Source organism: Amycolatopsis sp. GM8 (assembly GCF_021653975.1).
GTDB lineage: Bacteria > Actinomycetota > Actinomycetes > Mycobacteriales > Pseudonocardiaceae > Amycolatopsis_E.
Genome location: NZ_JAJKFK010000005.1, coordinates 309,696 through 534,947 on the forward strand (window position 1 = coordinate 309,696; position 225,252 = coordinate 534,947).

The following is a 225,252-nucleotide window of genomic DNA, read 5'->3' on the forward strand; positions in this document are numbered from 1 at the left end:
GTGCCCCCCACCGGTCGGCGCGTGTGGGCGGGGGGGGCCCCCCCCCCCCCCCGACGCTCCAGACGCTGAGTCGTACGTTCAGGACACCGAGTTCGACGGTCAGGAAGGCTGGGCCGCTTGGAAGCGGGCGGTGAAGTCCTTACGGCCTTGCTCGGTCAGGCCGCCGTGCAGGCGGAGGCGGGCCATCCCGCCGTCGGGGTAGATGTCCAGCCGGAGGTAGCGCAGCTCCGGGACCTCCACCAGCGGGAAGCGGTGCCGGGTGTCCGGTTGCAGGCGGGTGCGGGGCAGCACCTCGAACCACGAATCGCCGTCGACGGAACCCGACAACGCGGCCCAGCCGGGCGCGTTTCCCTTGAAATGACTGGTATCCAGCTCAGCCAGGCGCGGCACGCCCGCACCGGCGAGCGCGATCACTACCCAGTCGTTGGCGTCGTCCCGCCGCCGCGCGGTTTCCCAGCCCTCCCCCATCACCGAGGCGAACCCGGGCGAGATGAGGTTGCTCGGCGACGAGTAGAACATGTTGCTCGCCTCGGTTACCCTCGCGCCGTTCTCCAGCGCCGCGAGGTCCAGCGCGCCGAGATCGAGCAGCCGCGGGTCGGCCACCGGCGCGCCGTGCACCCGGAACCGGGCGACCCCGCCGTCGGGATAGATCGTCAACCGGGCATGCGTCCAGCGCCGTGCCGACGACACCTCGAAGAAGTTCTCGGCATCGCCCCGCAACGGGGACTTGTCCACGAGCGTCGTCCAGTCCAATGAGGACAGTTCGACCGGGCTCGGATATCCCTCAACGGCAACAGCTTCGACCGAGGCGAACGGCGGGTAGTTCCCGGTGAAGAACGCCGTGTCGACGATGACGCCCGACACCACACCGGGCAGGCCGAGCCGGACGATCGCCTGGTCGGCTCCCGGCTCGCGGCGGCGGCGCGTCTCCCAGCCGTCGTAAATCTGCCCCTTGTGCCCGAAGCTCCACGGCTGGAACTCGGGCTTCCCGGGCTTGACCAGGTTTTCCCGCTCGGCGAACAGCTCGTCGTTGGCCCACACCACACCGCCGCCGACGCGCCGCGACGCGAGATCCGGCTCGTTCGTCCACACTGGACGGTCGTTCACGAAATCCCTCCTCGTACCAGTAACTCACCTTCGGCCACCGACCCGATCTCCTTGCCCCGCAACCAGGTCGACCGGACGACCCCGGTCAGCGCCCGGCCGTGATAGGCGCTGACCGGGTTGCGGTGCCGCAGGTTCGCAACATCCACCACGAACTGCTCGTCCGGCGCGAACACGCAGAAGTCCGCGTCCGCACCGATCTCGATCCGCCCCTTGCGCGCCAGCCCGGCCTGCGCGGCCGGCCGCTCCGCCATCCACCGGACCACGTCGGCCAGGGTGAACCCGCGGTCTCGCGCGCCCGTCCACACCGCGGGCAGCCCGACCTGCAGGCTCGCGATCCCGCCCCACGCCTCGCCGAAATCGCCGATGTCGAACCGTTTCAGCTCCGGCGTGCACGGCGAATGGTCACTGACCACGAAGTCGATCGTGCCGTCGGCCAGGCCCTGCCACAGCAGTTCCCGATTGCGCGACTCACGGATCGGCGGGCAGCACTTGAACTGCGTGGCGCCGTCGGCGATCTCCTCGGCACTGAACGTCAGGTAGTGCGGGCAGGTCTCGACGGTGAGCGCCACCCCCTCGCGCCGCGCCGCGCCGATCATCGCGAGAGCGTCCGAAGAGGACAGATGCAGGATGTGCACGCGCGCCCCGGTCCGCCGCGCCAGCTCGATCACCCGGGCGATCGCGACGTTCTCCGCCTCGCGCGGCCGCGAGTTCAGGAAGTCGGCGTAGTGCCCGCCGTGCGCCTGCGGGGCTTGCTCGATCGTGTCGGGGTCCTCGGCGTGCACGATCATCATCGCGCCGAGATCGGCCAGGATCCGCAGGTCCGCTTCCAGCTCCCCGGTCTCCAGCGGCGGGAACTCATCCACGCCCGAGTGCAGCAGGAAGCACTTGAACCCGAACACCCCGGACTCGTGCAGGGCACCCAAATCCGCGCTGTTGCCGGGGATCGCCCCACCCCAGAACCCGACGTCGACGTGCACGCGCCCGGCCGCGGTCTTGCGCTTGAGCTCCAGCGCGGCGACGTCGACCGTCGGCGGCAGGCTGTTCAGCGGCATGTCGACGATCGTCGTGATGCCACCGGCCGCCGCCGCGCGGGTCGCCGTCTCGAAGCCCTCCCAGTCGCTGCGCCCGGGATCGTTGACGTGGACATGGGTGTCGACGAGCCCCGGCAACAGGACCTCGTCGTCGCCCAGTTCGACGACGCGCGGACCGACCAGCTCGCCGTAGGCCGCGACGGCCACGATGCGACCGCCATCCACACCGACGTCGAACGACCCCTCGCCCGCGGACGTCACCGCACGCCGAGTCCGGAACACCAGCTCCACGAGAACCTCCTCCTACCCCGGCGGACTCATACCCCCTCGAACTCAACCACGTTAGCCAGCGAAGTGCCCATGGCCGCGTTTCCGGTGCGCTCGATCACGATTTCCACCAGCACCGGACGGCTCGTGCGCACGGCTTCCTTGCGTGCCCATTCGATCGACGAACGGATGTCGCCGGGCTCGGTCACCCGCGTGCCGGTGCAGCCGTAGGCGGCCATGATCTTCACGTTGTCCGTGCCGTGCTGGTCGTAGTGGATGTCGACCTGGTAGTTCATCTCATAGCCGCGCTCGGCCTGCCGGATCAGGCCCAGGTACTCGTTGTTGAGCATGATCAGCACGAACGCGACGTCGTACTGCGCGGCGACGGCGAGCTCCTCGACCAGGAACTGGAACGAGTAGTCCCCGACGATGCCGACGACCTCCGCCTCCGGGCGGGCCTTCTTCACCCCGATCGCCGCCGGGATCTCCCAGCCGAGCGGCCCGGCCTGCCCGCACACCTGGTAGTGCCGCGGCCGGTGCGCGCGCTGGAACTGGCCCGACCAGATCTGGTACAGCCCGATCGCGGTGACGAAGTACGTGTCCTCGCCGAACAGGTCGTTGATCTCACGGAACACCCGCGGCGCCTTGATCGGCGTGGTCTCGAAGTCCTCGCGGCGCGGCAGGTCCTGCCTCAGCTGGGCGATGCGCTTCACCCACTCCCCGCGATCCGCCACCACTTCGCGGTCGCGCACGGCGTCCACCAGCACGTTCAGGAACTCGCGCACGTCGGACACGATGCCGAGATCCGGGCCGAACACCCGGCCCAGCTGGGTGGGCTCGATGTCGACGTGGATGAACTTCCGGTCACCGCGGTACACCTCAAGCTCGCCGGTGTGCCGGTCGCCGAAGCGCGCGCCCAGTGCCAGCACCAGATCCGCTTCGAGGAACGCCGCGTTGGCCCAGCGCTGCGAGGTCTGGATGCCGGCCATCCCGGCGAAAAGCTCGTGGTCCTCCGGGAAGCTGCCCTTGCCCATGAGCGTGACCTGCACCGGTACGCCGAGCCGCTCGGCGACCGCGCGAAGCTGTTCGGCGGCCTCGCTCAGCACTACTCCCCCGCCGGCGAGGATCATCGGGCGCTCGGCCGCGAGCAGCAGGTCCAGCGCCCGCTCGACGCGCGGCCGGTACGGGGTGACGACGGGGACCGGGAGCGGGCAGTCGATGCTCGAATCCCATTCGATCTCCTGCTTCTGCACATCCAGCGGCAGGTCGATCAGCACCGGGCCCGGGCGGCCCGACCGCGCGATCCGGAACGCCTCGCGGAAGATCCACGGCGCCTGCGCGGCTTCCTTGATCTGCACGGCCCATTTCGTGACGGGCTTGGCGATCTCGACGATGTCGACCGCCTGGAACGCCTCCTGGTGCAGCTTCGACGAAACCGCCTGGCCGGTGATGCACAGGATCGGGATCGAGTCGGCCTGCGCGGTGTACAGGCCGGTGATCATGTTGGTGCCCGCCGGGCCGGAGGTGCCGATCGCGACCCCGACGTTGCCGGTGGTGCGCGCCCAGCCGTCGGCCATGTGCGTAGCGCCTTCCTCATGGCGCACGACGAGATGCTCGATGCCGCCGTGGTCCTCCATTGCCTTGTACAGCGGGAGAATCGCGGCGCCGGGGCAGCCGAACGCGGTGTCGACGCCCTCGCTCGCGAGGATCTCGACGACGGCCTGCATCACGGGGATTCTGGGCATGGCTACTCCCGTCCGGAGAGTTGGGCGACGAGCTTCAGCAGCGCGCCGTGGTCGAGGCCGCCGTGGCCCTGGGCCTTGAGCGACGCCATGAGCTGCGCGACCACCGCGCCGAGTGGGATCACGACGCCGGCCTCGCGCGCCGCGGCTTGCGCGATGCCGAGGTCCTTGTGGTGCAGCTCGACCCGGAAGCCCGGGGTGAACTCGCGCTTGACCATCGCGGCGGCCTTGCGGTCGAGGATGCGGTTGCCGGCGAGGCCACCGGCGAGCACCTTGATCGCCGCGTCGGTGTCGACGTCGTGCGCTTCGAGGAACACCAGTGACTCGGCGACCAGTTCGATGGTGCCGGCGACGATCAGCTGGTTGGCGGCCTTGACGGTCTGCCCGGCGCCCGCGGCGCCGACGTGCATGATCGTGCTGCCGACCGCTTCGAGCACGTCGCGCGCGGCCGCGAAGTCCGCGTCCGCGCCGCCGACCATGATCGACAAGGTGCCTTCGATCGCGCCCTGCTCGCCGCCGGACACCGGCGCGTCGAGCGCCCGGACGCGCCCGGCGATCGCGCGCGAGACGTCGGGGCGGATGGTGCTGCAGTCGATCAGCAGCGCGCCTTCCTTCGCGTGCGCGAGCACGCCGGCCTCGCCGAGGACGACCGCTTCGACGTCGGGCGAGTCGGGCAGCATCGTGACCACGATGTCCGCGTCGCGCACCGCCTCGGCGACACCGGCCGCGCCGTGGCCACCCGCCGCCACAAGCTTGTCCACTTTGGACTGTGAGCGGTTGTAGCCGGTGACCTCGAACCCGGCCTTGACCAGGTTGGCCGCCATCGGCCCGCCCATGATGCCCAGCCCGATGAACCCGATCTTCGTCATCGTTTCCCCTCCAGCCAGTCGAAGGACTCCTCGCTGCGCCCACTCGGCTTGTACTCGAGCCCGACGTGCCCGTCGTAGCCCGCCGCCGCGAGTTCGGCCAGGTAGCCGGTGATGTCCAGGTGCCCGGTGCCGGGCTCGTGCCGGCCGGGGACGTCGGCGATCTGCACGTGCCCGATGCGCGCGGTGTGCTGCTGGATCACCGCGCCGAGATCGTCCCCGTTGGTGCCGAGGTGGTACAGGTCGAACAGCAGGAAGATGTTGTCCCGGCCCACCTTGTCGATGACGGCGAGCGCGTCCGCCGCCGTCTTGAGCGGGTAGCGGTCCGCGCCGGAGAGCGGTTCGAGTACCAGCCGCGCGCCGATCCGCGCGACCGCCGTCGCCGCTTCCTCCAATGTGGACAGTGCGTGCTCGTCCTGTGCGACCGGATCCTGGCCGTCGACCCGGTTGCCGTACAAGGCATTGAAGGTGCGGCAACCCAGCCGGTCGGCGATCCCGACGGCGATGTCGACGCTGTCGGCCAACTCCTGCTCGCGCCCTATCCAGGACACGATGCCGCGGTCACCGGCGGGCATGTCCCCGGCGAAGAAGTTCAGGCCGACCAGGCTCATTCCCGCGTCGGCGACCGACCGGACGAACTCGTCGACTTCGCGGTCACCGGGACTCGCCGTATCGAACGGCCACCAGTACTCGACCGCGGTGAAACCGGCCTTGCGGGCGGCGTCGGCTCGCCGGAGCACGGGAAGCTCGGTGAACAGGATGGAAAGGTTCACGTCGTAGCGCATGGCCTCTTCTTCCGTATAGCGGAAGTTTATTTCCGTAAAACGAGAATAGCTCCGTAGCGGCTCGGGCGTCAACGGGATACCGTGCGGGTCGTGGAACTGAAGGCCGAGTTCACCACCGAACCGTTCCGCGGCGAAGGTGAGCCGCCCGAACACGCCGTCCGCGCCCGCGAAGCCGCCACGAAGGCCGGGCTCACCGTGGACTTCGGCCCGCTCGGCACGACCGCGCGCGGCGAGTCCGAAGCCTTGATCGACGCACTGCCCGCGATCGCCCGTGCCGCCCTCGACGGTGGCGCCACCCGGTTCACGCTCCAGCTTTCCTCGGATGACGCCCAGCCGCCTTCCGACACTCCCCCGCACACGCTGGAACGGCTCATCGTCGAGGTCGAGGCCCAACTGGGCGGGAGCCTCCTGGATCTCGACCGCACGGAGAAGCAGCGAGCGGTGCGCCTGCTGGAGGAACGCGGCGCCTTCGCCATGCGGAAAGCCGTGGTCACGATCGCCGCGGCGCTGGGGGTCACCCGGTTCACCGTCTACAACTACCTCAACCGCCAGCATTGACTTCAACAAACTGTTGAAGGAGGATCGTGCCGTGGCATTCGACCTGGCCGGCTTCAACTCCGCGCCGCCCTCCCGGCTCCAGGCGGACCTCGCGGGCTGTCTCGACGTGCCGCGCTGGGTCTCTTCCGTGCTGGCCGGGCGGCCGTATGCCGACGTCGGCGCGTTGCGGTCGCGCGCGGAGATCGCGCTGGAGCCCGCCGAGATCCATCGTGCGATGGCGGCGCATCCCCGGATAGGCGAGAAGGCGGCCGGCGTGTCGAAGGCCGAGCAGTCCGGTGTGGACAGTGCGGCCGCGGAGAAGTTCCGCGCGGCCAACGTCGAGTACGAGGAGCGGTTCGGGCACGTGTTCCTGGTGTGCGCGAGCGGTCGCAGCGGCGAGGAGCTGCTGGCCAACCTGCGTGAACGGATGGGCAACGACCCGGACACCGAACTCGCCGTCGCCGGGCGGGAACTGGTCAAGATCGCCTTGCTGCGACTGGGAAAGCTGGTGACCGCGTGAGTCTGGTGACAACGCATGTCCTCGACACCGCGGCCGGGCGCCCTGCTGCCGGACTGCCCGTGCGATTGGAATCCGAGGGAAAGCTCGTCGCCGAGGGGCGCACCGACGACGACGGCCGCATCCGCGACCTCGGCCCGGAGACGCTCGAACCCGGTGTGTACCGCCTGGTCTTCGACACCGCGGCCTACCTGGGCCCGGACGGTTTCTTCCCGGAGATCGCCGTGACGTTCCGGATCACCGACGGCGCCGCGCACCATCACGTGCCGATCCTGCTCAGCCCGTTCGCCTACTCCACCTACCGAGGGAGCTGATCGCCGTGGCCATCACCCTGGGCCCCAACCAGTACGGCAAGGCCGAAGTCCGCCTGGTCACGGTCAACCGCAGCGGTCCGGTGCACGCGATCAAGGATCTCACCGTGTCCACCTCGCTGCGTGGTGACCTCGCCGCGACGCACCTGACCGGCGACAACGCGGGCGTGCTGGCCACGGACACGCAGAAGAACACCGTCTACGCGTTCGCGAAGCAGGCCCCGGTCGGCGAGATCGAAGACTTCGCGCTGCGGCTCGCCCGGCACTTTGTGCATGGGAACATCACGGGGGCGCGGATCCTGATCGACGAGCACGGCTGGGACCGCATCACGGTCGACGGCAAGCCGCACGACCACTCGTTTTCCCGCGCGGGGGATGAAAAACGCACGACGGCGGTGACGATCGACGGTGACCGCGCGTGGGTCGTGTCCGGGCTGCGCGACCTCGTCGTGCTCAAGTCCACAGGGTCGGAGTTCCACGGGTTCCCGCGCGACGAGTACACGACGCTGGCCGAGACCGACGACCGCATCCTGGCGACGGCCGTGACCGCGCGCTGGCGCTACCAGGGTTCGGAGGTCGACTGGGGCAAGAGCTTTACCGAGATCCGGCGGATCATGCTGGAGAAGTTCGCGACGCTGCACAGTTATTCGCTGCAGCAGACCCTGTACGCGATGGGCGAGGCGGTGCTGCGGGCGCGGCCGGAGGTGGCGGAGATCCGGTTGTCGCTGCCGAACAGGCATCACTTCCTGGTCGACCTGTCGCCGTTCGGGCTCGAGAACGACAACGAGGTCTTCTACGCCGCCGACCGCCCGTACGGCCTCATCGAAGGCACCGTGCAGCGCGACGACGCCGAAGACCCCGGCCTCGCCTGGTCCTGACCCCGCGGCGTGTTGGCCGCCCGCGCGGGCGTGTTGGCCGCCCACGTCGGTGAGTTGGCAATCCACGTCGGTGAGTTTGCCGCGCACGAGGCCAACTCACCGACGCAGCGGGCCAACTCGGTGACGCAGCGGGCAAACACGCGCGCGGGAGGGACGAACACGCCGGTCAAGCGGGGACGAACTCGCGGAGTTCCTTGATCAGGACGTCCGGGCGGTCCTCGGGGATGAGGGTGTAGCTGTCCTCGACCTCGACGAGCTTCGCGTCGGGGAACAGGTCGGCGAGGCGGCGGCCGTGCTCGCGCGGCATCACCTTGTCCTCGGTCGCCCAGACGACGAGCACCGGCCGGTCGAAGGCCTTCAGCCGGTCCGCCCACTCCAGCAGAGTTTCTTTCGGCGGCACCGAAAGCCCGTACTTCTTGATGTCGCGGCGGATCTCGGCCGAATCGGTCGCGGGCCGGAACCAGCCGTCCATGACCTCACGCGGCACCGGACGCTTGCTCATCCACCCCCAGCCGCCCGGGGCCCGCCGGAAAGCCTGGAGCCGCAACAGTCTCATCACCGCCGCGAGCCCGCCGGGCATCCGCGCCGCCTGCACGATGAGCCAGCCGGGCAGACCCGGCGGGTAGTTGTCGAACGCCTCGCAGGCGACCATCACGAGGCGCCCGACGCGGTCGGCCTTCTCCTCGGAGATCAGGTACTGCGCGCCGCCCCAGTCGCTGAGCACGAGCGTGACGTCCCGTAGGTCCAGCTTCTCCAGGAACTCCCACATGAGCTGGACCATGCCGGGCATCGACAGGTCCGCGTCCGGGCGCATCGGCGTGCGATGCCCGCCCAGCGGCAGTGTCGGCAGGATGCAGCGGTACCCGGCCAGGCCCGGCACCACCTTGCGCCACAACGTGCCGTCCATCGTCAGACCGTGCAGCAGGACGAGCACCGGACCGTCCCCACCGGTGTCCGAGTACTCGATCGGGCCTGCGGAAAGCTCTACCTCGGGCATGACGCCCTCCCCAAATTTGATAGATCGCTCTAGCTGGACGGTAACGTAGACTCGCCGGGTGGGCAACACCAAAGAGCGCATCATGAACGCGAGCGCCGAACTGTTCCGCCGCAACGGCTACACCGGGACCGGGCTCAAGCAGATCGTCACCGCGGCGGGCGCGCCGTTCGGCTCGCTGTACCACTTCTTCCCCGGCGGCAAGGAACAACTGGGCGCGGAGGTCATCCGTGAGTCGGGCCTGCTCTACGGCCAGCTGTTCGACATCTTCATCACCCCCGCGGACGACCCGGTGAGCGGTATCGAGTCCGCCTTCGCCGGAGCCGCGGTCACGCTCAAGGAAACCGACTACGCCGACGCCTGCCCGATCGCGACCGTCGCGCTCGAGGTCGCGAGCACCAGCGAACCGTTGCGCCTGGCCACCGCGGAGGTGTTCAACGCCTGGATCGACAAGGGAACCGAGACGTTCGCCCGGTTCGGACTGTCCGAAAAGGACGCGCGCAAGCTCACCATCGCGGTGATCACCAGCCTGGAGGGCGCGTTCGTGCTCAGCCGTTCGCTGCGCGACGTCGAGCCGCTCGCCGTCGCCGGGGAAACCGCCGCCACGATGGCGCGTCAGCTCATGAAGGAACCCGCGGCGAAGTAGACCGCGAAGATCGCGGCCAGCACCCCGAGCAGCCAGCCGACCTCGCGGACCCGGCCCTTCGCGATCTTGATCAGCACGTAGGCGATCAGCCCGGCGCCGATGCCGTTGGTGATCGAGTAGGTGAACGGGATGACCGCCGCGATCAGGAACACCGGGATCGCGACATCGATGTCCTGCCAAGGGATCCGGCGTGCCTGCGCCATCATCATGCCGCCGATGACGACGAGCGCGGGCGCGGCGGCCTGCGCGGGCACGATCGCGGCGATGGGGGTCAGGAACAGGGTGACGGTGAACAGCCCGCCGGTCACCACGCTCGCGAGACCCGTGCGCGCCCCCTCCCCCACGCCCGCCGCGGACTCCAGGAACACCGTGTTCGGCGCGGAACCGCTGAGCCCGCCGGCGAGCGCGCCGAAGCCGTCGACCAGCAGGATCCGGCCCATGCCCTCGACGCGCCCGTCGCGGACGAGCCCGGCTTCCTCGGACACGCTCGTGATCGTGCCCATGGCGTCGAAGAACCCGGACAGCACCAGGGTGAACAGGAAGACGCACGCGGTCACCGGTCCCGCCGAGGCGAAGCCGCCGAACAGGTCGATATGCCCGAGCAGGCTGAAATCCGGGGTCGCGACGACATGCGTCGGTACCGTCGGTTTTACCAGGCCCCACCCGGACGGGTGGAACGCGGCGTTCACGATGATCGCGAGCACGGTGGCGACCACGATGCTGATCAGCACCGCGCCGGGTGTCTTGCGCGACACGAGCACGATCATCAGCAGCAGGCCGACGCAGAAGACGAGGATCGGCCAGCCGGTGAGATGCCCGTCGAGGCCCATCCGCACCGGCACCGTCGAGTCCGCCGAGTCCGGGGTCCGCGTCACGAACCCGGCGCTGACCAGGCCGACGAGCGCGATGTAGAGGCCGATGCCGACGGTGATCGCGGTCTTGAGCGCCATCGGGATCGCGTTGATGATCCGCTCGCGCACCCCGGACACCGCCATCAGCACGATGCACACACCTTCGAGCACGACGAGCCCGAAGGCCTGCGCCCAGGTCATCTCCGGCGCCATCTGGAACGCGACGACGCCGTTGATGCCCAGCCCCGCGGCGAGCGCGAGCGGTGCGCGGCCGAACAGTCCCATGAGGACGGTGGTGACACCCGCCGCGAGCGCGGTCGCGGTGGTGACCTGCTCGGTGCTGAGCTTCGCGCCGGTGATGTCGGCGGACGCGCCGAGGATCAACGGGTTCAGCAGCACGATGTAGCACATCGCGACGAATGTGGTGATGCCGCCGCGGATCTCCCGCCCGACACTGCTGCCACGGCGCGAGATGCCGAAGTAGGAGTCCACAAAGGACTTTCGGGGGGTGGGCCTGGTGCGCAGCTGGATCATGCTCGCCTCCTCGCGGGCACGCGCAGAATCGCGGCCACGAATGTCGAACTCGCGGTCTGGAATGTCGAACTCGCGGTCGTGAACGTAGAACTCGCCGTCGTGAGCGTCGGACTCGCGCGGGGGCCCGCGAGTCCGACGCTCGGGACGGTGAGTTCTACGTTCCGGTGATGTGTTCGGGGCGGACGGGGACGCGGGTGAGCGCCTGGCCGGTGGCCGCCCGGATCGCCGCGACGATCGCCGGGGTGGACGAGATCGTCGGCGGTTCGCCGACCCCGCGCAGCCCGTACGGCGCGTGGGGATCGGCCAGCTCGAGCACGTCGATGGACATCGGCGGCATGTCGAGCACGGTCGGGATGAGGTAGTCGGTGAACGACGGGTTGCGGATCTTCCCGTCCCGCGTCTGGATCTCCTCCATCACGGCGAGCCCCAGCCCCTGCGCCGACCCGCCCTGGATCTGCCCGAGCACGGCCTGCGGGTTGAGCGCCTTGCCGACGTCCTGCGCGCAGTCGAGCTGGACGACCTTCACCAGCCCGAGGTCCACGTCGACGTCGACCACCGCGCGGTGCGCCGCGAACCCGTACTGCACATGGGCGTTCCCGGCGCCGGTCTCGGGATCGAGCGTCTCGGTGGGCCGGTGCCGCCATTCGACGGTCTCGTCCAGCACCTTGTCGCCGAGTTCGTACGGCGAGAGCGGGCCGAGCGCCTCGCGCACAGCAAGGCACGCCGCACGCACCGCGCCGCCGGTGACGTAGGTCTGCCGGGACGCCGAGGTCGATCCGGCGTTACCGATCGTGGTGTCCATCGGCAGGATCGTCACGCGCTCGACGCCCAGCTCGCTGCGCACGATCTGCTGCAGCACCGTGACCAGGCCCTGACCGACCTCGCACGCCGCGGTCTGCACGGTCGCGGCCGGCTCCCCGCCGACCACCTCGAGCCGCACCCGCGCGGTGGAGTAGTCGTCGAAGCCTTCGGAGAAGCAGACGTTCTTGATCCCGACCGCGTACCCGACGCCGCGCACCACGCCTTCGCCGTGCGTCGTGTTGGACACCCCGCCGGGCAGCGTGCGCAGATCCCGTTCCTCCAGCGGCGCGGGCGGCAGCGGCTTGGCTGTGAGGCGCCGCAACAGCTCGGCGACCGGGGCCGCGGAGTCCACGACCTGCCCGGTCGGCAGCACCGAACCCTCGCTCATCGCGTTGCGCAGCCGGACCTCGACCGGGTCGAGCCCGCACGCTTCGGCGAGTCTGTCCATTTGCGACTCATAGGCGAAACCCGCTTGTACCGCACCGAATCCGCGCATCGCGCCACACGGCGGGTTGTTGGTGTACGTGCCCCAGCAGTCGATCGACACGTTCGGCACGTCGTACGGTCCGACGCCGAGCGTCGCCGCGTTCGCCACCACGGCGGGCGTCGAGGACGCGTACGCCCCGCCGTCGAGGTAGATGCGCGCCTTGACGTAGACGAGCCTCCCGTCGCGGTCGGCACCGTGCTCGTAGTGCAGCGTCGCAGGATGCCGGTGCACGTGGCCGTAGAAGGATTCCTCGCGGTTGTAGACCATCTTCACCGGCTTGCCGGTCCGCAGTGCGAGCAGGCACGCGTGCACCTGGATCGACAGATCCTCCCGGCCGCCGAACGCGCCGCCGACCCCGCCGAGGGTCAGCCGCACCTTCTCTTCGGGCAACCCGAGCGCGGCGACGATCTGCCGCTGGTCCACATGCAGCCACTGGGTGGCGACGAACAGGTCGACGCCGCCGTCCTCCGCCGGTATCGCGAGCCCCGACTCGGGGCCGAGAAACGCCTGGTCCTGCATGCCGACCTCGTACGAGCCGGTGACGACGACCTCGGCCGTCGCGTTCGGATTCCCGTGCCGGATCGGCACATGCCGCACGATGTTCCCGCCCGGATGCAGCCGGGCACCCTCGCCGGAAACCGCTTTCACGACGTCCGTCACGGGCTCGAGCACCTCGTACTCGACCTTGATCCGCTTCATCGCACGGCGCGCGGTCTCCGGATGGTCGGCCGCGACGAGCGCGACCGGTTCGCCCTGGTACCGCACGACATCGACGGCGAGCACCGGCTGGTCGGCATGCTCCAGGCCGTACCGGTTGACGCCGGGCACGTCCTCGTGCGTCAGCACCGCGTAAACCCCTTGCACGGCAACGGCTTCCGTGAGGTCGATGCCCTTGATCCGCGCGTACGGGTGGGGGCTGCGCAGGGTCGCGCCCCACAGCATGTCCTCGTGCCACAGGTCGGAGGAGTACGCGAACTCGCCGCGCACCTTGCCGGTCCCGTCCGGGCGGCGCGGGCTCGTGCCGATCCCGTTCGCGGTGCCGGTGGCCTGCTCGGTCGTCGTCATCGCAGCCTCCTTGCGGCGCTGGCGAGCTCACCGGCGACCACAGACTCGTCAGCCGTGCGCAGTTCTCCCTCGGCCACAATGGTTTCCCCGCCGACCATGACCAGCTTCAGCGGTGGGGTGGCGCCGAGCACCAGCGCCGCGACCGGATCCTCGATCCCCGCATAGAGCAGACCGCCCAGGTCCCACACGGCCAGGTCCGCGAGCTTCCCCGGCTCCAGCGAGCCCAGTTCCCCTTCCCTGCCAAGGCATCGGGCACCGCCCATCGTGCCCATGTGCAACGCTTCCCGGACCGTCAGCGCCGTCGGGCCGCCGCGTTGCCGCGCCTGCAGCAACGCCTGGTGCAACTCCTCGCCCAGCCCGCCGGACTCGTTCGACGCCGCGCCGTCGACACCGAGGCCGACCGGGGCGCCCGCGTCGAGCAGGTCACGCACGGGCGCGATTCCGGTGCCCAGCCGCCCGTTCGACGTCGGGCAGTGCGCGGCGCCGGTGCCGGTCGCGCCGAAACGGCGGACGGCCGCGGGCGCCAGGTGCACCGAGTGCGCCATCCAGACGTCCGCGCCGAGCCAGCCGACCTTGTCGGCGTACTCGGCCGGGGTGCAGCCGAACTCGGCCAGGCACTGCTGTTCCTCGTCGAGGGTTTCGGCGAGGTGCGTCTGCAGCCGGACTCCCTTGCGGCGAGCCAGTTCCGCGGCGCCCGTCATGAGCTTTTCGGTCACCGAGAACGGCGAGCACGGGCCGGCCGCGATCCGGATCCGCGCGTTTTCCGAGGCGTCGTGATACGCGTCGATGGCCTGCTCGGTGCCGAGCAGCGCGGCCTCGGTGGTCTCGACCAGGTTGTCCGGTGGCAGTCCGCCGTCGGACACGCCGCGGTCCATCGAACCGCGCACGATGTGGGCGCGCACGCCGATCCGGCCGGCGGCCTCGACCAGCGCCGCGACCTGGTCGCCGCCCTCGCGCGGGAACACGTAGTGGTGGTCGGCGACGGTCGTGCAGCCCGTCAGCGCGAGCCGGGCGAGCCCCGCGCTCGCGGCCGCGTGCGTGATCCGCGCGTCGAGCCTGCCCCAGATCGGGTACAGCTCGACGAGCCACTGGAACAGCGTCGAGTCGGCGGCGAGACCGCGGGTCGCCCACTGGTACAGGTGGTGATGGGTGTTCACCAGGCCCGGCGTGATCAGGCAGCCGCGCGCGTCGATCTCGACGTCGCCGGTGGCCGCCCCGGAGCCGACCGCGACGATTCGCTCGTCCTCGATCACCACGTGCCCGTCGCGGTACTCGGTGCCCTCGGCGTCGACGGTCGCGATCGCCGCGTTGTTCAGGACCGTTCTCATCGTGTGCTCGCCATCCGCACCGCGTCCAGGATCTTCTCGTATCCCGTGCAGCGGCACAGGTTTCCGGCGAGCGCCTCGCGGATCTCCTCGTCGCTCGGATCCGGTACCCGGTTCAGCAGGTCGTGCGCCGCGACCACCAGTCCCGGCGTGCAGAACCCGCACTGCACCGCGCCAGCGTCCACAAAGGACTGTTGCACCGGGTCGAGTCGCTCGCCGTCGGCCAGGCCCTCGACGGTGCGCACCTCCCGGCCCTCGGCCTGCCCGGCCGCGACCAGGCACGAGCACGCGGGCACGTCGTCGAGATACACCGTGCAGGACCCGCATTCCCCTTGCTCGCAAGCATTCTTCGAGCCCGGGAGACCGAGCCGCTCGCGCAGCACGTACAGCAGGCTCTCGCCTTCCCACACGTCGTCGGCCTGTTTGGCCTCGCCGTTCACGGTCACGTTCAGGCGCATGCGGAATCCCTCCCGAGGATGTCCTGCCACGCCCAGCCCAGCGTGCGCCGGGCCAGGACGGACAGGGCGTGCTTGCGGTAGGCGGCGGTGCCGCGGACGTCGTCGATCGGCCGCGCGGCCGCGGCGACCAGCTCACCGAACCGGCGCTTGAGCGAGTCCGGCAGCGGCGAGCCCCAGGGCAGTTCCCCGGCGAGGAACTCCTCGGCCTCCGGGACCCGGCGCGGGGTCGGCGCCGCCGAGCCGATGGCCGCCCGCACCTGGTAGTTCTCGATGGCGAGCGCGAACGAGCACACCGCGATGACCATCGCGTTGCGCGTGCCGACCTTCGAGAACTGCTGGGCCCCCTCGCTCGCCGGCAGGTGCACGGCGGTGATCAACTCATCGTCGGCGAGCGCATTCCGTTTGACACCGACATAGAACTCGTCGGCCGGGATGAGCCGGGTACCCCGGGTCGACGCGGCTTCGATCCGGGCGCCCGTGACGAGCAGGACCGGATGCGTGTCCCCGGCGGGCGAGGCCGCGCCGAGATTGCCGCCGACCGTGCCGCGGTTGCGGATCTGCGGCGAACCCACGGTCCGCGCGGCCATCGCCAGCCCGGGCAGCCGGTCGCCCAGCTCCGCGATGACCCGCGTGTACGGCACGCAGGCGCCGAGCCGCACCCCGGCGTCCGAGGCAGACCAACCGGCAAGTTCACCGACGCGGTTGAGATCGAGCAGGGCGGCCGGCCGCCGGTGGTCGAAGTTCAGCTCGACCATCACGTCGGTGCCGCCGGCGATGGGCACCGCGTCCGGGCGCTCGGCCTTGAGGGCCAGCGCCTCCGCGAGGTTCTGGGGTCGCAGGAAATCCACCTGGTCAGTAGAACGCCGTGACCCAGACCACGGCAACGGCGCGGAAGTATGAACCGAGGCCCTGGTCACGGGCCTCCGTTCGTACTTTCACACAAACCGGATGACGCCGGGGAAAACTATTCGGGCTTCGGCACGTAGAAGCTCGTGGTCCGCTCGGCCGCGGCCTTCGCCTGCGCCGGGTCCTCGCCCGACTCCTCGTGCGCCGTGCGCCAGGCCGCGGCGCTGGCCCGCATCAGTTCCGCCGCCTCGGGCGAGGTCTCCCACTCCGGACCCGGCTTCGCCTGCCCCGACAGATGCAGGACGAGCCCGAGCAGCGTGAGATCCCAGCCGACGCCCACCGCGCCCGGCCCGAACTGGTCCCAGAACTTCTCGTCCACGTCGCCGGAGTGCTCGAGCTCGAACAGCGTGCCGCCGTCGACGGAGCTCAGCCGCACCTGGACGAAGGTGGCCGGCATCTCGCCGAAGATCCAGCTCACCCGCAGCAGCGTCGGCTCTTCACACTTCAGGATCTCGCCGCCCGCGTTGCCTTCGAGCTGGTAGCGCCCGCCGAGCCGGAAGTCGCCGGTGACCGGCAGGAACCACCGCGGGATGCGCTCGGGATTCGTACAGGCGTCCCACACGTCCTCGATCTCGGCGTCGTACTCGCGCCGGAGGACCACCACCCGGCCGCGCACCTCCCGGCGGATGGCGTTGATCTCTTCGGAAATGTCCATCATGTCTCCTTCCTACGTTCTCGCTTACCACGGGACAACTCGGTGCCGAGCGCGTCGAGACGCTGGTTCCAGAACCCGCGGAACCGGTCCAGCCACGCGTCCACCTCGGCCAACGGCCCGGCGTCCACGGCATACAGGCGGCGCGCGCCCTCGGCGCGCACCGTGGTGAATCCGCTCTCCCGGAGGACCCGCAGGTGCTGGGAGACCGCGGGCTGGGAGATGCCGAACTCATCCTGGATGGCCGCGCTGATCGCGCCCGAGGTCTGCTCCCCCGCCACCAGCAGCTCGAGGATGCGGCGGCGCACGGGATCCCCGAGGACGTCGAACGCGTGCACGGCCCGAATCGTGCCAGTATGCGCTTATATAAGTCAAGGCTTAAATAGCTCGGGTACGATCGGCCGACTATGACCGCCGTGAAGACCCTGCTGGAGATCCCGGAGCTGCGACTGCGGCTGCGCACGGGGTCGGCGCTGCTCGCCCGCGAGATCAGCCGGATCTACGTGACCGAGCTGCCCGATCCGGGCCGGTACGTCTCCGCGGGCGAGGTCGTGCTGACCGGCCTGCTGTGGTGGCGCGAGCTGGGTGACGCCGATCCCTGGGTGGCCACGCTGGCCCGCGCCGGGGTCGCGGCGGTCGTGGCATCGGGCGCGGACACCGGCGGGATCCCCGAGGAAGTCGTGCGGGCCTGCACGCAGCACCGGATCCCGTTGCTCGAAGTACCCGCGGACCTGTCGTTCGCGGTGATCACCGAACGCGTCGTGCTGGCGCTCGCGGCGGATCGGGGCCGTGCGCCCAGCGGCGCGCGAAAGCGCTTACTGTCCACAGCGGACGCTTCGCTGCCGGTGTTGTTGCGGCAGGGCGCGGAGGAACTCGGCGTGCCGTGCTGGGTCCTGTCCGGCACCGGGCGCGTCATCGGCGGCACCGTGCCGGCCGCGCCGCCGGTCGAGTGGTTCAACCCCGGCCGCGAGCGCACGGTGCACGACGAGTACTCGCTGCTGCCGATCGGCGGGCGGTTCGTGATCCCGTGGATCCTCGCGGTGCGCTCGCCGGAGACCGACGACCTGGCCGACGAGCTCGCCGGGCTGATCAGCCTCGCGCGCGCCCGTGCCGACCAGGTGCGGCGGATGGCCGACCGGGCGGCCGAACCGCTGTTCACTGCGCTGGCCGGCGGTTCCGGCGACCTCGCGGCGGCGTTCGCTTCCTCGGGCCGCACGGCTCCGGTGCGCGTGGTGCTGGCGCGAACCCCGGACGACGGGCCGGCCCTGGCCTCGGAACTGCTCACCGACCTGCTCACGGAGGCGCCGGCGTCGTTCGGCGTCGTCGGCGAGGATGCTTACGCCGTCGTGGAAGCCGACGAGCGCTGGCCTCCTCAGTGGGCGTCGATCGCACGCCACCGTTTGTCCACTGTGGAGCGATTTATCGACGTTTCCCGGGTGTTCGCGGGCGTCAGCGGCCCGGCCACCGTCGACGGCCTGCGCGGCGCGGCACAGGAAGCCGTGCACGCCGTGGAAGTCGCGGCCCGTCGCGGCGAGCCGCTGGCGGTCGTCGCGGGCGAGGACATCCCAGCGCACCGCCTGCTGATCGCCGGTGCGCCCGACGAGCTGCGGCGCTCGGTGCGCGAACGCGTCCTGGGCACGCTGCTGGCGTACGACACCGCACAGGGCACGGATCTCGTGCGAACCGTGCGGGTGTTCCTGGAGTGCTCCAGCTCCCCCACCGCCGCGGCGAAGGCGCTGCACGTGCACGTCAACACCTTGCGCTACCGCATCGCGCGTGCCTCGGAACTGCTGGGGCTGGACCTGAACGATTTCACCACCCAGGTGGACGTGTACCTCGCACTCCAGGCGTGATGCCCGAACCGCATTGCCCGATGCGAAACGGGCCTTGGACGCGCGCGAGTCCCGGGCCGACGATGGCGGCATGGAGAACAGCACGGTTCTGGGCCGGGTCGGCGTGGCCCTGCCGATCACCTTCAGCAGCACCCCGCACGCCGATCTGCAGCGCGACGCGGCCGCGAAGCTGGAGGCCGCCGGGTACGGGACCGCTTGGACCAACGAAGTCCTCGGCAAGGACGCGCTCGTGCAACTCGGCGTGCTGCTGGCCGCGACCGAGCGGATGACCTTCGGCACCGGCGTCGCCAACATCTGGGTCCGCGCACCGCAGACGACGCACGCCGCGGCGGCGTTGCTGGCACAGGCCCATCCCGGCCGGTTCGCGCTCGGGCTCGGCGTCGGCTACCCGCAGCAGGCGGAAGCCGTCGGGCGCGAGTTCGGCAGCCCGCTGGCCACGATGCGCGACTATGTGTCCAAAATGGACGAACCGACGTGGCCGCCCGCAGCCGACGGCGCCTACCCACGGCTCATCGCGGCGAACGGGCCGAAGATGCTCGCGCTGGCCGCCGAGATCGCCGACGGCGCACTGCCCGCGACCCGCCCGACCGCGTTCACCGTTCAGGCGCGGGAAATCCTCGGCCCCGGCAAGCTGCTGGTCATGGGCCTGACGGTGATCCCGGACGGCGACCGCGCCGCCGCCCGCGCGGCGGTGGCGCCCTTCCTGGCGATGCCCAACGCCGTGGCGAGTTTCGCTGGCCTGGACTTCACGGAGCAGGACGTGACGGAGGCGAGCGACCGGCTCGTCGACGCGCTCGTGGCTTACGGCAGCCCGGACCGGATCGCCGCGAAGGTCCGCGAGCACCTGGCCGCCGGTGCTGACCACGTCGAGCTCATGCTCCCCATCGACACCGACTACGCCACCGGCGTCGACCAGTTCGTCGAACTCGCCCCGGCGCTGACCTCGCTTTAGGCCCGCCGGGCGTACGCGTCGAGGCGGTCCCGGGTCAGCGGCATCTCGTCCTGGTCGAGCGCCCCGCAGTCCAGGCCCCGGCACAGGAAGCTCGCCAGCGCCTGCGCCGTGGCGGGCTCGTCGAGCACACCACTGTCCACTTGCGACACATAGTCCCGCAACCGGGCGGCGGCAGCGGGAAAGCCTTCGCGGAAGAACGCGTACGTCGCGGCGAACCGCGTCGGCAACTGGTGGGGATGCAGGTCCCAGCCCTGGTAGAAACCGCGCTCCAGGGACCGCCGGACGAGCCGCAGGTGCTCGCGCCAGCCTTCGAGCACGGCGTCACCCACGGGCAGCCGGTTCGTTGAGCCGTCCGACAGCCGCACCCCGGTCCCGGCGGCGCTGACCTGCATCAGCTCCTTCGCGAAGTCCGCCGCCGGATGCTCCATGCTCTGGTACGCCGCGGCGATCCCCAGGCCCGCGCTGTAGTCGTAGGTGCCGTAGTGCAGGCCGCTGCACCGGCCGTCGGCGGCCTGGATGATCCGCGCCACCGCGACCGTGCCATCGGTGTCCACAATGGACTGCGCCGTCTCGATCTGGACCTCGAACCGCAGCGCGCGTTCCGCCAGCCCGTACGCCTTCTCCAGCTCGCCGAGGATCTCCGCGGCGACGGCGACCTGCTCGACCGCGGTGACCTTCGGCAGCGTCACCACGAACCCGGGCGGCAGCTCGCCGTCCGCCAGCAGCCCGCCGAGGAACAGGTCGAGCGTGCGGATTCCGCGTCGCCGGGTGGCCTGCTCGAAGCTCTTGAACCGGATCCCGACGAAGGGGGGCTTGGGCGCGGCGGCCAGGACGCGGCCGCACTCGACAGCGATCGCGTCCTCGGCCGCGTCACCGGGATTGCCGTAGCCGTCCTCGAAGTCGATCCGTAAATCCTCGATCGGCTCCTCGGCGAGCTTCCGCCGCACCCGCTCGGCGATGCCTTCGTCCAGCCCGAGCTCGTCCCCGCGCTCCGCGAAGATCTCCGCCGCCCGCGCACCCCACTCGGCGAGCAGGCCGGGGCCGTACCGGTGCGCGGGCACGTACACCGTGTGCACCGGCTGGCGCCCGGCCGGCTCGCCGGGATAGCGGGCGGCGACCCTCGCGTCCACTTCGGACAGTCGAGCATCCGCCGCGGCGTACGTCTCCTCGGCGAGCCGCCCTGCCACCGTCAGGAAATCCGCTCGTACGCGGACAGGGTCAGGAAGTCGACGTACTGCTCGGCGAGCGCGACCTCCTCGAACAGCTCGATCGCCGGCGCCAGCAGTTCGCCCGGGACCTGGCCGTCCAGCTCCTTGTGCACCTCGTCGAGCACGGTCTTCACGAGCTCGCGCGTGACCTTCTCGCCGTTGTCCAGCGTGGTGCCGTTCTGCACCCACTGCCAGATCTGCGACCGGGAGATCTCGGCGGTCGCGGCGTCCTCCATCAGGTTGTGGATGCCCGCCGCGCCGTTGCCGCCCAGCCAGGACGCGATGTACCGGACGCCGACGTCAACCGCGGCGCGCAGCCCGGCCGCGGTGGCCGAACCCTCGGTGGCCGCCACGTTCAGCAACTCGTCCGCGGTCACGGACACCTCTTCGCGCTTACGGTCGAGCTGGTTCGGCTTGTCCCCGAGGACCTTGTCGAACTCCTCGCGGCAGATGCCGACCATGCCCGGGTGCGCGACCCACGAGCCGTCGAACCCGTCGCCCGCCTCGCGCGCCTTGTCGTCGTGGACCTTCGCGAACGCCGTCTCGTTGACCTGCGGGTCCTTGCTCGGGATGAACGCGGCCATGCCGCCGATCGCGAACGCGCCACGCTTGTGGCAGGTGCTCACCAGCAGCTCGGTGTAGGCACGCATGAACGGCGCGGTCATCGTGACGCTGTTGCGGTCGGGCAGCACGAACTTCTCGCCCGCGTCGCGGAAGTACTTGATGATGCTGAACAGGTAGTCCCAGCGGCCCGCGTTGAGCCCCGAGGCGTGCTCGCGCAGCTCGTAGAGGATCTCTTCCATCTCGAACGCGGCGGGGATGGTCTCGATCAGCACGGTCGCCCGGATCGTGCCGTGTTCGATGCCCAGCTCCTTCTCGGCGTGCGTGAACACGTCGTTCCACAGCCGCGCTTCGAGGTGGCTTTCCATCTTGGGCAGGTAGAAGTACGGGCCGGCGTCGTTCGCCAGCAGAGCGCGCACGTTGTGGAAGAAGTACAGCCCGAAGTCGACCAGCGCGCCGACGGCCTTGCGGCCGCCGAAGGTCAGGTTGTGCTCGTCGAGGTGCCAGCCGCGCGGGCGGACGACGATCGTCGCGAGCGGCGCGTCCTTCTTCAGCTCGTAGTGCTTGCCGTTACTGTCGAGCGTGATGTCGCCCCGGATCGCGTCGTACAGGTTGACCTGGCCGCCGACGACGTTGCGCCAGTGCGGGGTGTTCGCGTCCTCGAAGTCCGCGAGCCACACCTTCGCGCCCGAGTTCAGCGCGTTGATGGTCATCTTGCGGTCGGTGGGGCCGGTGATCTCGACGCGGCGGTCGCGCAGCGCCGCGGGCGCCTCGGCCACCTGCCAGTCGCTCTCGCGGATTTCCTTGGTGTCGGGCAGGAAGTCCAGGCGTCCGGTCCGCTTGGCCTCCTCGCGGCGCTTGCCGCGGGCCTGCAGCAGCTCGTCGCGGCGGGCGGCGAAGTTGTCGTGCAGACCGGCCAGGAATGCCAGCGCCTCGCGCGTCAGGATCTCGTCGCCTCGCTCGACCGACCCGCCGAGCACCTGGGCTTCAGACATGCGGCAACACTCTCCATAAGACAGACGTACGGTTTTTACATCTCGGACTATAGTTTCTGCATAGCGGAAGCTCAATGTGAGGAGAGCCGGTGGCCGACGAGAAACCGGGACGCGATGGGGGCGTCCAGTCGCTGCGCCGCGCCTTCGAGCTGCTGGAGCACCTGGCCGACACCGGTGGCGAGGCCAGCCTGTCCGAGCTGGCGGCCACGTCGGGCCTGCCGATGCCGACCATCCACCGGCTGATTCGGACGCTGGTGTCGCTGGGTTATGTGCGGCAGAACACCAACCGGCGGTACGCGCTGGGCGCGCGGCTGATCCGGCTGGGCGAGAACGCGAGCATGCAGTTCGGCACGTGGGCGCGCCCGCTGCTGGCCGAACTGGTCGACGAGGTCGGTGAGACGGCGAACCTCGCGGTGCTGGAGCGCGACGAGGTGGTGTACGTGGCGCAGGTGCCGTCGAAGCACTCGATGCGCCTGTTCACCGAGGTGGGGCGGCGGGTGCTGCCGCACGGCACGGGCGTGGGCAAGGCGATCCTGTCGCGGCTGCCCCCGGACGAGGTGCGCGCGCTGCTGGACCGGACCGGGATGCCGTCGTACACCGAGCACACCGTGACCTCGCCGGACGTGATGCTGCGCCACCTCGCGACGATCGCCGCGCAGGGGTACGCGGTGGACGAGAGCGAGCAGGAGCTGGGCGTCCGGTGCGTGGCCGCGCCGCTGATCGGCACCCCCGCCCCCGCGGCGGTTTCGGTCTCCGGCCCCGAGGGCCGGCTGACGAAGGAAGCCGTCTCGCGGATCGCCCCCGCGGTGCAACGCGTCGCGGCGACGCTGTCGGCCCACCTGGCGAGCGAGGACCTGAGCGCTTAGGTTGCGAACGGGTCAGCGTCGTCGTCCGAGACCCGGTTCTTGACCACCTGCTCGTAGATCGCTCGAAGCTGGGGCTGGGCAACGTAGTGACGACCCCGCTTCTCACCTGCGGCTTCGAGAAGACCCGCAGCGACCAGCGTCCGGAGGTCCCGGCTTGCCGTAGCGTCGGTGATCTCCTCCGGCGTGTCCTGGAAGTAGGCGCGGTAGGTAGCGTTGCGCACACGAAGCCCGACCATCGCATCGAACAGCGCCATGATGCTCCGTTCCGGAAGCCGGTTCTTCTCGACCAGCAACTCCAGCTCCGACCACATCCGGCTGCTTTCCCTGATGCGCCGGAGCATCGTTCGTGCCTGCCGGAGATGAGCAGTCATGGTGAACCGGATCCACGGCCTCGTATCACGGTCAGGCTGCCACGAACCTCCGCCGACCGCCGCGAGCACGTCGTAGTACGCCTGCGTGTTGCGCCCCAGATACTCCTCGATGCTCATGAAAACCGGACTCAGCACACCGCTGCGGGCGAGCACGAGACTTTGCAAGCAACGCGCCATTCGTCCGTTGCCATCCCGGAACGGATGCACCATGACCAGGTTCAGATGAGCCATCGCGCCACGGACGACATCCGGGCACGCCGACTCCTCGTTCAGGGCCGTCGCGAGTTCCCGCATCAGCGTGGGTACATGGTCGACATCGGCACCTTCGTGGACGATCTCGCCTGTCGCATCGTTACGGACGAAGATCGAACCGGCGCGCCACCTGCCTGGCCTGTTCTTCAGCGCGTAGCTGGTCATCATGTAGTGCAGGCTCTTGAACAGCTGGTCGCTGTAGCTGAAGTCATCGTCCTCGGCCACCTGCAGGACGTAGGTCATCGCCTGGCGATAACCACGCAACGCGAGCCGGGTTTCCTCGTCGGCGTCGAGCGGTTCTTCACCGGCCGCGACGTCCATCGCGTCGTCGAGACCGGCGTCATAACCCTCGATGCTGTTCGAACCCTGGATCGCGCGCGCCAGCGAGACGCGACGCAACGACCCGAGCCATCGGCGCGGTTCGGCCAGTTGGTGGCGCAGGTTCGTCTTCAACTCCTCGACCTGGTCGAGAACGTCCAGTTCTCGCCGGTCGAGGTTTGGCGGCTCGAACAACATGCAGATAGTTTAGCGCACGATGTCGGATAAGTTTCCGACATCTTGTTCGTTTCTATTCACTTATCCAACATCTGCCCTCAGCCCAGCAGGGCGTCCACGAAGGCGTCCGGTTCGAACGGGGCCAGGTCGTCCGGGCCCTCGCCGAGGCCGACGAGCTTCACCGGGACCCCGAGCTCCCGCTGCACCTGGAACACGATGCCGCCCTTGGCGGTGCCGTCGAGTTTCGTCAGCACGATGCCGGTCACGTCGACGACCTCACCGAAGACCCGCGCCTGGGCCAGCCCGTTCTGCCCGGTGGTCGCGTCCAGCACCAGCAGCACCTCGTCGACCTTGGCCTGCTTCTCCACCACCCGCTTCACCTTGCCGAGCTCGTCCATCAGGCCCGTTTTCGTGTGCAGCCGGCCCGCGGTGTCGATGAGCACCGCGTCGACGCCCGCTTCGATGCCGCGCTTCACCGCGTCGAAAGCGACCGCCGCCGGGTCCGCGCCTTCCTTGCCGCGCACGACTTCCGCACCGACGCGCTCGCCCCACGTCTGCAGCTGGTCGGCCGCCGCCGCGCGGAACGTGTCCGCCGCGCCCAGCACGACGCGGCTGTCCTGCGCGACGAGCACCCGCGCCAGCTTGCCGGTGGTCGTCGTCTTGCCGGTGCCATTGACCCCGGCGACCAGCACCACCGCGGGCTGCTTCTGCCCGTCGACGGTGTGCGGCAACGCGCGCACCGCCCGCGGCGCCTCCGTCTGCAACGCGCCGCTCAGCACGTCGCGCAGCAGTTGCCGCGCCTCCTCCGGCGACCGCACCGCGCGGACGCTGACCTCCGCACGCAGCCGCTCCACGATCTCCGTCGTGGTGGCCGCGCCCAGGTCCGCGACGAGCAGCGTGTCCTCGATGTCCTGCCACGAGTCCTCGTCCAGGTCGCCCGCGCCGAGCAAGCCCAGCAGGCTCTGCCCGAACATCGAGCGGGACTTCGACAGCCGCCCGCGCAGCCGTTCCAGGCGGCCCGCCGCGGGCTCGATCTCCTCGACCGGAACAGGTGCGGGCTGCACGGCCTCCTCGGTCGGCAGCTTCACATCGACGATCCCGCGCCGCGGCGCGTCACGCGGCACCGACGCGTCGTCCCCGACGCCGGGCTGCCCGTCGACCTCGGTGCGCTCACCCGCCGGATGCGGCGGCGCCTGCTCGCCACCAGGCGCGAGCGCGATCCCGCCGCCGGCCTGGTAGCCGCCGCCTCTCGGTTTGGTCTCACCGTCGGTCCGGCCGGGCTCGCGCAGGCTGATCCGGCGCCGCCGCGCCACGGTCAGACCGGTGACCAGCGTGATCGCCAGCAGTACGACGACTACGAGGATGACCCAAAACCACAGGTTGCTCGACACGTCCTTATACTCGCATCCATCGGGTGACCGGCGGGGACACCCCGGCCGAAGCTCGGTTCGGTCAAGAACTCACGACCTTGCTTGCGATCACGTCAAAGCCGGACTAAACCACTCCTCCATGGGTGAGCGCGTGGCCGGACTGCTGTCCGGCACTTCGGTCGACGGGATCGACGTCGCCGTGGCCGACCTGCGGCTGGACGGCGAAGAGATCGTGCTGACCCCGCTCGGCGCGCTCGACGTGCCGTATCCCGGGGATCTGCGCGGCGACCTGCTGGCCGCGCTGCCGCCCGCGGCGACGACCGCCGCGCAGCTCACCAAGCTCGACACCCGCGTCGGCCAGGCGTTCGCCGACGCCGCGGCGCAGGCCATCGACCGCTTCGGTCCGGCCGATCTCGTCGCGTCGCTGGGCCAGACCGTCTACCACTGGGTCGACGGCGGCCAGGCCCGCGGCACCCTCCAGCTCGGGCAGCCCGCGTGGATCGCGGAGCGGACCGGGCTGCCGGTGGTCGCCGACCTGCGCGCCCGGGACGTCGCGGCCGGCGGGCACGGCGCCCCGCTCGCCGGCACCCTCGACAGGTTGTGGCTGCGCGGCCTCGCCGAATCCGCCGGGCAAGCGGCCGTCGCGCTGAACATCGGCGGCATCGCGAACATCACCGTCGTCCAGCCGGACGGCGAGGCCATCGCCTACGACACCGGTCCCGGCAACGCCCTGCTCGACCTCGCGGCACGCCGCGCCGGGCTGGCCTACGACGTCGACGGAACCCTTGCCGCGCAAGGCAAAGTGGATCATCAGCTGCTGACCCGGCTGCTCGCCGAGCCCTACTATGCGGCCGCGCCGCCGAAGTCGACCGGCAAGGAACTGTTCCACACGCACTACCTCGACGGCATCGACCTGGAGCTGACGGATCTGCTCGCCACGCTCACCGAACTGACCGCGCGGACCATCGCCGACGCCTGCGGAAACACCCGCACCGTCGTCGTTTCCGGCGGCGGCGTGCAGAATCCGGCCCTGATGCGCGCTCTCGCGCGGAACCTGCCCGGTACCCGGCTCGTCACAAGCGACGAACTCGGACTCCCCCGCGCCGCGAAGGAGGCGTATCTCACCGCGCTGCTCGGCTGGCTCACCTGGCACGGCCTGCCGGCGAACGGACTGACCGGTGCGCGCGGACCCCGCCTGCTCGGCAGCATCACCCCCGGCCGGACACCCCTGACCCTCCCCCCACCACATACGGCGATCGTTACCCGGCTGCGGGTAGCGACTGGGACGCCGGAAGAGTAGGAGAGACGAATGCATCCCGTGGACCTGGCGATCATCGTCGTCTACCTCGCCGCCATGCCCGCCATCGGCGTGCTCGTCGGGCGCCGGCAACGATCGGCCGCGGACTACTTCATCGGCGAGCGCAGCCTGCCGTGGTGGGCCGTGTGCTTCTCGATCGTCGCGACCGAGACCTCCACGCTCACCGTCATCAGCACCCCCGGGCTGATCTGGGCGGCATCCGGCAGCTACAACGGGTTCACCTATCTCCAGCTGCCGTTCGGCTACATCATCGGCCGGACGCTGGTGGCGTTCGTGCTGCTGCCGCGGTACTTCAAGGGCAAGCAGACCACGGCGTACGCGTTCCTCGGCGAGCGCTTCGGGCCGACGATGCAGGGCGTGTCGAGCGTGGCGTTCATCGTGACGCGGCTACTCGCCGAGGGGGTGCGGCTGTTCGCGGGCGCGATCCCGATCCAGGTGATCCTGTCGCACTACGGCGTGCACACGCAGTACTGGCAGATCGTGGTGGTGCTGACCGCGCTCACCGTCATCTACGCGCTCGTCGGCGGGATCAAGGCCGTGGTGTGGGTGGACGTCATCCAGCTGACGGTCTATATCGGCGCCGCGATCGTCGCGATGATCGTGCTGGCCACGAAACTGCCCGCCGGCTGGACTTCCCGCGCGTCCGACGCGGGCGTCTTCCGCGTGTTCGACTTCAACTTCTCCGGGCTGCACCTGCTGACCAGCCAGTACGCGTTCCTCACCGCGGTCGTCGGCGGCGCGATCTTCACCATGGCCTCGCACGGGTCGGACCAGCTGATCGTGCAACGGTTCCTGGCCTGCCGCAGCATCGCCGACGGGCGCAAGGCGCTGATCGGCAGCGGCATCGCCGTGACCATCCAATTCGGACTGTTCCTGGTGATCGGCGCGATGTTGTGGGCGCACAACGGGTTCCACAATCTCAAGGATCTCGGCGTGAAGAGCAGCGACGACATCTTCACCAACTTCATCACCAGCGAACTGCCCGTCGGCGTCGCCGGGCTGCTCATCGCCGCCATCCTCGCCTCGACCATGGGCGCGCTGGCCTCGGCGCTCAACGCGCTGTCGAACTCGACCGTCGCCGACCTCTACCAGCGGTTCACCAAGCGCAAGCCGGAGGACTCCAAGCTGCTGCGGCACGGTCGCGTGTGGACACTCGTGTGGGCCGTGGTGTTCGCGGTGTTCGGGTCCCTGTTCTCCAGCCGGAACAACCCGGTGATCGAGCAGGGCCTGTCGATCACCGGCTACACCTACGGCGCGATGCTCGGCGCGTTCTTCCTCGGCATGTGGGTCAAGCGGGCCCGGCAGCTGGATGCGGTCGTCGCGTTCGTGGTGACCGTCGCGGCGATGGCCGTCGTCGTCCTGGGCGTGAAGATCCCGCCGGCGCCCGGCGCGAAACCGGTCGTACTGGCCTTCCCCTGGTACACGCTGCTCGGGGTGCTGATTACGCTGGTCGTCGGCGGAGCGCTTTCGCTGCGCCATCGGACCCGCGACCCGCGGGTCGATGAGGCGGTCAAGGAACCGGAGCCGGTGTAGATGGACGCGAAGATCCTGCTCAGCAGCGCCCAGGTGTGCGCCGAGTTCCTCTCCGGGCACCTGGGCGGTGACTGGGCGGCGAAGGTGCCCGACCTGGAGCAGACCGTCGCCGAGGTCGTCGCGCACATCAGTGACTGTGTGCACTGGTACGCCTACGATCTGGCCGCCGGGCCGACCGAGCTGTCCACAATGGACATCAGGACGAAGCCGGAGTCGGCGCCGGCCGAGCTGCTCGTCACGCTCGGTACCACCGCGAAAGTGCTGGCCGCGGTCCTGCACAGCTCGGCACCGGACGCCCGGGGCTACCATCCGGCCGGGCTCGCCGACGTGTCGGGTTACGCCGCGATGGCGTGCGACGAGCTGCTGGTACACACCTACGACGCCGCGCGCGGCCTGGGCGCCGACTTCGAGGCGCCGCCCCGGCTCGCCGCCGCGACGCTGTACCGGCTGTTCCCGTGGTCGCCCACCGACACCGAGCCGTGGCCGACGCTGTTGTGGGCCAACGGCCGCGCGCCGCTCGGCGACCTGCCGAGGCTGAACAAGTGGCAGTGGCACTGCGCGCCGCTGTCCGAATGGGATGGCAGCGCGCCGATCAGCTAGCGCGCAGTGGGGCGCCGACCGCGTGCAGGTGGCTGAGCACCTGCGCGTACGAGCCCAAAGCCGTGGTCTGGTGGTAAGGCAACCCGAGCCGGGCGCAGAACTCGCGGACCAGCGGCTGGGCGTGCCGCAGGTTCGACCGCGGCATGCTCGGGAACAGGTGGTGCTCGATCTGGTAGTTCAGCCCGCCCAGCGCGTAGTCGACGACGCGGCCGCCACGGACGTTGCGGGACGTCAGGACCTGCTTGCGCAGGTGGTCGAGCTTCTGCGCGGCGGTCAGCGTCGGCATGCCCTTGTGGTTCGGCGCGAACGAGCAACCCATGTAGACGCCCCACAGCCCTTGGTGCACCACGATGAACACGAGCGCCTGCCACGGCGAGAGCACCAGGAACAAGGCGGCCAGGTACAGCGCGATATGCCCGAAGATCAGGACGGATTCGAGCTTGTGCGCCTTGACTTCCCGGCGAAGTACCGCGCTGATGCCGCTCTGGTGCAGGCTGAAACCTTCCAGCAGCAGCAAGGGAAAGAACAGGAACGCCTGGTACTTGGCGATCAACCGCGGCAGGCCACGCTTGCCCAGCGCCTGCTCGACGGTGAAGGCCAGGGCCGGGATGTCGAGATCGGGATCGTCGTCCTCGTGGTTGGGGTTCGCGTGGTGGCGGTTGTGCTGGCCGACCCACTTGCCGTAGCTCATCCCCACGAGCGCGCCGTGCAGATGCCCGACGAAGTCGTTGGCACGCTTGCCGTGGAAGATCTGCTTGTGCCCGGCGTCGTGGCCGATGAAGGCAAGCTGCGCGAAGACGACGGCGAGGAACGCCGCGGTCAGCAGGTTCCACCAGGAGGCGCCCACCAGGACGAACGCCGTCCAGCCGCCGGCCAGCAGCAGTCCGTTGAGAGTGAACCGGCGGGCGTAGTCGCCCGGGCGGCGTTTCAACAGCCCCCGTTGGTTGATGGCCCGGGTGAGCTGCGTGAAGTCACTGCCGGGCCGGGCCGGCGCGAGGGACGTGTCGGTCATATTCGGTTGCCACCCAACAATTGTGGTCGGACACGGAAGGCCGAGGGCTCCGCGATCCGCGCTGGCGGCACGACACGCAAAACATGCGACTGTCCCACCAACGACCTGGCGTACGGAAAAGTTCCGGCCACTGCGCCTAAGGTCGAAGGCATGGATCAGGGTGTCGACAGCACGCACGCACTCAGCCAGGGACTCGCGGGATACGTGCGGGCCGTCGCGGCCGCGCTGGAACTTCCCGCCGAAGGCACCAGTTTCGAGATCAGCGATACCGCGACGGCGTATCTGGCGCTCCGGCACGCGGCGCGACGCCCCGGCGAGGACCTGATGCTGGTGTGGAGCGAGCGCACCGGCTGGGCGGTCGCGGTGGAGACCGCGCCGTCCACCGTGCTGGCCTACTTCGGCGACGACGCGGTGCCCGAGCCACGCCTGGTCGCCAGGTTCGTGCGCGAGGTGCTCGCCGGGCGGCGGGATCCGGGGCGGCGCCCGGCGTTCAGCACCAGCGACAACCGGCCCGGGCTGACCCGGCGCCTGCTCCCCTACCGCTAGCCCACCGGCGCGGGCGCTTCGACCTTTTCCTCACGCATCCGCTGGGAGATCACCTTCGTGATGCCGTCGCCCTGCATGCTCACGCCGTAGAGCGCGTCGGCGATCTCCATCGTCGGCTTCTGGTGCGTGATGATGATCAACTGCGACGAGTCACGCAGCTGCTCCAGCAGGCCGATCAGCCGCCGCATGTTCGTGTCGTCCAGCGCGGCCTCGACCTCGTCCATCACGTAGAACGGTGACGGACGGGCACGGAAGATCGCGACCAGCATGCCCACCGCGACCAGCGACTTCTCGCCACCGGAGAGCAGCGAAAGCCGCTTAACCTTCTTGCCCGGCGGCCGTGCTTCGACGTCCACACCGGTGGCGAGCATGTCGTCCGGCTCGGTCAGCACCATCCGGCCCTCGCCGCCGGGGAACAGCACCGAGAACACGGTCTCGAACTCGCGCGCGACGTCGTAGTAGGCGGACGTGAAGACCTCCAGGATCTTGTCGTCCACCTCCTTGATCACGATCAGCAGGTCCTTGCGCGTCGCCTTGAGGTCCTCCAGCTGCGTGGACAGGAACTTGTAGCGCTCCTCCAGCGCGGCGAACTCCTCCAGCGCGAGCGGGTTGACCTTGCCGAGCATCGACAGGTCCTTCTCGGCACGCTTGGCGCGCCGCTCCTGCGTCGGGCGGTCGAACGGGATCGGCGGCGGCGCGGTGACCGACTCGCCGCGCTCGCGGGCCTCCTCGTACTCGGCCATCTCCCCCGCACCGGGCGGCACCGGGACGTCGGGCCCGTACTCGGTGACCAGATCCTCCAGGCCGATCCCGAAGTCCTCGGAGATCTTGCTCTCCAGCTGCTCCAGCCGAAGCCGCTGCTCGGCCCGCAGCACTTCGTCGCGGTGCACTGCGTCGGTCAGCTTCTCCAGCTCACCGGCCAGCTCGCGGACCCGGCTGCGCACCTGCGCGAGCGCCGTCTCCCGGCCCTGCCGCGCGGCCTGCACTTCATCCCGCTCGGCCGCCGCGCGCTGCACGGACTGCTCGATGCGGTCCAGTGCGAGCTCACCGGCGTCGACGACAGCGGCCGCGATCGCGGCGCCTTTCTCCCGTGCCGCACGGGATTTCGCCGCGCGCTCGCGGGCCTGCTGCTCGGCGTACGCGGCCCGGCGCAGCGACTCCGCCCGTCCCGCGATACCGCGCGCCCGCTCCTCCGCGGTACGCAGGGACAGCCGTGCCTCGACCTCTTCCTGCCGGACGACCGCGAGTTCTTCGGCCATCTGGTCGCGCTCGCTGGTGTCCGGGTCCTCGTCGAGCGACTCCTCGGCGACCAGCGACAGCCGCTCCTCCAGTTCGGCGAGGCGCCGCACCGCGTCTTCGCGGCCCGCTTCGACCTTCGCGCGCTGCTGGTGCAGCCGGCTGACCTCGGCCTCGGCCGACCGGGCCGCCTGCTGCAGGCGGTTCAGCCGCTCCGAGGACCGGGCGTTGCGGACCTTGGCCTCGCCCAGCGCGTCCTTGGCCTGGCCGACTTCGTCGCTGCGCGCCTGCTGTTCGGCGCGGGCGCCTTCCAGTTCGGCGGCGGTGCGTTCGAGCAGGCGTTCCGCGGCCAGCAACCGGTCCTGCGCCTCGTCGACCGCGGCCTGCACCTCGATCACGCTCTCGCTGCGCGAAGAACCGCCGACCGCCCAGTGCGAGCCGAAGACGTCACCTTCGGCCGTCACAGTGCGCACCCCGGGATACACGGCCACGAGCCGCCGCGCACTGTCCAAATCGGACACCACGGCGATCCGCTCCAGCGCGCGTTCCACCGCCGGCCGCAACGCTTCGGGCGCGCTGACGACCTCGCGCGCCCAGCGGGCCTCGCCGGGCAGCGACGGCCACGACGAGGTGTCCACTGTGTACTCCTGGCCGCCGAGCAGCACACCCGCACGGCCGGAATCGTTGCCCTTCAAGTACTTCAGCGCGGCGATCGCGTCTTCGCCGCCCTGCACCGCGACCGCGTCGGCGACCGGCCCGAGCGCCGCGGCGAGCGCGACCTCGAAACCCGGCTCCACGGTCAGCAGCGCGGCGACCGAGCCGAGCAGGCCCGGCAGCTTGTCGGACGCGGCGAGCAGCGCGCCCGCGCCGTCCTTGCGGCGCAGGCCCATGGACAGCGCGTCCACGCGGGCCTTCTCCGAGGCGATCTCGCGCTCGGTGGCGCGCTCGGACTTGACCAGCTCGTCGACGCGCGCCTTGGCCGTCTTGTTCGCCTCGACCGCGCGATCGTGGCGGGCCTTCAGCTCCAGGTCGTCGGACTCCTCGGCGCCGCCTTCGGCCTTGGCCTCCTCCAGCTCCTCGACCGCGATCTCCGCGCGCTCGGCGGCCTCGTCGATCGACGCGGTGAGGCGGTCGATCTCCTCGGAGGTGGCGCCGTTCTTGCTGCGCAGGGCTTCCACCTGGCCGGTCAGCTTCGCGAGCCCCTCGCGCCGGTCGGCGATCGCGCGGACCGCGGCCATGTGCGCCTTCTCCGCGGCCTGCACCGCGTGCTCCAGCTGTTCGCGGCGCTGCACGGCCTCCGACAGGATCGCGCGGGCCTGCGTGACGGCCTCGTTCAGCTCGTCCTCGCGCTCGGCGACCTGCTCGGCCTCGGCGAGCAACTCCTCCGGATCGCGCCCGGACTGGTGGGTCTCGACCTCGGCGGACAGGTGCCGCTGCCGCTCGACGGCGAGCCGCACCGTGCCGCGCAGCCGCTCCGCGAGGGCCGACAGCTTGTACCAGGTGTCCTGGGTCTGGGCGAGCAGCGGCGCGTCCTCGGCCAGCAGCGCTTCGAGCTGGTTCTCCTCGGCGCTGACCATTTCCAGCGCCTGCTCGACCTCGGCCCGGCGGGCGCGGGCGGTGGCCTCGTCGGCCTCCTCCTTGGCGATCGCGGACCGCTGGGTGACCAGGTCGTCCGCGAACAGGCGCAGCCGCGCGTCCCGCAGCTCGGCCTGCACGGTCTGCGCCTTGCGCGCGATCTCGGCCTGCTTGCCCAGTGGCTTGAGCTGGCGGCGCAGCTCCGCTGTGAGGTCCCCGAGGCGGTCGAGATTGCCCTGCATCGCGGTGAGCTTGCGGAGCGCCTTTTCCTTGCGCTTACGGTGTTTCAGCACGCCCGCGGCCTCTTCGATGAAGGCGCGGCGCTCCTCGGGCTTGGACTCCAGGATCTGGGCGAGCTGGCCCTGCCCGACGATGACGTGCATCTCGCGGCCGATACCGGAGTCCGACAGCAGTTCCTGGATGTCGAGCAGGCGGCACGAGCTGCCGTTGATCTCGTACTCGCTCGCGCCGTCGCGGAACATCCGGCGGGTGATCGAGACCTCGGAGTAGTCGATCGGCAACGCGCCGTCGGCGTTGTCGATGGTGAGCGTGACCTCGGCGCGGCCGAGCGGGGCGCGGCCCGAGGTGCCGGCGAAGATGACGTCCTCCATCTTGCCGCCGCGCAGGTCCTTGGCGCCCTGTGTGCCCATGACCCAGCGCAGTGCGTCCAGCACGTTGGACTTGCCCGAGCCGTTCGGGCCCACCACACAGGTGATGCCCGGCTCGAAACGCAACGTGGTGGCGGATGCGAAGGACTTGAAGCCCTTCAACGTCAAGGTTTTCAGGTGCACGTGGCGGGGACCCCTCCGGTGCTGCAACGCCGCTGGATCTGGACGAGTCTACCGACGTGCCCCTGGCGATGGCGGGAAGTCCCGTCCGGTTCGGCGTGCCGCCCACCCCAGGCGTCACACCAGTCGCAGCAGCCTCACTTCTCCACGAAACCCTCGATCCCGCCTTGAGCCGGTGACCATCGCTCGACAACCCGATCCACACTTCCGGGTGATGAGGAGGACCTCAGCAGCGACAAGAACTGCTCACAGTGATCTTTTGTGCCCTCGGCGATAACCTCGACCCGGCCGTCACGCAGGTTCTCCGCGCTGCCGACCAGAGCGAGCTCGAGCGCGCGGCATCGTGACCACCAGCGGAAACCGACGCCCTGTACCCGGCCGCTGACCCAGGCCGTGAGCCGTACCGTGTTGTCGTTGTCCTGCACGGCCCCCATGGTGCCGCACCTTCATGACTGCGGACAGTTAACAGCGGGCTTCGAGCCGCTCGCACACCGTTAACCGACGGTGCTAACCTCCCCGTCGGGTCCACCCGCCTGGGCTACTTCGCCCGGGCAAACAGGCCGAAAATCCCTCAGCAAGGAGCCACCATGGCCCAGTCAGGGTCACGTTCGGGTCGTACCGAGGTCTCCCCGCCGCGCGATCCGGCGTCGCGGGTGAAGCGCAGCGGCTACGTGCTGCTCGCGGTCAGCGGTGTCGTGCTCGCGACCGCGTTCGGCGGCATCGCCGAGCTGGCGTCCCCGTCGACGAACGCCGGTGCGGACATCAAGGCCGGCAACGCCGGCGCGCCGTCCGGCCCGCAGGTCATCTCGGGCAGCGCGGTGCCGGGCACCATGACGGTGAGCGGCACCCAGCCGGACCCGACGACGTCGCCGGTCGCCGTGGTGAGCGTCGGCCCCGATGGGACGCCCGTGGTGACGATCGTGCCGCCGCGTGGTTCGAACCAGCAGCCGGTCGTGCTGCCGCCGGGCGCGCCGATCCCGCCGGGCACGTTCATCCCGCCGGGCACCACGATCCCGCCGACGAACCCGACGAGCCCGCCCCGCGGGGACGACCCGCCGCCGACGAGCAGCACGACACACACGAAGCCGCCTTCGTCGTCCACGACCCCGCCGTCTTCTTCGTCGTCGACGCCGCCGAGTTCCAGCTCGAGCGCTCCGTCGAGCAGCTCATCGGCACCGACGTCGGACACCTCGTCGAGCGGCAGCGGTACCGCCAGTTCGGGCCCCGGCAGCAGCACCCCCGCCGGCTAGCGCGTCCCACGCGGGCAGTGGAAAGCGCCTCCCCTGCCCGCTTCTTGTCCGCACCCCGGCCAGCGGGTACTCCGGCACTATGTCCTTGCTGGAGGAAGCGTTCACCGTTCTGCGCAGGCACAGCACCAACTACGTCGAACCCATCCTGGTCATGCCGCCCGTGCTCCAGGAGACCAAGCTGGCCGCGTACCTGATCATGCGGGGAATCGACGAGATCGAGGATCACCCCGATCTCGACGGGGACAGCAAAACCGCCTTGCTCGACGGCGTCAGCCAGGCCATTCAGGGCCGCCTCACGGAAAAGGCGATCGATTCCCTGTGCTCCACGCACGGACCCGCGATACCCGAGGTCACGTTACGGATCGCCGACTGGGCACGGCTGCTGCCGGACGAAATCGGGCCACGTGTGCTGGACGCTTTCGCGACCATGGGCGAACGGATGGCCGACTGGGTACGCGCGGATTTCCGGATCGAATCGGAGCATGATCTCGACCGGTACACCTATTCCGTCGCCGGGTCGCTCGCACTGATGCTGGGTGATGTCTGGACCTGGTTCGACGGCACCCGCTGCAACCGGACCTGGCTGGTGGGCTACGGCCGCGGCATCCAGGCGGCGAACATCATGCAGGACAAGGAAACCGATGCCCAGCGTGGGGTCAGCTTCGTCCCGCCGGGCTGGGATCACCGGCGCATGCACGACTACGCGCGGCGCGAGTTGTTGCTCGCCGACCGGCATGTCGACGCACTCGCGCCCGCCTCGCCCGCGCGCCGATGGTGCGAACAACCGATGGCGATCGCGTGGCACACCGTCAACACGGCGGTCGCCGGCACAGTGAGGGCAGACGGATGAGTGCTCCCGGTCTCGCCAAGGACCTCGCGGCGGTGCGCGCCGCCGCCCTGCCCGTGCTGAGGGGAACGAACGCCAGACTCGTCCCCACTCTCCGCGAAACCGTTGATCTACTGTCTACAAAGGACATATATCTTGGCAGGATTGTCGGCTACCACCTGGGTTTCAACGACGCGGCGGGCAATCCGGAGCCAGGCGACGCCGGCGGGCTCGGTGGCACGATGTGCCTGGCCGCGCTCGCCGCAAAAGCCGCCGGCGCCACCGATCGCGAGATCGTCACCGCCGCGGCGGCGATCGAGCTCGCCAAGGACTTCACCCAGCTGCAGGACGACATCATCGACAACGACACGGTGCGGCGGGAGCGCCCGTCGGCGTGGGCCAGCTTCGGCGTTCCCCGCACCGTGCTCGCCGCGGACGCCGCGAAGGCCGCCGCGTTCGAGTTACTCGCCGCGCACGGCGCCGGCGGGGCGGCGGCCACCGCCCACCTGATGGCCGCACTGGACCGGTGCACTTTCGGCCAGGCACAGGACATCAGCGCGGAAACCCGCCCGTTCACCGGCTCCGGCGCCATGACACTGGAGGACTTCCGCGGCGTCGCCCGCAACAAGACCTGCTCGATCCTCGCCTGCACCTACTCACTGGGCGCCGTGCTGGCCGCCGCTCCCCCGGACCTGGTCACCGGGCTCGCGGGCGCCGGGCACAGCCTCGGCATGGCCTGGCAGGTGCTGGACGACCTGCTCGACCTGTGGGGCGGGCCCGCGGATGCGTTGCCCTACAACGATCTCCGCCAGGGCAAGAAGACGTTCCCGCTGCTGGCCGCGCTCGGCTCCGGCCACCCCGCGGCGGAAGAGCTGCGCACCTTGCTGGAAACCGGCCTCACCGAAGGCGATCTGCCGCGTGCCGCCACGCTGATCGAGCGAGCCGGTGGGCGGGACGCCACCGAGGCCGAGGTCCGCCGGCGCTTCACCACCGCCATCACGACACTCGGCACCCTGCCCATTCCGGCGGCCGCCTTGACCGATCTCACCGCGGTCTCGTCCCTCATCGGCACCCGCGGCAGCAACAAGACCATCACCGTCGCCTTCCCCAGCGGGGAGGTGCGCCGATGACCGGCGTCGTGCTGGAGACACCGTTTCCCGCTCTCGTGCATCCGGAGATCGACTACGCGCGCGACGCCTTCGTCGCCTGGCTGGGCGAAAATCCTGTCTTCGAAATGGATCCGGGCGCCGAAGAGCGGCTCAGGTACACCGAACTCATCGCCGGCTGCTACCCGTACGGCACCGACCCCGTCCGATTGGCCTGGTGACCAAGGCCGCCTACTTCGCCCTCTTCGTCGACGACATCCGTTACGAGCGTGCCGCACGCGCCGGGCAGCACGAGGACATCAGCCGGTTCGTGATGGGAATGGCCGCGATCAACGACGAACCCACGCGACCACCGGACAGCGACGACCCCGCTTTGCGCATCTGGCAGCAGCTCTGCCTGGAACTCGCCGAGCTGGACGGCTGGGAGACGCAGTGGCGCTTCGCCCGGTGCACCCAGGTCTACCTGCACAGCCAGATGTGCGAGACCCCGTACCGGCAGGCGAAAACCCTGCCCGACCTCGACACCTACCTCACCCTGCGCCCGCTGTCGTGTGCCATCCACTCCATGTTCGGTGACGTGTTCGGCATCGTCGCAGGACGCCGGGTCCCGCTGCGCGTCATCGCCGATCCCGGGATCCGCCGCCTCAGCCGCCTCGCCGGGCAGGGCTGCGGAATGGTCAACGACATCATGAGCCTGCACACCGAGCCCGACCCGGCGATGTCCTTCACCCTCCCCGCGGTGATCGCGTGGAACAGCGGATGCTCGCTGCGGGAGGCGACCGGTGAGGCGATCCGGATCTTCTACCGCGTCCTGGACCAGATCGTCGAGCTGCAGCAGGAGCTGGGCCAGCACGAAGACGGCGACATCCGCTTCATGGCCATGGCGCTGCCACAGCCGATGCAGGGCGAGATCACCTGGAAGATCAACCACACCCATCGCTACGACGACCAGTCGCGCTATCGCTGAGCGGCCCGAACGTCGAACTCACTGTCCCGAACGTCGGACTCGGCGTCGTGAGCGTCGGACTCGCGGGGTCAGAGTTCGAAGCGGTAGCCCATGCCCGGTTCGGTGAGCAGGTGCTGGGGGCGCGACGGTTCCCGTTCCAGTTTCCGGCGCAGCTGGGCCAGGTACACCCGCAGGTAGTGGGTCTCGTTCTCGTACGTCGGGCCCCACACCTCGCGCAGCAGCTGCTTCTGCGAAACCAGCCGCCCCCGGTTGCGCACCAGCAGTTCCAGCACACCCCACTCGGTCTTCGTCAGGTGCACCTCGTGGCCGTCGCGCTCGGCCTTCTTCGCCGCCAGGTCGATGGTGAACGCATCGGTCGTCACGACCGCGTCCACACCGTCCGAAGTGGACACCGAGGACCGGCGGACGGCAGCGCGCAGCCGGGCCAGCAGCTCGTCCATACCGAACGGTTTGGTCACGTAGTCGTCCGCACCCGCGTCGAGCGCCTGCACCTTGTCCGGTGAGTCGCTGCGCGCGGACAGCACGATGATCGGCACCGTCGTCCAGCCGCGCAGGCCCGCGATGACCTCGTTCCCGTCCATGTCGGGCAATCCGAGATCCAGCACCACCACATCGGGCTTCGTATCCGCCACCGCCCGCAGCGCCGCCGCGCCGTCGTGTGCCGTGATCACCTTGTAGCCGCGCGCGGACAGGTTGATCCGCAACGCTCGCACGATCTGCGGCTCGTCGTCCACCACGAGAACCGTCGCCAGTGTCGTGGATCCTGTCATCGCACTCGCTCCTCGAGATCCACCAGCGGCACCACCTGAGGCGCCGCGTAGGCCCGCAGCGAGATCACCACCGTGAGCCCGCCGCCGGGCGTGTCCTCCGCCCTGATCGTGCCGCCCATCGCCTCCGTGAACCCCTTCGCCACGGAGAGGCCGAGCCCGATCCCGGGCGTGTTGTCGCGGTCCCCGAGCCGCTGGAACGGCGCGAAAGCCGAGTCGGTCGCACCTTTCTTCAGCCCACGCCCGTGATCGACGATACGCAGCTCCACGTACTCCGCATGGGTACTGCCCCGCGCGGACACCGGTTCGGCCCCCTTGCCGTGCCGCAGCGCGTTGTCGATCACGTTCGCCACCACGCGTTCGAGCAGCCCGGGATCGGCGAGCACCGCGGGCAGCCGCTCGTCCACCGCGACCACCACCGAACCCGAGTTGTCCACATTGGACAGCGCGTGTGCCACCACCTCGTCGTACCCGACGGGCCGCAGCTGTGGCCGCACCGCACCGGTCGCCAGCCGCGAGGAGTCGAGCAGGTTGTCCACCAGCCCGGCCAGGCGGTCGGTCGATTCCTCAGCCGTGGCAAGGAGTTCGTCGGTGTCCTCCGGGGACAGCTCGATGTCCTGCGCCCGCAGGCTGCCGATCGAGGCCTTGATCGACGTGAGCGGCGTCCGCAGGTCGTGCCCCAGCGCGGACAGCAGCGCCGTCCGCAACTCGGTCGCCTCGGCCTTCCGCTCGGCTTTCGCGGTCGCCGCGGCCATCCGCTGCTGCCGCAGGGCGAGCAGCGCCTGCCCGGCCGCAGCCTCCAGCACCCGCCGGTCCTCCGCCGGCAACGCCCGGCCGCGCAACGTCAAGTGCACGTCCGGCGTCACGGGGACGTCGACGTCGGCCTCGTCGGGATCGCCGCACGGGTTCGGCCCGCACTCCTCGACCCGGCGCCACTCGCCGTTCTGCTTCTCGACGAGACTTACCGCCTCCAGGCCGAAGTTCTCGCGCACCTTCTCCAGCAACCGCGGCAGTGGCGCGGTATTCGTGAGCACCGTGCGCGCATACGACGCCAGCAAGGACGCCTCCGTGCGCGCATACGATGCCTGCTTCGCCAGCCGGGCGGCGGTGTCCACGACGAGTGCGACGAGTGTCGCGACCACGATCATCGCGACCAGCGTCACCACGTTGCGCGGCGAATGCACGGACAGCGAATAGAGCGGTTCGGTGAAGAAGAAGTTGAGCAGCCCGGCCGAAAGGATCGCCGTCAGGAGCGCCGGGCCGAGCCCGCCGACGAGCGCGACCAGGACCGCCACGAGGAAGTAGTCGACGATGTCGGTCGAATAGTCGAGCTGCCCGCGCAGCCCGACCCCGATCGCGGTCGCCAGCCCGGGCAGCAGGATCGACAGCACCCAGCCCCACATCTGCCGGGACCCGGCGATCGAGCTGTGCGGCACCAGCTTCCGCAGCCGGCCGCCGGCTTCCGCGTGCGTCACCATGTGCACGTCGATGGGGCCCGAGTGCTGCACCACGGTCGCGCCGATGCCCTCGTCGAACAGCCGCGCCAGGCGCGACCGGCGCGAAGTGCCGAGCACCAGCTGGGTCGCGTTGACCCCGCGCGCGAAGTCCAGCAAAGCCGTCGGCACGTCGTCGCCGACGACGGTGTGGAAGGTGGCGCCGAGCTGGTCGGTGAGCTTGCGGTAGCGCCCGATCTCGGTCGGCCCGAGCCCGGACAGCCCGTCGCCGCGCATCACGTGCACCACCAGCAGTTCCGCCCCGGCCCGCGCGGCGATACGGCTGGCGCGCCGGATCAGCGTCTCACTCTCCGGCCCGGCCGTGATCGACACGACGACCCGTTCGCGGGTCTCCCACGTGTCGGTGATCTGTTGCTGCTGCCGGTACCGCTGCAGCGCGACGTCCACCTGGTCGGCCACCCACAGCAACGCCAGCTCGCGCAGCGCCGTCAGGTTCCCGGGGCGGAAGTAGTTGCCGAGCGCCGCGTCGATCCGTTCGGCGGGATAGACGTTGCCGTGCGCGAGGCGGCGCCGCAGCGCCTCCGGGGTGATGTCCACCAGCTCCACCTGCTCGGCCTTGCGCACCATCTCGTCCGGCACCGTCTCCTGCTGCGGCACGCCGGTGATCTTCTCCACCACGTCGTTGAGGCTCTGCAGATGCTGGACGTTCACCGTGGACAGCACGTCGATCCCGGCGTCCAGCAGCTCCAGCACGTCCTGCCAGCGCTTTTCGTTGCGGGAGCCGGGAACGTTCGTGTGTGCCAGCTCGTCGACGACGGCCACCTCGGGCTTCCGCGTCAGGATCGCGTCCACATCCATCTCGGTGAACTCGTGACCGCGGTACTCGTCGTGCCGGCGCGGCACGATCTCGAGCCCCGTGATCAGATCCGCGGTCTTCTTGCGGCCGTGCGTCTCGACCAGGCCGACGACCACGTCCGTGCCACGCTCCTTGCGGCGCCAGGCCTCGCCGAGCATGGCGAAGGTCTTCCCCACGCCAGGAGCCGCGCCGAGGTAGATGCGAAGCTCACCCCGGCGCGGCCTGTCCTGCTGTTCGTCCACTACGTCAGTGTGCCCCTGCCACGGCGAGATTGAGCTCCAGCACGTTCACGCCCGGGATGCCGATGCCGTAGCCGGTCGTGTTCTGCTCGACCAGCTGCTTCACCTTGTCCTCGGACAGCCCGGTGTTCCGGGCGACCCGCGCGACCTGGAGATCGGCGTAGGCGACACTGATCGTCGGGTCGATGCCCGACGCCGAGGCCGTCACCGCGTCCGGCGGCACGGCGTCCAGCGGGACACCCTCCCGCTGCGCGATCGCGGCCTTGCGCTGCTGGATCTGGCCGAGCAGCTTGTCGCTGAACCCGCCCAGGTTCGACCCGGCCGAAGTGGACGGGTCACCGGGGCCGAGCACGTCCTTCGCCGTCGCCGACGGGCGCGTGTGGAAGTACGGGTCGTGCGCCGGGTCGGGCGCGACCGGGTCGATCCCGATCAGCGACGACCCCACGGCCTGCCCGTTCACCGAGATGACCGAGCCCTCCGCCTTCGACTGCAGGCCCGGGATCCGCGACACGGCCCAGATCCCGAGCGGATAGATGACGCCCAGCAGGACCGTGAACACGAGCAGCACCCGCAGCCCGGCCGACGCCTGCTTGACCATTGCCTTGATCACGACCAGCTCACATTCCCGGGATGAGGCGGACCAGCAGGTCCACCAGCCAGATGCCGAGGAACGGCGTGATGATCCCGCCCACGCCGTAGATCAGCAGGTTTCGCCGCAGCAACGCCGAAGCGGTCGAGGGCCGGTACCGCACGCCGCGCAGCGCCAGCGGGATCAGGGCCACGATGATCAGCGCGTTGAAGATCACCGCGGACAGGATCGCCGACTGCGGCGAGTGCAGGTGCGTGATGTTCAGCCCGCCCAGCTGCGGATAGATCGACGCGAACATCGCCGGCAGGATCGCGAAATACTTCGCGAGGTCGTTGGCGATGCTGAACGTGGTCAGCGCGCCGCGGGTGATCAGCAACTGCTTGCCGATCTCCACGATCTCGATCAGCTTCGTCGGGTTCGAGTCGAGATCGACCATGTTCCCGGCTTCCTTGGCCGCCGAGGTGCCGGTGTTCATCGCGACCCCCACGTCGGACGCGGCGAGCGCCGGCGCGTCGTTGGTGCCGTCACCGGTCATCGCGACGAGCCGGCCGCCCTCCTGCTCCTTGTGGATCAGGGCCATCTTGTCCTCGGGCTTGGCCTCGGCGAGATAGTCGTCGACACCGGCGTCCGCCGCGATGGCCTTCGCGGTGAGCGGGTTGTCACCCGTGATCATCACCGTCCGGATGCCCATCGTGCGCAGCTCGGCGAACCGTTCGCGCATCCCGGGCTTCACCACGTCGGACAGCCGGATCACGCCGCGCACGACGGCGCGCCCGCCGACGATCTCGGCCACCGCGAGCGGGGTGCCACCCTGCTGGCCGATCTCGTCGGCCACCCGCTCGGTCTGGTCGGGGAACTCCCCGCCGTGCTCGCGCACCCAGGTCCGCACCGAGCCGGTCGCGCCCTTGCGGATCCGCCGGTCGCCGAGGTCGATCCCGCTCATCCGGGTCTGCGCGGTGAACGGCACGAACTCGCCACCCGGATTCCCGTCGGCCGGGCCGGTCAGCTCGATGATGCTGCGCCCCTCGGGGGTCCCGTCCGCGAGGCTGGACAGCCGGGCCGCCTCGACCAGTTCGTCCATTGTGGACGACCCGACCGGGATCAGCTCGGTCGCCTTGCGGTTGCCGAAGGTGATCGTGCCGGTCTTGTCCAGCAGCAGGGTCGACACGTCGCCCGCCGCCTCGACCGCGCGACCGGAGGTGGCGAGCACGTTGCGCTGCACCAGCCGGTCCATGCCCGCGATGCCGATCGCCGACAGCAGCGCGCCGATCGTCGTCGGTATCAGGCAGACCAGCAGTGCGGTCAGCACGACCACCGACTGCTCGCTGCCGGAGTACTTCGCCATCGGCTGCAGCGCGACGACCGCGATCAGGAAGATGATCGTCAGCACCGCGAGCAGGATGGTCAGCGCGATCTCGTTCGGCGTCTTCTGCCGGGAAGCGCCTTCCACCAACGCGATCATGCGGTCCACAAAGGACTCACCGGGCTTGGTGGTGATCTTCACGACGATCCGGTCGGACAGCACCGTGGTGCCGCCGGTGACCGCCGACCGGTCGCCGCCGGACTCCCGGATCACCGGGGCCGACTCGCCCGTGATGGCGGACTCGTCGACCGTCGCGATGCCCTCGACGACGTCGCCGTCGCCGGGGATCAGCTCGCCCGCCTCGACGACCACGAGATCGCCGACGCGCAGTTCCACCCCGGGGACCTGCTCCTCGCCGTGCTCGGTGAGCCGGCGCGCGATGGTCTCCTTCTTGGTGCGGCGCAAGGATTCCGCCTGCGCCTTGCCACGGCCTTCGGCCACCGCCTCGGCCAGGTTCGCGAACACCACGGTGAACCACAGCCACAGCGCGATGCCGATGGTGAACACGCCGGGGTTGCCGATCGCGAACACCGTGGTCAGCACCGAGCCGACCCACACCACGAACATGACCGGGTTGCGGACCTGATGCCGCGGGTCGAGCTTGCGCAGCGCGTCCGGCAGCGACGTCAGCAGCTGGCGCGGGCTGAACGCGCCCGCCCCGACCCGGTGCTGTTCGACCGGGGTTTCGGTCACTGGTTTCTCCTGGGTGACGGTCATGCGAGACCCTCCGCGAAGGGGCCGAGCGCGAGCGCGGGAATGAACGTCAGCGCCGCGACGAGGATGATGGTGCCGGCCAGCATCGAACCGAAGAGCGGGCCCGTGGTGGGCAGCGTCCCCGAGGTCTCGGGGACCTTCTTCTGCTTGGCCAGCGCGCCGGCGAGACAGAGCGTGGCCAGGATCGGCACGAACCGGCCGATCAGCATCGCCACGCCCAGCGAGGACTGGAACCAGTCGCTGGTCACGGTGATGCCGGCGAACGCGCTGCCGTTGTTGTTCGAGGCCGAGGCATAGGCGTAGAGCAGTTCGGACAGCCCGTGCGCGCCGCTGTTGTTGAGCGCCGACGTGGTGTCCGGCAACAGCAAGGCCGCACCGGCGCCGAGCAGCACCACGGTCGGCATCGCGAGGATCGAGATCGCGGCCGTGGTCACCTCGGTCTTGCCGAGCTTCTTGCCCAGGTACTCGGGCGTGCGGCCGACCATCAGGCCGGCCAGGAACATCGCGATGACCGCGACCACGAGGATGCCGTACAGGCCGGTGCCGACCCCGCCCGGCGCGACTTCGCCGAGCAGCATGTTCAGCAGCGGACCACCGCCGCCGAGGCCGGAGAAGCTGTCGTGCCACGAGTTCACCGCGCCGGTCGAGGTGCCGGTGGTGCTCGTCGCGAAGATCGAGGACGCGGAGATGCCGAAGCGTTGTTCCTTGCCTTCGAGATTCGCGCCGGCGAGCAGTGCGGCGGGACCGTTCGGGTGTGTCTCGGCGAGCCAGACCCACGCCAGCACGGCGGCCCAGATGCCACCCATCACCGAAACCAGGACGTAGCCCTGCTTGCGGTTGCCGACCATGGTGCCGAAGGTGCGGGTCAGCGCGACCGGGACGACCAGCAGCAGGAAGATCTCGATGAGGTCGGTCCACGCGGTCGGGTTCTCGAACGGGTGCGCGGAGTTGGCGTTGAAGATGCCGCCGCCGTTGGTGCCGAGTTCCTTGATGGCCTCCTGGCTCGCCGTCGGCGCCAGCGCGATCGTGTTCTGCGCGCCGCCGGGGCCCGTCACGTCCACACCGGACTTGAGGCTCTGCGTGACGCCCATCGCGATCAGCACGATCGCGAACACGACCGAGATCGGCAGCAGGATGCGGACGGCACCGCGGGTCAGGTCGACCCAGAAGTTGCCGAGCCGGTCGGTCCGCCGCCGCACGAACCCGCGCACGAGCGCGATCGCCACCGCGAGCCCGACCGCCGCCGACAGGAAGTTCTGCACGGTCAGGCCGACCATCTGGACGGTGTCGCCCATGGTGGTTTCCGGCACGTAGGACTGCCAGTTCGTGTTCGTGACGAAGCTGACGGCCGTGTTGAAGGCGACGGCGGGGCTCACCGCGCCGCGGCCGAAGCTCAGCGGCAGGAACGCCTGCAGGCGCTGCAGCAGGTAGAGGAACACGATCGAGACGAACGAGAAGCCCAGTACGCCCATGGCGTAGGTGGGCCAGCGCTGCTCGGCGTCCGGCTTGACCCGGAACAGCTTGTACAGCCCCCGTTCGACGGCCAGGTGCTTCTCACTGGTGAACACCCTGGCCATGTAGTCGCCGAGCGGTTTGTAGACCACCGCGAGGGCGACGAGGAGTATGCCGACCTGGACCAGGCCGGCAGCGACGTCGCTCATCTAGAACTTCTCCGGCCTGATCAATGCGAGGAACAGGTAGACGATCAATCCGAGTGCCAGCACGCCGGCCACGACGTTGGCCACCACGCCCGTGCCACTCACAGCTTCTCCAGTCCGCGCAGCGTGAGGGCGAGCACCGCGAACACGGCGATCAGCAGCACGGCGTACAGCAAGTCCGCCACTTCGCACCTTTCATAGCGGGTCACCCGACTGGCGACCGCTCCGGCAACACTGTGCGGCCGCCGAGCACGCGGATGACCTGCTCTGACGGCCTCTTGATGCGTACTTCCAGCGCCTTTACGCGTTCTTGACGCCCGGTGAGACCGGACACACCGAGCGTAATGGGACCCGGCAGAACCGGCATTTCGCGCAGACAGCGAACGCTCAGTTGTGTTACCACTGCGTTACGCATACTTGTAGTCGCTAAGCAAATGGGAGGCAGTGACGTATGTGCGGTATCACCGGCTGGGTTTCCTTCGACGCCGATCTCACCCAGCAGCGCAGGACCCTCGACGCGATGACGGAGACGATGTCCTGCCGCGGTCCGGACGACGAGGGCACCTGGATCGCGCCACACGCCGCGCTGGGACACCGGCGGCTGGCGATCATCGACCTGCCCGGCGGCCGCCAGCCGATGTCGCTGCGCACGCCCACCGGTGAGATCGCGCTGGTCTACAGCGGGGAGACCTACAACTTCACCGAACTGCGCGAGCAGCTCGCCGGCCTCGGCCACAAGTTCGAGACCGACAGCGACACCGAGGTCGTGCTGCACGGCTATCTCGAATGGGGCGAGGCCCTCGCCGACCATCTCAACGGCATGTACGCCTTCGCGATCTGGGACGCCCGCGACGAGAAGCTCGTGATGATCCGCGACCGGATGGGCATCAAGCCGTTCTACTACTACCCCACCCGCGACGGCGTGCTGTTCGGCTCCGAACCCAAGGCGATCCTCGCGAACCCGCTGGCCCGCCGGGTGGTCGACACCGAAGGCCTGCGCGAGCTGTTCACGTTCGTCAAGACGCCGGGCTGGGCGATGTGGCAGGGTATGCGCGAGGTCGAGCCGGGCACCATCGTCCGGGTCGACTCCTCCGGCACGCACACGCGCACCTACTGGAAGCTCGACGCGGTCCCGCACACCGACGACCAGGAGACCACCGTCGCCCGGGTGCGCGAGCTGATGACCGACATCGTGCACCGGCAACTCGTCGCCGACGTGCCGCGCTGCGTGCTGCTGTCCGGCGGCCTCGATTCCAGCGCCGTCACCGGTCTCGCCGCCGCGAGGCTGGCTGAACGGGGCGAACAACTGCGCACGTTCTCGGTCGATTTCTTCGGGCAGGAGGAAAACTTCCAGCCCGACGAGATGCGCGGCACCCCGGATTCGCCGTTCATCCGCGACGTCGCGAAGCTCGTCGGCTCGAAGCACGAGGACGTCGTGCTCGACCCGGCCGCGCTCAGCGATCCCGAGGTGCGCCGCGCGGTCATCACCGCCCGCGACATCCCGGCCGGCCTCGGCGACATGGACACCTCGTTGTACCTGCTGTTCAAGGCGATCCGGGGCGAGTCGACGGTCGCGTTGTCGGGCGAGTCGGCCGACGAGGTGTTCGGCGGCTACCGCTGGTTCCACGACGAGACGGCCCGCAACGCCGACACGTTCCCGTGGCTGGCGTACCAGACTGGTCTGAACCAGCGGCCGGAGACCGTGCGCGAGGACCTGTGGCAGACGCTTTCCGTGGAGGACTATGTCGCCGACCAGTACCGGACCGCCGTGGCGCGGGTCGACCACATCGACGGCGCGAGCGAGTTCGAGCGGCGCATGCGGACGGTGTGCCACCTGCACCTGACCCGGTTCGTGCGGATGCTGCTGGACCGCAAGGACCGTGCGTCGATGGCCGTCGGTCTCGAGGTACGCGTGCCGTTCTGCGACCACCGGCTCGTGGAGTACGTCTACAACACCCCGTGGTCGTTGAAGTCGTTCGACGGCAGGGAAAAGAGCCTGCTGCGGCACGCCACGAAGCATGTCCTGCCACCGTCCGTTGTGGACCGCGTGAAGAGCCCGTATCCGTCCACTCAGGACCCCGGCTACGCGGCGGCGCTGCAGCAGCAGGCGAAGGAAGTGCTCGCCGAGCGGGACAACCCGGTGTTCGCCGTGATGGACCAGAACTGGCTGACCTCTGCAGTGGCGGCCGACCCGGGTTCGATCGACCAGTTCACCCGGCACGGCCTCGACCGGGTGCTCGATCTGCACCACTGGTTCGACATCTACCGGCCGGAGCTGCAGCTGGGGTGAGCGGCGGCACACCTGAAAATTCGCTGTGAAATCCCGGCATAAGGCACAACCGGCATGGGGTATCCGTTGAACACGGCAGAGAGGTGAGAGAGATGACCACAGCCTTCACACAGACCGCGTTCAGCAATGCTCCCGCGAACCCGAAGCTGCCGACACTGCCCACCGGGTGGCCGATCGGGTCGTACGCCTCGTACGAAGAGGCCCAGCGGGCGGTGGACCACCTTGCCGATTCCGACTTCCCGGTGGCCGACCTGACGATCGTCGGCGTCGAGCCGATGCTCGTCGAGCGTGTCGCCGGCAAGCTCAGCTGGGGCCGGGTGCTCGGTAGCGCCGCGATGTCGGGTGCCTGGTTCGGTTTGTTCGTCGGGCTGCTGCTGAGCCTGTTCAGCACCGGCGCCGGGATCCTGCCGATCCTGATCGGACTGGTCGCCGGTGTCGGGTTCAGCGTGGTCTTCGCGGCGCTGAGCTACGGCGCCACCCGCGGCCGCCGGGATTTCGTGTCGCAGAGCCAGCTCGTGGCGCGGCGGTACGACGTGCTGAGCCAGCCGCGTAACGCCGAGCGTGGCCGGGAGCTGCTGTCCACCATGGCCGCGCACGCGGGGTTGAACAGCTAGGTAGTGCCTTCGGAGGGCCTCGCTCGCTTCGGCGGCGCGGGGCCCTCTTCTACTTGCGGCGGGGGCGCGGCTGGCAGCGCGGGCAGAAGTACGAGGAGCGGTTCATGAACGGCTCGCGGCGGATCGGGGTGCCACAGCGGGGGCAGGGCCGGTCGGCCTGGCCGTACACGTTGAGCGACCGCTCGAAGTAGCCGGACTGGCCGTTTACGTTGACATACAAGGCATCGAACGACGTGCCGCCGGCTTTGAGAGCCTCGGCCATGACGTCGGCCGCCGACTCGAGAAGCAGGGTGCCCTGCGCGTTGGTGAGCTTCTCCGTTAGTCGCGACCAATGCAGCTTCGCGCGCCAGAGCGCTTCGTCGGCGTAGATGTTGCCGACCCCGGAGACCAGGGTTTGATCGAGGAGCGCGCGCTTGACCTCGGTGCGCCGCGAGCGCAGGGCTCGGACCGCCTGCTTCGGGTCGAACTGGGGGTCCATCGGATCGCGGCCGATGTGCGCGATCGTCGACGGGAGGAGTTCACCGTCGGCGTCGACGAGATCGGACAGCGCGAACCCACCGAACGTCCGCTGGTCGACGAAGCGCAATTCCGGCCCGCCGTCGGTGAAGCGGACGCGCACCCGGAGGTGCTTCTCGTCGGGTTCGCCTTCGGGCTGGACGAGCATCTGCCCGCTCATGCCGAGATGCGCGAGAAGGGCTTCCTTGTCGGACAGCTCGAGCCACAGATACTTGCCACGCCTGCGCGCGGCTTCGATGCGGGCGCCGGCGAGCCGGCCGGTGAAGTCCTCGGGCCCGAGCGCGTGCCGCCGGATCGCGCGCGGATGCAACACGTCGACCCGCGCGATGACGCGACCGGCCACATGCGCCTGCAACCCGGCGCGGACCACCTCGACCTCGGGAAGCTCAGGCACGACACCAGATTACTGTCCGCCCCGCGAGTCCGACGCTGGAGACGCCGAGTCCGACGCTGGAGACGCCGAGTCCGACGCTGGAGACGCCGAGTCCGACGCTCCAGACCGCGAGTCGGACACTGGAGACGGCGAGTTCTACGCTCGCGCCGCCGAGTCCGACGTTCGCGGCATCCCCGCTACTCGTCGTCCTGGTTGAGTTCCTCGTTCAGGGAGCGCCAGGCCGTCTCGGCGGCCTTCTGTTCCGCTTCCTTCTTCGTGGTGCCCTCTCCGTGACCGAGGTCCCGGCCGGCGATGAGCACCGTCGCGCTGAACTCCTTGCGGTGGTCCGGACCGGTGTCCTCGACCTTGTACTCGGGCACGCCGAGACCCGCCGACGCGGTCAGCTCCTGCAGGCTCGTCTTCCAGTCCAGCCCGGCCCCGCGCAGCGGCGCCTCGGCCAGCAGTGTGTCGAACAGCCGGTGCACGAGCATGCGCCCGCCCTCGATGCCCTGCGCGAGGTACACCGCGCCGATCATCGCTTCGAGGCCGTCGGCGAGGATGCTCGCCTTGTCCCGGCCACCGGTGAGCTCCTCACCCTTGCCCAGCAGCAGATGCGCGCCGAGCCCGCCCTCGCCGAGCCCGCGGGCGACACCGGCCAGCGCGTGCATGTTGACGACGCTGGCACGCAGCTTCGCCAGCTGCCCCTCGGGCAGATCGGGGTGGGTGTTGTACAGGTGATCGGTGACGACGAGGCCGAGCACGGCGTCACCGAGGAACTCAAGCCGCTCGTTCGGCGGCAGCCCGCCGTTCTCGTAGGCGTACGAGCGGTGGGTCAGCGCAAGACGAAGCAGCTCGGCGTCCAGAGTGACGCCGAGCGCTTCCAGCAATGGCGCAGGGTCGGTCGCCGGGCCTCCCGGCTTCGACTTGCCCCCCATGTCGGTCAGCCTCAGGCTGGCTCGACGACCTGCCGACCGTCGTACTGGCCGCAGGTCGGGCAGGCCACGTGCTGCGGCTTCGGCTGCCGGCAGGCGCGGTTGGAACAGGGCACCAGCTGCACCGGGGCCGCTTTCCACGACGACCGGCGGGTGCGCGTGTTGGCGCGCGACATCTTCCGCTTCGGGACGGCCACGACTAACTCTCCTCGTTCAAGTCCACTCGCTGACGCGAGCCTGCTTACTGGCTGTGCGAGCTCGCGCTCGTCAGGCTTCCTGGTCCGGGCCGCCCGCCGGAGCGTCATCAAAACGCTCGACCAGCGCGGCCCACCGAGGATCTATGGTCTCATGCCCGTGTCCGGGCTTGAGATCGGCCCACTTCCCGCCGCACTCCGGGCACAGCCCGGCACAGTCTTCGCTGCACAACGGCACCTGCGGGAGGGCGAGCACGAGCGCGTCCCGGACGATCGGCTCGAGGTCGATCCGGTCGTTGATCAGGTGGCTGACCTCGTCCTCTTCGGTGGTGGCCTCGGTGGTCGACTCGGGGTACGCGAACAGCTCGGTGAGGTCGATCTCGACGTCGCCGCCGATCGGGTCGAGGCAGCGGGAGCACTCGCCGGTGGTGTGCGCCGACGCGGTGCCCGTGACGAGCACACCCTCGACGACGGACTCCAGCAGCAGGTCGAGCTCGATCTCGGAGCCCTTGGGTACGGCGATCACACCCGGGACGCCCAGCTCGGTCCGCACCGGCGCACTCAGCCGCAGATCACGGCTCAGGCCCGGGCGACGCCCCAGCTCACGGGTATCGACCACCCACGGGTTACGGGTGTCGAGAGGACTCTTGTCGTCAGGCATTTTCGACTCTGATCATCGGTGAGACAAGCAACCCCACCAGGTTACCGGCCGCGCCCTTGTTGTTTTCAAGCGGCGGAGCCGCTTGCTGTGGGCCGTCAACCCGCACCGCCGCGGGTTCTGAGGTGGTTCCTGGCGAGGACAGCGCTGACGTGGTGAATTGGCATTCATGAGGAGGCGATCCCGGAGCCAGGGGCCGCCTCAGGTTCCGCCACCCGCACCGCCCCGCAAGCCGGTGCAAGACATTCTCTACGGCTGGAAGTCGTAGAGCGGGGTGCGCCCGGCCATGGTGGGCGGGGTGCGCAGGTGGTTGCGGCCGGAGTCGACGGTGCGCAGGGTCGTCGAGAGCAGCTCGGAGAACTCGGCGAGCTTGCCGTCCACGTACGCGTCGCACTCGACACGCTGGCGGTCGGCCTCGGCGTGGGCCTCGTCGACGATGCGGGCCGACTCGGCGTGCGCGGCCTGGACGACCTCGGTCTGCGAGACCAGCCGCGACTGCTCGTGCCGCCCGTCCTCGATGGCCCGCTCGTAACCGGCGCGGCCCGCCTCGATCATCCGCTCGGACTCGGCCCGCGAACGCTCCACGAGGTTCTGGTACTCGGCCTGCCCGGCGGCGACCATCCGCTCGGACTCGGCGTGCGCGTCGGCCATGATCTGCTCGGCACGCGCCCGCGCGTCCTCGATCATCCGCTGGGCCTCGTCGTTCGCGCCGGTGACGGTGGAGTCGGCCTCGGCGCGGGCGCCGTTGACCATCGCGTCGGACTCCGCGCGCGCCTTGTCGATCAGTTCGTCGCGTTTGTCGAGCACGTCCTGGGCGTCGTCGACTTCGCGCGGCAGCGCGTCCCGGACGTCGTCGAGAAGTTCGAGCACGTCGCCGCGCGGCACCACGCAGCTGGACGTCATCGGCACTCCCCGTGCCTCTTCCACGATCGTGACGAGTTCGTCGAGAGCCTCGAACACCCGGTACACGGCAACTCCCTAGCTGGCCTTCCCCGCTGGCTCGTTCCAGTCTGCCGGGTCAGCGGGGAAAGGCCATGAACGACACACCTGTGGGAGTGTCAGGAATTGGTGTCGACCAGATCGAAGCTCTCGTAGTGGTCGGACGTGTAGAAGTACTCGCCGCCGCTGCCGGCGATGATCCGCCGGGCGCCGCGGTCGGGGCTGCCGGGAGTCTCCACTGTGTACTCGTGGTAGTAGCCGCTGGCGCAGTCCGGCAGCAGGCCCTCGCGGTTGGAGAACACCGTGCCGTCCTGTTTGTACGGGTACGGGCCGCCCTGCTGGATGAGGTCGTAGGTGTCGGTCGCCTCGGGCGGCAGCGAGCTGAGCGCGTCGACGGTGAAGCCCGAGGTGTCGCCGCACTCGGCCTGAGTGACGGCGGCCGGCGAGGCGACCGCCGCCTGCGCCGGTGCCGCGACGCCGAACCCGGCGAACAACGTGACGAGGAGAGCGAAGAGACCGGACAGCAAGCGGGAGCGTTTGTTGGTCATTTTCGAACCGTAACCGGACCAGGTGGCCCCGCTGGAAAACTCCCGACGAACGGTGTCAGCCGTTCAGGTTACTGAGCCGCCACCTTCGCCATCAGGCGCTCGAACACCACACCCGGCACGAGGTTCTTCACGTCCCCGCCGTAGGTCGCGATCTCCTTGACCAGCGAGCTGGACACGAAACCGAACCGCGGGTTGTTCGACATCAGCAGCGTCTCCACGCCCGACAGCTCGCGATTCATCTGCGCCATCTGCAGCTCGTAGTCGAAGTCGCTGACCGACCGCAGGCCCTTCGCGATCGCGCCGATGTCGTGCTGCCGGCAGTAGTCGACGAGCAGCCCGTGCCACGAGTCGACCCGCACGTTGGGCAGGTGACCGGTGATCTCGGTGATCATCTCGAGCCGTTCGTCGATCGAGAACAGGCCCTTCTTGTTCTTGTTGATCAGCACGGCGACGACGACCTCGTCGAACAGCTTCGCCGATCGTTCGATGATGTCCAGATGACCGTTCGTCACAGGATCGTAGGAACCGGGACAGACCGCTCGCACCATGGCGCGGACGTTACCCGGTGCTCACCGGTCATCGCGTGGCGAAGTGACGTACTCCGCCCAGTACAACGCCGTATCGCCGTGCCGCATCGTACGGAGCGGGACGAATCCCGCCGGCCAGCCGGGTTCGCCGTCGCGCTGAGCGCGTTCGATGATCACCAGCCCGTCCTCCGCCACCCAGCCGCCGGCCGCGAGCGCGGCCAACATCACACCGAGCCGGCCGGCGTCCAGCGCGTACGGCGGGTCGGCCAGCACCAGGTCGAAGGGCTCTTCGGCGGCCTGGGCCAGCACACTCTCCACCTGTCCCGCGCGCACCTGGCCGCCCAGCGCGAGTTCGGCCACATTGCCGCGCAGGACCTGCAGCGCCCGGCGGTCGGACTCGACGAACAACGCGTGCGCCGCGCCGCGCGAGAGTGCTTCCAGACCGAGCGCGCCCGAGCCGGCGTAGAGGTCCAGTACCCGGCGGCCGCCCAGCTCACCGGCCGATTCCAGCGCGTTGAACAGGGACTCGCGGACGCGCTCGGACGTCGGCCGGGTGCCCTGCGGCGGCACCTTGAGCCGCCTGCCTCCCGCCCGTCCGGCGACGATCCTGGTCACTCCGGCATTTTCGGCCATGTTCACCACCACCCTTTTCGCCGGGACTTGGTGAACCGTTCGGACGGCACGCGTAGAGTCGTTCTTCCTGTTGCCGGCGAGTGAGCTGTAGGAGCACTGCGTGTCGGAACCTCGGGTCAGACGGGCCGAGATCGCCATCGAGCAAGAGCACGTCGATCGCGTCTACCGCCGGCTGGCCGAGCTGCGCGCCCAAGCCGAGGCGATGCGCACCAAGGGGTACGAGATCGGGCACGGCGCCCAGCGCGAGGCGGTCTTCGAGCAGGCGTCGATGCTGTTCGAGCGCGACATGATGGTCTTCCACGCGAACCAGACGCTGCAGACGCTGGACGCCGAGTACGAGGGCCTGGTGTTCGGCCGGCTCGACCAGACGAGCGGCGAGAAGGTCTACGTCGGCCGTCTCGGTATTCGCGACGCCGAGTTCGACAACCTCGTCACCGACTGGCGCGCGCCCGCCGCCGCGGCCTTCTACCAGGCCACCGCGGAAGAGCCGATGGAGGTGGTGCGCCGCCGCGTCATCCGCTGCTCCGGCCAGAACGTGCTCGACGTGGACGACGACGTGCTGATCCCGGACGCCGTCCCGGAAGAAATGCAGGTGGTCGGCGAGGGCGCGCTGATGGCCGCGCTCGGCCGGTCGCGCGGCGAGAAGATGCGCGACATCGTCGCGACCATCCAGCGCGAGCAGGACGAGGTGATCCGCGCGCCGTGGCGGGGCGTCACGGAGATCACCGGCGGCCCGGGGACGGGCAAGACGGCGGTCGCGCTGCACCGCGCGGCGTACCTGCTTTACCGGCACCGCCGGCAGCTCGGCGGGGCCGGCGTGTTCGTGCTCGGCCCGTCCGGGGTGTTCACGAACTACATCTCGCGCGTGCTGCCCTCGATGGGCGAGACGAACGTGGAGCTGCGGGCGCTCGGCGAGGTTCTCGACGGGGTCGTGGCGACGCGGCAGGACCCGGCGCCGCTCGCGGCGATCAAGGGTTCGCTGCGGATGCGGAAGGTACTGACGCGCGCGATGCGGGACGCCCCGCCGGGTGTGCCCGACGAGATCCGCATCGTGTACCGCGGCGAGGTGCTGAAGCTGCGCGGCAAGGAGCTGGAGAAGGTCCGCCGCAAGGTGCACGGGCACGGCGGGCCGCCGAACCGGTCGCGGGTGCGCGCGGCGGAGACGCTGCTGGAAGCGCTGGCGGACAAGGCCGAGGAGCACGCGCGCGCGGACGGCCGGTCGGTGGACCGCGCGGAGCTGATCACGGAGCTCGGCGAGCGGATCGACTTCCACCGGTTCCTCGTCGTGTGGTGGCCGGTGCTCTATCCCGGTGAGATCCTGCGCTGGCTGGGCGATCCGGCGCGGCTCGCGCGGGTGGGCAAGGGTGTGCTCGCGCGGGACGAGGTGGCCCCGCTCGCCGCGTCGTTCGCGGACCGGGACAAGGACTGGACGGTCGCGGACATCGCGCTGCTGGACGAGCTGCGCGTGCTGACCGGGCAGCCGCCGAAGCGCAAGCGCCGGGCACAGTCGGTCGAGCTGGATGCCGCGCCGGCCGCACGTGGCGTGGAGCACCACGGCCCGCACCGGCCGGAGCACTACGACGAGTACTCGCACATCGTCGTCGACGAGTCGCAGGACCTGTCGCCGATGCAGTGGCGGATGATCGGGCGCCGCGGGAAGTACGCGAGCTGGACGGTCGTCGGGGATCCGGTGCAGAGCTCGTGGCCGGATCCGGCGGAGGCGGCGCAGGCCCGGGACCAGGCGTTCGGCCCGCGGACCCCGCGGCGGCGGTACACGCTGCGCACGAACTACCGGAACTCGGCGGAGATCTTCGACCTGGCGGCGCGGGTCGTGGCCGGGCATGCCGAGGCCGGCGAGCTGCCGAAGGCCGTGCGCACCACCGGGCTCGAGCCGGACCTCCGGATCGTCGAGCGGGCGGGGATCGAGGGCACCACGCAGACGGCGGCGAAGGAGCTGATGGACGCGGTCGAAGGCACGGTCGGCGTCATCTGCGCGATGGACCGGGTGGCGGAGGTCCAGGGCTGGCTGCAGGGGCGGGCGGACGAGCGGCTCAAGGTCGTCGGCAGCCTGGACGCCAAGGGACTCGAGTACGACGCGGTCGTGCTGGTCGAGCCGACCGAGCTGATCACGGAGTCGACGACGGGCCGCCGGGTGCTGTACGTCGCGCTGACCCGGGCGACGCAGCAGCTGACGGTGGTGGCCTCCGACCGGGAATGGCTGTGAGGCTTTCCGTTCTGGACCTGTCCCCCATCCCGGGCGGCGCCGACGCCGCGACAGCGTTGCGCAACACGGTCGATCTCGCCCGGCACGCGGAGCGGCTGGGGTATCACCGGTACTGGATCGCGGAGCACCACAACATCCCGGGCGTCGCGAGCGCGGCGACGGCGGTGCTGGTGGGTCAGGTGGCTGCCACGACTTCGCGGATCCGGGTCGGTTCGGGCGGGATCATGCTGCCCAACCACGCGCCGCTGATCGTCGCCGAACAGTTCGGCACGCTCGAGGCGTTCCATCCCGGCCGGATCGATCTCGGCGTCGGCCGTGCGCCTGGTACAGACCAGCGGACGGCACGGGCGATCCGGGGCAATTCGGCTTCGGCGGATGATTTTCCCGAGCAGCTGAGCGAGTTACTGGACTACTTCGAGCCGGATCCGGCGCGTGGGGTCGACGCGGTACCCGCGATCGGGCGGCGGCCGCCGGTGTGGTTACTGGGTTCGAGCGGGTTCAGCGCGCGGCTGGCCGGGCGGTTGGGGTTGCCGTTCGCGTTCGCGCATCATCTCGCGGCGCGGAACACCTTGCCGGCGGTGCGGCTGTATCGGGATTCTTTCCGCCCTTCGCCGACGCTGTCCGAGCCGCTGCTCTTGTTGAGTGTGACGGTGGTGTGCGCGGAGACCGATGAGCGGGCCGGGTGGCTTGCCGGGTCGGCGAAGCTGCGCTATTTGAGTCGGCGCCAGGGTCTGCCGATTCCGTTGCCACCGCCCGAGGAGGCTGCGGAGTACGCGTACGCGGATGCGGACAGGGAGTTGATCGAGGCTCGGTTCGGGAGCGCTCTGATCGGTTCCCCGGAGACCGTGCGTGCGCGTCTTTCGGGGTTGGTCGCCGACACCGGTGCCGCAGAGGTGATGGTGACGACCATGGTGCACGGGCATGACGACCGGGTTCGATCCTATGAGCTGGTGGCCGGACTACGCCGGTAACATCGACACGCGCCGTTCACGACACGGGACGGGCGTGTGGGAGCGGAGATGGCGATGCGCGGCACTGGGTGGGACGACCCGACGCGCCAAATCGCGCCCGCCCGCACTCGACGCCGAAACAGCGCCCTGGTCGGCAAAACCGCGCTCGCGGTGGTGGCGGCGGTGGTGCTCGTGGCGACCGGCTACGGCTGGACCATGCTGCACGGGCTGGCCACCGGGTTGCGCACCTCGGATGCGCTGGATGGCGAGGCTGGGTCGCTCGGCGGGGACACCAACATCCTGATCATGGGCCTGGACTCGCGGCTGGACGAGAACGGGAACCCGCTGCCGCAGGACATCTACGACGCGCTGCACGCCGGGGACCAGCAGGACGGCGGCTACAACGCGAACGTGCTGATGCTGCTGCACGTGCCCGGCGACGGCAGCAAGGCGACCTCGATCTCGATCCCGCGGGACGACTACGTCGATCTGCCCGGCTGCCCGGACGGCATCTGCAAGGGCAAGATCAAGCAGGCCTACGGGTACGCCTTCGACGCCAAAGCCAAGCAGCTGGTCGCGCAGGGCGCGACGGACAAGACGCAGCGGGAACAGCAGGCCCGCGACGCCGGCCGCAAAGCCGAGATCGACACCGTGCGCCAGTTCCTCGGCGGGGTCCCGGTCGACCATTTCGTCGAGGTCACCCTCGTGGCGTTCTTCCAGATCGCCCAAGTGGTGCAACCGGTGACGGTGTGCGTGAACGAGGACACCCAGGACAGCTACTCCGGCGCGAACTTCCACAAAGGACAGCAGCAGGTCAACGCCGAGCAGGCGGTCGCGTTCGTCCGGCAGCGCCGCGACTACGTGCACCCGCAGCTGAACTTCACCGACCTGGACCGCGCCCGCCGGCAGCAGGCGTTCATCATCTCGCTGGCGTACCAGCTCAAGCAGGGCGGCGCGTTCACCAATCCCGCGCAACTGCAGCGGATTTCGGACGTGGCCAAGCAGAACACCGCGCTCGACTCGCATCTCGACCTGTTGACGTTCGCGAAACAGGCGTCGAACCTGACCGGCGGCAACGTCACCTTCGTGACGCTGCCGATCGACCACTTCGGCAAGAACCCGGGCGGCGAGGACGTCAACTTTGTCGACCTCCCCCAGATCCGCGCCACGGTCGCCCAGCTGATCGGCGCGCCACCGGGCGCCTCGCCGTCGGCCACGAGCACGGCACCGGCCGCGTCCGCGGCGACGGTCTCCATCGTGAACACCACCAGCCGCAGCGGGCTCGGTGCCCAGGCCCAGCAGTTCCTCACCGGCCAGGGGTTCACCGTGGCCACCGTCGGCAGCGACACCCGTCACCTGGCCGCCTCGACGATCTTCTACGGCTCGGGTGCCGCTGACGCAGCGAAGTCGCTCGCCTCCGCGCTCGGCGGCAAGATCACCGTCACCCGGTCCACCGAACTGGCCACCGGGCACGTGCAGCTGGTGATCGGTGCGGACTTCCGGCTCCCCAGCGGTGGTGGCGGCGAGCCGCAGGGAGCCGCGAAACCTCCCACCAGCACCCCCAGCCCGACCCCGACTCCCCCGGCATCGGCGCCGGCGTCGGATCAGGCCGCGGGGCTGGACGCCATCAGCGGCGGCGGCATCCCCTGCGTGAAATGACCTTGCCGCGACGCCGGATCAGGTGGCATCCGGGTCGATCGGCGGCGGTTTCACCGGTGCGCCGTTGCCCTGGCGGGTAGCGCCACCCGCCAGGCCCAACGGGTCGGTCTCGCCGTCGAACAGATGCTGGGTGATGGCGCGGCGCGGATCGAAGTTCCGCAACTGACGCAGGTCCTCCAACGGCCGGCGGAACTCCTCGAACTCCGGCCCCATCTCCTCGCGCAACTGCCGCTGCGCGTTCTGGGTGAACTGCCGAAGCTGCCGCACGGTTTTCCCGAGCCACGCCGCCGCCTGCGGCAACCGTTCCGGCCCGAGGACGAACAACCCGGCCGCCAGCAGCACCAGAATGTGCATCCAGCTCAGTCCCAGCATCGGCCACCTCCACTACTTGAACAGGCTGACCGCTCGGGAGATCACGACCGCGAGGGTGACGAGCGAGATCGCGGACTGGCTGAGCATCAGCATTTTCGCCCACCGCGACATCGGCATCACATCCGTGGGGCTGAACGCGGTGGCATTCGTGAACGAAAGGTAGAAATAGTCCAGAAAGTGCGGTTCCCACTCGGGATGCGCCTCCGGTTCCTCCATCTGCGGGAACCGGAAGTCCGGCCGCGGCTGCTGTCCCTGAGCGCGGGAAACCGGACCACCGCGGTCCATTTCCCAGTACCACAACGAAAAGGCGATCACGTTGGTGAGCCAGATCGCGCCCCCACTCCCCAGCAACGGGCCGGGTTCCTCCCCCGCCCGCGCGCCGAGCAGATCCATCACCAGCAGCACCGCCGACCACGCGTTCGCCAGGCTGATCACGGCGATGAGCATCGTCGACAGCGGCCGCAGCCACGGATGGTTCCGGGAGATCCGCACCGGGTTCAGCCCGATCAGCACCGCCACCAGCCCCAGTTCCAGCGCCGGCAGCAGCCAATGCGGCCGGAACGCCAACCGGTCGGGCAGCACCAGCTGCAGTGTCACCGCGAGTGCGATCGCCAGCGTCACCGCCCAGCGCTGCTCGCCTTCTGTCACCCGCAACCAGGCGGGCACCCGGCGCGCGGCGCCGGAGACGGGATGCTCGCCATGACACAGCAGCTCCTCCAGGCGCAGCAGCTCCGCGCGGGCGGCGCGCACCCGATCCAGATGCTCGGAGGAGGTCTCGCGGTCGGTCGTCATGTCGGTCCCTTCGGTGTTGCCTGCACGGTCCATCGTGCTTCCTGAGTGGACGCTGAGAACAACCCGGGTTTCTCAGCGTCCGCACAGCGCCGGCCGTGAACGCTGGAACCCCGGCAGGGATCCCGACCCGGAAAGACCACTGTGGACAGTTCAGCGCTCGTGCGGCGGTCCCGTACGACCGAGCTGCGCCTGCTGATTTTCGCGTTGCTGCTGGTCTTCGCCGCACTCGAACTGGTCGACCTCAACCAGCAGCCCGTCGCGTCCTGGCCCGCGCCGCAGCTCGCGCTGATCTTCGCCGTCCTGTGCCTCGCCGCTCATCTGACGGTCCGTTTTGTGGCGCCCCATGCGGATCCTGTCTTCCTGCCGTGTGTCGCGCTGCTCAACGGCATCGGGCTCACCATGATCCACCGCCTCGACCTGGCCGGCGCGCTCGCCGCCGCGCAGGCCGGGCACTCCGCCCCCGCCCAAGAGGCGCCCCGCCAGCTGCTCTGGATGGGCATTTCCATCGCACTGTTCGCGGGCACGATGGTGCTGGTCCGCGACCACCGGCGGCTCGCCGGCTACACCTACCTCGCCGGCGCGCTCGGACTCGGATTCCTCATCCTGCCCGGCGTACTCCCCGCCAGCCTCTCCGAGGTCAACGGCGCCAAGCTGTGGGTGCGGCTCGGCCCCCTGTCGCTGCAGCCGGGCGAGTTCTCCAAGGTCCTCGTGATCGTGTTCGCCGCGGGATTCCTTGTCAGCAAACGACATCTGTTCACCACCGCCGGCAAACGCGTGTTCGGCATGGAACTGCCCCGCACCCGCGACCTCGGCCCACTGCTGCTGGTGTGGCTGGCGTCGGTCTGCGTCGTGACCTTCGAAAAGGAACTCGGCGCCGCCCTGCTGTTCTTCGGGGTCGCGCTCGCCATGATCTACATCGCCACCGAACGCGTCTCCTGGGTCGTCGTCGGCCTCGCCCTGTTCGCGATCGGCTGTGTCGCCGCCTTCTTCCTGTTCAACCACATCCAGCAGCGCGTCACCACCTGGCTCGACCCGCTCGCCACCTACGACCAGCCCGGCGGCGGATACCAGGTCTCGCAATCCTTGTTCGGACTCGGCACCGGCGGCCTGACCGGGACCGGCCTCGGCGCCGGCCGGCCCGATCTCGTGCCCTTCGCCAGCACCGACTTCATCAGCGGCGCCCTCGGCGAAGAACTCGGCATGACCGGGATCGCGGCGATCGTCGTGCTGTACCTGTTGATCGCCACCCGAGGGCTCCGCGGCGCACTCGCCGTCTCGGACGACTTCGGCAAGCTCCTCGCCACTGGGCTGTCGTTTTCCTTGGCGCTACAGGTGTTCGTCGTGGTCGGTGGCGTCACCGGACTCATCCCGCTCGCCGGCATGACGCTGCCCTTCGTGTCCTACGGCGGTTCCTCGCTCCTGGCGAACTACCTCGTGCTCGCCGTATTGCTCCGCGTTTCCAACTCCATCGGGGAAACCCACACACGACCCGCACAGCAGGCCACGCCGCTCGCCGAGTCCGCCACCGTCCTGGTCAACGCTCCGGTGACCGGGCGGCCGCCGTCGTAAGCCGCTGCCCGGCGTCAGTCGCCGGCGGGCTCGAGCACGACGACCGGGATCTGGCGCTGGGTGTAGGTGGCATAGGTCGCGTAAGGCGGGTAGATCGCGACCACCCGTTCCCACAGCGCCGCCCGTTCGTCCTGCTCGGCGATGCGCGGCCGGACCCGGCGGCGTTGCCCACCCGGAAGTTCGACCTCGGCGGACTCCATGGCCATCAGGTTGTGGAACCAGGCCGGGTGGGTGTCCGTGCCGCCCTTCGACGCGACGACGACCAGCCGCGGTGAGTCGTCGAGGTAGATCAGCGGGCTGGTGCGGGCCTCGCCGGACTTGCGGCCCACGTGGTTGAGCAGCAACACGGGGGCACCGCCCAGGAACCGGCCGCCCACCTTGCCCCGAGTCCTGCGGAACAGCGTTGTGTTGAGGCGCGCCCACTGGCGTTGCAGCTTCCAGTACGGAGACGTCGATGCGGGAGGTTTTGGCATACCGCCATTGTGGCAGACACTGACAAGTTTCACCAACTGCCAAGTGGCGTGTAGTGTCACGCTGTTCTAGTCTTGGTGCCATGGAGAAGCCCGGCCTGCGCGAGCGGAAGAAGCACCGCACCCGTGAGGCGCTGATCGACGCGGCGCAGTCGTTGTTCTGTGCCAACGGCTTCGAGGCCACCACCGTGGACCAGATCGCCGAGGCGGTCGACGTCTCACCACGCACCTTCTTCCGGTACTTCACCTCGAAGGAGGACGTGGCGCTCGCGCTCGCGGACGAGCAGATCACGGCGATGCTCGAGCAGTTCGCCGCGCAGCCGGCGGACGTGCCGGTACTGACGGGGATGCGGCAGGCCGCTGTCGAACTGGTGCAGGCCTACGAGGCGGAGGCGAGCAGTGCGGACCAGACGCGCCACCAGCTGATGCAGCAGCTGATCTCGACCAGCTCGACACTGGCGGCCGCCCGTATCGAGCGCGGCATCGCCCGGCTGGACGAGATCGCGCGGCTGGTCGGCGCCCGGATGGGCGTCGACCCGGCCACGGATCCACGGCCACAGCTGGTGGCTTCGATCGTGCTGTGCGCGGTGCAGACGACGATCACCGCATGGCGCGCCACCGGGCGCGACGCGCCGGATTCGGAGCTGATCGGGCAGGCTTTTGATCTGTTGGCCGGTGGGGTTGATTATCCCGCCGCAGGGCGGGAGCGGTGAGCGCCCGGCGCGGGTGATCCAAAGACTAAAGACTAAAGATCAAAAGATGCCTCGCCGGCGGGCTGGCTCCGGGATGAGGGGGCCCAGGGGATCTCACCTTGGCTGGGTGGTTGAGTTGGGTGGTCATCCCGTCGCCTGCGGTTTTCGAATATCACTTTTCGTCAGGGCCGCAAGCTTTGGGTTTTTGGCTGCGCGTTCCGGCGCAGGTTGCGGCCCTGACGAAAAGTGATCGTTCCTGGTTCAGGCGACGGGATGACCACCCAACTCTGGTTGCTGCTTTACGACAGCAGTGCGGTCCGCGTTCTGGGTAGGCCCGCGTTGCCCTTGTCGGTTGTCTTCACCGCTAGTACCTGGTTGACGCCGATCGATCCTCGTTCGAAGGTCAGGGCTGAAGCCGCCATGTACAGGCGCCAGACGCGGGCCCGGCCTTCGCTGGTCAGGCGCACGGCGTCGGCCCAGCGGGACTCCAGGTTCGCGACCCATGCCCGCAGCGTCAGCGCGTAGTGCTCACGCAGCGCCTCGACATCCCGCACCTCGAAACCGGCGTCCTCGATCGCGTCGACCATGACGCCCAGCGGTTCCAGCTCGCCGTCCGGGAAGACGTACCGGTTGATGAACGACGTCCGCTCTCCCGTGTGGCCCTTCACGCCCACCTTCCGCGAGATCGCGTGGTTCAACAACCGCCCCTCGGGCTTCAACAGGTCGTACAGCGCCTTCGTGTACGTCGGCAGCATGGCCTCGCCGACGTGCTCCGCCATCCCGATACTCGAGATCGCGTCGAACGGCCCGTCGTGCACATCGCGGTAGTCCTGGACGCGGATCTCCACCAGGTCCGACAATCCCTCCTCGGCGACCCGCTTGCGCGCGAAGTCCGCCTGGGCCTGCGAGAGGGTCACGCCCACCGCATGCGCGCCGTACTCCTTCGCCGCGTGGATGACGAACGTGCCCCAGCCGCAACCGACGTCGAGTACGCGCTTGCCCTCGCCGAGCCCGAGCTTCCGCGCCACCAGGTCGACCTTCGCGATCTGCGCATCCTCCAGCGACTCGACGCCCTCGCCCCAGACCGCGCACGAGTAGGTCATCGTCGGCCCGAGGACCAGCGCGTAGAAGTCGTTGCCGACGTCATAGTGGTGGCTGATCGCCTCGGCGTCCCGCCGCTTCGAGTGCAGGCGCCCGCCCAGCCGGATCTCCTCGGCCGGGGGCTTCGGCGGCAGCCCGATCGCACCCAGCCGCAGCACCGACCTGATCATGTCCAGCTTGACGTCCCGGTCCACGTCCAGCGGCCCGGACTGATTGCCGATGACACGTTCGAGCTGGGAAAGGCTTTCGAAGAAATCGGATTCGACGTCGAGATCCCCCGAGACGAAACACCGCGCGATACCGAGTTCGTTGGGCGCCCACAGCAACCGCCGCAGGGCACGGCGGCGGCGCAGCAGCAGCCGGATCGGGGCATCTGGCGGGCCCGCCTCGCTACCGTCCCAGCAGCGGATATGGAGCGGGAGATCGCTGCCGAGCGCGGCACGCACCAAGGTGTGTACGGCGCTCGCAGCATTATGCGAGGTAGCCACGCACTTCATTCAAGCACTCATGCGGACTTCACGCCCAGAGGTGTAATGCGGATTCGCCCGAAACGCCCGAATCGCGGGGAGGTGGACTTTCCCACAGCGAATCCGCGGGAAAGTCCACCGTCCGTCTGCTACTCCAGCACCAGCAGGAGATCGCCGCCCTCGACCTGCTGCACCGAGTTGATCGCCAGCCGGCCGACCCGCCCACCGGCCGACGCGGTGATCGCGGCCTCCATCTTCATCGCTTCGATCGTGGCGACCGTCGCGCCCGCCTCGACGCGATCGCCCTCGGCCACCGACAGCGTGACCACCCCGGCGAACGGCGCGGCGACGTGCTTCGGGTTCGCCTTGTCGGCCTTCTCCGCGGCGGGCAGGTCCGCCGCCACCGACCGGTCGCGCACCTGGATCGGCCGCAGCTGCCCGTTCAGGCTGGACATCACGGTGCGCAGGCCACGCTCGTCCGCCTCGCCGATCGCCTCCAGCTCGATGAGCAGCCGCACGCCCGGCTCCAGGTCCACCTGGTACTCCTCCCCCGGCCGCAGGCCGTAGAAGAAGTCCTTGCTGGGCAGCACACTCGTGTCGCCGTACGCGTCACGGTGCGCCTCGAAATCCTTCGTCGGCCCCGGGAACAGCAGGCGGTTCAGCGTGCGCCGCCGGTCGGCCCGCAGCGCTTCACGATCCTCAGTGGACAGTTCCGCGACCGGCTTCGGTTCGGCCCGGCCTTCGAGTGCCTTGGTACGGAACGGTTCCGGCCAGCCGCCGGGCGGGTCGCCGAGCTCGCCGCGCAGGAAGCCGATCACCGAGTCCGGGATGTCGAACTTGTTCGGCTCCGCCTCGAACTTCTCCGGCGACACCCCGGCGCCGACCAGATGCAGCGCGAGGTCACCGACCACTTTGGACGAAGGCGTGACCTTCACCAGGTGGCCCAGGATCTTGTCCGCCGCCGCGTACATCGCTTCGATGTCCTCGAACCGGTCGCCCAGCCCGAGCGCCCGCGCCTGCGTACGCAGGTTGGACAGCTGACCGCCGGGGATTTCGTGGTCGTACACCCGGCCCGTCGGCGAAGCCAGGCCCGCCTCGAACGGCGCGTAGATCTTGCGCACGATCTCCCAGTACGGCTCCAGGTTCCCGATCGCGCGCAGGCTCAGCCCGGTCGGCCGCTCGGAGTGATCGGTCGCGGCCACGATCGCCGACAGCGACGGCTGCGACGTGGTGCCCGCCATCGACGCGACCGCGCCGTCCACCGCGTCCGCACCGGCGTTGATCGCCGCGAGGTACGTGCCCAGCTGGCCGCCCGCCGTGTCGTGCGTGTGGATGTGCACCGGCAGGTCGAACTCCTTGCGCAGCGCGGAAACCAGCTTCGCCGCGGCGGGTGCGCGCAGCAGCCCGGCCATGTCCTTGATCGCCAGCACGTGCGCGCCCGCGCCGACGATCTGCTCCGCCAGCTTCAGGTAGTAGTCCAATGTGTACAGTTTCTCGGCCGGGTCCGAGAGGTCCGAGGTGTAGCAGAGCGCGACCTCCGCGACCGCCGTCCCGGTCTCCCGGACGGCGTCGATCGCCGGGCGCATCTGCTCGACGTCGTTGAGGGCGTCGAAGATCCGGAAGATGTCGATACCGGTCTTCGTGGCCTCTTCGACGAACGCGGTGGTCACCTCGGCCGGGTAGGGCGTGTAGCCGACGGTGTTGCGGCCACGCAACAACATCTGCAGGCAGATGTTCGGCACCGCCGCGCGCAGCCGGGCGAGCCGCTCCCACGGATCCTCGGCCAGGAACCGCAACGCGACGTCGTAGGTCGCGCCACCCCAGCATTCCAGCGACAGCAGCTCCGGCACCGTGTGCGCGACGACCGGCGCGATCGCCAGCAGGTCCTTCGTGCGCACGCGGGTGGCCAGCAGCGACTGGTGCGCGTCGCGGAAGGTGGTGTCGGTGACACCGACCGTCGCCCGCTCCTTCATCCAGCGGGCGAAACCCGCCGGGCCCAGCTCGGTCAGCTTCTGCTTCGACCCGGCGGGGGGCTCGCCGGCGGGCAGCTCCGGCAGCTTGGTGGCCGGTTCGATCAGCCGGGGCCGTTCGCCGTTCGGCTTGTTCACCGTGACATCGGCGAGGTAGGTCAGCAGGCGCGTGCCGCGGTCGGCGGAATGCCGCGCGGTGAGCAGGTGCGGGCGCTCCTCGATGAACGACGTGGTGACGCGGCCGTGCCGGAAGTCCTCGTCGTCCAGAACCGCCTGCAGGAACGGGATGTTCGTGGCGACACCACGGATCCGGAACTCCGCCAGCGCGCGGCGGGCGCGCCCGACCGCGGTCTCGAAATCGCGGCCACGACAGGTGAGCTTCACCAGCATCGAGTCGAAGTGCGCGCTGATCTCCGTGCCGGCGAAGGCTGTTCCGCCGTCGAGCCGGATGCCGGAGCCGCCGGGCGACCGGTAGGCGCTGATCATCCCGGTGTCCGGGCGGAACCCGTTGGCCGGGTCCTCGGTGGTGATCCGGCACTGCATCGCGGCGCCGCGCAGGTACACCTTTTCCTGTGACAGCCCCAGATCTTCGAGGGTCTCCCCCGACGCGATCCGCATCTGGGACTGCACCAGGTCGACGTCGGTGACCTCCTCGGTGACCGTGTGCTCGACCTGGATCCGCGGGTTCATCTCGATGAAGACGTGGTTGCCGTCCTTGTCGAGCAGGAACTCGACGGTGCCCGCGTTGCGGTAGCCGATCGTGCGGGCGAACGAGACGGCGTCGGCGCAGATGCGTTCCCGGATCGCGGGATCGAGGTTCGGCGCGGGTGCCAGCTCGATGACCTTCTGGTGCCGCCGCTGTACGGAACAGTCGCGCTCGAACAGGTGGATGACGTTGCCCGCGCCGTCCGCGAGGATCTGCACCTCGATATGCCGCGGGTCGATCACGGCCTTCTCCAGGAACACCGTGGCGTCGCCGAACGCGGATTCCGCCTCGCGCGCGGCGGCTTCGATGGACTCGCGCAGGTGCGCCGGGTTGTCGACGCGGCGCATGCCCCGGCCGCCACCGCCGGCGACGGCCTTGACGAAGATCGGGAACCCGATTTCCCCGGCCGCGGCGAGCAGTTCGTCCACATCGGCCGACGGCTGCGAGGAACCGAGCACCGGCACCCCGGCCTCCCGCGCGGCGGCGATCGCGCGGGCCTTGTTGCCCGTCAGCTCGAGGATCTCCGCGCTGGGACCGATGAACGTGATGCCCGCCTGCTCACAGGCGAGCGCGAGATCCGGGTTCTCCGACAGGAAGCCGTATCCGGGGTAGATGGCGTCGGCCCCGGCCTTGCGCGCCGCGCCGACGATCTCCTCGACCGACAGGTACGCGCGCACCGGATGGCCCTGCACCCCGATTTCGTAGGCCTCATCGGCCTTCAACCGATGCAGCGAGTTGCGATCTTCGTAGGGGAACACGGCGACCGTGCCCGCCCCCAGCTCATAGCCGGCGCGGAACGCACGAATGGCGATCTCACCACGGTTGGCGACGAGTACCTTCCGGAACATGCCCGGTCCTTCCTGAAAGTGCGGATCGGCTGGCCGCTGACGTTACCTTGCCGGTCCCGCACGACGGGAGTTCAGCACCGGGTGATGGACATCATCCGGCCGCCGGAGCGAGCACTGGACCGGTTTCGGAAACGGTGCAGAGGAGACGGTTCGCGGTGCCGCCGGGAACGCCGGTGAGCGCGTCGGAAGTCGCGTTGTCGACGATCGCCTGGGAGACGTCCGCGGGGGTCGCGGTGGGGTGGTCGGCGCGATACAACGCGGCCGCGCCGGCGACGAACGCCGCCGCCATCGACGTGCCCGACGCCGGGTCGCCCGGCACCGCGGTCGGGATGCCCACACCGGGCGCGAAAACGTCCACCCCGGCACCGAAATTGGACTTGGCGGCGACGGCGCCGGTGGTGTCCATCGCGCCGACGGTGAGCACGTCGGGTACCCGGCCCGGCGACGACGTGCTCACATCCATCGACGACCAGCCCGCCGGCACTGCGACCGGCATCACGGCGGCAAGCGCTTTCACCGCGTTGTCGAGCGGAACGTTGCCCGGCCCGCCGATCCCGAGCACCGCGACCGCGGGTTGCACGGCGTTCTGGGTGACCCAGCCGATCCCGGAGATGATGCCCGGCAGGTTCCCGTTCCCGCCGTCGTCGAGCACCTTGACCGGCACGATGTGCACCTTCTTCGCGACGCCGAAGTCCTTGCCGCCTGCGATGCTCGCCAGCCGGGTGCCGTCGCCGTTCCCGTCGCTCGTGTCGGTGGTGCCGTTGACGAAGTTCCGGCCCGGCTCGACCCGGCCCTCGAACTCCGGCAGCGTCGCGTCGACCCCCGTGTCGATCACGTACACCGTCACGCCGTCCGCCGTCGTGTCGTAGTAGTAGCGCTGGTCGAGCGGACCACCGCGCTGGTCGATCCGGTCGAGGCCCCAACTCGGCGGGTTCTCCTGCTCGGCGAGGTCGGCCCAGGCCGGCGGCGCCGCGGCCACGACGGCCGCGGTGAGCAGGAGCGAAACAGCGGTGCGTGCCGGAAAGTTGATCACGACCGCCAGGGTCGCTCCGTCACCCACATCGGGACAAACGCTGTCCCACTATCGGGTCAGGACTTCTCCAGATACTCGGCCCGGGCGTCGTCGACCACCGAGGCCACCAGCTGCGCCAGGCCCGGATGACCGGTCAGGCCGGGATCGCCGGCCACGATCTCCTGCGCCCGCAGCCGCGCCTCGGCGATCGTCTCCTCGTCCTGCAGCAGGGACAGCAGCTTCAAGCTCGATCGCGTGCCGGACTGGGCGGCGCCGAGGATGTCGCCCTCGCGGCGCAGTTCGAGGTCCAAACGCGACAGCTCGAAACCGTCCGTTGTGGACTCGACAGCCGCGAGCCGCTCCCGGGTGGACGTGCCGTCGATCGCCTCGGTGACCAGCAGGCACAGGCCCGCCACGGAACCCCGGCCGACGCGGCCACGCAGCTGGTGCAGCTGGCTCACCCCGAACCGGTCCGCGTCCATGATCACCATCGCGGTGGCGTTCGGCACGTTCACGCCGACCTCGATCACGGTCGTCGCGACGAGCACGTCGAGCTTCCCGGCGGCGAAGGCCCGCATCACGGCATCCTTGTCGTCCGCGGGCAGCCGCCCGTGCAGGATTCCCAGGCGCAGCCCGGAAAGCGGCCCGGCCGCCAGCTCCTCGGCCACGTCCAGCACCGCCAGCGGGGGCCGCTTGTCGCCGTTCTTGTCCGACGGCGGTTCGTCGCCGATGCGCGGGCACACGATGTACGCCTGGTGCCCCTTCTCGACCTCTTCGCGCACCCGCTGCCACACCCTGTCCAGCCACGCGGGCTTCTCCGCGACCGGCACGACCGTGGTCGAGATCGGCGAGCGGCCGACCGGCATCACCCGCAGCGCGGACGTTTCCAGATCGCCGTACACCGTCATCGCGACCGTGCGCGGGATCGGCGTCGCGGTCATCACCAGCACGTGCGGGCTCGTGCCGTCCGCGCCCCGGGTGCGCAGCGCGTCCCGCTGCTCAACCCCGAACCGGTGCTGCTCGTCCACGACGACGAAGCCGAGATCCGCGAACGACACCGTGTCCTGGATCAACGCGTGGGTGCCGACCACGATGCCCGCGGCCCCGCTTGCCGCGTCGAGCAGCGCCTGCTTGCGTTCCTTCGCCGACATCGAACCCGTCAGCAACGTCACTTTCGTCGCGTCGTCGGCCGCACCCAGTTCCCCGGCCTGGCCCAGCTCGCCCAGCATCTCGCGGAGCGAACGCGCGTGCTGCGAAGCGAGCACCTCGGTGGGCGCGAGCATCGCGGCCTGGCGCCCGGCGTCGACCACCTGGAGCATCGCGCGCAGCGCCACGACCGTCTTGCCACTGCCGACCTCGCCCTGCAGCAGCCGGTTCATCGGGTGCTCGCCGGACAGGTCGGCCGCGATCTGGTCGCCGACCTCGCGCTGCCCGCTGGTCAGGTCGAACGGCAGGCGCTTGTCGAAGGACTCGAGGATGCCGCCGGGCTTGGCCGGGCACGCGGGCGCGGGCCGCGAAACCGCGGATTGCCGGCGCTGCGCGAAGATCAGCTGGATCGCCATCGCCTCGTCCCACTTGAGACGCTCGCGTGCGGCCTCCAGCGCGCCCTGGTCCTGCGGGCGGTGGATGCCGTGCAGGGCGTCGAACAGCTCGACGAACCCGTAGCGCTGCAACAACTCCTGCGGCATCGGGTCGTCCTCGCGCTCCAGGGTGTCGAGCACCTGGCGCACGCAGCGCGCGATCGACCACGACGGCATGCCGGAAGCCGCCGGGTAGACCGGGATGATCGCGCCGAGGAAATCGTCCAGCGTAGAGCCATCTGCGGAGTCGCCCGTTGTATCCAGCATCTGGTACTCGGGGTTCGCGAGCTGCAGCTTGTTGCGGAACGCGGTGACCTTGCCGGCGAACAGGCCGGTCTTGCCCAGCTGCAGTTCGCGCTCCCGCTGGTGGGCGTTGCCGAAGAACGCGCATTCCAGCCGGCGCTGCCCGTCGGTGATGGTCATCTCCACGATCCAGCCCGGTTTGTTGCGCATCCGGCGCTTGTTGACCTTCTCGATCCGGGCCATCACGGTCGCGTGCTCACCGATCTCCAGCCCCGCGATGTTGGTCAGCTCGCCGCGTTCGGCGTAGCGGCGCGGGTAGTGACGCAGCAGGTCGGCCACGGTGTGGATGTCGAGCGCCTCGCCCAGCGCGGTGGCGGTCTTGGCGCCCAGCAACGAGGTCAGCTTGTCGCTCAGGACTGTCATCTCTACTCCACGCCGATCAGCAGCACGGCCTCGGTCTGGCCACCCGGGTAGCTCACGAACTCGACCTCCGGCCGCTCCTCGCGCAGCCGGTCGGCCAGCTCCCCGCCGAGCCCCTCGGGCGCCGCGGCCCCGGTCAGCACGGTGACCAGCTCGCCGCCGACGGCCAGCATGCGGTGCAGCACGGTCATCGCGGCGGCCACCAGGTTCTCGTCCGACAACGACTCCACGAGCACGACCTCGCCGTCGACGAACCCGATGAGATCGCCGGCGTGGGCCAGCCCCACCCAGGTTATCGACTCCTCGCCGGCGACCACGAGCTCGCCACGCCGGGTGGCCGCGGCGGCTTCGGCCATCGCCACGACGTCGTCGTTCACGCGGCGCGCCGGGTCGTGCACGGCGAGCGCGGCGAGCACCTGGACCGGCGAGGCGCACGGGATGACGACCACCTCGCGGTCGCCGATCATCACGTGCCCCGCGGTGTCGTCGGCGGCTTCGGTCAGCTGCGGGTCCCCGGCCAGGATGGTGATATGGGCGACGGCACGGTCGGTGACCAGGCCGAGCATCTCCTCCACGCTGGGCTTCGTGCCCTGCGGCACGGCCAGCACCGCGACGCCCTCCTCGTGCAGCAGGTCCGCGATGTCGTCGCCACGGACGAGCGCGACGACCGTGCGGTCCGGACCGGCCGGTGGTTCAAGCGGGGTGGGCGTGATCAGCGGTTCGACCCGGATCCGGTGGGGGCGGCCGAGGTCGAGCCCCGCTTCGATCGCGGCGCCGATGTCGGCGCAGTGCACATGGACCGCGTACGAGCCGCTGCCGTCGCCCGCCACCGTGACGCTGTCGCCCAGCTCGCTCAGCACCCGGCGGAAGCGGGGCAGGTCCCGTTCGGTGACGTCCTCCAGCAGATACATGACCTCCCACGCGTACGGCGGGACGGTCGTGGCGACCTGGGTGCCGGCTTCGCAGGAGTGCACCGGCTCGGTCGATGTGCCGGTGACGACCCCGGCGAGCGCGTCGAGCACCGCGACGAGCCCCCGCGCGCCGGCGTCGACGACCCCGGCGCTGGCCAGGACGGGCAGTTGCTGGGGTGTCTGTTCGAGCGCGGCCGAGGCGGCCTTCGCGGCCGCCGTCACGACGTCCCGCAGGGACTCGCCCGTCGCGGCCGTCGCGGCGGCGTGCAACACGGTCAGCATCGTGCCCGCGACCGGCCGCGCGACGGACTCGGTCGCGACGCGGTCGGCGTGTGCGAGTGCCTTGACCAGGTCCGTTCCGGTGAGTTCCGGGGTGCTGGCGGACTCGGCCAGGCCGCGGAGAACCTGCGAGAGAATGACGCCGGAATTGCCGCGCGCGCTGCGCACCGCGCCCTTGGCGAGCAGGCCGAGGGCCTGGCCCGCGCCGGTCAGCTCCCCACCGGCGAGCGCGTCGCGGGCGCCGGTCATGGTGTGCAAGAGATTGGAGCCGGTGTCGGAATCGGCGACCGGGTACACGTTGATGCCGTTGATCGCGGGGCGGAGCACCTCCAGGCTGTGCACGCACGCCGACGCCCAGGCCACGATCGCAGCCTCGTCCAACGCGCGCACTCCTCGACCTCCTCGCCCGGCTTCGTGGCAGCGTATCGACCCGGGCGCGGGTGGCGCGCACACAGTCGTTACTATGGACAAGTTGCCCGGCCCCGCTGGGCGTTGTTTGTCTTCCCTGATTGTCAAAGGAGTTCGACGTGGCTGCCGTGTGCGACGTCTGTGGCAAGGGACCGGGCTTCGGCAAGTCGGTCTCGCACTCCCACCGGCGTACCAACCGCCGCTGGAACCCGAACATCCAGACCGTGCATGCCAAGGTCGGTGTCTCCCAGCGCAAGCGCCTGAACGTGTGCACCTCGTGCCTCAAGGCCGGCAAGGTCGTTCGGGGCTGAGTGCTTCAGCTTCCAGGCCCGGGCCGACGTGAAGTCGCCCGGGCCTTTTGCCGTGTCCAAGAAGCGTCACATCTGCAGAACGGCCCGGTAGCGGGCCTTGCCCTGACGCACATGCTCCAGCGCTTCGTCCAGGCGGTCGGCCTGGAACACCTCGGTCGCCGGGCGGATCCCGTGGCGCGCGGCGAAGTCGAGCATCTGCCTGGTCTCGTCAGGTGAACCGGTGAGACCCCCGGCGAGTTTCTTTTCGCCCGTCAGAATGCTCAGCGGATGCAAGGCGACGCCGCCTTCCGGAACACCGACCACGCACAGGGTGCCCTGAGGGCGCAGCGTGGCGAAGTAGGCGTCCCAGGGCAGCGCACCGGGTGCCGTGGACAGCACGAAGTCGAACGAACCCGACAGGCCGTCGAGCCCGTCACCGGACGCGACATGCGCGTGCGCGCCGAAGCGCCGGGCGTCGCCAGCCTTGTCCGCCGTCCTGGAGATCGCGGTGACGTGGCAGCCCCACTTGGCCAGGAACTGGATCGCCAGGTGGCCCAGACCGCCGATCCCGACCACCGCGACGTGGTCGGTTGGCCGAACCTCGTGGCGCACGATGGCCGAGAACACCGTCGCGCCCGCGCACAGCAGGGGCCCGGCCTCCTCGGACGCGATGGTGTCCGGCAGCACGGCCACGTGCCGCCAGTCGCTCGCCCGCAGCCGCGTGGCGAACCCGCCGCCTTCGCCACGGAAGACGGTCGCGTCGCCGTTGGGGCACAGGTGCTGCCGCCCGGTCAGGCACCACTCGCACGCGAAGCAGGAGCCGGCGTGCGCGCCGATGCCCACGCGCTGCCCCACAGCCAGTGCCGACCGGTCGACCGCGTCGCCTATCGCCACGATCAGCCCGACGGCTTCGTGCCCGGCGACCAGCGGGAACCGTGTGATGCCGTGAGCGTCGTCGATCAGCTTCACATCGGTGTCGCAGATGCCACAGTGAGTCACCTCGATGTCCACTTCCAGCGGGCCCAGCGGGGCCGGTTCGTAGTGGCGCAACCGCACGGGTCCGCCTGCCCGCTCCACCGCGTACGCGTGAAACCCGCCGACGTCTGCTCGAAGCCGCCACGGAGGACTTCGCCGCGCATGGCATCGCGGGCGCCCGCGTCGACCGCATCGCCGCGGCGGCGGGCGTCAACAAGGCCAGGCTGTACGCGTACTTCGGCGACAAGGACGGCCTCTTCGACGCGGTCTTCCGCACGCACTCGCGCGCCGTCGTCGACTCGGTGCCGCTCACTGCCGACGACCTCGGCGGTTACGCGGCCGGGCTCTACCGGGCCGCGCTGGCGTACCCCGAGCTCGTCAGGCTAACCGCGTGGGCACGGCTGGAAGGGGTGGCGACTCCGGCCGGCGCCCCTGGGCGGGACGACAAACTGGAGGCCATCGCCGAAGCCCAGCGCGCTGGACTGGTCACCTCGTCGGCACGAGCGGACGACGTGCTCGCGCTGGTCACGTCCATGGCGCTGACCTGGTCGGACCTCGGCGGCGCCGGCACGGAGAACACCCCGGCCGCCGAGCACGACCGCCGCGAGCAGACCCTCGCCGAGGCGGTCCGCCGCGCCTTCCACTGCTGAACCGCGGTCCCGGAGCCTGCCCGTCCGGCGATGACATCCTTTGTCTTTCCCCTCGCTTCGCGAGGGCGTCGCGCGGAGCGCGACGTGACGGGCACCGGGCCCACCCCGATCGCTGATCGTCTAACGGTTGGCAGGTCGTGTAAAGGGCGCCTTCGGCGTCGCTATCGCGATGACCGCTGGCGCGGTCACCCTTGACACGACGTGCCAACCGCTAGGGCGGCTTTCTATCGGGGTTGGGGTAGGTGTGGATGGGCTGCTTTGGTGGTTGCGTGTATTGCCGAGTGTTTGAGGGTGGTCGTCAATTTTCCATCGGCTGGCCGCTGATTTGTGCGATGAGGTCGAACGCTTACGGCAGCTTCCAGTCGATGGGCTCCGCGCCCTGCTTGACCAGCAGGTCGTTCGCGCGGCTGAACGGGCGTGAACCGAAGAAGCCGTTGTGGGCGGACATCGGACTCGGGTGCACCGACTCGACCGAAGGCAGTCCCCGGAGCAGCGGCTTCAGGCTGCGGGCGTTCGAGCCCCACAGGATCGCGACCAGCGGGCCACCGCGGTCGGCAAGCGCCTTGATCGCCTGCTCGGTGATCTCCTCCCAGCCCTTGCCCTTGTGCGAGTTCGGCGAGCCGGGACGCACGGTCAGCGCCCTGTTCAACAGCAACACGCCCTGCTCGGTCCACGGGGTGAGGTCCCCATTGGACGGTTCGGGCAGCCCGAGATCGTCACGATATTCCTGGAAAATGTTGATCAGGCTCTTCGGCAGCGGCCGGACGTCCGGCGCCACCGCGAAGCACAGGCCGATCGCGTGCCCCGGCGTCGGGTACGGGTCCTGGCCCACGATGAGCACCCGCACGTCCGCGAACGGCTGCTTGAACGCGCGCAACACGTTCTCCCCCGACGGCAGGTACCGCCGCCCCGCCGCGATCTCGGCGCGCAGGAAATCGCCCATCGCCGTGATCCGGTCGGCGACCGGCTCCAGCGCCTGCGCCCAGCCTGCTTCCATCACGTCGGACAACGGTTTCGCATTCACGGTCGCCGAGAGTAGCCGTCATCGTCCAGGCGGCGAAGCTCGGCACGGTACAACTTGGCGCGCTCCACGTACTTCTCGACCACCTGCTGAATCGCGTCCGGCCCGAAGGACGTGTTCGGCCGCGTCTTCGCCGGGACGCCCAGCGCGATGTGCCCCGACGGCACGTGGGACCGGTACGACAGCACCGCGCCCGCACCCACCATCCCGCCGTCCTCGATGACGGTGCCGTTCAGGACGACCGAACCGGACGCGATGAGACAACCCGTGCCGATGTTCGCGCCTTCGACGTGCACCGCGTGGCCGATTGCGGACGACGGGCCCAGGATCGTCGGGTCCTCGCTGGTGCAGTGCAGGACACAGCCGTCCTGGATGTTCGACCGCTCCCCCAGTTCGATGTACCCGTTGTCGCCGCGCAGCACGGTCTGCGGCCACACCGACGCGTACGCCGCGATCCGCACGTCACCGATCACCGTCGCGTCGGGGTGCACATAGGCTTCCGGATGAATCTGCGGCACGCGGTCACCGAGCGCGTAAATCGCCACCTGGGCTCCAATCACCATGAAACTCGCTGCGTCTGCGATTGGATCACGGGCACGCCCGGCCGGATAGCCCTCGCCGCCGTGACGTTCGCGGCGGCCCGATTCACGCGAGTGCGGCGAGGTCCTTGCCGAAGAACCGGCTCAACGTCTCCCCGGCGTAGTAGCCGAAGCCGGGGATCTCCGCGTACCCGGACGACTCGTACAACGCGATCGCCTCTGGCTGCTTCAGGCCGGTCTCCAGCACCACCCGGCGGTGTCCCGCGTCGCGCGCCGTCCGTTCCAGCTCGCCCAGCATGGCCCGGGCGAAACCCTTGCCCCGCGCGGACTCCGCGACGTACATGCGCTTGATCTCGGCATCCCCGGGCCGCGGCTTGTCGCGTGCTCGCCAGCCGCCACAGGCGACCGGCGCGTCCTCGGCGTACCCGACGAGGAAAAGTCCTTGCGGCAGCGCGAATTCCGCCGGATCGGTCGGGGTCGCGTCCGGGCCGCCGTAGCGGATCACGTACTCCTGCTGGACGGACTCGATCAGTTTGACCGCGTCGGGATGGTCGAACGGTGTCACGCGCAGGTCCACACCGGGTGCGATCAACGCCAATGCTCCCAACCCGGTTCTTCGACGTACGGCTTGCCGTCGACGGTCACGCCGGAGTCCGGCATGGTGACCGCCCCGATGCGGCGCCAGCCCTCGGGCAGTTCGGCGAACGGGGGGAAGGTGGCCGCGAGCGCGTGGTCCTCGCCGCCGGTCAGCACCCAGCTCAGCGGGTCGGCGCCGAGCGCCGTGCCGACCTCGACGAGCCGGCGGTTCACGTCGAGCCGGTCGACGCGGATGTCGATGCCGACCTCCGACTGTTCCGCGATGTGCCCGAGGTCGGCGAGCAGCCCGTCGGAGATGTCGATCATCGCGGTCGCCCCGGCCTCGGCGGCCGCGGGACCGGCGGCGTACACCGGTTCCGGGTAGCGCTGCGCGTTGGCGACGGTGACCGGCGAGCGGAAGCCGCGGTGCAGCACGGCGAGCCCGGCGGCCGCCCAGCCGAGCCGGCCCGACACGGCGACGATGTCCCCGGGGCGCGCGCCCGACCTCGTGACCGGCTGCCGTCCACGCAGATCACCCAGTGCGGTGATGCTCAGCACCAGCTGATCGGCTTGCACGACGTCACCGCCGACGACTCCCGCGCCCGCGGCGGACGCCTCGGCCCACATCCCGTCGGTGATACCTTTCACCAGGTCAGCGGTGGTTTCGGCGGGGCAGGCGAGGCCGACGAGGACGGCGGTGGGGACCGCGCCCATGGCCGCGATGTCGGCGAGGTTCACCGCGACGGCCTTGCGCCCGATCTGGTCCGGAGTGGACCAGTCGAGCCGGAAGTGCACACCCTGCACCAGGACGTCGGTGCTCGCCACGACCCGCCCGTCTCCCGCGGCGACGACCGCCGCGTCGTCCCCGGGGCCGAGCAGAGTGGTCTCGGGCTGTCTTCGGTTCTCCGTCACAGCACGGATGAGGCCGAACTCACCCAGTTCGGCTACCGAGCCGCTCTTCGGCACGTTCTGTGACGACACTTGCCGCTCCATCCCTCGTAAGCCGGAACATCGGATGACCTATCGTCTCCCCATTGAGGTAGGTTCTTTCCACGTTCCTACCCTGAGTTCGACGAAGAAGACGAAGGGGCGCGCCGTGGTCCACGCATACATCCTCATCCAGACCGAGGTCGGCAAAGCCGCCGCGGTGGCGTCGGAGATCTCGGGCATCCCGGGGGTCACCACCTCCGAGGATGTGACCGGCCCGTACGACGTGATCGTGCGCGCCGAGGCGGACACCGTGGACCAGCTCGGGCAGCTCGTGGTCGCGAAGGTCCAGGGCGTCGACGGGATCACGCGCACCCTGACCTGCCCGGTGGTACACCTCTGACGTGCCCGACGTGCAAAGTGGCGCCCCACCCCGGCGCCTGATCATCCTGGCCGCTGCCCTGGCCGTGGCGCTTGCCGTGGTCGTAGCGGTGCTCGCCATCGTGAACCGGTCCTCGAACCAGCAGCCGGAGACCGGCCCGCTCGCCCTCGTGCCCGTGCCCGCGTCGCAATCGGACTCCCCGGAATGCGCCGCGCTCGTCCCCGCGCTACCCGCCCAGCTCATCTCGAACGGCGCCACCCTGAACCGGCGGGAGATCGCCGAACCAGCCCCACCCGCGACGGTTGCCTGGGGCGCCCCAGATGCCATCGTCCTGCGGTGCGGCTTGGACCGCCCCCCGGAGCTGACCCAGACCGCACAACTACGAGTCGTCTCGGGCGTGCAATGGCTGCCAGTCGAAGGCCAAGGCGCATCAACATGGTACGTAGTCGACCGGAACGTCTACATAGGACTAACCGTGCCAGACTCCGCAGGCACCGGCCCCCTGCAAACAATCTCGGACACCGTCGCAAAAACGCTGGCGCCGATCCCACTGCGGTTCTGAGGCCAGCAACACAAACCAACCACGCCACCGCCCACACCCTCCCCCACCCCGATCCCAAGCCGCCCTTGCGGGAAGCGGGATTTGTCAAGGTACTCTTTCCCGCCTTGACGAATCCCGCTTCCCGCGAACACTCAAAGATCGGGGCGGGGGAGGGCCCACGCTGGGGCGAGGGCGCCTTGCGCCCGGTTACGTGGGTCCGGTAGGGCACCCGCACGGGCCAGGTTCAAAAGCAAAAGATCAAAAGATGCCTCGCCGGCGGGCTGGCTCCGGGATGAGGGGGCCCAGGGGATCTCGCCTTGGGTGGGTGGTTGAGTTGGGTGGTCATCCCGTCGCCTGCGGTTTTCGAATATCACTTTTCCTCAGAGCCGCAAGCTTTGTGTTCTCGGCCGCCGGACCCAGCAAAGGTTGCGGCCCTGACGAAAAGTGATCGTGCCGGTTTCAGGCGACGGGATGACCACCCAACTCGCCCTATGGGCTTACGCCCGCCGCGTCCTTACCGCAGCCCGGTTCCCCGTGCGACTGCGGTGTCCACCAGTGTCGTCAACAGTGTCCTGAAGTCCATACCTGTCACTGCCCACATTTTCGGGTAGGCCGAGGTGGCTGTGAAGCCGGGCATGGTGTTGACCTCGTTCACCGTCAGCTCGCCGTTCTCGCCGACGAAGAAGTCGACGCGGGCGAGGCCTTGGCAGTCGAGGGCGTGGAAGGCGCGGATGGCCATGGCACGCAACCGTTCCGTCACGGCGTCATCGAGTTTGGCAGGGATGTCGAGTTCGGCATCGTCACCGATGTACTTGGTTTCGAAATCGTACCAGGCATCGTCACCCAGAACACGGATTTCGGCGGGCAATGATGCCTCGACCCGGCCGTCCGGGAATTCGAGTACGCCGCATTCGATTTCGCGTCCGGCGACCGCCGCTTCGATGAGGACCTTCGGATCCGTCTGGCGCGCCAAACCAATGGCGTCGTCGAGCTGCGACCAATCGGTCACCTTGCTGATGCCGATCGACGAGCCGGCACGCGAGGGTTTGACGAACACCGGCAGCCCGAGCCGTTCGCGATCCGCCTCGTCCAAAGTGGACTGTCCGCGCCGCAGAGCGGCATAGGATCCGACCGGAAGTCCTTCCGCGGCAAGGAGTTTCTTCGCGTACTCCTTGTCCATCGCCGCCGCGCTGGCGAGCACACCCGCACCGACGTACGGGATCTCCGCCAGTTCCAGCAGGCCCTGAATGGTGCCGTCCTCACCGAAAGCACCGTGCAGCACCGGGAACACGACATCGACCTCGCCGAGCGCCGCCGCACCCGAGTCGAGGGTGACGAGCTCGCGCCGGGTCGGGTCACCGGCGAGTACGAGCGCCTGGCCGGTCTCGTCGACGGTCGGCAGCTCACTGCCGTGGATCTCCAGGGTCTTCGGGTCCGAACTGCCCAGGACCCAACCGCCCTGCTGGGTGATGCCGACCGGCACGATCTCGAACCTGTCGGGATCCAGGCTCGCCAGCACACTCCCCGCCGAGACACAGGAGATCGTGTGTTCGGTGCTGCGGCCGCCGAACACCACGGCAACCCGCGTCTTCCCGTTGCTCATGGAGCGTCACCCTACCGGGCGCTTGCGGCCCACGGCTCAGCGCAGCAATTCGACGAGGGAGCCGAGCGCGTCGCGCAGCGCCTCCCGGGAACAGCCCGCGTAACCGATCGCCGCGCCGAAAGCCGTGGGCGTGCCCGTGAAATGGCGGGCAAGGCCGTCGAGCTGGATGCCCCGCCGTTCCGCCGCGCGCAGCCGCTCGCGTTCCACCTCCGCCGACGCGAACGGCACCACCAGATGCGCGCCCGCCTCGTCGCCGAGCACCGGCACGTCCGCCGCCCGCAGCGCGGCCACCAGCAGCATCCGGCGCTCCGACAACTCACGCCGCAGTTTTCGCAGGTGACGGCCCAGATCGCCGTGCCGGGCCAGCTCGATCAGCACCCGCTGCCCGGCCGGCGAAGGGCGTGTACCGGTGCGGTCCCGGTAGGCGAGCACGGCCGAGGTGACCCCCGGCGGCGCGACGATCCAGCCCGCGCCGAGCGTCGGTGTGAGGATCTTGCTCGTGGTACCCAGATGCACGACCACATCCGGGGCGAGCGCGGCCAGCAGCGGCAGCGGCGCCACGTCGAACCGCAGCTCACCGTCGTAGTCGTCCTCGATCACCAGCATGTTCCCCCGCCGCGCGCGTTCGACGAGATCGACCCGGCGGGCGGCGCTCATCCTGCTCCCCATCGGATACTGGTGCGCGGGCGAGCAATACACGGCCCGTGCGCCCGCGGGAACCGCGTCCGGCCGCAGCCCCTCGTCGTCGACCGGCACCCCAACGACCTGCACACCGGCGGACCGCAGCGCCTGCACGGCCCGCTGGTACCCCGGTTCTTCGACCGCGACCAGATCCCCCGCGGTGAACACGGCCCCGGCCAGCTCGACGACCGCCGCCGTGGTGCCGCCGGTCGCGAGCACGAAGTCCGTGCCGACCGCGAGCCCGCGGTGCCGCAACAGGTGTTCGGCGATCGCCGCGCGGTAGTCCGGCAGTCCGGCGCGGTGCGCGCGCGACAGCGGAGGCGCGTCGGCCGCGGCGCGCCACGCACGCCGCCACGCCGCCCGGTCCAGACCCGCAGCCCACGGCGTGCCCGGGGTCAGGTCGAGAATTCCATCGGGTTCCCGCTGCTCACCGGGTACCGTGCGATGGATGGGCCGGTCACTCGGCGGCGAGGTGGTCACATAGGTGCCCGAGCCGTGCCGCCCGGCGATCCAGCCCTCGGCGTGCAGCTGCTCGTAGGCGGCGGAGGTCACGGTGCGGCTCACCCCGAGCCGCTCGGCCAGCGCCCGGGTCGACGGCAACCGGTCGCCGCCCCGCAGGTGCCCGCTCGACGCCGACTCCCGCAACGCGTCGGCGAGCTGCACCGCGAGCGGCGCCGAGGACTCGCGGTCGAGCGTCACGGGCAGGGCGGTTCCGGAATGCGTCACGAGAAGTGGACCTTTCAAATGCGCCAATAGTGGCTATTCTACGATGCCACCTCGCTGATGCACGCTGGACGCATGACGCTTTCGCCCACCCCTCGCAGCACCCTGACCCGCAAGAAGGACCGGGCCGCCACCGACCGGCAGGCGCTGTACGACGTGCTCGACGAGGCGCTCATCTGCCACCTCGGGCTCGTGCTGAATGGCTCTCCTGTCGTGCTGCCCACGGGGTTCGGTCGCGACGGCGACACGCTGTACTTGCACGGGTCGACGGGCGCGGGCAACCTGCGCGCGGCGGCGCAGGGGATCGACGTGTGCGCGACCGTGACCCTGCTCGACGGGATCGTCTACGCGCGCTCGCTGAACAACCACTCGATGAACTACCGCAGCGCGGTCGTGCACGGGCGCGCCCGGCTGGTCGAGGACGACGGCGAACGGATGCGCGGACTCGAGGTCATCACCGAACACCTGGCGCCCGGTTCGTGGCAGCACGCGCGTGCGGTCAACGCGAAGGAATTCGCCTCGGTCGTGGTGCTCTCGCTCGACCTCGCCGAGGCGTCGGTGAAGGCCCGCGCCGGCGGGCCCGGCGAGGAGCCGGAAGACTTGTCCGCCAACGAGATCTGGGCCGGTGTGGTGCCGGTCCAGACCACTTTCGGCGAGCCGGTCCCGGCGGACTACGCGCGCGTGCCCGTCCCGGCGCACGTCAGTCGCGGACGGGCCCGCTGACCGGGTCGAGGTGGTACGGCCGCATCGCGCGGCCGCCGGCGCGGTAGACGTGGATGCTGATCGCCGGATCCGGCCCGTCGTTGCGGACCTGGTGCACGTACCCGGGCCCGAACACGCGCGACTGCCCGGCATTCAGCGCGTGCAACTCGGTGAGTCCGGGCCGGGCCACGGTTTCCGCGAGGCGGCCGCTGACGATCGTGAACGCGCCGGAGGACTGGGCGTGGTCGTGCAGGTCCGCCTGCTGGCCCGGCAGCCAGCCCATCAGCCACACCTCCTCGGCCGCGTCTCCCGCGATCTTGGTGGAGAACCGGTGGTCGGGGTCGTAGCGGAGCAGATGGCGCCAGCGGTCCCTGGCGGCCGCGTACTCGAGCGCGACGCGCACGGGATGCCGCAGGGCGGCACGGTTTTCGGCAATGACAACGGTGTTGTCCGGAACGGCGAACATGAGCGCTGATGTCCTTGGAAAGGGAGAAGGAAAAGGGGTCGCTGGGGCGGATCAGCGACAAGGACACAACGCGAACATGGCGCACAGCGAACCAGGACGAACCAGTCAGGTCAAACCGATCCCATCACGTGGAATCGCGAGGTCAGGACCACTCGTGCTTGTTCTGCCTGCCCAATAGCTCGGCGCCGGCCGCGCGGGGGTCGAGGCCCTCGTGGCAGACGCGGTGCATCGCGTCCGTGATCGGCATGTCGACACCGGTGGTCTGGGCCAGTTCCCGGATCGACGAACACGACATCACGCCCTCGGCCACCTGTCCCCCGGCGGCCTGCTGCGCCTGTTCGACCGTGTCGCCATGGCCGAGCCGCTCGCCGAAGGTCCGGTTCCGGGACAACGGGGACGAGCACGTCGCGACCAGGTCGCCGACCCCCGCGAGGCCCGCGAACGTCAGCGGATCGGCGCCGAACTTCGCGCCCAGCCGCGCCATCTCCGCCAGCCCGCGGGTGATCAGCGTGGCCACCGTGTTGGCCCCGTAACCCATGCCCACCGCCATCCCGCAGCTGAGCGCGATCACGTTCTTGCACGCGCCGCCGAGCTCACAGCCGACCACGTCCGTGTTGGTGTACGGCCGGAAGTACGCGTTCGACGTCGCCCGCTGGATCGCCACCGCGCGCTCGTGGTCCGTGCACGCGAGCACGGCCGCCGCGGGCTGTTCCTGCGCGATCTCGCGCGCGAGGTTCGGCCCGGACACCACGACGATCTCGTTCTCCGGCCGCTCCGAGATCTCCGCGATGACCTCGCTCATCCGCTTGAGCGTGCCGAGTTCGACACCTTTCGCGAGGCTCACCAGGATCGCGCCGGGCGGCAGCAGCGCGCGCCAGCCGGTCAGGTTCGCGCGCAGGCTCTGGCTCGGCACGGCGAGCACCACAGCCTCGGCCCCGGCGAGCGCCTCGGCCGCATCCGCGGTCGCGGTGATGTTCTCCGGCAACGGCACATCGGGGAGATACCCGGCGTTGACGCGCACGTCCCGGATCTCCGCGGCGACCTCCGGGCGGCGGGCCCACATCGTGACGTCCCGGCCCGCGTCCGCGAGCACCTTCGCGAAGGCGGTGCCCCACGAACCCGCACCGAGCACCGTGATGCGCTGGACGTCCATCACTCGCCGTCCGCCGGCTCCGGCTTCTGCGCCGGCGGCCGCTCACCGCGGATGTCGGCGAGCAGCTCGGTGACCTCGCCCATCATCAGCTCGGTCACCTCGCGCAGCACCGCCGCGGTCTGCTCCTTGTCCCGGTACGGGGTCAGGTCCACCGGCTCGCCCACCGAATGCGTGATCGTCCGGCGCGGGAACAGGCGCAGCTTCTTGTTGTAGAAGTCGAGGATCTCGCTGGTGCCCCAGCGCGCGATCGGGATGACCGGGACGTCGGTACCGAGCGCGAGCCGCGCGACGCCGGTGAACGAGCGCTTCGGCCAGCCTTCCGGGTCCTTCGTGATGGTGCCCTCGGGATAGATGACGACGATCTTGCCGTCCCGCAGCGCCTGGAAAGCGGCCCGCAGGCTGTCGCCCGCGCTGCTCGATCCGCGATAGACCGGGATGCTGCCCGCGCCAAGGAAGATCTTGCCGAAGATCGGCGTGGTGGCGAGGCTGGCCTTGCCGAGGAACCGCGGCACCCGCCCCTGCCGGTGGATGAACACCGCGTCGACCGCCGGGTCCATGTGTGAGATGTGGTTCATCACCACCAGCGCGCCGCCTTCGCGGGGAATGCGGTCGCCGCCCCGGTAAGCCCGCCGGCTCAAGTACGTGACCGGGTACAACAGGACCGCGGCGAATCCGACCCAGAACCCGCCCTTCTCACGACCGGCCAAGGCTCCTCCTGCTGTGGTTTCAACTGGTACCCGCCGATCCTAGGGTGCGCGTCGGGTAAAGATGGAGACTGTGCCCGTGGATCTGATCGTGCCGATGAAGCCGCCGCGGCTGGGTAAGTCCCGGCTGCGCGGCGCGGTCGACGACGCCCTGCATCCGGCGCTGGTGCTGGCGCTCGCGTCGGACACGATCGCCGCAGCGGCCGGGGTCGCCCGCCGGGTGCTCGTCGTCGCGGGCGATCCGGACGCCGTCGCGTCACTGGCGGACTTCGGCGCGGAGATCGTCGACGAGGACGGGGCCGGTGATCTCAACGCCGCGCTGCGCCGGGGTGAGGCGCTGCTGCGGGCCGACGATCCGGACGCCGTGCTGGGCGCGCTGCAGGCGGACCTGCCCGCGCTGCGCCCGGAGGACCTGGCCGCCGCACTCACCGAGGCTGCGGGCCGCCGCTCGTTCGTCGCCGATTGGGAGGGCACCGGGACGACACTCCTGCTGTCCGCGCCCGGCGCCCCGCTGTGGCCTCGGTTCGGGCCGGGCTCCGCCCGCGCGCACACCGGCACGGACGCGATCGCGCTCACCCTGGCCGCCCCGGGCCTGCGCCGCGACGTCGACACCGCCGCGGATCTGGCGCACGCCGAGGCGCTCGGGCTCGGCAAACGGACCGGCGCCCTGCTCTACGAAGGGAGCGCGGCGTGAACTTCTCGCGTCTACCGGGTCAACTTCTCAAGATCACGGTCCGTATCACCAGCGAGCTACTGAATGCGGCGATCGGCGTAGCGGCAAATCGGCTCGAAGTGAGTCACAATGCACGTGTGAGCAGCGACGAAACCATCACCACGGAAACAACCGCACCCGCCACTGATCCGGGCAGGCACGTGCAGTTCCGTGCCGTGCCGTCGGCGCCGCCCGCGGTGACGGCGCCCGTGCCGGCCGCCTCGGCGGAGTCGCTTCCCGACGACCGGTACTTCAACCGCGAGCTTTCCTGGCAGGATTTCAACGCCCGGGTGCTCGCGCTCGCCGAGGACGAGTCCCAGCCTCTGCTCGAGCGCGCGAAGTTCCTCGCGATCTTCGCGTCCAATTTGGACGAGTTCTACATGGTCCGGGTCGCCGGGCTGAAACGGCGCGACGAGACCGGGCTGCCGGTGCGCAGCGCCGACGGCCTCACCCCGCGCGAGCAGCTGGCGTACATCGCCAAGCGAAACCAGGACCTCGTCGAGCGGCACACCCTCGCGTTCGAGGACCACATCCGGCCCGCGCTGACCGAGCAGGACATCCACCTCGTCGGCTGGGCCGATCTCGAAGCCCCCGACCAGCTACGGTTGTCGAACTACTTCAGCGAGCAGATCTTCCCGGTGCTCACGCCGCTCGCCGTCGACCCCGCGCACCCGTTCCCCTATATCTCCGGGCTCTCGCTCAACCTCGCCGTCACCGTGCGGGACCCGGAGGAGGGCACCGAGCGGTTCGCGCGCGTGAAGGTGCCGAACAACGTACCGCGGCTCATCCGGGTGGAAACCGTGCGGGAAAGCCGGACCGCGACCTTCCTGCCGCTGGAGGAACTCATCGCCTCGCATCTGGGCGAGCTGTTCACCGGGATGGAGGTCACCGAGCACCACGTGTTCCGGGTGACCCGCAACGCCGATTTCGAGGTCGAAGAGGATCGCGACGAAGATCTGTTGCAGGCCCTCGAACGCGAGCTGGCGCAGCGGCGGTTCGGCCCGCCGGTGCGGCTCGAGGTCGCGCAGGACATGAGCGAGCACATGCTCGAGCTGCTGCTGCGGGAGCTGGAAGTCGACCCGCACGACTTGGTCGAGGTGCCGGGCCTGCTCGATCTGACGTGCCTGCACCAGTTGTCCAGTTTGGACCGCAAGGAACTGAAGGACCGCCCTTTTGTGCCGGCGACGCATCCGGCGTTCGCGGAACGTGAGACCCCGAAGAGCGTCTTCGCGACGTTGCGCGAGGGCGATGTGCTGGTGCACCACCCGTACGACTCGTTCTCCACGAGCGTGCAGCGGTTCATCGAGCAGGCCGCCACCGACGACCGGGTACTGGCGATCAAGCAGACGCTGTACCGCACCTCCGGTGACTCGCCGATCGTCAACGCGCTCATCAACGCCGCCGAAGCGGGCAAGCAGGTCGTGGCGCTCGTGGAGATCAAGGCGCGCTTCGACGAGGAAGCCAACATCACCTGGGCCCGCCAGCTGGAACGCGCGGGCGTGCACGTGGTCTACGGGCTTGTCGGGCTGAAGACGCACTGCAAGGTGTGTCTGGTGGTGCGGCAGGAAGGGCAGACGCTGCGCCGCTACTGCCACGTCGGCACCGGCAACTACAACCCGAAGACCGCGCGGCTGTACGAAGACCTCGGGCTGCTGACGGCCGACCCGGCGATCGGCGCCGACCTGACGGACCTGTTCAACGTGCTCACCGGGTACTCGCGCCAGGAGACCTACCGGAACATTCTCACCTCTCCCAACGGGATCCGCCGCGGCATCCTGCGGCTCATCGGCGAGGAGATCGAGCACGCGCACGCCGGCAAGCAGGCGGGCATCCGGATCAAGTGCAACTCGCTGGTGGACGAACAGATCATCGACGCGTTGTACCGCGCCTCGCAGCAAGGTGTGCCGGTGCAGATCGTGGTGCGCGGGATCTGCTGTCTCAAGCCCGGAGTTCCCGGCCTGAGCGACAACATCACCGTGCGCTCGATCCTGGGCCGGTTCCTGGAGCACTCCCGGGTCTTCCATTTCCGCGCCGGTGGCTCGCACTGGATCGGCAGCGCGGACATGATGCACCGCAACCTGGACCGCCGGATCGAGGCGCTGGTTTCGGTGAAGGACCCGAAGCTGACCGCGCAGCTGGACGAGGTGCTCGACTCCAGCCTCGATCCCGCCACCCGCTGCTGGGTGCTCGAGTCGACGGGCGAATGGACGCCGTTCCCCGCCGACGGTTCCACTGTCCGCGACCACCAGGTCGAGCTGATGAAAAAGCACGGAGCCAACGGGTGACGATCGCCGCCGCGGGTGGTGTGCTGTGGCGTGAGGGCAAGTACGGCGTGGAGATCTGCGTCGTGCACCGGCCGCGCTACGACGACTGGTCACTGCCCAAGGGAAAGCTCGACCCTGGCGAGACACTGCCGGCGACCGCGGTGCGCGAGATCGAGGAGGAGACCGGGTTCCGGGCCGTCCTCGGCCGGCATCTGCGGACCGTGCGGTACCGCGCGGCGGCCGGGGACAAGTTCGTCGAGTACTACAGCGCGCCGGCCGTCGGCGGCGCCTTCACGCCGAACCGGGAGGTCGACTCGGTGCGGTGGCTGCCGATCGGGGAAGCCGTCTCCGCGCTGAGCTACGACACGGATGTCGATGTGCTGCGGGCGTTCACGGCGCTGTCCGGGCCGCTGAGCACCGTTCTGCTGGTGCGGCATGCGAAGGCCGGCAAGCGGGAGGACTGGACCGGAGAAGACCATCTGCGGCCGCTTTCGGCCGCCGGGTTCCGGCAGGCGCAGGCGGTGCGGGAGTTCGCGCCGCTGTTCGGAGTGGACCGCGTGTACGCCGCGCCGCGGGTGCGATGCGTGCAGACGGTCGAGGGTGTCGCCGATGATCTCGGGACCGCCGTGATCCAGGAACCGTTGCTGGCGGAGGAAGGCTACTGGGCCGACCCCGCGCGGGGGTTGTGGCGGCTGCTGACGATCGTCGCCGGGGACGGGACTCCCGTGGTGTGCAGCCAGGGCGGCGTGATCCCGGATGTGGTGTCCGCACTGGCCCGGCAGGCGGGCCTGGCGCTGCCGGCGGGCCGCGGCGGGATGGCGCCGAGCAAGAAGGGTTCGGTGTGGGTGCTGTCATTCCACACCGGCGAATCGAATGGCGGCCCCCATCTCGCGGCGGCCGACTACTACCCGACCGCACTGCCCCATCCGGCGCCCACTCGCCCCTGACGGCCTATTCATTCGGGCCCATCGGGAATCGCTTTCCGGACTCCGGGCACTTCGCTCGCAAGCGGCGAACCACTCGCGGCAGCCGGACAGATCCGTAAACGCGGCAGGGCCCCCGCGATGGTGCTCGCGGGGGCCCTGCCGGGAACCGTTCGGCTGAACGGGCTTCTGCTACTTCTTCTTACCGCGGGTGGCGGTCTTCTTGGCGGCGGCCTTCGGGGCCGCCTTCGCCGCGGCGGCCTTCGGCGCGGCCTTGGCGGCGGCCGGCTTCTTGGCCGTGGTGGTGGCGGCCTTGGCGGCGGCGGGCTTCGGCGCGGCCTTGGTCGCGGCAGCGGCGGCGCGCGGCGTACGCGTGGTGGTGCTGCGCGTGGCGGTCGGCCGGGTCGCGGTGCTGCGCGTGGTGGTCGCACGCGTCGTGGTGGTGGTCGCCCGCGAAGCGGTGGTGCGGCCGGCGGTGGTGGCGGTGGTGGTCCGCTTGACCGCGGTCGCCTTCGGCAGCTTCTTCGCGCCGCTGATGACATCCTTGAACGTGGTGCCGGCACGGAAGGCGGGCACGTTCGTCTTCTTCACGCGCACGGTCTCACCGGTGCGCGGGTTGCGCGCGGTGCGCGCGGCACGGGCGCGCTTCTCGAACACACCGAAGCCGGTGATGTTCACCTTCTCGCCCTTGTTGACTGTCCGGATGATGATGTCGACGAGACCGTCGACAGCCTCCGACGCAACCTTCTTGTCGCCCAAACGCTCGGAGAGCGCCTCGATCAGCTGGGCCTTGTTGGCCATTCCAGTCCTCCATGAAGAACTACTTGTCATACGGCCACTTCGGCCGACTTGCGCACACGGTATTACCAATCCCCCGGAAATTCCAAACGGCGCGCGGAATTTTTTCGTGCCGGGGGCATGGTTTCCGCCCTCCGAGCGACCCTGTGCGGGCCTTCCGCGCGCCGTTCGGCGTCGTGTGGCGAGTGCTCGATTCCCTTGCTGAGCAGGGAATCTGTAGCTATGAAGTAGCCGCGGGGATGGTCACCGGCTTCCAGTTGGGACGCTGCGACTCGAAGGTGTCGATCTCTTCGGCATGCCGCAGGGTGAGAGCGATGTCATCGAGACCTTCGAGCAACCGCCAGCGGGTGTAGTCGTCGATCGCGAAGCCCGCGACGAAGTCCTTGGCCCGCACGGTCTTCTCCTCGAGGTCCACCGAGACCTCCGTCCCCGGCTCGTTCTCGAGGATCTTCCACAGCTGCTCGACATCCTGCTGCTCGCACTGGGCCGCCAGCAGGCCGCCCTTGCCCGCGTTGCCACGGAAGATATCCGCGAACCGGGCGGAGATCACGACCCGGAACCCGTGGTCCTGCAATGCCCAGACAGCGTGTTCGCGCGAGGATCCAGTGCCGAAGTCCGGGCCCGCGACCAGCACACTTCCCGCCCTGAAGGGCTCCTGATTGAGGATGAACGTCTCGTCTCCGCGCCAGGCGGCGAACAGTCCGTCCTCGAAACCGGTACGGCTGACCCGCTTCAGGTAGACGGCCGGGATGATCTGGTCAGTGTCCACGTTGGACCGGCGCAGCGGGACCCCGATGCCGGTGTGCGTCTTGAACGGCTCCATGGTGGGCGGCTCCTTCAGTTCAGGTCTTCGGGGCTGGACAGGGTGCCGCGGACGGCCGTGGCGGCCGCGACGAGCGGCGAGACGAGGTGCGTGCGGCCGCCCTTGCCCTGGCGGCCCTCGAAGTTGCGGTTGGAGGTCGACGCGCTGCGCTCACCCGGCTGCAGCTGGTCCGGGTTCATACCAAGGCACATCGAGCAACCCGCCTGGCGCCACTCCGCGCCGGCGTCGGCGAAGACCTTGTCCAGCCCCTCGGCTTCGGCCGCCGCGCGCACCCGCATCGAGCCCGGCACCACGAGCATCCGCACGCCACCGGCCACCTTGCGGCCCGCCAGCACTCCCGCGGCGGCCCGCAGGTCCTCGATCCGGCCGTTGGTACAGGAGCCGAGGAACACGGTGTCGACAGTGATCTCCCGCAGCGGTGTGCCCGGCTTCAGGTCCATATAGGACAGCGCCTTCTCCGCGGCGATACGCTCGTTCTCGTCCGCGATCGCCTCCGGGTCCGGCACGTTCTCGCCCAGCGGAAGCCCTTGCCCGGGGTTGGTGCCCCAGGTGACGAACGGGGTCAGCGCGGCGGCGTCGAGGTGTACTTCGGCGTCGAACTCGGCGCCTTCGTCGGTGCGCAGCTCGTTCCAGTTCGCGACGGCGGCGTCCCAGTCGGCGCCCTTCGGCGCGTGCGGACGGTCCTTCAGGTAGGCGTAGGTGATCTCGTCCGGCGCGATCATGCCGGCGCGCGCACCCGCTTCGATGGACATGTTGCAGACGGTCATCCGGGCTTCCATCGACAGCGCGCGGATCGCGCTGCCGCGGTACTCCAGGACGTAACCCTGGCCGCCGCCGGTGCCGATCTTCGCGATGACCGCGAGGATGATGTCCTTGGCGGTGACGGACTCGCCGAGGACGCCGTCGACGTTGATCGCCATCGTCTTGAATGGACGCAGCGGGAGCGTCTGGGTGGCCAGCACGTGTTCGACCTCGGAAGTGCCGATACCGAACGCCATCGCGCCGAACGCGCCGTGCGTGGAGGTGTGACTGTCCCCGCACACCACGGTGGTTCCCGGCTGGGTCAGGCCGAGCTGCGGGCCGATGACGTGCACGATCCCCTGCTCGGCATCGCCCATCGGGTGCAGCCGGATGCCGAACTCCTTGCAGTTGCGGCGAAGGGTGTCGACCTGGGTCCGCGACACCGGGTCGGCGATCGGCAGGTCGATGTCGACCGTGGGGACGTTGTGGTCCTCGGTGGCGATGGTGAGATCGGGCCTGCGGACCTTGCGGCCGGCCAGCCGCAGGCCGTCGAACGCCTGCGGGCTGGTGACTTCGTGCACCAGATGCAGGTCGATGTAGAGCAGGTCGGGCTCGGCGCCTTCACCGCGGCGCACCGTGTGCGCCTCCCAGACCTTCTCGGCCAGCGTGCGGGGCCGTGACGCGGTCATCTGCGCTCCTCCCAATGAGGTTGTTGGGAGCAAAGGAACTCGATCTACGGCCCGCGGGTCGAGCCGCGGCGTCGGGCAGCTCGGGTCCGATGTATCCCAGATTGTGGACTTCCCATAGTTCGGGAAGTTAGTATCGCTTCGTGGGACAGCATAGCCCTTCCAACCAACACAGCGGTATCGGTGTTCTCGACAAGGCCGTCGCCGTGCTGCAGGCCGTCGCCGAAGATCCGTGCGGGCTGGCGGAACTGTGCAGCCGCACGGGTTTGCCGCGCGCGACCGCGCACCGGCTCGCCGTCGGCCTCGAGGTGCACCGGCTGCTGCGCCGCGGGCCCGACGGGCGGTGGCGGCCCGGCACCGCATTGGCGGAACTCGCCGGCGGCACCACGGATCCGCTGCTCGACGCGGCCGGTTCGATCCTGCCGAAGCTGCGGGACATCACCGGGGAAAGCGTTCAGCTGTACCGGCGCGACGGGGTGCAGCGGATCTGTGTCGCCACGTCGGAGCCCAGCAGTGGGCTGCGCGACACGGTGCCCGTCGGCAGCCGGCTGCCGATGACCGCGGGTTCGGGGGCGAAAGTCCTGGCGGCGTGGGCGGATCCGCATACGCAGCGGGCGATCCTGGCAGACGCGGTGTTCGGGGAACGGACCCTGCTGGAGGTGCGGCGCCGCGGCTGGGCACAAAGCGTCGCCGAACGCGAGCCGGGGGTAGCGAGCGTTTCCGCGCCGGTGCGGGATTCCGCGGGTTCGGTCGTCGCGGCGGTGTCGGTATCCGGCCCGGTGGAACGGATCGGCCGCAAACCGGGCGCCCGCTGGGCGGCCGACCTCCTGGCCGCCGCGGAAGCCCTCCAAGAACGCCTCTGACCACAGTAGACACCTCGCCGAACGTCGGACTCACCGTCGCGAACGTCGGACTCGCTGTCTTGAGCGTCGGACTCGCGGGGGCCCACGCGAGTCCGACGTTCAGGACGACGAGTCGTACATCAGGGACGGCGAGTTCGACGGTCAGTTCACGCAGTTGGTGTTGCCGGCGGTGATCACCGGGGTCGCGGGAGCAGCGGGCGGTGGCGGGGCGCTTGAGGTGGGAGTGGCGCCAGGGCCGGTGTAGTCGGTGCCGAGGTACACGCGAACGTGCCCGTGCCGCAACGCGGAGTCCGCGACCGTGCGCACGCCGTTGCCGAGGAACCCCGCCACCTTTTCGGCATCCGCCCGGTCACCGGTCGCGTAGTCGACCACGGTGGTGTGCCGCGACGACACGGTCGCGACATCGCCGGCGGTGAACCCGAGCCCGCCCAGCTGAGCCGAAACGCGCCCGGCGAGCCCGTCGATGCCGGTGGCGTTGTCCACATCGACGATCACACCCGTACTCGCCTCGACACTCGTCGTCGGGGCCACTGTGGACGGTGCGGCCTCGCCGGTCGCCTGCCGCACGAACGCCTTGACCTGCGCCGGGTCGACCTGGATCGCGTCCCCGTCCGGAGTCTGCAGGCTGACATTACCAACCGGGATGGTCTGGAACTGGATCTTCCCGCCGCTGAGATTCTGCAGCTGCTGCGCGAAGGAGAAGACATCCCAGCCCTGGTCGAGGGTGACGCTCTTCTCGAGTGCGTCGATCAGACCGCTCAGCTTGCCGGGGTTCGTCAGTGTGCCGGCGGACAGCACGGTGTGCGCCATGCTCGCCAGGAACGCCTGCTGCCGCCGGATCCGGTCCAGGTCGCCGTTCGGCAGCCCATGCCGCTGGCGCACGAACGCGAGCGCCTGCGCACCGGAGATCGTCTGCTGTCCCGCCGGGAAGTCCGCGCCGGAGTAGGGATCGCGCACGGGTGCGTTGAGGCACACCGGAACACCCCCGACCGCCTGGCTGATGTCGTAGAACCCCACCAGGTTCACCGCCGCGAAGTGGTTCACCGTCAGGCCGGTCAGCGCTTCGACGGTCTGGATCGCGTTCTTCGCCCCCGCCTGTGCCGCCTGGACGTTCAGCTGTGGACCGCTCACTCCCTGCGCGCGCAACGAGGTCACGGCTGCCACCTGAGCGTAGGTGTACGCCGAGTTGATCTTGTGCTTGCCGTATCCGCCGGCCAGCTGGACGTACGAGTCCCGCGGGATCGAGAACGCGACGGCGTTCGCGCCGCCCGCGGGGATGTGGATCAGGATCATCGTGTCGGTGTTGTCGCCGCCGTCGCTCTGGTCGCCGGCGTGCAACTGGTCGAGCAGGTCCTGGGGCAGCGGGTTGCCCTGCGCGTCGGTCCTCGTGTCGAGACCGACGAGCAGGATGTTCTGTTCGCCCGCGAAGCTGTTCGCGCCGGGGTCGATCACGTCGGCTGTGGACAGTCCGGACGTGAGCCGGTGCACCTGGGCCCAGCCCAGGGCCGTGGCACCGAACACCAGAACGGACGCCAAAGCCACCACGGTTCTGCCCGTGACGTGCGCGGAACGGGACTTGCTCATCCTGAAGAGCAAATCACCTCGCGTATGCGGATACCGTGAAGCGCCGCTATGGCTTGATGTTCTGGTTCAGGTGGAAAAGATTGTCGGGGTCATAACGTTTCTTTACCTCGACGAGCCGATCATAGTTGTCGCGGTAGTTCGCGCGGACGCGATCTTGGTCGTCGCCGGCCATGAAGTTGACGTAGCCGCCCTCCTCCGACAGCGGCGCGGTCGCGTCGTAGTAGTCGCGCACCCACTTGATGTTCTCGACGTTCTGCGCGGCGTCGGGCCACATGCCGGCGATCACGGTGGCGAAGTTCGCGTCGCGATAGGCGAAGGCGGTCGCGTCGGGCGCCACGCGATGGCAGGCGCCGTTGATGGGATAGATGTGCACCGTCGAGTTCAGCGCCGGCAGCCGTGGGCCGTGCTGGAGGTGCGCGGCGATCGCCTCGTCGGTCAGCTCGGTGACGAAGTTCGCCTTCCAGTAGTGCTGCAGTCCCGGCGGCACCAGGCCGTCGAAAGCGGCGTTCAGCGCGGGGTACGGCATCGGCCCGACGTGCTCGGCGACCGTGGGGGCCACCTCCCGCAAGGGTTTGAGCGCCTGCTCGGCTTCCGAGAGTGGACCAGACCAGCATGCGACGAACAACGCGAACGGCTCGCCCACCCGGTTTTCCGGGATGAACGGCAGCGGCGGCGCGATCTGGAACGCCGGGAAACCGCCGAACTGTTCGGGTGCGTCGGCGATGAACTCGCGGTAGAAGCGCAGCAGATCCGTGGCCGCGTCCAGTTCGAACAGCATCGGCCCGCCGTAGATCTCGCCGACCGGATGCAGCCGGAACTCCATCGACACCACGACGCCGAAGTTCCCGCCGCCGCCGCGCAGCGCCCAGAACAGGTCGGCGTTCTCGTGCTCGTTCGCGACGAGGAACCGGCCGTCGGCGGTCACCACGTCCGCGGAGATCAGGTTGTCACAGGAAAGTCCGGCACCACGGGCGAGATATCCGATGCCACCGCCCAGGGTCAGCCCGGAAACACCGGTGGTCGAGATGATGCCGCCGGTCGTCGCGAGCCCGAAGGCGCCGGTGGCGGCGTTGAAGTCGGCCCACGTGGCGCCACCTTCGGCGCGGGCGGTGCGGCTCACCGGATCCACCCGGACGCCCCGCATCGACACGAAGTCGATCACCACGCCTTCGTCGACCGTGCCGAAACCGGGCACGCTGTGCGCGCCCCCGCGGATGGCGAGCTCCAAGTCGTTGTCCCGCGCGAAGTTCACCGCGGCGCTGACATCACCGGCGTTCGCCGGCCGCACGATGACCCGCGGCCGGCGGTCGATCATCGCGTTGTACACCTTCCTTGCCTCGTCGTAGGTTTCGTCGCCGCGCTCGATCACCGCGCCGTGCACCCGCGCGCGTAGGGATTCCATCGAAGTGGTCATGTGACCCAGCACACACCGCCGGACGGAAACCTTTCCAGGGTAGGAAGTCCTCACGACCTTCCGGTGTGGACGGTGGGTAATCCGATGGCCGGACCGGAGCGTTGTCCATGATTCTTTGTCCACCGGCCCGCGAAGCGTTCAAACAGGTGTTCGAACGCGGTGTACACTCGCGGCATGACCATGGGACTGCAGGGCTCCCTGTTCGGAGCGGCCGGGGAGACGTCGCTCCAGCCGCTGTCAGCCGTGCGCCGGACGCCGTTGACCGACGGCGCGTGGATCGACGTCCTGCCCGGCTGGCTCGCCGGCGCCGACACGCTGTTCGAGCGCCTGAGCGAACATGTGCCGTGGCGCGCCGAACGGCGCCGGATGTACGACCGCGTGGTCGACGTGCCGCGGCTGCTCAGCTTCTACGACGAGGACGACGAGCTGCCCGACCCGGCGCTGAACGAGGCCCGCGAGGCGCTCAGCCGGCATTACGCGGACGAGCTCCGCGAGCCGTTCCGCACCGCGGGCCTGTGCCTGTATCGCGACGGCCGGGACAGCGTGGCGTGGCACGGCGACACGATCGGCCGCGGCTCACGCGAGGACACGATGGTGGCGATCCTGTCGATCGGCGCCGCGCGGAGCCTGGCGTTGCGGCCCCGCGGCGGCGGACAGGCCATTCGCCGGGCACTGGGGCCCGGCGACCTGATCGTGATGGGCGGCTCGTGCCAGCGCACCTGGGAACACGCGATCCCCAAGACCGGCAAGCCGGTCGGGCCGCGCATCAGCATTCAGTTCCGCCCCCGCGGCGTCCGCTGAACTGGAGACTGTCGCACAGCCACAGCAAGCGGCTCCGCCACTTCTGCCTTACGAGCGGGCCCAGCGGTCCCCGGCGTGCAGCCACTCGCGGTCCCAGTGCACGGCACGGCGGCGATCCAGGATCAGCCGGACGACCCAGTACAACGCCGCGAGCCCCAGCGCGGCCACGATCCACGAGAACATCGCGGCGAGGATGCTCGTCGTCACCGCGTCGGACGCCGTCATCGGCGCCGGTACGACGTTGCCGGTGTCCGACAGCCACACCGGAACCCGCGTGCCCGCGGTGGCACCCGGATCGGCGTTGACCATGCCGACCTGCTCGGCGCCGCCGGGCAGGGTCCAGCGCGCCTGCACCCCGGTCGTACCGCCGTTGGCGCCCAGGTACGCACCATCGGTGGCGGGCACCGGCGACGGCGCGTTTTCGACGAGGGTCGCGGTGGCGAGATGGCGCGTGGCCTGCTGCTCGACCGAGACGGCGAGCTGGCCGCGGTAAGTGGTGGAACCGATCAGCCCGGACAGTGGAAGCGCTGTCAACAACCCCAGGACAACGACGATCAGCATCGCGGCTTCGACCCGGTCGGATCGTCTGGCCAACGGATTACGACCAAGGTGGATACGGCGCCAGAGTCGGGCTATACGCCCGAATGGTCCGTTCACTGTCAGAGTCCCCCTTTCCCAGCTATGTGGTGAACACACTTGGCGATATCCACTTTGCCGCACCGGCCGCGAATTGGCTCGTGAACGAGACCAAGACCGCTTTGAGCGGCCGATCACAGCCCGGTTTGCCGTGCCCGCGCGGGAAAGATCGATCCCGTGCACCCATGCTGGCACGAGCACGGGCGGTGACAACATCGTCCGAAAGTATGTCGGCCCATGATCACGGATAGTGACCGACGAGGCCTGTACCATCAATTCGAACCGATGAACTATTCGATATCGAAAAAGGATCCACCGCGTCCGGCCCCGGCCGCGAAACGACTCGCACCGGCGGCCGCGTCCGATTCGAATGACACCATTCCGTGGCGCCATTCTCCGGATATCGCCGATTCTTCGGTCAGCCCGTGCTGCTCGAGCACGGACAGCCTGTCCTGGCGCAGGCAGGTCTGCGGGAACCGGGCGATCTCCGCGGCCAACTCCTCCGCGGCCGCCCGCTCCCGCCCCTTCGGCACGACCCGGTTCGCGAGCCCCATCCGCAGCGCCTCGGCCGCCTCGACGGGACGTCCGGTCAGCACGAGGTCCATCGCCTGGCTGGTGCCGATGAGCCGGGGCAGCCGGACCGTGCCGCCGTCGATCAGCGGGACTCCCCAGCGCCGGCAGAACACGCCGAAGACCGCATCCTCCGCGACTACCCGCAGGTCGCACCACAGGGCCAGTTCGAGACCACCCGCGACCGCGTGCCCGGCGACGGCGGCGATCACCGGCTTGCCCAGGCGCAGCCGCGTCGGCCCCATCGGGCCGGGCCCGTCGGGTGCGAGCCGGTTCATCCGCTCCGTGCCGACCGCCTTGAGATCCGCGCCGGCGCAGAACGTGCCGCCCTCGCCCCACAACACCGCGACCGAGGCGTCCGGGTCACGGTCGAACTCCTCGAAGGCACGCAGCAGCGCGGCGGCGGTCGGGCCGTCGACCGCATTGCGCGCGTCGGGGCGATGCAGGATCACCGTGTACACCGGACCGCGCCGCTCCGCCCGCACCGCTTCGCTCATGTCCGTCACCATAGTGGCTATTCCCGGTTCAATAGCGCCGACCGACTCGCAATTCTTTCGTTATCCGTCCTTGATATCCAGGCCCGGATTCACGCGGTTTCTCCGACCATCACCAGCGACGAAACATCACCCGATCGGGTGGCCTCGATGATCGCGGCGCGCAGCCATGGTCTATGCCAATCGAACGTCGGTGCGGCCGGCGCGATCGTGCTTCACACTGGGCCCGGTGGACTTCGAGGTGGTGTCGGACGAGCTGTACGCCGCGAAGCGCGAGGACTTCACCGTGCTGCGCGACGAGCGGGCCAAGCAGGCGCGGCCGGATCGCGCGCTGGTGGACCGGCTGGCCGTGCTGCGCAAGCCGACCGTCTCCGCGTGGCTGGTGAACCAGGTCAGCCGCAACAACCCCGAGGAGATCGACCAGCTCGCCGAGCTCGGCGACGCGTTGCGCCTGGCGCACCAGCGGCTCGCGGGACAGGATCTGCGCGACCTGTCGCGGCGGCGGCACGAGCTGATCGAAATGCTGAGCAAGCGGGCGCAGTGGCTGGCGCGCAAGGCGGGCTACGCGTTCAGCGATACGACCGGGCGTCAGATCGCGGATACGTTCGAAGCCGCGGTGTCCGACGAGCAGGCCCTCGAAGCGGTGCGGGCCGCTCGATTGAGCGCCACGCTGACGCCGGGTTCGCCGGAGCAGTGGCTCACCGCGGCGATCCTGCCCGCGAAACCCGTGCCGCGGAAGGAAACCAAGGCACCGCCCAAAGCGCCACCGAAACCGCGACCGCGGCAGGAGCCGGGCCGGGAACGCCTGAAGGCCGTGCTCGACCAGGAATCGATCGCGCGCGAGCAGAAGGAGCGGGAAGAAGAGGAGCGCCGGAAGGCGGCGCGGGAGCAGGCCCGGCGGGAAGCCGAGGCCGCGGCGAAAGCCCAGGACGAAGCCGAGCAGGCGCTGGCCGGACTCGAACGCCGGGTGGCAGAAGCCGCCGACGACATCGCCGAATTTCGCGCCCGGCTCGCCGAAGCCACCGAGGCCGAACGCGCGCTGCGTGCCGAAGTCGTTGACGCGCGCAAGGCCGTCACCGCCGCCAAACGCGCCGCGAAAGCAGCCGCGAAACGCGCGACCGACACCGAGTAGCCGTGTTCGCCGCGTGCGAGGCCAACTCACCGACGCAGCGGGCCAACTCACCGACGCGGCGGGCCAACACGGCGACGTGGCGGGCGAACGCGCGTGGTCAGCGGGTGCGTTGGTAGGCGGCGACGACCTCGTCGCCTTCGGGGAGGCGTTCGATCACCGACGTGGCCACCTCGACCAGCCGGCGGCGGTTGCTGCGGGCGTACAGCCGGAGCGCCGTGAACGCGACGTCCACCGCGATACCCAGCCGTTCGGCCAGCACACCCTTCGCCTGCTCGATCGTGATCCGGCTGGTCAGCGCCGTCTGCAGCTGCTCGACGAGCACCTCGTGCCGGCGCAGGGTGCGCTCGTGCAGGATGCCGATCGTCGCGATGTCGGTGAGCGCCTGGCCCACGCTCAGCTGGTCCGCGTCGAGCTCACCCGTCTTGCCCGCGAACAGGTTCACCGCGCCGACGATCTCGTTCCGCAGCCGCATCGGGAGCGCGGTCACCGACGAGAATCCCGCCTCCTGCGCCGCCTGCGCGAACACCGGCCAGTGCGGCGCCTTCGCGAGGTCCGGGGCCTGCACGGCGCGCCCCTCGCGATAGCAGTCGATCGCCGCGCCCTCGTGGTTCTGCAGCTGCATGAGCTCGAGCAGGCGCACCTGTTCCCCGGAGGCGGCGACGACGTTCAGCACCCCGTGCGTATTGGCCAGCAGTAACCCGGCCGCGTCGACCGCGAGCAGCTCCACACAGCGGACCGTGAGCAGATGCAGGAATTCGATCAGGTCGAAGTCGGCGACCAGGGTGTCCGCGAGTTCCACGAACGTTCTCGTCACCCGAGCGTCGGGCACACTCATCGGTGCTCCCCTTCGGACTTGTCGTTGGCGGCGAACCGGAGACGACGTTGCACGACTGCCCTCGCCACCTCCCCCAGCCGCTCACCGTGAGCGTATGCGTGTGCGCGCAGTCTGACCATGGCATCTCCTACCGGGACCCCGAGCTGGACGGACACCATGCCGGCGGCCTGGTGCAACTCGGCGCCCTGGCCGAGGAAACCGTCCTCGCCGGTGCCGCCCGCCCTGCTGTCCAGGATGACCGCCAGCGCGGCGTCCGCGCAGATCATCGCGTCGGCCAGTGGACCAGGCGCCAGCTCGCCGGGCTCCGGGCGGTGGAGGTCCAGCGCACCCACCCGCACCGCACCGATGCGCAGCGGGATGGAGAACTGCGCTTTCACCCCCGCACGAAGGGCGTCGGGCACGTAACCCGGCCAGCGGGCCCGGCTCCGTGCGTCCGCGAGATCCGGTACGAGCACCGGTTCGAATCCCGCGGCCGCATCGACCGCGGGACCTTCTCCCGATGTGGTCTGCAGCTCTACCAGCTCCTCGCCGACTGGGTCCGTTGCGAACACCAGTTGCCCCACTTGCAGGGTACTGGTCGAAAGAAATGCCGCGACACCGGTCGAGGTCGCTTCGGCGCAGGCCAGGCATACCTGACGTAGCGAAATCGGAACACCTTCGCGGTGCGCGAGACCGACGATGGACGCCCAGATCCTGGCCGCCCTGTCCTCGTTCATTTCGTGCGTACCGCCTCGGGGCTCTCTGACCAGGTGCCTGAAGAATACCCAGAGTTGAGTGCCCGGTCCGGAAGAAGCCCCAGGTTGAACCGCCTTCACCGGTTGCGGTCCGATGTGGACAAGCACTAACGCCGGACCCCCGCGAGCGCCGAATCGGCAATCAGGCGGGTCACGGTGGAAATCAGCTCCACCCGTGCCCGCGGTTCCAGCTCCGCCGCCAGGTCTTCCAGCGCCGCCGTGACTTCCTCGTGCACGGCGCGCGCGACCCGGTCGCCGTCCCGGGTCAGCTCGACGAGGCAGGCCCGGCGGTCCTGCTCGTCGGTCACGCGGGCGATCAGCCCGCGCCGCTGCACACGGTCGGCGAGCCCGGTCATGCTGGACTTCTCCAGGTTCAGCGCGTGGCTGAGCTCGGACATCCGCGCCGGGCCGTCGATGAGCAGGCACAGCAGCTGCGCCTGCTGCGGGGTCAGCTCGTGCCGGCGGCTCATCTCCGTGAACGTGCGCTGCACGAGATGGGACAGCCGCACCAGTGCCGCCGCGAACCCGATCGTCTCCACGCGCCGAGTGTACTTGACTCCAGTTCGTAGTACGAACTAACTTGATTCGTACTACGAACTAAGGAGCGGACCATGGAACCCAGCGTGACCGTCGTGGGCGGTGGCTATGGCGGCGTCGCGGTCGCCAAGGCACTCGACCCGGTCGCCGATGTCGTCCTCGTCGAACCGCGCGACACCTTCGTGCACACCGTCGCCACCCTGCGGGCGCTCGTCGATCCACAATGGACCGATCAGATCTTTCTGCCGTATCGGCGTTTGCTCACCCGCGGCCGGGTCGTGCGCGACACGGCGACGAGCGTTGACGAAACCGGGGTCACCCTGGCGTCCGGCGCTCGCCTGACGCCCGATTTCGTCGTGCTGGCAACGGGTTCGGGCTACCCGTTCCCGGCGAAGATGGATGCGCCCGACAGTTCCGGTGCGACGGCGCGGATCCGCGAAACGCACGCCGCACTCGCCCCGGCCGAACGCGTGCTGCTGCTCGGCGCCGGCCCGGTCGGGCTCGAACTGGCCGGTGAGATCAGGGCCGCCTGGCCGGAAAAGTCGATCACGATCGTCGACCCGGCGCCGGACATCCTGTCCGGTCAGTTCTCCGGGGAGCTCCGCGCGGAGCTGCGCCGCCAGCTCGACGAGTTCGGCATCCAGCTGCTCCTGGGGACGTCGTTGCGCGAGCAGCCGCCGGTGGAATTCGCCGTGGCCAAGACGTTCACCGTGCTCGCCGGCGACGGGAGCGAGCTCACCGCGGACATCTGGTTCCGTTGCTACGGCGTCGTTCCGGCCACCGGCTACCTCTCCGGCGCGCTCGCCGCGGCGCGCCGGCCGGACGGGCATGTCGAGGTCACCGGCCAGCTGCGGTTGCCAGGGCAGCACAACGTCTTCGCGATCGGTGACCTGACAGCGCTTCCCGAAGCGAAGATGGCCAGGGCCGCCGCCCAGCACGCCGCCGTCGTCGCGGCCAACATCACCGCGCTCGCGAACGGCGGCGAGCTGATTTCCTACACACCGCCGCCGCCCGGTATCTCGTTGCCGCTGGGCCCGGCCGGTGGCGCTTCCTACTCCGAGGACCGAGGTTTCCTCGGTCCGGAAGGCACTGCCGAGGCGAAGGGCAGGCACCTGCGCCTCGACGCCTACCGGGAGTTGCTGGGACTCACCGGGAATTCCTGAAGAACGGCGTCCGCGACCGCCGCGTGATGGCGGACGGCGGCGGCCTGCCCGCGCACGCTGTCGGTCAGGTAGGCGTACACGAGGTCGCGGTCCGGGTCCGCCCACGCGACGCAGCAGTTGCTTCCGTTGTGGCCGAACGTGTTCGGGCTGCTCAGCCGCCCCAGCGGGCTGAGCGTGTCGCGCGGGCCGCCGAGCTGGAACCCTTGTGACCACCGGATAGGCAGCCTGACGTACCGGTCGACTTCGCCGTCGCTGGACGGGATGCGGGCTTGCTCGATGCTCGCGGCGCTGATGATCCCGTCACCGCCGCGCAGCAGCATCCGGTAGAACGCGGCGAGATCCCTCGCGGTGGTGGAAATCCCGGCCGCCGGAATCACCGCGGCGCGGGCCGGCGGCCGGTTCAGGGTCGCGGCGACCGGACCGGGCGCGAGCACCGGCACGGCCCGCGGCCACAGCTCGCCGCGCAGGCCGAGATGGGTGTCGCGGACGCCGAGCGGGGTCAGCACTTCCGTCGACAGGACATCGCGAAAGGGGCGGCCGGTCACCCGTTGCACCAGTTCGCCGAGCATGAAACCGAACGCGAGGAACTGGTAGGCCGGAACCGCGCCGGCGGGCCAGCGCGGCCGGGCGCGCTCGATGCGGCGAACCGAGCGCCGCCAGTCGGTCATCGCGAGCGCGTCCCCGAGCGCCGAGCCCCCGGTGGCCAGGCCCGACCGGTGCTGCAGCACCTGCCGGATCGTGATGCCGTCCTTGCCGCGGCGGGCGAACTCCGGCCAGTACTTCGCCATCGGCGCGCCGAGGTCGAACTGCCCGCGCTCGGCGAGCAGGTGCACCAGGACAGCCGTGTACGGCTTGCTCGCGGAGAAGATCCAGAAAAGCGCGTCCGGCGCGCAGCCGAACGACCGGTCGAGCAGCACCTCGTCGCCGCGCAGTACGCACAGCTGCGCGACGCGGCCTCGTTGTTCGACGAGTTTCACGGCCGCGTGCAGGCTCATGCGAGGAGACTATCGTCGGCCCATGGCCGAGATACTCAACGTCAACGGGGTCGAACTGGCTGTCGAGACCTTCGGTGAACGGCGCGATCCGGCGATCCTGCTGATCGGCGGCGGCGCCGCGGCGATGGACTGGTGGGACGCGGACCTCTGCCGCCGGCTCGCCGCGGGCATGCGGTTCGTCATCCGGTACGACAGCCGCGACACCGGCCAGTCGGTGCACTACCCACCCGGCAAACCGGGTTACGGGTTCCCGGATCTGGCCGCCGACGCGCTGGGCATCCTCGACGCGTTCGGCGTCGCGCGGGCGCACGTAGCCGGGATCTCGATGGGCGGCACGGTCGCGCAGCAGCTCGCCGTGCACCACCCGGACCGGTTGCTGTCCTTGACATTGCTGTCCACCACCGCGGGCGGGCCAGGCCTGCCGTCGATGTCCGCGGAGGTGACCGAATTCTTCGCGACGGCCACGCAGCCGGACTGGGCCGATGACGCGGCGGTGGTCGAGTATCTCGTCGACGCGGAACGGCATTTCGAGACGCCCGAGTACTTCGACGAGGACCAGGTACGGGCGCTCGCCGGACAGGTGGTGGCCCGCTCGAAGAACTTCGCCAGCGCGCAGAACCACGCGTTCCTCGAAGGCGGCGAGCCGGTGCGCGACCGGCTCGGCGAGATTGAGCTGCCGACGTTGATCATCCACGGCACTGCCGACCCGATGTTCCCGTACGGCCACGCCGAGGCGCTGGCGCGGGCGATCCCGGGCGCGGAACTGTTGCCGCTCAACGGAGTCGGGCACCAGCTGCCGCCGCGATCGTGGTGGGACACGGTGGTGCCCGCCGTGCTGCGGCACACGTCCGGCGGCTGGGACGCGCAGGCAGACCGGCTCGCGGCGCGCTCGCTCGAGAACGGCGATCCGACGGGCTGGTTCGACCGGTTGTACTCGGCGGGTGTCGCGGGCGAGGTCCCGATGCCGTGGGACCGCGCCACCGCCACTCCCCCACTCGTCGACTGGGCCGGGGAACGGACCTTCGAGCCGGGGCGCGCCGTGGTCGTCGGGTGCGGGCTCGGTGCGGACGCCGAGTTCCTCGCCAGGCTCGGTTTCACCACGACGGCGTTCGACATCTCGCCGACCGCGGTCGACACCGCACGCGGCCGCCATCCGGGATCCACAGTGGACTACCGGGTGGCCGATCTGCTCGACCCGCCAACGGAATTCATCGGCGCCTTCGATCTCGTCGCCGAGATCTTCACCGTGCAGGCGATGCCGCGGACCCACCGCGCGGTCGCGACGGCGAACGTGCGCCGGCTGGTCGCGCCGGGCGGCACGCTGCTCGTCATCGCCTCGCGCGGCGACGGTGACGAAAGCGGGCCGCCGTGGCCGCCCACCCGCGAAGAGATCGAAGCCTTCGCGGGTGACGGCCTCGCGGTGGTGCGGATCGAGCAATCGGACCGCTGGCGCGCCGAATTCCGCCGCCAGGCGTCAGCCGGCACGCCGAAATAAAAGGCCGGGTCAGCTGACCTGGCCGTAGTTGACGATCTTGCCGTTGTCGACGCGGTAGCTCCACACGGGAGTCTCGGACAGCTCGCCCTTGTCGTCCCACTTGAAGTGCTTGGTCAGGCCCTGGCCGTCGTAGTTCTTCACGAAGTTCAGCAGCCCGGCCCGGTCCTTGATACCCGAGTCGATGCCCTTGAGCAGGATCGTCGCGACGTCGTAGCCCTCGGGCGAGTACGTGCCCGGGTCCGCGCCCTCCAGCTGCTTGAACGCGGCGGTGAAGTCGTTGAAGTTGTCCTCCGGGACGCACGGGCAGGTGAAGTAGGCGTTGTTCGCGCCGGCACCGGCACCCTTGAGGAACTCGGTGTCCTTCACGCCGTCGGGGCCGACGAACTTCGCGGTGACGCCCTTGTCGTTCAGCTGCTGGGCGAACGGCGCCGCCTCCGGGTAGTAGCCCGAGTAGAAGATCGCGTCCGGGCTCTCCGAGGACATCTTGTTGACCACGGCGGAGAAGTCGGTCTGACCGGTCTTCACCTTGTCCGTGCAGCTCGCCTTCGCGCCGAGCGCCTGCGTGACCTGGTTGGCGAGCCCGATGCCGTATTCCGAGTCGTCCTCGACCACGCAGATCTTCTGCGCGCCGAGCTTCTCGGTCATCAGCTTGACTGCGGCCGGGCCCTGCACCGAGTCGTTGCCGACGGCGCGGAAGAACGTCTTCCAGCCGTTCTGGGTCAGGCCGGGGTTCGTGGCGACCGGCGTGACGCTCACGAGGCCGGCCTGGTTGAACAGGTTGCCCGCGGCCTTCGACTCACCGGAGAACGGCAGGCCGACGACGCCGATGATGTCGGCCTCGGCGATCGCCTGGGTGACCACACCGGGCGCCTTGTCGGGCTTGCCCTCACTGTCGAACCGCTTGAGCGTGACCTGGCAGTTCGGGTTGGCCGTGTTGTGCTGCTTCACCGCGAGATCCGCGCCGCGCAGGGTGTTCTGGCCGAACGCGGCGCTGTTGCCGTTGATCGTGCCGATGTAGGCGATCGAAACGCCCGAGCAGACGGCCTTGCCGTCACCGGCGGGGTTCGCCGCGTTCGCGGCGGCCGTCGGTGCCGCGGCCGAGCCGTTGCCGCCGGCCGAAGACGCGTCGCCGCCGCGCGCGGCACAGGCGCCCAGCACCAGCGACGCGGCGGCCGCCAGTACCAGCACGCGGCTGATTCGTGTAGCAGACATCGTTCCTCCGCAAAGACAAATGAGCGGGACGAGCGCATTTCGGGAAGGTGATCGCCCCCAGTGGCGAAGCCAGTATGCACATGTCCCCGATTGGTGGAATATCCGGATCACCCTTTCCCGCCCGGGAAGGTTTCCGTGTCCGGCGCGCGGGAGGGGTCAGCCGGGGGGCACGCCGAGTTCCGCCGCCAGCCGCTCGGCGGCCTCGTTGCCGATCTGTCCACAAAGGACCAGTGCGTCGTGCCGGTGATCGCGCGCCGCCGCGTGATCACCGGAAAGCTCCAGCACCGCGGCCAGTTCGGCGAGGGTCTGCGCCCGCTCCCAGCGCGTGAACGGTTCGGTGAACTCGCGGAGTGCGACCCGCAGGCCTTCGATCGCAAGTGGATAGTCGCCGGCCCCGCGCCACGCCTTGCCTTCCGCCAGCGCGGAATCGGCGGCACCGGTCAGGTCACCCGACTCCGCGGCCAGCGTGCGCGCGGTGTGGTGCGCCCCGGCGGCCGCCGGCCAGTCCCCGGTCAGCGCCAGATCCGCCCCGATGTGCCGGAAGATCCCGGCCCGGAAGGTCAGATAGGTGCCCGGGTTGGTGTCGCCGCGATGCAGTTCCATCTCGGCGAGGATCTGCCGGTGCACGGCCAGCGCCTCCTCGGCCTTGCCGAGCGCGCGCAACACCTGGCCGAGCCCGGCGCGAATGGACCAGTGCGCGGACCAGAACCCCATCTCGACGGACGCCGCGGCGGCGGGCCGGATGTGCTCGAGCGCCTCCTGCGCGCGGCCGAGCCGCATCAGCACGGCACCGAGGTACGCGAGCGCCCAGGTCTCCTCCGCCCGGTTGCCGATCTCGCGGGCGAGCGCGAGCGCCTCCTCGTGCCGCGCCAGCGCGCTTTCCGCGTCCAGCAAGCACATGTACCGCGCCCAGCCGACGAAGTTGAGCAGCTTGGCCTCGGCGTGCCGGTCCACGAGCTCGCGCGCGGCCGCGACGCCGAGTTCGAACACCTCGTCCCACGGGTACTGCCGCTGGCGCACGTCGGAGTACCAGTGCATCGCCTCGGCCACGTCGATCACCCGGCGCCACTCACCCTCGGCCACCGCCGTCCGGTACGCGGCAAGCCAGCCCGAAGCCTCCCGGTCCAGCCAGCGCCCCGCGTCCTCGCGCGAGGAGTACCCGCCGGGAACCGTGATCGCCTCCGGGAAGAACCACCTCGCGGCCTGGCACGCGCTGTCGAGCAGGTGGCACACCACCGCGCAGTGCATGTCCCCCTGCTCGCCGGGCTCCTCCTCGGCGGCGAGCCGCTCGGACGCGAACAACCGGATCAGGTCGTGGTAGGAGTAGCGGCCGTCCTCCGCCGAGGTCTGCAGGAGGTTCGCGTCGACCAGCTCATCGATGTACAGCCGGACCTGCGCGTCGGGCAGACCCGTTGCCACAGCGGCGATTTCCACCCCGAAGTCCGGGCCCGGGATCAGCGCCAGCCGCCGGAACACCAGGCGAGCCTCGCCGGTCAGCCGCCGATGTGACATCTCGAAGGCGGAACGCACTCGCAGATCGCCGGCGGACAACGCGGCGAGCCGGGTGCCTTCGTCGCGCAGCAGTGACACCAGATGGCTGATCGTCCAATGTGGCCTGCTGGCCAGCCGGTTCCCGGCGATCCGCACCGCGAGCGGCAGGTTTCCGCACAGCTCGGCCAGTTCCGCCGCCGCCTCCGGCTCGGCCCGGATCCGGTCCGCGCCGATGATCGTGCCGACCAGCGACGCCGCGTCCGTGCGGCTCAGCGCGGTCAGCCAGATCCAGCGGCCCGACTCGAGTCCCGCGAGCGCGCGCCGGCAGGTGATCACGGTGAGGCAGCCGGTGGTCCGGGCGAGCAGCGGGCGCAGCTGGGTCTCGTCCGCGGCGTTGTCGAGGAGGATCATCGTGCGGCGGCCGGCGAGCAGCGAGCGGAACAGGCCCGTCTGCTCGGCGACGGTCAGCGGGATCTGCTGCACCGGCACGCCCAGCGCACGCAGCAGCAGGTCGAGCGCGGCGCGCGGGGTGACCGGCTGGTCGTCCATACCACGCAGGTCGATGGAGAAACAGCCGTCGGGAAACTCCTCCCGCAGCTCGTGCGCCGCGGTCGCGGCGAGCGCGGTCTTGCCGACACCGGGATGTCCGACGACGGAGACGACCACGCCGCCAGGGGTGTCGGGGGCCGCGAGCGCGGCCGACCGCAGCCGGTCCAGCTCGGCGGCCCGGCCGACCAGCCCGGACACCGCCGTCGGCAGCAGGGCGACCGTGCCGGTCAGCGGCGTGGACCGCGCACCGCGCAGACGCCCCTGCCGGGCGCTGTCGAGGAAAAGGGTAAGTTCCGCACCGGTCAGGCCGAGCGCGTCGGCGAGTGCCTCGGTGGATCGGCGCTGCGCGGCACGGGCCCGGCCGCGCTCCAGGTCACTGAGCGCACGGACGCTCATGCCCGAGGCTTCGGCCAGCTCCGCCTGGGTCAGCCCGGCGTCGCGGCGCAGGCTCAGCAGGAGCTCTCCGAAGGCCGGCTCTTCGGCAGCGGTCGTCTCGCTCACCACGTCATTAAACCGGCAGAACTTACGGGCGGGAAAAACTGCTGGTCATTCTTCCTGGCAGCGACCGGGTCGTCGCGGTTACCTGGCCTCATGTCAATCGGTATAGCCCGTATGGAGGACACGGGCACCAAACAACCAGCATTCGGCCAGCTCACCTCCGCGGTGGCCGTCGGCGTGCTCGCGGCCGACCCGCTCCTGCGCACGGGTCTGCTCAGCGCCCTTCGCGGGCAGCCGGGTGTCCGGCTCGTCGACGGCAACCAGGCGAGTGTGCTGGTCGCCGTGACGGACAACATCCGGACCCTCCCCTATCTCGTCGGTGATGCCGCCCGGCACGCCCGCCTGGTCCTCGTCGCGGACCCACCGCAGCCGGGCGATCTGTGGGCGGCGATCGAGAGCGGTCTCATCGTCTTCGTACCACGCAAGGAGGCAAGCACCGAACGGCTGCGCCGCGCGATCAGCGACGCGCACCAAGGGCGCGGGCACCTGCCGCCCGAACAGCTCGGGCAGATGCTGCAGGGCCTGGCCCGGCTGCACCGGGAAGTGCTGGTGCCCAACGATCTCACCCCGACCGGGCTGTCCAGCCGCGAGGTGACCGTGCTGCGGCTGCTCGCCGACGGACAGGACACCGCCGAGATCGCGGCCGAAATGGCGTATTCCGAGCGCACCGTGAAGAACATCCTGCACAAGCTCACGAGCAGGCTCGGCCTGCGCAACCGCACGCACGCCGTCTCGTACGCGTTGCGTCACGGCCTGATCTGAAGGCCGTAGCCGAAACTGGGGAGAGACTTCGGGTGGTCCTTTGTAGATCACCCGAACCCGGCGGGCACCGGCGTTTACCGCGGTGACATGGCGCACTACTCTCGGTAGGTCAGCTGACCACACCTTCTGCGAGGCAGCCCATGTCCGGTGCACCGCCCACCCCATCACCGAGCCAGGCCCCCGTCGGAGTGGATCCGACGAGGCCGAGTATCGCCAGGATCTACGACGGTTTTCTCGGCGGCAAGGATCACTACGAAGTGGACCGGGCCGTGATGCGGAAGATCAGCGAAGCGGTCCCGGAGGCGGTGGACATCGCCAAGGGTAACCGGGGGTTCCTCAACCGCGCCTGCCGTTTCCTCGCGGCGCAGAGCAAGATCGAACAGTACCTGGACTGCGGCTCCGGCCTGCCCACGGCGGAGAACACGCACCAGATCGTGCAGCGCAGCAATCCCGACGCGCGGGTCATTTACATGGACAACGACCCGGTGGTGCTCGCGCACGGGCGCGCGCTGCTGGAAGAGAACGAAAACGTCCACATGGCCGAGGCGGATATCTTCAACCCGCCCGCCGTGCTGCAGCACGAGATCGTGCGCAAGCATCTCGATTTCACGGAGCCGATGGTGCTGCTGCACGTCGGCACCCTGCACCATTTCGAGGGCGACGGCGGGCCGGCCGTGATGCAGGAGTACATCGACGCGCTCGCGCCGGGTTCGTACGTGGTGTTCTCGCATTTCTACGACCCGCAGGTGCCCGAACTGACCGCGCTGGCGAAGAAGATCGAGAACATCCTTGTGCACGGCCCGATGGGCGCCGGCCGGTTCCGCACCGAGGACGAGATCCTCGCGATGCTGCCGGGTCTGGACATCGTGAAGCCCAACGCCACGACCGAACCGGGCCTCGTGGTGTGCGACGAGTGGTGGCCGGACGGCCCGCGCCTGACCCCGATCAGCACTGCCGGGCACTGCATCGCCGGCATCGTCGCCCGCAAGCCGTAGGCTCTCGCGGTGGATTACGAGGGGACGGACGAGTTCCGCGGCGCGCGTTTCCGCGATTGCGATCTGCGCGAACTCAAGGTTCCGCCCAGATGACGGTCGCCGCCTAGATCCGTTCGATCGTGTCCCATATCGCGCGATGATCATCAGCCGTGCGCATTTCCCGCAATCGCACACGCTCTGGATGTCGCTTGTCGAGTTCGTTCGAGACGAATTCGGTGACAACGCCTTCCGGACGAGCGCGTCGACGACGAGTGGTCGTTCACGGAAACCTTGCGGCACCTGGTTTTCGCGACCGACGCCTGGGCAGGCAGCGCCATCCTCGACCAGCCGGCGCCCTTTCACCACTTGGGTCTCCCGCCCTCGGAATACCCCCGGGACGAAGCACCGCCGTCTTTCGCAGAAGTACTGGCCGCCCGAACGGACCGGATGGCCGTGGTACGCAGGATCGTGGACAATTTGACGGACGCCGAACTGGAACGGATCTGTATGCGCCGCCCGTCGCCCATGCATCCAGAAGAACCGCGAACCGTACGAAAATGCCTGCGCGTAGTGATGAACGAAGAAATCGAACACCACAGATACACCACAAGAGACCTGGCAAAACTGGAACAACGCCACTAAAAACGGGAACCCGGCAACGAAACGTAACCACCAGAGCAGCCCACCCACACCTCCCCCAACCCCGATAGAAAGCCGCCCTAGCGGTTGGCGCGTCGTGTCAAGGGTGACCGCGCCAGCGGTCATCGCGAAGCGACGCCGAAGGCGCCCTTGACTCGGCGTGCCAACCGTTAGACGATCGGCGATCGGGGTGGGCGACAACCCCAGACCCCGGCGCGGAGCGCCGGGAACCCTCGCGCGGAGCGCGAGGGAAAAAGATCAAAAGATGCCTCGCCGGCGGGCTGGCTCCGGGATGAGGGGGCCCAGGGGATCTCACCTTGGGTGGGTGGTTGAGTTGGGTGGTCATCCCGTCGCCTGCGGTTTTCATTTATCACTTTTCCTCAGGGCCGCAAGCTTTGTGTTCTTGGCCGCCGGACCCGGCGCAGGTTGCGGCCCTGACGAAAAGTGATCGTTCCTGTTTCAGGCGACGGGATGACCACCCAACTCGGGCCGTGGGCTTCCGCCTCTCCCGTTCCTGCCGTCTGCTCTGCTAACAGACGAGCCTTACGACGAAGCCTTCGTCGTCCTGGTACATCGAGACGTGGCGGCAGGTCTGGTGTGCCAGCCATAGTCCTACCCCGGCTGACCGGCTGTCCCTTGTGGCTACCAGGCCCGTGAATGGATCGGCGGGACCGTCGCCGCCATCGGTGATCGTTGCGACCGCACGAGCCGCGCCGCACCAGAGGCGCAGGCGCACGGGTGGTTTCCCGTGCACGCGGGCATTGGTCACCACCTCGCTCACGGCCATTACGAAGTCCTCGGCCCGCGTGGGGTCGATCGCCGTGGAGCCGAGTGCGGTGCGGACGGTCTGCCGCGCATCACCGGCGCTGGGATCGGTCAAATCCGCCACCGGCGAACCGGCCTCGGGCTCCGGGCGCGGCGCGTCACGCCAGGAACCCAGAAAACTCACGGGATCCCGGTAATCCTCGTTGTACACATGCCCGTCCCGCGTCGCCAGCCACGGGTGCGTGCACAGCACATCGGCCACCGCGTGTTCCGGTGTGCTCCGGGTGTCATACGGACACAAACCCCATAATGGGAAATCGTCGTAGGCGTGGTTGACCACCGCTTCGTAACGCGCCCACCAGTCCCACGGTTCACCGGGAACGGGCGCGGGTACCTCGCCGACCGCGCGGATCCGGGTGGCGCCCTCGGCAAGGCACCCGGCGAACAGTTCCCGTGATCGCCGGATCGCGACCGCGGGCCGCGGATACTGCTCGTCGGCGGGAATGATCGTCAGCTTCGCCGGATCCATCGCGCCGCACAAAAGCTTCTGGTGCGCGGGCCGCAGCGCCACCAGCGCCGGTTCTCCCAGCGCGATTCCGGCTTCGAGAAAAGGCACCAGAATATCGAGAAATTCGTCGTCTGAAGAATACAAGGCGGCCTCGTGTAAGCACCCACCCGGATTCCGCATACCGAACAGGGTATCCGTCATACCGGAACCCACCAATTCAGGATGGCCCGCCCGTCCACATAATTCACCTCACCGTCGCCGTGGCGCAGCCGTGCCCGCTCCCCCAGCGCTTCGAGCGACGTCACGGAAGCCGGCTCGGGACCGGTCACCCGCAGCCGGATGACACCGTCGTCCCTGGTCAGGCCGATTGCCACGGGATCGGTCGCGCCGGGGGTGAGCAGCACGCCCATCGCCTCGGTCAGCACGTCCAGCACCTCGGCCACCACCGGCTCCGGCAGGCCCCGGTCCAGATCGCCGGTCAGCACCAGCTCCGGCACCGCACCGACCTCCGACTCCAGCTCGCTGACCAGGGTCTGCACCGCGAGCCCCAGCGCCGGGACGCTCAGCGCCGAGGCATGCCCGTAGAGCGACGAGCGCAGCTGGTTGATGGCCTGGTCGAGATCGCTGATCGCACGGGTGAACACCGCACTCGCGGCCGGAAAGCGCGCTGAGCCCGACTGGAGGGCGAGGCCGATCCCGAACATCCGCTTGAGCACCGTGTCGCCCAGCTCGTGGGCGATCCGGTCGGCTTCCTCGAGCCGGCCGAGCTGTTCGGAAGTCTCCGTGGCGCGGCCGATCTCATCCAGGATCCGCACCCTCATGGTCTCGACCGCCTGCCCCAGCTCCGCGATTTCCGCCGGGCCGCCCGCGTCGACCCGGCGGTCCAACTCGCCGTCGGAAACCCGCCGAACCTGCCCGAGCAACCGCCGCAGCGGCGCGTCCAGCGAACTTCGCAGCAGGAGCACGACAATCGCGCCGAGCACCAGGGCAAGCGCGGCGCAGGCGATGGTGATCAGGTTGGTCGAGTTCTGGGCGGCGGTCGACTGCTGCAGCCCGGCCGCGGTCAGCTCGTCGATATGGGCCTGCAGGTCCGTGAGCCGGGCCCGCACCACATCGAACGACATGCGGCCGACCTGCGCGTTCGCCGTGACGTCGAGGGTGCCGTCGCGAGTGCCCGCGATACCCGGCTCGATCGACTCCCGCTGCCAGGTCTCCGCGGCCGCGTCGACACCGTCCACCAACGCCAGCGAACGCTCGTCGAAGGACAGCAGCTCGCGCAGGCGCTGCTCCTGGCGCGCGACATCGGCCCGGCCGGACTCGTACGGCGCGAGGAACTGTTCGTCGTGCGTGAGCATGAAACCGCGGACGCTGGTCTCCATGTCGACGTAGTCGTGGCTGAGCACGGCCGCCGACTGCTGGGCGGGCCGCAGCGATTCGCGGACGTGGTTGCCCACCGACGTCGCGTAGAGCCGGGATGCCGTCGTCACCACGGCCGAGACCACGACCAGCAGAAGCAAACCGCCGACAAGTGCGTACACCCGCCAGCGCAAAGTCCGCGGCCACGCGTGCGAGAGCACGGTTGATGGTACCGCCGAAAAGGCGAACACGGGACCAATCACAACAAACCACTTCTGCCACGCCAATGGACGCTGGATTCCACCGGGTCGCGTTGTCTAGAATTCGGGCTCCGTGACTACGTCAGATCGAAAGATTTCCGTGTGACAGTTCCTCCGGTGGCCCGGACTCCGACCGGCCGCAGGTTCCAGCTCGCCGCGCTCCTGCGGCACCTGCGCGAGCAACGGGGCCTGACCCAGGAAGAGGTCGGCGGGCTGATCTGGCCCGGCACCTCGCCGCGCAGCGTGCAGAACAAGATCACGCGGCTGGAGAACGGCGACGGCGGGATCAGCGAGGACGATCTCTACGCGCTGCTGAAGGCATACGGCACAACGAACGGCGTCGCGCTCGAACTGGCGTTGCGGCTCAACACCGGCACCTCCCAGCGCGGCCGCTGGCGCGGGCCACGGGCGACCCATCCCGAGTCGTTCCGCCAGTACGTCGATCTCGAAGAGGACGCCGAACTCATTCGGCTCGTCGGCGTCGAAGAGATTCCCGACATATTGCGGAGCGAATCGTATCTGCGCGTCGGCGCGCCGGCGGAGGAAAACCTGGTCGCGATTCGCGAGCGGCAGCGCGTGCTGTCCCGGGAAGAATCGCCGGAAGTGTACGTGGTGCTGAGCGAATCGTGCGTGCGCCGAATCCGCGGGAATTCGCGGGTGATGGCCGGCCAGATCGAGCACCTGCTGCGACTGTCGGCCCGGCCCAACATCACCCTGCAGATGGTGCCGTTCGACCCACCGCCGGGCATGCCGGTGGACTCGGTGCCCGAGCGGTTCGCGTTGCTGCGGCTGACCGCGCCCGGTGTCATCGGGGAGTTCCGCCGTCACCTGGACTTCGCCTTCACGTTGGTGGGCGGCCGCCTCTACCCCGACGACAATGTCCAGGCATACGAAAGACTGTGGCTCAACGCGACCATCGGTGCGCTGAGCCCCGACTCGACCCGGCGCTTCCTGCGCGAAGTACTACGCGGTTTCCGCGAAGGAGAATTTTGATGCCCGAAAGTCCCGAGCCCGCGGTCGCCGCCGCCGCCCGGGTGTACGACTACCTGCTGGGCGGCACGCACAACTACGCGGTCGACCGCGAGGTGGCCGCGCAGATGCTGCGTGCGTTCCCGATGGCCGCGGTCGGCGCCCGCTACAACCGCGAGTTCCTGCGGCGGCTGGTCCGGTACCTCACCGGCGCCGGGGTGCGGCAGTTCCTCGACCTCGGCTCGGGCATCCCGACCGCGGGGAACGTGCACCAGATCGCGCAGGCCGAGGCGCCGGGCGCGCGGGTGGTGTACGTGGACTACGAGCCGGAGGCCGTCCAGCTCGGCCGGGAACTGTTGAAGGGCAACGACTTCGCGACCACGCTCCAGGCGGACCTGCGCGACCCGGATTCCGTGTACGCCGCGCACGAGGTCCGCGAGCTGCTCGACTTCTCCCAGCCGGTGGCGGTGCTGTTGATCTCGGTGCTGCACTTCGTCACCGACGACACGGACGCGGTCGACCTGGTCCGGCGCTACCTCGCGCCGCTGCCGCCCGGAAGCTACCTGGCGCTGAGCCACCTCACCCAGGCCGGCGGGCGGATCGGCGCCCTGCAGGAGGAGTCCAGCCGGGTCTACAACAAGACGGTTTCGGAGAGCCTCGCGATCCGCGACCGCGCCCAGATCGGCGCGTTCTTCACCGGTCTGGACCTCGTCGAGCCGGGCCTCGTGCCGCTGCCGGACTGGCGTCCCGTGGACCCGGGCTACGTGCCGGACGAGGAGGACGCGCCCCGCCAGGTCGGCCTGTGCGCGGTCGGGCGGATTCCCCTGGACAAAGTGTCTGACATCTAGACTGACCGGGTGGAGACGGCCGACGCGATCCTGGACGCGCTCAAGGACCTGGTGCCCGGCCTGGCGGCGACGTTCGGCCGATCCTGCGAAGTGGTGCTGCACGACTACCGGCTCGGCGAGCGGTCGGTGGTCACGGTCGCGGGCGAGGTCACCGGCCGGCACGCCGGCGGCGCGACGAGCGAGATCGGACTGCGGATGCTCGCGCGGGGCGACGAGGCGAGCGCAGAGCTCAACTACGTCACGCGCACCCAGTCGGGGCGGACGGTGAAGTCCTCGACGCTGCCGCTGCGCGACGCGGACGGGCACGTGTTCGGCGCGCTGTGCGTGAACCTCGACGTGACCGCGCTCCGCCAGGTCGGCGACCTGCTGTCCGACCTGGCCGGGCTCGCCCCGGCGACGGTCCCGGCGACGACCTTCGCGGACGACTTCGACGAGGTCGTCGACGCCGTCGTCCGCGCGGAAGAACTGGCGCTGGCCAAGCCGGTGGACAGCCTCACCCGGCAGGAACGCCTGCGGCTGCTCAAAAACCTGGACGAGCGCGGCGTGTTCGCAGTGCGCGGCGCGGCCCCGCGCATCGCCGCACGACTGGGCATCTCGCGCGCCTCGCTCTACACCGATCTCGCGGAGTGCCGCCGCTAGGCGCTGTTTATAAGCGGCGAAGCCGCTCGCTGTGGGCCAGCAGCTTGCGCTCTGTTGCCGAAGGGTGGTGGTGGGCTGGCGGGAGGGGCCGCTACCCGCACCGCCACGCAAGCCACTTTCACAACACTCTCTAGCTGTCGAGCAGCGAAACCCCTAGGGGCGTCAGCGTGTGCAGCACCGTGTTGCGCTCGCGGCGGGTCGCGATCAGCCCGGCGGCGCGCAGGATCGACGTGTGCTTGCTCACGGCGGACGGCGTGACGCCGAGCCGGGCGGCGAGTTCCGAGGTGCTGCACCCGGCCGCGACGATGGTCAGCGCCGCCGCCCGGGTCGGGCCGAGGAGCGCCGACAGCGCACGGCTGGGCGCGGACGGCCGGACCGCGCGCCGCCGGACGGTCGGGGTCGATGCCGGGTATGCCAGGCGGACATGTCCTGCCGACAGCACGACTTCCGGCCGGGCCGCGAAATACGTCGGCGCGAGTAGCAGCCGCGCGCCGTCGAGCGTGACCGGTGTCTCCGGGGCCCCGGCCGTCAGCGTCGGCGAGGACCAGCGCAACGCCGGGCCGAGGCTGGCGAGCAACGCGTCGACACCCTGGTCCGCGAGCACCCGCGTGCGCAGTTCGCGGTCGGCCTCGACCTGCGCGCGGACGGCGTCCCAGTACGGCTCGATCGCCGTCGCGAAGTACGTCCGCATCACCTGTACCAGCCGCGGCAGCCCGGCCACACTGCCGCTGACCAGCGCCGAAGCCCAGCCGGGCAGGCCCGGTTCGGGCCGGTAACCCCGCAGGTCCGCGCGGAGCCGGGCGGGCGCGGTGGCCAGCACGGCCGCGAGCCCCGCGCCGGGATCGGCGAGGTCGGGCACGAGGAAGCCCGGTACGGATTCGCCGCCACAGAGCCATTCGAGCACCGGCATACCGTCCGGCAGGTGCGGGCGCACCCGCCGCCGCCACCAGCCGAACCCGTCGTCCGTGGCGAGCAGCCGGACGCTGGAAGCCAGTTCCCACAACGGGTTCACGGACGGGACGAGCCCGATCCGCGCGACATCACGCGGCTCCAGTTCGATTCGCACGCCGACGGTTCCTTTCGCACCGTCACGTCGACGGTATGAAATGAATCGCCGTCGTGGCCCGCCCGTTACACGTCTGAACGGGGCTTTTGAGCGTCCGGGAAATCTCCTCGACGCGATCCCCGCCCCGCAGGAGGATCTTGCTCGGAGATGCCGGTCGGGGCACGGGAAACGGCACCTCGACATCGGAAATGGGGACTTGATGCGTAATCTCAAGCGGTTGTTCGCGGCCGCGACCATGGCGGCCGGGCTGGCCTCGCTCATCGCGGCGCCCGCGGCCTCCGCGGCGACCACCGACACCAACTCGGTGCCGTCGATCGCGGGCCTGACGCTCAGGCCCGCTCACCTGCACAGCACCGCCAAGGCCGGTGCGATGACGGCCCAGGCCGAGGAGCCGGCGTACCTGCTCGGCCCGGTGTCGGACCAGAGCCGTTGCCTGGACGCCGATCTGAACACCATCGGCCGCAACGGCACCAAGGTGCAGCTGTGGACCTGCAACGACACGTCGGCGAACCAGGCGTGGTACATCCGGCAGATCCCCGAGGGCTACTACCGGTTCCAGAACGTCTACAGCGGCCGGTACCTCGACGCGGACCTCAACACTATCGGCCGCAACGGCACCGTCGTGCAGCTGTGGGACTACGTCGCCGGCGCGCGCAACCAGTGGTTCGCCGCTTCGGAGATCCCGGAGGGCTACCTCCGGCTGCAGAACGCGGCCAGCGGCCGGTACCTGGACGCGGACCTGAACACGAAGGGCCGCAACGGCACCATCGTGCAGCTGTGGGACTACGTCGCGGGTGCGCAGAACCAGTGGTGGTTCTGAGCTGACGACCCGGAGCCGGGGTGCCGTGATCACGGCGCCCCGGCTCCGGGCGTTCCGGCCCCACAGTAGTGCTCGATAGGGTGAAATCCCCTAACCCCCTAAAGAGGACAGTGGCAACTCTGGGTAGAGATCGGGATCCATCCCCGATGTCCCCGCGCAAGTTGATCTCTAGGTTCGATCGGGTCGCGTGACGGTTTTTCCCCGCCGCGCGCGCGTCCCCCTTCCCCTAGATTGCGGAGTAACCGTTGTCCCAGACACTGCCTGACCTGGTGCTCAACCTGATCACCGACAACGCCTTCGGCTCGGAGTTCCTCGCGGACCCGACCGGCGTGCTGTCCGCCGCCGGCCTCACCGACATCACCGGCACCGACGTCTCCGAGGTCACCTCGCTGATCGCCGACCAGGTGCCGGCACCCGTGGCGGACGCGGTCGAGACCGGGCTCGCTTCGCTGCCCACCGACACCCTCGGCGTCAACGACATGAGCTCCGCGGTCGCGCAGCTGCAGACCGTCGCCGCGGTCGCCCAGGGAGTGCCCGACACCGCGTTCGGGACCCTGTCCGGCGTCACCGACACCGCGGGCGTTTCGGGCACCTTCGACGCCACCACGGACGGCCTCACCACGGGCGTGCTCGCCGGCACCCCGCTGGGTGACGTGACCGGTGCGCTCGCCGCGACGGCCGACGGCGCCCTCGGCACCGGCGTCGACTCGCCGCTGGGCACCTACGGCCTGTCCACCGACGCGCTGTCGCTGCCGGACTTCGGCTCGGTCAGCGACCTGGGCAGCACGCTCGACGCGGGCGCGCTGGGCGCGGGCAACCCGATGACCGACGCCACGGCGGACTACGCCGCCCAGGGTGCCGACCTCGCGGTCTCGACCGTCTCCAACGTGACGGACTACGCGGCCCAGGGCACGGACCTCGCCAGCTCGACCGTCTCCAGCGTGACGGGCCTGGCCGGCGACCACGTCTCCACCGCGGCCGCCGGCCTCGGCGGGACCGTCGCCGGTGCGGGCGAGGATGTCGCGAGCCACGTGAACTCGGTGACCTCGCTCGCCACCGGCGTCACGTCCAGCCTGCCCGTGGCCGTGCCGGTGCACCTGCCGGCCGACCTGCCGGTGCACGTGGTGGCCGACCTTCCGCAGCACCTGCCCGCCGCGCTGCCGGCCCTGCCGAACGTGCCGGACGCCGTCGACACCACCGTTTCGCACGCGAGCTCGCTGACCCACGCGACCTCGCTGACCGACTCGGTGACCCACGGCGGCCTCCTCGACACCGCCCACGCGGCTGTGCCGGAGGTCAGCGACGTCACCGGCGGCCTGCTGCACGGTGACCTCCCGCTCGGCCACTGAGCCGGAACCGGGTCCTCGCCGTCCCTCGGCGGGGACCCGGTGGGGGTGTTTCGCTGAACTCGATTGCCGCAACAAGGCGCGTCCTACCGCGACCCGTGGTTTCATAGTCCGAAACGCACTTACCTGATCCGCTTAACATGCGGCCAACCAGGTGGTGGTCTCGATACGGGCGGTAACCACGCGATGGAACTCGAGGGAGCGGGCACGACCGCGCTGCCCGCCCCTGTCCGGCATCTCGTCGGCCGCGTCCGCCAGGTCGAGTTGCTCGACGAGGTCGCCGGCGCCGAGATCGTCACCGTCACCGGCCCGCGCGGCATCGGCAAGACCACTCTGGTCGTCTGGTGGGCGAACCGGGCCCAGCGCCGGTTCCCCGGCGGCTGCCTCTACGCCGACCTGAACGGTACCGACGGCCATACCGAGGCCGTGCTGGCGTGCTTCCTGCGGCGGCTCGGCGTTTCCCTCGCCTCGACCGCGCCCGGCGAGCTGCCCGGTCTGTTCAAGATCGTCACCGAGACCAAGCGCGTCCTCGTCGTACTCGACAACGCGGCGTCGTCTCGACAGGTCGACGACCTTCGGCCCGCGCCGGGCAATGGTCTAGTGGTCACCAGCCGCACGCCCCTGCCCGGCCTCCCCGGCATCACGCTGCCCCTCGACGCGCTGACCATCGAGGAGTCACGGCGGCTGCTGAGCCTGCCCGCCGGTGTCGCCGACCGGCTCGCCGCGGATCCCGACGCGACCCAGCGCGTGATCCGGCTGTGCAACCGGCTGCCGCTGCCGCTGCGCCTCGCCGGTGATCAGCTGGCCGCGCGCAAGGACGTGACCATGGCCGAACTCGCGGACGAACTCGAAGCGGGTGGCTCGACCACTCGAATGGTTACGAGAATCGAGGTCGACGCGGGAGTATCGGTAGCCATGGACGCCAGCTACCGCACCCTGTCGCCCGAAGCCGCGCGGACCTTTCGGTTGCTGGGTAGCCAGCCCTGCGCCGGCCTGCACGTGTTCGCGATCGCCGCACTGGCCGGTGTCGACGTCCCCGACGCGCGGGCGGCGGTCGGCGAGCTGGTGCGGTACGGGCTCGTCGAGTTGAGCGACCAGCGTTACCGGCTCGTCAGCGCGCTCGGCGACTACGCGGCCGACCGCACGAGCAGTACGGAACTCGCCGAGGCGCGGCGCCGGCTGTTGCACTGGTACGTCTGCGCGACCGCCGTCGCGGGCCACGCGCTCGCGCCCGGCTGGGCCGGGCAGGCAATGGAGGTCGATACCACCGGGCTGACCCTGCCGGAGTTCGCCGGAACCGACCGCCGGGCGCCGGTTTCCTGGCTGGACAACGAATTCGCCGCCGCGCTCGCGTTGCTCCACGACGCGGAAGAGGAAAACTCCGAGGCGTGGCAGCTGCCGGTGCACTACCTGCCGTTCATGTACCTGACGAAGCACTGGGAGTTCTGCCTCGATTTCGCCCGCACAGCAGTGAAAATCGCCCGCCGGTCCGGGCTCGGGCTCGCGGTCGCCCGGAGCCTGCACGCGTTCAGCTGGGTGTTGCACGAGCTGAACCGGGACGCGGAAGCACGGCCCCATCTGGAAGAAGCGATGGAGCTGTACGGGCAGATCGACGACGCCCGCGGCCGCGCGCTGACCGCGCACATGTATGGCGAGGTGCTGACCGCGTTGCACTGTTACCCCGAAGCGCGGGATCAGCTGGAGGGCGCGCTCGCGCACTTCCGGCAGTCCGGCTGGCGGTTCGGCACGGCGATCGCGCTCGCCAGCATGGCCGCCACCCTCGAAAAGGAAGGCTGGACCGGGCCCGCGTTCGAGGCGGCCAGGGAGGCGTTGAAGATCTCCGGTGAGCTCGGCATCTGGCCGCTGGAAAGCCGGTCACACCACCAACTCGGCCTGCTGCACCAAAGAAACGAAGAACCGCACGAAGCGATCGAGCAGTTCACGCAGGCACGCGACCTGCGCCGCGCGACGGGTGAACAGTGGGGCGAGGCGGACAGCCTGCTGAGCCTCGCCGAGGCACTCGTCATGCTCGGCCGACACGACGAGGCTCGCGACGCATTCCTCCAGGCCCGCCGGATCTTCAACGACCTGGACGACGCACGCGTCCTCGACGTCGACGCGGCACTGGCAAACCTGGACGTGTCGCGGAAGCCGGACGCATAAGCGCCGCGCCTCAACGGGATCCTGGCGCTGCCTGGGTCGCGGGCTCGAAGACCGGCAGCGACACGATCACCGTCAGGCCGCCGCCGGGAGTGTCCTCCGCGGTGATGCTGCCGCCCATCGCGTCGACGAAACCCTTCGCCACCGACAGGCCCAGCCCTAAACCCGCCCCGGGCCGGGGGTCGCGCGGATGCTGGAACGGCGTGAACAGGCTGTCCGTCGCGCCCTTGCGCACCCCGCGCCCGCGGTCGACCACCCGCAGCTCGACCGAACCGCCGTATGCGCTGGCCCGGATCGCGACCGCGGGTTCGCCGGCCGCCGAATCCCCGCGCGGCACCGGTTTGCCGTGGCGCAACGCGTTGTCGACCAGGTTCGCGATGACGCGTTCGAGCAGCCCGGCGTCGGCACGGGCGGGCGGCAGCCGCTCGTCCACCTCGACCTCGACCCCGCTGCGATCACGCAAACCGGACAGCGCCGAGCGCACGACGTCGAGGTAGCGGACGGGCGCCAGCCGCGGTTCGACGGCGCCGGTCGCGAGCCGCGACGAGTCGAGCAGGTTGTCGACCACACCACGCAGCCGGTCAGTCGATTTCGCAATGGTGTCAACGAGTTCCCGCGAGTCCTCGGCGGACAGGCGCAGCCGCGGATCGACCAGGCCGTCGACGGCGGCCCTGATCGACGTGAGCGGGGTGCGCAGGTCGTGCCCGAGCCCGGACAGCAGCGCGGTCCGCAGTTCGACGTTCTCCGCCTGCCGCCGCGCGTCGGCCGCTTCGGCGGTCATGCGTTGCTGCCGCAGCGCGAGCAGCGCTTGCCCGGCCGCGGCTTCCAGCGCGCGCTGGTCCGCGGCGGGCAGGTTCCGGCCGTTGAGCACGAGGTGCACGTCGGCCGTGACCGGCACGTCGACATCGCCCTCGTCGGGTTCGCGGCACGGGTCCAGGCCGGCGCACTCCGCGGTTTCCCAATGCCCGTCCCGTTTTTCCAGCAACGCGACCGACGTGAGGCCGAAGTTCTCCCGCACCTTCTCCAATAGGGCCGGCAACGGGTGCGGCTGCGCGAGCACGGTGCGCGCGTAGGACGACAGCAGCGCCGCCTCGGTCTGCGCGCCGGCCGCCTGCTGCGCCAGCCGCCCGGCGCGGTCCACCAGCAGGGAAACCATCACCGCGACGACGACCATCACCACCACGGCGACGATGCTCTGCGGCTCGCCGATCCGGAAACTGTTGTAGGGCACGGTGAAGAAGTAGTCGTAGAGCAAACCGGACAGTACGGCGGCGATCAGCGCCGGGCCGAGGCTACTTACCATCGCCACCACCACCGTCACGAACACGAACGCGACCGCGTCGGTGGCCTGCGAGAGGTGCCCGCGCAGCAGCACTCCGGCGAGCGTGATCAGCGCGGGCAGCACTACGGCGAGCGACCACCCAGCGAGCCCGGAACGCCGCGCGCGTCCGTCCCGGGCACTCCGGGTGCGACGCTTCCCGGCGGCCTCCTCGTGTGTGACCATGTGCACGTCGATATGACCGGACTCCTGCACCGTCGCGGCGCCGATGCCCTCGTCGAAGAGGCGCTTCCAGCGCGGCCGGCGGGACGTGCCGAGCACCAGCTGTGTCGCGTTGACGCCGCTCGCGAAGTCGAGCAGTGCTCTCGGCACGTCGTCGCCGACGACGGTGTGGAAGGTGGCGCCGAGGTCCTCGGCGAGCCGCCGATACTTCGCGACCGCCTGCGGTGACACGTCCGCGAGGCCGTCCGATTTCAGCACGTGCACGACCAGCAGATCACCGCCGGCTTTCGCGGCGATCCGCCGGGCGCGGCGGATGAGCGTCTCGCTCTCGCCACCGCCGGTGATGGCGGCGACGACACGTTCCCGGGCCTCCCAGGTTTCGGTGATCTCGTGCTGCGCCCGGTAGCGCTGCAGGGCCACGTCGACCTGGTCGGCCACCCACAGCAGCGCCAGCTCGCGGAGCGCGGTGAGGTTGCCGGGACGGAAGTAGTTGCCGAGCGCCGCGTCGATCTTGTGCGCGGGATAGACATTGCCGTGCGCGAGCCGGCGGCGCAGCGCCTCGGGGGTGATGTCGACCAGCTCGATCTGCCCGGCCCGGCGCACGACCTCGTCCGGCACGGTTTCGCGCTGCGTGATGCCGGTGATGCGCTCGACGACGTCGTTGAGGCTTTCCAGGTGCTGGATGTTCACCGTGGAGAGCACGGTGATACCGGCGTCGAGCAGCTCTTCGATGTCCTGCCAGCGCTTCTGGTGCCGCGAGCCGGGCATGTTCGTATGTGCCAGCTCGTCGACGCACACCACCTCGGGATGGCGCGCCAGCACGGCGTCGGTGTCCATCTCGGTGAACTCGGTGCCGCGGTACTCCACCGTGCGGCGCGGCACGATCTCCAGGCCCTGCAGCATTTCCGTGGTCTTGACCCGGTCGTAGGTCTCGACGTAGCCGACGACGACGTCGGTCCCCCGGTCGCGGCGGCGGCGCGCTTCGCCCAGCATCGCGTAGGTCTTGCCGACGCCGGGCGCCGCTCCGAGGTAGATCCGGAGCTCGCCCCGCGGGGGCGGCACCGACAGTGGTTCCATGTCGCCAGTGTGCGCCGCCCGCGATCACGGTTCGACACCTCAGCGGGCGGCGTACTCCACGGGGTCACCGGTGATGAACGCGGCCCGCCGGGTCACCGACACCGCGTGGTCGGCGAAGCGTTCGTAGTAGCGGCTGAGCAGGACGGCCTCCACGGCCGGGATCGTGCCGAACGTCCACTCCGGCCGGCCGACGATCGTGAACAGCGAGCGGTGCAGGTCGTCCATCTCCGTCTCCGCCTCGCGCAGGCCGCCGGTGAGCACCAGGTCGTGCGCGCGCAGGGTCGCGCCCGCGGCGACGGCGAGGCCGAACGCGAGCTCGCCCATCTGCCGGAACCGCGCGTGCAGGAGGTCGGGCACCACCGGCTCCGGATGGCGCCGCAGCACGGCGACCGCTACGTGATGCGCCAGGTCGCCCATGCGCTCGATGTTCTCGGCGGACCGCACGATCGTGACGATCGTGCGCAGGTCCGTCGCGACGGGTGCGTGCAACGCGAGCAGCACCTGCGCCAGCCGCTCGATCCGGGCCCGGTCGTCGTCCACCTCTCGGTCACCGGCGACGACCCGTTCGGCACCGGCGACATCGGCCGTGAGCAGCGCCGTGGTCGCGCCCCGCACCGCGGTCCCGACGCGATCGCACATGTCCGCGAGCTGGTCGACGAGGTCATCGAGCTGCTGGTGGTAGACGTCGCGCATCGTGCCGTCCCTTCGACTGGTCGTCACACGATGTAACCGGGTTTGGGCGCCGGCCGCCAGCGGTCGTCGCCCGGCTTAACGGATTTCTGTCACCTTCTGGGTGTCTACTGTGGACCCTCACACGCTGCGCAGCACCGAGACGACGGTGCCCAGCACGACGGCTTCGTCCCCGTCGATCACGTCGTAGGCCGGGTTGCGCGGTTCGAGGTAGACGTGCCCGTCGCGACGGCGGAACACCTTGACCGTGGCCTCGCCGTCGATCATGGCGGCGACGATCTGGCCGGAATGGGCTTCGGGCTGCTGCTTGACCACGACGATGTCGCCGTCACAGATCGCGGCGTCGATCATCGAGTCCCCGCGCACCCGCAGGCCGAACACCGTGCCGCGCCCGGTGAGCTCGCGGGGCAGGGTCAGCAGGTCGTCGACGTGCTCCTCGGCCGAGATGGGGGTGCCGGCGGCGATGTCGCCGACGACGGGCACGGCCACCGAGTCCGCGTCCGGCTCCCGCGTCGAGGGCTGAAGGAACATCCGCACGTCGATCGGCCGGGACATCGTCGCGCTGCGGCGGAGGAAACCCTTGTCCTCCAACGCCGCGAGATGCTTGGACACCGAGGAGGACGACCGCAGCCCGACGGCCTCGCCGAGCTGCCGCGTGTTGGGCGGGTACCCGTGGCGAACCACCCAGTCGCGGATCGTCACCAGGATCCGCTGCTGCCGCGGCGGCAGCGCCGAGGCGTCCAGGTGCTCGAACGCGTCAAGATCGTCGTAGGTGGTCATTCGGGGAATGGTAGTGATCAGCCCGCCCCGGGCCCGGGATCGGGGCCGATGGACCATGCGACGAACTCACCGGTGGCGCAGTGGATGGCACCAGCGAACGCGCCGTCGCGGAAGATAAAGGACTCCGCGGCCCGGCTCCTCGCCGTTGCGCGGGATCCGCCGAACACGCCGGCACCAGCGCGATCAGTGCTCGCCGACCGGGAGAAACCGTAGCCTCTGCAACATTTTCCGTTCACCTCTGTCGGTGAAACTCGTGCGTCGCTCTGAGGAGGGCTTACATGAAACGTGCAGGGGTTGTTGTCATCGCGGGTGCGCTCGCCGCGTCATTCGCGGCCGGGGGGACCGCCGAGGCCGGTGGTTACCATGTCCGCGCCGGGGAAGTGCTGCGGGGGCACACGCCGGGCACCGTGGTCGCGCATTCGTCGCCGGCACACGGTTCGCTCGAAATCGGCGCGGACGGGTCGTTCCGGTACGTGCCGAACCCGGGTTTCACCGGTACCGACACCTTTACCTACACCACCACGAACGCGGTCCGGCTCTACCCCACGGACCTGCCGCCGCTCGCGACGATCGGCGGCGTGCCGATCACCGGCGGCGCGTACGGCTCCTCGCTCGCCCCGGTGCCGGGCCGGGACGGCCAGTTCTACGGGCTGACCGACCGCGGCCCCAACGTCGACGGCCCGAACGGCGAGAAGGTCGAGCCCATCCCGGACTTCACCCCGGCGATCGGCCGATTCCAGCTGGTGGACGGGAAAGCCGTGCTGAAGCAGACGATTCCGTTGCGCGCCAAGGACGGCACGCCGTACAACGGACGCGTCAGCACCCAGGCGAACACCGGCGAGACGATCGTCGACCTGAACGGCAACGTGCTGCCCGCCGACAAGAACGGCTACGACTCCGAAGGGCTGGTCGCGCTGCCGGACGGCACGTTCTGGGTGTCGGACGAGTACGGCCCGTTCATGACGCATTTCGACGCGCGCGGCCGGGCGATCGAGCGGCTGTCGCCGTTCGACGGGTCGCTGCCGGCCGAGCTGGCGAACCGGGTGCCCAACAAGGGCATGGAAGGTCTGACCGTCACCCCGGACGGCCGGACGCTGGTCGGGATCATGCAGTCCGCGCTGCAGCAGCCGGACCTGACGGCGAAGCCGGGCAACGTGGCGCCGGTCCGGATCGTGACCTACGACCTGCGCACGCATGCCACGCACGAATACCTGTACCTGCTCGACGACCCGAAGCAGAACAGCGGCGCGGTCAGCGAGATCACGGCGCTGAGCGCGACCACGTTCCTGGTCGACGAGCGGGACGGGAAGTTCGAGCCCGGCGCGTTCAAGAAGCTGTTCAAGATCGACCTCGCGCACGCGACGGATGTGGGCCCGAAGGCGAACGTCCCGGGCGCGACCTACGACGCGGGCAAGGGCGGGCTCCTGCTCGGTCAGAAGACGATCGAAGCCACGGTCGGCGCCGGTGACACCGCCACCGCAACGGCCGCCCTCACCGTGGCGGGCATCCGGCCGGCCGGCAAGAGCCTGGCCGTCGACGTGGGCGGGCTGCTGACCGCGCTCGACCCGACCGGCGGTTTCTTCGGGCACGACAAGGTCGAAGGCGTCGCGACCGTCGACCACGGGCGCACGATCGTGATCAGCAACGACAACGACTTCGGCATCGACGGCGTCACCAACGACGCGCCGCCGTTCCAGCTGCACGCGAAGACGCTGCCGAACGGTCAGCAGGACGACGGCGAGTACCTGGCGATCGACACGACCAAGCTCCCGGCGAAGACCCACACCACCACCATCCGCATCACGGTCACCTCGCGCCACTGACCGGCCCCGGGCTGGGTGGGGCGCCTCGCGCGGGCTCCCCACCCAGCCCACCGCCGCGGCGCGAGTCCCGCGGCGCATGCCGGTGAATCCCGCGTTCCGCGCGAGTCGGACACTCCAGCGCGCGAGTCCGACACTCAGGCGCGCGAGTCCGACGTTCCGGACGCCGAGTTCGACGCCGGCCACCTCCTCCCACCTGGCACCCCGCCCGGGCATATATCCATCCTGAAAATGGTTATCACCATCATGAAGGTCCGCAAGTCATTACGGTCGCTCAAGCAGCGACCCGGGTCCCAGGTGGTCCGCAGGCACGGCAAGGTCTTCGTGATCAACAAGCGGGATCCGCGCGTCAAGGCACGCCAGGGCTAGGAAGGAGCACCACCATGCAGCGCACCATTCACCCCGACTATCACCCGGTGGTATTCAAGGACTCCTCCACCGGCGACGCGTTCCTCACCCGTTCGACGGTCAAGTCCGACAAGACCATCGAGTGGAGTGACGGCAGCACCTACCCGATGGTGCTGGTCGATGTCAGCTCGTACTCGCACCCGTTCTGGACCGGCGGGCGGCGGATCATGGACAGCGCCGGGCAGGTCGAGAAGTTCTACCAGCGTTACGGCCACCGGAAGTAACGGCCGGAAAAGCAAGCGGTCTCGTCCATCCCGGTGATCATGGCCGGGACCGCTTGCCTATCGATAACGACAACCAGTACCAGTAGAGGGGACAACAGCCGAACGTGAAGGGCAGGACCATGTCGCTGGATGTTCCCACCGAACTGCTGGAGCGCGCCGAGCAAGGCGACGTGGCCGACGCCGAGTTCGTCGCGTGCGTGCGGGACTCGCTCCCGTACGCCTGGCAGGTGATCGGCGGCGTCGTCGCCGATCTGCACGGTGACACCGCCGGTTTCGCCGACAACGTCACCCCGCCGCCGAGCGAGATCGAACGCGGCCAGCTGCTGCGCGCCCTCGCGTCCGACGCGATCCGCGGCGGGCTCGAGCGGCACTTCGGGGTCAAGCTCGCTTTCCAGAACTGCCACCGGGTCGCGGCGTTCCGTCCGTCCGCTGTGGACAGTGACGACTATCGCGCGTTCATCTCGCCGCGCGGCCAGCTCCTGAACCAGACCCCGGAGCTCCGCGACTGCTGAACGTCGGACTCGCCGTCCTGAACGTCGGACTCGGCGTCCTGAACGTCGGACTCGCGGGGGTCACGGGGTGCCGAACCAGGTGGCGATCGCCTCGTCGAGGCCGTCTGCGGTGGTGCCTTGCCAGGCCACATAGCAGTCCGGCCGCAGCAGGAGCGCCGTGTCGAGGCCCGGCATCGGGACGACGTCGACCCGGTCGGCACGCAATTCGCCGGCCGGGTCGAGCAGCAGCGGGCGCCCGGTGCGGGTCAGCTCCCGCAGGCCCGGCACCTCGGGCGCCGGCCGGCCGACGAGCGGCCCGGCGGCCGGCATGTCGTACCTGATGTCCACGCCCGCCAGCAGATCCGCGACATGCTGCCGGTTCGCCGGCAGCTCCAGCAACTCGCCGAACAGCACCCGCAGCGCGGTCACGTCGGAACCGGGCCGGATCAGCACCGACTGCGCCTGCGTGTGCATCGTGACCCGTTCGGCCGCGGGCCGCCGTTCGGACTCGTACGTGTCCAGCAGCCCCTTGGGCGCGTCGCCGCGCACTTCGGCGGCCAGCTTCCAGCCGAGGTTGACCGCGTCCTGCAGACCGAGGTTGAGCCCGGGACCGCCGATGGCCGAGTGCACGTGGGCGGCGTCGCCGAGCAGGAGAACCCGCCCCGCGCGATACCGCGACGCGAGCCGCGTGTTGCCGCCGAAGAGCCGTCGCATCAGGTGCGGCCCCGGACCCGTGGGCGGCCCGATCCGCACCGGCGCCCCCAGCACGCGCTCCACACTGGCCTGCAACTCCGCAAGCGAAGCCTCGCCCTCCTCCGGCTGGTCCCACTCCACCGTGGTGAGCCCGGGGCTGCGGCCGGGGAACGGCGCCCACGCGACGAGCCCCCGGTCGGTCCGCAGGTGCCGGAACGCCGGTACCGCACCGAATCCGGGCACCAGCAGGCTTCCGTCGGCACCGACGCTCTCCGGCGGCACGCTCACACTTCCCGTGCGCGACACCGAATCGTCCGTGGTGACACCGGGAAAGTCGATCCCGGCCAGCTTGCGGACCACACTGTGCCCGCCGTCCGCACCGACGAGGAACGCGGCTTCGAGCGGCTCGTGGCCCTCGATTTCCACCGTCACCGAGTTCTCGTGGTGCGTCAGCCCGACGACCTCGTGCTCACGACGGACCTCCACGCCGAGCTCCGCGGCACGCTCGGCCAGCATCTGCTCGACCCGGTTCTGCGGCACCGGCAGCGTGTAGAGCAGGTTGTCCGGCAAGTCGTGCAGCTGCAGCGGGAACGCACCGAACACAAAGCCCGGCGCCGGGCGGGGCGGCTCATCGTTGCCGGTGAGCCGTTCGTGCAGGCCGCGCCGGTCTAGCAGCCGGACGACCTGGCCGACCAGGCCGTTCGCGCGTGGCTCGGGGGCCGGTCCGGCGAGCCGTTCCAGCACGACGGGGCGTGCTCCGGCCAGTGCGAGCTCACAGGCGAGCATCAGGCCGTTGGGGCCGGCGCCCGCGATGACGACATCGATCATGGCGAAACCTCTTTCCGGGCAGGGGACATCGGTCCGGCAGCCGCCGGTCTGTCCTCAGTGGACGGATGAACTAGGGGGCCGGCAGCCCCGCGGCGAGCTGCGCGAGGGCTTCCGGGAGCAGGCGCTCGACCGGCTCCGGCGGGTCGGTGCGCAGGTGGTGTGTGGTGGCGACGTTCGTGGCGGCCAGCACGGCGGCCGCCACCAGGTGCGGATACATGTCGTGCCCGGCGTCGGTGCCGGTGCGTTCGGCGACGGCCGCGGCGATCTCCGCCTGGGCCTGCGCCCCCGCCCGCAGCATCTCGCCCTGCAGGCCGGACTCGGCGACCATCAGCCGCACCCCGGCGGTCCAGCGATCCCGGTCGGTGATCGGGTGCGCCGCGACCGCCGCCGTGGGGGCGAACTGGCCCACCACCGAAGCCGTGATGGCCTCCCACAACGGTTCTTCCGCCGGGCGGCCGCGCAGCGCCTCGGCCATCCGCAGGCATCGATCGAGATGGTGGGACGCGATGGCCTCACCCTTGCTGGAGAAATAGTTGTTGAACGTGCGCGGCGAGACGTCGGCCGCCTCGGCGATGTCCTCCACCTTGACGTTGTCGAACCCGCGCTCGACGGTCAGCCGGATCGCCGCCCAGGCCAGCGCCGCCCTGGTGTCCGCCTTCTTGCGCTCCCGCAACCCCATGTCCACCACGGTAGCAGAACTTGCGTGACGCGCAAGTTTTCGTGTCACGCATATTTCAACCACCTGTTGACGCAACCCATCGGTTGCCATAATGTGGCAACCAGTTGATTGCAATACAGAGTGGAGGACGAAATGGGATTTCCTGATCGCATCGAACGGACCGTCGAGATCGCGCACGCGCCCGCGAAGGTCTGGGCAGCGCTCACCACGGCCGAGGGGCTGGGCACCTGGTTCGGCAACCAGGCCAAGATCGACCTGCGCCCCGGCGGTGCCGCGGAGATGACCTGGGATCACGGCCACCGGGCCGAGATGCGCGTCGAACGCGTCGAGGAGCCGAGGGTTTTCGGCTACACCTGGCACATCTACGGGCTGCCGGACGAGGACCCACGCCGCACCTATGTCGAGTTCACGCTCGAACCGGCCGGCACGGGCACCCGGCTGACCGTGGTCGAGTCCGGTTTCGCGCAGCTGCCCGACGACGCGCACCAGAAGGCGTTCGACGGCAACACCGGCGGCTGGAAGAGCGAACTGGGCGAGCTGGTCGAATATCTCGATGCCGCCTGACATCGAAGCGACCGCCGAACAGGTCTTCGTCGCCTTGGCCGACCCGAGCCGGCGCGCCATCCTGAGCGCACTGGCCTCGGGCGGCCCGGCCACGGCGACGGACCTCGCGACCCGCCTGCCGATCACCCGGCAGGCGATCGCCAAACACCTGGCGCTGCTCGCCGAAGCCGGCCTGGTCACGGCCGAACAGGGGGAACGGCGCCGGGTGCGCTACCGGCTGCACTCCGCGCCCATGCAAGTGGCGCAACAGTTCCTGGCCGCGCTGGCCCGCGATTGGGACAGCCCGCTGGACGCATTGACCAGACACCTGGACAAGGAGCACCAAGATGGACACGACCGATGACCTTCCCCCGGTGACGGACCGGGCGACCTGGCAGGCCGAGCTGGACGCGTTGCGCGTCCGGGAAAAGGCCCACACGCGCGCGGGCGACGCGATCGCGGCGGACCGCCGGCGGCTGCCGATGGTCGAAGTCGACCCGGCGATCCCGCTGGTCGGGCCGCGCGGGCCGGTCACGCTGCTGGACGCGTTCGAAGGCCGCCAGCAGCTGATCGCGTACTTCCACATGTGGCACACCGGCGGGTCCGCCGCCGACCAGTGCGAGGGCTGCACGTACTACAGCACGCAGGTTCGCGAGCTGTCCTACCTGCACGCCCGCGATGTCACCTATGCCGTGCTGTGCCAGGGCCCGTACGAGGAAAGCGTGCGGTACAAGGACTTCATGGGCCTGGACGTGCCGTGGTACTCGGCTCAGGACTCCGCCGAGGCCCTGCTGCCCGGGCGGCAGGCCGGGATGTTCTTCCTGGTGTGCTATCTGCGGGACGGCGACCGGGTGTTCGAGACGTACTGGACCAATGGCCGTGGCGTCGAGGTCATGTCGCCGACGTACGGGCTGCTGGACCTGACCGCGTACGGGCGGCAGGAGGCGTGGGAGGACTCCCCCCACGGCCGGTCGCGGCGGTGGGAGGTCGACTCCGCGCAGTGGCGCACCGGCGGATATCCCACCGCGTACTGGGCCCGTCTGCAGAAGACCTCCTGAACGCGCAGGGTTGCTCGCCCGGGCTTCGTCCGCTTTGCTGGGCCCTCGAACAGAACGAGGAGGTTCCCGTGGCGAAGCTGATCTACTCCGCGATCGCGTCTCTGGACGGGTACGTGGAGGACGAGCACGGCGGTTTCGAATGGGCGGCTCCCGACGAGGAGGTGCACGCGTTCGTCAACGAGCTCGAGCGGCCGATCGGCACCTATCTGTACGGGCGCCGCATGTACGAAACGATGATGTACTGGGAAACCGTGCCGGCGAGCGCCGATGAGTCCAAGGCATTCCAGGATTTCGCGGAGATCTGGCGAGCGGCCGAGAAGATCGTTTACTCCCGGACGCTCCAGAAGCCATCGACCGTGCGGACGCGGATCGAGGCCGATTTCGATCCTGCCGCCATCCAGCGGCTCAAGGCATCGGCCGACCGCGACCTCTCGATCGGCGGCGCGGAACTCGGCGGGGAGGCACTCGCCGCGGGACTGGTCGACGAAGTTCACCTGCTCCTCGGGCCGATCCTCGTCGGCGGTGGGAAACGCGCACTGCCGGACGGCGTTCGGCTCCAGCTGGAACTCATGGACGAGCATCGCTTCGGGAGCGGCGTCGTGCACCTGCACTATCGGGTACACGCCTAGCCTTCCGTTAACCCGGCATGGGCGACACTGGTCGCGTGACGGGGTTCCACAAAGGACTGGTGATCGCGGCCGTGCTGTTCGCCGCGACGCTGGCCGCGGTGCTGACGTCCGCGACAATGCCGGTCGACCAGGCCATCCACAGCTGGGCGGTGAGTGTCCGGACGCCGGGCGGGATCGCGCTGGCCAAGGCCGTCACCACGCTGGGTATCGCCTGGGTGGCCGCCCCGCTGACGACGCTCATCGCGTTCGCCGCCACCCCCGGACCGGTCCGCACCCGTGCCGTCCACGCGGCGATCGCGCTCGCCGTGATCGCCGCGGGCGGGTTCTGCCGGACGGCGATTTCCATCGCCGTGCACCGGGCCCGGCCACCGCTGGCGGACTGGGCGACCACGACCGCCGGTTTTTCGTTCCCGTCCGGGCACACGACGGAGGCGACGCTGGCCGCGGGCCTGAGCGCGTGGCTGATCGCCCGGCGCCTCACGCGGCCGTGGGCACGCACGCTGATCTGGCTCGCGGCGGCCGCCTGCGCGGCGGTCGTCGGCTTCACCCGGGTCTACCTCGGCGTGCACTGGCCGACCGATGTGTTCGGTGGCTGGTGCTTCGGGGTTCTGTGGCTGACCCTGGCGGCCGTCGTAGTGATCCGCCGGGCGGATCAGCCCTTGTGAGCCAGCGTCTCCGCACGCACCCTCGGCGTCGAGGGATCAGAGCAGTACGTCCCCTCCATTGGGCGAGAGGGTTTGACCGACGTAGTAGTTCCCGGCCGCGGAGGCGAGCAGCAGTGCGGTGGGTGCGATCTCTTCGACTTCGCCGACCCGGCCCAGTGGCAGCGACGCGCGCTTGTCGGCCAGCCAGCTCTCGCTGTGCCCCCGCAGCAGCGCGGTGTCCACCGGTCCCGGGGCGATCGCGTTGACCAGCACGCCGTGCGGGGCGCCTTCGAGCGCCAGGGCACGCGTGAACCCGACGACCCCGGCCTTGGAAGCGCAGTAGTGGGCAAGACCCGTGGCGCCCTTGTAGGCGAGCTGCGAGGCGATGTTGATGATCCGCCCCCAGCCCTTGCGGCGCATCGGTTCGTAGAACGCGTGTGCCACCAGATAGGTACCCCGCAGGTTGATCCCCACCACGCGATCCCACTCGGCTACATCGACGTCCTCGAACGGCCGGTCCCCGCCGCCGACACCGGCCGAGTTGACCACGATGTCGACGTGGCCGACCGTGTCGGCGGCCCAGGCGGCGAGCCCGTCGACATCCGCCGCGGAGGAGACGTCGCAGGAGCGGGAGGCGACCTCGTGACCCGCGCCGGTGAGCTCGCTCGTGAAGGTCACCGCCGCGTCGTCGTCATCGAGATGGCAGAACGCCACGGCGGCACCGTGCCGAGCCAGGATTTCCACGATCGCCCGCCCGATCCCCCGGCTGCCCCCGGTGACCAGGGCCGTGCGGCCGGTGAGGTCGAACGGATCAGTCATGGTTTCCTGCCTCCTCGAAGAGCGTGCCGGCGTAGGTCCTGATGCCCTCGGCGAGCGTCCAATGCGCGTGGAATCCGAGTTCGGCCTCGACGCGGTCCAGCGACAGCGGGCCCTGCCGGTCCGGGTCGTCCGGGTCGGGTCCGTCTTCGAGTCGCACAGTGATGCCCGGCACGACGCCGGCGGCCACCTCCGCCACCCCCGCCATCGTGAGGTGCGAACCGGCGGTCACGTTGAAGACGCGGTGTTCCGGGGATTCCACGTCCCACGCCCGGACGATGGCTTCGGCCGCGTCGTCGACGAAAATGTACTGCCGGGGGAAATCCCGGCCGAACGGCAGCACGGTCGGCGAGCCATCCCGGGCGTTCTCCAGCATCGTCCGGACGAAGCAGGCGGTGCGGCGGCCCGGGCCGTACACGGTGCCGAGCCGGAGCGCGATCCCGTCGACTCCGTACTGCGCGGTGTAGGCGCTGATCAGCGCTTCGCCGGCGACTTTCGTGGCCGCGTACACGCTCGTCGGCGTGGTCGCGGTGGTTTCCGGCACCGCGGCTTCGGCGGTGTTGCCGTAGACGGTGATGGACGAGCAGAACACCACGCGCCGCAAGTGCCGCAACCGGGCCGTTTCGAGCACGTTGGTGGTGCCGCCGATGTTGATGTCGATGATCGTCCGTGGCGCGTCCCGGGACAGCATCGGGCCGGAGATCGCGCCGCAGTGCACGATGCCGGTCACGCCCTCCCGGACGACGATGGCATCGAGCGCGGCCCCGTCGGTGACGTCGCAGGCGATCACGTCGCTGGACCGGGGGGTGAGGTCGGTCGCGACGACCCGGCTGCCTCGCGCACGCAGGCGCGCCACGACGGCATTGCCGAGCAGGCCGGAGGCCCCGGTGACGAGCACGGTGTCCGGTGGTGCGGAATTGTCTCGATTCATCGCTGGAAACTCCTGATCGGTGGGTTGGTCGTCCACAGTTTCTACGTCAGGAGAGCATCGTCGAGTGGGTGCGTTTCCAGGAACCGTCCGACGGGGCCGGGGTCGTGGAATCCCGCACTGTCGAGCACGACACGGCCCGCGGAGACGACGTCCGTGGGCCAGCCGTACAGCGTCATGCCTTGGTACGGCGTGTAATCAGTGGCCATGTGGAGGTCGGCGGCGTCGGTGGTGCGGCTCGCCGCCGGGTCGACACTGTAGAAGTCGGCGTCGGCACCCGGCCCGATCCACCCCTTGGTGTGCAGGCCGTTGAGCCGGGCGGCATTCGTCGACGTCAGCGCGGCGAACCGCTCGAGGGACACGCCTGCTTCCGCCACGAGCGCGGTGAACGCGGCCGGGATGCGGGTCTCGACGCCCGGGAGGCCGTTGGGCATGTGCCGGACGTCGTGGCTGCTCGCCGATTTCTGTTCGAGGCTGAAGCAGCAGTGGTCGGAGCCGATCGTGTCGACGTCGCCGACCAGTGCGGCGGTCACCAGGTCACGGCGCAGCTCGTGGCCCCGCAGGGGCGGGCAGCACACGAACCCTTCCGCTCCGGGCTTGCCGTAGACCGAGTCGTCGAGGAGCAGATAGTGCGGGCAGGTTTCGGTGTAGGCCCGCAGGCCTTCGCGGCGTGCGGCGCGGACTTGTGCCACGGCCTCCGGCGTCGACTGGTGGACGAAATAGACGGGCGCCGAAAGGTGCTGCGCGGTCGCGAGAACCTGTGCCACGGCGGCGTTTTCGGCGAGTGCGGGCCGGGTTTCGGCGAGATGTGACGCGTCGATGCGACCGGCCTCGGCACACAGGGCCAGCGCGTCCTCGATCACATGGTCGGCCTCGGCGTGCACGTATCCCATGCCGCCCTGCCGGTGCAGGCTCCGGAGGACTTCGAGGATCGTCTCCGGCTCGACCATCCGCTCGCCACGGTAGGTGGTGAACATCTTGATCGTGCGGATACCGAGTTTCGCCAGTTCCGCGATCTGCTCACCCAACCCGGGGTCCCAGCGGACGAGCCCACCGTGCAACGCGTGATCGATCCGGGCCGAGGCCCCCTCATCGAGCCGGCGCCGCGCACAGTCGAGCGGTGTCTCGTCGTCGGCCTCGGGGATGGCGAAGTTGACGACCGTCGTCGTCCCACCGTGCAGCGCGGCGACGGTGGCGCTTTCGTAGTCGTCCTGCCCGGCGTAGTCCCCGACGATCTCGCCGATGTGGCAGTGCGGGTCGACCCCGCCGGGAAGCAGGACCCGGCCCTCGACGTCGAGCGTGCGGCGAGCGACCGGCACCGGCGCGCCGGGCGCGAGCAAGCCCCGCACCTGTCCATTGTGGACGATCACGGTCGCGGCCTGCCGGTGGGACGCGTTGACGACTATGCCCCCGGTGACGACCAGGTCGACACCGTCTTCGTGCTGATCCGACATGATGCGTTCCTCCTGGGGGCGACTTCCGGCGTGATCGAATTCCGCATGGTCGCGCCGCGTCGCGCAGGTACGGAGCGTTCACACTGACATCGGCCCACTATCATTGTCAACAAGAATGACCTATCTTGTTGACAAGATGGGCACGGACTCCGGAGGGCGGGTTGCGCGGACACCAGCAGGACCTACCAGGAGACGAGATCTACCAACGGATCCGTGAGTCGGTGTTGCGCAACAGGATCGGGCCCGGCACCAAACTCGCGGAAGTGAAGCTGTGCGAGCTCTTTGGCGCCAATCGCGAGGTGGTTCGTCGCGCACTCATCCGGCTGGCCTCGGACGGGCTCGTCGAGTACTACCCGAAACGAGGAGCGTTCGTAGCCAGCCCGACCGACCAGCAAGTCGAGCATGTGCGAGACGCGCGGATCGCCATCGAGGGCGACCTGGCGGCGCGACTGGCGGGACGGATCGACGAGGCGGCGCTGGCCGAACTCGACCGGATCACCACCGAGCAGATCGATCACCAGCGCGCGGGCGAGCTGGCCGCCGCGGTGGAACTGTCCGGCACGTTCCACGTCACGCTGGCCGAGGCCGGCGGTAATCCCTTCTGTGTCAAGTACCTGGTCGAGCTGACCGCGCTGACCTGCCTCGCCATCGCGAAGTACGCCGTCCCCCCGAACGCGGGATGCCCGCTGGATGACCACATCACCATCACCGCCGCGCTGCGCACCGAGGATGGCCCGCGGGCGGCGGAATTGATGCGCACGCACCTGGGCCGGGTGCACAAGGCGATCCTCGACCGCGCCCGCCGGCCGGCGCCGAGCCCGGAACTGAGCGACCTGATCTGAATTCTCAGATGTGGTTATCGATCCACGAACCGATCATGTGAAACACCTCGGGCGCGCATTTCTGCAAATTCAGATCGTGACCGGCATTCGGGATGACCTGCACGCTCACGGACGGCGAATTCACGTAAGCCGACTGTTCACTCGCGACGACCGCAGAGGTGTTGCCGCAATCCAAGGCACCGCCACAGCCGAGGATGTCGTGGTCACCCTCCAGCACGAGGACGGGAACTATGACATTCGGCGCCTGCCACAGCAGCGGGACACGATTGACTTCCTGCACATATCCGGTCGCCTCGACCGCCGGGAACGTGTCCCCCGTGGCCTCGTCCGCGGCGACCGCGCCGGGGTCGGTATTCGAGGGCACATAGAACAGGCTCTCGCGTGCTCCTGAATTGACCGCCAGGTAGCCCGGGTCGAGGCCGCTTCCGGCGAACTTCGGGTTCAGGATCGCGGGTCCCATGGAGGCCACCGTCTGCACGAGTCCGGCGCCCTGGTTGTGGACGATCCCGGTGATCACGATGCCGTCGACGTCGTGATAGATCCCGGCTTCCTGGATCGCCGCGATCGACCCCATGGAATGCCCCACCAGCGCGACGTGCGCGAAATTCCGACCGAGCCCACCGTCGCGAATGTACTGCACCACCTGATGCACCGTGTCCGCCGTGGTGGGCTCGGTGACCAGCGCACTGAGCGGATGCGTACTACCGCCATAACCCACCCGGTCGATCGCCAGCGTCGTATAGCCGTTCCCCACCGCGTTATCGACATAGTTGTACGTCGCGGGGTCGTACGGGAACATCCAGTACGACCGATTGTACGCACCACCATGCAATAACAACTGAATCGTCTGCGCCTTCGGGCCCGGATCCGCCGGGCGACACAACGTGCCGGAAATCTGCCCCGGCGTGGGCAGCAACGGAGGCACCACCGTCGGGATCCGCACCGGGACCGTCACCTCCGAACACACCGGTCCCGGCGTCGCCGCCGCACTCCCCGCCGTAAACACCGACACGCCAAGAAATCCCAGCACAGCCACCGCCAGGAGCGACAAGGCTTTACGTCGTCTGCCGACTGCGCCCACAGTGTTCTCCTCGAGAAATTGACAACCGATACTTTTCAGTATCAGCGTGCCAACCACGGGTAACGCACCAAAAAGCCGCACTGTACCCACTGGGGCAACAGGAACGTCCCGGAAGGGCCGGACATGATCGTGGACCCGGCTCGGGACCGTGACGTGGATCGCAGGGTGGCGCGTTTCTGCGCCGGAAAGCGTCGAATACCTGGCCTTTGCCACGCGTAACTTCGCCGAGACGAAACACAACTTTCCCGAAACGTGGGTTTGTGACGCTCCCGGGGTGCCGAGCCAGAAAGATCTTGCCCCGCAGCGCCGCTTCCCGGCTAGTCGAAGGAAAATTTCCATGCTGTCTCGCTTATTGCGAATCGCGGCCGGAGTGCTCGCCGCGTCGCTTCTCGTCACCGGCTGCACGGCGACCGGCGCCCAGGACACGGGCGGTGCCGACGGCACCGGAGGGACACTGAAGATCGCCATGTCCGCCGGCAACGTGCCCCAGCCCGAGGTCCTGCCGGACCAGGGGCAAGAGGGAATCCGGTTCGTGGCCAACAACATCTACGACGGGTTGACCAGGCTGAACCTCGACCAGGCCAGCACACTGCCCACGCCGCAACCAGGCCTGGCGACCTCCTGGACACGCTCGGCCGACAACCTGACCTGGACCTTCGTCCTCCGCCAGGGCGTCAAGTTCTCCGACGGCACGCCGTTCGATGCCGACGCCGTGCTGTTCAATCTGCGCCGGGCGAGCGACAAGGGGTTCCAGTACTACAGCCCGATCGTCGCGGCGCGCACCGGCCCCTACTTCCAGCAGATCAAGAGCTACACGGCGGACAACGACCATCAGGTCTCCATCACCACCAAGGCGCCGTATTCTTTTCTGCCCTACGATCTGCTGACCGTCTTCATCGCCAGCCCCACAGCGGTACAGAAATGGGGCAATGCCGACTACCTCAACCATGCCACCGGCACCGGTCCATTCGTGGTCGACAAATACGAGAACAACGTCGAGATGACCCTCAAACGCAATCCGGACTACTGGGATGGCCCGGCCAAACTCGACGAGATCGTGCTCTACCCGCAACCGGAAGCCTCCTCGCGGGTGGCGTCGCTGCAGTCCGGCGCCGTGAACTGGGCCGAGGTCCCTTCGCCGGACTCGATTTCCCTCCTGAAAGGACAGGACTACCAGGTGTTCCTGGACGACGCGAGCCCGGCGGCGATCATGCCGCAGTTCAACATGTTCAGGGCCCCGTTCAAGGACAACCTCAAGCTGCGACAGGCACTCAACTACGCCCTCAACCGCGCCGCGACGGCTGCCACGATCAACAACGCCGGCGCGCCCGCGAACCAGTATGTCGTCCAGGCCAGCCCGTACTACGTCAAGGACGAGCCGGGATACGCCTACGATCTCGCCAAGGCGAAGCAATTGCTCTCCGAAGCGGGATATGGGCCCGGCAAGGCGCCGTTGACCCTCAACATGGTCTACCCACCCGACGGTTCGGGCAACATGTTCCCCGGACCGATGGCCGAACAGATGCAGGCCGATTTCGGCGCCATCGGAGTCAAGCTCACGCTCACCCCACTGGAGTTCAACAGCTACCTGTCCATCTATGCCACCCCGGGTGGCCTCAGCGCGCCGCAGTGGTCGAAGTACGACATCATCTGGGCGGCACCGGCCGCCGGCATGCTGCCCACCGGGTTCGCCAGGTTGAACCTCTGCTCGCTGGGCGGTGTCGCGAACGCCGTCGGCTACTGCGACCAGGCGGTCGACCAGGCCTACAACGCGGCGGCGGCGAGCTTCGACATCGACACCCAGAACAAGGACCTGCGACAGATGAACAAGGTCCTCCTGGACGACGCGCCGGTGCTGTTCTGGATCAACGACCGGAACCTGCGGTCGATGGCGAGCACCGTGCACGGCTATGTCCAGGCTCAATCCCGGTGGGTCGACTTCACGAAGATGTGGGTCGGCTGATGACTGCCGTGGAAAGCAGTTTCGCCGAGGCTGCCTGGCACAGCGAAGAGCCGGCCGTGTCGCCCAGGTCGTACTGGCGCGAGGTCGGTCAGCGGTACGTACGGAATGTCAGCGGAATGGTGGCGACCGGCGTACTCGCCGTGCTCGTCCTCTCCGCGATCTTCGCGCCGCTGCTGACGGGATACGACCCCGGCGCGAGTGATCCGCTGCACCGCTTGCTGCCGGTCGGGTCCAGCGGGCATCTGCTGGGCACAGACGAACTGGGCCGGGACATGACGGCGCGGCTGCTCTACGGCGGCAGGACTTCGCTTCTCAACGGATTCGTCCCGGTGCTGGGCGCCACGGTCGCCGGACTCGCCCTGGGCATGTGGGCCGGGCTCTCGCGGCCGCTGACGAGCAACGTGATCATGCGGTCGATGGACGTGCTCTATGCGTTCCCGGCGATTCTCCTGGCGATCTCGATCAGCACGTCTCTCGGGCCCGGGATCTCCAACGCGATGATCGCGACGACCATCATCTTCGTCCCGCCCGTCTGCCGCATTGCGCAGGCGGCGACCAGGGAAATCGCGGTGAAGGAATACGTCGAGGCGGCTCGGATGACCGGAGCAGGCACGGTACGGCTGGTCCGGACCCAGATCCTGCCCAACGTGTTCACCCCGGTCGCCGCCTATGCGTCCGGTCTGCTCGGCATCTCGATGATCATCGCGGCCAGCCTGAGCTTTCTCGGACTGGGAATTCAGCCGCCGACGCCGGAATGGGGATTCATGCTCCAGAGCTTGCGCGGCAGCATTTACGGCGCGGCGATCGTCGCGACGCTTCCGGGCGCGATGATCTTCCTCACCTCGATCGCGTTCAACCGGATGTCCGACGCATTCCAGGAGGCGATGAATGTCCGGTCCTCGTGACAAGGAATCCGAACTCCTCGCGGTCGCCGATCTGCACAAGACCTTTCGCCTCCGCGGCGGCCGGGAGGCCTCGGCCGTCGATGGCGTCACGATGAGCGTCGCGGCCGGTGCCACCCTGGGCATCGTCGGTGAATCGGGATGCGGCAAGTCCACCCTCGCCAGGATGATCGTCGGGCTGGTACAGCCGGATCGCGGCCGGATCAGCTTCGACGGGAAGCCGTTACCCGCCGAGCGATCGGGCGAGGCCCGGCGTGACATCCAGATGGTGTTCCAGGATCCTTACTCCGCGCTGAACCCGAAGGCGTCGGTGGGTGACAGCGTCGGGCTGGCGCTTCGGGTGCACGGCCACGACCGGGCGGAGACCCGGCGCCGGGTGCGCGCCCTGCTCGATCAGGTCGGTCTGCACGCCAACCACGCCTCCTACTACCCTCACCAGCTCAGCGGGGGTCAGCGGCAGCGGGTCAACATCGCCCGTGCGCTCGCGCTCGACCCGAGGCTGGTGGTCTGCGACGAGGCGGTGTCCGCGCTGGACAAGTCCGTCCAGGCCCAGATTCTCGCCCTGCTGCGTGAGCTGCGCACCGAGAAGAACCTGAGCTTCGTGTTCATCAGCCACGACCTCAACGTCGTGGAGTACATGAGTGATCAGGTCGCGGTCATGTATCTCGGCAGGATCGTCGAAACCGGTACCCCGGCACAGCTCTACCGCCGGCCGCTGCATCCCTACACGAAGGCGCTGCTCGCCTCTGTTCCCCAGCTGGGGACCAAGGTGCGCGAACCGCCGGTGGTCGACGGCGACGTGCCGAGCCCGCTGGACCCGCCGAGCGGGTGCCGGTTCCGTACTCGATGTCCACATGCGACGGAGATCTGCGCCGCCACCACCCCGCGACTGGAAGAACACGACCAGGGCCAGCGGGTCGCGTGCCATCTCTACCCACCACAAGGAGAAGCACATGTTCGTCGTTCCTGACACCGGTCAGATCATCGAGGTCGCGCGAAAACTGGGGATTCACGTGACCGCCGAGGAGGCGGTCATCTACCGCGAATTCCTCGAGGTGCAACTGGCCGCACGAGATGATTTCGTCCAGTCCAGAATCGAGGAGGAACGTCCGCCGCTGCTGTATCCGGCACGCGAGCCGGGCTACCGCCCGAACCGGGCGGAAGATCCGCTGAACGCCTGGACCTGGAAATGCCGGATCGAGGGTGCCGGCGAGGGAATCCTGGCCGGCCGGACGATCAGCTACAAGGACCAGGTGGCGATCGCCGGGATGCCGATGAGCATCGGGTCCTTCGCCTTGGACGGATTCATCCCCGATTTCGACGCGACGATCGTCACCCGGGTGCTCGCCGCGGGTGGCACGGTGACCGGTCACAACATCCAGAACGGCCTGGGCGGCGGATTCGGCATCGGCGGCGGTATCGGCGACTACGGCCGCCCGCTCAATCCCCACAACCCCGACCATGTCACCGGTGCCTCGTCGGCGGGCTCCGCGATCGCGGTCGCCGTGTCCGATGTCGACATCTCGTTCGGCGGCGACCAGGGTGGCTCGATCCGCATCCCCGCCGCCATGACCGGCACGATCGGGCTCAAGCCGACCTTCGGCCTGGTGTCCCATTTCGGTGTCGGCTTCGGCACCGACCAGAGCATCGACCACACCGGACCGATGGCCCGCACGTCGGCGGACGTCGCGGCCGCACTCCAGGCCACCGCGGGATACGACGGGTACGACCCGAGGCAGGGCCGCGATGTCCCCGAATCGATGGACGTGCTGACCGGTCTGGACCACGGCGTGCAAGGCCTGCGGATCGGCGTGCTCGAAGAAGGTTTCCACGACGTGTCGCCCGAGGTGAACGACCTGGTAGTGGCCGCGATCGAGGTGCTGGCCGAGCAAGGTGCCGTGGTCTCGAAGATTTCCGTGCCGGCGCACGCGACGGCGGGTATCGCGCAGGCAGCGCTGATGCCCGAGGGATCGCGGGCATTGTTCGAAACCGGGTTCTACGGTGCGTTCACCAAGACCTATTATCCGGCGACGCTGCTGGCCGCGGTGCACCGGCTCTGGACCGAACAGCCGGATCTGCTGGCGCCACGCACGAAGCTGGGGTACATCGAAGCGGAGTTCACCCGGCGCACCTATCACGGCCGGGTCTACGCGAAAGCGCAGAACAGCCGGCCGTACTACGTCAAGCAGTTCGCCAAAGCCTTCGCGGAGGTGGACGTGCTGGTGATGCCGACCTGCCCGGAAACCGCGCCCGTCTACGAGGCGCCCGGAAGCTACCTGGAAGCGCTGCGCCACGACTTGATCACGAGCGCCCGGACCGCCGCGCGCAATACCTTCACGTACAACTACACCGGGCATCCCGCGCTGGCCGTGCCCGTGGGAAAATTGAGCGGCCTGCCGGTCAGTATGCAACTGGTCGGGCGGTTCTTCGACGATCCTCTGCTGCTCCGGGTCGCGTACGCGTACGAGCATTCGGTCGACTGGGACGCGATCATCGCGGTGGGGTCATGATCGCCCCAGCTGGCGAAACCCTGCCGCGACCGGCCGGACATGCGCGGATAACACGCGATGCTGACGATTCGGCCATGACCACTCACAGAACGTCTCGAACGCCGCAGAGCCGGGCAGAAGTAGCGCGCCGGGTACGTGATTCATTGCGCCGTGACATCCGGTCCGCGCGCTACCCGGACGGGTTGCTGCCGTCGGAATCGACGCTGATGGCCAGCGAACACGCAAGTCGCACGGCCGTGCGGATGGCCCTCGATCTTCTTCGTACGGAGGGACTGGTGAAACGGGTACAGGGGGTCGGCACGATTGTCACCGCGGACCGGCAGCGCCCCGTGTCGCTGGGACCCAACCGTGGCGTGGCCGGGCCGCGCCGGGACCGTGACGACGTGAGCCATGAGGTGCTGTCGGTCTCCGCCGAGGTCGCGTCGCCCAGTGTGGCGGCGCAACTGGAGATCGATCCGCGGGACCGCGTCGTCTTCATCGAGCGGATGACCCGTCAGTACGGCCGGGCCGTCTCACTCGCCTCGATCTGGCTTCCGTTCGTGCTGGCCGAGCCGATCCTCGACGGTGCCGTGGACCTGCCCGACATCGGTTTCTTCGAGGTGATCGAACTGGGGCTCGGCCTGGAAATCGCCGGGTCCGAACACTCCGTCGAGGCCACCGCGGCGGATGAGGCGGTGGCCCGCGTACTCGCCGTACCGACCGGAACCCCACTCCTCTTGCTCGGCACCCTGATCCGCGTGACCGGGGGCCGCCCGGCGGCGCTGGCCTACTCGCGCGGCCGCGCCGACGGTGTCCGGCTCGAATTCCAGACGACCCGCCCGCCCAGCAACCCGTGAGGCCCCGTTGACTGCCGAACTCACCGCCCCGCCGCGCGACATCGCGCTGGGGCTGCGAAACCTCACCACCGAATTCCGGACTCACGACGGCCCGCTTCGCGCCGTCAACCAGGTGACGCTCGACGTGTACCGCGGCCGGGCACTGGCGATCATCGGGGAATCCGGATCGGGAAAGAGCGCACTGCTGCGATCGGTGCTCGGGCTGCTGCCCAGGTCGGCGAAGATCACCGGGAACGTGTTTCTCGACGGACGCGATCTCCTCGCGGTCCGGCGAAAGGAACGGGAAGCCGTTCGGGGATCCCGGATCGGGATGATCTTCCAGGACCCGCTGACGGCGCTGGATCCGGTCTTCACGATCGGCCGGCAGCTCACCGAGACGCTGCGCCGGCACCACCGGCTCCGCGAGCCGGCCGCCCGGTCGCGGGCGCTCGAACTTCTCGAAGCCGTCCGGATACCCGCGCCGGAACACCGGTTCAACGCCTATCCCTTCGAACTGAGTGGTGGCATGCGGCAACGGGTGGTGATCGCGATGGCGCTCGCCGGTGAGCCCGAGATCCTGCTCGCCGACGAGCCCACGACCGCGCTGGACGCGACGGTCCAGGCACGCGTCATGGCGCTCATCGCGTCGATCCAGCAGGAGCGGACCATGGCCATGGTCATCGTGACGCACGATCTCGCCGCCGCTTCCCAGGTCGCGGACGACATCGCGGTGATGTACGCGGGACGTGTCATCGAACAGGGCCCGGTGGCCGACGTCATCGGCTCGCCGGCGCATCCCTACACCCGAGGCCTGCTCGGCGCCAATGTCCAAGCCGGACAGACGCGGCCGCCGGCGATCATCCCGGGCGCGCCACCGAACCTGGCCCGGCTGCCCCCCGGCTGCTCGTTCGCGCCCCGCTGCGCCGAATCGAAACCCGCCTGCTGGACGAACGGGTTCCCCACCGCACGCGCGCGCAGCCGGACGCACTGGGCGGCGTGCCTCAACGTGCCGGGCCCGGGAGGCACCCGGTGACCAGGTTCATCGCCGGCCGGCTGCTGGCCGCCGTCCCGCTGCTGGTCGGGATCTCGCTGGTCATCTTCGTGCTGATGCAGGTGCTGCCCGGAAACGAGGTCGCCTCGATCCTGCCGCCGGGCGCCGGCCCCGAGGAGACCGCCGCACTGCGGCATTCACTGGGTCTCGACCAGTCGTTGCCGCTCCGATTCTGGACCTGGCTGACGAACCTGTTCACCGGAAACCTCGGATATTCGGCGGTCCAGCAGCGAACGGTGAGCTCGCTCATCGCCGCGGCCTGGCTGAACACCGCGATCCTCGCCCTGTGTACCGCCGCTTTCGGCATCCTCAGCGGCGTCGCCCTCGGCGTCACCGCCGCCTATCACCGCGGCAAGTGGATCGACCGCCTGCTGTCCGGCGTGTCCCTGACCGGGCTGAGCGTTCCGTCGTTCTGGCTGGCGATCGTCCTGCTCGGTATCTTCGGCGCGACACTGCGGCTGCTGCCGACACAGGGAACCGGGCTCGGCGACGGGGCGGGATCCTTCATCCTGCATCTGATCATGCCGATGGTCGCCGGTGGCCTGGTGACCCAGGGGCTCACCGCGAAGGTCGCCAGAGCGGCGATGATCGAGGCACTGGACGCCGAGTACGTCGAGACGTTGCGGGCCAAGGGACTGCGCGTCCCGCGCATACTGTGGCACGCGTTCAAGAACTCGCTGAACCCCGTGCTCGCCACGTCCGGCCTGCAGCTCGGCTACCTGCTCGGCGGGCAGGTGCTCATCGAAACGATCTTTTCCTGGCCGGGCATGGGCAAGCTGGTCTACGCGGCGATCGGCGCCCGGGACCTGCAGACGGTTCAGGGTGCGATGCTCGTCATCGCCGCCACGTTCGTCGTCCTCAATCTCGTCGTCGACATCGTGCAGGCGGCCGTCAATCCGGTTCTGCGGGGATCGCACGGATAAGAATGGAATCCCACATGCCGTCAGTGTTCGTCACAGGCGCGTCCAGAGGTATCGGACGGATCGTCGCGCTCGAGTTCGCGAGGAGGGGCTACCGTGTCGTGGCCACCGCACGTGACCCCGGCGCACTCGCCGGACTCGACGTCGACCAGAAGCTACAACTCGACGTGACCGATCAGGAGACCGTCGACAGCGCAGTGTCCGCGGCGGGCGAGATCGACATCCTGGTGTCGAACGCCGGTGCGCCGATCATCTGGGGCGCCGTCGAGGCGACTCCGCCGGAAGCACTCGAACTGCTGTACGCCCACAACACCTCGGGAACCATCCGGGTCGTGCAAGCGGTCCTGCCGCAGATGCGCCGGCGCCGGTCCGGTCGCCTGCTGTTCGTGTCGGGTGTCCTCGGCAGGGTCGTCCGGCCGGGCAGTTCCGGTTACGCAGCAACGAAATGGGCGCTGGAAGCACTCGTCGAAGCACTGGCGACAGAGGTGCGCCACTGGGGCATCCGGGCCACTTTGCTGCAGCCCAACACCGTCAGCTCGGGCGCCCTGCACAACGCGCGTACCTACAGCATGCGTGACGATCCCTATGCGGGCCTGTTCGCTCAGCTCGGCATCAATCCCGCCACGATGCTGAGTGCGAGGGAGGTCGGCGTGGCCATCGCCGACGCGGCCGAACTCGACGACCCGCCGTTGCGGCTGCCGATCGGCGACCGGGCCCGTGCGATCCTGGCGGCGCACCGGGCCGCGGTGACCGACAGCCCGTTCTTGCCGATCCACCTGGACTGGTGACGGTCACCCGGCGCCGAGTCGCAGGACGGCGGTGAACAGGTCGGTGCCGCGCTGCAGCAGGGTGGTCGGATCCTCGTCGCGGGCGAACGCGTGCGCCGCCTCCCGCACCAACGGGTAGCGCTCGGACGGCAGGTCGCTCAAGGACTCCCACTGCGCGCGGAGCTGTGCGTCGGCGGAGATGTCGTTGTCCGGGTCGCCCCGGCACGCGAGCGCCAGCATGAACACGCCCTGGCTGATCAGGAAGGAGAGCTGCACGGCCGCGACGCCCTTGATGCCGACGCCGGCGAATTGGCGCAGGGTGCGCTCGAAGTTGTCCAGTGCCTCGTCGTTGAGATGTGCGCTACTCGAACCCGACACCTGCGCCTGGGCCAGCACAGTGATGTCGCGGTGGTGCCGGACGAGCACACTGACCACCGAACTGATCAGGAGGTCCAGCCAGCTCGGTGCATTCGGTTCGCGGGCGGCCGCCTGCTTTTCCCGCTCAGCAAGGAATTCCTCGTGAATGAGGCCGGTGACCGCGTCGAGGACGGCCCGCTTGTCCGGAAAGTACCGGTAGACCGCCATCGCGGTCATCCCGGTTTCGGCGGCCAGCCGGCGCATGGTCAGCCCGGGCAGCCCGTCGGCATCGATCAGCCGGAGCGCGATGACGGTCAACTCCCTGGCCCGCGCCGCGTGGTCCAGTCCGGCCCGCGGCCACGCAGGCGACTTCCCCGGCTCAGCCATGCGGCGCATCGTAGCCGACTCGACGCCGTTCAGTCTACGGTGTAAACAGTCCGTATACACTGTAGACAACACGAGCACGAGGAGCGCCGATGAGCGAACTCACCCCGCATCCCATCGCCGCGTCGGCCGAACGGCTCGACGACCTGCGACGGCGGCTGGACGCGACCCGGTGGCCCCCGCGCGAACCGGTCGACGACTGGAGTCAGGGCGTACCGCTCGCCCGCCTGCAGGCGTTGTGCGCATACTGGCGCGACTCCTACGACTGGCGTCGCTGCGAGACCCTGCTCAACGGCTGGGCGCCCCAGCAGACGACGATCGACGGGCTCACCATCCGGTTCTTCGAGATCCGCTCGCCCGAAGCCGGGGCGGTGCCGGTCGTGATGACACATGGCTGGCCGGGCTCGCCGCTCGATTTCCGGCATGTCGTCGGCCCGCTCACCGACCCGCGGGCGCATGGCGGAGACCCGTCCACGGCACTGCATCTCGTGCTGCCGTTCCTGCCCGGCCACGGCGCCTCGGGGCAGCCGGCCGAAACCGGCTGGGATCTGGCGCGGACCGGCCGTGCCTGGATCGAGCTCATGAACCGGCTCGGTTACGGCAGCCGCTGGGCGGCCCACGGTGGCGACTGGGGCGCCGCGGTCGCGCTCGCCATCGCCCGGCAGGAGCCGGCGGGTTTCCTCGGCGCCCACATCACCGGCGCGCTGACCTTCCCGACCCCCGACGAGGTACGCGACGCGGATGAAGCCGAGCAGGCCATGCTCGCCGACGCCGGGCGGTTCCAGCAGGACGGCTCGGCCTATTACGCGCTCCAGAGCACCCGCCCACAGACCATCGGGTACGCGCTCGCCGACTCGCCGTCCGGTCAGGCCGCCTGGATCTACGAAAAGCTGCACGAATGGACCGACCACGACGGCGACGTCGAAGAACTGCTGCCTCGCGACGAGATCCTCGATGTCATCACGACGTACTGGCTGACCAACAGCGCCGCCTCGTCGGCGCGGCTCTATTGGGAAGGGCTCGGTGACCTGGCGGACGGCCGGCAGGTCACGGTGCCGACCGCGTTCAGCATGTTCCCGCGCGAGATGATGCGGGCGTCGCGGCGATGGACCGAGCGCGTCTTCTCCACCATCGTGCACTGGGGTGAGCCCGCCCGCGGCGGGCACTTCCCGGCGTGGGAACAGCCGTCGATCTTCATCGACGAGGTTCGCGCGGCCGTCCGGGCCCTCGCGCAGGCGTCCTCGTGACCTCGTTCAATGTGGAGAACTCCAGCCTGGTCGCACACCCCGCGCGTCCTCGGGTCACCCCTGACGTGCGCGAGCCTCACGAAACGCGGTGATCAGTAGTTCCTCGGAGTTGTCGAGCCGGTCGGCGAGCTGGGTGCGGGCCTCATCGGTCTTGCCGGCGGTGACGAGGTCGATGAAGTCGCCGTGACGCTTGACGAGCGTGGCTCCTTCGGGCGGGCTCTTGTACTGGGCCGTGGCCGCGAGCCGTAGTTCGCTCATCAGTCCCGCGTGCACGCGGCTGAGGCGGCCCGAGCCCAGCACGGCCACGAGCGCGGCGTGCACCTGGACGTCGGCCAGGTGGATCCCGTTGCGGTCGGCTCCTTCGACCGCGGCGACGAATTCCTCGTAAGCCTTTCGCAGCACCGCGATGTGCTCCTCGTCCGCCCCCGCGGTGGCTTCGACCGCGGACAGTTCGATCATGCGGCGAGCCTGGTAGATCTCCCGGATGTCGTGTTCGTCCAGGGTTGTGACGATCACGCTGCGGTAGGAGTTCTGGCTCAACAGGCCCTCATTGACCAGGACGCTGAAGGCTTGGCGGACCGAGCCCCGCGAGACCCCCGTGGTGGCGGCGACCTCGACCTCGCGCAGCGGCGTGCCGGGCGCGATGCCACCTCCCAGGATCTCGACGCGAAGCGCCTCGGCGACCCGATCCACGGTGGTCACCTTCTCGACGCTCAACTTCGGCAACACCTGATTCCCCCTGTACTCGCTCACTCCGAGGCCCCAATGCCTCCGTCACGGCCGGGTCGGCCACCGGGCCACATCAATTGTCGATGAACCCTTGACGCTGGCAACAGCCTACCTGTTATATGAGCACCAATCAATTGTTCGACAATCAATCGTTAGCCCCCGGAGTGGAATCGTGGACCAAGCGGACATCGTCATCGTGGGCGCGGGAATCGTCGGCGCGACGCTGGCGTGGAACCTGCGCGACTCGGGACTCGACGTGACGGTCATCGACCGTGCGGAGCCGGGCAGCGCCACGACGACGTGGACCTTCGCGTGGATGAACGCGAGCAGCAAGGTCCGGCGCGGCTATGTGCCCGAATACGTCGAGCTCAGCGTCAATGGCTCGCGCGAGTCGTACCAACTGGGCCTCGACATTCCGGGCAACTGGCTGCACGCCACCGGCAACCTCGAGCTCGTGCCGGCCGACGGCGCCGCCCAATTGGAGGCGGACGTGCGGCGGCTGGTCGGGCTCGGGTACGCCGCGCAGTTCCTCGGCTACGACCAACTAGTGCTCCACCATCCCGAACTCGATGTGGACGAGGGCACCGTGGCCGCCTGGTTCCCCACCGAGGGCTGGATCGACGGGCCGGCGCTCGTGGACGACATCGTTCACCGGCTCGCCGGGAGCAACGTCCGTTTCCGCACTGGCGAGGTGGTCGGCTTCGACCACGAGAGCAGCCCCGCCGGGAGCACCGGAGTCCGGCTCAGCTCCGGAGAACAGATCCGCGCCGGCCGGGTCGTCCTGACGGCCGGCGCCTGGACCGCCGACCTTGCCGCATTGGCCGGGGTCACCGTGCCGATGGTGGCGCGGACCGAGGCCTCCGTCCCCGGTCTCGTCGTCCGCGCCACGGCCCCCGCTGGCGGGTTGCGCCACCAGGTCCTGGGCTCCGGTTTCGTGGTCCGGCCCCACCGGTCCGGCGAGGTACTGCTCTCCGGTGAAGGCCACGGCCTGGAGCTCACCACCGGCACCCCGGCCGAGGCGGTGAGCCGTGGTGCCGCGGCTTTGCTCACATTGGCGGGCAAAACCGTGCCCGCTCTGCGCGGCTCGGAAGTGATCGCCGCCGGTGTGGGCCTGCGCCCCCTGCCGGACGACGGCGTGTCCATTGTGGGGCCCGGTCCCGCGGTCCCCGCCGTGTATGTCGCCGTCACTCACAGCGGGGTCAGCCTCGCCCCCATTCTCGGCAAGCTCATCGCTCGCGAGCTGCTGTCCGGTCGGCCCGAAGAAGCGCTCGAACCGTTCCGTCTCACCCGTTTCAGGTAGTCCCACCCGAGAGATCACGGGAGACCAACATGGCAAGAAACCCCGCACAACGCGCCGGCCGGCACCGTGTCCGCCGCGCGGCATTGATGCTTTCCGCCGCCGCCCTCTTCGCCACGGCGGCCTGCGGTGGCTCGGGCAGTGGCGCCTCGGATGTGAAGAACCCCAACGGTGTGCTGACCGTCGGCATCAACCGCGCCGCGGACGACCTCAATCCGTTCGCCTTCAAGGGGATCTTCGATGTCCAGTCGATGATCTTCGAGCCGCTGGTCGCCTCCGGCGAGAACGGCAAGATCCTGCCGGCGCTCGCCGAGTCCTGGGACACCTCGGCGGACGGCAAGACCTACACGTTCCATCTGCGCCCGGGCGTGAAGTTCTCCGACGGCACGCCCTGGACTGCCGAGGCGGCGAAGAAGAGCCTCGACATGTGGATCGGCGATGCCAACCTGAAAGACTTCGTCGTGACCTCCGCGGTCGTCTCCGCGGTGACCGCCACCGACGACCTGACGCTCACGCTCAGCCTGTCGAAGCCCTACGCCTACGTGCTGCGGGACCTCAGCCTCGTCCGTCCGGTGCGTTTCCTGAGCCCGAAGGCGTTCGGCGCCGATGGCAAGTACGGCGGGCAGCCGATCGGCACGGGACCGTGGGTGGTCAAGAGCAACGGACCCACCGAGACGGTGCTGACCCGCAACCCGGGTTACTGGGGTACCGCGCCGGAGTTCGCCGAGGTCGACCTCAAGGTGATCCCGGACGCGAAGACCCGGCTCACGGCGCTCCGCAGCGGCGATATCGATCTGATCGGTGGCGACTGGACCGGTCCGATGCTGCCCGAGGACGCGCAGGAACTGAAGAACCGGTCGGGCGGCGGCGTCAAGCTCACCACCGCACCGGGCACGACGACGCAGTTGCTGGGCTTCAACCCCGCGCCGTCCCGGCTGACCTCCGACCCGGCGGTCCGCAAGGCGATCAGCCTTGCCCTCGACCGGAAAGCGATCGCGCAGAACCGCAACCTCGGCTTCGCGGAACCGGCGGGTTCGCTCATGCCCAGCACCGTGCCGACCGGTGAAGGCAAGACGGCGCCGCCGCCCGACCTCAATGCGGCGAAGCAGGTGCTCCAGGCCGCGGGCTGGACCGGTGACGGCACCCGCAGCAAGAACGGGGTCCCGCTGAAGCTCGAAATCCTTGTGGCGGAAGAGAACCAGCCCGGCGTGCGGCAGCTGGCCGAGATCATCCAGGCGACCCTCAAGGACATCGGCATCCAGGTCCAGATCGACGCGGTGGACCACGCCACATCGCATGACGCCGTCCCCGCCGGACAGTACGACATGACGATCTTCTACACGATCGGTGCGCCCTATGACCCGCTCGGCACGCTCACGAACTCGTTCTTGAGCACCTTGGAGAGCACCGACGGAAAGATCTGGACCGATCCCGCCCGGCTCGATCCCCTCATCGAGAAGGCGGTCGCGGCGCCGTCCGAGCCGGAGCGGGACGCCGACCTCTCGGGCGTCTACCGCTTCCTGGACGACAACAGCGCTTTCGTCCCGCTCGTGTACCCGCAGCGGCTGTGGGCCGCCGGTCCCAGGGTGCACAACCTGACGCTCGCACCGACCGACTACGACTTCCCGCTCGCCGGGGTCTGGGTGTCTGGGGACTGACATGCTGCGCATGATCGTTCGCCGGGTCGGGGTCGCCGTCATCACGTTCGTCCTGGCGTCGGTGCTGATCTTCCTGTTGGTGGATCTCGCCCCGGGTGATCCCGCGAAACTGCTGGCGGAGCGGCGCTTCGGGGCGACCAGCACCATGGAGAACGTGGCGCAGGTCCGCGCCGAGCTCGGGCTCGACCGCTCCGCCCCGGAGCGGTACCTGTCCTGGATCGGGCACGCGTTCCGGGGCGACTTCGGCAGTTCGTTCCAGAACGGCCGATCGGTGGCGCACGATCTCGCCGACAAGGTCGGGGTGAGCCTGATCCTCGTCCTTTGTGCCGCGCTGGTAGCGCTCGTGCTGGGAGTGCTACTGGCCGGCCTCGGTGCCTGGCGCCCCGGTGGCTGGATCGACCGCGCGACACGCGGTGTGGCGATGACGGGGGTGTCGGTGCCGACGTTCTTCCTCGGCCCGCTACTGCTGTTGGCGTTCACGCTGAAGGCGCCTGTGTTCCCGGCAATTGGGGAGAGTGGTCCGCCGTCGTGGGTGCTGCCCGCGCTGACCCTAGGCTGTGGCTCGGCCGCGATCTTCGCGATCGTCGTACGCGTCCTGGTCGAGGAGGCGATGACACAGCAGTACGTCATCACCGGTCGCAGCGTCGGCGCACTGCCCGGTGCCGTCCTGGTGCGCGATGTCCTGCCCAACATCGCGCCCCAGGCGGTGACGGTCTTCCTCACCCAGATCGGCTTCACGGTGCTGCCGGGCCTGACCATCGTCGAGACGATCTTCGCCTGGCCGGGCATCGGTGACTATTTCCTGCGCGGGCTGCTGTTCCGGGACTTCCCGGTGATCCAGGCCGTGCTGCTGCTGTTCGTCGTCGTCCTGATCGTCCTCAACCTCGTGGCCGACCTCATCCAGGGGATCCTCGACCCGAGGGTCCGCCGCTCGCTCCGGGAGGGAACCCGATGATCCGCACTGTGGTCACCGCTCTTCGCGGCCTGCCCAGGGCCGCCGGCATCGCGGTGCTCGTCATGGTCGTGGTGAGCCTGGTCGCGCCCCTGCTCGCACCGTACGACCCGAACGCCATCGATCTCGGCAACGCCTTCGGTGGCCCGGGCGCCCACCATCTGCTCGGCACCGACCAGCTCGGTCGCGACCTGCTCAGCCGCCTCCTTCTGGCGTCCCAGACGACGATCACGGCGGTGGCCGCGGTGATCGGCTGCGCGATCGTGGTGGGCGGGACGATCGGGGTGCTCGCCGGGGCGATCGGCGGCATCGTCGACGAGATCGTCATGCGTGTCACGGATGTCTTCATGAGCATCCCGAGCATGGTCATCGCGCTGGCGGTGATCGGCGCCTTCGGCACCGGCTATCTCACGATGATCATCGCGCTGACGCTCGGCTGGTGGTCGGCGTATGCCCGCCTCTCCCGCAGCGTGGTGCTCTCGACCAAGGAACAGCCCCACATCGAGGCACTCAAGGTGCTCGGCGCGAGTCCGGTGCGGATCTTCGGCCGGCACCTGGTGCCCGCCGCGATCGGCCCGGCACTGGTGTACGCCGCGGGTGACGCCGGGCTCGTCGCCCTGTCCGTGGCCTCCCTCAGCTTCCTCGGCATGGGGGTGAAGCCGCCCCAGTCCGAGTGGGGTCAGATGCTCGTCGACGGCACCCGTTACCTCGAATCCGACGCGATGCTCGTGATCCTGCCGGGCGCGGCTCTGACGCTGTTCGTGGTGACGCTCAACGTGTTCAGCCGGTCCATCGCGCTGCGCTCCAGCCAAGGCGCGCTCCCCCGCGCGACGCTCGCTCGCCGCCTCGGCCGGCTGCCCAGCCTGGCGCCCCGGGCCGCGCGGGTCAGAGTCGCCCCCGACCGCGCCAAGAGGATGGTGTCCCAATGACCGCCGGGCCGGTCCTCGAAGCTCGCGAATTCTCCCTCCGGTTACACACTCGCGAGCAGAGCATCACCATCGTCGACGAGGTGAGCTGGTCGGTGGCGCCGGGCGAGACGCTGGCCGTCGTGGGCGAATCGGGTTCCGGGAAGACCGTCTCGACGTTGGGCATCTTCGGCCTGTTGCCTGCCAATGTGGCCGCCGACACCGGCGGGCAGGTGCTGCTCCGCGGCCGCGACGTGCTGAATCTCGTCGACGCCGAGCGCGCGGCGATCCTCGGCAGCGACGTCGGGGTGATCTTCCAGGACCCGCTGACCGCGTTCAATCCGATGCGCCGGATCGGCCCTCAGATCGCCCACAGCGTGCGGACGCATCTCGGCCTGGACAAGGCGAACGCGCGGCAGCGGGCGATCGAACTGCTGGCACAGGTCGGAATCGCCGACCCGCGGGCGCGATACTCGGCCTACCCGCACGAAATGAGCGGCGGGATGCGGCAACGCGCCCTGGTCGCCCTCGCGATCGCCGGCGAGCCCACGGTCCTCATCGCGGACGAGCCGACGACCGCTCTCGACGTGACGACCCAGGCCCAATTGCTCGAACTGCTCCGGGAAATCCAGGCCGAACGTGGTCTCGCGCTGGTGCTCATCACGCACGACATGGGAGTCGTGGCGTCCATGGCCGACAAGATCGCCGTCATGTACGCCGGGAGGATGGTGGAGTACGGCGACGCCATCAGTGTGCTGACCGATCCCGACCACCCCTACACCTCCGGGCTCCTCGCCTCGATCGCCGATCCGCGCGCGGGCGCGAAAGAGCCGTTCCGGGTGCTGCCCGGGCTACCGCCGGACCTCGCGGGTGTGGGCGAGGGCTGCCGATTCGCGGACCGCTGCGAACTCGCCGAAGCGTCCTGCGCCGACCTTTTCCCGGTCCTGGCACCGCTGCGCACTCGCCCCGGCGGCTGGCAGACGTCCGCCTGCTGGAAGCACCCACGCCACGAACCGCTCACCGAAGAAGAGACGGCGGTCCAGTCATGAGCCTCCTGACGATCGAGGACCTCACCGTGAAGTTCTCCAGCGGCGGCACGACGGTCACGGCGGTGGACGGTGCGACCCTCTCGGTCGACGGCGACGAGGTCGTCGGCCTGGTCGGCGAGTCCGGCTGCGGCAAGTCGACACTCGCACGCACCGTCGTCGGGCTGCACAGCGCGGCGAACGGCCAGGTCGTCTTCGACGGCCAGGTGGTGAGCAGCCTGCGCGGCTCGGCACTGCGCGCCTATCGCCGCCAAGTCCAATACGTCTTCCAGGACCCGCTTTCCTCGCTCAGTCCTCGGCTGAGCGTCGGCAAGGCTGTCGCGGAGGCGCTCGACATCCATCGGATCGGCCGGCCCTCATCCCGGCCGGCACGCGTCCTCGAACTCCTGGAGCTGGTCGGACTGTCGGCCGCGCACGCCGACCGGATGCCCTCGGCGCTCTCCGGGGGCCAGCGGCAGCGGGTCGCCATCGCCCGGGCACTGGCCGTCGAGCCCCGGATGCTGATCTGCGACGAGCCCGTCAGCGCGCTCGACGTGTCGATTCGCGCGCAGATCATCAATCTCTTTCTCGATCTGCAGCGCGAGTTCGGCCTCGGGCTGCTGTTCATCGGCCACGATCTCGGGCTGGTCCGGCGGATCTCCGATCGGGTCGCGGTGATGTACCTGGGGCGCGTGGTGGAGCGAGGGACGGCACACGCCGTCTTCGACCAGCCCCAGCATCCCTATACGCGCGCGCTGCTCGCGGCGACGCCATCGGCGGATCCCGTCGTCGAACGCCGGCGCGACCATGTGCTGCTGGCGGGCGAACTGCCCAGCCCGAGCAATATCCCGGCGGGTTGCCGATTCCACACCCGCTGCCCCGTCGCCCTGCCGACGTGCGCCACCGTGGAGCCCGTCGAGCGGCCGGTCGACCAGGAGGCATCGGACGCGGTGTCGTGTCACCTCGGTGACCCGGCCGTGCCACAGGAGCTGGCCGTGAGCTGACGCGTCCGCACTCATCCGTCCCCACCAAAATCGAAACGTTAGGAGCCTTGAAGTGCCTTCACTGGGCGTATTGGCCGATGCCCGCATCATCGTCGTCGGCGCGGGTGCGGTCGGTAGCTGCGCCGCCTACCGGCTGGCGCAGGCAGGCGCGACCGTCACGATCGTCGAGCGCGGCTATCCGGGCGGGGCCACGAGCGGGAACAGTTTCGCCTGGCTCAACGCCTTGGGCAACTTCCCCAAACACTATTACCGGCTGCGCACCAATTCGATCCGGGCGCACCGCGAGCTCGAGCAAGAGCTTTCCGGCGACTGGCTGACCCTCAACGGTGGGCTGCATTGGGTGTCCTCCACGGGGCAGAGCCAGTTCGAGCTGACGGAGTCGTTGAAGCGACTTCAGACGTGGGGGGCGCGTGTGGACGCGTACACACCGGATGAACTCGCCCGGTCCGTCGAGCCGGGACTCTCCCTTGAAAAGGAGGAGGTCGAGACCGTCTTTCACATTCGAGACGAGGGCTGGCTGCAACCGGCGCTGATGATCCGTTCGTTGCTACACCGTGCCGCCGGCGAGTACGGCGCCCGGGTCATCAATGCCACGGTGACGGAAATGCTCGGCGGACCGGGTGAGGTCACCGGGGTGGTCCTCGACTCGGGGGATCGTCTCGAAGCCGATGTGGTGATCCTGGCCGCCGGTCCTGACTCCCCCGGACTGGCCTCTCTCGCCGGCGCGGTTCTGCCCGTGGAGACCAACTTCGGGATACTCGCGGTCACGGCGCCGGCGCCGGCGATGATCCAGCACGTGGTCATCGCGCCGGACCTCTTCATCCGGCCGGACGGCGGCGGCCGGATTCTGGCCACATCCGACTCGTTGCTCAGCGTTCCGGCCGATATGGTGCCTTCCGCTGAGCTGCCAGAGATCAAGAAGTTGCGGGACCGGCTCTCGGAACTCGTTCCCGGACTGTACGACGTCCCGTTCGAGGCGTTCCGGCGCGGAGTGCGAGCCCTGCCGGAGGACGGGTATCCGATCGTCGGGTTCGATCCCGGCGTCAACGGACTCTATTACGCCGTCATGCACAGCGGGATCACCCTCGGTGCCGGAATGGCCGATCTCATCGTGGACGACCTGAGCGATCCGGATTTCGACGGCCTCGCGCATTACCGGCCCGATCGGTTCACTCCCGGACGCACCTTCCAGGGCCCTGCCGGCGAGTAGGCAGCAGCTACTTGCTGGGCGAGTCTGTCGCCGTGAGCGCGGTGGCGGTGTCGACGATCGTCTGTTCGGTGGGGCGGGGCTGCCAGCCGAGTGTGCGTGCTTTGCTGCTGTCGCCGAGCCTCGTGCGGCCGAGTTCGGAGCGCACCATCGCCAGCTGCGGGTTCACTCGGGCCAGCAGCTTGACGATGATGTCGGGCATCGTGTGTGTGGGTACCTTGGTGGCTTGGTCCGGGAGCTTGTCGCGCAGGATGCGGGCGATGTCCCGGTACCACAGGAAGCTGCCCGACGCGAGAAAGCGCTGGCCTGCGGCGGCAGGACTCGTCATGGCGAGAATGTGCAGTTCGGCGACGTCACGGACATCGACGACGTTCCAGCCGATGTTCGGGATCGCGGGGATCTGGCGGGCGAGCAGGCGGCGGATGACGTCGGTCGTTCCGGCCGCGGTCCGCGCGCCCAGCGGGGGGCCTTGCATGAAGGTCGGTAGGACGGCGGTCAGCTCGAGCCCGGTCGCGTCGGCGAGTTCCCAGGCGTCGCGCTCAGCGAGGATCTTGGAGTCCGGGTAGGCGTGCTGTGGGGTGCCGGACGGCTCGGCATAGGTCGTTTCGCTCGCGGGCGCGTTCGAGTCGCCCGCATAGGCCGTGAGGCCGGACGACGTGAGCACCGCACGCGTCACCCCGGCCCGGGCGGCGGCGCCCAGGACACGCCGGGTGCCCTCGCGGGCGGTCTTGATGAGATCCGCGCCCGAGTCGAAAGGCATCGGTGACGCGGTGTGAATCACGTAATGGGCGCCCTCGAAAGCCCTGTCCCAGCCCTCGTCGCTGAGGAGATCAACGACAGCGAACTCGATGCCCCCGGCCGCTTCCGCGCCCGCGCGGCCGCTGACGGCTTGACGCACCTGCTCCTCCTTGCCGTGGCTGCGCACAGTGGCGCGCACCCGGTAGCCGCGCTGGAGCAGGCCCGTGATCACCCAGCCCGCCAGATAGCCGGTTCCGCCCGTGACGAGCACTGTCTCACTGCCGTTACTGCGAGTCATCTACCTCTCCATATTCATTGAGTTTCTCATTGATATTAGGAGGGTAACATGAGTCCGTGACTGCCGACCGTGACGCGACGACACCGACGACGCACCGCGCGGACGCCGAGCGGAAAGCCGAGATCGTCCGTGTTCTCGTGGAAGTGGGACACTCCGCGGACGCCGTCGTGGCCCAGGTGCTCGGGGAGTTCGGGGTGCCGGCCTCCGTCGCCGGCACGCTGTGGGCGCTCGCGCCGGGTACCGAGCCGCCAACAATGCGGGACGTGGCCGCCCGCCTCCGCTGCGATCCTTCGACCGTCAGTCTCGCCGCCGACAAGCTCCAGAGCATGGGACTCATCGCCCGCCGGCCGCACCCCTCCGACGGCCGCAAGCGAACCCTTGCCCTGACCGAACGCGGGCACGGCCTATGGGAGGTGCTCAGGACGCGACTTCACGCCTCCGGCCTCTTCACCGGTCTCGATGCGGAGGAACAGCGCACGCTGCTCGCGCTGCTGACGAAAATGCAACTGCGAGGCCGTGTTTAGAGCCCTAGGCTCCGCCGGTCACAGGTGAGATGATCTTGGCGTGGCTGGGGTGATCACGGCCTCCGAGCCATCCTGGATAGCCCCGTTCGCCGGGCTGAACCCGCGTTGTTTCGGCAAGCATGGCGGCGCGGATGGCGGCCCCGCCCGCCGGCCCACCACCAGATCGCGCGGTCCTCGCCAGGAACCACTTCAGAATGCGGCTGCGGAGTGCCAGTGCACGGCGCAGAACCTACGAGAAGATCGCGCCGAGGTCGACCGGGGCGGTCTTGTCTTCGAAGCTCATCGACTGCTCGATGGCGGCGAGGTGCCCGGTCATGGCCTCGGCGGCGCCTTCGCCGTCGCCGGCCTTGATCATCGCCACGATGTGTGCGTGGTCGTCGGGCCGGCAGGTGGTGCTGGTGGGCGAGTCGTAGAGCAGGATGGCCAGGCAGGTCAGCGCGCTGAGTTCCTTCATCGGCCGGGCCATCGCCTCGTTTCCGGCCAGGTCCGCGGCGAGATTGTGGAACTCGCCGGAGAGCCGGATGACGGGTCGCCGGTCGTCCGCGGCGCGCGCCTGGTACTCCGCCTCCACATGCTGTTGCAGCCGGTCCACATCGCCGGGGGTCGCGCGCTTGGCGAGCCGTCGCACGATGGCCGGCTCCAGGGCCCGGCGCGCTTCGAAGATGTCACAGGACTCTTCGAAGGTCGGCCGCGCGATGAACGCGCCCTTGTTGGGCACCACCCCGATGAGGTTCTCGTTCCCCAGCCGGGCCAGCACTTTGCGCACCCGGGCGCGGCTGACCTTGAAGACGGCGGCCAGCTTCTCCTCGGGCAGCTTGGTTCCCGGGGGCAGCCGGTGCTCCAGGATCGCCTCGTAGATGCGGTCGTAAACCGGGTCGGCGGCCAGGTCGTCCGCGGTCGCCCCGGCCGGCCTCATGGTGACCAAGTGGCGAGCACCCCCTTCAGCTTCAACGCTGTCGATCCTACTGCGCGTCATCGGTTCGCTCGTCATGTGTGCGCGTTGCCGACCTCGTGATACGAGCGGCGGTAGTAGACCAGCGCCGTGTCCGACTCCGCCGCGACGACCTGGATCACGCGGCCGAGCATGACGCTGTGGGTGCCGATGTCGAGCAGGTTTTCGATGGTGCAGTCGAACGCGGCGACGGCCGACGAGAGCAGCGGCGCGCCCGTGACCGACGGAAGCCATTCGGCGTGCGCGAAACGCGCCGACATGTCCTGGGTGGCGCCGGAGAACAGTTGCGAGAGTTGCCGGTGGTGGCCGGCCAGCACGTTGACGGCCAGCACTCCGTTGCGGCGAAACGGTTCGCTCTGCTGGCTGCGGCGGTTCATGCACACCAGCAGCGTCGGCGGGGTGTCGGTCACGCTGCACACGGCCGTCGCGGTGAATCCGAGGCGGCCGGCGGGCCCGTCGGAGGTGATGACGCAGACCCCTGATCCGAGGCGGGCCATGCCCTCGCGGAACTGCGCGTCCAGCCCGGTGGGCATCACCGTGTCGCTCCCAGCGAGTACCTGTCGGCGAATTCCCGTGACAGCGGCTCGGACATCAGGATCGGCAGGACGCGGTCGGTGTGCGGGAACCCGTTGAACAGGACGTCCCCGGCCGCGGGGTTCGTGCTCGCGGTTTCCAGCACGCGCGTGGCGCTCGCGGGGAGCTTTTCGAGGAACAGGTTGTTGAATTCCCACGCCGTGCGACCGTGATCGAGCCACAGGTCCTGTCCCACCTGCGCGAGCCAGGCGTCGTCATAGGCCTGCTCGCCCCTGGCGGCGATAACGTCGACGAGGAACTTGGCGCTGCGATTGGCGAAGTTCCCGCCCTGCCCGCACACCGGGTCGAAGCTGATCGCGGTGTCCCCGACCGGGATGACGCGCCCGCCCGATGGTGTGACACCGAATGCCTTGCGCACCGCCGGGGTGAACCGGCCCGTCAGCCAGGCGTGCGGATCGTCGTCGACATAGACCATGTCGTCGGCGATGTGAGTCTCCCAGGGCGCGGTCTCCCGGACGATCTGGCTGCCGATGGCGACGACGTCCGCACCGGAGGCCGCCTCCCCGAACCGGTCGATCATCGAGCCGGGCCGCGCCTCGAAGAGCAGGGCGAAGGTCGCGCCTTCGGTCTTGTGCTCGTAGGGCACCCAGAAGTACTCCCCCACATCGCCGAACTGGTTGAACTTGGTGGGCACGTAGTCGAGGCGGTCGCCGAACCACTCCGAGACATGCCTGCCGGAGCGGCTCTTCACCACCGCCATGGCCAGATTGCGTTGCGGGGACGAGAAAGGCGACCACCGCGGGTCGACCTCGATCACCTTCGACAGCTCGGCCTTGCCGGCGGCCAGGATCGTGAGGTCGTTGGCCAGCGCGATCTTGTCGATCCAGTCCAGGTCGACCGAGCCGATGACCAGCTTGCCGCCGATGCCCTCGAAGTCCGACAGCCACCGGCTCACCCGCATGCGCTGGTCGATGCCGGCGCCCCGGCGCCCGAACTCGGTGCGGCCCGTGACGGTCATCCGCGGGCCCCCGACGGTCGCCAGGGAATCCAGCAGGAAGCCCTGGCCACGGAACGAGGACGAGGACCAGTGGTCCATACCATAGCTGCGCTCGACGTCGATGACGTCTTCGTACAGATACGCCGACCCGGTCGGTCGTGATTTGTTCAGCCACTCGTCGGGGGTCCGGTCGGAATACAGGGTCACCTCGTATCCGGCCTGGACGAGCCCGTAGGCGGTGATGCAGCCGGCGGGGCCGGCTCCGACAACGGCGATCTTGCGCATGGCGTGGTTCCTCGTCTCTAGGGTGGGCACGGCGACGGGACAGGGTGGGCCTCGGTTCTGGCAGGCCCCGCCAACAATGATGGCTCCAATCTTAGCCATGGATTGGCACCAATCAAGACCGTCTCTGGTCTTAATCTGAGTGTTACAGGAACTCCTCTGCGCCCATTACGGCGTCGTAAACGCTGGTAACAAGCATGTTGTCGCCAAAGTTTTTGTGGATTGGTGCCAGTACGGTCCACTGGTGCGCGCCGCGAGGCGCGGGCCGCGAATTCTTGGAGGAGTCAGATGAAACGCCGAGCTCCATTCTCCGTCGCGATGGCGGTGATGCTGGTCCTGCTCAGCGCGTGCTCACCGAGCATCCGGGTCCGGGAACTCACGCTGCCCGCCGGGCTGGCCCCGGAACCGGGCATCGACATCCCTCAACTGACGATCAGCGCCGGCTGGTCGCCCATCGGCGACGGCCTCATCCCGTTGATCGGCGAGCGCCGGGGATACTTCCGCGACGCCGGGATCGAGTTCACCCGCACCAACGGCTACAAGAGCAATCTGCTGACCTCGATGACCCCGATGCTCAACGGGCAGATCGAGATCGGCGACACGTACATGCCCTTGCTGACCCCGCAGATGTCCACGGTGCAGAGCGTGACGACCTTCGCGCTGCCGACCACGGCACACGTCCAGCGGATCCTGGCGCCCAAAGGGAAGTACAAGACCCTCAGCGGCCTGATGGCACAGGGGATTCCGTTCCGGCAGGCGGCGCAGGAGGTGATGGCACAGCTCAAGGGCAAGACCATGCTGCTCTACACCGGAGTGGACCCGCAGTTCTACAACGTGGCACTGGGGCTTGCCGGGCTGACCCTCGGCGACGTCAAGACGCAGTACATGGGCGATCCGGACATGGTGACCGCAGCGCTTTCCGGGCAGGGCGATTTCGCCTCGCCCAATGGCGCGGTCCAGGTCTCGCAGCTGCAGAGCGCCGGCTGGGAGCCGCTCATGATCGTGTCCGACGTCATCACCAACCTGCCGTCGGAAACACTGAACATGGCCAACACCTACACCGGATTCGTGACGACCAAGAACTTCGCGTCCGAGAACTACAACGCGATCCTGCGGTTCACCGGGGTGCTGTTCCGGATCATCCACGACCTTGACGCCGACCCGGTGGGCGCCTGCGCGAGCTACGTCGACTACATCAACAGCTACACCGGCAGCCACCTGACCGCCGAGGACTGTTCGCACCTCTATACCGACGGCATCTACGAGCTGAACACCTTCGAGAACTACCAGGCCGTGGCCGGACCGACACCGCCCAATCCGCCGCCGAACCACGCGACCGACTACCCCACCCAGACCAACGCACAGATCCAGCGCTTGCAGGCTCAGGCCGTGCTGCCGGGCGGGCACTATTCGGCGTCCGACATCAGTTTCGCCGACCGCGTCTATCACGATCTGCGCACCTACCGCGACCAGGCCCGGGCCCTGCTGGCGACGGCGCCGCCGGGTCAACTGCACAGCCAGGCGCAGAAGTTCTACGACGACTACGACTATCTCGACGCGTATCGCTACGCGCTGGCCGCGACGAAGGGATAGACATGACCATTCTGGCTTCACGTCTCGGCGCCACGACCGAACCGGAAACCGGCGGCCCGGACCGCCGCAGCTCGCGTGCCCGGCCGGGCACAGCGTGGCTCTGGCCGCTCGTCGGTGTCATCGGATTCGTGCTCGTGTGGGCGCTCCTGGCCGCGCTGGTGCGAAGCAGCGCGGTGCTGCCCGGGCCGTGGGAAGTGGCGAAGAACTTCGCCGCGAACTTCAACGGCTCACCGGCCCTGAAGTATCTCGGCCTGGACGTCACCAGTTACGTCGGCAACCTTGGCTACACCGGCTCGATCGTGTTGAGCGGCTGGCTGATCGGAGCTGTCATCGGCGTGGTCACCGGGCTGGCGTCGGCGCGCACCCAATGGGTCCGGAATCTGGTCGAACCGGTGACGACGGTGTTCGGCGTGGTGCCGATCCTGGTGGCAGCGCCGTTCGCGCTGGTCTGGTTCGGCACCAGCACAACCGGGAAGTTCCTGCTCATCGTCTTCTTCAGCGCGGCAACAGTTCTGGTGGTGGCACAGTCCGCCGCGCTGGCCCTGCCGCTGCGGTACGAGGAATACGCGGCCACCCTCGGCGGCGGCTCGTCCGCCCGGCTGCGCCGCGTGGTCTTCCCCGCCACCTTGACCACGACCCTGACGGGTCTTCGCGCCGCGCTCGGCCAGGCGTGGGGGCTGGAGGTCGTGGCCGAGCTTCTGGGCGCGCCGGCGGGAATCGGGCGTGCCATCGCCGTCCGGGCCGGCACCGGTGACATCGCCTCGGTCATCGCGCTCATTCTCGCGCTGGGAATCCTGGCGCTGCTCTGTGATGCCGTGTTGTCCCTCATCGTCCGGCAGTTCGCCCAGTGGCAGACCGACAAGGAGCCCTCATGACCGGGTTGACCCAAACCGAGGCCACAACCGGCCAGACAGTCGACGATGTCGCCGTCGACGTCCGTGGCCTCACCATCACGTTCACCGCGGCCGGGAAGACGATCACGCCCATCGATGGTCTGGACCTCCAGGTGCGGCGCGGCGAACTGGTCTGCATCCTCGGACCGTCCGGACAGGGCAAGTCCACCTTGCTGCGGGCCGTGGCCGGTCTCACCCGGCCCGACGCGGGCAGCATCACCACACCCGAAGGCGCGGTGACCGAACCGGGAGCCGAGCGGGGCATGGTGTTCCAGCAGGACGCCATCCCCATGTGGCTGCGTGTGCAGGACAACGTGGCGTTCGGCCCGAAACTGCGCGGCGTGCCCCGCGCCGAGTACCAGCCCACCGTGGACCACCTGATCGAAGAGGTGGGCCTCGACGAGTGGCGTCGAGCCTGGCCGCGGCAACTGTCCGGCGGGATGCGCAAACGGGTCGCCATCGCCGCCGTGTTCGCGAACGAACCCAGCATCCTGCTCATGGACGAACCCTTTGGCGCACTGGACTTCTTCACCCGCGAGAAATTGCAGGGGCTGCTCCTGCAACTGTGGGCCGAGACCGCCAAGACCGTCCTGTTCGTGACCCACGACGTCGACGAGGCACTGCTGCTCGCCGACCGGATCGTCATCCTGGGCAAGGGCCGGGTGGCTCAGGACATCACAGTTCCCTTCGCCCGGCCGCGCGGTGACGATCTCCGCTCGGACCCCGCCGCGATCGAGCTGCGTCAGGAACTCATCGGCCGGCTGGGGGAAAAATGAGCGCTCCGACCGTCACGCGCCCGGTTGTCACCGCGTCGCGGGCATCGCGCAGCGGCACGGTGACCCGCACGCGCCCGTCATTGAAGGCCCTGGGTGCGGGAATCGTGCTCTTCGCCGTGGCGTGGGAAGCGATCGCGCTCGTGTTCGCCCATACCGTCGCCCATCCCGAATACGTGATGCCCGACCTGTGGTACGCGCTGCGGACCGGGCTGCCCGGGCTCTCGGACTACTACTCGGGACGCCTGGGCGGGCACCCGCCCGCGCTCGGCGGGAGCCAGTCGGCCTGGCTGGGCATCCTGGCTCTCGTCGACAACTCATTGACCTCGTTGTACCGCGTGGTCCTGGGGCTGGCCGGCGGCGTCGTCATCGGCGTCACGGCCGGTCTGGCGATGAGCTGGTCCCGTCCACTTCGCGGCGCCTTCGGTGGCGTGGCGAACCTGTCGAGGATGATGCCGCTGCTGGCCATGGGGCCGTTGTTCACCCTGTGGTTCGGTGCCGGCAGCGCGGCCAGCATCGCCTTCATCGTGTTCAGCGTCGCCCCGATCATGCTGATGGCGACGACGACCGCGGTCGAACGCCTCGACCCGGACCAGCTCGCCTGGGCCCGCACATTGGGTGCCGGTCACTGGCGGATCTGGACCCAGGTCGTCCCGCGCAGCATCGTGCCCGAAGTGGCCGGCGCACTGTCGGTCGCGAGCGTGCTGGCGTGGAGTGTGCTGCTGGCCTCCGAACTCTGGGGCATTCAGGACGGTTTGGGCTGGGCGATGGGACAGGCCCTCGGGTTCACCCAGATCTCCGAGGTCATGATCATCGCCCTCACCTTCATCATCCTGACGTTCTGCACCGTGCGTCTGCTGGGCGCCGCCGTGCGCCGCCTCTCCCGGTGGGCCGACTGACAACTTCAGGCGTGGTCGGTGGCGGCGGCGGTCTGTGCGGTGGCGTCGAGGTTGGCGCGTAGTGCGTCCACTTTGGCGGTGGCGTAGGCGTGGGCGTCTGAGCCGAGGAGCAGGCGTAGTGGGCCTTCGTCGCTGACGACGTGGTACGCCCGCTGGATGTTCCTCGACCAGGACGCCCGCGCCCTGTTCGTGGACTGGCCCGACCAAGCCCGCGCCGCGACCCCGACACCACCACCACCGCCCTCGTCACCGAACTACGCGAACACAGCCGTGAGTTCGACCAATGGTGGGAACAACACCGCGTACACCGAAACCCTCACCCCACCCGGCGACCCCGACATGACGCTGTACATCTACACCACCGAACCCGACTCACCCTCACGACGAGCAATCGACCTCCTCGCCAGCTGGACGGCTGCCAACCGCTGACAGACGTTTCAGGCCGGTACGACGCAGGCGTCGACGAGAGTGCCGATCGCGGGCAGTGTGTCGAACCGCAGCGCGCACTCGCCGAGTCGCCGCACCTGGTCGCTGGGGAGCGCGCGGCCGGCGTTCGAATCGAACTTCTCTCGCACTGCCTGGTCGTCGAGTGGGTTGTCGGGTGTGCCACTGCTCGCCGGAACCCTTTTGCGTAGCTCCCGCCCGTCAGCCAGGCGCAGCACAACCTCGCCCGGGAAATGCGCCGGGTAGTCGCTGTCCGGGTCGGGTGGGCAGCTGACCTTGCGTGCGACGGCGAGCACGCCGGGGTCGTCGAGCGGTTCGTCGTAGAAGGCGGCCAGATCGACCCTTCCCTTTGTCAGGGCCAATGCGACGGCGTACTGGACGCTGAACAGTGCGTCGTAGATGGTGACCGGTGCCGTTTTACGGTCGGCCGGTTCGGTGACCGCGGGCATCAGGCGGGGTGTGGTCGGGCACGTGATGGTGTCGATTTCGTCCGCGGTGAGGTTCGAGCGCCCGAGCGTGCCGAGCAACTCCAATGCGGCGTCGACGAAGGCATGGGTGAAATGGCAGCACGGGTACGGTTTGAGTGCGATGTCAGACGCGAGCCACCGGTCACCGAGGTCTCCCGGAGCGAGGGCGGACAGGTCGGGCTCGCCGTCGAGATGGCTGGCATACAGGCCGTGAGTTCCCTCGAACACCGTTGCGGGGCCACGGAAACCGTGCTGCGCGAGCGTGGTGGCGATGATGCCGGAGTGGGCGGCCCAGCCCGGGTGGAGGCGCTTGAGCCAGGACTCGTTGATCTCCAAGATGCCGGCGGCCTGGCTGCCGGCGAGGCCGAGTGCGTTGACCAGGACGTCGGCGGGCAGGCCACGCAGTTTCGCGGTGACGCACACAGCGGCGAAGGTGCCCGCGATGCCGGTCGGATGGAAACCGCGGTCGTGGAAGCGCCCGGCACCGGCCGCGGCGAGGCGGCAGCCGATCTCGAGGCCGGCGACGTAGGCGAGCATGGTGGCGGCGCCGTCGGCGTTTTCCGCTTCACCCACCGCGAGCGCGGCGGCGAGGGCGGGGGCGGTGGCGTGGTGGATGGCCTGGATGTGAGTGTCGTCGAAGTCGAGTCCGTGGATCAGCACGCCATTGACGAGCGCGGCGGACGACGCTGGCATCGCGGTGCCGAAGCCGAGGGACCGGCTGTCGTCTCCGGTCCCGAGTGCGCGTGCCGCGTTGTGAGCGGCTTCGCCGAAGTCCATACGGCTGGAGGCGAGCGCGATGCCGAGCGCGTCGACGGCGTGCAGGCGGGCGGTGTGGAGCACCGCGTCGGGCAGGTCGGCTGTGGTGAGGTCGGTGACGAACCCGGCGAGGTCGCCGGCGATGGTCTTGGTCACGAGTTTCCTTCTGTGCTCAGGGATGCGGCGACGACCTGACGCGCGGCACGCAGTGTCGCGGCATCGATCAGGTGCCCGTTGTGAGCGGCCGCTCCGGCTCCGTCCCGGGTCGCGGCCTGATAGGCGTCGAGGACGGCGCGTGCCTGCTCGACCGCCTCGGGCCCTGGCGTGTAGACGTCGTTGGCGACGGCGACCTGATCGGGGTGAATGGCCCATTTCCCGTCGAAGCCGAGGGTGCGGGAACGGACGCATTCCCGGCGGTAGCCGTCGGCGTTGCGCAGATCGGCGTAGGCGCCGTCGATGGCGGCGACACCGGCGATGCGCGCGGCGATAGCGATGGCGCTCCGGACGTGGTGCCACACGTCGCCCGGATAGAGGTCCTCGCGGTCGTTGCCGGCCGCGTCGAGGTCCAGGTGTTGTGACGCGGAGAAGTCACCGGGCCCGAACGCCAGCGCTTCCACCCGTGGGCTGCTGGCCGCGATGGCGGTGAGTTCGGGCATCGCCGCGACGTCTTCGATCAGCACCTCGATGCCGACCCGGTGGTCGAGGCCCAGGCCACGCTCGATTTCGGTGAGGGTCGTGTCGACCCACCACACGTCGCGGGGCGCGACGACCTTGGGGATCACGACGAAATCCAGTGCTGCCCGCGTTTCCCCGACCACCTGACGCAGATCGTCGAGCGCGAGCCCGCCGCCGGGTGGATTGATCCGCACGGCGCGGCCACGCGTTCCCCAGTCGTCGCGGGTCAACGCGCGCGCGGCCGACACGCGAGCCTCGTGTTTTCGCTCGGGGCTCACGGCGTCTTCGAGGTCGAGGATGAGCACGTCGGCAGGTCCGCCGAGCGCCTTGGTGATCATGCGTTCGCTGGTGGCCGGGGTGACCAGCTCACTGCGGCGGCGGCGCATCGTCACTCCCTTCCGAGCGCAACGCCTCCATGAGTTCGTCGACGGATTCCAGTGATGCCAACGCCTGCACGAGGGTGACGAGTCGTTCGGTTCGGTCGTTTCCCAGCACACCGGCGGCATTCGCGCGGAACTTCGCCTCGACGGCGGGCCAGGTGGCACGGCTGAGTCGCTCGCCGGCGGGCTCGTCGACGCCGATCGTGAGGTCGTCGCATCGCAGCCGGGCGGCGGCGCTGGCAAGGTCCGGGTCCGCCGACACCGTGATCCGGTCACTGAGCGCGCGGACATCGGCGTCGGCCATCCGGTCGTAGGAGTTCCAGTCGACCCGCCCGTCCAGCAGCGCGACCGCGCATTGGAACACGACGCTGAACTGCGCTTCGACCACATTGGACGGATGAATCTTGTGCATTTCGGTCCCGCCGACGATCGAGTACGCCGTGGCGGACAGCCGGATGGACACGGCGTTGTCGGGCGGGCCGCCCAGTTTCTCGCGTGCTTCGAGCGCGGCGTCGACTGCGGCGTGCGTGAGACGGCACGACGGATACGGCTTGAATCCGGTGCGGAGCAGGAGCCAGTCCTGCCCCAGGTTCGCCGTGACCCGGGTGTCCGACGGCTCGATCGCGAACAACGACAAGGCTCCGTGCTCACCTTCGAGAGCCTGCGCGGCGCCGCGGAAACCGTTCTGGGCCAACACCCCGGCAAGCAGCCCACCTCGCGCGGCGAGACCGGGGTGGAGCCGCTTGTTCCAGGCGCCGTTGGCCAGGTACTGCATCGTGCCGCCCGCCATCGAGCCGGCCAGGCCGAAGGCGTGTTCGATCGTTTCGCTGTCCAGGCGGAACAAGCGGGCGACCGCGGCCGCCGCCCCGAAGGTCCCGGCGATCGCCGTCGGGTGGAAACCGCGCTGGTACACGGTTTCACCGAGGCCGCGACCGATGCGGCACGCGGTCTCGTAGCCGGCCGCGAGGGCGGCCAGCAGTTCGGTGCCCGGCGAACCCAGGTGTTCCGCGACCGCCAATGCGGCCGGGACGACCGCGGCCCCGGGATGGATCACCGAGTCGATATTGGTGTCGTCGAAGTCCAGGCTGTGGGCGAACGTGCCATTGAGCAGCGCGGCTGTTTCCAGCGAGTAGGTCTCGCGCCGGGCGACCACTGTGGACGATCCACCGCCCCCGACCGTGTCCACCCCGCGCAGCAGAGGAGGGCTGGACTCGACGTCGCTACCGAGGGCGGTGACGCCCACGAAATCCAGCAGGCACTGCCCGAGCACGTCGGTCACCGCGTCAGGCAGGTCACCGATCTCGAGGCCGGCGACCATCTCCGCGAGCGCCGTCGTGGGCCCGCTCATGCCGCCCTCATCCGCGAGAGGTTCGACCGGCGGTAGCCGACCACCACTTCGTCCCGCTGGTTGCGTCCCGTCGTGGCCCACTCGACCACGCCCCAGCCCGGCCGCGACCGGGTCGGCTTGCTGCTGAGCACCACCGAGGAGGCGCGGACGGTGTCGCCGTCGTACATGGTGGCGCCGAACTCGAGATCCTCGACGCCGAGGAAGGGGCCGCCCGCCTCGGACAGGTCCTCGACCGACAGGCCCAGGACCGTCGAATAGACCAGCATCGGGTTGATCGGGATCGCCGCGTAACCGAGTCGCCGGGCGTAGGTCGCGTCGAAGTACAGCGGATTGAACTGCATCATGCGCGTGCTGTAGGCGATGCTCTCGCCCAGCAGCAACGTCCGGCCCCAATGGTGGTCGAACTCGTCGCCGATCGAGAAGTCCTCGAAGCACAGACCTCGTTGCCGCACAACTGGCCGCATTGCCATCAGTCTCCGTTCATTCGCTTCTGAACAGCCACTATAAAACTCAGAGTTTTTCTGTCAAGGCTCTTGTCCACGGCGACGGGCGGCAGCTAGCGTAAAAACTCAGAGTTTTTGTTTCCACTGCTCAAGGGAGAGCGATGAACATAAACACGCCGCCGGCCGCCGGGGTCGCGACGGCCTCTCTGACCGCGAGACTGGACCGCCTGCCCCGGCTCACCAGGGCCCACGCCGGCTGGGTCGTCCTGCTCGGCGCACTGTTCCTGTGCGACCTGGCCGACCTGAACGCGATGGCCTATGCGGCGCCCGCGATCCGCGCCGAATGGGGCGTCTCCGTCGCGACCATCGGCGAGCTGACGTCGTACTCGTTCCTCGGCATGTTCGTCGGCGGCTTCCTCGGCGGGCGGCTGTCCGACCGGTTCGGGCGGAAGAAGATCCTGGTCGCCGCGACCGTCCTCTACGCCGCCGCCTCGCTGTTGTGCGCGGTGGCCGGCAGCGTGCCGGTCCTCGCGGTGTTCCGGATCCTGACCGGGATCGGCCTGCAGGCGGTCACCGGGGTGCTGATCGTGTACGTCGCCGAGATGTTCCCGCGGCACTCCCGCGGCCGCTACCAGGCGATCATGCTCGCGATCGGGTTGCTGGGCGTGCCGCTCATCGCGGGAGCCGCGCGGATCATCGTGCCGCTCGGGCCCTCGACCTGGCGCTGGCTGTTCGTCGTGGGCGCCATCGGGCTGGTACCCGGGTTGCTCGCGCTGTTCGTGCTGCCGGAATCCGTGCGCTGGCAGGAACTCAACGGCCAGGCCGGGCGCGCGGAAGCCCTGGTCGCCCGGTTGGAGAACGAGGTCCGCTCGCGCACCGGCTCGCCGTTGCCGGATCCCGTCGAGCGCGGCGCCGAGCCCGCGCACCGTCCCGGCGAACTGCTGCGGCGGCCGGGGAACAGGCGCCGCGTCGTGGTCGCGTCGGTCACCATGGTGTTCGCGATCCTCGGCTTCTACGGCTTCAACGCGTGGGTGCCCACGCTGCTGGTCGAACGAGGCCTGAGCACGGCCAGCGCGCTGACCATCACCACGATCCTGTCCATCGCCCCCTTCGCCGGCGCGGCGGGCGCTCTGCTGATCACCGACCGCTGGGAACGGCGGCGGATCGCGCTCGTGCTGTGCGTCCTGGTCGCGGTGGCGATGGTCGTTTTCGCGCTGAGCCATGACTACTGGCTGCTCGTCGGCGCCGGCTTCGTGGTGACCCTGCTGCTGCAGACCAACACCGCGATCGTGTACGCCTACCTGCCCGAGGTGTTCCCGACGAACCTGCGCGGCCTCGGTTCCGGCATCGCCAACGGCACCGGGCGCCTCGCCGGGTTCGCCGGCGGGTTCATCATCGCCGCGATCTTCGCCGGCCTCGGCTTCGTGGGCGTGTTCGTCGCCACCGCGATCTTCATGCTCGCCAGCGGCCTGGTGCTCGGCCTGTTCGGCGAGCGCACCACGGGCAAGACCCTCGAGGAAATCAACTAGGAGAACGAATGTCGGTCACACTGAGCCCCGAACATCTCGCGCTGCGCGAAGCCACCCGGGAGTTCGCCGAGAAGGAGGTCGCGCCATTGGCGTCCACATTGGACTCCGAGGACGCCCACATCCCGGACGCGTTGTACGAGAAGATGGCGGAGATCGGGTACTTCGGCGTCAACCTCCCGGAACGCTTCGGCGGGCTCGGCATGGACGTCACCGCGCTGGGCATCGTCACCGAGCAGCTCTGCCGGGCCAACCTCTCGGTCGGCAGCCTGATCCAGCGCAACGCGGTCACCGCGGACCTGTTGGTGCGCCACGGCACCCCGGAACAGCAGGAACGCTATGTCGAGCGGCTGGCCACCGGGGCGATCCAGGCCGCCTCGGCGGGCACGGAACCGGAAGCCGGCTCGGACGCCGCGAACATCACCACCCGGGCGCGCCGCGACGGGGACTCGTACGTCGTGCACGGCACCAAGCAGTGGTGCACCAACGCGGACATCGCCGAGGCGTTGTTCGTCTACGTCCGCACCAGCGACGAATCCAAGCACGGCGGGCTGAGCCTGCTCGTCGTCGACAAGCCCCGGGGCGAGTTCCTCCCGCCGAAGCTGACCGGAACCCACCTGGCCACCGTCGGCTACCGGGGAATGTGGTCCTACCAGCTCTATTTCGACGGCCTCGAAGTGCCGGCCGAAAACCTTGTCGGTGGCCAGGAAGGCGCCGCGTTCAAACAGCTGATGGGCGGCTACGAGATCGCCCGCGCGGGTTTCGCCTTCCGGTGCATCGGGCTCGCCCAGGCGGCGTACGAGGAAGCGCTGATCTACAGCAAGCAGCGCGTGCAGTTCGGCCAGCCGATCGGCCGGTTCCAGGCGGTGCGGTTCAAGCTCGCGGACATGCGCACCCAGATCGAGGCCGCCCGCGCACTGGCCTACAACGCGGCGGCCAAGCTGGACGCGGGTGAGCGCGCGGACCTCGAAGCGGGCATGTCGAAACTGTTCGCCGCCGAGATGGCGCACAAGGTGTGCTGGGACGCGCTCTACATCCACGGCGGCGCCGGATTCGCCCTGGACTCGCCGGTCAACCGGTACTGGCGTGACTCGGGACTGCTGCCGATCGGCGAGGGGACCAGCGACATCCAGCGGGAGATCATCGCCCGCCGCATCACCGAACAGTGAAGGAAACCATGGCTTACACCAGTCCTGACAGCTATTTCGAGGACTTCAGCACCGGCACCGTGCACGAGCACGTCCGTGGCCGGACGGTGTCCAATGAGGACAACCTGGCCATCACGCACCTCACCCTCAACACCGCGCAGGGCCATTTCAACCTCGACTACATGCGCGACCTGATGGACGGCGCCTTCCGCGAGCGTCTCGTGATGGGGGCGGTCACCCTGGCCATCGTCATCGGGCTCACCTCCGAGGACATGAGCGAGAACGCCATCGCGGAGATCGGTCTCACCGGCATCCGCCTGTCCAACCCGGTCTACCGGGAAGACACGCTCTACGCCCGCAGCGAGGTCATCGAGCTCCGGGACGCGGACCGCCCGGACGCCGGGCTGCTGACCTACCGGTTCACCGGCCGCAAGGCCGACGGCACCGAGGTCGCCACCGGCCTGCGCACCGTCCTGCTCAAACGGCGCGAGCACTGGGCCGCCGCCGACGGTCACACCACGGAGGTGACTCATGCCCACAGCGCTTGAGGGTCTGCGCGTCGTCGATGTCACCCAGGGGGTGGCCGGGCCGTTCTGTACCCGGCTGCTGTCCCAGATGGGCGCGGACGTGATCAAGATCGAGCGGCCCGGCAGCGGCGACGCCATCCGGGCCTGGGACGACATCGTCAACGGCATGGGGTCCGGCCACGCCTGGGTCAACCCGGGCAAGCGCAGCATCGCCCTCGACCTCCGCAGCGCTGACGGCATCGACGTGCTGGAACGGCTCCTCGCCGACGCGGACGTGTTCATCGAGAATTTCGTTCCGGGCACGCTGGAGAGCTTCGGTATCGACATCGACGCGGTGCGGCGGCGGAACCCGCGAATCATCGTGTGCCGCATTTCCGGATTCGGCCAGGACGGCCCCTATGCCGACCGGTCCGCGCTCGACCTCATCATCCAGGGCGAGACGGGCCTCATCAGCACCAACGGCACCCCCGAACAGCCCGCGAAACTGTCCGTCTCGTTGTGCGACATCGCCGGCTCGATGTACGCCTCGGTGTCCATTTTGGAATCCCTGTACCACCGCGAACGGACCGGTGAGGGGCAGCTCATCGACCTCGCGCTGTTCGACGCGGTCATGACGTGGAGCGGCTACTTTCCCTACATGTGGTGGTACGGCCACGAACTTCCCGGCCGCGTCGGACTCAACCACCACACCATGTTTCCGTACGGGGCCTACGAATGCGGTGACGGCCGGAGTGTCATCGTCGCGGCCGGCGCCGGAAGCCGGGCGCAGTGGGAGAAGTTCTGCACCGCACTGGAGCATCTCGAACTCGTGGACGATCCCGACTACGCCACCAACCGGTCACGCATGCGGAACCGCGAGCCCCTCGACCGCATCGTGCGGACGACCATCAAGGCACAGCCACAGGACTACTGGTTGCGGCGTTTCCACGAGGTAGGTATTCCGGCCGGTGCGATGAACACCTTCGCCGAAGGACTGGACCATCCGCGAGTGCACCACCGTGGTCTGGTCAGGGAAGTGAAGAGCGCCGTCGGCCCGGTGAAGGTCTTCGACTATCCGCCACAGATATCCGGGCTGGCCGCCGTCAACGAACTCGGGCCGCCGCTGCTCGGCGAGCACACCGACCAGATCCTGGCCGATCTCGGGTTCGACGCGGACCGGCGCCGGAACCTGCGCGACAACGGAACGGTGGCGTGACGCCTCAGTCGTCGGCGAGGCGGCTGATCGCGCCGTAGGTCTTGGCGAGGTGGTCCAGATGATGGCTCATCGCCCGTTCCGCCGCCGCCGGGTCGCCGTCGCGGATCGCGGTGAGGATTTCGTCGTGATCACCGCAGACGACGGCCCAGAACGCCTCATCCGCCTGGCCGCGGTCGAGCGCTGACCGCAGCACGGTCGTCAGCGGGTCGAGGATGGCCGAGGTGAGCGGGTTGTCGGTCGCGTCCAGCAGGACAGCGTGAAACTGGTAGTTCGCCGCCCACTGCTCGGGGCCCCGCTTTTCCCGCGAGTCCGTGAGGGCGTCCGCCAGCTGTTCCAGATGGGCCTCGCGGCGCCGCTGCGCCGCGAGGCCCGCGGCCGGCACCTCCAGCATCCGCCGCACCTCGAGAATCTGTTCCGGCCGAAGCCGGCCGCGAGCCAGCAAGGTCAGCGAGTTGCGCAGATAGCGAGACACGTCGTCGGCCGTGGGCTCGGCGACGAACACCCCACCCCGGACGCCCCGCGTCGCGACGACCAGGCTCTCCGCCTGCAGCGTCCGGATCGCCTCCCGCCAGGTGCTCCGCGAAACACCGTCGAGGTCGGGCTCGGCGGGCAGCCGCTGTCCCGGCAGGTACTCCCCCGCCATGATCTTGAGACGCAACTCGTCGGCAACCCGCTGGTACTGCGGTTTGACCGCATTTGTCTCGCTCACGTCCCCAATGCTACCGGCGGCACGACGCCGGAACCGCGCTTCACCCCGGCGCCGGCTCATTCCACAGTGGATGTTCGGCGAGCGCACCGCCCTCTGATGATCCAGGTCTATGTCGGTTACCATAGACTTGGTCCATATGTACGGCCCGCGAGGGCACCATCGACGAAGGGCAGTGTTGTGCGGGAGTGGAACGGGTCGGTCGCCTTCATCACCGGCGGTGGCCAGGGCATCGGATTGGGCATCGCCCGCGCGCTGGGAAAGCGGGGCGTGTGCCTGGCATTGGCCGACATCGACGAGGCGGCATTGGCCGCCAGCAAGGACGAGCTGTCGCAGGTGACGGACGTCGAGACCTTCCGGCTGGACGTGCGGGACCGGGAGGTGTTCGCGTCCGTCGCGGACGAGGCCGAGTCGAAGCTCGGCGCGGTGAGCCTGTTGTTCAACAACGCCGGCATCGCGCCGGTCTCGTCCCTGCGGGACCTGGATTACGAGAAGTGGGACCTGGCTCTCGGCGTCAATGTCAACGGCGTGGTCAACGGGCTCCAGACCTTCCTGCCTCGCATGATCGAGCGCGGCCAAGGCGGGTACGTCGTGAACACCGCCTCGGGTGCGGGGCTGGTCGGTCACGCGAATGTGCTGTACACGACCAGCAAGTACGCGGTGGTCGGGCTTTCGGAGGCGCTGAAGCAGGTGGCAAGCAAGTACGACATCGACGTGAGCGTGCTCTGTCCCGCCTTCGTCGACACCCGCATCCTGGAGAACACCGAGTCGTTGAGCGCGGGCCACTCCGGCTTCCCGCAGGGGGAACAGCGCCAGCAGACCGAGGCGTCGTTCAAGTCGGGTGTGAGCATCGATGCCGTCGGCGAGATGGTCATCGCCGGCATGGAGGCCGGGGCGACCTGGATCCACACCGACGACTCGCTGCGGCCCTACCTGCGCATGCGGAGCGAGGCCCTGCTGGACTCACTTCCCGCTCCGGCGGGCGAAGAGGCCTCCCACTGACGGCCATTGGGGGGCGGTACGGCCACCGGCGCACCGCCCCCATCGCCGCCATTCCGGCGGCTACTTCTTGGACAGCTTCCGCATGACCTCGATGCCGGACGGGTCGACGGGCAGCCCGTCGAAGACCGCGCGGGCGTTGGCGTGGCCGGTCTGGTGCAGGGCGAACGCGGTGTGCAGGGCGTTGAGCTGCCCCTGCGCCTCCAGCCCCTGGTTGACCGACATCTTCGCCAGTTTCAGCCCGAACGCGGGGCGTTCGGCGATCTCGCCGGCCAGTTCGAGGGTGAAGTTTTCGAGGTCCTCGCGCGCGACGACGTGGTTGATCATGCCGAGGCTCTCGCACTCCCGCGCGGTGAGCGCATGGCCCCGGAAGAGCATCTCCTTGGCCTTGCGCGCGCCGACCTCCCACAGGTGGGTGTGGTACTCGTGCCCGTTGACCGCGAGGGCGACCGTCGGGTCGGCGAAACTCGCGTCCTCGCTGGCGACGATGAGGTCACACGGCCACACCAGCATCAGCCCGCCGGCGATCACCTTGCCCTGGACCTGCGCGATGGTCGGCTTCGGGATGTTGCGCCAGCGCCAGCACATCCCGAGGTAGAACTCCTCCTCGTTGGCCATGCCGCCGGCCTGGCCGGGCTGCAGGTAGCCACCGGTCATGTTCCGGGGCTCGAAATCGGCTCCGGTGGCCGTGTTCCCCAGGTCGTGACCGGACGAGAAGTGCGGCCCGTCCGCCGCCAGCACGATCACCCGGATGTCGTCGTCCAGGGTGGCCCGCTGGAACGCCTCATCGAGTTCGTGGAGCATCCGGTAGTCCTGCGCGTTGCGGGTCTCCTGGCGCACCAGCGTGATGCGGGCGACCCGCTCGGCGGGCACGTCGTAGCGGATCCGCTCGAAGGTGGGCTCAGGCATGGGTTTTCATCCTTTCGATGGCGTCGTCGCGCATCCGGGCGCGGCGCACCTTCCCGGAGTCGTCGCGCAACGGCTGGTCGGTGAACTCGAGCGACCGCGGGATCTTGTAGCGGACCAGGCGGTCGGCGAGGAAGTCGAGGACCTCCTGTGCCGTCGTGCCGGGCTCGGCCTGCACGATGGCATGGACCCGCTGGACCAGGTCGTCGTCGGGAAGGCCCACCACGACCGAGGAAAGCACCTTCGGGTGCTGGTCGATCGCGTTCTCGACCTCGGCGGGATAGACGTTCGCGCCGCCGCTGACGATCATGTCGACGCGCCGGTCGCTGATGTAGAGGTAGCCGTCCTCGTCCTTTTGGCCCAGGTCGCCGAGGGTCTCCCAGCCGTTGATGGACCGGGCCTGCGCGCCGACGTATTCGTAGCTCGGTCCGAGGCCCTCGGCTCCCTTCATGTAGATCTCGCCGATCTCGCCCGGCGGCAGCTCGTTGCCGTCGATGTCGAGGACCTTCATGTCGCCGAGCCAGGGCCGGCCCACCGACCCGCGGTGGGTGAGCCACTCCTCGCCGGTGATGACCGTGATGGCGATCGACTCGGTGCCGCCGTAGAGCTCCAGGACCTTCTCCGCGCCCAGCAGCTCGATCCACTTCTCCTTGAGCCACTCGGGGCATTTCGACGCCGTGTGCCACAGCAGCCGGATCGACGACAGGTCGTACTTCGCGCCGGCCTCGATGGCCCGGTGCATGCGGTGCATCATCGTGGGCACGAGCATCAGCCAGGTGATCTTGTGCTTCTCGATGAGCCGCAAGGTCTCCTCGGCGTCGAACTTGTTCATGACCACGATGTGCTGCCCCAGGAGCAGGCCACCGACGGACATCCCGAGCGCCGAGTTGTGGTAAAGCGGCGCGACCACGGCCTGGGTGTCCTCGGCCGTGTAGCGGAACACGAGCTGATTGATCGCGGGCGACGCTTCGGCGCCGGTGCCGGACCGGATGATCTTGGGACGCCCGGTGCTGCCGCCCGATGTGGGGGCCTTCCACGCCGGGGAGACGACCTCGGGCAGGGGCTCGTCGCTCACGGTGGCGTCCGGTTCGAAACCGGCCGGCAGCGCGACGTTCCCGGGGTGGTCCGCCTCGTTCACACCGACGAGCAGTGCCGCTTCGGCGAGGTCGATGATCGCCTGGCGTTCGGTGACCGGGAGGCGGTACGAGAGCGGGAGCGGTACCGCGCCGACCTTGAGCGCCGCGAAGAAGGCGACGTAGAAGTCGATCCCGTTCGGCAGTGCGACGGCGACATAGTCACCGAACTTCACGCCCTTTTCGAGGTAGACGCGAGCGAGCCGGTTGGACCGCTGCTCGAGCCCGCGCCGGGTGACGGAGTCGTCCCCGTGGCTGATGGCGACGAAATCGGGGTCCTCGTCCGCGAGCCGGGCCATCGTCCGCACGAACGGTTCTGGTGGGCTCGCCGCGATCAGCTGCCCCAGTTCCGAAACGTCCATGTTTCGTACCTCTCTCGATCGTCACGTCAGGCAGGACAAGTCTATGTCAAACAACATAGAACGGCATAGGCTGTGATTCGAGCGCGGCCTTCACCCGGCCGTCCCAGGTCAGGCCCTGGACGGCCGGGGATACGAGCGGGGAAACCCGTCAGCCGGCGCTGCGCTTGCGGGGGCTCGCGCCGCCGCGCTTCTTCGTGACGGTGGGCCGCGTCGCGCCGGCGTCCGATGGTGCCCACACGTCGGCGAGGTTGTTGCCGACCGTGACCGCCAGCGACTGCAGGGCCCCGTCGAGGTCGACGCCGTCGGGGTCGATGAGTGACTGGAGATGGATACCCATCACAGCCCCGTTGAGCGCGATCGCGACCGCACGCTCCTGTTCGGCCGCGACAACGGGATCCACCCCACTGGGACGCTGCACGCGCAGCCACCGCTCGACGCCCTTACGGCGCTCGTCGAGGAACTCCTGGTACTGGTTGTGGACGGCACCCGTGCTGCTCATCGCCTCGGTGAGGATCATGAACATCAGCGCCGAGTTGCCGCTGCGCACCCAGGTGGCGTAGTCGTGCAGGACCTCGGCCAGCGAGGGAAAGGACTCGCCGTAGTGGCCGGGGTCCATGTACCGGTCCATGGCACGTTCCACGACGGCGATCACGAGGCCGTCCTTGTTCTTGAAGTGCCACGGGATGCTGCCCCGGCTGATGCCGGACCGCTCCGAGATGTCGACGAAGGACGTGCGATCGAAGCCGCGTTCGGCGAACAGGGCCTCGGCCGCGTCGAGGATGCGCTTTCGGCTCTCGTCGCCGATCTCGTCGATCCGGCGCCGTCCTGGGGAACTCACGATCGTCATCTTAGATCCGGCACCCCTTCCATTCCCCGGCACATCAGCCGGCGACCTGGCCGGTGGTGGCCGCGAACTTCGCCAGGAACGTCTCGGCGTGCTCCATCGCCGCGGTGAGCTCCTCGGTCCGCCGGCGCAGTTCATCCCCGATCTCGTTGCGGGTGGCGATATAGGGCGCGTTCGTCTCCACCGCGTCGAGCACCAGCTCACCGACGCCGTCGGGCGAGGCACCCTGCTCGTTCAGGAGCTGGTGAGCGGTGTCGAGGATCCGCGTCACCCGCGCCGAGTGGGTCGGCGCGGTGTCCGGCCGCAATCGGCGCGTGTTCTCGACGATGCCGGTCGCCACCGGCCCGGGGAACAGCACCGACACGCCGATCCCGAAATGCGCCAGCTCCCGGCGGAACGACTCGCTCAGCCCGGCCACCGCGTACTTGCTCGCGTGGTAGAGGAACCCCGACCCCGCCTCGACCAGGCCCGCCTCGGAGGAGGTGCTCACGATGTGGCAGCGGTGCGGCGCGGCGACCATCCCGGGCACGAACGTCTGGAATCCGTTGTAGACGCCCGAAAGATTGATCCCGACGACGTGGTCCCACATCTCGAAGGTCAGCCTGCTGGGACTGGCGGAGTCGATTATGCCGGCGTTGTTGAACAGCAGCGACACCTCGCCCAGATCATCACGGACCTCGGCCGCGACGGTGGCGTACTGCTCGCGGTCGGTGACGTCGAGCTGGTAACAGCGAAGCCGCGACGGTGGGACAGCGAGGAGTTCGCGCGCCCGCTCCAGCGCCCCGGCGTCGACGTCGGCGACCGCGACGTTCGCGCCGCGGCGCAGCAGCGCCCGCACGATGCCCAGGCCGATCCCGCGCGCGCCACCGGTGACGAAGGCGACCCGCCCGGCGAAGTCGGTGATGCCGCCGGGTCCGGGTGCCGGCCCATTGTCAGGTGAATTCATCGGATTCCTTTGTCGGGTGACGGGTCAGTATTCATAGCCGCCGGCGGTGGTGATGACCTGACCGGAGACGAAGTCGGCTTCGGGATACGTGAGCATCACCACCGAACCGGCGGCCTCGTCGGGCGTGCCCGCCCGGCCCAGTGGGATCAGCGTCTTGAGCGCCTCGATGGCCTCGGGCCGCACGCCGACGTTGATCTCGCGGCCCTCGACCTCGATCTTCGAGACGCCGGTGGGCGCGGTGAGCCGGGTCTCGATGAAGCCGAACGCCACGCAGTTGACGTTGACGTGGTAGCGGCCCCATTCGTGGGCGAGGGTCTTGGTGAGCCCGACGATGCCCGCCTTGGCGGCCGAGTAGTTGGCCTGGCCGGAGCTGCCGTGCAGCCCGGACACCGACGAGATGTTGACCACCTTGCGGTGCACGACGACGCCCTGTTCCCGCTCCTTCTTGGCCGCGGCGCTGATGACGGGCTGGGCCGCGCGCAGGATGTCGAAGGGCGCCTTGAGATGCAGGTCGACGATGGCGTGCCACTGCTCGTCGGAGATCTTCTGGATGACGTTGTCCCACGTGTAGCCGGCGTTGTTGATGACGATGTCGACGCCACCGAAGCTCTCCACGGCCGCACCGACGAAGCGGTCGGCGAAGCCTTCGCCGGTCACACTGCCGGGCACCGCGACGGCTCGGCCGCCCGCGGCCTTGATCTTGTCGGCGACCTCCGTGCTGGGCTCGGCGTCGAGGTCATTGACGACGACGGACGCGCCCTCCGAGGCGAGCTTGAGCGCGATCGCGCGGCCGATGCCGCGACCGGCTCCGGTGACGAGCGCGGACTTGCCTTCGAGCTTTCCCATGTCAGCCGTCCACCTTCTGGTACATCGTCACGACGGCCGCGCCACCGAGACCGAGGTTGTGCTGCAGCGCGGTGGTGACACCTTCGACCTGGCGGCCCTCCGCCTGCCCGCGCAGCTGCCAGACGAGCTCCGCGCACTGCGCTAGACCGGTCGCGCCGATCGGGTGCCCCTTGGAGATCAGCCCGCCGGAGGGGTTGATGACGACCTTCCCGCCGTAGGTGTTGTCGCCGTCGAGGACGAACTTCTCGGCCGTGCCCTCCGGGGTGAGACCGAGCGCCTCGTAGGTGATGAACTCGTTGGTGGTGAAGCAGTCGTGCAGTTCGGTGACGCGGACGTCCTCGGGGCCGATGCCGCTCTTCTCGTAGACCGCCCGGGAAGCCGCGACCGCCATGTCGTAGCCGACCAGTCGCTTCATGTCGCCCTCGAAGGTGCTCGGGAAGTCGGTCGCCATCGCCTGGGCGGCAATGACCACGTCACCGCGCAGCCCGTGCTTCTTCGCGTACTCCTGGGACACCACGACCGCGGCGGCGGCACCGGAAGACGGCGGGCAGCACTGGTACTTGCTCAGCGGGCCGGAGATGTGGCGCGACGCCAGGACTTCGTCGACGGTGAGCGGCTCGCGGAACACGGCATAGGGGTTGTTCGCCGCGTGGCGGCGGGCCTTGACGGTGATGTGGGCGAAGACCTTCGGGTCGATGCCGTACTCCTCGACGTACTGGGCACCCGCCGCGCCGAACAGGAACGCGGCACCGGGAATCGGCCCGTCGGGAAGGCCCTGCTTCTCGATGACGACCTTGACGAGCTCCTCCAGCGGGTGCGGCCGCTCGGGCCAGCGGCCCTCGACATCGGCCTCCATCTGCTCGAACCCGAGCGCGAGCGCCACGTCGACGGTGCCGCTCTCGACGGCCTGGCGGGCCAGGAACAGTGCCGTGGAACCCGAGGAACAGTTGTTGTCCACGTTGATGATCGGGATACCGGTCGGGCCGATCTTGTAGAGGGCCTTCTGCCCGCACGTCGAGTCGCCGTAGATGTAGCCGGCGTAGGCCTGCTGGACGTCGGCGAGCCCGATGCCGGCGTCGGCGAGCGCTCGGCGCGCAGCCTCGGCGCCCATCACGTCATAGCTGTCACTGTGCCCGGCCTTCGTGAACGGGATCATCCCGACTCCGGCGACCACCGCGTTCCCTGACATGGCATCTCCTCTCTTCGGTGAGCTGGTTTCAGTATGCTCGTGACTTGTCATGCCGATCAAGTCTGTGTTGAGTGATATACACCTGTCATGACGGCTGGAACATCACAAGGGTCGGGACGCACCGTCCGGGTGCGGGTGCGCGACGGCGTCGGGACGGTGACATTGACCCGGCCGGAGCGGCTGAACGCGATCACTTACCAGCTGCTCGTCGAGCTTCGTGCCGCCCTGCTCGAACTGGGCGACCGGCGCGATGTGCGTGCCGTGGTGCTGGCCGGTGAGGGGCGGGCGTTCTGCGCCGGCCTCGACCTCGACGCCGGCCTGGCCGACCCGGCGATCGCGGATCCGGTCGAGGCGACCCAGGCGGGCATGGCGGCGGGTGCGGCCGTCACGTGGGCCATGCGGACGATCCCGCAGCCGGTCGTCGCCGCCGTCCAGGGGCACGCGGTCGGAGCCGGGTTCGCCTTCGCCGCGGCGGCGGATGTCCGCCTGGCCGGGCCCGATGCCCGGTTCTCGGCCCCGTTCCTGCGGCTGGGGATGACGGTCGGGGACTTCGGGCTTTCCTGGCTGCTCCCCCGCATCATCGGGCACGGCCGCGCCGCGCATCTGTTCTTCTCCGCCGGGGTCCTCGATGCTGAGGAAGCTGTCGCATGTGGACTCGCCGCGGGCATCAGCGCGGACCCACTCACGGCCGCCACGGAGTTCGCGACGGAGCTGGCCGGGCAACCGGTTTATGGCGTGCAAGCCAGCAAAAGACTGCTCGACGCCGGCCTGGGCTCGTCGTTGCGTGACCATCTGGATACCGAGGCGCGCGCCCAGGCGATCGGCGCGCTGACCGGGGCCGCGCAGTCGGCCATGGCCACGGCGCTCACCAAGCGGCGCGCGCCGCGGACCGGCTGAAGGCCGCTCAGTCGTGGAGCACGACCCCCCGCACGAGCTGGTCGGAAAGCAGGTCGTCGTACCCCTTCTGGATCTCGTCGAGGGTGTACGTACGCGTGATCAGCTCGTCGAGCTTCAACCTGCCCGCACGGTAGAGGTCGAGCAGCCGCAGCACGTCCCAGTTGCCGTTGGTGCCGCCGAACACGGTGCCGCGCAGTTGTTTCTGGGAGAAGGTCAGCTCGGTCATCCGGATTGGCACCCCGACCGACTTCTCGTTGCCGACCGCCGTGACGACACAGATGCCGCCCTTGCCGAGGGCGCCCAATGCCTGAGCCACGTAGTCGGGCTGCAGCACGCCGACGGTCACCACGACCGCGTCGGCCCCCTGGCCGTTCGTGAACTGCCGGGCCAGCTCGGCCGCTTCGTCCATGGTCGCGACGGCGTGGGTGGCACCGAACTCCAGCGCCGCCTGGCGCTTGAACTCGGCGGGATCGACCCCGATGATGTGGGCGGCTCCGGCGTGGACCGCGCCCTGGACGGCGTTGACCCCGACGCCACCGGTGCCCATGACCACGACGGTGTGACCAGGCTGAACCTCCGCCATGGTGACCGCGGAGCCCCATCCCGTGCTGACCCCACAGCCGACCAGGCAGGCCTTGTCGAGCGGGATGTCGTCCGGGATCTTCACGACGGACTCGATCGAGACGAGCGTGGTGGAGGCGAACGTGGAGATGCCACACATCTGGCCCACCGGCCGGCCGTCCACGGTGTGCAGGCGATAGCTGCTGGGATCCCGCCATCGTGCCCCCACCAGGACACCGGCCCCCAGGTCGCACAGATTCTGGTGTCCGGTGGCGCACCGCCGGCAGTGCCCGCACGACGGGAGCGGGTTGAAGACGACGTGGTCGCCTTCCTTGATTCCCTTGGTGTTCGGGCCGCCGAGCCGGGTCACGATGCCCGCACCCTCGTGCCCCATCGCGAACGGCAGGATGCCCACATGCGAATCGCCGGTCGCATGATGGTCGTCGGAGTGGCACATGCCCGACGCGACGACCTTGACCTCGAGTTCGTCGGCCCTCGGCTCGTCGACCTCGAGATCGATCACTTCCAGCCGGCCGGGCACCTCGGCGATGACTGCTCCACGCGTGCGCATGCTCTTTTTCCTTTCCTGCCAAGCGGTCCGTGTATCAACGATCGAGCAGGGTGATGACCGACTTCGTCTCCAGATACCCGTCGATCGCTTCGAAGCCGTTCTCCCGGCCCCAGCCGGATTGGCGGTAGCCGCCCATCGGCATCTGCACGCCTCCGGCGCGATGCACGTTGACGCCGACGCGTCCCACCCGGAGCCGGCGGGCCACCGCATGCGCCCAGCCGACGTCCCGGGTCCAGACACTGGCGGCGAGGCCGTACGTGCTGTCGTTCGCGGCCGCCACCGCCGCGTCGACGTCGGAGAACCGCATCGCGCCGATGACGGGCCCGAAGATCTCTTCCTTCATCAGCGTCATGGCGGGATCGACCTCGGTGACGACCGTCGGCGCGAAGAAGTAGCCGCGGTCCCCGACCTGCCGGCCACCGGTCACGATCTTCGCCCCTTCGGCGACACCGCCCCGCACATAGCCCGTGACGCGCTCCAGTTGCCGTTCGGAGATCAACGGGCCCAGATCGACCCCCGGCTCGGTCCGGTACCCCAGCTTGAGGGACTGCCCGACGGCCGCGATTCCCTCGACCAGCTCGTCGTAGACGTCGTCATGGGCGAAAAGCCTGGTGCCCGCGGCGCAGATCTGACCGGTGTTCCAGAAGATGCCGGACGCGATGCCTTGCACGGCCGCGTCGAGGTCCGCGTCGGGCAGGACGATCACGGGCGACTTGCCCCCGAGTTCGAGCTGCAGCTTCTTGAGGTTCCCGGCCGCGGCGCGGACGATGCTCCGGCCGACCGCGGTGGAGCCCGTGAAGCTCACCTTGTCGATGTCGTCGTGCGCGGCAATGGCCGCGCCCACCGGAACTCCGTACCCCGTAACGATATTGACGACACCATCGGGCACACCGGCTTCGAGCAGGATCCGCCCGAGCCACAACGCGGACAGCGGGGTCTCCTCCGAGGGCTTCAGCACGCAGGTGCACCCGGCGGCCAGCGCCGGCGCCACCTTCAGCGCGGCGGCCGCCAAGGGCGCGTTCCAGGGCACGATCATCCCGGCCACGCCGACGGGCTCGCGGAGGGTGCGCCCCTCGAACCGCCGGTCCGCCGTCCCGATATCGACCGTCGTGCCGTGAATCTTGTCCGCCCAGCCCGCGTAGTAGCGGAACTGGCTGACGACCTCGCCCAGCATCAGCCGCGCCTGCGGGACCGGGTTGCCCAGGTTCAGGCTCTCCAGGTCGGCGATCTGGTCGAGGTTCGCTTCGACCAGATCCGCCACCCGCCACAGCACGGCGGCGCGCTGGGCGCCGGACAGCCGGCCCCACCGGCCGTCCTCGAAGGCCTCGCGTGCCGCGGCGACCGCATCGTCCACATCGGACTCGGCCGCCTCGGCGACCTGACTGACGATCTCCCCGGTGCCCGGGTCGCGGACGTCGAAGACGTTGCCGCTGCGGGCCGCACGCCACTGGCCGGCGATCAGCATCCGGCCCGGTTTCTCCAGCGAGTCAAAGGCGATGGTCGAACTCATGACAGTCCTCTACCCGGTCAGTTTCCGTGGAAAGTGGGGGCGCGTCCGGTTCGGAAGGCGTCGAGCGCTTCGGTCGCGTCGCCGGTCGCGGCGATCATGGCGAAGTGTGACGAGATGAGGTCGAGCGCGGTGGGCAGGTCGTGGCGGGCGCCCTGCCGGACGGCGCGCTTGATGACCTGGACCGCCAAGGGTGGCCGGTTGGCGAGCAGTTCGGCGAACTCAGCGGCGGCGGCTAACGGATCGTCGGTGAGTTCGTCGACGATGCCGAGCGCCAGGGCCTGCTCGGCGGGCACGGATTCGCCGGTCCACAGTAGACGGAGCGCGCGTGAAGTGCCGACAACGCGCGGGAGGAGCCAGCAGCCGCCGTCACCGGGGACGGCGCCGACCCGGATGTAGCCCTCACTGAAGGTGGCCGCGGGTGAGGCGATGCGATAGTCGCACAGCAGGGCCATGTCCATGCCGGCGCCGACCGCGGCCCCGGGGATGGCCGCGATGACTGGCTTGTCGACCTGTTCGAGCGTGAGGGCCACCTGATGGACGTGCCGGGTGAGCGCCTGCTTGACCCAGACCGGGTCGTTGCCGTGCTCGGCCAGCACTTCGAGGTCGATGCCGGAGCAGAACGCGTCAGCGGCTCCGGTCACGACGATGGCTCGGATCGCGTTGTCCGCCTGGGCGTCGAGCAACGCCCGCACCCAGTCGCCGAGCATGTCGATGGTGAGGGCGTTCTTGCGGTCCGGACGGTTGAGGGTGATGGTCGCGACCGGCCCGGTCTTGTCGTAGTCCAGCTCAGCCATCGACCGTCCCATTCGTGGTGGCGGGGGTGAGCATGGCGAGCACGCTCTCGGTGTCGGCGCCGAGCAGCGGGGCCCAGTCGCGTTGTGGTGGCGGGTTGGTGCCGGTGGGCCCGGTCGCGCGGGGCAACCGCAAGGGACCTTCGGAGGGGTGCTCGACCGGGGTGAAGAAGCCCGTGGCGACGAGCTGGGGGTCGCCGGCCAGCTCGGCCAGCCGGTTGACCGGGCCGATCGGGATCTTGTGGGACCCCAGCAGGTCGATCCATTCCCGGCTGGTGCGCTCGGCGAGCTTTTCGGCGACGAGCTGGTAGAGCTCGTCGATGTGCTGGGTGCGTTCGCGGATCGTGCGGTAGCGGGGTGATTCGGCCAGTTCGGGCCGGCCGATGAGGTCGAAGAACACCCGCCAATGCCGGTCGGTGTAGATGAGGACGGACACGGCGCCGTCCTTGGTGGCGTAGGGGCGGCGGTGTTTCGACGCGGTCCGGCCGTAGCCCGGCGGCCCGGCCGGCGGGTCGAACACGTGTCCGCCCTGCTGGTCGACGAGGTTGAAGGCGGTCATGGTCTCGAGCATCGGGATGTCCAGCGCGACTCCCCGGCCGGTCCGGTCCCGCTGCCGGAGCGCGGCGAGCAGGGCGGCGGTCCCGTAGAGCCCGACGACCTTGTCGGTCAGCGCGCTGCGGACGTAGGCCGGGTCGGCTCCGGTCCGCTGCAGGTCGGCCACGCCGCTGCGGGCCTGGATGATGTCGTCGTAGGCGGGCTCGTCGGCGGCCGGACCGCCCCGGCCGAAGCCGCGGAACGCGAGGGCGACACAGCGCGGATGGCGCCGCACGATGCTGTCGGCGTCCAAACCGAGGTCCCGCGCCGAATCGGGCCGCAGCGCGTGCACGACGACGTCACACCAGTCCAGCAGCCCGGACAGTGACTCCGCGCCCGCCGGTGACTTGAGATCCAGCACGACGCTGCGCTTGCCGCGGTTCGCATTGAGGAAGAACGGGCCCATCCCGGTGCCGTGGATGTCGTCGATGTAGCGGGCCGGATCCCCTTGGGGTGGCTCGACCTTCACCACTTCGGCGCCCCATTGGGCCAGCAGCATCGTGCAGTACGGCCCCATCAGGGTGGAGCTCAGATCGACGACCCGCAGGCCCGCCAGGGCCGGTTCGAACGAATCCACTATGCGGCGTCCACACCCGTGGCGGGGGTGCGGCGGCGCAGCACCGTACCGAGTGCGTGCAGTCCGGCGGACGCGATGAACGCGTAGATCGGGAAGGCCACCGGGTCGAAGTCCGTCATGTCCTTGCCGGGCAGGAAGGTGTGGATGCCGACCACGGTCAGGGCGGCGACCAGCCCCGCGACGGCTCCGCGCAGGGCGGCCGACCACCAGCGCAGGTGCTCGAGCCCGGCGATGGTAGCGCCGAGGATGCCGAGGCCCTGCCACGTCCACCAGGCCGGCTCCGCCCACTTGAGCATGAAGGCCGCCACGACACCGAACAGGATCGGAATGACGATCACAGCGACGGACTGCCGGGCCCGCGACCGCCCGGCGAACAGCGGTGGCGTGCGGACCGAATGCTCGTCCCGGGCTGCCTGGATTTTCGGCTCTTGGGTTTCAGACATGGATCTGGACCTCCTCGGCGTTGAGGGGCAGGGCACGGCGGGTCTTCATCTGGCTGTCGTCCTCGGGTCCATGTAGTGGCGTCGTCACGGTCTCGGGGGGGCAAGAGAGTAGAACAAGGAGACCAACTCTATGTCAACCACCATAGACTAAATTAGTACGAACGCAACATGTCGCCCATCGCGAAGCGCCAACCGGGGCCTGCCTCCCAGCGGCGGCTCAGACGATCTCGCACCGGCGTCGGCACTCAGCTTCCGCTCAACGAAGGGTGGCTAGCTTGGGGCCGAGGCTAGGACGGTGGGCTGATGGATGCGAGACCGGTCGCGGTGGTCAGTGGGGTCGCCGGGAGCTGCGGCGGCGCGGTCGTCGGCGCATTGGCGACCCACTTCACGGTGTGGTTGGCCTGTCACGACGACTTCGAAACGCACCAGGCGGACTCGTTCGGTGTGCCGCGCGGCCGGTGCTGGTGGATCGATCGGGATGATCGTCCGCCCGGGATGACGAAGGTGTGCGCGCTGGTGCATTGCGCCGCGCCTGCCGTGGCCGGGTCGGTCGCCGGCACGCCGGTCGAACAATGGACGGACGTTTTCCGGCGGGACATTTTCACCGTGGCGGCGGTGACCCGGCGGCTGCTGCCCGCGCTGCGTCGCGAGCACGGCCACGTGATCATCGAGCGGCCGGTCTCGCCGGAGCGATCCGTGGTCGGACGGGCGAGTGCGTCGGCAATGCGGATGTTCGCGGAGGCACTTCGTGCCGAGGAGCGGGCAAGCGGTGTTCGGGTGACCGAGATCGACGCGGCGGTGTACGGCTCCGGAACGCCGTGGCCGGCCTGTCTCTCGGCGGCGGTCGCGACGGTGTCGGCCTTCTCAGCGTCCTCACAGCACCGGTCGTGAACTGTGCGGGCACGACCGGGAGGACGACTGGGGAACGATGGCGCGAAATGTTGCGGTGCTCGCCGTGCTGGTGCTGGCCGCTGCCCTCGTCGCGGCGTGCGGTGACGCGCCCGCCGGTCCCGACCTCGTGTCGGAAGACCCGCCGCCGCCGGTGACCGGCACGGTTTCGACGGTGACGATTCCGGCCACCGCATCGGGTTTCGCGGCCCGTGACGCGCATCTGTACCTGCCGCCCGGCTACCACCCCGGTCAGGCCCAGCGGCTGCCCGTGCTGGTCATGCTGGCCGGTGTGCCCGGCAACACCGGCGACTGGTTCACCAGCGGTGAGATCCAGCCGGCGCTGGATGAGTTCGCCGCGGGGCACGCGGGTGTGGCCCCCATCGTGGTCGCGCCCGACGACACCGGAACCGGCGACGAAGACCTGCTGTGCATGGACAGCCCGCGCGCCAAGCTGGACACGTACCTCAGCCGCGACGTCCCGCGCTGGGTCACCCAGAACCTGGCCGCCGACCCGGATTCCCGGCACTGGGCGGTCGCCGGGCTGTCCTACGGCGGCACCTGCGCCTACGAGCTGGCCGTGCGCCACCCGGCGCAGTTCCCCACGTTCGCCGACTTCTCCGGTGAGGAACGCCCGATGCACGACACGGTCGCCGCGGCCGTGAACGACATCTTCGCCGGTGACAACACGGCCTACCGCCGTCAGGACCCGCTCGCGATCCTGGCCCAGCGGACGTTCCGTGGCACCGCGGGAATGATCACGGTCGGCGCCGACGACGAGCCGTACACGTCCGAGCAGCAGACCGTTTTCCAGGCGTGCCGCCGCGCGGGCATGCAGGTGCAGTGGAAAACGTTGCCGGGCGGGCACGAGTGGAGCCTGTGGGCCGAGTTCTTCCGCCAGTCGCTGCCTTGGCTCGCCCAGCGGCTGGGCCTGGACCGAGTGCCGGGATGAGATTCGCGGTCCCGGGTGACCCGACGATCCCCGACGAAGTCGCCCGGGAGGCACGTCAGCTCGGCCCGTTGGAGTCACCTCTGATCTGGGCCACTTTCACCGCCGTGGCGGTCGCCTGCGTGGTTCTCGCAATCGTTTTCCGCCGTCGCACGCGCGTCCGCCGCCGGGTTGTCGTCGTCGCGGTGTGTTGTGCGCTGCTCGCGGGCGTGACCGGGCTCAACAGCTATGTCGGCTACGTCCGCACCGTGCACGACCTCGGCCGTCTCCTGGCACGAGGCGGCGGACCCGCCCGCGCCCTGGGCGGCCTGCTCGGCGGCGGCGAGCCCGCGCCGACCAGAAGCCGTCCGTGGCGCGACCACCTGCCGGCCGGACCGGACGCGGGGTCGGTCGAGCTGGTGGACCTGCCCGACCCGGCACTGGCGGTGCCCTCCGGCCGGAGCTATGTACTGCTCCCGCCGGGTTACGCGGATCCGGTCAATGCCGGGCGGCGGTACCCCGTCGTATACCTGATCCACGGGTATCCCTATGGCGGTCCCGAGGACTGGCTCACCGCCGGCGACGCACTAACGACACTGCGGCTGCTCTATCACCATCGGGCGCTCGCGCCGACGATCGTCGTCAGCGTCGACCTCACCGCGGGGCAGCCCAGCCGGGATTGGGAAGGTCTCGACGTACCGGGCGGGCCGCGGCTGGAGACCTACCTGACCCGGACCGTGGTGGACCAGATCGACCACCGCTACCGCACGGTCGCCGACCGTGCCCACCGCGCACTCGGCGGGATGTCCGGCGGTGCTTTCGCCGCGCTCAATGTCGGCCTGCACCAGGTCGGCCGGTTCGGCGTACTGCTGCTGACCCTGCCGTACGACACGCTCGGCGACGACGCCGGCCTGCTCGGCACGGACCGGAAACTGCTCGCAGCCAACACGCCCCGGGATTACCTGCCCACGATGAAGTTCACCGGGCCGGTCGCGGTCCTGCTCACCGGCGGCAGCGGCGCCCCTGCCGACGTGACGACCGCTCAGCGGATCGCCGCCGCGCTCCGCGCCCGGGGGCAGATCGCCGTCGTCCACATCGGGCACGGGTTCAACCACACCTGGCACACCGCGCGTGCGACCCTGCCGTACCTGCTGGTCTTCGCCGACCAGGCGTTCGGCGGGAAGCCGGGATGACAACGGATCACGACTCGTGGACCAGCAACGGCTTGAGGGCTCGCTTAGCCTGCCGCCAGGCGTGGTCGAGGCGTGCCACCTGCGCGTCGGCGATCTCCCGTTCCCGCTGGTAGAGCACGCCGAAGACGAACCCGTCGCCCGAATCCGCCGCCAGTTCGCGCAGTTGCGCCCGCGCGACGACCGCGTCCTGGTACTCGCCCAGCAGATCCTGCAGTCCGATGAACCGAGCCAGCGCGGCATGAGCGGCCGACCGATTCAGCGGGCGGGCGGCCTCGGCGGCGTACCGCAACCGCTTGGCCGCCTTGCGCACCCGGTGCACCAGCTCATCACGGTCCGCGCCCGGCGGAGCGGCGTCCACGGCCCGCACCCTGGTGTCCACAGTAGACACCACGGCCGCCAGGGCCTTCGGAATCACCTTCACAGCCCCGTGCTCGGCCTTGGCGTTCGTGTCAACCAGATCGAGGGCATCGAGCAACCGCAGATACCGATCCGAGTCCAGCGCCTCGATGGCCACTCCGCGTGCCCGTTCCGCCCGATCGGCAAAGAACCGGTCCAGCCGCGCGCGAACCCGTTCGTCAGCCGGCTCGCGCTCCTCGTCCAGGCGCGCCACCAGCCGGGCCCACTGCACCTCGACATCCCGGGCCGCGCCGAGCTGGACACCGAGCCAGCCGAGCTCGCCGGCCAGGGCATCGGGCGGATTGCGCAACAACGTCCGGTAGCTGCGCAGCGTGCTGCGGGCCCGGCGGGCCGCCACTCGCATCCGGTGCACCGCATCGGGTTCGTCGCGGCGAACCGCGACATCGCACGCCGCGAGCACCGCGGCCTGCTCACGCAGGTACGCCAGGACAACCTCGCCGGCCGTGGACTCGCGGTCGAGTTCCGGTGCCATCCGGCGCGGGACACCGAGCACGCGCGCGACCTTCGCCGGGCTGGCCGACCGCGTGATCCCCGCGTCCCGCAACCGGGCCTCGACCGCGTCGGCCAGGCTCGGACCGCCCGCGGCCAGTTCGACCTCCACTTCGGACCATCGGTGCGGCTGGCCGTCCGGACCGGTGGCGTCGACCCGGTCCACCACGACCTCGGCCAGCGGGATTTCGCCGGAGTCCAGCAATACGCGGCGCGTGCGGTCGGTGTGCAGGCGAGCCTGCGGTGCCAATGGCTCGGCCCGGGTGTACGAGCGGACCATGGCGGCCAGCTCGCGCGGCACGCTGTCCTGGCTGGGCAGCCGAATCTCGGTGCGAGCGTCTTCTCCGGCGGGGATCTTCAGGTGCCAACCGGCGTCGTCGCCGCCGCGGCGGCAGCGCAGGGTCACGCCGTGCCTGAGCAGGCGCAGGTCCGCCGTGTCGTAGTAGACGGCGTCGAGTGTCACACGCTCCGGCCCGGTCTCGCTCCCGACACCGGGCACCTCCGACAACGCGGGCACGTCACACCCCGGTGGCAGCTCGTACTTGCGCTCCACCTCGCGCACCGCCGTGCCCCGGGTCATGGCGTGTGGGCGCGCTCCCGCACACGCCTCAGCGCGGTGGCGATCGTCGCGGCCCAGGACCGGATTTCCTCCCAGTTCCGGTAATCCCCGTCGTGCACCCGCAGCGCCGCGACCACGGCACGGTCACCGAGGCCGAGCCGGTGCCGGTCGATCCGGCCCGCGAACACGCGGTGTCCCCGCGCGTAGGCCAGCCACCGCAGTTTCCCGATCTCCAGCGGTTCCTCGAGCGGTTTGGGCGGCGTGCCGACCGGACCGCTGGAGAACATCCACACGGGCATCGTGCGCAGCGCCTCCTGGTACCGGTGCACGAAATCGGTGGCCTCGGTCATCCAGTGTCCCATGTAGACAGCGCTGCCCAGCACGACCGCGTCGTAGCCGGCAATCGTGGCGACGTTCGCGGCGAACAGCACCTCGACCTCGGCACGTTCGCCCAGCTTCGCCCGCAAGGTGTTGCCGATCTCGTCGGCGATCTCCCGGGTGGCGCCGTGTTTACTGGCGACAGCGACAAGAACCTTCATGACGCACCTTCCTTCCGGCCCCACCATGCGCGCGGGCGTGCACGGTGGTCAGAGTCATCGGGATACCGCCGAGGGGACCAACGGCCCTTTCCCGTGGTTCCGTCGGCGCACGGGTCAAGGCAGGCGGTCCATCTCTCGGCGGATCCGTCGTTCGGTCACGCGTCCCGGGGCGAAGGTGTCCCACCCGTGCATGACCAGGCCGATGCCCCAGAAGCCGATGGGGAAGACCGGCCAGAAGAAGCCGCCGTCGGCGACGAGCCACCAGATCACCACGATCAGCCCGTTCATCAGGACGTAGACCAGCAGGTGCTGGAAGAACTCCCGCTTCTTCTTCAGCCTGGCGATCGCCTCCGCGCGGCGGTCGGGCTCGTCCGGAGTGCCTTGTTCGGTCATGGCTGACCACCTCCTCGCCCCCCATGGTCGGCCGGGCGCGGAAGGCCCGCCATGGACGAAGGTCCCCCCGTTCGCGGCAATGGTCGCCGCAATCCGGCGCCGGTGACCACCGTCATCGGCGCCGCGCCCGCTTTGGCCAGTAGCCACCGCTCGCGCGACCCCGCCGCGTCTACCGGGAGACCACAGTGGACGGTCCGCCGCCCGCCGACCCTTGTGTGCTCGTGGTCGGGTTCCGGCTGCGGTGGGTGCACGGCCGCGATCCGGCGTCGATCGATTACGCGGTCCTGCCCGGGGTGCGGCGCGACGAACTGCTGGCCGAACCCGCGCGATGGACTTCGGCGGACTCCTGGTCGACGCTGGTCGCCGCCTGACGGGCGCCGTGGGCGCGGATGAACCAGCGGCGTAGCTCGTCGGCGCCCCAGACGATGACGGGGTACGGGGCGGTCAGCGCGAGCATGTCCGGGGTGAGGGCCGCGGTGCCGAGCAGGTCCTGCAGGGCCGGCACGTAGATGATGACCGCGGCGAGGGCGAGTTCGAAGGCGATTCCCCACAGCAGCAAGGGATTGGAGAACACGCCGATGGAACGGAGCGAGGCACGGTCGGTGCGGGCGGCGAACGCGGTGCCGATCTGCCCGGCGATCATGCCGAAGAACGTCATCGTGGTGGCCTGCCGGTAGGCGTGGTTCAGCGGTGTCCCGGCGCCGGTCGGGTCGCCGGGATGCCAGCCCGCTTTCAGCAGGACATAGAAAAACCCGCCCATCGCCAGCGCGGCGCACAGCACGCCGAGGAAAAGCCAGGCCCGCAACAGCATCGGGGTCTGGATGACCGACGCCCCGCGTTTGCGCGGCGGGCGGTCCATGAGGCCGGGCTCGGCCGGTTCCCTGCCCAGTGCCAGCGCGGGCAGTGTCTCGGTGCCGACGTCGAAGGCCAGCAGCTGCAACACCGTCAGTGGCAAGGGAATGGTGCCGCCGGACAGCGCGAACACCAGGAACGGCACCACTTCCGGGGTGGCGTGGGCGAAGATGTAGAAGATGAACTTACGAATATTGTCGTAGACCCGCCGCCCGGCCTGCACGGCCGCGGTGATGGTGGCGAAGTTGTCGTCGGTCAGCACCATCGTCGCCGCCTCGCGGGCCACGTCGGTGCCCGAGCGGCCCATCGCCACACCGATGTCCGCGCGCCGCAACGCGGGTGCGTCGTTGACGCCGTCGCCGGTCATCGCGACGACGTGACCGGTCGCGCGCAGGGCGTCGGCGATGCGCAGCTTCGCTTCCGGTGAGGAGCGCGCGAAAATGAGCTCATCCGGGCCCGCGAGCAGCGCGTCGAGGTCGTCCTCGCTCAGGCGGTCCAGGTCCTCGCCGTTGACGACGGCGGGCTCGCCCCGCACGATGCCGGTCTGGCGGGCGATGGCGGTCGCGGTGAGGCCGTGGTCACCGGTGATGACGATGATCCGGATGCCCGCGGTGTGGCAGTCGGCGACCGCGACCGCGACCTCCTTGCGCGGTGGGTCCACCATCGCGACCAGACCGAGCAGCACGAGGTCCCGCTCCGCGTCGCCGGGGTTCTCCGGTACGGACTCCCCCGGTTCCAGCCGGCGGTCGGCGATTGCGAGCACCCGCCTGCCCTCCCGCGCCTGACCGTCCACAAGCGACTCCAGCTCTTCGCGCCGCCGCGGCGTGAGCGGCACCGTCGTCCCGCCGGCACCGAGTTCCGCCGAGCACAGCGGCAACATCGTTTCCGGCGCGCCCTTCGCGGAGATCACCAGCCCTTCGGCCCGTCGATCCACAGTGGACATCCGCTTGCGCCCGGGATCGAAGTGGAACTGCCGTTCGCGCTCACCGGACTCCATCGGGCCCAGATCGGCGGCGGCCTCGAGCAACGCCACCTCGGTGGGGTCGCCGGTGCCGATGCCGTCCTCGGACAGGCGGGCGTTGTTGCACAGGACCATCGCCGACGCCAAGCGCGCGAGCGCCACCTCGTCCCGCGGCGGCTCGATGGCCGTGACCCGCATCCGGTTCTCCGTAAGGGTTCCCGTCTTGTCGGTGCAGATCACGTCGGTCGAGCCGAGGGTTTCGACCGCGCTCAACCGCCGCACGACCGCACCCCGCCGGGCCAGCCCACGCACGCCGATGGCGAGCGCGAGCGTGATGACCGGGAGCAGCCCCTCCGGCACGTTTCCCACCAGCAGGCCGACCGCGAACACGACCGCGTTGACGAACGACAGGCCCGCGCCGAACGTCGCGATCGGCAGGAACGCCACGCCCAGCACCACGGAGATCAGCGCGATCAGCCACGCCACCCGCCGCACCTGCTTCTCCAGCGGGCTTTCGTCGCGTTCGACCCGCTGCGACAACGCGGCGATGCGGCCGAGTTCCGTGTGCATCCCGGTGGCGAAGACGACCGCGCGGGCCTCGCCGCCGGTGCAGGTCGTGCCGCTGAACACCAGGTCACGGGCCTGCTGCACGGGTACCTGGGTGTCCAGCAGGTCCGCCGCCCGGTACACCGGCATCGACTCACCGGTCAAAGTGGACAGATCCACCTCGACGCCGCCGCCGATCAGCCGCGCGTCGGCCGAAATCCGGTCGCCCTCCTCGATCACGAGCACATCGCCGGGCACCAGTTCGACCGCGTCGATCACCCGGACCTGACCGTCCCGCAGCACTTTCGCCCGCGGGGGCAGGAACGCGGCGAGTGCCTCGACGGCGCGTTCCGCGTGTCGTTCCTGCACGAACGCGAACACGGCGTTGATCAGGATCACCACGATGACCGCGACCGCCACCGGTTCGATGCCCACGGCCCAGGCCAGTCCGGCGGCCGCCCACAGCAGCAGCGCTAGCGGGTGGGTGAACTGGCGGGCCAGCTGCCGCGGCCAGGTCCAGCCGCCGCGCCTGCGCAACTCGTTGCGGCCCGCGGTGAGGAGACGGCGGCGGGCCTCGCGATCGGTCAGCCCCGACCTGGCGCTGCGCAGGTCACGCAGCAACAGGTCGATTCGTTCGGTGGGGTCGAGCCACGCCGCCGGGTCGTCCTCCAGGGTTTCGGTCATGGCCGTCAGAATTCGAACACCAGGCGGGCGGGGACCCGGCCGGCGAGCACGTCGTCGAAGCACACGTTGACGTCGTCGAGCGAGCGGGTCTCGGCGATGATCCTGGTCCGGCCGGCGGCGTACAGCGCGAACACGTCGGCGAGGTCCTTACGGGTACCGACGATCGAGCCGATGACCGACTTGCCCCCGAGCACCGTGTCGAAAATCGGTAAGTCGATCCGCCCGTCGGCGGGCAGCGCGACGCACACCAGCCGGCCGCCGCGCCGCAGCGCGCCGTAGGCCTGGTCGAACGCCTGCGACGAGGTCGCGAGCGCGACCGACACGTCGGCGCCACCGTACGCACGGATGGCTTCGACCGGGTCGCGGCGCCGGGCGTTGACGATCTCGTCCGCGCCGAGATCGAGCGCTAGGTCCAGCTTTTCGTCTTCGAGGTCGACGGCGATGACCCGGGCACCGGCCAGCCGGGCGTACTGCAGGGCGAGGTGCCCGAGGCCGCCGATGCCGAACACGGCCGCCGTTTCGCCCGGCGCCAGCCTGGACACCTTGATGGCCTTGAACGTGGTCACCCCCGCGCAGGTCAGCGGCGCCGCCTCGAACGACGAGACCTCGGGCGGGACGGTGACGACGTAACGATCGTCCGCGACGGCGTACTCGGCGTAGGCACCATCGATCGAGTAACCACTGTTCTGCTGTGCTTCGCACAAGGTCTCCCAGCCGGACACGCAGTGCCCGCAGGTACCGCACGCCGAACCCAGCCACGCGATCGCGACCCGCTCACCCACCCCGTGCAGGCCGGCACCCGGGCCGAGCTTCTCGACGACGCCCACGCCCTCGTGCCCCGGCACGAACGGCGGCTCGGGCTTGACCGGCCAGTCGCCGTGCGCGGCGTGGATGTCGGTGTGACAGACCCCGCTGGCCTCCATCCGGACCAGCACCTGCCCGGGCCCCGGCTCGGGTACCGGCAGCTCACGGATTTCCAGCTTGGCACCGAGTTCCGGGACCACTGCGGCTTTCATGGCGTTCTCCTTAACTGTCCTATATCGACTGTCTGATGTGGTCAGTGCTGGTCGTCCCAGACGTAGTCGAGGCGGTTGCGGACCTCGACGACGCCGGGCACCAGTGCGGTCAGCTTGCCGGCGGCCGTGACCTGACTACGGCGCTCGACCCGGCCCAGCAGCAGGACTTCGCCGCCGCGGACGGTCACCGAGTAGCAGCCGGGCGACGCGAGCAGCGCGTGCCCGAACACCTCGGTCTCGATTTCGGCCTTGAGTTCGCCGTCCGGCCGCAGGAACACGCCGAGCAGGTCGCGCCGGGCCAGCACCCCCACCAGCCGCTCGCCGTCCATTACGAACAGCCGGCGCATCCCGGATGCGGCCAGTTCCCGTGCCGCGACCGGCAGCGGCACGTCGATGTCGATCGTGCGTGCCGGCGCGGTCATCAGATCCCGCGCCCGCGACGCCTCCGCCTTGTGCCGCCGTACCCGGTGGCCGGCGTGCCGGGTCCGCTCACCCACGTGCTCCTCCTTGGGCAGCAGATCCGCCTCGGAAACCACGCCGAGCAGGGTTCCGCCGTTCTCGACGACCGGCACCGCGCTGATCCGCCGGCGGGCCAGCAGTACGGCGATCTCCTTGAACTCGGCGTCCGGCGGGACCGCGCACACGTCCCGGGTCATGACCTCGCCGACAGTCAGGGTTCGCATCTTCTACCTCCATGATCGGTCGATCCGAAGGTAGGCAGGGCCGGCGCGCCCGCGGGAGAGACTTCCGCCCCGGCGCGCAAGGACTTTCGCCGCTCCCCAAGGCCCTTCCGCCACGGTTGGCTGGGTTGCGACGAAAGGACCGTCATGTCGCGTACGGCGAAGTCGGGTCCGCCCCCGGACCCCGTGCCCAAGCCCGAACCCCCGCGGCCGTCCGGGTGGCGGGCGTGGATCTGGCCGCTCGGGCTACTGGCCGGGATGCTGCTGCTGTTCCTGCCGAGCATGCTGAGCGCGCCGGCGACGCCGTCCCTGTCCTACACCGACCTTCTGTCCAAAGTGGACGCCGGTCAGGTGAAGTCGGTCGAGATCGACGACAAGGGGGCGGTGACCGGCACGCTGGCCGACAATTCGGGTTTCACCAGCCAGGTCCCGACCGCGCTCGGCGACCCGCAGCTCGACCAGCGGCTGGAGGCGCACCACGTGCCGATCACCGCCAAGGTGTCCTCGGGCACACCGGCCTGGGTGACCATGCTGCTGATCCTGGGACCGGTGGCGCTGATCGTCGCGTTCATCGCGTGGAGCGGCCGGGCGGCACAACGTTCGCTCGCGGGCGGGCTGGGCGGGTTCGGCCGGTCCAAGGCGAAGATCATCGAAGCCGAGCGGCCGACCACCCGCTTCGCCGACATCGCCGGCTACGAAGGCGTGAAGCAGGAGGTCAGCGAGATCGTCGACTTCCTGCGCAACCCCGAACGCTATGCCGCGGCCGGGGCGAAAGGGCCGCGCGGCGTGATCATGGTCGGGCCACCGGGGACGGGCAAGACGCTGCTGGCCCGCGCGGTCGCCGGCGAGGCGAGCGTGCCGTTCCTGTCGGTCACCGGCTCGGCGTTCGTGGAGATGTTCGTCGGTGTCGGGGCGTCCCGGGTGCGGGACCTGTTCACCGAGGCCCGCGACCGCGCGCCGTCGATCATCTTCATCGACGAGATCGACGCGGTCGGCAGCCGCCGTGGGATCGGCGGGGTGGGCGTGCACGACGAGCGCGAGCAGACCCTCAACCAGCTTCTGTCCGAAATGGACGGGTTCGACCAGGGCGGCGGCACCGTGGTGCTGGCCGCGACCAACCGGCCCGAGACGCTCGACGCCGCCCTGCTGCGGCCCGGCCGGTTCGACCGGCAGGTCACCGTTCCGCTGCCGAACCAGGCCGAGCGGGCCGCGATCCTGCGGGTGCACGTGGCGGACAAGCACCTCGCGCCCGGCGTGGATCTCGAGCGGATCGCCCGTGGCACACCGGGTTTCTCGGGCGCGGACCTGGCGAACCTCGTCAACGAGGGCGCCATCAACGCCGTCCGCGACGAGCGCACGGTGATCACCGGCGAGGACCTGGCCGCGGCACGGGACCGGGTCCTGCTCGGCCGCCGCGAAACCTCCAACGCGCTGCTGCCCGAGGAACGCCGGTCGGTCGCCGTGCACGAGTCCGGGCACGCGCTGGTCGCCGCGCTGTGCGAGCACGCCGACCCGGTCGCGAAGGTGACCATCCTGCCCGCCGGGATGGCCCTGGGCGCCACCGAACAGCTCCCCGAAGCCGAACGCCACCTCTACAGCGAGGCCTACCTGATGGACCTGCTGGCCGTGCGGCTCGGCGGGCGCGCGGCCGAGCTGGTCGTGTTCGGCCAGGGCTCGACCGGCGCCGCGAACGACCTGTCGGGCGCGACGGAACTGGCCACCCGCATGGTCATCGAGTTCGGGCTGTCCCCCGCGCTCGGCCCCATCGGCTACCCGTCGAACGACGCGGCCTACCTGCCCGGCGCGGTGAACGACGGCGGGCACCGGTACTCGGAGGAGACGCAACGCATTGTCGACCAGGAGATCGGCCGCCTGCTACGCGAAGCCGAGAAGCGCGCCGTCACCCTGCTCACTGGGCACCGGCCCGCGCTCGACCGTCTTGCCGGGCAGCTCATGGAGCACGAGACCGTCGACGGCAGCGTCGTGCTGGCCGTCCTTGCGGAAAGCCTCACCGTTTCCTGACGTCCCGCAGCCCTGCGTAGGCGACCGCGACGCCCGCGAACGCGAAGACCGGCTGCAGCCAGCTGTAGGTCTGCACGAACGCGATCTCGACGGCGATCCAGCCGATCAGCAGCGAACCGGCGACGACCGCGGCGCCGCTGGTCCGGGTGCCGGGCCGGGAACCGAGGTAGCACACGACGGCCATCGGCACGCCGACGACGAGCGCGAGCGCGATGCCGCCGAACACCGCGCTACCGAACGGAAGCCGGGCGATGATGTCGTCGCCGAGCCCGAGCGTGCCGGTCATCAGTCCGGCCGCGCCGGCGAACGCGAGGATCGCGATCAGACCCGTGAACGCGGCCAGCCACGGCCGCCGCCGGGTCTCGGTGTGCCACTCGAGTCTGCTCATGCCCTCACTATGCGAAGCTGGCATCGTTCGGCACAGGGCCGCACGTCCCGGCTGGAAGGACAAAAGTCATGGACGGCAAGAAGAGATGGTCGCAGCTGAGCCCCGGGCAGCGGGGCGCCATCATCGGCACGGCGGCGGTGCAGTTCACGCTCGCCGGGTTCGCCTGGTGGGACCTGTCGCGGCGTCCGGCCGCCGCCGTCCGCGGCCCGAAGCTCGCCTGGGCGATCGCGATCGCGGTGAACTTCATCGGACCGCTGGCCTACCTGCGCTTCGGCCGCAAGCCCCTGCCGGAGATCGACGCCTGACCTTGTTCCGCCGGATCCGGCTCCACACCAGCTTGTCCACCTCCACCAGGAGGAACGCGAGCACCGTCGCGCCGAGGATCCGCAACCACGCGCCGGCGCCGATCGGGGCGGTGTGGAAGATCGTGTTCATCCCCGGCAGATACGTGAACAGCAGCTGCAGCGCCACCGTGATGCCGATGCCCGCGGCGAACATCCGGTTCCCGCGCGGCCACGCCCGCAGCACCGGCCGGTCCAGCGACCGGCAGCTGACCAGGTACCCGATCTGCACGCACACGAACAGGTCGATCGCGACCGTGCGCGCTGCGGCCACCGACGCCCCGGCGTCCAGTTCCCACTGATAGGCGGCGAACGCGGCGACCACGAGCAGCAGCGAGATCAGCCCGGTGCGGCGCATCAGGTCCGGCGTGAACAGCGGCCGGCCCGGCGGGCGCGGCGCGCGGCGCATGATGCCGGGTTCCTTCGGTTCGAACGCCAGGGTGAGACCGAGGAACACCGCGGTGGTCATGTTGATCCACAGGATCTGCACCGGCACGATCGGCAGCGTCGCGCCGAGCACGATCGCGACGAGGATGACCATGCCTTCCCCGATGTTGGTCGGCAACGTCCAGGCCAGGAACTTCCGCAGGTTGTCGAACACCCCGCGGCCCTCCTCGACGGCGGACTCGATCGCGGCGAAGTCGTCGTCGGTGAGCACCATGTCCGCCGCGTGCCGCGCCGCGTCGGTGCCGCCGCGGCCCATCGCGACCCCGATGTCGGCGCGGCGCAGCGCGGGCGCGTCGTTCACCCCGTCCCCGGTCATCGCGACGATCTGCCCGCCGGCCTGGAAAGCCTTGACCAGACGGAGTTTCTGGCCCGGCGACACCCGCGCGAACACCGTCGTGCGGTCCGCCGTCTCGGCCAGCCGGTCGTCGTCCAGCTCGTCGAGTTCGGCGCCGGTGACGACCACCGGCTCCTCGGCCAGCCCGACGGCCCTGCCGATGGCGCGGGCGGTGTCCGCGTGGTCGCCGGTGATCATCTTGACCGCGATCCCGGCACTGCGGCACGCCGCGATCGCGGTGAGCGCCTCGGGCCGCGGCGGATCCTGCAGGGCCTGGAAACCCAGCAGGATCCAGCCACCCTCGTCGATCTCTTCCGCCAGCGAGACGTCGTGGCGGAAGCGGGCGAAGGCGAGTACCCGCAGCCCCTGTCCGGCGATCTCCTGTTGCACCCGGTGCGCCCGCTCGGCGTCCAGTGGGCCGGTGCTCCCGTCGGCGCGCAGTTCCCGGTCGCACCGCGCGAGGATCTCCTCCACCGCCCCCTTGGCGTACGCGACGCCGCCGGGGTGTGCGGTCGCCATCAAGCGACGTTCGGACTCGAACGGCAGCAGGTCCACGCGCGGGCACTCGGCGCGCAGCGCACCCGGGTCGAGTCCGGCCAGCTCGGCGACCGGGATCAGCGCGGTCTCCGTCGGGTCGCCCTGACCGGTCCAATGTCCGTCCACAAAGGACAGACCGGCCTCGCTGCACAGCACCCCGGCGCGAGCGCACTCCCGAAGCGCCTCGTCGATCTCCAGCGGCAGCGTGCTCGCTTCGACGGTGCGGCCGGCGGCGGAGATCGCCGTGACCGTCATCCGGTTGCGGGTCAGCGTGCCGGTCTTGTCGGTGCAGATCACCGTGGTGCTGCCGAGGGTTTCGACGGCGGGCAGGTGCCGCACCACCGAGCGGCGGCGCGACATCCGGACCACGCCGATGGCGAGCACGATCGACACGGCCGCCGGCAGTCCCTCCGGGATCGCGCCGACCGCCAGCGCGACGGCCGCGGTGAACATCTCGGGGATGCCCGTGCCGCGCAGGACGCCGATGGCGAACGCGATCGCGGCGATGAGCACGATGCCGATGCTCAGTTGCTGCGAGAACCCGGCGAGCTTGCGGGTCAGCGGGGTCGTCACGGTGCCGGCCGTGGCGACCATCCGGTGGATCGCGCCGAGCTGGGTGCCCGCGCCGGTCGCGGTGACGAGCGCGCGGGCCGAGCCGCGGGTCACCATCGTGCCCGAGTAGGCCATGTTCACCCGGTCGGCGAGCGAGGTGCCGTCCGGCAGCTCACCGGTCTGCTTGCCGACCGGCAGCGATTCGCCGGTCAGCGCGGACTCGTCCACTTCGAGCAGATGCGTCTCGACGAGCCGGACGTCCGCGGGCACCTGGTCCCCCGCGGTCAGCTCGACGACGTCCCCCGGCACCAGGTCCTCGGCGGGCAGCCGGACGGCGAGGTGGTCGCGGACCACGGTCGCCTCGGCACGCACCATCCGGGCGAGCGCGTCCAGGGCCCGCTGGGCGCGGGACTCCTGCACGTACCCGATGGCGGCGTTGAGCACGACGACCCCGGCGATCACGGTCGCGTCGAGATAGCCACCGAACACAGCCGTGACCACCCCGGCCGCCAGCAGCACATACACCAGCGGGTCCCGGATCTGGGCCACCAGCCGCCGCAGCACGCCCGGACCCCGGGCGGCTTCGAGCCTGTTCGGCCCGTACTGGTCGAGCCGCTCCTTCGCCTGCGCCGCGGTCAGCCCGGTGGCGGGATCGGTGCCCAGACGCGCCGCGGCCACCTCGGCCGGAACGGAGTGGAAGCCGGTGGGCTCGTCCGTGGCCTGCGTGCGCCCGGCCGCCGGCCGGGTCACTTGTCGTCGTCGTTCTTCTCGACGTCCTCGTGCTGGTCGTCCCGGTGCTGGGTCATCAGGTACTGCTTGATGGCCCGTTCGGCGAGTTGCTCGGTGGTGTGCGACGACGCGCGTTCACCCGCGGCCTCCCGTGCCTCGCGGGCTGCCTGGGCGCTTTCCCTTTCGTTCATGGCACTTCTCCCGTCCATTGTGGATCACTGCCAGCCTCGGCCGCGCGCGGGCGCGGCACCAGAGCCGAACGTCCGCCGGAGTCCGGGGACCTTCGGCTCTTTCGCGCGGGGCCGCCGCGGATGACGGTCGAGGTGACACGACAGAAAGGCGGTGCTGAAGATGACCACCACCGAGACCCGCGGCGAGCTGCTCGTCGACAAGTTCGCGCCGCGGTACGACTTCATGCAGACGCGGCACCTGGTGGTGGCCGCGCCGGTCGAGCGCGCCTACCGCGCGCTGCGGGACCTCGACTTCATGGAGGTCGGCGGCGGCATCGTGAACGCCGCGTTCTGGGTGCGCGGGCTGCCCGAACGCTGGCACGACCGCCATCACCGGCCGCCGCGCACGCCGACCCGGCTGAAGTTCGACGACATGGCCGCCGGCTCGGAATGGCTCATTCTCGGCGAGCGGCCCGGCGCGGAGATCGCGGCCGGGGTCATCGGCAAGTTCTGGAAGCCCGTCATCGAATGGCGGCACACGGAATTGGCTGAGTTCATCGACTTCGACGAACCCGGCTACGGCAAGATCGTGTTCTCCCTTTCGGCCGCGCCCTACGGGCAGTCGCGGTCACTGCTGACCTACGACATCCGCGTCGCGCTCACGGATGCCACCAGCCGCAACAAGTTCCGCGCCTACTGGACCGTTGTCGCGCCGTTCGTCGGAGCGGTGCAGGCGGCGACACTGCGGGCCGCCGCCCGCCACGCGATCAGCGACTCATGACCCGCCGTCCTTCGCTGCGGAACGGGCCACCAGTACAGGACATTCGGCGTGCTGGACGAGTGCCTGGCTGGTGGAACCCAGCAGCAGCCCGGTGAACCCGCCCCGGCCGCGGCTGCCGACCACGACCAGTCGCGCCCGGCGGCTCCAGTCCAGCAGCCGCTGCCGCGGCCGGTCCTCTTCGAGGACCCGCTGCACCGTCACGTCCGGGTATTTCTCCTGCCAGCCCGCCAGCGCCTCGGCGAGTACACGCTTTTCCGCGTCCCGCAACGGTTCGAAGTCGCCATAGGCGGCCCGCGCCGCAGCGAACACCTGCGCCGAGTCCGCGTCCGACCAGGAATGCACGGCCACCAGCGGCGCCTTGCGCAGCGAGGCCTCCTCGAAAGCCATCACCAGCGCGGGCTCGCCGGCCGCGCTGCCGTCCACGCCAACGACCACGGGGGCCTCCAGGCGGTCCTCGCCGCGGATCACCGCCACCGGGCACTTCGCGTGCGCGACCAGCGCCGAGGCGGTCGAGCCCGCCAGCAGGTCACCCAGCACGCCCCGCCCGGCGGAACCGAGCACGATCATCCGGGCGTCCTCGGAACGCTGGAGCAGCAACGGGATCGGAGCGTCCACAACGGACTCCCGCACGATCTCCAGCCGGGCGTACCGCTCTTCGACCGCGGTCACCGCCGCTCCGACGATGGTCTCCGATTCGGTTCGCCGCGCCTCCAGCCAGCCGCTCGGTGGCAGCGCCCCACCGTAGAACACGTCCGCGATCCCGAACGCGTTGACGACGAACAGCGGCTCGTTACGCAACGCCGCTTCCTCCGCCGCCCACGACACACCCCGCAGCGACGCCCGGGTGCCGTCGACTCCGGCCACGATTCCCCAGCTCATGCCTTCTCCTCCGGACGCTTGATATCCGTGCCCCACATGGAATCCTCCTGGTTCGGTCTGCGATCAGCGTCCTGGGACGCGGTGCGCCGTGGCGAGAGCCTGAAGTCCCTTTGCGCCAGGCCTAAGGGGCCATCGGGTTGGGCGGCAGGACCGGTGCGGTCATCCCCTCGGGCAGCCGCCCATGTGCGGTGCGGTAGCCACGCACGTAAGCCGCGACCGCGGCGGGCAAGGTCGGGAACAGGTTCTCCTCCCCGATCTTCCGCACCAGCCCGGCCGCGACGAGCTCGTCGTACAGCTCGCGCTTGGCCCTGGCCAGCGCGAACCTGATGCCCCGCCGGTTCAGCTCCTTGCGCAACCCGTCGAGCGCGTCGAGGCCGGTGACGTCGACCTCGACCGTGGCCTCCGTGTTGAGCAGGAACCATTCGGTACCGGGGGTGACCGCGCGCAGCGCACGGTCGTGGAAGTCCTGCGCGTTGGCGAAACACAACGGCGCGTCGTAGCGGTAGACCACCAGTCCCGGCACCTTCTCCGCGCCCGCGTAGTCGCCGATGTCGTGCATCCCGGGCACTCCCGGCACGAACCCGAGCACGGCGGCGTGCGGTCTGGCCACCCGCCGCAGCAAATCCAGAATGGACAGTCCAATCGCGACCAGAACACCGTAGAGCACACCGAGCCCCAGCACCCCGGCCGTGGTCGCCAGCGCCAGTACCAGCTCGCTGCGGCGGAACGCGGCGAACCGCCGGAACTCACCCGGCCTGATCAGCTTGAAGGCGGCGTACACCACGACCGCGCCCAGGGCCGCGCTCGGGAACGCGGCGAGCACCGAACGGCCGGCGAACAGCACGACGAGCACGGTCGCGAGCGCCACCAGCGAGTACAGCTGGGTGCGGCTGCCGGCGGACACCCCGATCGCGGTCCGGCTGCCACTCGAGCTGACCGGGAACCCGTGGGACAGCCCGGCGACGAGGTTCGTCGCGCCCAGGGCCCGCAACTCCTGGTCCGCGTCCACCGCCCGCCCGTCCTGCGGGGCGAACGCCCGCGCGGTGAGCACGACGTCGGAGAAGCCGACGAGCGCGATGCCCAGCGCCGGCAACAAAAGCAGCGGCAGGTCAGCGCCGCCGACCTGCGGTAGCCCCGGCACGGGCAGGCCCGTCGGCACGGTCCCGACGACCTGAATGCCCGCATGCTGCCAGCCGAAGACCCACACGCACCCGGCCGCGAGCACCATCCCCAGCAACGGCCCGGGCAGCCCGGGCGCGAATCTCGCCAGCAGCAGCAAGAACACCAGCACCGACGCGCCGAGCGCGAGCGTCGGCCAGTGCACGGCGCCGAGACCGGCGAACCAGGAACTCAGCTGCGCGAGCAGATCGTGGCCGTGCACCGGAACGCCGGTCAGCGTGCCGAGCTGGCTGACGATCATGCTGACCGCGATGCCCGCGAGATAGCCGACCAGCACGGGTTTCGACAGCAGATCCGCGACCACCCCCGCGCGCACGAGCCCACCCACGGCACAGATACCGCCGACCAGCAGCGCGAGCATCGCCGCGAGCGCGGCGTACCGCCCCGGATCGCCCGCCGCGAGCGGCCCGATGGCCGCCGCGGTCATCAGCGCCGTCGTCGACTCCGGCCCCACCGACAGCTGCCGCGAAGTACCCAGTAGCGCGTAGACGGCCAGCGGCCCGATCGCGGTCCACAGTCCCACGACCGGCGGCAGGCCCGCGATCTCCGCGTACGCCATCACCTGCGGCACCAGGTACGCGGCGACGGTGATACCGGCCAGTACATCGCCACGCACCCAGGTTCGCCGGTAGCCCCGGAACTGCGCGATCCCGGGAACGGCGCGGTCCAGCAGGCGAGAGGGCATCTCGTCACGATGATCCGCGTGCGAGCCGGCGGCCAGGGCCGTTGGTCCCTCCGGGACAGGGACCAACGCGAAGCCGAACGTCCCCATGACTGGGGCCTTTGGCCCGGCGAGCCGGCGAGGCCATTACTGCGAGCATCGAACCATGGACAAGCCGCAGATGCCCGAGTGCGAACGCCGCGCCCACGCCGTCCGCACCGTCGCCGCCAGTGCCCGGGACGCCGAGGATCTCGTAGAGCTGCTGGACATGCTCGGCCTGAAGGCCACCGATATCCGGCCGCAGCCGCCGAAGGTGCCGGTGCAGCGCGGCAAGTGCCTGTCCATCGACGAGCTGCACGCGCTGGTGCAGGCGACGGCTCGCTCCTGACCGGGCGTCAGGTCCGCAACCGGCGCAGGAACGGGTCGACCGGGGTCCTGGGCTCGATGCGGATCCTGGCGTCCAGCACGACACAGCCCGACGCGTGCACCACCAGCGGATTCAAGTCCAGCTCGGCGACTTCCGGGAGCAGTTCGGCGAGCCGGCCGATCCGCAGCAGCACGTCACGCACCGCGGCGCGATCGACAGCGGCGAACAGTTTCGCCGACGAACGCAGGCCGTCGAGCAACCGGTCGGCGTCAATGCCAGTCAGTGGGGCGAGCCGGGCCGCGCGGTCGGCCACCAGGTCGGTGTCGGTGCCGCCGAGTCCGAACACGACCAGCGGCCCGAACACGGCGTCGGAGTTGATGCCCACCAGCAGTTCCCGGCCGGGCTCGGCCATCGGTTGCAGCACCGCGCCATGCCACGCGGCACCGAACTGCCGCTGCCAGCCGCGCACCACCTCGCGCACCTCGGCCTCGTCGGCGACGTCGAGCACGACCCCGCCCTGGGCGCTCTTGTGCAGCACGCCCTCGACATCGGCCTTCAGTGCCAGCGGCCGCTTGAGCTCGCCGAACACCGCCGCGGCACCGTCCTCGTCGGTGACATACCGGGTTTCCACGAGCGGCAAACCGAAGCAGCGCACCAGATCCGCGACCTCCAGCGGCGCCAGCCAGCGGCGGCCGGCCGCAAGGTAGTCACGCACCAGCAACACCGCGCGTGCCGCGTCCACATCGGACAGTTCCGGCACAGTCCCGGCCGGGGTCGCGCGCCACCTCGCGTACCGAGTGATGTGCCCGAGCGCGGCCGCCGCGCCGGCCGGGTCGGTGTAGCTCGGGGTCGCGGGTCCGCGGTCGTCGGCGAGCGGTTCGACGTGCCCGAGTTGACCCAGCCGCACCGCGAGCACGGGTTTGGCCGACCGGCGCGCTCGCTCGGGCACGGCGGTCATCGGGTCGCCGAGCGCGGTGGGCACCGTCGCGGCGAGCACCGCGTCGATCCCGGGATCGGCGAGCACGGCGTCCAGGCAGGCACCGAACACGGCGGCGTCCACGCCCGCGGTCGTGTCGACCGGGTTCCGTAGCGAAGCGTGCTCGGGCAGCAACGCGTGGAGCTTTTCCCGTGTCTCGTCACGGATATCGGGCAGGGTGAGCCCGTGCCGCGCGCACGCGTCCGCAGCGAGCACCCCGGCCCCACCGGCGTTGCTGAGCACCGCGACCCGGTTGCCGGCGGGCAGCGGCTGCCAGGACAGCGCGGCAACGGTCTCGACCAGCTCACTGATGCTGTCGACGGCGATGACCCCGGCCTGCTCGTACAGCGCGTCCCGGGTGACCGCCGGGGTCACCGCGGCCGCGGTGTGCGAAGCGGCGGCGCGCTGCGCCACCTCCGTCTCGCCGGTGCGGATGGCGACCACCGGCTTCTCACGCGCGAGTGCGCGAGCCAGCCGGCCGAACTTGCGCGGGTTGCCGAAGGATTCCAGGTACAGCACGGCGATCTCGGTCTGCGGATCCCGTTGCCACCACATCAGCAGGTCGTTGCCGCTCACGTCGTACTTGTCGCCGGTGGACACCAGGCTGGACAGGCCGATCCCCAGCCGCCGCAAGGATTCGAGCAACGCGATGCCGAACCCGCCGGACTGGCTGACCACTCCGACGGGCCCGGCCGGCACGGCCCCGGGCACGAACGTGGCGTTCAGCCCGGCGCCGGGGTTCGCGACCCCCACGCAGTTCGGCCCGACGAGCCGCATGCCGTAGGTGCGGGCCGCGGCGATCACCCGCTCACCGAATCCGGTGCCGGTCAGCCCGGCCGAGATCACCACGACCGCGTGGACGCCGCACCGTCCGCATTGTTCGACCGCGTCCGCCGCGGCTGCGGCCGGCACGCAGACGATCGCCAGGTCGGGGCACTCGGGCAGGTCCAGCACGCTCGGTGCGCATGGCACGCCGGAGATTTCGGTGGCATGCGGGTTCACCGCGAACAGCTTCCCCGGAAAGCCGCCGTCGAGCAGGTTCCGCAGCACCGCGTGACCGATCGACCCCGGATACCGGCTCGCGCCGATCACCGCGACGGACTCGGGCTGCAGCACCGAGCGCAGGCTCGCCACATCGGCGACCCGTTCCCGTTCGGCCAGCGCCGTCCAGTAGTTCTCGCCCGGTTCGAGCACCAGCACGAACTGCCGTTCCGGTCCGCCCGGCGACATCCGGTAGGGCAGGCCCAGATCCGCGAAGACCCGGACCATCCGGGTGTTCTCGGCGAGCACCTCGCCGGTGAACCGGCGGATGCCGAGCGCGCGGGCCACGGATGCCAGGTGCTCCAGCAGGAGCGTGCCGACGCCGTGCGCCTGCGCGTGACCGTCCACGGCCAGCGCCACCTCGGCCTCGGCCGGATCACCGCCGGCCTCGAAATGCGCTACGCCGATCAGCTGGTCCTGCCGGAACGCGCCGACCGCACCATGGGTCGGCCCCAGTTCACCCGCGATGCGCGCGCAGAGCCGGTCGAGCCCGGACGGGGAGCCGAAGAACCGGAGATACCGGTCGCGTTCGTCGAGCCCTTCGTGCAGGGCGAGCACCGCGTCCACGTCCCGCGGTCGCAGCGGGCGGATCAGCACGACCTCGCCATCGGCCAGCACCGCGCTGGCACCCTCGTCCCTCGGCATCGTTTCCTCCCCCGGGGATGCGGGCGCGCACCCGCCCGCCCGCATCCGGTCGTGCGATCAGTTCTTCTTGACTTCGATCTCGACGTGCCGGCTCGGCTTCGCCGTCTCGTAGGGCACGCTGACCTCGAGGATCCCGTCCGTGTAAGTCGCGGCGATCTTCGACGTGTCAGCTCCCTGCGGGAGCGAAACGGTGCGGCGGAACGAGCCGTAGTGGAACTCGCTGCGACCCTTCTCCTCGGTCCTGGCCTCGCGTTCGGCGGCGATGGTCAGCAGGCCCCCGTCCGCGGTGATGCGAATGCCCTTCTCGGGGTCGAAGCCGGGCAGTTCCGCGCGAACGGTGTACTTGCCCTCCTCCACCGACTCCTCGATCCGCACGATGTTGTGCTCACCGAACGGCCAGCCGGTGTCGAAGAGGTCCGCGAGCACCGGGAACGTCATCCTCGGGCGCGGCAGCAGTGCACTCATCGATTCTCCTTTCTCCCGATTTCGCTTGCACCACCGAGACAACTACGCGGGACGCGGACGCGACGCGGCCGTAGTCCCCTGATGCCGAGGACCTTGGACCCTCGCTCGCGCGGGCCGCGCACCGCGAACCTGGTCCCGATCTTGTTCCGGACTTGGGGAGTACTGATGAGCCCGCTGGACCTGGCGCGGTGGCAGTTCGGCATCACCACCGTGTACCACTTCATTTTCGTACCACTCACGATCGGGCTGTCCCTGCTCGTGGCCGGAATGCAGACCGCGTGGGTGCGCACGGGCAAGGAGCACTACCTGCGGATGACGAAGTTCTGGGGCAAGCTGTTCCTGATCAACTTCGCGATGGGCGTGGTCACCGGCATCGTGCAGGAGTTCCAGTTCGGGATGAACTGGAGCGACTACAGCACGTTCGTCGGCGACATCTTCGGTGCCCCGCTGGCGATCGAGGGACTGCTGGCGTTCTTCCTGGAGTCGACCTTCCTGGGGTTGTGGATCTTCGGCTGGAACCGGCTGCCGAAACGCCTGCACCTGGCCACGATCTGGCTCGCCGCGATCGGCACCGTGCTGTCGGCGTACTTCATCCTGGCCGCGAACTCGTGGATGCAGCACCCGGTCGGCTACGCGGTCAACCCGCGGACCGGTCGCGCCGAGCTGAAGGATTTCGGTGCGGTGCTCACGAACTCGACGGCGGTGGGCGCGTTCGCGCACACGCTCACCGCGTGCTTCCTCACCGCTGGGATCTTCGTCGTGGCCATCAGCGCGTGGCAGCTCATGCGCAAACGCTCGCCGGAGGTGTACCGGCCGTCGATGAAACTGGCGCTGGTGACCGTGCTGATCGCGAGCCTCGGCGTCGCGGTGACCGGTGACCTGCAGGCCCGGCTGATGACGCAGCAGCAGCCGATGAAGATGGCCGCCGCCGAGGCGCTCTACGACACGGTGTCCCCCGCGTCGTTCTCGCTGTTCACGGTCGGTTCGCTCGACGGGTCGAAGGAAGTGTTCTCGGTCCGGGTGCCGAAAGTGCTGTCCTTCATGGCGACCGGAAGCTGGGACGGCACGGTCGAGGGCATCAACGATCTGAAGGCCGCCGAGACCCAGCAGTACGGGCCGGGCACGTACACGCCCGACATTCCCGTCACCTACTGGACTTTCCGCCTGATGATCGGCTTCGGGTTCCTGATGGGGCTGTTGTCGCTGGTCGGGCTGTGGCTGTTCCGCAAGGGCCGGATCCCGCGGTCACGCTGGTTCTACCGAGCCGCGATCGCCTCGCTCGCGCTGCCGTTCCTGGCCAACTCGGTCGGCTGGATCTTCACCGAGATGGGCCGCCAGCCGTGGGCCGTGTTCGGGGTGCTCAAGACCGCCGACGGGGTTTCGCCGACCGTCGGCGCGGGCACCGTGCTGACCTCGCTGATCGTGTTCACCGTGCTGTACGGGGCGCTCGCGGTGGTCGATGGGGTGCTGATGGTCCGCTACGCCAAGGCCGGCCCACCCGAGCCGGCGCCCGAAGAGTCCGAAGTGGACGCCGAACAGCGTCCCGGCGTGTTCGTGTACTAGGAGAAGACGATGGCTCTCACGGATGTCTGGTTCCTGCTGATCGCGGTGCTGTGGACGGGATACTTCGTCCTGGAAGGCTTCGACTTCGGCGTCGGCATGCTGCTGCCGGTGCTCTCGCGCGACAACACCGACCGCCGGGTGATGATCAACACGATCGGCCCGGTGTGGGACGGCAACGAGGTGTGGCTGCTCGTCGCGGGCGGCGCGACCTTCGCGGCTTTCCCGCTGTGGTACGCGAATCTGTTCTCCGGGTTCTATCTCGCACTGCTGCTGATCCTGGTGGCGCTGATCATTCGCGGGGTCGCGTTCGAGTTCCGCGGCAAGATCGACAGCCCGCGCTGGCGCGCCTCCTGGGACACCGCGATCGTGGTGGGGTCTCTGGTGCCGGCGCTGCTGTGGGGTGTCGCGTTCGGCAACATCGTGCGCGGCGTCCCGCTGGACGCGCAACACCACTTCACCGGCAACCTGCTGACGCTGCTCAACCCGTACGCGTTGCTGGGCGGGCTGACCACGCTGAGCGTTTTCGCCTTGCACGGCACGGTTTTCCTCGCACTGAAGACGACGGGTGAGCTGCGCCGCCGCGCGCAGGCGCTGAGCTGGCCGCTGGGACTGCTCGCGGTGCTGCTGGCCGGGTCGTTCCTGCTGTGGACACAACTGGTGCACGGCAAGGGATGGACGTGGATCGCGTTCGCGGTGGCCGCCGCCGTGCTGGCCGGCGGGGTGCTGGCCTCGCGGCTGGGGCGGGAGGGCTGGGCCTTCCTGCTCACCGCCACCGCGATCGTTGCGACCACGGTCCTGCTGTTCGGGTCGCTCTACCCGGACGTCCTTCCGTCCACAACGGACACGGCGAACAGCCTCACCACGACCAACGCCTCATCGACGCCGTACACGCTGAAGATCATGACCTGGGTCGCGGTCGCGTTCACCCCGATCGTGCTGCTGTACCAGTCGTGGACTTACTGGGTATTCCGCAAGCGGGTCACCCGCGAGTCGATCCCCGCCGGGCAGGGCCTGTGAAACCGCTCGACCCACGCCTGCTGCGGCATGCCCGCGCCGCGCGTCCGTTCATCATCGGATGCGCGGCGCTCGGGGTCGCCACCGCGGGCCTCGTGCTCGCCCAGGCCGATCTGCTTGCCACCTCGATCTCACGCGCTTTCCTTGATGGCGCGGGGATTCTGGTGGTACCGGTACTCTTGCTCGCCCTTGTCGTGTTAGGACGGTCACTCGTCTCCTGGCTCGCCGAGACCACCGCGCACCGCGCGTCGGCAGCGGTACTGGGCCAACTGCGGGCCGCGGTAGTGGACCACACGCTGCGCATCGGCCCGACGCGGCAGGCCGGGCGCTCCCCCGCCGAGCTGGCCACCCTTGCGACCCGCGGAGTCGACCGGCTCGACGGGTACTTCGCGCGCTACCTGCCGACGCTGCTCGTCGCCGCCGTCGTGCCAGCCGTGGTGGGTGCGCGCATCCTGTTGTCCGACTGGGTTTCCGCGCTGATCGTCGGGATCACCGTACCGCTGATCCCGATCTTCATGATCCTCATCGGACTCTACACCCAGCGTGAGACCGGCAAGCAGTGGCGGACACTGTCGTTGCTGGGCAACCACTTCCTCGATCTGGTGGCCGGGCTCGCCGTACTCACCGCGTTCGGCCGGGCCCGCGCGCAGGTCCGTGGCCTGCGGGAGATCACCCGCACCTACCGGCTGCAGACCATGCGCACACTGCGGGTGGCCTTCCTGTCCGCGCTCGCGCTGGAACTACTGGCGACCTTGTCCGTGGCGCTGGTGGCCGTGTCGATCGGGCTGCGCCTCGTGGCCGGTGAACTGGACCTGCACACCGCACTCGTCGTGCTGATCCTGGCGCCGGAGGTCTACCTCCCGCTGCGCGCCGTCGGAGCCCGGTTCCACGACAGCGCCGAAGGTGTCGCGGCGGCGAACGATATTCTCGAGCTACTGGACGAAAAGCCTGCGCAGACTGGGTTTCGCGCGCCCGCCCCGGATCCTTCGGTGGTGCCGCTGCGCTTGTGCGGCGTGACCGTGCATGGCCGGTCCGGGCCGGTGCTCGATTCCGTGGACCTGCGGATCGAACCGGGATCGGTCGTGGGCGTCACCGGAGCGAGCGGTGCCGGGAAGTCCACTTTGCTCGATCTGCTGCTCGGCTGGTACCCGCCGGATGCCGGGCAGGTGTTCGCCGACGGCGTGGATCTCGCCGACGTGGACCGGGCCGCCTGGCAGCGACGGATCGCGTGGGTCCCGCAACGACCACGCCTGCTGGCCGGCACGGTGGCGTCGAACATCCGGCTCGGCCGGCCCGATGCCGAACTGTCCGAAGTGGAGAATGCAGCCCGTGCGGCCGGTCTCGATGTCCCGCTCGAAACTCCCGTGGGCGAGCTGGGGTCCGGCCTGTCGACCGGCCAGCAACGGCGCGTCGCGCTGGCCCGCGCACTGTTGCTGGACCGCCCGCTGTTACTGCTCGACGAACCTACCGAGGGCGTGGACGCCGAGACGGAAGCCGAGATCCTCCGCTGCCTGCCCGCGGCGCTGACCGGGCGCACCGCGGTGATCGTGACGCACCGGGAAGCCGTGCTGGCGGTGTGCGATCGGGTGATCGCGCTGCCCGCACCGGCGCCGGTGGCCGCACCCACGGTCGCACCGGTCCGGATTCCCCGTGCGCCACAGGAGGATTCCGCGGAGCCGGTTGAGGGCGGAGGGCTGGCGCGGGCGGTCCGCCCTTACCGGTGGCGTCTTGCGTTGGCCTGTGTGGCCGGGGCGCTCGCGCTCTGCAGCGGTGTCGCGCTCACCGCGACCTCCGCGTGGCTCATCTCGACCGCCGCGCTGCACCCGCCGATCCTGACGCTGACCGTCGCGATCGTCGCCGTGCGCACGTTCGGGCTGGCGAAAGGGGTGCTGCGCTACGCCGAACGCCTGCTCTCACACGACGTCGCCCTCCGCGCGCTCGCCGATCTGCGGGTGCGCGTCTGGTCGACCCTCGTGCGACTCGGCCCGGCGCTGACCGAACGCCTCCGCCGCGGGGACCTGTTGCAGCGGATGGTGTCCGATGTGGACGCTCAACAAGATCTGCTGGTACGCGTGCTCGTGCCCGGGGTGTCCGCGGCCGTCGTCGCCGTGGCCGCTTCCGGCCTGCTCGGGGCGCTGCTACCCGAGGCGGGAATCCTGTTGCTGCTGGGACTGTTCTGCGCCGGAGTCCTCGCGCCCGCGCTGTCGGCCTTCGCGGCCCGGCGGGCCGAACACGAGACCACCGGGCTGCGCGCGGAAGTCACCTCCGGCACAGTCGAAGCCCTCGAAGCCGCCCCGGATTTGATCGCCTACGGCGCGGCGAACGGCCGGCGCGCGGCGTTACGGGAGACCGATGCCACGCTCACGTCGACGCTTCGGCGCTCGGCCCGCGCGCGGGGACTCGGTGCGGGGATCGGCACGTTGTCGCTCGGAGCCACGATGATCGGCTGTCTGCTGGCGGGGATCGCCGCGCTGCGGGCCGGCCGGCTGCCGGGCCCGGAACTGGCCGTCCTGGCGCTGACGCCGCTGGCCGCCGCGGAACTCGTCGCCGCTCTTCCCGAAGCGGCGCAACGGTTCCTGGGTGCGCGGCACAGCGCCCGCCGGCTGACGGAACTCGACGAGACCGCCTCGCCGGTCACCGAACCTCGTTCACCGGTACCGTTGGACCGCGCCGGTTCGCTGACCGTGACCGGCCTTTCCGCGCGCTGGCCGGGTGCCGTGCGGGATGCCGTGTCCGATGTGGACTTCACGGTCGGCGAAAGCCTGGTGCTGACCGGGCCGTCGGGTTCGGGCAAGAGTACGACGTTGGCGGCCGTGATGCGCTATCTGGATCCTCGCGCGGGCACGGTGCGCCTCGACGAGACCGACACCCGGTCCTGCACGGGCGACGACGTGCGCGCGACCCTCGGCTGGTGCGGTCCGCACACCCACCTGTTCGACAGCACCCTGCGCGAGAACCTGCTGCTGGCGCGGCCGTCCGCGTCCGACGAGGACCTGCTCGACGCACTGGTACGAGCCCGCCTGGGTTCGTGGTTTTCCGCTCTGCCACAAGGTTTCGACACCCCACTCGGCGCACACGGCACCACGGTCTCCGGCGGCGAACGCCAACGACTCGGCGTCGCGCGTGCCCTGCTCGCCGACCGCCCGATCCTCCTCCTCGACGAACCGACCGCCCACCTCGACGCCCCCACGGCAACCGCGCTCGCCACGGACATCGCCGCAGTGGCCGCCACCCGGCCCACCGTCGTGGTCACCCACCGCCGTGCCGAATTCCCTACCCTGCCGGAGGTTCGCGTATCGCCCCCTGCCGGTCAGGTGCTCACAGACGCCCGACCATGACGGTCCACAGGCACCTACGGAAAGTCCGCGGCCAGCCCCGCCAACCGGCCGGCGACCGCCGTCCGTTCACGCTCGTAGATGCGAGCTGAGTCCGCCATTCCCGGCGCCAGCCAGGTGCGCACCGCGGTCACCAGCGCGCCGGGCCTCGCACGCCCCCACCGCACCGCGGTCGTCGCGGAAGCCCGAACCGCCGTCCCCCACGGCACCACGCCGTCCGCGCTCACGCCCCCACGGTGTCGTCGACGCTGAACGTCAGCTCGTCGGACACCGCGACGACGCCGGGGATCGCTTCGATCAGGGCCACGGCGCGGCGGCCCTCGCTGCGGAGTTCGACCGATCCGAGCAGGGTCACCTCCCCGTCACGGACCCGCACTTCGGTCTCGGCCGGGTCCGCCCACAGGCATCGCCGCAGCACCTCGCGTTCGATCTGCTCGCGCAGGTCGTCGTCCGGGCGCAGGAATACGTGCAGCACGTCCCGCTTGGCCAGCACACCCGCCAGCCGCCCGGAGCCGTCGACGACATAGAGCCGCCGCAGGTTCTCGCGGACGAGGCGGCGCGCGGCGAGCCCCACCGGGTCGGTCCGGCCGACGACGTGCACCGGGCTGGTCATGACATCCCGCGCGGTCGTCCCCCGGCTCCGGCCCCAGCGGCGCCACCGCCGCGGCGTCGACCATAGCGACGGCGGGACATTGCCACGCTGCTCTTCCTTCGTCAGCAGGTCCGTCTCCGACACCACGCCGACCGGCCGCCCCGCGCCGTCGAGCACGGGGACCGACCCAACCCGGTACTCGGTCAGGATCGCCACCAGGTTCTTGAACGGCGTCGCGGGCGAGACCGTCACCACCGGATGCGTCATCAGATCCGCCACCGTGAGCTCGCGCATCGTGCTCACCCCCGGTGCCGCGCGACGATGACCGGGCACAGCGCGTAGGACATGACGCTCTGGCTGGTGGAACCGAGCAGCATGCCGGCGAACCCGCCCCGCCCGCGGCTGCCCACGACGAGCAGTTGCGCGGCGTCGGCCAGGTCCAGCAACGCGACCGCCGGCCGGCCCCGGGTCACCATCCGCCGCACCACCACATCGGGATACTTCTCCTGCCAGCCGGCCAGCCGTTCGGCGAGCACCTCGGACTCCCTGGCCTCGACGGCATCCTCGTCCGGGGTCCAGTGCGTCTGCTCGAACACCGCGGCCACGAACGCGTCGTCCCACGTGTGCACCGCCACCAGCGGCGCGTCCCGCCACGACGCCTCCTCGAACGCGAGCGCCACCGCCTCCTCACTCGACGGCGACCCGTCCACCCCCACCACCACCGGCCCCTCCGACGGTGACTCGTCCTCGGCGACGTGCGGCCGCACCAGCGCGACCGGGCAGGCCGCGTGGGCGGCCAGCGCCGTCGAGAGCGAACCCCCGAACACCCGGCCCAGCGGCCGCAGTCCGGGTGTGCCCAGCACCATCAGCGCGGCCGACCGCGCCTCCTCCAGCAATACCGCGGCGGGCGCCTCATGGCTCAGCTCCACCTCGACGTGCAGATCCGGTGCCACCTCCCGCGCGGCGTCCCGCGCCGCGCGAAGCAGTCGCTGCCCGCGCATCCGCGCCACAGCCCGCACGTCGTCGCTGACCGGCAGGCTGTGCGGGTAGTTCAGGGACAGCTCGTCGGTCGCGTGCACCAGCCGGAGTCCACGATGTCGCTGAGCCGCCTCTCGGGCCGCCCACCGCACGGCGCGCGGCATACCGCGTGCGCCATCCACGCCCACCACGAGCACACCCGTGTTGTTCTGCATCGCCGCTCACTCCTCGATTCGTTCTCGTCAAAGGAAAAGTAGCGAGACGGGCGGCATCGGACCGCTGGCGTTCGTCCCCCGGGCAAAGGACTTTCTCCCCGAGACCGCGCCGTGGAACCGCGGTGGAATCTCCTATGAGGAGACCACCGAGAAAAGGAGTCCCGATGTCCATCGAATCCGAGCCGAAGCTCACTGACCAATTGCAGGTTCCGCCGCAGCGCGCGGCGCAGACCGCGCGGATGCACGGCGCGGTGATGACCCCCAGCGGGGCGAAGGTGATCGCGGTGCTGCGCGTCGCCACCGGCCTGGTCTTCCTGTGGGCCTTCCTGGACAAGCTGTTCGGCTGGGGTTACGCCACCACCTCGGCCCAGGCCTGGATCAACGGCGGGTCGCCCACCAAGGGCTTCCTCAGCCACGTCGAAGTCGGTCCGCTCGCCTCGACACTGCGTTCCTGGGCTGGCGCGCCGTGGGCCGACTGGCTGTTCATGCTCGGCCTGCTCGCCCTCGGAGTCGCCGTGATCGCCGGCATCGGCCTGCGGATCGCCGCGGGCGCCGGCACGCTGCTGCTGCTGTTCATGTGGATCGCGGAATGGCCGCTCGCCCGGTTCACCGAGACGGGCCAGGCCAGTGGCTCGACCAACCCGATCATCGACTACCACCTGCTGTACGCGATCGTACTCATCGCGCTCGCCGCCGTCTACGCCGGCAACACCTGGGGGTTCGGCCGGTGGTGGGCACAGCTGGTCAACCAGAACCGCTGGCTGCTCTGAAAACCGGCACACCCGAATCCGCGTGCGCACGTGCTCACGCGGATTCGTCCTTTCCGGACTGTCCTCACACGACAGTCCGTCGGCGCGCGAGTGCCGCGGTCACGGCGAACACGACCCAGCCTGCGGCGCTGAGCCCGATCCAGGTGATCGCCCGGTACAGCACGACGGCGAAGGCGGCATCGGGGCCGGGCAAGCCTCCCGCGATCAGCGCCGCGAGCAGTCCCGTCTCGGCCGCCCCGGCTCCGGCCGGGGTGAGCTGGATCCCGATACTCGCTTGCACGGCGAGATATCCGACAGCGACAGCCGGCCAGGGCACCTGATACCCGGTCGCCGCCACACAGGCGGCCAGGGCCAGGAAGTCCGTTCCCCAGCTGGCCAGCGCGCAGGACAGCGCGCCCACCCAGGTACGCGGCGGCAGCCGGAAACGGGCGAGGCGCTCGGCGAGTGTTTCCAGCGGGTTCGGGTTCGCGGTGACCCATTGCTGCCCGCGGATGACCGGCAGGTGCCGGCCGAGTACGACGATTCGCCGGGCGATTCCGTGCAGTGCCTTGGGTTTCCTGATCAACCGCCACACCAGCAGGCACAGGACTCCCACGGCCACCGAAAGAGCCGCCGCCGCGGGCCAGCCCAGAAAGCCGGTCGCGGCCGAGACGAGGGGCGCGAGGACCAGCAGCACGCCGCCCGCCAGCAGGGCGGCGACCGTGCTGGACCACAGCGCGACCGCGGTATCGGCACCCCGGGCACGCAGCGCCGCGACCTGGTAGGCCACACCCACGGTCGATCCGGCGGAGGGCACCGTCTGCGCGATCGCGTTGCCGGCGAAGTTGACCGCCTGCACCGTCCGTCCCGGCACCCGCGCCCCGGCGCCCCACAGCAGCCGCCGATGCAGTTCGCCGTACAGGACAAGGGATATCACCGCGCTCGCGACCGCCGCCAGCAGCCACGGCGCGCTGACCGGCCGCACCGCGACACGATCCACTGTGGACAGTCGCCACACCGCGACGCCGACGCCGGCCGCCGCCAGGACCACGTCGAACACCAGCCGCACCTGCCGCCGGCGCGCCGGGCGGTTGGTCACCGTCGGCCCCGCCCGGTCAGCCCAGCTGCCGGGCGACCAGCCCGACGAGGTCGAGCGTGCGCTGGGCGTAGCCCCATTCGTTGTCGTACCAGCCGAAAACCTTCGCCAGCTGCCCGCCGGCCTTGGTCAGGCTCGCGTCGAACACACACGACGCCGGATCGCCGATGATGTCGCGCGACACGATCGGCTGTTCGGTGTAACGCAGGAAATCCTTCAGATCACCGGCCGCCGCCTCCGCGAAGGCCCGGTTCACCTGCCCCTCGGTGACCGGCTCGGCCAGTTCCACCGTCAGGTCCGTCAGCGAACCGTCCTCCACCGGCACCCGGACCGCGACCCCGTCCAGCCGTCCCGCCAGCTCCGGCAACACTTCGCCGATGGCACGCGCCGCGCCGGTACTCGTCGGAATCAGGTTCACCGCGGCCGACCGCGCGCGCCGCAGGTCCTTGTGCGGACCGTCCAAAAGGGACTGGTCGTTGGTGTAGCTGTGGATCGTCGTCATCAGTCCGCGCCGCACTCCGAACGCACGATGCAGCACGTACGCCATCGGGGCGACGCAGTTCGTGGTGCAGGACGCGTTGGAGATCACCGCGTGCCGGTCCGGATCATAGGTGTCGTCGTTGATCCCCATCACGATCGTGGCGTCGACATCCTTGCCCGGCGCCGAAATGATCACCTTCCGCGCGCCGGCGGCCAGGTGCGCGGCCGCGGCCTCGCGGGTGCGGAACCGGCCGGTCGACTCGATCACCACGTCCACGTCCAGCTCACCCCACGGCAGCTTCGCGGGATCCGCCTCACCCGCCACGTGGATGGTCTGGCTGCCGACGGAGATCGTCGACCGGTGCACCCGCACCGGCTGGGCGAGCCGGCCGTAGGTGGAGTCGAACTCCAGCAGGTGCGCCAAGGTCTCCGGCGGAACGAGATCATTGACCGCCACCACCTCCACGCTTCGTTCGGGCTGTTCCAGCACGCACCGCAGGAAGTCGCGCCCGATCCGGCCGAACCCGTTGATAGCCACCCGTGCCGCCATATCCGTTCCCTTCCGAGATAGTCGGGAACAGACGAAACGCCGGAACTCTCCCCCACGAACAGGGTTCGAGGTCACTGGTACCGGGGACCTTCGGCTGTCACCCGGGTCATCACAGACGAGGGTGTGGCTGCGAGGGCCGGGCTTGCGGGTCTTGGGCTACCGCTCTCGCTGTCGAACGCCCCTTGGTGCCGACGGCCTCGACTGAGGCACCCGCCCCCTTTGGTGACGGCCCGACTCAACCGTTGGCGGACGCCCCTGGTCCGGTCGCGGCGTACCGGGCGGCGATGGTGCGGACGGCCTCGTCGACTACCTGAGCGACGCGTTCGACGCTCACCTCCCAGCCCGGTACCAGGAGTGTCGGCCAGAAGACGTAGTTGGAGATCATGCCCAGGAACTGGGTGGCTGCGAGGTCCACGTCCTCGACCCGCACCGTTCCCGCCTCGTGCTCAGCCAGGAGGTAGCCGCGCACGGACTCGAAGTAGGGCATCTTCCCGTGCGAGAACTGCGCATGGGCCAGCTCGGGGAACCGCGGCAGTTCGGCGATCACGATGCGGAACAGGTCGGTCATCTGGGCGCGGCCTAGCAGCTCGGCGTAACGGCGACCGATGATGGTGAGCCCGTCAACGACGTTGCCTGCCGGCGGCGGATCTTCTTCGTCAGCGGTTGACCAGGACTCGGTCACGATGGCGTCGAAGAGGGCAGCTTTGCTCGGAAACTGTTTGAACAAGGTGGCCCGCGAAACGCCCGAGCGCTCTGCGATCCGCGCCAGCGACGTCCGGTCGTAGCCCAACTCGAGGAACAGTGCGGTCGCGGCCGTCACGATCAGCGCGCGCTTCTCCTGGGCGACGCGCTGGTGATACGTCGGTACGACCCTGTTCATGGGCCGAGCATACGAGGTGAGTGGCTTGACTCGCCACTGTCGCCGGCCTAGTGTCGAGGGAGTGGTGAGTCGATCGGCTCACCACTGGCCGCCGGTCATCACCGGTGATCCGGTCAGCTACCCACTTATCGAAGGAACATCTGATGCTCCGCTTCGACAACCAGACCGTGCTCGTGACCGGTGGGACCGGTGGCCAGGGATCGAGCCACGTGCGCGCCTTTCACGCGGAGGGAGCGAATGTGGTGATCGGCGGCATCGACACCGCACGCGGCGCCGCTCTCGCCGACGAGCTCGGGACCCGCGCTCGCTTCGTCCGCCTTGACGTGACCGACGAAAGCTCGTGGTCCGCCGCTGTGCTAGCGGCCGAGAGCGCCTTCGGTGCCCTGAACGTGCTCGTCAACAACGCGGGCGTGCAGAACCCGCCGGCAACAATCGAGAACACGGACCAGGCCACGTGGTCGCGCATCCTCGACATCAACCTCACCGGGACCTTCCTCGGCATCAAGGTCGCAGCCCCCGCTCTGCGCCGCGCAACAGGGGGAGCCATCGTCAACATCGCCTCCACCATGGGCCTGGGCGGCACGGCGCACTACGCGCCGTACGTCGCCAGCAAGTGGGCCTTGCGAGGCCTCACCCAAACGGCAGCGCTCGAGCTCGGCCGGGACCACATCCGGGTGAACACCATCCACCCCGGCGTGATCGCGACCCCCTTCATCCACGAACCAGCAGCCGGCGCCACCGCGGCAATCGCGGACTTCTACTCACCCGAGCCGTTCGCCATCCCCCGACTTGGAGAGCCGACCGATGTCACCCGGCTTCTCCTGTTCCTCACCTCAGCAGACGCGTCGTTCATCACGGGGTCGGAGTACGTCATCGACGGTGGACTCCTGCTCGGCCCCGCCCTTCAGGCCGAGGCCGCATGAGCACTCCAGACACGACCGGATGGAACGACCCCGCACGGGACGCGTCGTTGTCGCACCTGCCCGCTCACATCCGGCGAGGCATCGAGATCACCCCCGCCGC

Annotated in this window: 213 protein-coding genes and 4 pseudogenes (1 of these 217 cut by a window edge); 98 read left to right on the forward strand and 119 right to left on the reverse strand. The window is 69.6% G+C overall.

Annotation, left to right across the window (positions count from 1 at the left end):
* Positions 1-99: 99 nt before the first annotated feature.
* The 5 genes from alc to LOZ83_RS24960 are packed head-to-tail and all read right to left on the reverse strand — an operon-like array spanning position 100 to position 5,798.
* A complete protein-coding gene (gene alc / locus LOZ83_RS24940; RefSeq protein WP_236794064.1) occupies positions 100-1,107 on the reverse strand; it encodes an allantoicase in 1,008 nt (335 codons plus the stop codon).
* Positions 1,104-2,429, reverse strand: a complete 1,326-nt coding sequence (gene allB / locus LOZ83_RS24945) for an allantoinase AllB (RefSeq protein WP_236794066.1) — start codon at positions 2,427-2,429, stop codon at positions 1,104-1,106. The genes alc and allB overlap by 4 nt, the downstream gene beginning before the upstream one ends.
* A gap of 26 nt (positions 2,430-2,455) precedes the next feature.
* Positions 2,456-4,150, reverse strand: coding sequence for a glyoxylate carboligase (gene gcl / locus LOZ83_RS24950; protein ID WP_236794068.1), 1,695 nt, complete (start codon positions 4,148-4,150; stop codon positions 2,456-2,458).
* Between the two features lie 2 nt (positions 4,151-4,152).
* Positions 4,153-5,016, reverse strand: coding sequence for a 2-hydroxy-3-oxopropionate reductase (locus LOZ83_RS24955; RefSeq protein ID WP_236794070.1), 864 nt, complete (start codon positions 5,014-5,016; stop codon positions 4,153-4,155).
* The gene (locus LOZ83_RS24960; RefSeq protein WP_236794072.1) at positions 5,013-5,798 is read right to left on the reverse strand and encodes a hydroxypyruvate isomerase family protein; all 786 of its coding nucleotides are present in this window, start codon (positions 5,796-5,798) and stop codon (positions 5,013-5,015) included. The genes LOZ83_RS24955 and LOZ83_RS24960 overlap by 4 nt, the downstream gene beginning before the upstream one ends.
* Positions 5,799-5,888: 90 nt before the next feature.
* Between LOZ83_RS24960 and LOZ83_RS24965 the strand changes: the two genes are divergently transcribed.
* Genes LOZ83_RS24965 through pucL form a run of 4 tightly spaced genes read left to right on the forward strand, consistent with a single transcriptional unit; the run spans position 5,889 to position 8,041 of the window.
* The gene (locus LOZ83_RS24965) at positions 5,889-6,356 is read left to right on the forward strand and encodes a helix-turn-helix domain-containing protein (protein ID WP_236794073.1); all 468 of its coding nucleotides are present in this window, start codon (positions 5,889-5,891) and stop codon (positions 6,354-6,356) included.
* A gap of 31 nt (positions 6,357-6,387) precedes the next feature.
* Positions 6,388-6,855, forward strand: a complete 468-nt coding sequence (locus LOZ83_RS24970) for a 2-oxo-4-hydroxy-4-carboxy-5-ureidoimidazoline decarboxylase (RefSeq protein WP_374202708.1) — start codon at positions 6,388-6,390, stop codon at positions 6,853-6,855.
* The gene (gene uraH / locus LOZ83_RS24975; protein WP_236794076.1) at positions 6,852-7,166 is read left to right on the forward strand and encodes a hydroxyisourate hydrolase; all 315 of its coding nucleotides are present in this window, start codon (positions 6,852-6,854) and stop codon (positions 7,164-7,166) included. The genes LOZ83_RS24970 and uraH overlap by 4 nt, the downstream gene beginning before the upstream one ends.
* A gap of 5 nt (positions 7,167-7,171) precedes the next feature.
* Positions 7,172-8,041, forward strand: a complete 870-nt coding sequence (gene pucL, locus LOZ83_RS24980) for a factor-independent urate hydroxylase (protein ID WP_236794078.1) — start codon at positions 7,172-7,174, stop codon at positions 8,039-8,041.
* Between the two features lie 166 nt (positions 8,042-8,207).
* Here the strand turns inward: pucL and LOZ83_RS24985 are convergent, their stop codons facing one another.
* Positions 8,208-9,038: an alpha/beta fold hydrolase gene (locus LOZ83_RS24985; RefSeq protein ID WP_236794079.1), complete on the reverse strand. Its 831-nt coding sequence runs from the start codon at positions 9,036-9,038 to the stop codon at positions 8,208-8,210.
* A gap of 82 nt (positions 9,039-9,120) precedes the next feature.
* On the opposite strand from LOZ83_RS24985, the gene LOZ83_RS24990 reads away from it, so the two are divergent.
* Positions 9,121-9,681 carry a TetR/AcrR family transcriptional regulator gene (locus LOZ83_RS24990; RefSeq protein WP_236794355.1) on the forward strand — a complete coding sequence of 187 codons (561 nt, stop codon included), beginning with the start codon at positions 9,121-9,123 and terminating at the stop codon, positions 9,679-9,681.
* Here LOZ83_RS24990 and LOZ83_RS24995 read toward each other — a convergent pair.
* From LOZ83_RS24995 to LOZ83_RS25025, 7 genes are all read right to left on the reverse strand, one after another.
* Positions 9,651-11,066, reverse strand: coding sequence for an NCS2 family permease (locus LOZ83_RS24995; protein ID WP_236794080.1), 1,416 nt, complete (start codon positions 11,064-11,066; stop codon positions 9,651-9,653). The genes LOZ83_RS24990 and LOZ83_RS24995 overlap by 31 nt on opposite strands.
* Positions 11,067-11,220: 154 nt before the next feature.
* Entirely contained in the window at positions 11,221-13,419 is a 2,199-nt protein-coding gene (locus LOZ83_RS25000) for a molybdopterin cofactor-binding domain-containing protein (protein WP_236794081.1), read from the reverse strand.
* A complete protein-coding gene (locus LOZ83_RS25005; RefSeq protein ID WP_236794083.1) occupies positions 13,416-14,747 on the reverse strand; it encodes an 8-oxoguanine deaminase in 1,332 nt (443 codons plus the stop codon). Before LOZ83_RS25005 ends, LOZ83_RS25000 begins: the two co-directional genes overlap by 4 nt.
* Positions 14,744-15,202: a (2Fe-2S)-binding protein gene (locus LOZ83_RS25010; protein WP_236794085.1), complete on the reverse strand. Its 459-nt coding sequence runs from the start codon at positions 15,200-15,202 to the stop codon at positions 14,744-14,746. Before LOZ83_RS25010 ends, LOZ83_RS25005 begins: the two co-directional genes overlap by 4 nt.
* Positions 15,193-16,050: a xanthine dehydrogenase family protein subunit M gene (locus LOZ83_RS25015; RefSeq protein WP_236794087.1), complete on the reverse strand. Its 858-nt coding sequence runs from the start codon at positions 16,048-16,050 to the stop codon at positions 15,193-15,195. The genes LOZ83_RS25010 and LOZ83_RS25015 overlap by 10 nt, the downstream gene beginning before the upstream one ends.
* 116 nt (positions 16,051-16,166) lie before the next feature.
* Complete coding sequence (locus tag LOZ83_RS25020; protein ID WP_236794089.1) at positions 16,167-16,763, reverse strand: SRPBCC domain-containing protein; 597 nt, start codon at positions 16,761-16,763, stop codon at positions 16,167-16,169.
* Positions 16,763-17,098, reverse strand: a complete 336-nt coding sequence (locus tag LOZ83_RS25025) for a helix-turn-helix transcriptional regulator (protein ID WP_236794091.1) — start codon at positions 17,096-17,098, stop codon at positions 16,763-16,765. Before LOZ83_RS25025 ends, LOZ83_RS25020 begins: the two co-directional genes overlap by 1 nt.
* Positions 17,099-17,167: 69 nt before the next feature.
* Here LOZ83_RS25025 and LOZ83_RS25030 point away from each other — a divergent pair, with 69 nt between their 5' ends.
* Together LOZ83_RS25030 and LOZ83_RS25035 are read left to right on the forward strand one after the other, a co-directional pair.
* Entirely contained in the window at positions 17,168-18,613 is a 1,446-nt protein-coding gene (locus LOZ83_RS25030; RefSeq protein WP_236794093.1) for a PucR family transcriptional regulator, read from the forward strand.
* A gap of 70 nt (positions 18,614-18,683) precedes the next feature.
* A complete protein-coding gene (locus LOZ83_RS25035) occupies positions 18,684-19,565 on the forward strand; it encodes a TIGR03620 family F420-dependent LLM class oxidoreductase (RefSeq protein WP_236794094.1) in 882 nt (293 codons plus the stop codon).
* Here LOZ83_RS25035 and LOZ83_RS25040 read toward each other — a convergent pair.
* Both LOZ83_RS25040 and aceB read right to left on the reverse strand, forming a co-directional pair.
* The gene (locus LOZ83_RS25040) at positions 19,562-20,752 is read right to left on the reverse strand and encodes an aldolase/citrate lyase family protein (protein ID WP_236794096.1); all 1,191 of its coding nucleotides are present in this window, start codon (positions 20,750-20,752) and stop codon (positions 19,562-19,564) included. The genes LOZ83_RS25035 and LOZ83_RS25040 overlap by 4 nt on opposite strands.
* A gap of 2 nt (positions 20,753-20,754) precedes the next feature.
* The gene (aceB, locus tag LOZ83_RS25045; RefSeq protein ID WP_236794099.1) at positions 20,755-22,329 is read right to left on the reverse strand and encodes a malate synthase A; all 1,575 of its coding nucleotides are present in this window, start codon (positions 22,327-22,329) and stop codon (positions 20,755-20,757) included.
* 89 nt (positions 22,330-22,418) lie between these two features.
* Here aceB and LOZ83_RS25050 point away from each other — a divergent pair, with 89 nt between their 5' ends.
* Positions 22,419-23,195 (forward strand): IclR family transcriptional regulator, encoded by a 777-nt coding sequence (locus tag LOZ83_RS25050; RefSeq protein WP_236794101.1) that lies wholly within the window; start codon positions 22,419-22,421, stop codon positions 23,193-23,195.
* Here the strand turns inward: LOZ83_RS25050 and LOZ83_RS25055 are convergent.
* Both LOZ83_RS25055 and ftsY read right to left on the reverse strand, forming a co-directional pair.
* Positions 23,192-24,271 carry a Fic family protein gene (locus LOZ83_RS25055; RefSeq protein WP_236794103.1) on the reverse strand — a complete coding sequence of 360 codons (1,080 nt, stop codon included), beginning with the start codon at positions 24,269-24,271 and terminating at the stop codon, positions 23,192-23,194. The genes LOZ83_RS25050 and LOZ83_RS25055 overlap by 4 nt on opposite strands.
* Positions 24,272-24,411: 140 nt before the next feature.
* A complete protein-coding gene (ftsY, locus tag LOZ83_RS25060) occupies positions 24,412-25,704 on the reverse strand; it encodes a signal recognition particle-docking protein FtsY (RefSeq protein ID WP_236794104.1) in 1,293 nt (430 codons plus the stop codon).
* A gap of 118 nt (positions 25,705-25,822) precedes the next feature.
* On the opposite strand from ftsY, the gene LOZ83_RS25065 reads away from it, so the two are divergent.
* The 3 genes from LOZ83_RS25065 to LOZ83_RS25075 are packed head-to-tail and all read left to right on the forward strand — an operon-like array spanning position 25,823 to position 29,134.
* Positions 25,823-26,983, forward strand: coding sequence for an anhydro-N-acetylmuramic acid kinase (locus LOZ83_RS25065; RefSeq protein ID WP_236794105.1), 1,161 nt, complete (start codon positions 25,823-25,825; stop codon positions 26,981-26,983).
* A 9-nt stretch (positions 26,984-26,992) separates the two neighbouring features.
* Positions 26,993-28,534 carry a sodium:solute symporter gene (locus LOZ83_RS25070; protein ID WP_236794106.1) on the forward strand — a complete coding sequence of 514 codons (1,542 nt, stop codon included), beginning with the start codon at positions 26,993-26,995 and terminating at the stop codon, positions 28,532-28,534.
* A complete protein-coding gene (locus tag LOZ83_RS25075) occupies positions 28,535-29,134 on the forward strand; it encodes a maleylpyruvate isomerase N-terminal domain-containing protein (RefSeq protein ID WP_236794107.1) in 600 nt (199 codons plus the stop codon).
* Here the strand turns inward: LOZ83_RS25075 and LOZ83_RS25080 are convergent.
* On the reverse strand, positions 29,127-30,146 hold the full coding sequence (locus LOZ83_RS25080; protein WP_236794108.1) for an acyl-CoA desaturase: 1,020 nt from the start codon (positions 30,144-30,146) through the stop codon (positions 29,127-29,129). The two genes, LOZ83_RS25075 and LOZ83_RS25080, sit on opposite strands and share 8 nt — an antisense overlap.
* A 150-nt stretch (positions 30,147-30,296) precedes the next feature.
* On the opposite strand from LOZ83_RS25080, the gene LOZ83_RS25085 reads away from it, so the two are divergent.
* Positions 30,297-30,692, forward strand: a complete 396-nt coding sequence (locus LOZ83_RS25085) for a DUF6292 family protein (RefSeq protein WP_236794109.1) — start codon at positions 30,297-30,299, stop codon at positions 30,690-30,692.
* Here LOZ83_RS25085 and smc read toward each other — a convergent pair.
* From smc to LOZ83_RS25100, 3 genes are all read right to left on the reverse strand, one after another.
* Positions 30,689-34,294 (reverse strand): chromosome segregation protein SMC, encoded by a 3,606-nt coding sequence (gene smc / locus LOZ83_RS25090; RefSeq protein WP_236794110.1) that lies wholly within the window; start codon positions 34,292-34,294, stop codon positions 30,689-30,691. The genes LOZ83_RS25085 and smc overlap by 4 nt on opposite strands.
* A gap of 134 nt (positions 34,295-34,428) precedes the next feature.
* Entirely contained in the window at positions 34,429-34,725 is a 297-nt protein-coding gene (locus LOZ83_RS25095) for an acylphosphatase (protein ID WP_236794111.1), read from the reverse strand.
* 233 nt (positions 34,726-34,958) lie between these two features.
* Positions 34,959-35,528 (reverse strand): hypothetical protein, encoded by a 570-nt coding sequence (locus LOZ83_RS25100; RefSeq protein ID WP_236794112.1) that lies wholly within the window; start codon positions 35,526-35,528, stop codon positions 34,959-34,961.
* 92 nt (positions 35,529-35,620) lie between these two features.
* Between LOZ83_RS25100 and LOZ83_RS25105 the strand changes: the two genes are divergently transcribed.
* From LOZ83_RS25105 to LOZ83_RS25120, 4 genes are read left to right on the forward strand one after another with little or no spacing between them, the layout of a single operon-like run.
* Positions 35,621-36,391, forward strand: a complete 771-nt coding sequence (locus tag LOZ83_RS25105; protein WP_236794113.1) for a squalene/phytoene synthase family protein — start codon at positions 35,621-35,623, stop codon at positions 36,389-36,391.
* A complete protein-coding gene (locus LOZ83_RS25110) occupies positions 36,388-37,497 on the forward strand; it encodes a polyprenyl synthetase family protein (RefSeq protein ID WP_236794114.1) in 1,110 nt (369 codons plus the stop codon). Before LOZ83_RS25105 ends, LOZ83_RS25110 begins: the two co-directional genes overlap by 4 nt.
* The gene (locus LOZ83_RS25115) at positions 37,494-37,694 is read left to right on the forward strand and encodes a hypothetical protein (RefSeq protein WP_236794115.1); all 201 of its coding nucleotides are present in this window, start codon (positions 37,494-37,496) and stop codon (positions 37,692-37,694) included. The genes LOZ83_RS25110 and LOZ83_RS25115 overlap by 4 nt, the downstream gene beginning before the upstream one ends.
* Positions 37,691-38,440 carry a terpene synthase family protein gene (locus LOZ83_RS25120; protein WP_236794116.1) on the forward strand — a complete coding sequence of 250 codons (750 nt, stop codon included), beginning with the start codon at positions 37,691-37,693 and terminating at the stop codon, positions 38,438-38,440. Before LOZ83_RS25115 ends, LOZ83_RS25120 begins: the two co-directional genes overlap by 4 nt.
* 68 nt (positions 38,441-38,508) lie before the next feature.
* Here the strand turns inward: LOZ83_RS25120 and LOZ83_RS25125 are convergent, their stop codons facing one another.
* Genes LOZ83_RS25125 through kdpF form a run of 6 tightly spaced genes read right to left on the reverse strand, consistent with a single transcriptional unit; the run spans position 38,509 to position 46,185 of the window.
* Positions 38,509-39,210: a response regulator gene (locus LOZ83_RS25125; protein WP_304512162.1), complete on the reverse strand. Its 702-nt coding sequence runs from the start codon at positions 39,208-39,210 to the stop codon at positions 38,509-38,511.
* A complete protein-coding gene (locus tag LOZ83_RS25130) occupies positions 39,207-41,759 on the reverse strand; it encodes a DUF4118 domain-containing protein (RefSeq protein ID WP_236794117.1) in 2,553 nt (850 codons plus the stop codon). Before LOZ83_RS25130 ends, LOZ83_RS25125 begins: the two co-directional genes overlap by 4 nt.
* Before the next feature lie 4 nt (positions 41,760-41,763).
* Positions 41,764-42,363: a potassium-transporting ATPase subunit C gene (locus LOZ83_RS25135; RefSeq protein ID WP_236794357.1), complete on the reverse strand. Its 600-nt coding sequence runs from the start codon at positions 42,361-42,363 to the stop codon at positions 41,764-41,766.
* A 10-nt stretch (positions 42,364-42,373) separates the two neighbouring features.
* Positions 42,374-44,425: a potassium-transporting ATPase subunit KdpB gene (gene kdpB, locus LOZ83_RS25140; protein WP_236794118.1), complete on the reverse strand. Its 2,052-nt coding sequence runs from the start codon at positions 44,423-44,425 to the stop codon at positions 42,374-42,376.
* Positions 44,422-46,083: a potassium-transporting ATPase subunit KdpA gene (gene kdpA / locus LOZ83_RS25145; RefSeq protein WP_236794119.1), complete on the reverse strand. Its 1,662-nt coding sequence runs from the start codon at positions 46,081-46,083 to the stop codon at positions 44,422-44,424. The genes kdpB and kdpA overlap by 4 nt, the downstream gene beginning before the upstream one ends.
* The gene (gene kdpF / locus LOZ83_RS25150; RefSeq protein WP_236794120.1) at positions 46,084-46,185 is read right to left on the reverse strand and encodes a K(+)-transporting ATPase subunit F; all 102 of its coding nucleotides are present in this window, start codon (positions 46,183-46,185) and stop codon (positions 46,084-46,086) included.
* Between the two features lie 346 nt (positions 46,186-46,531).
* Here kdpF and asnB point away from each other — a divergent pair, with 346 nt between their 5' ends.
* Together asnB and LOZ83_RS25160 are read left to right on the forward strand one after the other, a co-directional pair.
* The gene (gene asnB, locus LOZ83_RS25155) at positions 46,532-48,370 is read left to right on the forward strand and encodes an asparagine synthase (glutamine-hydrolyzing) (protein WP_236794121.1); all 1,839 of its coding nucleotides are present in this window, start codon (positions 46,532-46,534) and stop codon (positions 48,368-48,370) included.
* Positions 48,371-48,462: 92 nt separating this feature from the next.
* Positions 48,463-48,984, forward strand: coding sequence for a general stress protein (locus tag LOZ83_RS25160; protein WP_236794122.1), 522 nt, complete (start codon positions 48,463-48,465; stop codon positions 48,982-48,984).
* Positions 48,985-49,033: 49 nt separating this feature from the next.
* Here LOZ83_RS25160 and mutM read toward each other — a convergent pair whose 3' ends face one another.
* The 8 genes from mutM to rsmD all read right to left on the reverse strand — a co-directional run bounded on the left by mutM (position 49,034) and on the right by rsmD (position 54,286).
* Positions 49,034-49,894, reverse strand: coding sequence for a bifunctional DNA-formamidopyrimidine glycosylase/DNA-(apurinic or apyrimidinic site) lyase (gene mutM / locus LOZ83_RS25165; RefSeq protein ID WP_236794123.1), 861 nt, complete (start codon positions 49,892-49,894; stop codon positions 49,034-49,036).
* 176 nt (positions 49,895-50,070) lie between these two features.
* Positions 50,071-50,808, reverse strand: a complete 738-nt coding sequence (rnc, locus tag LOZ83_RS25170; protein WP_236794124.1) for a ribonuclease III — start codon at positions 50,806-50,808, stop codon at positions 50,071-50,073.
* A gap of 11 nt (positions 50,809-50,819) precedes the next feature.
* A complete protein-coding gene (rpmF, locus tag LOZ83_RS25175; RefSeq protein WP_144760909.1) occupies positions 50,820-51,002 on the reverse strand; it encodes a 50S ribosomal protein L32 in 183 nt (60 codons plus the stop codon).
* A gap of 70 nt (positions 51,003-51,072) precedes the next feature.
* On the reverse strand, positions 51,073-51,660 hold the full coding sequence (locus LOZ83_RS25180; RefSeq protein WP_236794125.1) for a DUF177 domain-containing protein: 588 nt from the start codon (positions 51,658-51,660) through the stop codon (positions 51,073-51,075).
* A gap of 246 nt (positions 51,661-51,906) precedes the next feature.
* Entirely contained in the window at positions 51,907-52,626 is a 720-nt protein-coding gene (locus LOZ83_RS25185; RefSeq protein ID WP_236794126.1) for a DivIVA domain-containing protein, read from the reverse strand.
* An 89-nt stretch (positions 52,627-52,715) separates the two neighbouring features.
* Positions 52,716-53,144 carry a ribonuclease domain-containing protein gene (locus tag LOZ83_RS25190; protein WP_236794127.1) on the reverse strand — a complete coding sequence of 143 codons (429 nt, stop codon included), beginning with the start codon at positions 53,142-53,144 and terminating at the stop codon, positions 52,716-52,718.
* A gap of 68 nt (positions 53,145-53,212) precedes the next feature.
* Positions 53,213-53,692 (reverse strand): pantetheine-phosphate adenylyltransferase, encoded by a 480-nt coding sequence (gene coaD / locus LOZ83_RS25195; RefSeq protein ID WP_236794128.1) that lies wholly within the window; start codon positions 53,690-53,692, stop codon positions 53,213-53,215.
* 21 nt (positions 53,693-53,713) lie between these two features.
* Positions 53,714-54,286, reverse strand: coding sequence for a 16S rRNA (guanine(966)-N(2))-methyltransferase RsmD (rsmD, locus tag LOZ83_RS25200; protein WP_236794129.1), 573 nt, complete (start codon positions 54,284-54,286; stop codon positions 53,714-53,716).
* Between the two features lie 118 nt (positions 54,287-54,404).
* On the opposite strand from rsmD, the gene LOZ83_RS25205 reads away from it, so the two are divergent.
* Genes LOZ83_RS25205 through LOZ83_RS25215 form a run of 3 tightly spaced genes read left to right on the forward strand, consistent with a single transcriptional unit; the run spans position 54,405 to position 59,137 of the window.
* On the forward strand, positions 54,405-56,528 hold the full coding sequence (locus LOZ83_RS25205; protein ID WP_236794130.1) for an ATP-binding domain-containing protein: 2,124 nt from the start codon (positions 54,405-54,407) through the stop codon (positions 56,526-56,528).
* Entirely contained in the window at positions 56,519-57,499 is a 981-nt protein-coding gene (locus LOZ83_RS25210) for an LLM class flavin-dependent oxidoreductase (protein WP_236794131.1), read from the forward strand. Before LOZ83_RS25205 ends, LOZ83_RS25210 begins: the two co-directional genes overlap by 10 nt.
* A gap of 54 nt (positions 57,500-57,553) precedes the next feature.
* A complete protein-coding gene (locus tag LOZ83_RS25215) occupies positions 57,554-59,137 on the forward strand; it encodes an LCP family protein (RefSeq protein WP_236794132.1) in 1,584 nt (527 codons plus the stop codon).
* An 18-nt stretch (positions 59,138-59,155) separates the two neighbouring features.
* Here LOZ83_RS25215 and tatB read toward each other — a convergent pair whose 3' ends face one another.
* Complete coding sequence (gene tatB, locus LOZ83_RS25220; protein WP_236794133.1) at positions 59,156-59,509, reverse strand: Sec-independent protein translocase protein TatB; 354 nt, start codon at positions 59,507-59,509, stop codon at positions 59,156-59,158.
* Between the two features lie 12 nt (positions 59,510-59,521).
* Positions 59,522-60,334 (reverse strand): hypothetical protein, encoded by an 813-nt coding sequence (locus LOZ83_RS25225; RefSeq protein WP_236794134.1) that lies wholly within the window; start codon positions 60,332-60,334, stop codon positions 59,522-59,524.
* Between the two features lie 108 nt (positions 60,335-60,442).
* On the opposite strand from LOZ83_RS25225, the gene LOZ83_RS25230 reads away from it, so the two are divergent.
* Positions 60,443-61,870 carry an FtsW/RodA/SpoVE family cell cycle protein gene (locus tag LOZ83_RS25230; RefSeq protein WP_236794135.1) on the forward strand — a complete coding sequence of 476 codons (1,428 nt, stop codon included), beginning with the start codon at positions 60,443-60,445 and terminating at the stop codon, positions 61,868-61,870.
* A 14-nt stretch (positions 61,871-61,884) separates the two neighbouring features.
* On the opposite strand, the gene LOZ83_RS25235 is transcribed toward LOZ83_RS25230, so the two are convergent.
* Positions 61,885-62,343, reverse strand: a complete 459-nt coding sequence (locus tag LOZ83_RS25235; protein WP_236794136.1) for a nitroreductase family deazaflavin-dependent oxidoreductase — start codon at positions 62,341-62,343, stop codon at positions 61,885-61,887.
* An 80-nt stretch (positions 62,344-62,423) separates the two neighbouring features.
* Here LOZ83_RS25235 and LOZ83_RS25240 point away from each other — a divergent pair, with 80 nt between their 5' ends.
* Positions 62,424-63,053 (forward strand): TetR family transcriptional regulator, encoded by a 630-nt coding sequence (locus LOZ83_RS25240; protein WP_236794137.1) that lies wholly within the window; start codon positions 62,424-62,426, stop codon positions 63,051-63,053.
* 278 nt (positions 63,054-63,331) lie between these two features.
* Here LOZ83_RS25240 and LOZ83_RS25245 read toward each other — a convergent pair whose 3' ends face one another.
* The 5 genes from LOZ83_RS25245 to LOZ83_RS25265 all read right to left on the reverse strand — a co-directional run bounded on the left by LOZ83_RS25245 (position 63,332) and on the right by LOZ83_RS25265 (position 72,959).
* A complete protein-coding gene (locus tag LOZ83_RS25245; RefSeq protein ID WP_236794138.1) occupies positions 63,332-64,621 on the reverse strand; it encodes a cyclopropane-fatty-acyl-phospholipid synthase family protein in 1,290 nt (429 codons plus the stop codon).
* 128 nt (positions 64,622-64,749) lie between these two features.
* Entirely contained in the window at positions 64,750-68,124 is a 3,375-nt protein-coding gene (locus tag LOZ83_RS25250; protein WP_236794139.1) for a pyruvate carboxylase, read from the reverse strand.
* A gap of 91 nt (positions 68,125-68,215) precedes the next feature.
* On the reverse strand, positions 68,216-69,157 hold the full coding sequence (locus tag LOZ83_RS25255; protein ID WP_374202709.1) for a S8 family peptidase: 942 nt from the start codon (positions 69,155-69,157) through the stop codon (positions 68,216-68,218).
* Positions 69,158-69,213: 56 nt separating this feature from the next.
* Positions 69,214-71,382, reverse strand: coding sequence for an ATP-dependent DNA helicase RecG (recG, locus tag LOZ83_RS25260; RefSeq protein ID WP_236794140.1), 2,169 nt, complete (start codon positions 71,380-71,382; stop codon positions 69,214-69,216).
* Positions 71,383-71,384: 2 nt separating this feature from the next.
* Positions 71,385-72,959, reverse strand: a complete 1,575-nt coding sequence (locus LOZ83_RS25265) for a DAK2 domain-containing protein (protein WP_236794141.1) — start codon at positions 72,957-72,959, stop codon at positions 71,385-71,387.
* A 137-nt stretch (positions 72,960-73,096) separates the two neighbouring features.
* On the opposite strand from LOZ83_RS25265, the gene rpmB reads away from it, so the two are divergent.
* Complete coding sequence (gene rpmB, locus LOZ83_RS25270; RefSeq protein WP_145938227.1) at positions 73,097-73,288, forward strand: 50S ribosomal protein L28; 192 nt, start codon at positions 73,097-73,099, stop codon at positions 73,286-73,288.
* A gap of 66 nt (positions 73,289-73,354) precedes the next feature.
* Here rpmB and LOZ83_RS25275 read toward each other — a convergent pair whose 3' ends face one another.
* Complete coding sequence (locus tag LOZ83_RS25275) at positions 73,355-74,323, reverse strand: NAD(P)-dependent alcohol dehydrogenase (protein WP_236794142.1); 969 nt, start codon at positions 74,321-74,323, stop codon at positions 73,355-73,357.
* 47 nt (positions 74,324-74,370) lie between these two features.
* Between LOZ83_RS25275 and LOZ83_RS40510 the strand changes: the two are divergent.
* Both LOZ83_RS40510 and LOZ83_RS25285 read left to right on the forward strand, forming a co-directional pair.
* Positions 74,371-74,499, forward strand: a pseudogene (locus LOZ83_RS40510) (helix-turn-helix domain-containing protein); the annotation flags it as partial.
* Between the two features lie 45 nt (positions 74,500-74,544).
* A complete protein-coding gene (locus tag LOZ83_RS25285) occupies positions 74,545-74,892 on the forward strand; it encodes a hypothetical protein (protein WP_236794143.1) in 348 nt (115 codons plus the stop codon).
* Between the two features lie 346 nt (positions 74,893-75,238).
* Here LOZ83_RS25285 and LOZ83_RS25290 read toward each other — a convergent pair whose 3' ends face one another.
* The 4 genes from LOZ83_RS25290 to LOZ83_RS25305 form a co-directional block, all read right to left on the reverse strand.
* Positions 75,239-75,916 (reverse strand): uracil-DNA glycosylase, encoded by a 678-nt coding sequence (locus LOZ83_RS25290; protein ID WP_236794144.1) that lies wholly within the window; start codon positions 75,914-75,916, stop codon positions 75,239-75,241.
* On the reverse strand, positions 75,913-76,458 hold the full coding sequence (locus LOZ83_RS25295; protein WP_236794145.1) for a gamma carbonic anhydrase family protein: 546 nt from the start codon (positions 76,456-76,458) through the stop codon (positions 75,913-75,915). Before LOZ83_RS25295 ends, LOZ83_RS25290 begins: the two co-directional genes overlap by 4 nt.
* Before the next feature lie 100 nt (positions 76,459-76,558).
* A complete protein-coding gene (locus LOZ83_RS25300) occupies positions 76,559-77,029 on the reverse strand; it encodes a GNAT family N-acetyltransferase (RefSeq protein ID WP_236794359.1) in 471 nt (156 codons plus the stop codon).
* Positions 77,030-77,040: 11 nt separating this feature from the next.
* Positions 77,041-78,009 (reverse strand): thiamine-phosphate kinase, encoded by a 969-nt coding sequence (locus tag LOZ83_RS25305; RefSeq protein ID WP_236794146.1) that lies wholly within the window; start codon positions 78,007-78,009, stop codon positions 77,041-77,043.
* Between the two features lie 115 nt (positions 78,010-78,124).
* Between LOZ83_RS25305 and LOZ83_RS25310 the strand changes: the two genes are divergently transcribed.
* Positions 78,125-78,358 carry an Lrp/AsnC ligand binding domain-containing protein gene (locus LOZ83_RS25310; protein WP_236794147.1) on the forward strand — a complete coding sequence of 78 codons (234 nt, stop codon included), beginning with the start codon at positions 78,125-78,127 and terminating at the stop codon, positions 78,356-78,358.
* Between the two features lies 1 nt (position 78,359).
* A complete protein-coding gene (locus LOZ83_RS25315; protein WP_236794148.1) occupies positions 78,360-78,899 on the forward strand; it encodes a DUF3515 domain-containing protein in 540 nt (179 codons plus the stop codon).
* Between the two features lie 493 nt (positions 78,900-79,392).
* Here LOZ83_RS25315 and LOZ83_RS25320 read toward each other — a convergent pair whose 3' ends face one another.
* Positions 79,393-80,481, reverse strand: a complete 1,089-nt coding sequence (locus LOZ83_RS25320; RefSeq protein WP_236794149.1) for a D-alanine--D-alanine ligase family protein — start codon at positions 80,479-80,481, stop codon at positions 79,393-79,395.
* Positions 80,482-80,517: 36 nt separating this feature from the next.
* A complete protein-coding gene (locus LOZ83_RS25325) occupies positions 80,518-81,888 on the reverse strand; it encodes a PLP-dependent aminotransferase family protein (RefSeq protein WP_236794150.1) in 1,371 nt (456 codons plus the stop codon).
* Between the two features lie 72 nt (positions 81,889-81,960).
* On the opposite strand from LOZ83_RS25325, the gene LOZ83_RS25330 reads away from it, so the two are divergent.
* Positions 81,961-82,608, forward strand: a complete 648-nt coding sequence (locus tag LOZ83_RS25330) for a pyridoxamine 5'-phosphate oxidase family protein (protein ID WP_236794151.1) — start codon at positions 81,961-81,963, stop codon at positions 82,606-82,608.
* Here LOZ83_RS25330 and LOZ83_RS25335 read toward each other — a convergent pair.
* From LOZ83_RS25335 to LOZ83_RS25345, 3 genes are all read right to left on the reverse strand, one after another.
* The gene (locus tag LOZ83_RS25335; RefSeq protein ID WP_236794152.1) at positions 82,586-83,053 is read right to left on the reverse strand and encodes a cysteine dioxygenase family protein; all 468 of its coding nucleotides are present in this window, start codon (positions 83,051-83,053) and stop codon (positions 82,586-82,588) included. The genes LOZ83_RS25330 and LOZ83_RS25335 overlap by 23 nt on opposite strands.
* Positions 83,054-83,195: 142 nt before the next feature.
* Complete coding sequence (locus tag LOZ83_RS25340) at positions 83,196-84,206, reverse strand: NAD(P)H-dependent glycerol-3-phosphate dehydrogenase (RefSeq protein ID WP_236794360.1); 1,011 nt, start codon at positions 84,204-84,206, stop codon at positions 83,196-83,198.
* Complete coding sequence (locus LOZ83_RS25345; RefSeq protein ID WP_236794153.1) at positions 84,206-84,913, reverse strand: 1-acyl-sn-glycerol-3-phosphate acyltransferase; 708 nt, start codon at positions 84,911-84,913, stop codon at positions 84,206-84,208. Before LOZ83_RS25345 ends, LOZ83_RS25340 begins: the two co-directional genes overlap by 1 nt.
* Positions 84,914-84,983: 70 nt before the next feature.
* Here LOZ83_RS25345 and cofC point away from each other — a divergent pair, with 70 nt between their 5' ends.
* From cofC to LOZ83_RS25360, 3 genes are all read left to right on the forward strand, one after another.
* Positions 84,984-85,604 carry a 2-phospho-L-lactate guanylyltransferase gene (cofC, locus tag LOZ83_RS25350; protein WP_236794361.1) on the forward strand — a complete coding sequence of 207 codons (621 nt, stop codon included), beginning with the start codon at positions 84,984-84,986 and terminating at the stop codon, positions 85,602-85,604.
* 134 nt (positions 85,605-85,738) lie between these two features.
* A complete protein-coding gene (locus LOZ83_RS25355; protein ID WP_374202716.1) occupies positions 85,739-87,907 on the forward strand; it encodes an RNA degradosome polyphosphate kinase in 2,169 nt (722 codons plus the stop codon).
* Between the two features lie 2 nt (positions 87,908-87,909).
* Complete coding sequence (locus tag LOZ83_RS25360) at positions 87,910-88,833, forward strand: NUDIX hydrolase (RefSeq protein ID WP_236794362.1); 924 nt, start codon at positions 87,910-87,912, stop codon at positions 88,831-88,833.
* A gap of 168 nt (positions 88,834-89,001) precedes the next feature.
* Here LOZ83_RS25360 and LOZ83_RS25365 read toward each other — a convergent pair whose 3' ends face one another.
* The 3 genes from LOZ83_RS25365 to leuC all read right to left on the reverse strand — a co-directional run bounded on the left by LOZ83_RS25365 (position 89,002) and on the right by leuC (position 91,860).
* Positions 89,002-89,610 (reverse strand): HU family DNA-binding protein, encoded by a 609-nt coding sequence (locus tag LOZ83_RS25365; protein ID WP_236794155.1) that lies wholly within the window; start codon positions 89,608-89,610, stop codon positions 89,002-89,004.
* Positions 89,611-89,827: 217 nt separating this feature from the next.
* A complete protein-coding gene (leuD, locus tag LOZ83_RS25370) occupies positions 89,828-90,430 on the reverse strand; it encodes a 3-isopropylmalate dehydratase small subunit (protein WP_236794156.1) in 603 nt (200 codons plus the stop codon).
* Between the two features lie 14 nt (positions 90,431-90,444).
* Positions 90,445-91,860, reverse strand: coding sequence for a 3-isopropylmalate dehydratase large subunit (leuC, locus tag LOZ83_RS25375; RefSeq protein ID WP_236794157.1), 1,416 nt, complete (start codon positions 91,858-91,860; stop codon positions 90,445-90,447).
* A gap of 140 nt (positions 91,861-92,000) precedes the next feature.
* On the opposite strand from leuC, the gene LOZ83_RS25380 reads away from it, so the two are divergent.
* Positions 92,001-92,720 (forward strand): IclR family transcriptional regulator, encoded by a 720-nt coding sequence (locus tag LOZ83_RS25380; protein ID WP_236794158.1) that lies wholly within the window; start codon positions 92,001-92,003, stop codon positions 92,718-92,720.
* A gap of 141 nt (positions 92,721-92,861) precedes the next feature.
* On the opposite strand, the gene LOZ83_RS25385 is transcribed toward LOZ83_RS25380, so the two are convergent.
* Positions 92,862-94,304, reverse strand: coding sequence for an LCP family protein (locus LOZ83_RS25385; protein ID WP_236794159.1), 1,443 nt, complete (start codon positions 94,302-94,304; stop codon positions 92,862-92,864).
* A 46-nt stretch (positions 94,305-94,350) separates the two neighbouring features.
* Positions 94,351-95,718, reverse strand: a complete 1,368-nt coding sequence (locus LOZ83_RS25390; RefSeq protein WP_236794160.1) for an FAD-binding oxidoreductase — start codon at positions 95,716-95,718, stop codon at positions 94,351-94,353.
* Between the two features lie 174 nt (positions 95,719-95,892).
* Between LOZ83_RS25390 and LOZ83_RS25395 the strand changes: the two genes are divergently transcribed.
* Positions 95,893-96,519 carry an alpha-ketoglutarate-dependent dioxygenase AlkB gene (locus tag LOZ83_RS25395; protein WP_236794161.1) on the forward strand — a complete coding sequence of 209 codons (627 nt, stop codon included), beginning with the start codon at positions 95,893-95,895 and terminating at the stop codon, positions 96,517-96,519.
* Between the two features lie 48 nt (positions 96,520-96,567).
* On the opposite strand, the gene LOZ83_RS25400 is transcribed toward LOZ83_RS25395, so the two are convergent.
* Both LOZ83_RS25400 and LOZ83_RS25405 read right to left on the reverse strand, forming a co-directional pair.
* A complete protein-coding gene (locus LOZ83_RS25400; protein WP_236794162.1) occupies positions 96,568-97,113 on the reverse strand; it encodes a hypothetical protein in 546 nt (181 codons plus the stop codon).
* A gap of 332 nt (positions 97,114-97,445) precedes the next feature.
* On the reverse strand, positions 97,446-98,222 hold the full coding sequence (locus tag LOZ83_RS25405; RefSeq protein ID WP_236794163.1) for a crotonase/enoyl-CoA hydratase family protein: 777 nt from the start codon (positions 98,220-98,222) through the stop codon (positions 97,446-97,448).
* A 226-nt stretch (positions 98,223-98,448) separates the two neighbouring features.
* On the opposite strand from LOZ83_RS25405, the gene LOZ83_RS25410 reads away from it, so the two are divergent.
* Positions 98,449-99,351 carry a hypothetical protein gene (locus tag LOZ83_RS25410; RefSeq protein ID WP_236794164.1) on the forward strand — a complete coding sequence of 301 codons (903 nt, stop codon included), beginning with the start codon at positions 98,449-98,451 and terminating at the stop codon, positions 99,349-99,351.
* A gap of 97 nt (positions 99,352-99,448) precedes the next feature.
* Here the strand turns inward: LOZ83_RS25410 and LOZ83_RS25415 are convergent, their stop codons facing one another.
* From LOZ83_RS25415 to LOZ83_RS25425, 3 genes are all read right to left on the reverse strand, one after another.
* Entirely contained in the window at positions 99,449-100,186 is a 738-nt protein-coding gene (locus LOZ83_RS25415; RefSeq protein WP_236794165.1) for a GAF and ANTAR domain-containing protein, read from the reverse strand.
* The gene (locus LOZ83_RS25420) at positions 100,183-100,902 is read right to left on the reverse strand and encodes a GAF and ANTAR domain-containing protein (RefSeq protein ID WP_236794166.1); all 720 of its coding nucleotides are present in this window, start codon (positions 100,900-100,902) and stop codon (positions 100,183-100,185) included. Before LOZ83_RS25420 ends, LOZ83_RS25415 begins: the two co-directional genes overlap by 4 nt.
* Before the next feature lie 125 nt (positions 100,903-101,027).
* Positions 101,028-101,459, reverse strand: a complete 432-nt coding sequence (locus LOZ83_RS25425; protein WP_236794167.1) for a MarR family winged helix-turn-helix transcriptional regulator — start codon at positions 101,457-101,459, stop codon at positions 101,028-101,030.
* 72 nt (positions 101,460-101,531) lie between these two features.
* Between LOZ83_RS25425 and LOZ83_RS25430 the strand changes: the two genes are divergently transcribed.
* Positions 101,532-102,620, forward strand: coding sequence for an FAD-dependent oxidoreductase (locus LOZ83_RS25430; RefSeq protein WP_236794168.1), 1,089 nt, complete (start codon positions 101,532-101,534; stop codon positions 102,618-102,620).
* On the opposite strand, the gene LOZ83_RS25435 is transcribed toward LOZ83_RS25430, so the two are convergent.
* Complete coding sequence (locus LOZ83_RS25435) at positions 102,584-103,615, reverse strand: serine hydrolase (protein WP_236794169.1); 1,032 nt, start codon at positions 103,613-103,615, stop codon at positions 102,584-102,586. The genes LOZ83_RS25430 and LOZ83_RS25435 overlap by 37 nt on opposite strands.
* A gap of 22 nt (positions 103,616-103,637) precedes the next feature.
* Here LOZ83_RS25435 and LOZ83_RS25440 point away from each other — a divergent pair, with 22 nt between their 5' ends.
* On the forward strand, positions 103,638-105,110 hold the full coding sequence (locus LOZ83_RS25440) for an alpha/beta fold hydrolase (protein WP_236794170.1): 1,473 nt from the start codon (positions 103,638-103,640) through the stop codon (positions 105,108-105,110).
* A 9-nt stretch (positions 105,111-105,119) separates the two neighbouring features.
* Here the strand turns inward: LOZ83_RS25440 and LOZ83_RS25445 are convergent, their stop codons facing one another.
* Positions 105,120-106,322, reverse strand: a complete 1,203-nt coding sequence (locus LOZ83_RS25445) for a branched-chain amino acid ABC transporter substrate-binding protein (RefSeq protein WP_236794171.1) — start codon at positions 106,320-106,322, stop codon at positions 105,120-105,122.
* A 156-nt stretch (positions 106,323-106,478) separates the two neighbouring features.
* Entirely contained in the window at positions 106,479-108,863 is a 2,385-nt protein-coding gene (locus tag LOZ83_RS25450) for a helix-turn-helix transcriptional regulator (RefSeq protein WP_236794172.1), read from the reverse strand.
* Positions 108,864-108,953: 90 nt separating this feature from the next.
* Here LOZ83_RS25450 and LOZ83_RS25455 point away from each other — a divergent pair, with 90 nt between their 5' ends.
* From LOZ83_RS25455 to LOZ83_RS40845, 3 genes and pseudogenes are all read left to right on the forward strand, one after another.
* On the forward strand, positions 108,954-109,622 hold the full coding sequence (locus LOZ83_RS25455; protein WP_236794173.1) for a response regulator transcription factor: 669 nt from the start codon (positions 108,954-108,956) through the stop codon (positions 109,620-109,622).
* Positions 109,623-109,762: 140 nt separating this feature from the next.
* Complete coding sequence (locus LOZ83_RS25460; protein WP_236794174.1) at positions 109,763-110,617, forward strand: SAM-dependent methyltransferase; 855 nt, start codon at positions 109,763-109,765, stop codon at positions 110,615-110,617.
* A 249-nt stretch (positions 110,618-110,866) separates the two neighbouring features.
* A pseudogene (locus tag LOZ83_RS40845) lies at positions 110,867-111,238 on the forward strand (DinB family protein); the annotation flags it as partial.
* A gap of 526 nt (positions 111,239-111,764) precedes the next feature.
* On the opposite strand, the gene LOZ83_RS25465 reads toward LOZ83_RS40845, so the two are convergent.
* On the reverse strand, positions 111,765-112,709 hold the full coding sequence (locus LOZ83_RS25465; protein ID WP_308190298.1) for a sensor histidine kinase: 945 nt from the start codon (positions 112,707-112,709) through the stop codon (positions 111,765-111,767).
* Complete coding sequence (locus LOZ83_RS25470) at positions 112,706-114,085, reverse strand: CHASE3 domain-containing protein (RefSeq protein WP_236794176.1); 1,380 nt, start codon at positions 114,083-114,085, stop codon at positions 112,706-112,708. Before LOZ83_RS25470 ends, LOZ83_RS25465 begins: the two co-directional genes overlap by 4 nt.
* A 156-nt stretch (positions 114,086-114,241) precedes the next feature.
* Here LOZ83_RS25470 and LOZ83_RS25475 point away from each other — a divergent pair, with 156 nt between their 5' ends.
* Genes LOZ83_RS25475 through LOZ83_RS25485 form a run of 3 tightly spaced genes read left to right on the forward strand, consistent with a single transcriptional unit; the run spans position 114,242 to position 116,580 of the window.
* Positions 114,242-115,117: a helix-turn-helix transcriptional regulator gene (locus LOZ83_RS25475; RefSeq protein ID WP_236794177.1), complete on the forward strand. Its 876-nt coding sequence runs from the start codon at positions 114,242-114,244 to the stop codon at positions 115,115-115,117.
* A complete protein-coding gene (locus LOZ83_RS25480) occupies positions 115,117-115,941 on the forward strand; it encodes an SAM-dependent methyltransferase (protein ID WP_236794178.1) in 825 nt (274 codons plus the stop codon). Before LOZ83_RS25475 ends, LOZ83_RS25480 begins: the two co-directional genes overlap by 1 nt.
* Before the next feature lie 9 nt (positions 115,942-115,950).
* Complete coding sequence (locus tag LOZ83_RS25485; RefSeq protein ID WP_236794179.1) at positions 115,951-116,580, forward strand: transcriptional regulator; 630 nt, start codon at positions 115,951-115,953, stop codon at positions 116,578-116,580.
* 130 nt (positions 116,581-116,710) lie between these two features.
* Here the strand turns inward: LOZ83_RS25485 and LOZ83_RS25490 are convergent, their stop codons facing one another.
* Entirely contained in the window at positions 116,711-117,646 is a 936-nt protein-coding gene (locus LOZ83_RS25490; protein WP_236794180.1) for a helix-turn-helix transcriptional regulator, read from the reverse strand.
* Between the two features lie 199 nt (positions 117,647-117,845).
* Here LOZ83_RS25490 and LOZ83_RS25495 point away from each other — a divergent pair, with 199 nt between their 5' ends.
* The 3 genes from LOZ83_RS25495 (at position 117,846) to LOZ83_RS25505 (ending at position 121,975) form a co-directional block, all read left to right on the forward strand.
* Positions 117,846-118,466, forward strand: a complete 621-nt coding sequence (locus LOZ83_RS25495) for an RICIN domain-containing protein (protein ID WP_236794181.1) — start codon at positions 117,846-117,848, stop codon at positions 118,464-118,466.
* Between the two features lie 245 nt (positions 118,467-118,711).
* Positions 118,712-119,815: an IniB N-terminal domain-containing protein gene (locus LOZ83_RS25500; RefSeq protein WP_236794182.1), complete on the forward strand. Its 1,104-nt coding sequence runs from the start codon at positions 118,712-118,714 to the stop codon at positions 119,813-119,815.
* Between the two features lie 183 nt (positions 119,816-119,998).
* Positions 119,999-121,975 (forward strand): tetratricopeptide repeat protein, encoded by a 1,977-nt coding sequence (locus tag LOZ83_RS25505; protein WP_236794183.1) that lies wholly within the window; start codon positions 119,999-120,001, stop codon positions 121,973-121,975.
* Positions 121,976-121,985: 10 nt separating this feature from the next.
* Here the strand turns inward: LOZ83_RS25505 and LOZ83_RS25510 are convergent, their stop codons facing one another.
* The 3 genes from LOZ83_RS25510 to lexA all read right to left on the reverse strand — a co-directional run bounded on the left by LOZ83_RS25510 (position 121,986) and on the right by lexA (position 126,020).
* On the reverse strand, positions 121,986-124,550 hold the full coding sequence (locus LOZ83_RS25510) for a DUF4118 domain-containing protein (RefSeq protein ID WP_236794184.1): 2,565 nt from the start codon (positions 124,548-124,550) through the stop codon (positions 121,986-121,988).
* 39 nt (positions 124,551-124,589) lie between these two features.
* Positions 124,590-125,243, reverse strand: a complete 654-nt coding sequence (locus tag LOZ83_RS25515) for a PhoU domain-containing protein (RefSeq protein ID WP_236794185.1) — start codon at positions 125,241-125,243, stop codon at positions 124,590-124,592.
* 117 nt (positions 125,244-125,360) lie between these two features.
* The gene (gene lexA, locus LOZ83_RS25520; RefSeq protein WP_236794186.1) at positions 125,361-126,020 is read right to left on the reverse strand and encodes a transcriptional repressor LexA; all 660 of its coding nucleotides are present in this window, start codon (positions 126,018-126,020) and stop codon (positions 125,361-125,363) included.
* A gap of 278 nt (positions 126,021-126,298) precedes the next feature.
* Between lexA and LOZ83_RS25525 the strand changes: the two genes are divergently transcribed.
* The 4 genes from LOZ83_RS25525 (at position 126,299) to LOZ83_RS25540 (ending at position 128,984) form a co-directional block, all read left to right on the forward strand.
* Complete coding sequence (locus tag LOZ83_RS25525) at positions 126,299-127,843, forward strand: esterase-like activity of phytase family protein (protein WP_236794187.1); 1,545 nt, start codon at positions 126,299-126,301, stop codon at positions 127,841-127,843.
* A gap of 243 nt (positions 127,844-128,086) precedes the next feature.
* Positions 128,087-128,209 carry a type B 50S ribosomal protein L36 gene (gene ykgO / locus LOZ83_RS25530; protein WP_236794363.1) on the forward strand — a complete coding sequence of 41 codons (123 nt, stop codon included), beginning with the start codon at positions 128,087-128,089 and terminating at the stop codon, positions 128,207-128,209.
* 14 nt (positions 128,210-128,223) lie between these two features.
* A complete protein-coding gene (locus LOZ83_RS25535) occupies positions 128,224-128,472 on the forward strand; it encodes a type B 50S ribosomal protein L31 (RefSeq protein ID WP_236794188.1) in 249 nt (82 codons plus the stop codon).
* Between the two features lie 119 nt (positions 128,473-128,591).
* Positions 128,592-128,984 (forward strand): SCO5389 family protein, encoded by a 393-nt coding sequence (locus LOZ83_RS25540; protein ID WP_236794189.1) that lies wholly within the window; start codon positions 128,592-128,594, stop codon positions 128,982-128,984.
* A gap of 60 nt (positions 128,985-129,044) precedes the next feature.
* Here LOZ83_RS25540 and LOZ83_RS25545 read toward each other — a convergent pair whose 3' ends face one another.
* Both LOZ83_RS25545 and LOZ83_RS25550 read right to left on the reverse strand, forming a co-directional pair.
* A complete protein-coding gene (locus LOZ83_RS25545) occupies positions 129,045-130,484 on the reverse strand; it encodes an FAD-dependent monooxygenase (protein WP_236794190.1) in 1,440 nt (479 codons plus the stop codon).
* A gap of 70 nt (positions 130,485-130,554) precedes the next feature.
* Entirely contained in the window at positions 130,555-131,163 is a 609-nt protein-coding gene (locus tag LOZ83_RS25550; RefSeq protein ID WP_236794191.1) for a TetR family transcriptional regulator, read from the reverse strand.
* A 132-nt stretch (positions 131,164-131,295) separates the two neighbouring features.
* On the opposite strand from LOZ83_RS25550, the gene LOZ83_RS25555 reads away from it, so the two are divergent.
* From LOZ83_RS25555 to LOZ83_RS25575, 5 genes are all read left to right on the forward strand, one after another.
* Positions 131,296-131,727, forward strand: coding sequence for an SRPBCC domain-containing protein (locus LOZ83_RS25555; RefSeq protein ID WP_236794192.1), 432 nt, complete (start codon positions 131,296-131,298; stop codon positions 131,725-131,727).
* A complete protein-coding gene (locus LOZ83_RS25560; RefSeq protein WP_236794193.1) occupies positions 131,717-132,070 on the forward strand; it encodes a helix-turn-helix transcriptional regulator in 354 nt (117 codons plus the stop codon). The genes LOZ83_RS25555 and LOZ83_RS25560 overlap by 11 nt, the downstream gene beginning before the upstream one ends.
* Positions 132,054-132,764 (forward strand): DUF899 family protein, encoded by a 711-nt coding sequence (locus LOZ83_RS25565; protein WP_236794194.1) that lies wholly within the window; start codon positions 132,054-132,056, stop codon positions 132,762-132,764. The genes LOZ83_RS25560 and LOZ83_RS25565 overlap by 17 nt, the downstream gene beginning before the upstream one ends.
* Before the next feature lie 68 nt (positions 132,765-132,832).
* Complete coding sequence (locus LOZ83_RS25570; protein ID WP_236794195.1) at positions 132,833-133,393, forward strand: dihydrofolate reductase family protein; 561 nt, start codon at positions 132,833-132,835, stop codon at positions 133,391-133,393.
* Positions 133,394-133,428: 35 nt separating this feature from the next.
* The gene (locus LOZ83_RS25575; RefSeq protein WP_236794196.1) at positions 133,429-134,058 is read left to right on the forward strand and encodes a phosphatase PAP2 family protein; all 630 of its coding nucleotides are present in this window, start codon (positions 133,429-133,431) and stop codon (positions 134,056-134,058) included.
* Between the two features lie 36 nt (positions 134,059-134,094).
* Here LOZ83_RS25575 and LOZ83_RS25580 read toward each other — a convergent pair whose 3' ends face one another.
* From LOZ83_RS25580 to LOZ83_RS25590, 3 genes are read right to left on the reverse strand one after another with little or no spacing between them, the layout of a single operon-like run.
* On the reverse strand, positions 134,095-134,856 hold the full coding sequence (locus LOZ83_RS25580; protein ID WP_236794197.1) for an SDR family NAD(P)-dependent oxidoreductase: 762 nt from the start codon (positions 134,854-134,856) through the stop codon (positions 134,095-134,097).
* Positions 134,849-135,784, reverse strand: a complete 936-nt coding sequence (locus LOZ83_RS25585) for an NAD(P)-dependent oxidoreductase (RefSeq protein ID WP_236794198.1) — start codon at positions 135,782-135,784, stop codon at positions 134,849-134,851. The genes LOZ83_RS25580 and LOZ83_RS25585 overlap by 8 nt, the downstream gene beginning before the upstream one ends.
* 41 nt (positions 135,785-135,825) lie before the next feature.
* The gene (locus LOZ83_RS25590; RefSeq protein ID WP_236794199.1) at positions 135,826-137,235 is read right to left on the reverse strand and encodes an amidohydrolase family protein; all 1,410 of its coding nucleotides are present in this window, start codon (positions 137,233-137,235) and stop codon (positions 135,826-135,828) included.
* A gap of 128 nt (positions 137,236-137,363) precedes the next feature.
* On the opposite strand from LOZ83_RS25590, the gene LOZ83_RS25595 reads away from it, so the two are divergent.
* Positions 137,364-138,077 (forward strand): GntR family transcriptional regulator, encoded by a 714-nt coding sequence (locus LOZ83_RS25595; protein ID WP_236794200.1) that lies wholly within the window; start codon positions 137,364-137,366, stop codon positions 138,075-138,077.
* 4 nt (positions 138,078-138,081) lie between these two features.
* Here LOZ83_RS25595 and LOZ83_RS25600 read toward each other — a convergent pair whose 3' ends face one another.
* Positions 138,082-139,158 (reverse strand): alpha/beta hydrolase, encoded by a 1,077-nt coding sequence (locus LOZ83_RS25600; RefSeq protein WP_236794201.1) that lies wholly within the window; start codon positions 139,156-139,158, stop codon positions 138,082-138,084.
* Positions 139,159-139,495: 337 nt separating this feature from the next.
* On the opposite strand from LOZ83_RS25600, the gene LOZ83_RS25605 reads away from it, so the two are divergent.
* The 8 genes from LOZ83_RS25605 (at position 139,496) to LOZ83_RS25640 (ending at position 148,107) form a co-directional block, all read left to right on the forward strand.
* Positions 139,496-141,121 (forward strand): ABC transporter substrate-binding protein, encoded by a 1,626-nt coding sequence (locus tag LOZ83_RS25605; RefSeq protein WP_236794202.1) that lies wholly within the window; start codon positions 139,496-139,498, stop codon positions 141,119-141,121.
* Positions 141,121-142,026 (forward strand): ABC transporter permease, encoded by a 906-nt coding sequence (locus LOZ83_RS25610; protein ID WP_236794203.1) that lies wholly within the window; start codon positions 141,121-141,123, stop codon positions 142,024-142,026. The genes LOZ83_RS25605 and LOZ83_RS25610 overlap by 1 nt, the downstream gene beginning before the upstream one ends.
* The gene (locus LOZ83_RS25615) at positions 142,010-142,993 is read left to right on the forward strand and encodes an ABC transporter ATP-binding protein (RefSeq protein ID WP_236794204.1); all 984 of its coding nucleotides are present in this window, start codon (positions 142,010-142,012) and stop codon (positions 142,991-142,993) included. Before LOZ83_RS25610 ends, LOZ83_RS25615 begins: the two co-directional genes overlap by 17 nt.
* Complete coding sequence (locus LOZ83_RS25620; RefSeq protein ID WP_236794205.1) at positions 142,977-144,533, forward strand: amidase family protein; 1,557 nt, start codon at positions 142,977-142,979, stop codon at positions 144,531-144,533. Before LOZ83_RS25615 ends, LOZ83_RS25620 begins: the two co-directional genes overlap by 17 nt.
* A gap of 74 nt (positions 144,534-144,607) precedes the next feature.
* Positions 144,608-145,369, forward strand: coding sequence for a GntR family transcriptional regulator (locus LOZ83_RS25625; protein ID WP_255824986.1), 762 nt, complete (start codon positions 144,608-144,610; stop codon positions 145,367-145,369).
* Between the two features lie 7 nt (positions 145,370-145,376).
* Positions 145,377-146,381 (forward strand): ABC transporter ATP-binding protein, encoded by a 1,005-nt coding sequence (locus tag LOZ83_RS25630; protein ID WP_236794207.1) that lies wholly within the window; start codon positions 145,377-145,379, stop codon positions 146,379-146,381.
* Positions 146,378-147,322 (forward strand): ABC transporter permease, encoded by a 945-nt coding sequence (locus LOZ83_RS25635; RefSeq protein WP_236794208.1) that lies wholly within the window; start codon positions 146,378-146,380, stop codon positions 147,320-147,322. Before LOZ83_RS25630 ends, LOZ83_RS25635 begins: the two co-directional genes overlap by 4 nt.
* 14 nt (positions 147,323-147,336) lie before the next feature.
* A complete protein-coding gene (locus LOZ83_RS25640) occupies positions 147,337-148,107 on the forward strand; it encodes an SDR family NAD(P)-dependent oxidoreductase (RefSeq protein WP_236794209.1) in 771 nt (256 codons plus the stop codon).
* Between the two features lie 3 nt (positions 148,108-148,110).
* Here LOZ83_RS25640 and LOZ83_RS25645 read toward each other — a convergent pair whose 3' ends face one another.
* Positions 148,111-148,830: a TetR/AcrR family transcriptional regulator gene (locus LOZ83_RS25645; RefSeq protein ID WP_236794210.1), complete on the reverse strand. Its 720-nt coding sequence runs from the start codon at positions 148,828-148,830 to the stop codon at positions 148,111-148,113.
* An 89-nt stretch (positions 148,831-148,919) separates the two neighbouring features.
* Between LOZ83_RS25645 and LOZ83_RS25650 the strand changes: the two genes are divergently transcribed.
* Positions 148,920-150,074 carry an epoxide hydrolase family protein gene (locus LOZ83_RS25650; protein WP_236794211.1) on the forward strand — a complete coding sequence of 385 codons (1,155 nt, stop codon included), beginning with the start codon at positions 148,920-148,922 and terminating at the stop codon, positions 150,072-150,074.
* A gap of 54 nt (positions 150,075-150,128) precedes the next feature.
* On the opposite strand, the gene LOZ83_RS25655 is transcribed toward LOZ83_RS25650, so the two are convergent.
* Positions 150,129-150,776 carry a GntR family transcriptional regulator gene (locus tag LOZ83_RS25655; protein WP_236794212.1) on the reverse strand — a complete coding sequence of 216 codons (648 nt, stop codon included), beginning with the start codon at positions 150,774-150,776 and terminating at the stop codon, positions 150,129-150,131.
* 199 nt (positions 150,777-150,975) lie between these two features.
* On the opposite strand from LOZ83_RS25655, the gene LOZ83_RS25660 reads away from it, so the two are divergent.
* Genes LOZ83_RS25660 through LOZ83_RS25690 form a run of 7 tightly spaced genes read left to right on the forward strand, consistent with a single transcriptional unit; the run spans position 150,976 to position 158,854 of the window.
* On the forward strand, positions 150,976-152,103 hold the full coding sequence (locus LOZ83_RS25660; RefSeq protein WP_236794213.1) for an FAD-binding oxidoreductase: 1,128 nt from the start codon (positions 150,976-150,978) through the stop codon (positions 152,101-152,103).
* A 29-nt stretch (positions 152,104-152,132) separates the two neighbouring features.
* Positions 152,133-153,758, forward strand: a complete 1,626-nt coding sequence (locus LOZ83_RS25665) for an ABC transporter substrate-binding protein (RefSeq protein ID WP_236794214.1) — start codon at positions 152,133-152,135, stop codon at positions 153,756-153,758.
* 10 nt (positions 153,759-153,768) lie between these two features.
* The gene (locus tag LOZ83_RS25670; RefSeq protein ID WP_236794215.1) at positions 153,769-154,713 is read left to right on the forward strand and encodes an ABC transporter permease; all 945 of its coding nucleotides are present in this window, start codon (positions 153,769-153,771) and stop codon (positions 154,711-154,713) included.
* A complete protein-coding gene (locus LOZ83_RS25675) occupies positions 154,710-155,639 on the forward strand; it encodes an ABC transporter permease (RefSeq protein ID WP_236794216.1) in 930 nt (309 codons plus the stop codon). The genes LOZ83_RS25670 and LOZ83_RS25675 overlap by 4 nt, the downstream gene beginning before the upstream one ends.
* The gene (locus LOZ83_RS25680) at positions 155,636-156,664 is read left to right on the forward strand and encodes an ABC transporter ATP-binding protein (protein ID WP_236794217.1); all 1,029 of its coding nucleotides are present in this window, start codon (positions 155,636-155,638) and stop codon (positions 156,662-156,664) included. The genes LOZ83_RS25675 and LOZ83_RS25680 overlap by 4 nt, the downstream gene beginning before the upstream one ends.
* Positions 156,661-157,644, forward strand: coding sequence for an ABC transporter ATP-binding protein (locus LOZ83_RS25685; protein WP_236794218.1), 984 nt, complete (start codon positions 156,661-156,663; stop codon positions 157,642-157,644). Before LOZ83_RS25680 ends, LOZ83_RS25685 begins: the two co-directional genes overlap by 4 nt.
* Positions 157,645-157,696: 52 nt before the next feature.
* Positions 157,697-158,854, forward strand: coding sequence for an FAD-binding oxidoreductase (locus LOZ83_RS25690; RefSeq protein WP_236794219.1), 1,158 nt, complete (start codon positions 157,697-157,699; stop codon positions 158,852-158,854).
* 7 nt (positions 158,855-158,861) lie between these two features.
* Here the strand turns inward: LOZ83_RS25690 and LOZ83_RS25695 are convergent, their stop codons facing one another.
* Positions 158,862-159,887, reverse strand: coding sequence for an NAD-dependent epimerase/dehydratase family protein (locus tag LOZ83_RS25695; RefSeq protein ID WP_236794220.1), 1,026 nt, complete (start codon positions 159,885-159,887; stop codon positions 158,862-158,864).
* A 56-nt stretch (positions 159,888-159,943) separates the two neighbouring features.
* On the opposite strand from LOZ83_RS25695, the gene LOZ83_RS25700 reads away from it, so the two are divergent.
* A complete protein-coding gene (locus tag LOZ83_RS25700) occupies positions 159,944-160,411 on the forward strand; it encodes a MarR family winged helix-turn-helix transcriptional regulator (protein ID WP_236794221.1) in 468 nt (155 codons plus the stop codon).
* A gap of 40 nt (positions 160,412-160,451) precedes the next feature.
* Positions 160,452-160,529 (forward strand): annotated as a pseudogene (locus LOZ83_RS25705) (IS5/IS1182 family transposase); the annotation flags it as partial.
* 111 nt (positions 160,530-160,640) lie between these two features.
* Here LOZ83_RS25705 and LOZ83_RS25710 read toward each other — a convergent pair.
* From LOZ83_RS25710 to LOZ83_RS25720, 3 genes are all read right to left on the reverse strand, one after another.
* The gene (locus tag LOZ83_RS25710; RefSeq protein ID WP_236794364.1) at positions 160,641-161,327 is read right to left on the reverse strand and encodes a GntR family transcriptional regulator; all 687 of its coding nucleotides are present in this window, start codon (positions 161,325-161,327) and stop codon (positions 160,641-160,643) included.
* A 71-nt stretch (positions 161,328-161,398) separates the two neighbouring features.
* On the reverse strand, positions 161,399-161,896 hold the full coding sequence (locus tag LOZ83_RS25715) for a flavin reductase (protein WP_236794222.1): 498 nt from the start codon (positions 161,894-161,896) through the stop codon (positions 161,399-161,401).
* Positions 161,896-163,179: a styrene monooxygenase/indole monooxygenase family protein gene (locus LOZ83_RS25720; RefSeq protein WP_236794223.1), complete on the reverse strand. Its 1,284-nt coding sequence runs from the start codon at positions 163,177-163,179 to the stop codon at positions 161,896-161,898. The genes LOZ83_RS25715 and LOZ83_RS25720 overlap by 1 nt, the downstream gene beginning before the upstream one ends.
* A gap of 285 nt (positions 163,180-163,464) precedes the next feature.
* Between LOZ83_RS25720 and LOZ83_RS25725 the strand changes: the two genes are divergently transcribed.
* The 5 genes and pseudogenes from LOZ83_RS25725 to LOZ83_RS25745 form a co-directional block, all read left to right on the forward strand.
* Complete coding sequence (locus LOZ83_RS25725) at positions 163,465-164,769, forward strand: ABC transporter substrate-binding protein (RefSeq protein ID WP_236794224.1); 1,305 nt, start codon at positions 163,465-163,467, stop codon at positions 164,767-164,769.
* Positions 164,770-164,771: 2 nt separating this feature from the next.
* A complete protein-coding gene (locus LOZ83_RS25730; RefSeq protein WP_236794225.1) occupies positions 164,772-165,644 on the forward strand; it encodes an ABC transporter permease in 873 nt (290 codons plus the stop codon).
* Positions 165,641-166,438 (forward strand): ABC transporter ATP-binding protein, encoded by a 798-nt coding sequence (locus tag LOZ83_RS25735; RefSeq protein ID WP_236794226.1) that lies wholly within the window; start codon positions 165,641-165,643, stop codon positions 166,436-166,438. The genes LOZ83_RS25730 and LOZ83_RS25735 overlap by 4 nt, the downstream gene beginning before the upstream one ends.
* Positions 166,435-167,334 (forward strand): ABC transporter permease, encoded by a 900-nt coding sequence (locus LOZ83_RS25740; RefSeq protein ID WP_236794227.1) that lies wholly within the window; start codon positions 166,435-166,437, stop codon positions 167,332-167,334. Before LOZ83_RS25735 ends, LOZ83_RS25740 begins: the two co-directional genes overlap by 4 nt.
* 140 nt (positions 167,335-167,474) lie before the next feature.
* Positions 167,475-167,672 (forward strand): annotated as a pseudogene (locus tag LOZ83_RS25745) (transcriptional regulator); the annotation flags it as partial.
* Positions 167,673-167,771: 99 nt separating this feature from the next.
* Here the strand turns inward: LOZ83_RS25745 and LOZ83_RS40515 are convergent.
* From LOZ83_RS40515 to LOZ83_RS25765, 4 genes are read right to left on the reverse strand one after another with little or no spacing between them, the layout of a single operon-like run.
* Positions 167,772-169,157, reverse strand: coding sequence for an MmgE/PrpD family protein (locus tag LOZ83_RS40515; protein WP_236794229.1), 1,386 nt, complete (start codon positions 169,155-169,157; stop codon positions 167,772-167,774).
* Positions 169,154-170,062 (reverse strand): CoA ester lyase, encoded by a 909-nt coding sequence (locus LOZ83_RS25755; protein ID WP_236794230.1) that lies wholly within the window; start codon positions 170,060-170,062, stop codon positions 169,154-169,156. Before LOZ83_RS25755 ends, LOZ83_RS40515 begins: the two co-directional genes overlap by 4 nt.
* Positions 170,043-171,404, reverse strand: coding sequence for an MmgE/PrpD family protein (locus LOZ83_RS25760; protein ID WP_236794231.1), 1,362 nt, complete (start codon positions 171,402-171,404; stop codon positions 170,043-170,045). The genes LOZ83_RS25755 and LOZ83_RS25760 overlap by 20 nt, the downstream gene beginning before the upstream one ends.
* A complete protein-coding gene (locus LOZ83_RS25765) occupies positions 171,401-171,868 on the reverse strand; it encodes a MaoC family dehydratase (RefSeq protein WP_236794232.1) in 468 nt (155 codons plus the stop codon). Before LOZ83_RS25765 ends, LOZ83_RS25760 begins: the two co-directional genes overlap by 4 nt.
* A gap of 140 nt (positions 171,869-172,008) precedes the next feature.
* Between LOZ83_RS25765 and LOZ83_RS25770 the strand changes: the two genes are divergently transcribed.
* From LOZ83_RS25770 to LOZ83_RS25785, 4 genes are read left to right on the forward strand one after another with little or no spacing between them, the layout of a single operon-like run.
* Complete coding sequence (locus LOZ83_RS25770; protein ID WP_236794233.1) at positions 172,009-173,376, forward strand: MFS transporter; 1,368 nt, start codon at positions 172,009-172,011, stop codon at positions 173,374-173,376.
* A gap of 8 nt (positions 173,377-173,384) precedes the next feature.
* Positions 173,385-174,542: an acyl-CoA dehydrogenase family protein gene (locus LOZ83_RS25775; RefSeq protein WP_236794234.1), complete on the forward strand. Its 1,158-nt coding sequence runs from the start codon at positions 173,385-173,387 to the stop codon at positions 174,540-174,542.
* Between the two features lie 8 nt (positions 174,543-174,550).
* Positions 174,551-175,069, forward strand: coding sequence for a MaoC family dehydratase (locus LOZ83_RS25780; RefSeq protein WP_236794235.1), 519 nt, complete (start codon positions 174,551-174,553; stop codon positions 175,067-175,069).
* Positions 175,053-176,243, forward strand: coding sequence for a CaiB/BaiF CoA-transferase family protein (locus tag LOZ83_RS25785; RefSeq protein ID WP_236794236.1), 1,191 nt, complete (start codon positions 175,053-175,055; stop codon positions 176,241-176,243). The genes LOZ83_RS25780 and LOZ83_RS25785 overlap by 17 nt, the downstream gene beginning before the upstream one ends.
* 4 nt (positions 176,244-176,247) lie before the next feature.
* Here the strand turns inward: LOZ83_RS25785 and LOZ83_RS25790 are convergent, their stop codons facing one another.
* Positions 176,248-176,952 (reverse strand): FadR/GntR family transcriptional regulator, encoded by a 705-nt coding sequence (locus tag LOZ83_RS25790; RefSeq protein ID WP_236794237.1) that lies wholly within the window; start codon positions 176,950-176,952, stop codon positions 176,248-176,250.
* 177 nt (positions 176,953-177,129) lie between these two features.
* Between LOZ83_RS25790 and LOZ83_RS25795 the strand changes: the two genes are divergently transcribed.
* A complete protein-coding gene (locus LOZ83_RS25795; RefSeq protein ID WP_236794238.1) occupies positions 177,130-177,951 on the forward strand; it encodes an SDR family oxidoreductase in 822 nt (273 codons plus the stop codon).
* Positions 177,952-178,011: 60 nt separating this feature from the next.
* Here LOZ83_RS25795 and LOZ83_RS25800 read toward each other — a convergent pair whose 3' ends face one another.
* The 6 genes from LOZ83_RS25800 to LOZ83_RS25825 all read right to left on the reverse strand — a co-directional run bounded on the left by LOZ83_RS25800 (position 178,012) and on the right by LOZ83_RS25825 (position 184,174).
* Positions 178,012-178,857 (reverse strand): enoyl-CoA hydratase, encoded by an 846-nt coding sequence (locus LOZ83_RS25800; RefSeq protein WP_236794239.1) that lies wholly within the window; start codon positions 178,855-178,857, stop codon positions 178,012-178,014.
* A complete protein-coding gene (locus tag LOZ83_RS25805) occupies positions 178,850-180,349 on the reverse strand; it encodes an AMP-binding protein (RefSeq protein ID WP_236794240.1) in 1,500 nt (499 codons plus the stop codon). The genes LOZ83_RS25800 and LOZ83_RS25805 overlap by 8 nt, the downstream gene beginning before the upstream one ends.
* Before the next feature lie 148 nt (positions 180,350-180,497).
* On the reverse strand, positions 180,498-181,187 hold the full coding sequence (locus tag LOZ83_RS25810) for a TetR/AcrR family transcriptional regulator (protein ID WP_236794241.1): 690 nt from the start codon (positions 181,185-181,187) through the stop codon (positions 180,498-180,500).
* Positions 181,188-181,230: 43 nt separating this feature from the next.
* Positions 181,231-182,139 (reverse strand): SDR family oxidoreductase, encoded by a 909-nt coding sequence (locus LOZ83_RS25815; protein WP_236794242.1) that lies wholly within the window; start codon positions 182,137-182,139, stop codon positions 181,231-181,233.
* A gap of 24 nt (positions 182,140-182,163) precedes the next feature.
* Positions 182,164-182,985, reverse strand: a complete 822-nt coding sequence (locus LOZ83_RS25820) for an SDR family NAD(P)-dependent oxidoreductase (protein ID WP_236794243.1) — start codon at positions 182,983-182,985, stop codon at positions 182,164-182,166.
* A 1-nt stretch (position 182,986) separates the two neighbouring features.
* Entirely contained in the window at positions 182,987-184,174 is a 1,188-nt protein-coding gene (locus tag LOZ83_RS25825; protein ID WP_236794244.1) for a lipid-transfer protein, read from the reverse strand.
* 87 nt (positions 184,175-184,261) lie between these two features.
* Between LOZ83_RS25825 and LOZ83_RS25830 the strand changes: the two genes are divergently transcribed.
* The gene (locus tag LOZ83_RS25830) at positions 184,262-185,071 is read left to right on the forward strand and encodes an enoyl-CoA hydratase/isomerase family protein (RefSeq protein ID WP_236794245.1); all 810 of its coding nucleotides are present in this window, start codon (positions 184,262-184,264) and stop codon (positions 185,069-185,071) included.
* A 7-nt stretch (positions 185,072-185,078) separates the two neighbouring features.
* Here LOZ83_RS25830 and LOZ83_RS25835 read toward each other — a convergent pair whose 3' ends face one another.
* The 5 genes from LOZ83_RS25835 to LOZ83_RS25855 are packed head-to-tail and all read right to left on the reverse strand — an operon-like array spanning position 185,079 to position 190,118.
* Positions 185,079-186,203 carry an NDMA-dependent alcohol dehydrogenase gene (locus tag LOZ83_RS25835; RefSeq protein WP_236794246.1) on the reverse strand — a complete coding sequence of 375 codons (1,125 nt, stop codon included), beginning with the start codon at positions 186,201-186,203 and terminating at the stop codon, positions 185,079-185,081.
* 34 nt (positions 186,204-186,237) lie between these two features.
* On the reverse strand, positions 186,238-187,713 hold the full coding sequence (locus tag LOZ83_RS25840; RefSeq protein WP_236794247.1) for an aldehyde dehydrogenase: 1,476 nt from the start codon (positions 187,711-187,713) through the stop codon (positions 186,238-186,240).
* Positions 187,714-187,730: 17 nt separating this feature from the next.
* On the reverse strand, positions 187,731-188,507 hold the full coding sequence (locus LOZ83_RS25845) for an enoyl-CoA hydratase/isomerase family protein (protein WP_236794248.1): 777 nt from the start codon (positions 188,505-188,507) through the stop codon (positions 187,731-187,733).
* A complete protein-coding gene (locus LOZ83_RS25850; protein ID WP_236794249.1) occupies positions 188,500-189,675 on the reverse strand; it encodes a CaiB/BaiF CoA-transferase family protein in 1,176 nt (391 codons plus the stop codon). Before LOZ83_RS25850 ends, LOZ83_RS25845 begins: the two co-directional genes overlap by 8 nt.
* A complete protein-coding gene (locus LOZ83_RS25855; RefSeq protein ID WP_236794250.1) occupies positions 189,675-190,118 on the reverse strand; it encodes a hypothetical protein in 444 nt (147 codons plus the stop codon). Before LOZ83_RS25855 ends, LOZ83_RS25850 begins: the two co-directional genes overlap by 1 nt.
* A gap of 303 nt (positions 190,119-190,421) precedes the next feature.
* Between LOZ83_RS25855 and LOZ83_RS25860 the strand changes: the two genes are divergently transcribed.
* Genes LOZ83_RS25860 through LOZ83_RS25870 form a run of 3 tightly spaced genes read left to right on the forward strand, consistent with a single transcriptional unit; the run spans position 190,422 to position 193,127 of the window.
* Positions 190,422-191,009, forward strand: coding sequence for a hypothetical protein (locus LOZ83_RS25860; RefSeq protein WP_236794251.1), 588 nt, complete (start codon positions 190,422-190,424; stop codon positions 191,007-191,009).
* 37 nt (positions 191,010-191,046) lie between these two features.
* Positions 191,047-191,958, forward strand: coding sequence for an alpha/beta hydrolase family protein (locus tag LOZ83_RS25865; RefSeq protein ID WP_236794252.1), 912 nt, complete (start codon positions 191,047-191,049; stop codon positions 191,956-191,958).
* Positions 191,955-193,127 carry an esterase family protein gene (locus LOZ83_RS25870; RefSeq protein WP_236794253.1) on the forward strand — a complete coding sequence of 391 codons (1,173 nt, stop codon included), beginning with the start codon at positions 191,955-191,957 and terminating at the stop codon, positions 193,125-193,127. The genes LOZ83_RS25865 and LOZ83_RS25870 overlap by 4 nt, the downstream gene beginning before the upstream one ends.
* Before the next feature lie 7 nt (positions 193,128-193,134).
* Here LOZ83_RS25870 and LOZ83_RS25875 read toward each other — a convergent pair whose 3' ends face one another.
* The 6 genes from LOZ83_RS25875 to LOZ83_RS25900 form a co-directional block, all read right to left on the reverse strand.
* Positions 193,135-194,613 carry a CYTH and CHAD domain-containing protein gene (locus LOZ83_RS25875; RefSeq protein WP_236794254.1) on the reverse strand — a complete coding sequence of 493 codons (1,479 nt, stop codon included), beginning with the start codon at positions 194,611-194,613 and terminating at the stop codon, positions 193,135-193,137.
* Positions 194,610-195,131 (reverse strand): flavodoxin domain-containing protein, encoded by a 522-nt coding sequence (locus tag LOZ83_RS25880; RefSeq protein WP_236794255.1) that lies wholly within the window; start codon positions 195,129-195,131, stop codon positions 194,610-194,612. Before LOZ83_RS25880 ends, LOZ83_RS25875 begins: the two co-directional genes overlap by 4 nt.
* 114 nt (positions 195,132-195,245) lie before the next feature.
* Positions 195,246-195,524: a 2TM domain-containing protein gene (locus LOZ83_RS25885; RefSeq protein WP_236794256.1), complete on the reverse strand. Its 279-nt coding sequence runs from the start codon at positions 195,522-195,524 to the stop codon at positions 195,246-195,248.
* Positions 195,525-195,798: 274 nt separating this feature from the next.
* Positions 195,799-198,567 carry a cation-transporting P-type ATPase gene (locus tag LOZ83_RS25890; RefSeq protein ID WP_236794257.1) on the reverse strand — a complete coding sequence of 923 codons (2,769 nt, stop codon included), beginning with the start codon at positions 198,565-198,567 and terminating at the stop codon, positions 195,799-195,801.
* A 5-nt stretch (positions 198,568-198,572) separates the two neighbouring features.
* Positions 198,573-199,583 carry a zinc-dependent alcohol dehydrogenase gene (locus LOZ83_RS25895; protein WP_236794258.1) on the reverse strand — a complete coding sequence of 337 codons (1,011 nt, stop codon included), beginning with the start codon at positions 199,581-199,583 and terminating at the stop codon, positions 198,573-198,575.
* Between the two features lie 41 nt (positions 199,584-199,624).
* A complete protein-coding gene (locus LOZ83_RS25900; protein WP_236794259.1) occupies positions 199,625-200,266 on the reverse strand; it encodes a CBS domain-containing protein in 642 nt (213 codons plus the stop codon).
* A 144-nt stretch (positions 200,267-200,410) separates the two neighbouring features.
* On the opposite strand from LOZ83_RS25900, the gene ftsH reads away from it, so the two are divergent.
* Positions 200,411-202,285 (forward strand): ATP-dependent zinc metalloprotease FtsH, encoded by a 1,875-nt coding sequence (gene ftsH / locus LOZ83_RS25905; protein WP_236794260.1) that lies wholly within the window; start codon positions 200,411-200,413, stop codon positions 202,283-202,285.
* Here the strand turns inward: ftsH and LOZ83_RS25910 are convergent.
* The gene (locus LOZ83_RS25910) at positions 202,272-202,673 is read right to left on the reverse strand and encodes a hypothetical protein (protein WP_236794261.1); all 402 of its coding nucleotides are present in this window, start codon (positions 202,671-202,673) and stop codon (positions 202,272-202,274) included. The two genes, ftsH and LOZ83_RS25910, sit on opposite strands and share 14 nt — an antisense overlap.
* A 68-nt stretch (positions 202,674-202,741) precedes the next feature.
* Between LOZ83_RS25910 and LOZ83_RS25915 the strand changes: the two genes are divergently transcribed.
* Positions 202,742-202,978, forward strand: coding sequence for a PLD nuclease N-terminal domain-containing protein (locus tag LOZ83_RS25915; protein WP_236794262.1), 237 nt, complete (start codon positions 202,742-202,744; stop codon positions 202,976-202,978).
* Here the strand turns inward: LOZ83_RS25915 and LOZ83_RS25920 are convergent.
* Complete coding sequence (locus tag LOZ83_RS25920; protein WP_236794263.1) at positions 202,917-205,634, reverse strand: HAD-IC family P-type ATPase; 2,718 nt, start codon at positions 205,632-205,634, stop codon at positions 202,917-202,919. The two genes, LOZ83_RS25915 and LOZ83_RS25920, sit on opposite strands and share 62 nt — an antisense overlap.
* Positions 205,631-205,804 carry a hypothetical protein gene (locus LOZ83_RS25925; protein ID WP_236794264.1) on the reverse strand — a complete coding sequence of 58 codons (174 nt, stop codon included), beginning with the start codon at positions 205,802-205,804 and terminating at the stop codon, positions 205,631-205,633. Before LOZ83_RS25925 ends, LOZ83_RS25920 begins: the two co-directional genes overlap by 4 nt.
* A 160-nt stretch (positions 205,805-205,964) precedes the next feature.
* Here LOZ83_RS25925 and LOZ83_RS25930 point away from each other — a divergent pair, with 160 nt between their 5' ends.
* Positions 205,965-206,564: a hypothetical protein gene (locus LOZ83_RS25930; protein ID WP_236794265.1), complete on the forward strand. Its 600-nt coding sequence runs from the start codon at positions 205,965-205,967 to the stop codon at positions 206,562-206,564.
* Here the strand turns inward: LOZ83_RS25930 and LOZ83_RS25935 are convergent.
* Both LOZ83_RS25935 and LOZ83_RS25940 read right to left on the reverse strand, forming a co-directional pair.
* Positions 206,559-207,443: a universal stress protein gene (locus LOZ83_RS25935; RefSeq protein WP_236794266.1), complete on the reverse strand. Its 885-nt coding sequence runs from the start codon at positions 207,441-207,443 to the stop codon at positions 206,559-206,561. The genes LOZ83_RS25930 and LOZ83_RS25935 overlap by 6 nt on opposite strands.
* A gap of 121 nt (positions 207,444-207,564) precedes the next feature.
* Positions 207,565-209,307, reverse strand: coding sequence for a SulP family inorganic anion transporter (locus tag LOZ83_RS25940; protein ID WP_236794267.1), 1,743 nt, complete (start codon positions 209,305-209,307; stop codon positions 207,565-207,567).
* A gap of 142 nt (positions 209,308-209,449) precedes the next feature.
* Between LOZ83_RS25940 and LOZ83_RS25945 the strand changes: the two genes are divergently transcribed.
* Positions 209,450-209,671, forward strand: a complete 222-nt coding sequence (locus tag LOZ83_RS25945) for a hypothetical protein (RefSeq protein WP_236794268.1) — start codon at positions 209,450-209,452, stop codon at positions 209,669-209,671.
* A 7-nt stretch (positions 209,672-209,678) separates the two neighbouring features.
* Here LOZ83_RS25945 and LOZ83_RS25950 read toward each other — a convergent pair whose 3' ends face one another.
* On the reverse strand, positions 209,679-212,312 hold the full coding sequence (locus LOZ83_RS25950; RefSeq protein WP_236794269.1) for a bifunctional GNAT family N-acetyltransferase/acetate--CoA ligase family protein: 2,634 nt from the start codon (positions 212,310-212,312) through the stop codon (positions 209,679-209,681).
* A gap of 57 nt (positions 212,313-212,369) precedes the next feature.
* Positions 212,370-212,777, reverse strand: a complete 408-nt coding sequence (locus LOZ83_RS25955; protein ID WP_236794270.1) for an Hsp20/alpha crystallin family protein — start codon at positions 212,775-212,777, stop codon at positions 212,370-212,372.
* A 165-nt stretch (positions 212,778-212,942) separates the two neighbouring features.
* Here LOZ83_RS25955 and LOZ83_RS25960 point away from each other — a divergent pair, with 165 nt between their 5' ends.
* The 3 genes from LOZ83_RS25960 to cydD are packed head-to-tail and all read left to right on the forward strand — an operon-like array spanning position 212,943 to position 218,692.
* Positions 212,943-214,340 (forward strand): cytochrome ubiquinol oxidase subunit I, encoded by a 1,398-nt coding sequence (locus LOZ83_RS25960; RefSeq protein ID WP_236794271.1) that lies wholly within the window; start codon positions 212,943-212,945, stop codon positions 214,338-214,340.
* Between the two features lie 9 nt (positions 214,341-214,349).
* Complete coding sequence (cydB, locus tag LOZ83_RS25965) at positions 214,350-215,357, forward strand: cytochrome d ubiquinol oxidase subunit II (protein ID WP_236794272.1); 1,008 nt, start codon at positions 214,350-214,352, stop codon at positions 215,355-215,357.
* Entirely contained in the window at positions 215,354-218,692 is a 3,339-nt protein-coding gene (cydD, locus tag LOZ83_RS25970; protein ID WP_236794273.1) for a thiol reductant ABC exporter subunit CydD, read from the forward strand. The genes cydB and cydD overlap by 4 nt, the downstream gene beginning before the upstream one ends.
* A gap of 14 nt (positions 218,693-218,706) precedes the next feature.
* Here the strand turns inward: cydD and LOZ83_RS25975 are convergent, their stop codons facing one another.
* Genes LOZ83_RS25975 through LOZ83_RS25985 form a run of 3 tightly spaced genes read right to left on the reverse strand, consistent with a single transcriptional unit; the run spans position 218,707 to position 220,474 of the window.
* Positions 218,707-218,916, reverse strand: a complete 210-nt coding sequence (locus tag LOZ83_RS25975) for a hypothetical protein (RefSeq protein WP_236794274.1) — start codon at positions 218,914-218,916, stop codon at positions 218,707-218,709.
* Positions 218,913-219,575, reverse strand: coding sequence for a CBS domain-containing protein (locus LOZ83_RS25980; protein ID WP_236794275.1), 663 nt, complete (start codon positions 219,573-219,575; stop codon positions 218,913-218,915). Before LOZ83_RS25980 ends, LOZ83_RS25975 begins: the two co-directional genes overlap by 4 nt.
* A gap of 5 nt (positions 219,576-219,580) precedes the next feature.
* A complete protein-coding gene (locus tag LOZ83_RS25985; RefSeq protein WP_236794276.1) occupies positions 219,581-220,474 on the reverse strand; it encodes a universal stress protein in 894 nt (297 codons plus the stop codon).
* A 164-nt stretch (positions 220,475-220,638) separates the two neighbouring features.
* On the opposite strand from LOZ83_RS25985, the gene LOZ83_RS25990 reads away from it, so the two are divergent.
* Complete coding sequence (locus LOZ83_RS25990) at positions 220,639-221,244, forward strand: hypothetical protein (RefSeq protein WP_374202711.1); 606 nt, start codon at positions 220,639-220,641, stop codon at positions 221,242-221,244.
* 64 nt (positions 221,245-221,308) lie between these two features.
* Here LOZ83_RS25990 and LOZ83_RS25995 read toward each other — a convergent pair whose 3' ends face one another.
* The 3 genes from LOZ83_RS25995 to LOZ83_RS26005 all read right to left on the reverse strand — a co-directional run bounded on the left by LOZ83_RS25995 (position 221,309) and on the right by LOZ83_RS26005 (position 224,229).
* Complete coding sequence (locus tag LOZ83_RS25995) at positions 221,309-222,322, reverse strand: lysylphosphatidylglycerol synthase transmembrane domain-containing protein (protein ID WP_236794277.1); 1,014 nt, start codon at positions 222,320-222,322, stop codon at positions 221,309-221,311.
* A gap of 16 nt (positions 222,323-222,338) precedes the next feature.
* Positions 222,339-223,349: a type I glyceraldehyde-3-phosphate dehydrogenase gene (gene gap, locus LOZ83_RS26000; RefSeq protein WP_236794278.1), complete on the reverse strand. Its 1,011-nt coding sequence runs from the start codon at positions 223,347-223,349 to the stop codon at positions 222,339-222,341.
* Between the two features lie 235 nt (positions 223,350-223,584).
* Positions 223,585-224,229, reverse strand: a complete 645-nt coding sequence (locus tag LOZ83_RS26005) for a TetR/AcrR family transcriptional regulator (RefSeq protein ID WP_236794279.1) — start codon at positions 224,227-224,229, stop codon at positions 223,585-223,587.
* Positions 224,230-224,372: 143 nt separating this feature from the next.
* Here LOZ83_RS26005 and LOZ83_RS26010 point away from each other — a divergent pair, with 143 nt between their 5' ends.
* Both LOZ83_RS26010 and LOZ83_RS26015 read left to right on the forward strand, forming a co-directional pair.
* On the forward strand, positions 224,373-225,152 hold the full coding sequence (locus LOZ83_RS26010) for an SDR family oxidoreductase (RefSeq protein WP_236794280.1): 780 nt from the start codon (positions 224,373-224,375) through the stop codon (positions 225,150-225,152).
* Positions 225,149-225,252, forward strand: partial view of a nitroreductase/quinone reductase family protein gene (locus tag LOZ83_RS26015; protein WP_236794281.1) — the 5' end (the start) only. It continues 373 nt past the right edge of the window; 104 of the gene's 477 nt are visible here — the first part of the coding sequence; its start codon is at positions 225,149-225,151; the stop codon falls past the right edge of the window. The genes LOZ83_RS26010 and LOZ83_RS26015 overlap by 4 nt, the downstream gene beginning before the upstream one ends.

What these genes read in the sequence shown, in the direction of transcription:
- gcl (WP_236794068.1), bottom strand. Translation starts at nt 4,150, where the DNA reads ATGCCCAGAATCCCCGTGATGCAGGCCGTCGTCGAGATCCTCGCGAGC.
- LOZ83_RS24955 (WP_236794070.1), bottom strand. Translation starts at nt 5,016, where the DNA reads ATGACGAAGATCGGGTTCATCGGGCTGGGCATCATGGGCGGGCCGATG.
- LOZ83_RS24960 (WP_236794072.1), bottom strand. Translation starts at nt 5,798, where the DNA reads ATGCGCTACGACGTGAACCTTTCCATCCTGTTCACCGAGCTTCCCGTG.
- LOZ83_RS24985 (WP_236794079.1), bottom strand. Translation starts at nt 9,038, where the DNA reads ATGCCCGAGGTAGAGCTTTCCGCAGGCCCGATCGAGTACTCGGACACC.
- LOZ83_RS24990 (WP_236794355.1), top strand. Translation starts at nt 9,121, where the DNA reads ATGAACGCGAGCGCCGAACTGTTCCGCCGCAACGGCTACACCGGGACC.
- LOZ83_RS24995 (WP_236794080.1), bottom strand. Translation starts at nt 11,066, where the DNA reads ATGATCCAGCTGCGCACCAGGCCCACCCCCCGAAAGTCCTTTGTGGAC.
- LOZ83_RS25000 (WP_236794081.1), bottom strand. Translation starts at nt 13,419, where the DNA reads ATGACGACGACCGAGCAGGCCACCGGCACCGCGAACGGGATCGGCACG.
- LOZ83_RS25005 (WP_236794083.1), bottom strand. Translation starts at nt 14,747, where the DNA reads ATGAGAACGGTCCTGAACAACGCGGCGATCGCGACCGTCGACGCCGAG.
- LOZ83_RS25010 (WP_236794085.1), bottom strand. Translation starts at nt 15,202, where the DNA reads ATGCGCCTGAACGTGACCGTGAACGGCGAGGCCAAACAGGCCGACGAC.
- LOZ83_RS25020 (WP_236794089.1), bottom strand. Translation starts at nt 16,763, where the DNA reads ATGGACATTTCCGAAGAGATCAACGCCATCCGCCGGGAGGTGCGCGGC.
- LOZ83_RS25030 (WP_236794093.1), top strand. Translation starts at nt 17,168, where the DNA reads ATGACCGCCGTGAAGACCCTGCTGGAGATCCCGGAGCTGCGACTGCGG.
- LOZ83_RS25035 (WP_236794094.1), top strand. Translation starts at nt 18,684, where the DNA reads ATGGAGAACAGCACGGTTCTGGGCCGGGTCGGCGTGGCCCTGCCGATC.
- aceB (WP_236794099.1), bottom strand. Translation starts at nt 22,329, where the DNA reads ATGTCTGAAGCCCAGGTGCTCGGCGGGTCGGTCGAGCGAGGCGACGAG.
- LOZ83_RS25065 (WP_236794105.1), top strand. Translation starts at nt 25,823, where the DNA reads ATGGGTGAGCGCGTGGCCGGACTGCTGTCCGGCACTTCGGTCGACGGG.
- LOZ83_RS25070 (WP_236794106.1), top strand. Translation starts at nt 26,993, where the DNA reads ATGCATCCCGTGGACCTGGCGATCATCGTCGTCTACCTCGCCGCCATG.
- LOZ83_RS25075 (WP_236794107.1), top strand. Translation starts at nt 28,535, where the DNA reads ATGGACGCGAAGATCCTGCTCAGCAGCGCCCAGGTGTGCGCCGAGTTC.
- LOZ83_RS25080 (WP_236794108.1), bottom strand. Translation starts at nt 30,146, where the DNA reads ATGACCGACACGTCCCTCGCGCCGGCCCGGCCCGGCAGTGACTTCACG.
- LOZ83_RS25085 (WP_236794109.1), top strand. Translation starts at nt 30,297, where the DNA reads ATGGATCAGGGTGTCGACAGCACGCACGCACTCAGCCAGGGACTCGCG.
- LOZ83_RS25095 (WP_236794111.1), bottom strand. Translation starts at nt 34,725, where the DNA reads ATGGGGGCCGTGCAGGACAACGACAACACGGTACGGCTCACGGCCTGG.
- LOZ83_RS25105 (WP_236794113.1), top strand. Translation starts at nt 35,621, where the DNA reads ATGTCCTTGCTGGAGGAAGCGTTCACCGTTCTGCGCAGGCACAGCACC.
- LOZ83_RS25110 (WP_236794114.1), top strand. Translation starts at nt 36,388, where the DNA reads ATGAGTGCTCCCGGTCTCGCCAAGGACCTCGCGGCGGTGCGCGCCGCC.
- LOZ83_RS25115 (WP_236794115.1), top strand. Translation starts at nt 37,494, where the DNA reads ATGACCGGCGTCGTGCTGGAGACACCGTTTCCCGCTCTCGTGCATCCG.
- LOZ83_RS25125 (WP_304512162.1), bottom strand. Translation starts at nt 39,210, where the DNA reads ATGACAGGATCCACGACACTGGCGACGGTTCTCGTGGTGGACGACGAG.
- kdpB (WP_236794118.1), bottom strand. Translation starts at nt 44,425, where the DNA reads ATGACCGTCACCCAGGAGAAACCAGTGACCGAAACCCCGGTCGAACAG.
- kdpA (WP_236794119.1), bottom strand. Translation starts at nt 46,083, where the DNA reads ATGAGCGACGTCGCTGCCGGCCTGGTCCAGGTCGGCATACTCCTCGTC.
- asnB (WP_236794121.1), top strand. Translation starts at nt 46,532, where the DNA reads ATGTGCGGTATCACCGGCTGGGTTTCCTTCGACGCCGATCTCACCCAG.
- LOZ83_RS25160 (WP_236794122.1), top strand. Translation starts at nt 48,463, where the DNA reads ATGACCACAGCCTTCACACAGACCGCGTTCAGCAATGCTCCCGCGAAC.
- rnc (WP_236794124.1), bottom strand. Translation starts at nt 50,808, where the DNA reads ATGGGGGGCAAGTCGAAGCCGGGAGGCCCGGCGACCGACCCTGCGCCA.
- LOZ83_RS25180 (WP_236794125.1), bottom strand. Translation starts at nt 51,660, where the DNA reads ATGCCTGACGACAAGAGTCCTCTCGACACCCGTAACCCGTGGGTGGTC.
- LOZ83_RS25190 (WP_236794127.1), bottom strand. Translation starts at nt 53,144, where the DNA reads ATGACCAACAAACGCTCCCGCTTGCTGTCCGGTCTCTTCGCTCTCCTC.
- coaD (WP_236794128.1), bottom strand. Translation starts at nt 53,692, where the DNA reads ATGGTGCGAGCGGTCTGTCCCGGTTCCTACGATCCTGTGACGAACGGT.
- LOZ83_RS25210 (WP_236794131.1), top strand. Translation starts at nt 56,519, where the DNA reads ATGGCTGTGAGGCTTTCCGTTCTGGACCTGTCCCCCATCCCGGGCGGC.
- LOZ83_RS25215 (WP_236794132.1), top strand. Translation starts at nt 57,554, where the DNA reads ATGCGCGGCACTGGGTGGGACGACCCGACGCGCCAAATCGCGCCCGCC.
- tatB (WP_236794133.1), bottom strand. Translation starts at nt 59,509, where the DNA reads ATGCTGGGACTGAGCTGGATGCACATTCTGGTGCTGCTGGCGGCCGGG.
- LOZ83_RS25225 (WP_236794134.1), bottom strand. Translation starts at nt 60,334, where the DNA reads ATGGACCGTGCAGGCAACACCGAAGGGACCGACATGACGACCGACCGC.
- LOZ83_RS25235 (WP_236794136.1), bottom strand. Translation starts at nt 62,343, where the DNA reads ATGCCAAAACCTCCCGCATCGACGTCTCCGTACTGGAAGCTGCAACGC.
- LOZ83_RS25240 (WP_236794137.1), top strand. Translation starts at nt 62,424, where the DNA reads ATGGAGAAGCCCGGCCTGCGCGAGCGGAAGAAGCACCGCACCCGTGAG.
- LOZ83_RS25250 (WP_236794139.1), bottom strand. Translation starts at nt 68,124, where the DNA reads ATGTTCCGGAAGGTACTCGTCGCCAACCGTGGTGAGATCGCCATTCGT.
- recG (WP_236794140.1), bottom strand. Translation starts at nt 71,382, where the DNA reads ATGACAGTCCTGAGCGACAAGCTGACCTCGTTGCTGGGCGCCAAGACC.
- LOZ83_RS25320 (WP_236794149.1), bottom strand. Translation starts at nt 80,481, where the DNA reads ATGAGCAACGGGAAGACGCGGGTTGCCGTGGTGTTCGGCGGCCGCAGC.
- LOZ83_RS25330 (WP_236794151.1), top strand. Translation starts at nt 81,961, where the DNA reads ATGACGCTTTCGCCCACCCCTCGCAGCACCCTGACCCGCAAGAAGGAC.
- LOZ83_RS25335 (WP_236794152.1), bottom strand. Translation starts at nt 83,053, where the DNA reads ATGTTCGCCGTTCCGGACAACACCGTTGTCATTGCCGAAAACCGTGCC.
- LOZ83_RS25340 (WP_236794360.1), bottom strand. Translation starts at nt 84,206, where the DNA reads ATGGACGTCCAGCGCATCACGGTGCTCGGTGCGGGTTCGTGGGGCACC.
- LOZ83_RS25365 (WP_236794155.1), bottom strand. Translation starts at nt 89,610, where the DNA reads ATGGCCAACAAGGCCCAGCTGATCGAGGCGCTCTCCGAGCGTTTGGGC.
- leuD (WP_236794156.1), bottom strand. Translation starts at nt 90,430, where the DNA reads ATGGAGCCGTTCAAGACGCACACCGGCATCGGGGTCCCGCTGCGCCGG.
- leuC (WP_236794157.1), bottom strand. Translation starts at nt 91,860, where the DNA reads ATGACCGCGTCACGGCCCCGCACGCTGGCCGAGAAGGTCTGGGAGGCG.
- LOZ83_RS25385 (WP_236794159.1), bottom strand. Translation starts at nt 94,304, where the DNA reads ATGAGCAAGTCCCGTTCCGCGCACGTCACGGGCAGAACCGTGGTGGCT.
- LOZ83_RS25390 (WP_236794160.1), bottom strand. Translation starts at nt 95,718, where the DNA reads ATGACCACTTCGATGGAATCCCTACGCGCGCGGGTGCACGGCGCGGTG.
- LOZ83_RS25395 (WP_236794161.1), top strand. Translation starts at nt 95,893, where the DNA reads ATGACCATGGGACTGCAGGGCTCCCTGTTCGGAGCGGCCGGGGAGACG.
- LOZ83_RS25405 (WP_236794163.1), bottom strand. Translation starts at nt 98,222, where the DNA reads ATGAGCGAAGCGGTGCGGGCGGAGCGGCGCGGTCCGGTGTACACGGTG.
- LOZ83_RS25415 (WP_236794165.1), bottom strand. Translation starts at nt 100,186, where the DNA reads ATGAGTGTGCCCGACGCTCGGGTGACGAGAACGTTCGTGGAACTCGCG.
- LOZ83_RS25420 (WP_236794166.1), bottom strand. Translation starts at nt 100,902, where the DNA reads ATGAACGAGGACAGGGCGGCCAGGATCTGGGCGTCCATCGTCGGTCTC.
- LOZ83_RS25430 (WP_236794168.1), top strand. Translation starts at nt 101,532, where the DNA reads ATGGAACCCAGCGTGACCGTCGTGGGCGGTGGCTATGGCGGCGTCGCG.
- LOZ83_RS25435 (WP_236794169.1), bottom strand. Translation starts at nt 103,615, where the DNA reads ATGAGCCTGCACGCGGCCGTGAAACTCGTCGAACAACGAGGCCGCGTC.
- LOZ83_RS25440 (WP_236794170.1), top strand. Translation starts at nt 103,638, where the DNA reads ATGGCCGAGATACTCAACGTCAACGGGGTCGAACTGGCTGTCGAGACC.
- LOZ83_RS25445 (WP_236794171.1), bottom strand. Translation starts at nt 106,322, where the DNA reads ATGTCTGCTACACGAATCAGCCGCGTGCTGGTACTGGCGGCCGCCGCG.
- LOZ83_RS25455 (WP_236794173.1), top strand. Translation starts at nt 108,954, where the DNA reads ATGTCAATCGGTATAGCCCGTATGGAGGACACGGGCACCAAACAACCA.
- LOZ83_RS25460 (WP_236794174.1), top strand. Translation starts at nt 109,763, where the DNA reads ATGTCCGGTGCACCGCCCACCCCATCACCGAGCCAGGCCCCCGTCGGA.
- LOZ83_RS25465 (WP_308190298.1), bottom strand. Translation starts at nt 112,709, where the DNA reads ATGACGGATACCCTGTTCGGTATGCGGAATCCGGGTGGGTGCTTACAC.
- LOZ83_RS25480 (WP_236794178.1), top strand. Translation starts at nt 115,117, where the DNA reads ATGCCCGAAAGTCCCGAGCCCGCGGTCGCCGCCGCCGCCCGGGTGTAC.
- LOZ83_RS25495 (WP_236794181.1), top strand. Translation starts at nt 117,846, where the DNA reads ATGCGTAATCTCAAGCGGTTGTTCGCGGCCGCGACCATGGCGGCCGGG.
- LOZ83_RS25505 (WP_236794183.1), top strand. Translation starts at nt 119,999, where the DNA reads ATGGAACTCGAGGGAGCGGGCACGACCGCGCTGCCCGCCCCTGTCCGG.
- LOZ83_RS25510 (WP_236794184.1), bottom strand. Translation starts at nt 124,550, where the DNA reads ATGGAACCACTGTCGGTGCCGCCCCCGCGGGGCGAGCTCCGGATCTAC.
- LOZ83_RS25515 (WP_236794185.1), bottom strand. Translation starts at nt 125,243, where the DNA reads ATGCGCGACGTCTACCACCAGCAGCTCGATGACCTCGTCGACCAGCTC.
- lexA (WP_236794186.1), bottom strand. Translation starts at nt 126,020, where the DNA reads ATGACCACCTACGACGATCTTGACGCGTTCGAGCACCTGGACGCCTCG.
- LOZ83_RS25525 (WP_236794187.1), top strand. Translation starts at nt 126,299, where the DNA reads ATGAAACGTGCAGGGGTTGTTGTCATCGCGGGTGCGCTCGCCGCGTCA.
- ykgO (WP_236794363.1), top strand. Translation starts at nt 128,087, where the DNA reads ATGAAGGTCCGCAAGTCATTACGGTCGCTCAAGCAGCGACCCGGGTCC.
- LOZ83_RS25535 (WP_236794188.1), top strand. Translation starts at nt 128,224, where the DNA reads ATGCAGCGCACCATTCACCCCGACTATCACCCGGTGGTATTCAAGGAC.
- LOZ83_RS25540 (WP_236794189.1), top strand. Translation starts at nt 128,592, where the DNA reads ATGTCGCTGGATGTTCCCACCGAACTGCTGGAGCGCGCCGAGCAAGGC.
- LOZ83_RS25545 (WP_236794190.1), bottom strand. Translation starts at nt 130,484, where the DNA reads ATGATCGATGTCGTCATCGCGGGCGCCGGCCCCAACGGCCTGATGCTC.
- LOZ83_RS25550 (WP_236794191.1), bottom strand. Translation starts at nt 131,163, where the DNA reads ATGGGGTTGCGGGAGCGCAAGAAGGCGGACACCAGGGCGGCGCTGGCC.
- LOZ83_RS25555 (WP_236794192.1), top strand. Translation starts at nt 131,296, where the DNA reads ATGGGATTTCCTGATCGCATCGAACGGACCGTCGAGATCGCGCACGCG.
- LOZ83_RS25560 (WP_236794193.1), top strand. Translation starts at nt 131,717, where the DNA reads ATGCCGCCTGACATCGAAGCGACCGCCGAACAGGTCTTCGTCGCCTTG.
- LOZ83_RS25565 (WP_236794194.1), top strand. Translation starts at nt 132,054, where the DNA reads ATGGACACGACCGATGACCTTCCCCCGGTGACGGACCGGGCGACCTGG.
- LOZ83_RS25580 (WP_236794197.1), bottom strand. Translation starts at nt 134,856, where the DNA reads ATGACTGATCCGTTCGACCTCACCGGCCGCACGGCCCTGGTCACCGGG.
- LOZ83_RS25585 (WP_236794198.1), bottom strand. Translation starts at nt 135,784, where the DNA reads ATGAATCGAGACAATTCCGCACCACCGGACACCGTGCTCGTCACCGGG.
- LOZ83_RS25590 (WP_236794199.1), bottom strand. Translation starts at nt 137,235, where the DNA reads ATGTCGGATCAGCACGAAGACGGTGTCGACCTGGTCGTCACCGGGGGC.
- LOZ83_RS25605 (WP_236794202.1), top strand. Translation starts at nt 139,496, where the DNA reads ATGCTGTCTCGCTTATTGCGAATCGCGGCCGGAGTGCTCGCCGCGTCG.
- LOZ83_RS25610 (WP_236794203.1), top strand. Translation starts at nt 141,121, where the DNA reads ATGACTGCCGTGGAAAGCAGTTTCGCCGAGGCTGCCTGGCACAGCGAA.
- LOZ83_RS25615 (WP_236794204.1), top strand. Translation starts at nt 142,010, where the DNA reads ATGTCCGGTCCTCGTGACAAGGAATCCGAACTCCTCGCGGTCGCCGAT.
- LOZ83_RS25620 (WP_236794205.1), top strand. Translation starts at nt 142,977, where the DNA reads ATGTTCGTCGTTCCTGACACCGGTCAGATCATCGAGGTCGCGCGAAAA.
- LOZ83_RS25625 (WP_255824986.1), top strand. Translation starts at nt 144,608, where the DNA reads ATGACCACTCACAGAACGTCTCGAACGCCGCAGAGCCGGGCAGAAGTA.
- LOZ83_RS25640 (WP_236794209.1), top strand. Translation starts at nt 147,337, where the DNA reads ATGCCGTCAGTGTTCGTCACAGGCGCGTCCAGAGGTATCGGACGGATC.
- LOZ83_RS25645 (WP_236794210.1), bottom strand. Translation starts at nt 148,830, where the DNA reads ATGGCTGAGCCGGGGAAGTCGCCTGCGTGGCCGCGGGCCGGACTGGAC.
- LOZ83_RS25650 (WP_236794211.1), top strand. Translation starts at nt 148,920, where the DNA reads ATGAGCGAACTCACCCCGCATCCCATCGCCGCGTCGGCCGAACGGCTC.
- LOZ83_RS25665 (WP_236794214.1), top strand. Translation starts at nt 152,133, where the DNA reads ATGGCAAGAAACCCCGCACAACGCGCCGGCCGGCACCGTGTCCGCCGC.
- LOZ83_RS25670 (WP_236794215.1), top strand. Translation starts at nt 153,769, where the DNA reads ATGATCGTTCGCCGGGTCGGGGTCGCCGTCATCACGTTCGTCCTGGCG.
- LOZ83_RS25675 (WP_236794216.1), top strand. Translation starts at nt 154,710, where the DNA reads ATGATCCGCACTGTGGTCACCGCTCTTCGCGGCCTGCCCAGGGCCGCC.
- LOZ83_RS25680 (WP_236794217.1), top strand. Translation starts at nt 155,636, where the DNA reads ATGACCGCCGGGCCGGTCCTCGAAGCTCGCGAATTCTCCCTCCGGTTA.
- LOZ83_RS25685 (WP_236794218.1), top strand. Translation starts at nt 156,661, where the DNA reads ATGAGCCTCCTGACGATCGAGGACCTCACCGTGAAGTTCTCCAGCGGC.
- LOZ83_RS25695 (WP_236794220.1), bottom strand. Translation starts at nt 159,887, where the DNA reads ATGACTCGCAGTAACGGCAGTGAGACAGTGCTCGTCACGGGCGGAACC.
- LOZ83_RS25710 (WP_236794364.1), bottom strand. Translation starts at nt 161,327, where the DNA reads ATGAGGCCGGCCGGGGCGACCGCGGACGACCTGGCCGCCGACCCGGTT.
- LOZ83_RS25715 (WP_236794222.1), bottom strand. Translation starts at nt 161,896, where the DNA reads ATGCCCACCGGGCTGGACGCGCAGTTCCGCGAGGGCATGGCCCGCCTC.
- LOZ83_RS25720 (WP_236794223.1), bottom strand. Translation starts at nt 163,179, where the DNA reads ATGCGCAAGATCGCCGTTGTCGGAGCCGGCCCCGCCGGCTGCATCACC.
- LOZ83_RS25725 (WP_236794224.1), top strand. Translation starts at nt 163,465, where the DNA reads ATGAAACGCCGAGCTCCATTCTCCGTCGCGATGGCGGTGATGCTGGTC.
- LOZ83_RS25730 (WP_236794225.1), top strand. Translation starts at nt 164,772, where the DNA reads ATGACCATTCTGGCTTCACGTCTCGGCGCCACGACCGAACCGGAAACC.
- LOZ83_RS25735 (WP_236794226.1), top strand. Translation starts at nt 165,641, where the DNA reads ATGACCGGGTTGACCCAAACCGAGGCCACAACCGGCCAGACAGTCGAC.
- LOZ83_RS25740 (WP_236794227.1), top strand. Translation starts at nt 166,435, where the DNA reads ATGAGCGCTCCGACCGTCACGCGCCCGGTTGTCACCGCGTCGCGGGCA.
- LOZ83_RS25755 (WP_236794230.1), bottom strand. Translation starts at nt 170,062, where the DNA reads ATGCGCCGCCGCCGCAGTGAGCTGGTCACCCCGGCCACCAGCGAACGC.
- LOZ83_RS25760 (WP_236794231.1), bottom strand. Translation starts at nt 171,404, where the DNA reads ATGAGCGGGCCCACGACGGCGCTCGCGGAGATGGTCGCCGGCCTCGAG.
- LOZ83_RS25765 (WP_236794232.1), bottom strand. Translation starts at nt 171,868, where the DNA reads ATGCGGCCAGTTGTGCGGCAACGAGGTCTGTGCTTCGAGGACTTCTCG.
- LOZ83_RS25770 (WP_236794233.1), top strand. Translation starts at nt 172,009, where the DNA reads ATGAACATAAACACGCCGCCGGCCGCCGGGGTCGCGACGGCCTCTCTG.
- LOZ83_RS25775 (WP_236794234.1), top strand. Translation starts at nt 173,385, where the DNA reads ATGTCGGTCACACTGAGCCCCGAACATCTCGCGCTGCGCGAAGCCACC.
- LOZ83_RS25780 (WP_236794235.1), top strand. Translation starts at nt 174,551, where the DNA reads ATGGCTTACACCAGTCCTGACAGCTATTTCGAGGACTTCAGCACCGGC.
- LOZ83_RS25785 (WP_236794236.1), top strand. Translation starts at nt 175,053, where the DNA reads ATGCCCACAGCGCTTGAGGGTCTGCGCGTCGTCGATGTCACCCAGGGG.
- LOZ83_RS25800 (WP_236794239.1), bottom strand. Translation starts at nt 178,857, where the DNA reads ATGCCTGAGCCCACCTTCGAGCGGATCCGCTACGACGTGCCCGCCGAG.
- LOZ83_RS25805 (WP_236794240.1), bottom strand. Translation starts at nt 180,349, where the DNA reads ATGGACGTTTCGGAACTGGGGCAGCTGATCGCGGCGAGCCCACCAGAA.
- LOZ83_RS25815 (WP_236794242.1), bottom strand. Translation starts at nt 182,139, where the DNA reads ATGAATTCACCTGACAATGGGCCGGCACCCGGACCCGGCGGCATCACC.
- LOZ83_RS25820 (WP_236794243.1), bottom strand. Translation starts at nt 182,985, where the DNA reads ATGGGAAAGCTCGAAGGCAAGTCCGCGCTCGTCACCGGAGCCGGTCGC.
- LOZ83_RS25825 (WP_236794244.1), bottom strand. Translation starts at nt 184,174, where the DNA reads ATGTCAGGGAACGCGGTGGTCGCCGGAGTCGGGATGATCCCGTTCACG.
- LOZ83_RS25830 (WP_236794245.1), top strand. Translation starts at nt 184,262, where the DNA reads ATGACGGCTGGAACATCACAAGGGTCGGGACGCACCGTCCGGGTGCGG.
- LOZ83_RS25835 (WP_236794246.1), bottom strand. Translation starts at nt 186,203, where the DNA reads ATGCGCACGCGTGGAGCAGTCATCGCCGAGGTGCCCGGCCGGCTGGAA.
- LOZ83_RS25840 (WP_236794247.1), bottom strand. Translation starts at nt 187,713, where the DNA reads ATGAGTTCGACCATCGCCTTTGACTCGCTGGAGAAACCGGGCCGGATG.
- LOZ83_RS25845 (WP_236794248.1), bottom strand. Translation starts at nt 188,507, where the DNA reads ATGGCTGAGCTGGACTACGACAAGACCGGGCCGGTCGCGACCATCACC.
- LOZ83_RS25855 (WP_236794250.1), bottom strand. Translation starts at nt 190,118, where the DNA reads ATGTCTGAAACCCAAGAGCCGAAAATCCAGGCAGCCCGGGACGAGCAT.
- LOZ83_RS25860 (WP_236794251.1), top strand. Translation starts at nt 190,422, where the DNA reads ATGGATGCGAGACCGGTCGCGGTGGTCAGTGGGGTCGCCGGGAGCTGC.
- LOZ83_RS25865 (WP_236794252.1), top strand. Translation starts at nt 191,047, where the DNA reads ATGGCGCGAAATGTTGCGGTGCTCGCCGTGCTGGTGCTGGCCGCTGCC.
- LOZ83_RS25870 (WP_236794253.1), top strand. Translation starts at nt 191,955, where the DNA reads ATGAGATTCGCGGTCCCGGGTGACCCGACGATCCCCGACGAAGTCGCC.
- LOZ83_RS25875 (WP_236794254.1), bottom strand. Translation starts at nt 194,613, where the DNA reads ATGACCCGGGGCACGGCGGTGCGCGAGGTGGAGCGCAAGTACGAGCTG.
- LOZ83_RS25880 (WP_236794255.1), bottom strand. Translation starts at nt 195,131, where the DNA reads ATGAAGGTTCTTGTCGCTGTCGCCAGTAAACACGGCGCCACCCGGGAG.
- LOZ83_RS25885 (WP_236794256.1), bottom strand. Translation starts at nt 195,524, where the DNA reads ATGACCGAACAAGGCACTCCGGACGAGCCCGACCGCCGCGCGGAGGCG.
- LOZ83_RS25890 (WP_236794257.1), bottom strand. Translation starts at nt 198,567, where the DNA reads ATGACCGAAACCCTGGAGGACGACCCGGCGGCGTGGCTCGACCCCACC.
- LOZ83_RS25895 (WP_236794258.1), bottom strand. Translation starts at nt 199,583, where the DNA reads ATGAAAGCCGCAGTGGTCCCGGAACTCGGTGCCAAGCTGGAAATCCGT.
- LOZ83_RS25900 (WP_236794259.1), bottom strand. Translation starts at nt 200,266, where the DNA reads ATGCGAACCCTGACTGTCGGCGAGGTCATGACCCGGGACGTGTGCGCG.
- ftsH (WP_236794260.1), top strand. Translation starts at nt 200,411, where the DNA reads ATGTCGCGTACGGCGAAGTCGGGTCCGCCCCCGGACCCCGTGCCCAAG.
- LOZ83_RS25910 (WP_236794261.1), bottom strand. Translation starts at nt 202,673, where the DNA reads ATGAGCAGACTCGAGTGGCACACCGAGACCCGGCGGCGGCCGTGGCTG.
- LOZ83_RS25915 (WP_236794262.1), top strand. Translation starts at nt 202,742, where the DNA reads ATGGACGGCAAGAAGAGATGGTCGCAGCTGAGCCCCGGGCAGCGGGGC.
- LOZ83_RS25925 (WP_236794264.1), bottom strand. Translation starts at nt 205,804, where the DNA reads ATGAACGAAAGGGAAAGCGCCCAGGCAGCCCGCGAGGCACGGGAGGCC.
- LOZ83_RS25930 (WP_236794265.1), top strand. Translation starts at nt 205,965, where the DNA reads ATGACCACCACCGAGACCCGCGGCGAGCTGCTCGTCGACAAGTTCGCG.
- LOZ83_RS25935 (WP_236794266.1), bottom strand. Translation starts at nt 207,443, where the DNA reads ATGAGCTGGGGAATCGTGGCCGGAGTCGACGGCACCCGGGCGTCGCTG.
- LOZ83_RS25940 (WP_236794267.1), bottom strand. Translation starts at nt 209,307, where the DNA reads ATGCCCTCTCGCCTGCTGGACCGCGCCGTTCCCGGGATCGCGCAGTTC.
- LOZ83_RS25945 (WP_236794268.1), top strand. Translation starts at nt 209,450, where the DNA reads ATGGACAAGCCGCAGATGCCCGAGTGCGAACGCCGCGCCCACGCCGTC.
- LOZ83_RS25950 (WP_236794269.1), bottom strand. Translation starts at nt 212,312, where the DNA reads ATGCCGAGGGACGAGGGTGCCAGCGCGGTGCTGGCCGATGGCGAGGTC.
- LOZ83_RS25955 (WP_236794270.1), bottom strand. Translation starts at nt 212,777, where the DNA reads ATGAGTGCACTGCTGCCGCGCCCGAGGATGACGTTCCCGGTGCTCGCG.
- LOZ83_RS25960 (WP_236794271.1), top strand. Translation starts at nt 212,943, where the DNA reads ATGAGCCCGCTGGACCTGGCGCGGTGGCAGTTCGGCATCACCACCGTG.
- cydB (WP_236794272.1), top strand. Translation starts at nt 214,350, where the DNA reads ATGGCTCTCACGGATGTCTGGTTCCTGCTGATCGCGGTGCTGTGGACG.
- LOZ83_RS25980 (WP_236794275.1), bottom strand. Translation starts at nt 219,575, where the DNA reads ATGCGCGAGCTCACGGTGGCGGATCTGATGACGCATCCGGTGGTGACG.
- LOZ83_RS25985 (WP_236794276.1), bottom strand. Translation starts at nt 220,474, where the DNA reads ATGCAGAACAACACGGGTGTGCTCGTGGTGGGCGTGGATGGCGCACGC.
- LOZ83_RS25990 (WP_374202711.1), top strand. Translation starts at nt 220,639, where the DNA reads ATGTCCATCGAATCCGAGCCGAAGCTCACTGACCAATTGCAGGTTCCG.
- gap (WP_236794278.1), bottom strand. Translation starts at nt 223,349, where the DNA reads ATGGCGGCACGGGTGGCTATCAACGGGTTCGGCCGGATCGGGCGCGAC.
- LOZ83_RS26005 (WP_236794279.1), bottom strand. Translation starts at nt 224,229, where the DNA reads ATGAACAGGGTCGTACCGACGTATCACCAGCGCGTCGCCCAGGAGAAG.
- LOZ83_RS26010 (WP_236794280.1), top strand. Translation starts at nt 224,373, where the DNA reads ATGCTCCGCTTCGACAACCAGACCGTGCTCGTGACCGGTGGGACCGGT.